This is a genomic window from Anaerosacchariphilus hominis (assembly GCF_014290175.1).
GTDB lineage: Bacteria > Bacillota > Clostridia > Lachnospirales > Lachnospiraceae > Laedolimicola > Laedolimicola hominis.
Genome location: NZ_JACOOR010000003.1, coordinates 173,015 through 403,700 on the forward strand (window position 1 = coordinate 173,015; position 230,686 = coordinate 403,700).

At 50.5% G+C, this 230,686-nt stretch carries 228 protein-coding genes, 1 tRNA gene, 2 pseudogenes and 2 riboswitches (2 of these 233 cut by a window edge); of the genes and pseudogenes, 39 read left to right on the top strand and 192 right to left on the bottom strand.

Going from position 1 to position 230,686, the window contains the following annotated elements:
* From H8S44_RS05690 to H8S44_RS05710, 5 genes are all read right to left on the bottom strand, one after another.
* Positions 1-692, bottom strand: the 5' portion of a protein-coding gene (locus H8S44_RS05690) for a TrkH family potassium uptake protein (protein ID WP_186871668.1). 640 nt of this gene lie to the left of the window's left edge; 692 of the gene's 1,332 nt are visible here — the first part of the coding sequence; it begins with the start codon at positions 690-692; its stop codon lies beyond the left edge, outside the window.
* A 207-nt stretch (positions 693-899) separates the two neighbouring features.
* Positions 900-1,508, bottom strand: a complete 609-nt coding sequence (gene kdpC, locus H8S44_RS05695; RefSeq protein WP_186871669.1) for a potassium-transporting ATPase subunit KdpC — start codon at positions 1,506-1,508, stop codon at positions 900-902.
* 14 nt (positions 1,509-1,522) lie between these two features.
* A complete protein-coding gene (kdpB, locus tag H8S44_RS05700) occupies positions 1,523-3,592 on the bottom strand; it encodes a potassium-transporting ATPase subunit KdpB (RefSeq protein WP_186871670.1) in 2,070 nt (689 codons plus the stop codon).
* Between the two features lie 15 nt (positions 3,593-3,607).
* The gene (gene kdpA, locus H8S44_RS05705; RefSeq protein ID WP_186871671.1) at positions 3,608-5,422 is read right to left on the bottom strand and encodes a potassium-transporting ATPase subunit KdpA; all 1,815 of its coding nucleotides are present in this window, start codon (positions 5,420-5,422) and stop codon (positions 3,608-3,610) included.
* 187 nt (positions 5,423-5,609) lie between these two features.
* Positions 5,610-5,801 carry a hypothetical protein gene (locus tag H8S44_RS05710; protein ID WP_186871672.1) on the bottom strand — a complete coding sequence of 64 codons (192 nt, stop codon included), beginning with the start codon at positions 5,799-5,801 and terminating at the stop codon, positions 5,610-5,612.
* Positions 5,802-6,018: 217 nt separating this feature from the next.
* Between H8S44_RS05710 and H8S44_RS05715 the strand changes: the two are divergent.
* Positions 6,019-7,232 (top strand): annotated as a pseudogene (locus H8S44_RS05715) (ATP-binding protein).
* A 101-nt stretch (positions 7,233-7,333) separates the two neighbouring features.
* Positions 7,334-7,570, top strand: a complete 237-nt coding sequence (locus H8S44_RS05720; RefSeq protein WP_186871674.1) for a DUF6061 family protein — start codon at positions 7,334-7,336, stop codon at positions 7,568-7,570.
* A 159-nt stretch (positions 7,571-7,729) separates the two neighbouring features.
* Here the strand turns inward: H8S44_RS05720 and H8S44_RS05725 are convergent, their stop codons facing one another.
* From H8S44_RS05725 to H8S44_RS05995, 55 genes are all read right to left on the bottom strand, one after another.
* Positions 7,730-10,159 carry an ABC transporter permease gene (locus H8S44_RS05725; protein WP_186871675.1) on the bottom strand — a complete coding sequence of 810 codons (2,430 nt, stop codon included), beginning with the start codon at positions 10,157-10,159 and terminating at the stop codon, positions 7,730-7,732.
* On the bottom strand, positions 10,156-10,830 hold the full coding sequence (locus H8S44_RS05730; protein WP_006426335.1) for an ABC transporter ATP-binding protein: 675 nt from the start codon (positions 10,828-10,830) through the stop codon (positions 10,156-10,158). Before H8S44_RS05730 ends, H8S44_RS05725 begins: the two co-directional genes overlap by 4 nt.
* Positions 10,831-10,943: 113 nt before the next feature.
* Positions 10,944-12,209, bottom strand: coding sequence for a sensor histidine kinase (locus H8S44_RS05735; RefSeq protein WP_186871676.1), 1,266 nt, complete (start codon positions 12,207-12,209; stop codon positions 10,944-10,946).
* Positions 12,185-12,874, bottom strand: a complete 690-nt coding sequence (locus H8S44_RS05740; RefSeq protein WP_008120506.1) for a response regulator transcription factor — start codon at positions 12,872-12,874, stop codon at positions 12,185-12,187. The genes H8S44_RS05735 and H8S44_RS05740 overlap by 25 nt, the downstream gene beginning before the upstream one ends.
* A gap of 24 nt (positions 12,875-12,898) precedes the next feature.
* On the bottom strand, positions 12,899-13,075 hold the full coding sequence (locus H8S44_RS05745; protein ID WP_021939191.1) for a DUF6019 family protein: 177 nt from the start codon (positions 13,073-13,075) through the stop codon (positions 12,899-12,901).
* Positions 13,076-13,197: 122 nt separating this feature from the next.
* On the bottom strand, positions 13,198-13,881 hold the full coding sequence (locus H8S44_RS05750) for a phage antirepressor KilAC domain-containing protein (protein ID WP_243167487.1): 684 nt from the start codon (positions 13,879-13,881) through the stop codon (positions 13,198-13,200).
* 577 nt (positions 13,882-14,458) lie between these two features.
* On the bottom strand, positions 14,459-15,364 hold the full coding sequence (locus tag H8S44_RS05755) for an Abi family protein (protein ID WP_117822102.1): 906 nt from the start codon (positions 15,362-15,364) through the stop codon (positions 14,459-14,461).
* Positions 15,365-15,761: 397 nt separating this feature from the next.
* Positions 15,762-16,640: an ICP22 family protein gene (locus tag H8S44_RS05760; protein ID WP_243167489.1), complete on the bottom strand. Its 879-nt coding sequence runs from the start codon at positions 16,638-16,640 to the stop codon at positions 15,762-15,764.
* 17 nt (positions 16,641-16,657) lie between these two features.
* Positions 16,658-17,473 (bottom strand): endolysin-like domain-containing protein, encoded by an 816-nt coding sequence (locus tag H8S44_RS05765; protein ID WP_186871678.1) that lies wholly within the window; start codon positions 17,471-17,473, stop codon positions 16,658-16,660.
* Positions 17,470-17,805: a hypothetical protein gene (locus H8S44_RS05770; protein WP_055062292.1), complete on the bottom strand. Its 336-nt coding sequence runs from the start codon at positions 17,803-17,805 to the stop codon at positions 17,470-17,472. Before H8S44_RS05770 ends, H8S44_RS05765 begins: the two co-directional genes overlap by 4 nt.
* Positions 17,798-18,163 (bottom strand): hypothetical protein, encoded by a 366-nt coding sequence (locus H8S44_RS05775; RefSeq protein WP_069424292.1) that lies wholly within the window; start codon positions 18,161-18,163, stop codon positions 17,798-17,800. Before H8S44_RS05775 ends, H8S44_RS05770 begins: the two co-directional genes overlap by 8 nt.
* On the bottom strand, positions 18,160-18,528 hold the full coding sequence (locus H8S44_RS05780; RefSeq protein WP_003506207.1) for a hypothetical protein: 369 nt from the start codon (positions 18,526-18,528) through the stop codon (positions 18,160-18,162). The genes H8S44_RS05775 and H8S44_RS05780 overlap by 4 nt, the downstream gene beginning before the upstream one ends.
* A gap of 48 nt (positions 18,529-18,576) precedes the next feature.
* A complete protein-coding gene (locus tag H8S44_RS05785; RefSeq protein WP_186871679.1) occupies positions 18,577-18,891 on the bottom strand; it encodes a hypothetical protein in 315 nt (104 codons plus the stop codon).
* Positions 18,881-19,060, bottom strand: a complete 180-nt coding sequence (locus H8S44_RS05790; protein WP_227056834.1) for a hypothetical protein — start codon at positions 19,058-19,060, stop codon at positions 18,881-18,883. Before H8S44_RS05790 ends, H8S44_RS05785 begins: the two co-directional genes overlap by 11 nt.
* Positions 19,061-19,116: 56 nt before the next feature.
* Positions 19,117-19,269 carry an XkdX family protein gene (locus H8S44_RS05795; RefSeq protein WP_081337312.1) on the bottom strand — a complete coding sequence of 51 codons (153 nt, stop codon included), beginning with the start codon at positions 19,267-19,269 and terminating at the stop codon, positions 19,117-19,119.
* 1 nt (position 19,270) lies between these two features.
* Complete coding sequence (locus H8S44_RS05800) at positions 19,271-19,420, bottom strand: hypothetical protein (protein ID WP_004605279.1); 150 nt, start codon at positions 19,418-19,420, stop codon at positions 19,271-19,273.
* A gap of 1 nt (position 19,421) precedes the next feature.
* A complete protein-coding gene (locus H8S44_RS05805; protein ID WP_118492883.1) occupies positions 19,422-20,720 on the bottom strand; it encodes an RNA-directed DNA polymerase in 1,299 nt (432 codons plus the stop codon).
* Positions 20,721-21,177: 457 nt separating this feature from the next.
* Positions 21,178-22,416 carry a hypothetical protein gene (locus tag H8S44_RS05810; RefSeq protein WP_186871680.1) on the bottom strand — a complete coding sequence of 413 codons (1,239 nt, stop codon included), beginning with the start codon at positions 22,414-22,416 and terminating at the stop codon, positions 21,178-21,180.
* A complete protein-coding gene (locus H8S44_RS05815; RefSeq protein ID WP_003506196.1) occupies positions 22,416-22,802 on the bottom strand; it encodes a hypothetical protein in 387 nt (128 codons plus the stop codon). Before H8S44_RS05815 ends, H8S44_RS05810 begins: the two co-directional genes overlap by 1 nt.
* A gap of 17 nt (positions 22,803-22,819) precedes the next feature.
* On the bottom strand, positions 22,820-23,671 hold the full coding sequence (locus H8S44_RS05820) for a BppU family phage baseplate upper protein (protein WP_055062297.1): 852 nt from the start codon (positions 23,669-23,671) through the stop codon (positions 22,820-22,822).
* Positions 23,672-23,675: 4 nt separating this feature from the next.
* Positions 23,676-24,686: a phage tail protein gene (locus tag H8S44_RS05825; protein ID WP_207724089.1), complete on the bottom strand. Its 1,011-nt coding sequence runs from the start codon at positions 24,684-24,686 to the stop codon at positions 23,676-23,678.
* Positions 24,687-24,697: 11 nt separating this feature from the next.
* On the bottom strand, positions 24,698-25,405 hold the full coding sequence (locus H8S44_RS05830) for a phage distal tail protein (protein ID WP_055062298.1): 708 nt from the start codon (positions 25,403-25,405) through the stop codon (positions 24,698-24,700).
* A 4-nt stretch (positions 25,406-25,409) separates the two neighbouring features.
* Positions 25,410-28,763: a phage tail tape measure protein gene (locus H8S44_RS05835; protein WP_242880283.1), complete on the bottom strand. Its 3,354-nt coding sequence runs from the start codon at positions 28,761-28,763 to the stop codon at positions 25,410-25,412.
* A gap of 20 nt (positions 28,764-28,783) precedes the next feature.
* On the bottom strand, positions 28,784-29,308 hold the full coding sequence (locus tag H8S44_RS05840) for a hypothetical protein (RefSeq protein WP_055062299.1): 525 nt from the start codon (positions 29,306-29,308) through the stop codon (positions 28,784-28,786).
* Positions 29,305-29,640 (bottom strand): phage tail assembly chaperone G, encoded by a 336-nt coding sequence (gene gpG / locus H8S44_RS05845; protein ID WP_055062300.1) that lies wholly within the window; start codon positions 29,638-29,640, stop codon positions 29,305-29,307. Before gpG ends, H8S44_RS05840 begins: the two co-directional genes overlap by 4 nt.
* Before the next feature lie 32 nt (positions 29,641-29,672).
* Positions 29,673-30,308, bottom strand: a complete 636-nt coding sequence (locus H8S44_RS05850) for a major tail protein (RefSeq protein WP_069424296.1) — start codon at positions 30,306-30,308, stop codon at positions 29,673-29,675.
* Positions 30,305-30,673, bottom strand: a complete 369-nt coding sequence (locus tag H8S44_RS05855) for a hypothetical protein (RefSeq protein WP_004605269.1) — start codon at positions 30,671-30,673, stop codon at positions 30,305-30,307. Before H8S44_RS05855 ends, H8S44_RS05850 begins: the two co-directional genes overlap by 4 nt.
* 5 nt (positions 30,674-30,678) lie before the next feature.
* Positions 30,679-31,134: an HK97-gp10 family putative phage morphogenesis protein gene (locus tag H8S44_RS05860; RefSeq protein ID WP_118382550.1), complete on the bottom strand. Its 456-nt coding sequence runs from the start codon at positions 31,132-31,134 to the stop codon at positions 30,679-30,681.
* A gap of 29 nt (positions 31,135-31,163) precedes the next feature.
* On the bottom strand, positions 31,164-31,481 hold the full coding sequence (locus tag H8S44_RS05865) for a phage head closure protein (protein ID WP_003506176.1): 318 nt from the start codon (positions 31,479-31,481) through the stop codon (positions 31,164-31,166).
* The gene (locus H8S44_RS05870) at positions 31,478-31,789 is read right to left on the bottom strand and encodes a head-tail connector protein (RefSeq protein WP_003506174.1); all 312 of its coding nucleotides are present in this window, start codon (positions 31,787-31,789) and stop codon (positions 31,478-31,480) included. The genes H8S44_RS05865 and H8S44_RS05870 overlap by 4 nt, the downstream gene beginning before the upstream one ends.
* A gap of 53 nt (positions 31,790-31,842) precedes the next feature.
* Positions 31,843-33,210 (bottom strand): phage major capsid protein, encoded by a 1,368-nt coding sequence (locus H8S44_RS05875; RefSeq protein ID WP_100932005.1) that lies wholly within the window; start codon positions 33,208-33,210, stop codon positions 31,843-31,845.
* A gap of 19 nt (positions 33,211-33,229) precedes the next feature.
* Complete coding sequence (locus tag H8S44_RS05880) at positions 33,230-34,057, bottom strand: head maturation protease, ClpP-related (RefSeq protein ID WP_003506170.1); 828 nt, start codon at positions 34,055-34,057, stop codon at positions 33,230-33,232.
* Positions 34,058-34,059: 2 nt separating this feature from the next.
* Positions 34,060-35,490 (bottom strand): phage portal protein, encoded by a 1,431-nt coding sequence (locus tag H8S44_RS05885; RefSeq protein ID WP_055062305.1) that lies wholly within the window; start codon positions 35,488-35,490, stop codon positions 34,060-34,062.
* Positions 35,487-37,280: a terminase large subunit gene (locus H8S44_RS05890; RefSeq protein ID WP_186871681.1), complete on the bottom strand. Its 1,794-nt coding sequence runs from the start codon at positions 37,278-37,280 to the stop codon at positions 35,487-35,489. Before H8S44_RS05890 ends, H8S44_RS05885 begins: the two co-directional genes overlap by 4 nt.
* Positions 37,281-37,823, bottom strand: coding sequence for a phage terminase small subunit P27 family (locus H8S44_RS05895; RefSeq protein WP_003506163.1), 543 nt, complete (start codon positions 37,821-37,823; stop codon positions 37,281-37,283).
* Positions 37,824-37,887: 64 nt separating this feature from the next.
* On the bottom strand, positions 37,888-38,496 hold the full coding sequence (locus H8S44_RS05900; protein ID WP_003506161.1) for a hypothetical protein: 609 nt from the start codon (positions 38,494-38,496) through the stop codon (positions 37,888-37,890).
* Positions 38,497-38,671: 175 nt separating this feature from the next.
* Positions 38,672-39,109, bottom strand: a complete 438-nt coding sequence (locus H8S44_RS05905) for a hypothetical protein (protein ID WP_003506159.1) — start codon at positions 39,107-39,109, stop codon at positions 38,672-38,674.
* A 132-nt stretch (positions 39,110-39,241) separates the two neighbouring features.
* A complete protein-coding gene (locus H8S44_RS16365) occupies positions 39,242-39,430 on the bottom strand; it encodes a hypothetical protein (RefSeq protein WP_243167490.1) in 189 nt (62 codons plus the stop codon).
* A gap of 20 nt (positions 39,431-39,450) precedes the next feature.
* Positions 39,451-39,882 (bottom strand): single-stranded DNA-binding protein, encoded by a 432-nt coding sequence (locus tag H8S44_RS05915; protein WP_003506157.1) that lies wholly within the window; start codon positions 39,880-39,882, stop codon positions 39,451-39,453.
* Positions 39,879-40,466 carry a hypothetical protein gene (locus H8S44_RS05920; protein WP_003506156.1) on the bottom strand — a complete coding sequence of 196 codons (588 nt, stop codon included), beginning with the start codon at positions 40,464-40,466 and terminating at the stop codon, positions 39,879-39,881. The genes H8S44_RS05915 and H8S44_RS05920 overlap by 4 nt, the downstream gene beginning before the upstream one ends.
* On the bottom strand, positions 40,463-41,038 hold the full coding sequence (locus H8S44_RS05925) for a type II toxin-antitoxin system PemK/MazF family toxin (protein WP_330593417.1): 576 nt from the start codon (positions 41,036-41,038) through the stop codon (positions 40,463-40,465). The genes H8S44_RS05920 and H8S44_RS05925 overlap by 4 nt, the downstream gene beginning before the upstream one ends.
* 32 nt (positions 41,039-41,070) lie before the next feature.
* Positions 41,071-42,435 (bottom strand): ParB/RepB/Spo0J family partition protein, encoded by a 1,365-nt coding sequence (locus H8S44_RS05930; protein WP_186871682.1) that lies wholly within the window; start codon positions 42,433-42,435, stop codon positions 41,071-41,073.
* Positions 42,377-42,700: a hypothetical protein gene (locus H8S44_RS05935; RefSeq protein ID WP_118382545.1), complete on the bottom strand. Its 324-nt coding sequence runs from the start codon at positions 42,698-42,700 to the stop codon at positions 42,377-42,379. Before H8S44_RS05935 ends, H8S44_RS05930 begins: the two co-directional genes overlap by 59 nt.
* Positions 42,701-42,716: 16 nt before the next feature.
* The gene (locus H8S44_RS05940; RefSeq protein ID WP_243167492.1) at positions 42,717-43,103 is read right to left on the bottom strand and encodes a hypothetical protein; all 387 of its coding nucleotides are present in this window, start codon (positions 43,101-43,103) and stop codon (positions 42,717-42,719) included.
* On the bottom strand, positions 43,100-43,294 hold the full coding sequence (locus H8S44_RS05945) for a hypothetical protein (RefSeq protein WP_186871683.1): 195 nt from the start codon (positions 43,292-43,294) through the stop codon (positions 43,100-43,102). The genes H8S44_RS05940 and H8S44_RS05945 overlap by 4 nt, the downstream gene beginning before the upstream one ends.
* Positions 43,295-43,307: 13 nt before the next feature.
* Positions 43,308-43,649 carry a hypothetical protein gene (locus H8S44_RS05950; protein ID WP_186871684.1) on the bottom strand — a complete coding sequence of 114 codons (342 nt, stop codon included), beginning with the start codon at positions 43,647-43,649 and terminating at the stop codon, positions 43,308-43,310.
* Positions 43,650-43,651: 2 nt separating this feature from the next.
* A complete protein-coding gene (locus tag H8S44_RS05955) occupies positions 43,652-44,431 on the bottom strand; it encodes a ParA family protein (RefSeq protein WP_186871685.1) in 780 nt (259 codons plus the stop codon).
* Between the two features lie 171 nt (positions 44,432-44,602).
* Positions 44,603-44,887, bottom strand: coding sequence for a hypothetical protein (locus H8S44_RS05960; protein WP_118492907.1), 285 nt, complete (start codon positions 44,885-44,887; stop codon positions 44,603-44,605).
* 14 nt (positions 44,888-44,901) lie between these two features.
* Positions 44,902-45,378, bottom strand: coding sequence for a VRR-NUC domain-containing protein (locus H8S44_RS05965; protein WP_186871686.1), 477 nt, complete (start codon positions 45,376-45,378; stop codon positions 44,902-44,904).
* 110 nt (positions 45,379-45,488) lie between these two features.
* The gene (locus H8S44_RS05970) at positions 45,489-46,280 is read right to left on the bottom strand and encodes a lytic transglycosylase domain-containing protein (protein ID WP_186871687.1); all 792 of its coding nucleotides are present in this window, start codon (positions 46,278-46,280) and stop codon (positions 45,489-45,491) included.
* Complete coding sequence (locus H8S44_RS05975; RefSeq protein WP_186871688.1) at positions 46,277-47,197, bottom strand: rolling circle replication-associated protein; 921 nt, start codon at positions 47,195-47,197, stop codon at positions 46,277-46,279. Before H8S44_RS05975 ends, H8S44_RS05970 begins: the two co-directional genes overlap by 4 nt.
* A gap of 307 nt (positions 47,198-47,504) precedes the next feature.
* Positions 47,505-47,666: a hypothetical protein gene (locus tag H8S44_RS05980; RefSeq protein WP_003506130.1), complete on the bottom strand. Its 162-nt coding sequence runs from the start codon at positions 47,664-47,666 to the stop codon at positions 47,505-47,507.
* Between the two features lie 5 nt (positions 47,667-47,671).
* On the bottom strand, positions 47,672-47,893 hold the full coding sequence (locus tag H8S44_RS05985) for a hypothetical protein (protein WP_003506129.1): 222 nt from the start codon (positions 47,891-47,893) through the stop codon (positions 47,672-47,674).
* Between the two features lie 85 nt (positions 47,894-47,978).
* Positions 47,979-48,296 (bottom strand): hypothetical protein, encoded by a 318-nt coding sequence (locus H8S44_RS05990; RefSeq protein WP_004605244.1) that lies wholly within the window; start codon positions 48,294-48,296, stop codon positions 47,979-47,981.
* A 250-nt stretch (positions 48,297-48,546) separates the two neighbouring features.
* Positions 48,547-48,810: a DUF6874 family protein gene (locus H8S44_RS05995; protein WP_069424308.1), complete on the bottom strand. Its 264-nt coding sequence runs from the start codon at positions 48,808-48,810 to the stop codon at positions 48,547-48,549.
* 423 nt (positions 48,811-49,233) lie between these two features.
* On the opposite strand from H8S44_RS05995, the gene H8S44_RS06000 reads away from it, so the two are divergent.
* Positions 49,234-49,605 (top strand): helix-turn-helix domain-containing protein, encoded by a 372-nt coding sequence (locus H8S44_RS06000; protein ID WP_118382541.1) that lies wholly within the window; start codon positions 49,234-49,236, stop codon positions 49,603-49,605.
* A complete protein-coding gene (locus H8S44_RS06005) occupies positions 49,602-49,790 on the top strand; it encodes a hypothetical protein (RefSeq protein ID WP_141711045.1) in 189 nt (62 codons plus the stop codon). The genes H8S44_RS06000 and H8S44_RS06005 overlap by 4 nt, the downstream gene beginning before the upstream one ends.
* Positions 49,791-50,047: 257 nt before the next feature.
* On the opposite strand, the gene H8S44_RS06010 is transcribed toward H8S44_RS06005, so the two are convergent.
* Positions 50,048-50,245, bottom strand: coding sequence for a helix-turn-helix domain-containing protein (locus H8S44_RS06010; RefSeq protein ID WP_003506120.1), 198 nt, complete (start codon positions 50,243-50,245; stop codon positions 50,048-50,050).
* 70 nt (positions 50,246-50,315) lie between these two features.
* On the opposite strand from H8S44_RS06010, the gene H8S44_RS06015 reads away from it, so the two are divergent.
* From H8S44_RS06015 to H8S44_RS06025, 3 genes are all read left to right on the top strand, one after another.
* Positions 50,316-50,885 (top strand): hypothetical protein, encoded by a 570-nt coding sequence (locus H8S44_RS06015; RefSeq protein WP_186871689.1) that lies wholly within the window; start codon positions 50,316-50,318, stop codon positions 50,883-50,885.
* Between the two features lie 166 nt (positions 50,886-51,051).
* On the top strand, positions 51,052-52,143 hold the full coding sequence (locus tag H8S44_RS06020) for a tyrosine-type recombinase/integrase (protein ID WP_186871690.1): 1,092 nt from the start codon (positions 51,052-51,054) through the stop codon (positions 52,141-52,143).
* Between the two features lie 14 nt (positions 52,144-52,157).
* Positions 52,158-52,496, top strand: a complete 339-nt coding sequence (locus H8S44_RS06025) for a hypothetical protein (RefSeq protein WP_226970647.1) — start codon at positions 52,158-52,160, stop codon at positions 52,494-52,496.
* 216 nt (positions 52,497-52,712) lie between these two features.
* On the opposite strand, the gene rpsI is transcribed toward H8S44_RS06025, so the two are convergent.
* The 28 genes and pseudogenes from rpsI to H8S44_RS06160 form a co-directional block, all read right to left on the bottom strand.
* Positions 52,713-53,105 (bottom strand): 30S ribosomal protein S9, encoded by a 393-nt coding sequence (gene rpsI / locus H8S44_RS06030; protein WP_158365014.1) that lies wholly within the window; start codon positions 53,103-53,105, stop codon positions 52,713-52,715.
* A 30-nt stretch (positions 53,106-53,135) separates the two neighbouring features.
* Complete coding sequence (rplM, locus tag H8S44_RS06035; RefSeq protein WP_158365013.1) at positions 53,136-53,564, bottom strand: 50S ribosomal protein L13; 429 nt, start codon at positions 53,562-53,564, stop codon at positions 53,136-53,138.
* A gap of 151 nt (positions 53,565-53,715) precedes the next feature.
* Positions 53,716-54,474: a tRNA pseudouridine(38-40) synthase TruA gene (gene truA / locus H8S44_RS06040; RefSeq protein ID WP_186871691.1), complete on the bottom strand. Its 759-nt coding sequence runs from the start codon at positions 54,472-54,474 to the stop codon at positions 53,716-53,718.
* The gene (locus H8S44_RS06045; RefSeq protein WP_186871692.1) at positions 54,471-55,274 is read right to left on the bottom strand and encodes an energy-coupling factor transporter transmembrane component T family protein; all 804 of its coding nucleotides are present in this window, start codon (positions 55,272-55,274) and stop codon (positions 54,471-54,473) included. Before H8S44_RS06045 ends, truA begins: the two co-directional genes overlap by 4 nt.
* Positions 55,267-56,133 carry an energy-coupling factor transporter ATPase gene (locus tag H8S44_RS06050; RefSeq protein WP_186871693.1) on the bottom strand — a complete coding sequence of 289 codons (867 nt, stop codon included), beginning with the start codon at positions 56,131-56,133 and terminating at the stop codon, positions 55,267-55,269. Before H8S44_RS06050 ends, H8S44_RS06045 begins: the two co-directional genes overlap by 8 nt.
* Positions 56,118-56,981, bottom strand: a complete 864-nt coding sequence (locus tag H8S44_RS06055) for an energy-coupling factor transporter ATPase (protein ID WP_186871694.1) — start codon at positions 56,979-56,981, stop codon at positions 56,118-56,120. Before H8S44_RS06055 ends, H8S44_RS06050 begins: the two co-directional genes overlap by 16 nt.
* Positions 56,982-57,280: 299 nt before the next feature.
* Positions 57,281-58,372: a DnaJ C-terminal domain-containing protein gene (locus tag H8S44_RS06060; protein ID WP_186871695.1), complete on the bottom strand. Its 1,092-nt coding sequence runs from the start codon at positions 58,370-58,372 to the stop codon at positions 57,281-57,283.
* 102 nt (positions 58,373-58,474) lie between these two features.
* Positions 58,475-58,918, bottom strand: a complete 444-nt coding sequence (locus H8S44_RS06065) for an Hsp20/alpha crystallin family protein (protein ID WP_186871696.1) — start codon at positions 58,916-58,918, stop codon at positions 58,475-58,477.
* 251 nt (positions 58,919-59,169) lie between these two features.
* Complete coding sequence (locus H8S44_RS06070) at positions 59,170-59,688, bottom strand: Gx transporter family protein (protein ID WP_207724090.1); 519 nt, start codon at positions 59,686-59,688, stop codon at positions 59,170-59,172.
* Positions 59,689-59,701: 13 nt separating this feature from the next.
* Positions 59,702-60,100, bottom strand: coding sequence for a NusG domain II-containing protein (locus H8S44_RS06075; protein ID WP_186871697.1), 399 nt, complete (start codon positions 60,098-60,100; stop codon positions 59,702-59,704).
* Between the two features lie 47 nt (positions 60,101-60,147).
* Positions 60,148-61,218: an FAD:protein FMN transferase gene (locus H8S44_RS06080; RefSeq protein ID WP_186871698.1), complete on the bottom strand. Its 1,071-nt coding sequence runs from the start codon at positions 61,216-61,218 to the stop codon at positions 60,148-60,150.
* A 25-nt stretch (positions 61,219-61,243) separates the two neighbouring features.
* Positions 61,244-62,032, bottom strand: a complete 789-nt coding sequence (locus H8S44_RS06085) for an RnfABCDGE type electron transport complex subunit B (protein WP_186871699.1) — start codon at positions 62,030-62,032, stop codon at positions 61,244-61,246.
* Positions 62,033-62,042: 10 nt separating this feature from the next.
* Positions 62,043-62,624, bottom strand: coding sequence for an electron transport complex subunit RsxA (gene rsxA, locus H8S44_RS06090; protein ID WP_186871700.1), 582 nt, complete (start codon positions 62,622-62,624; stop codon positions 62,043-62,045).
* Entirely contained in the window at positions 62,625-63,302 is a 678-nt protein-coding gene (gene rsxE / locus H8S44_RS06095) for an electron transport complex subunit RsxE (protein ID WP_186871701.1), read from the bottom strand.
* 3 nt (positions 63,303-63,305) lie between these two features.
* A complete protein-coding gene (locus H8S44_RS16825) occupies positions 63,306-63,890 on the bottom strand; it encodes an RnfABCDGE type electron transport complex subunit G (RefSeq protein ID WP_334297563.1) in 585 nt (194 codons plus the stop codon).
* A 33-nt stretch (positions 63,891-63,923) separates the two neighbouring features.
* A pseudogene (locus tag H8S44_RS16830) lies at positions 63,924-64,856 on the bottom strand (RnfABCDGE type electron transport complex subunit D); the annotation flags it as partial.
* The gene (gene rsxC, locus H8S44_RS06105; RefSeq protein ID WP_186871703.1) at positions 64,853-66,217 is read right to left on the bottom strand and encodes an electron transport complex subunit RsxC; all 1,365 of its coding nucleotides are present in this window, start codon (positions 66,215-66,217) and stop codon (positions 64,853-64,855) included. The pseudogene H8S44_RS16830 and the gene rsxC, both read right to left, overlap by 4 nt.
* A 311-nt stretch (positions 66,218-66,528) precedes the next feature.
* Positions 66,529-68,397 (bottom strand): ABC transporter ATP-binding protein, encoded by a 1,869-nt coding sequence (locus H8S44_RS06110; protein ID WP_186871704.1) that lies wholly within the window; start codon positions 68,395-68,397, stop codon positions 66,529-66,531.
* Positions 68,397-70,124, bottom strand: coding sequence for an ABC transporter ATP-binding protein (locus H8S44_RS06115; RefSeq protein ID WP_186871705.1), 1,728 nt, complete (start codon positions 70,122-70,124; stop codon positions 68,397-68,399). The genes H8S44_RS06110 and H8S44_RS06115 overlap by 1 nt, the downstream gene beginning before the upstream one ends.
* A gap of 162 nt (positions 70,125-70,286) precedes the next feature.
* Complete coding sequence (locus H8S44_RS06120; RefSeq protein ID WP_186871706.1) at positions 70,287-71,030, bottom strand: DeoR/GlpR family DNA-binding transcription regulator; 744 nt, start codon at positions 71,028-71,030, stop codon at positions 70,287-70,289.
* Positions 71,031-71,042: 12 nt separating this feature from the next.
* Positions 71,043-72,005 (bottom strand): 6-phosphogluconolactonase, encoded by a 963-nt coding sequence (locus H8S44_RS06125; protein ID WP_186871707.1) that lies wholly within the window; start codon positions 72,003-72,005, stop codon positions 71,043-71,045.
* Between the two features lie 32 nt (positions 72,006-72,037).
* Entirely contained in the window at positions 72,038-73,378 is a 1,341-nt protein-coding gene (locus H8S44_RS06130) for a neutral/alkaline non-lysosomal ceramidase N-terminal domain-containing protein (RefSeq protein WP_186871708.1), read from the bottom strand.
* 23 nt (positions 73,379-73,401) lie between these two features.
* The gene (locus tag H8S44_RS06135) at positions 73,402-74,124 is read right to left on the bottom strand and encodes a DeoR/GlpR family DNA-binding transcription regulator (RefSeq protein WP_330593396.1); all 723 of its coding nucleotides are present in this window, start codon (positions 74,122-74,124) and stop codon (positions 73,402-73,404) included.
* 41 nt (positions 74,125-74,165) lie between these two features.
* Positions 74,166-75,338, bottom strand: coding sequence for an N-acetylglucosamine-6-phosphate deacetylase (locus tag H8S44_RS06140; RefSeq protein WP_186871710.1), 1,173 nt, complete (start codon positions 75,336-75,338; stop codon positions 74,166-74,168).
* Between the two features lie 12 nt (positions 75,339-75,350).
* Positions 75,351-76,796 carry a xylulokinase gene (locus H8S44_RS06145; protein WP_186871711.1) on the bottom strand — a complete coding sequence of 482 codons (1,446 nt, stop codon included), beginning with the start codon at positions 76,794-76,796 and terminating at the stop codon, positions 75,351-75,353.
* A 74-nt stretch (positions 76,797-76,870) separates the two neighbouring features.
* Entirely contained in the window at positions 76,871-77,923 is a 1,053-nt protein-coding gene (locus H8S44_RS06150) for a sugar ABC transporter substrate-binding protein (protein WP_186871712.1), read from the bottom strand.
* Between the two features lie 67 nt (positions 77,924-77,990).
* Positions 77,991-79,484 carry a sugar ABC transporter ATP-binding protein gene (locus H8S44_RS06155; RefSeq protein WP_186871713.1) on the bottom strand — a complete coding sequence of 498 codons (1,494 nt, stop codon included), beginning with the start codon at positions 79,482-79,484 and terminating at the stop codon, positions 77,991-77,993.
* 12 nt (positions 79,485-79,496) lie between these two features.
* Complete coding sequence (locus H8S44_RS06160) at positions 79,497-80,495, bottom strand: ABC transporter permease (protein ID WP_186871714.1); 999 nt, start codon at positions 80,493-80,495, stop codon at positions 79,497-79,499.
* A gap of 387 nt (positions 80,496-80,882) precedes the next feature.
* Here H8S44_RS06160 and H8S44_RS06165 point away from each other — a divergent pair, with 387 nt between their 5' ends.
* A complete protein-coding gene (locus tag H8S44_RS06165) occupies positions 80,883-82,208 on the top strand; it encodes a hypothetical protein (protein WP_186871715.1) in 1,326 nt (441 codons plus the stop codon).
* Between the two features lie 46 nt (positions 82,209-82,254).
* Positions 82,255-83,193 carry a hypothetical protein gene (locus H8S44_RS06170; RefSeq protein ID WP_186871716.1) on the top strand — a complete coding sequence of 313 codons (939 nt, stop codon included), beginning with the start codon at positions 82,255-82,257 and terminating at the stop codon, positions 83,191-83,193.
* An 82-nt stretch (positions 83,194-83,275) separates the two neighbouring features.
* Here H8S44_RS06170 and H8S44_RS06175 read toward each other — a convergent pair whose 3' ends face one another.
* The 3 genes from H8S44_RS06175 to H8S44_RS06185 are packed head-to-tail and all read right to left on the bottom strand — an operon-like array spanning position 83,276 to position 87,620.
* Positions 83,276-84,763, bottom strand: coding sequence for a xylulokinase (locus H8S44_RS06175; RefSeq protein ID WP_186871717.1), 1,488 nt, complete (start codon positions 84,761-84,763; stop codon positions 83,276-83,278).
* Between the two features lie 12 nt (positions 84,764-84,775).
* The gene (locus H8S44_RS06180; protein ID WP_186871718.1) at positions 84,776-86,245 is read right to left on the bottom strand and encodes a hypothetical protein; all 1,470 of its coding nucleotides are present in this window, start codon (positions 86,243-86,245) and stop codon (positions 84,776-84,778) included.
* A gap of 22 nt (positions 86,246-86,267) precedes the next feature.
* On the bottom strand, positions 86,268-87,620 hold the full coding sequence (locus tag H8S44_RS06185; RefSeq protein ID WP_186871719.1) for a hypothetical protein: 1,353 nt from the start codon (positions 87,618-87,620) through the stop codon (positions 86,268-86,270).
* Positions 87,621-87,995: 375 nt separating this feature from the next.
* Here H8S44_RS06185 and H8S44_RS06190 point away from each other — a divergent pair, with 375 nt between their 5' ends.
* From H8S44_RS06190 to H8S44_RS06200, 3 genes are all read left to right on the top strand, one after another.
* Positions 87,996-89,264: an ROK family transcriptional regulator gene (locus H8S44_RS06190; RefSeq protein WP_186871720.1), complete on the top strand. Its 1,269-nt coding sequence runs from the start codon at positions 87,996-87,998 to the stop codon at positions 89,262-89,264.
* Between the two features lie 104 nt (positions 89,265-89,368).
* Positions 89,369-89,647 carry a type II toxin-antitoxin system Phd/YefM family antitoxin gene (locus tag H8S44_RS06195; protein ID WP_186871721.1) on the top strand — a complete coding sequence of 93 codons (279 nt, stop codon included), beginning with the start codon at positions 89,369-89,371 and terminating at the stop codon, positions 89,645-89,647.
* 3 nt (positions 89,648-89,650) lie between these two features.
* On the top strand, positions 89,651-89,968 hold the full coding sequence (locus tag H8S44_RS06200) for a type II toxin-antitoxin system RelE/ParE family toxin (protein WP_186871722.1): 318 nt from the start codon (positions 89,651-89,653) through the stop codon (positions 89,966-89,968).
* A 71-nt stretch (positions 89,969-90,039) separates the two neighbouring features.
* Here H8S44_RS06200 and H8S44_RS06205 read toward each other — a convergent pair whose 3' ends face one another.
* The gene (locus tag H8S44_RS06205; protein WP_186871723.1) at positions 90,040-90,807 is read right to left on the bottom strand and encodes a DeoR/GlpR family DNA-binding transcription regulator; all 768 of its coding nucleotides are present in this window, start codon (positions 90,805-90,807) and stop codon (positions 90,040-90,042) included.
* A gap of 121 nt (positions 90,808-90,928) precedes the next feature.
* Positions 90,929-91,531, bottom strand: coding sequence for a KpsF/GutQ family sugar-phosphate isomerase (locus H8S44_RS06210; RefSeq protein WP_186871724.1), 603 nt, complete (start codon positions 91,529-91,531; stop codon positions 90,929-90,931).
* 195 nt (positions 91,532-91,726) lie between these two features.
* Between H8S44_RS06210 and H8S44_RS06215 the strand changes: the two genes are divergently transcribed.
* Together H8S44_RS06215 and H8S44_RS06220 are read left to right on the top strand one after the other, a co-directional pair.
* The gene (locus H8S44_RS06215; protein ID WP_186871725.1) at positions 91,727-92,431 is read left to right on the top strand and encodes a triose-phosphate isomerase; all 705 of its coding nucleotides are present in this window, start codon (positions 91,727-91,729) and stop codon (positions 92,429-92,431) included.
* A 44-nt stretch (positions 92,432-92,475) separates the two neighbouring features.
* Positions 92,476-93,135 (top strand): YjbQ family protein, encoded by a 660-nt coding sequence (locus H8S44_RS06220; protein WP_186871726.1) that lies wholly within the window; start codon positions 92,476-92,478, stop codon positions 93,133-93,135.
* 102 nt (positions 93,136-93,237) lie between these two features.
* Here H8S44_RS06220 and H8S44_RS06225 read toward each other — a convergent pair whose 3' ends face one another.
* Positions 93,238-94,359, bottom strand: coding sequence for a M20 metallopeptidase family protein (locus tag H8S44_RS06225; RefSeq protein WP_186871727.1), 1,122 nt, complete (start codon positions 94,357-94,359; stop codon positions 93,238-93,240).
* Positions 94,360-94,641: 282 nt separating this feature from the next.
* Here H8S44_RS06225 and H8S44_RS06230 point away from each other — a divergent pair, with 282 nt between their 5' ends.
* The 3 genes from H8S44_RS06230 (at position 94,642) to H8S44_RS06240 (ending at position 98,976) form a co-directional block, all read left to right on the top strand.
* Positions 94,642-96,456: a Na/Pi cotransporter family protein gene (locus H8S44_RS06230; RefSeq protein ID WP_186871728.1), complete on the top strand. Its 1,815-nt coding sequence runs from the start codon at positions 94,642-94,644 to the stop codon at positions 96,454-96,456.
* A 244-nt stretch (positions 96,457-96,700) separates the two neighbouring features.
* Positions 96,701-97,672 (top strand): calcium/sodium antiporter, encoded by a 972-nt coding sequence (locus H8S44_RS06235; RefSeq protein WP_186871729.1) that lies wholly within the window; start codon positions 96,701-96,703, stop codon positions 97,670-97,672.
* Positions 97,673-97,707: 35 nt separating this feature from the next.
* On the top strand, positions 97,708-98,976 hold the full coding sequence (locus H8S44_RS06240) for a sensor histidine kinase (RefSeq protein ID WP_186871730.1): 1,269 nt from the start codon (positions 97,708-97,710) through the stop codon (positions 98,974-98,976).
* 9 nt (positions 98,977-98,985) lie between these two features.
* Here the strand turns inward: H8S44_RS06240 and H8S44_RS06245 are convergent, their stop codons facing one another.
* The 3 genes from H8S44_RS06245 to H8S44_RS06255 are packed head-to-tail and all read right to left on the bottom strand — an operon-like array spanning position 98,986 to position 100,691.
* On the bottom strand, positions 98,986-99,534 hold the full coding sequence (locus H8S44_RS06245; RefSeq protein ID WP_186871873.1) for a hypothetical protein: 549 nt from the start codon (positions 99,532-99,534) through the stop codon (positions 98,986-98,988).
* A 40-nt stretch (positions 99,535-99,574) separates the two neighbouring features.
* Positions 99,575-100,252 (bottom strand): hypothetical protein, encoded by a 678-nt coding sequence (locus H8S44_RS06250; RefSeq protein ID WP_186871731.1) that lies wholly within the window; start codon positions 100,250-100,252, stop codon positions 99,575-99,577.
* A 1-nt stretch (position 100,253) separates the two neighbouring features.
* Positions 100,254-100,691, bottom strand: a complete 438-nt coding sequence (locus tag H8S44_RS06255; RefSeq protein WP_186871732.1) for a MarR family winged helix-turn-helix transcriptional regulator — start codon at positions 100,689-100,691, stop codon at positions 100,254-100,256.
* 284 nt (positions 100,692-100,975) lie between these two features.
* Between H8S44_RS06255 and H8S44_RS06260 the strand changes: the two genes are divergently transcribed.
* Positions 100,976-101,326, top strand: coding sequence for a hypothetical protein (locus tag H8S44_RS06260; RefSeq protein ID WP_186871733.1), 351 nt, complete (start codon positions 100,976-100,978; stop codon positions 101,324-101,326).
* Positions 101,327-101,513: 187 nt separating this feature from the next.
* Positions 101,514-102,902 carry an MATE family efflux transporter gene (locus H8S44_RS06265; RefSeq protein ID WP_186871734.1) on the top strand — a complete coding sequence of 463 codons (1,389 nt, stop codon included), beginning with the start codon at positions 101,514-101,516 and terminating at the stop codon, positions 102,900-102,902.
* A gap of 352 nt (positions 102,903-103,254) precedes the next feature.
* Here H8S44_RS06265 and ppdK read toward each other — a convergent pair whose 3' ends face one another.
* The 11 genes from ppdK to H8S44_RS06320 form a co-directional block, all read right to left on the bottom strand.
* Positions 103,255-105,882 carry a pyruvate, phosphate dikinase gene (gene ppdK, locus H8S44_RS06270; RefSeq protein ID WP_186871735.1) on the bottom strand — a complete coding sequence of 876 codons (2,628 nt, stop codon included), beginning with the start codon at positions 105,880-105,882 and terminating at the stop codon, positions 103,255-103,257.
* A gap of 360 nt (positions 105,883-106,242) precedes the next feature.
* Positions 106,243-108,864, bottom strand: a complete 2,622-nt coding sequence (adhE, locus tag H8S44_RS06275) for a bifunctional acetaldehyde-CoA/alcohol dehydrogenase (protein WP_186871736.1) — start codon at positions 108,862-108,864, stop codon at positions 106,243-106,245.
* Between the two features lie 351 nt (positions 108,865-109,215).
* Complete coding sequence (locus tag H8S44_RS06280) at positions 109,216-110,604, bottom strand: glycine--tRNA ligase (protein WP_186871737.1); 1,389 nt, start codon at positions 110,602-110,604, stop codon at positions 109,216-109,218.
* Between the two features lie 22 nt (positions 110,605-110,626).
* Positions 110,627-111,214 carry a hypothetical protein gene (locus tag H8S44_RS06285; protein ID WP_186871738.1) on the bottom strand — a complete coding sequence of 196 codons (588 nt, stop codon included), beginning with the start codon at positions 111,212-111,214 and terminating at the stop codon, positions 110,627-110,629.
* A gap of 96 nt (positions 111,215-111,310) precedes the next feature.
* A complete protein-coding gene (recO, locus tag H8S44_RS06290; protein ID WP_186871739.1) occupies positions 111,311-111,985 on the bottom strand; it encodes a DNA repair protein RecO in 675 nt (224 codons plus the stop codon).
* A gap of 247 nt (positions 111,986-112,232) precedes the next feature.
* Positions 112,233-113,144, bottom strand: a complete 912-nt coding sequence (gene era / locus H8S44_RS06295; protein WP_186871740.1) for a GTPase Era — start codon at positions 113,142-113,144, stop codon at positions 112,233-112,235.
* Between the two features lie 20 nt (positions 113,145-113,164).
* Positions 113,165-116,089: an insulinase family protein gene (locus H8S44_RS06300; RefSeq protein ID WP_186871741.1), complete on the bottom strand. Its 2,925-nt coding sequence runs from the start codon at positions 116,087-116,089 to the stop codon at positions 113,165-113,167.
* A 208-nt stretch (positions 116,090-116,297) separates the two neighbouring features.
* Entirely contained in the window at positions 116,298-116,555 is a 258-nt protein-coding gene (locus tag H8S44_RS06305) for an HPr family phosphocarrier protein (RefSeq protein ID WP_186871742.1), read from the bottom strand.
* Between the two features lie 89 nt (positions 116,556-116,644).
* Entirely contained in the window at positions 116,645-118,252 is a 1,608-nt protein-coding gene (gene ptsP / locus H8S44_RS06310; protein WP_186871743.1) for a phosphoenolpyruvate--protein phosphotransferase, read from the bottom strand.
* Between the two features lie 206 nt (positions 118,253-118,458).
* Positions 118,459-119,061, bottom strand: coding sequence for a biotin transporter BioY (locus tag H8S44_RS06315; protein WP_186871744.1), 603 nt, complete (start codon positions 119,059-119,061; stop codon positions 118,459-118,461).
* A gap of 105 nt (positions 119,062-119,166) precedes the next feature.
* Positions 119,167-119,346: a hypothetical protein gene (locus tag H8S44_RS06320; RefSeq protein WP_186871745.1), complete on the bottom strand. Its 180-nt coding sequence runs from the start codon at positions 119,344-119,346 to the stop codon at positions 119,167-119,169.
* Positions 119,347-119,503: 157 nt separating this feature from the next.
* Here H8S44_RS06320 and H8S44_RS06325 point away from each other — a divergent pair, with 157 nt between their 5' ends.
* A complete protein-coding gene (locus tag H8S44_RS06325) occupies positions 119,504-119,824 on the top strand; it encodes a helix-turn-helix domain-containing protein (protein ID WP_186871746.1) in 321 nt (106 codons plus the stop codon).
* Between the two features lie 100 nt (positions 119,825-119,924).
* A complete protein-coding gene (locus tag H8S44_RS06330; RefSeq protein ID WP_186871747.1) occupies positions 119,925-120,770 on the top strand; it encodes a beta-1,6-N-acetylglucosaminyltransferase in 846 nt (281 codons plus the stop codon).
* Positions 120,771-120,874: 104 nt separating this feature from the next.
* Here the strand turns inward: H8S44_RS06330 and H8S44_RS06335 are convergent, their stop codons facing one another.
* Positions 120,875-121,876 (bottom strand): DUF362 domain-containing protein, encoded by a 1,002-nt coding sequence (locus H8S44_RS06335; RefSeq protein ID WP_186871748.1) that lies wholly within the window; start codon positions 121,874-121,876, stop codon positions 120,875-120,877.
* Between the two features lie 105 nt (positions 121,877-121,981).
* Between H8S44_RS06335 and H8S44_RS16585 the strand changes: the two genes are divergently transcribed.
* The 4 genes from H8S44_RS16585 (at position 121,982) to H8S44_RS06355 (ending at position 124,137) form a co-directional block, all read left to right on the top strand.
* Complete coding sequence (locus H8S44_RS16585) at positions 121,982-122,116, top strand: hypothetical protein (protein ID WP_279288084.1); 135 nt, start codon at positions 121,982-121,984, stop codon at positions 122,114-122,116.
* 108 nt (positions 122,117-122,224) lie between these two features.
* Entirely contained in the window at positions 122,225-122,593 is a 369-nt protein-coding gene (locus H8S44_RS06345) for a GntR family transcriptional regulator (RefSeq protein ID WP_186871749.1), read from the top strand.
* Positions 122,594-123,292: an ABC transporter ATP-binding protein gene (locus H8S44_RS06350; RefSeq protein WP_186871750.1), complete on the top strand. Its 699-nt coding sequence runs from the start codon at positions 122,594-122,596 to the stop codon at positions 123,290-123,292.
* On the top strand, positions 123,286-124,137 hold the full coding sequence (locus H8S44_RS06355; RefSeq protein WP_186871751.1) for a hypothetical protein: 852 nt from the start codon (positions 123,286-123,288) through the stop codon (positions 124,135-124,137). Before H8S44_RS06350 ends, H8S44_RS06355 begins: the two co-directional genes overlap by 7 nt.
* A 6-nt stretch (positions 124,138-124,143) precedes the next feature.
* Here H8S44_RS06355 and H8S44_RS06360 read toward each other — a convergent pair whose 3' ends face one another.
* The 4 genes from H8S44_RS06360 to H8S44_RS06375 form a co-directional block, all read right to left on the bottom strand.
* Positions 124,144-124,737, bottom strand: a complete 594-nt coding sequence (locus H8S44_RS06360; RefSeq protein ID WP_186871752.1) for a type 1 periplasmic-binding domain-containing protein — start codon at positions 124,735-124,737, stop codon at positions 124,144-124,146.
* Between the two features lie 34 nt (positions 124,738-124,771).
* Complete coding sequence (locus tag H8S44_RS06365) at positions 124,772-126,259, bottom strand: TRM11 family SAM-dependent methyltransferase (protein ID WP_186871753.1); 1,488 nt, start codon at positions 126,257-126,259, stop codon at positions 124,772-124,774.
* Positions 126,260-126,334: 75 nt separating this feature from the next.
* Complete coding sequence (locus H8S44_RS06370; RefSeq protein ID WP_186871754.1) at positions 126,335-128,251, bottom strand: CotH kinase family protein; 1,917 nt, start codon at positions 128,249-128,251, stop codon at positions 126,335-126,337.
* Positions 128,244-129,116: a GNAT family N-acetyltransferase gene (locus H8S44_RS06375; RefSeq protein WP_186871755.1), complete on the bottom strand. Its 873-nt coding sequence runs from the start codon at positions 129,114-129,116 to the stop codon at positions 128,244-128,246. The genes H8S44_RS06370 and H8S44_RS06375 overlap by 8 nt, the downstream gene beginning before the upstream one ends.
* 89 nt (positions 129,117-129,205) lie before the next feature.
* Between H8S44_RS06375 and H8S44_RS06380 the strand changes: the two genes are divergently transcribed.
* Positions 129,206-129,727: a peptidylprolyl isomerase gene (locus H8S44_RS06380; protein ID WP_186871756.1), complete on the top strand. Its 522-nt coding sequence runs from the start codon at positions 129,206-129,208 to the stop codon at positions 129,725-129,727.
* A gap of 51 nt (positions 129,728-129,778) precedes the next feature.
* Here the strand turns inward: H8S44_RS06380 and H8S44_RS06385 are convergent, their stop codons facing one another.
* The 3 genes from H8S44_RS06385 to H8S44_RS06395 form a co-directional block, all read right to left on the bottom strand.
* Positions 129,779-131,107 (bottom strand): replication-associated recombination protein A, encoded by a 1,329-nt coding sequence (locus H8S44_RS06385; RefSeq protein WP_186871757.1) that lies wholly within the window; start codon positions 131,105-131,107, stop codon positions 129,779-129,781.
* A 15-nt stretch (positions 131,108-131,122) separates the two neighbouring features.
* Positions 131,123-131,839 (bottom strand): polysaccharide deacetylase family protein, encoded by a 717-nt coding sequence (locus H8S44_RS06390; protein ID WP_330593404.1) that lies wholly within the window; start codon positions 131,837-131,839, stop codon positions 131,123-131,125.
* Between the two features lie 111 nt (positions 131,840-131,950).
* Positions 131,951-132,415 carry a hypothetical protein gene (locus H8S44_RS06395; protein WP_186871758.1) on the bottom strand — a complete coding sequence of 155 codons (465 nt, stop codon included), beginning with the start codon at positions 132,413-132,415 and terminating at the stop codon, positions 131,951-131,953.
* A 108-nt stretch (positions 132,416-132,523) separates the two neighbouring features.
* Between H8S44_RS06395 and H8S44_RS06400 the strand changes: the two genes are divergently transcribed.
* A complete protein-coding gene (locus tag H8S44_RS06400) occupies positions 132,524-132,697 on the top strand; it encodes a DUF4250 domain-containing protein (RefSeq protein WP_186871759.1) in 174 nt (57 codons plus the stop codon).
* A 221-nt stretch (positions 132,698-132,918) separates the two neighbouring features.
* Here H8S44_RS06400 and nagB read toward each other — a convergent pair whose 3' ends face one another.
* The 5 genes from nagB to H8S44_RS06425 all read right to left on the bottom strand — a co-directional run bounded on the left by nagB (position 132,919) and on the right by H8S44_RS06425 (position 139,194).
* On the bottom strand, positions 132,919-133,650 hold the full coding sequence (gene nagB / locus H8S44_RS06405; protein WP_186871760.1) for a glucosamine-6-phosphate deaminase: 732 nt from the start codon (positions 133,648-133,650) through the stop codon (positions 132,919-132,921).
* Positions 133,651-133,864: 214 nt separating this feature from the next.
* Positions 133,865-137,017: an LPXTG cell wall anchor domain-containing protein gene (locus tag H8S44_RS06410; RefSeq protein ID WP_186871761.1), complete on the bottom strand. Its 3,153-nt coding sequence runs from the start codon at positions 137,015-137,017 to the stop codon at positions 133,865-133,867.
* 274 nt (positions 137,018-137,291) lie between these two features.
* A complete protein-coding gene (rpoZ, locus tag H8S44_RS06415) occupies positions 137,292-137,666 on the bottom strand; it encodes a DNA-directed RNA polymerase subunit omega (protein ID WP_186871762.1) in 375 nt (124 codons plus the stop codon).
* 9 nt (positions 137,667-137,675) lie between these two features.
* A complete protein-coding gene (gene gmk / locus H8S44_RS06420) occupies positions 137,676-138,305 on the bottom strand; it encodes a guanylate kinase (RefSeq protein ID WP_186871763.1) in 630 nt (209 codons plus the stop codon).
* 10 nt (positions 138,306-138,315) lie between these two features.
* Entirely contained in the window at positions 138,316-139,194 is an 879-nt protein-coding gene (locus tag H8S44_RS06425) for a YicC/YloC family endoribonuclease (RefSeq protein ID WP_186871764.1), read from the bottom strand.
* Positions 139,195-139,490: 296 nt separating this feature from the next.
* On the opposite strand from H8S44_RS06425, the gene H8S44_RS06430 reads away from it, so the two are divergent.
* On the top strand, positions 139,491-141,224 hold the full coding sequence (locus tag H8S44_RS06430; protein ID WP_186871765.1) for an Rqc2 family fibronectin-binding protein: 1,734 nt from the start codon (positions 139,491-139,493) through the stop codon (positions 141,222-141,224).
* A gap of 146 nt (positions 141,225-141,370) precedes the next feature.
* Here H8S44_RS06430 and H8S44_RS06435 read toward each other — a convergent pair whose 3' ends face one another.
* The 4 genes from H8S44_RS06435 to H8S44_RS06445 are packed head-to-tail and all read right to left on the bottom strand — an operon-like array spanning position 141,371 to position 142,803.
* A complete protein-coding gene (locus H8S44_RS06435) occupies positions 141,371-141,985 on the bottom strand; it encodes a zinc dependent phospholipase C family protein (RefSeq protein ID WP_186871766.1) in 615 nt (204 codons plus the stop codon).
* Positions 141,982-142,107 (bottom strand): hypothetical protein, encoded by a 126-nt coding sequence (locus H8S44_RS16590; protein ID WP_279288085.1) that lies wholly within the window; start codon positions 142,105-142,107, stop codon positions 141,982-141,984. The genes H8S44_RS06435 and H8S44_RS16590 overlap by 4 nt, the downstream gene beginning before the upstream one ends.
* Positions 142,104-142,523, bottom strand: a complete 420-nt coding sequence (locus tag H8S44_RS06440; RefSeq protein ID WP_186871767.1) for a CotH family protein — start codon at positions 142,521-142,523, stop codon at positions 142,104-142,106. Before H8S44_RS06440 ends, H8S44_RS16590 begins: the two co-directional genes overlap by 4 nt.
* Complete coding sequence (locus H8S44_RS06445; RefSeq protein ID WP_186871768.1) at positions 142,459-142,803, bottom strand: FN3 associated domain-containing protein; 345 nt, start codon at positions 142,801-142,803, stop codon at positions 142,459-142,461. Before H8S44_RS06445 ends, H8S44_RS06440 begins: the two co-directional genes overlap by 65 nt.
* Before the next feature lie 224 nt (positions 142,804-143,027).
* Here H8S44_RS06445 and H8S44_RS06450 point away from each other — a divergent pair, with 224 nt between their 5' ends.
* Positions 143,028-143,612 carry a TetR family transcriptional regulator gene (locus tag H8S44_RS06450; RefSeq protein WP_186871769.1) on the top strand — a complete coding sequence of 195 codons (585 nt, stop codon included), beginning with the start codon at positions 143,028-143,030 and terminating at the stop codon, positions 143,610-143,612.
* Positions 143,613-143,641: 29 nt separating this feature from the next.
* On the opposite strand, the gene H8S44_RS06455 is transcribed toward H8S44_RS06450, so the two are convergent.
* The 7 genes from H8S44_RS06455 to H8S44_RS06485 all read right to left on the bottom strand — a co-directional run bounded on the left by H8S44_RS06455 (position 143,642) and on the right by H8S44_RS06485 (position 153,266).
* Positions 143,642-145,387 (bottom strand): CotH kinase family protein, encoded by a 1,746-nt coding sequence (locus H8S44_RS06455; protein WP_186871770.1) that lies wholly within the window; start codon positions 145,385-145,387, stop codon positions 143,642-143,644.
* Positions 145,388-145,393: 6 nt separating this feature from the next.
* Positions 145,394-146,311, bottom strand: a complete 918-nt coding sequence (metA, locus tag H8S44_RS06460; protein WP_186871771.1) for a homoserine O-acetyltransferase MetA — start codon at positions 146,309-146,311, stop codon at positions 145,394-145,396.
* A gap of 176 nt (positions 146,312-146,487) precedes the next feature.
* Positions 146,488-149,196: a formate dehydrogenase subunit alpha gene (gene fdhF, locus H8S44_RS06465; RefSeq protein WP_186871772.1), complete on the bottom strand. Its 2,709-nt coding sequence runs from the start codon at positions 149,194-149,196 to the stop codon at positions 146,488-146,490.
* A gap of 43 nt (positions 149,197-149,239) precedes the next feature.
* Positions 149,240-151,117: an NADH-quinone oxidoreductase subunit NuoF gene (locus tag H8S44_RS06470; RefSeq protein ID WP_186871773.1), complete on the bottom strand. Its 1,878-nt coding sequence runs from the start codon at positions 151,115-151,117 to the stop codon at positions 149,240-149,242.
* On the bottom strand, positions 151,104-151,595 hold the full coding sequence (locus tag H8S44_RS06475) for a complex I 24 kDa subunit family protein (protein ID WP_186871774.1): 492 nt from the start codon (positions 151,593-151,595) through the stop codon (positions 151,104-151,106). The genes H8S44_RS06470 and H8S44_RS06475 overlap by 14 nt, the downstream gene beginning before the upstream one ends.
* A gap of 167 nt (positions 151,596-151,762) precedes the next feature.
* Positions 151,763-152,356: a molybdenum cofactor guanylyltransferase gene (gene mobA, locus H8S44_RS06480; protein WP_186871775.1), complete on the bottom strand. Its 594-nt coding sequence runs from the start codon at positions 152,354-152,356 to the stop codon at positions 151,763-151,765.
* Positions 152,343-153,266, bottom strand: coding sequence for an MOSC domain-containing protein (locus H8S44_RS06485; protein WP_186871776.1), 924 nt, complete (start codon positions 153,264-153,266; stop codon positions 152,343-152,345). The genes mobA and H8S44_RS06485 overlap by 14 nt, the downstream gene beginning before the upstream one ends.
* A gap of 237 nt (positions 153,267-153,503) precedes the next feature.
* On the opposite strand from H8S44_RS06485, the gene fdhD reads away from it, so the two are divergent.
* From fdhD to moaA, 5 genes are all read left to right on the top strand, one after another.
* Entirely contained in the window at positions 153,504-154,382 is an 879-nt protein-coding gene (fdhD, locus tag H8S44_RS06490; RefSeq protein ID WP_207724091.1) for a formate dehydrogenase accessory sulfurtransferase FdhD, read from the top strand.
* Positions 154,383-154,426: 44 nt separating this feature from the next.
* Positions 154,427-156,184, top strand: coding sequence for a [Fe-Fe] hydrogenase large subunit C-terminal domain-containing protein (locus H8S44_RS06495; protein ID WP_186871777.1), 1,758 nt, complete (start codon positions 154,427-154,429; stop codon positions 156,182-156,184).
* Positions 156,177-157,379, top strand: a complete 1,203-nt coding sequence (locus H8S44_RS06500; protein ID WP_207724092.1) for a SpoIIE family protein phosphatase — start codon at positions 156,177-156,179, stop codon at positions 157,377-157,379. The genes H8S44_RS06495 and H8S44_RS06500 overlap by 8 nt, the downstream gene beginning before the upstream one ends.
* A gap of 95 nt (positions 157,380-157,474) precedes the next feature.
* A complete protein-coding gene (gene moaC / locus H8S44_RS06505; RefSeq protein WP_186871778.1) occupies positions 157,475-157,957 on the top strand; it encodes a cyclic pyranopterin monophosphate synthase MoaC in 483 nt (160 codons plus the stop codon).
* Positions 157,958-157,960: 3 nt separating this feature from the next.
* Complete coding sequence (gene moaA, locus H8S44_RS06510; RefSeq protein WP_186871779.1) at positions 157,961-158,932, top strand: GTP 3',8-cyclase MoaA; 972 nt, start codon at positions 157,961-157,963, stop codon at positions 158,930-158,932.
* Positions 158,933-158,974: 42 nt separating this feature from the next.
* Here the strand turns inward: moaA and H8S44_RS06515 are convergent, their stop codons facing one another.
* The 39 genes from H8S44_RS06515 to H8S44_RS06705 form a co-directional block, all read right to left on the bottom strand.
* On the bottom strand, positions 158,975-160,114 hold the full coding sequence (locus H8S44_RS06515) for a sulfate/molybdate ABC transporter ATP-binding protein (RefSeq protein ID WP_186871780.1): 1,140 nt from the start codon (positions 160,112-160,114) through the stop codon (positions 158,975-158,977).
* 5 nt (positions 160,115-160,119) lie between these two features.
* A complete protein-coding gene (gene modB, locus H8S44_RS06520) occupies positions 160,120-160,812 on the bottom strand; it encodes a molybdate ABC transporter permease subunit (protein ID WP_186871781.1) in 693 nt (230 codons plus the stop codon).
* A gap of 59 nt (positions 160,813-160,871) precedes the next feature.
* Positions 160,872-161,690: a molybdate ABC transporter substrate-binding protein gene (gene modA, locus H8S44_RS06525; RefSeq protein WP_186871782.1), complete on the bottom strand. Its 819-nt coding sequence runs from the start codon at positions 161,688-161,690 to the stop codon at positions 160,872-160,874.
* A 143-nt stretch (positions 161,691-161,833) separates the two neighbouring features.
* The gene (locus H8S44_RS06530) at positions 161,834-162,766 is read right to left on the bottom strand and encodes a LysR family transcriptional regulator (RefSeq protein WP_186871783.1); all 933 of its coding nucleotides are present in this window, start codon (positions 162,764-162,766) and stop codon (positions 161,834-161,836) included.
* Positions 162,767-162,814: 48 nt separating this feature from the next.
* Positions 162,815-163,333 carry a molybdopterin-guanine dinucleotide biosynthesis protein B gene (gene mobB, locus H8S44_RS06535; RefSeq protein ID WP_186871784.1) on the bottom strand — a complete coding sequence of 173 codons (519 nt, stop codon included), beginning with the start codon at positions 163,331-163,333 and terminating at the stop codon, positions 162,815-162,817.
* Complete coding sequence (locus tag H8S44_RS06540) at positions 163,330-164,535, bottom strand: molybdopterin molybdotransferase MoeA (RefSeq protein WP_186871785.1); 1,206 nt, start codon at positions 164,533-164,535, stop codon at positions 163,330-163,332. The genes mobB and H8S44_RS06540 overlap by 4 nt, the downstream gene beginning before the upstream one ends.
* Before the next feature lie 13 nt (positions 164,536-164,548).
* A complete protein-coding gene (locus H8S44_RS06545; protein ID WP_186871786.1) occupies positions 164,549-165,574 on the bottom strand; it encodes a molybdopterin-binding protein in 1,026 nt (341 codons plus the stop codon).
* Positions 165,575-165,816: 242 nt separating this feature from the next.
* Entirely contained in the window at positions 165,817-166,692 is an 876-nt protein-coding gene (locus H8S44_RS06550) for a phosphoribosylaminoimidazolesuccinocarboxamide synthase (protein WP_186871787.1), read from the bottom strand.
* 119 nt (positions 166,693-166,811) lie between these two features.
* Positions 166,812-167,339, bottom strand: a complete 528-nt coding sequence (locus H8S44_RS06555) for a cob(I)yrinic acid a,c-diamide adenosyltransferase (RefSeq protein WP_186871788.1) — start codon at positions 167,337-167,339, stop codon at positions 166,812-166,814.
* Positions 167,340-167,388: 49 nt separating this feature from the next.
* Positions 167,389-168,357 carry an adenosylcobinamide-phosphate synthase CbiB gene (gene cbiB, locus H8S44_RS06560; RefSeq protein WP_186871789.1) on the bottom strand — a complete coding sequence of 323 codons (969 nt, stop codon included), beginning with the start codon at positions 168,355-168,357 and terminating at the stop codon, positions 167,389-167,391.
* The gene (locus H8S44_RS06565) at positions 168,299-168,934 is read right to left on the bottom strand and encodes a histidine phosphatase family protein (RefSeq protein ID WP_186871790.1); all 636 of its coding nucleotides are present in this window, start codon (positions 168,932-168,934) and stop codon (positions 168,299-168,301) included. The genes cbiB and H8S44_RS06565 overlap by 59 nt, the downstream gene beginning before the upstream one ends.
* Entirely contained in the window at positions 168,931-169,314 is a 384-nt protein-coding gene (locus H8S44_RS06570; protein ID WP_186871791.1) for a bifunctional adenosylcobinamide kinase/adenosylcobinamide-phosphate guanylyltransferase, read from the bottom strand. Before H8S44_RS06570 ends, H8S44_RS06565 begins: the two co-directional genes overlap by 4 nt.
* A 14-nt stretch (positions 169,315-169,328) precedes the next feature.
* Positions 169,329-170,090 (bottom strand): adenosylcobinamide-GDP ribazoletransferase, encoded by a 762-nt coding sequence (cobS, locus tag H8S44_RS06575; RefSeq protein WP_186871792.1) that lies wholly within the window; start codon positions 170,088-170,090, stop codon positions 169,329-169,331.
* A 24-nt stretch (positions 170,091-170,114) separates the two neighbouring features.
* Positions 170,115-170,639 carry a bifunctional adenosylcobinamide kinase/adenosylcobinamide-phosphate guanylyltransferase gene (locus tag H8S44_RS06580; protein WP_186871793.1) on the bottom strand — a complete coding sequence of 175 codons (525 nt, stop codon included), beginning with the start codon at positions 170,637-170,639 and terminating at the stop codon, positions 170,115-170,117.
* 36 nt (positions 170,640-170,675) lie between these two features.
* Complete coding sequence (locus H8S44_RS06585) at positions 170,676-172,070, bottom strand: cobyrinate a,c-diamide synthase (RefSeq protein ID WP_186871794.1); 1,395 nt, start codon at positions 172,068-172,070, stop codon at positions 170,676-170,678.
* Positions 172,071-174,125 carry a precorrin-6A reductase gene (gene cobK / locus H8S44_RS06590; protein ID WP_186871795.1) on the bottom strand — a complete coding sequence of 685 codons (2,055 nt, stop codon included), beginning with the start codon at positions 174,123-174,125 and terminating at the stop codon, positions 172,071-172,073. It abuts the gene before it with no gap.
* A gap of 24 nt (positions 174,126-174,149) precedes the next feature.
* Entirely contained in the window at positions 174,150-175,196 is a 1,047-nt protein-coding gene (locus tag H8S44_RS06595; protein WP_186871796.1) for a cobalt-precorrin 5A hydrolase, read from the bottom strand.
* The gene (gene cbiD, locus H8S44_RS06600; RefSeq protein ID WP_186871797.1) at positions 175,193-176,335 is read right to left on the bottom strand and encodes a cobalt-precorrin-5B (C(1))-methyltransferase CbiD; all 1,143 of its coding nucleotides are present in this window, start codon (positions 176,333-176,335) and stop codon (positions 175,193-175,195) included. Before cbiD ends, H8S44_RS06595 begins: the two co-directional genes overlap by 4 nt.
* 16 nt (positions 176,336-176,351) lie before the next feature.
* Positions 176,352-177,452 carry a lysozyme inhibitor LprI family protein gene (locus tag H8S44_RS06605; protein ID WP_186871798.1) on the bottom strand — a complete coding sequence of 367 codons (1,101 nt, stop codon included), beginning with the start codon at positions 177,450-177,452 and terminating at the stop codon, positions 176,352-176,354.
* Between the two features lie 24 nt (positions 177,453-177,476).
* Entirely contained in the window at positions 177,477-178,571 is a 1,095-nt protein-coding gene (gene cobT, locus H8S44_RS06610; protein ID WP_243167493.1) for a nicotinate-nucleotide--dimethylbenzimidazole phosphoribosyltransferase, read from the bottom strand.
* A gap of 2 nt (positions 178,572-178,573) precedes the next feature.
* Entirely contained in the window at positions 178,574-179,206 is a 633-nt protein-coding gene (locus H8S44_RS06615; protein ID WP_186871799.1) for a precorrin-8X methylmutase, read from the bottom strand.
* Positions 179,200-180,714 carry a cobyric acid synthase gene (locus H8S44_RS06620; RefSeq protein WP_186871800.1) on the bottom strand — a complete coding sequence of 505 codons (1,515 nt, stop codon included), beginning with the start codon at positions 180,712-180,714 and terminating at the stop codon, positions 179,200-179,202. The genes H8S44_RS06615 and H8S44_RS06620 overlap by 7 nt, the downstream gene beginning before the upstream one ends.
* Positions 180,715-180,761: 47 nt before the next feature.
* Positions 180,762-181,838 (bottom strand): threonine-phosphate decarboxylase CobD, encoded by a 1,077-nt coding sequence (gene cobD / locus H8S44_RS06625; protein ID WP_207724093.1) that lies wholly within the window; start codon positions 181,836-181,838, stop codon positions 180,762-180,764.
* Positions 181,835-184,249 (bottom strand): hydroxymethylbilane synthase, encoded by a 2,415-nt coding sequence (hemC, locus tag H8S44_RS06630; protein WP_186871801.1) that lies wholly within the window; start codon positions 184,247-184,249, stop codon positions 181,835-181,837. Before hemC ends, cobD begins: the two co-directional genes overlap by 4 nt.
* Before the next feature lie 67 nt (positions 184,250-184,316).
* Positions 184,317-185,051 (bottom strand): precorrin-3B C(17)-methyltransferase, encoded by a 735-nt coding sequence (cobJ, locus tag H8S44_RS06635; protein WP_207724094.1) that lies wholly within the window; start codon positions 185,049-185,051, stop codon positions 184,317-184,319.
* Positions 185,052-185,128: 77 nt separating this feature from the next.
* A complete protein-coding gene (gene hemA, locus H8S44_RS06640; protein WP_186871802.1) occupies positions 185,129-186,331 on the bottom strand; it encodes a glutamyl-tRNA reductase in 1,203 nt (400 codons plus the stop codon).
* Entirely contained in the window at positions 186,331-187,086 is a 756-nt protein-coding gene (cobM, locus tag H8S44_RS06645) for a precorrin-4 C(11)-methyltransferase (protein WP_186871803.1), read from the bottom strand. Before cobM ends, hemA begins: the two co-directional genes overlap by 1 nt.
* 4 nt (positions 187,087-187,090) lie before the next feature.
* A complete protein-coding gene (cobI, locus tag H8S44_RS06650; protein WP_186871804.1) occupies positions 187,091-187,792 on the bottom strand; it encodes a precorrin-2 C(20)-methyltransferase in 702 nt (233 codons plus the stop codon).
* A complete protein-coding gene (locus tag H8S44_RS06655; protein ID WP_186871805.1) occupies positions 187,793-188,593 on the bottom strand; it encodes a tRNA threonylcarbamoyladenosine dehydratase in 801 nt (266 codons plus the stop codon).
* 128 nt (positions 188,594-188,721) lie between these two features.
* Positions 188,722-188,849, bottom strand: a riboswitch (cobalamin riboswitch).
* Between the two features lie 73 nt (positions 188,850-188,922).
* On the bottom strand, positions 188,923-189,807 hold the full coding sequence (locus H8S44_RS06660) for a 4Fe-4S dicluster domain-containing protein (protein WP_186871806.1): 885 nt from the start codon (positions 189,805-189,807) through the stop codon (positions 188,923-188,925).
* A 102-nt stretch (positions 189,808-189,909) separates the two neighbouring features.
* Positions 189,910-190,368 (bottom strand): DUF6465 family protein, encoded by a 459-nt coding sequence (locus tag H8S44_RS06665; RefSeq protein WP_186871807.1) that lies wholly within the window; start codon positions 190,366-190,368, stop codon positions 189,910-189,912.
* A gap of 80 nt (positions 190,369-190,448) precedes the next feature.
* Complete coding sequence (locus H8S44_RS06670; RefSeq protein WP_186871808.1) at positions 190,449-191,684, bottom strand: DUF1015 domain-containing protein; 1,236 nt, start codon at positions 191,682-191,684, stop codon at positions 190,449-190,451.
* Positions 191,684-192,847: a phosphoglycerate dehydrogenase gene (locus H8S44_RS06675; RefSeq protein ID WP_186871809.1), complete on the bottom strand. Its 1,164-nt coding sequence runs from the start codon at positions 192,845-192,847 to the stop codon at positions 191,684-191,686. The genes H8S44_RS06670 and H8S44_RS06675 overlap by 1 nt, the downstream gene beginning before the upstream one ends.
* A gap of 3 nt (positions 192,848-192,850) precedes the next feature.
* Positions 192,851-193,930, bottom strand: coding sequence for a 3-phosphoserine/phosphohydroxythreonine transaminase (gene serC / locus H8S44_RS06680; protein WP_186871810.1), 1,080 nt, complete (start codon positions 193,928-193,930; stop codon positions 192,851-192,853).
* A gap of 115 nt (positions 193,931-194,045) precedes the next feature.
* The gene (locus tag H8S44_RS06685) at positions 194,046-195,416 is read right to left on the bottom strand and encodes a L,D-transpeptidase family protein (RefSeq protein ID WP_186871811.1); all 1,371 of its coding nucleotides are present in this window, start codon (positions 195,414-195,416) and stop codon (positions 194,046-194,048) included.
* Between the two features lie 20 nt (positions 195,417-195,436).
* Positions 195,437-197,113, bottom strand: a complete 1,677-nt coding sequence (ilvB, locus tag H8S44_RS06690) for a biosynthetic-type acetolactate synthase large subunit (protein ID WP_186871812.1) — start codon at positions 197,111-197,113, stop codon at positions 195,437-195,439.
* 78 nt (positions 197,114-197,191) lie between these two features.
* Complete coding sequence (ilvD, locus tag H8S44_RS06695; RefSeq protein WP_186871813.1) at positions 197,192-198,853, bottom strand: dihydroxy-acid dehydratase; 1,662 nt, start codon at positions 198,851-198,853, stop codon at positions 197,192-197,194.
* Between the two features lie 32 nt (positions 198,854-198,885).
* Positions 198,886-199,968 (bottom strand): 3-isopropylmalate dehydrogenase, encoded by a 1,083-nt coding sequence (leuB, locus tag H8S44_RS06700; RefSeq protein WP_186871814.1) that lies wholly within the window; start codon positions 199,966-199,968, stop codon positions 198,886-198,888.
* A gap of 304 nt (positions 199,969-200,272) precedes the next feature.
* On the bottom strand, positions 200,273-202,456 hold the full coding sequence (locus H8S44_RS06705) for a PTS transporter subunit IIABC (RefSeq protein WP_186871815.1): 2,184 nt from the start codon (positions 202,454-202,456) through the stop codon (positions 200,273-200,275).
* A 304-nt stretch (positions 202,457-202,760) separates the two neighbouring features.
* On the opposite strand from H8S44_RS06705, the gene H8S44_RS06710 reads away from it, so the two are divergent.
* Positions 202,761-203,594 (top strand): PRD domain-containing protein, encoded by an 834-nt coding sequence (locus H8S44_RS06710; protein ID WP_186871816.1) that lies wholly within the window; start codon positions 202,761-202,763, stop codon positions 203,592-203,594.
* 288 nt (positions 203,595-203,882) lie between these two features.
* Entirely contained in the window at positions 203,883-204,713 is an 831-nt protein-coding gene (locus tag H8S44_RS06715) for a polysaccharide deacetylase family protein (RefSeq protein ID WP_243167494.1), read from the top strand.
* A gap of 103 nt (positions 204,714-204,816) precedes the next feature.
* Here the strand turns inward: H8S44_RS06715 and H8S44_RS06720 are convergent, their stop codons facing one another.
* The 5 genes from H8S44_RS06720 to H8S44_RS06740 form a co-directional block, all read right to left on the bottom strand.
* On the bottom strand, positions 204,817-205,194 hold the full coding sequence (locus tag H8S44_RS06720; protein WP_186871817.1) for a RidA family protein: 378 nt from the start codon (positions 205,192-205,194) through the stop codon (positions 204,817-204,819).
* Between the two features lie 131 nt (positions 205,195-205,325).
* Entirely contained in the window at positions 205,326-206,819 is a 1,494-nt protein-coding gene (locus H8S44_RS06725) for a glutamate synthase subunit beta (protein WP_186871818.1), read from the bottom strand.
* Between the two features lie 13 nt (positions 206,820-206,832).
* Entirely contained in the window at positions 206,833-211,365 is a 4,533-nt protein-coding gene (gene gltB / locus H8S44_RS06730; protein ID WP_186871819.1) for a glutamate synthase large subunit, read from the bottom strand.
* Positions 211,366-211,590: 225 nt separating this feature from the next.
* A complete protein-coding gene (locus H8S44_RS06735; protein ID WP_186871820.1) occupies positions 211,591-212,391 on the bottom strand; it encodes a CPBP family intramembrane glutamic endopeptidase in 801 nt (266 codons plus the stop codon).
* Positions 212,375-213,238 (bottom strand): sialate O-acetylesterase, encoded by an 864-nt coding sequence (locus H8S44_RS06740; RefSeq protein ID WP_186871821.1) that lies wholly within the window; start codon positions 213,236-213,238, stop codon positions 212,375-212,377. Before H8S44_RS06740 ends, H8S44_RS06735 begins: the two co-directional genes overlap by 17 nt.
* 159 nt (positions 213,239-213,397) lie before the next feature.
* Positions 213,398-213,498, top strand: a riboswitch (TPP riboswitch).
* 36 nt (positions 213,499-213,534) lie between these two features.
* On the opposite strand from H8S44_RS06740, the gene thiT reads away from it, so the two are divergent.
* On the top strand, positions 213,535-214,209 hold the full coding sequence (gene thiT / locus H8S44_RS06745) for an energy-coupled thiamine transporter ThiT (protein ID WP_186871822.1): 675 nt from the start codon (positions 213,535-213,537) through the stop codon (positions 214,207-214,209).
* A 77-nt stretch (positions 214,210-214,286) separates the two neighbouring features.
* Here the strand turns inward: thiT and H8S44_RS06750 are convergent, their stop codons facing one another.
* The 3 genes from H8S44_RS06750 to H8S44_RS06760 form a co-directional block, all read right to left on the bottom strand.
* The gene (locus H8S44_RS06750) at positions 214,287-215,216 is read right to left on the bottom strand and encodes a helix-turn-helix domain-containing protein (protein ID WP_186871823.1); all 930 of its coding nucleotides are present in this window, start codon (positions 215,214-215,216) and stop codon (positions 214,287-214,289) included.
* A gap of 135 nt (positions 215,217-215,351) precedes the next feature.
* Positions 215,352-217,118 (bottom strand): arginine--tRNA ligase, encoded by a 1,767-nt coding sequence (gene argS, locus H8S44_RS06755; RefSeq protein WP_186871824.1) that lies wholly within the window; start codon positions 217,116-217,118, stop codon positions 215,352-215,354.
* 65 nt (positions 217,119-217,183) lie between these two features.
* Positions 217,184-218,152, bottom strand: a complete 969-nt coding sequence (locus tag H8S44_RS06760) for a carbohydrate kinase family protein (RefSeq protein WP_186871825.1) — start codon at positions 218,150-218,152, stop codon at positions 217,184-217,186.
* 306 nt (positions 218,153-218,458) lie between these two features.
* Between H8S44_RS06760 and H8S44_RS06765 the strand changes: the two genes are divergently transcribed.
* On the top strand, positions 218,459-219,211 hold the full coding sequence (locus H8S44_RS06765; RefSeq protein ID WP_186871826.1) for an exodeoxyribonuclease III: 753 nt from the start codon (positions 218,459-218,461) through the stop codon (positions 219,209-219,211).
* A 116-nt stretch (positions 219,212-219,327) separates the two neighbouring features.
* Here H8S44_RS06765 and H8S44_RS06770 read toward each other — a convergent pair.
* The 3 genes from H8S44_RS06770 to sdaAB all read right to left on the bottom strand — a co-directional run bounded on the left by H8S44_RS06770 (position 219,328) and on the right by sdaAB (position 221,116).
* A tRNA-Thr gene (locus H8S44_RS06770) sits at positions 219,328-219,400 on the bottom strand.
* An 85-nt stretch (positions 219,401-219,485) separates the two neighbouring features.
* The gene (sdaAA, locus tag H8S44_RS06775; protein ID WP_186871827.1) at positions 219,486-220,361 is read right to left on the bottom strand and encodes an L-serine ammonia-lyase, iron-sulfur-dependent, subunit alpha; all 876 of its coding nucleotides are present in this window, start codon (positions 220,359-220,361) and stop codon (positions 219,486-219,488) included.
* A gap of 86 nt (positions 220,362-220,447) precedes the next feature.
* Complete coding sequence (sdaAB, locus tag H8S44_RS06780; RefSeq protein ID WP_186871828.1) at positions 220,448-221,116, bottom strand: L-serine ammonia-lyase, iron-sulfur-dependent subunit beta; 669 nt, start codon at positions 221,114-221,116, stop codon at positions 220,448-220,450.
* Between the two features lie 477 nt (positions 221,117-221,593).
* Between sdaAB and H8S44_RS06785 the strand changes: the two genes are divergently transcribed.
* Complete coding sequence (locus H8S44_RS06785; RefSeq protein ID WP_186871829.1) at positions 221,594-221,764, top strand: DUF1540 domain-containing protein; 171 nt, start codon at positions 221,594-221,596, stop codon at positions 221,762-221,764.
* A gap of 135 nt (positions 221,765-221,899) precedes the next feature.
* Here H8S44_RS06785 and H8S44_RS06790 read toward each other — a convergent pair whose 3' ends face one another.
* From H8S44_RS06790 to H8S44_RS06830, 9 genes are all read right to left on the bottom strand, one after another.
* Positions 221,900-222,811 carry a YitT family protein gene (locus tag H8S44_RS06790; protein ID WP_186871830.1) on the bottom strand — a complete coding sequence of 304 codons (912 nt, stop codon included), beginning with the start codon at positions 222,809-222,811 and terminating at the stop codon, positions 221,900-221,902.
* A 2-nt stretch (positions 222,812-222,813) separates the two neighbouring features.
* The gene (locus H8S44_RS06795; RefSeq protein WP_186871831.1) at positions 222,814-223,380 is read right to left on the bottom strand and encodes a xanthine phosphoribosyltransferase; all 567 of its coding nucleotides are present in this window, start codon (positions 223,378-223,380) and stop codon (positions 222,814-222,816) included.
* A gap of 70 nt (positions 223,381-223,450) precedes the next feature.
* Entirely contained in the window at positions 223,451-224,191 is a 741-nt protein-coding gene (locus H8S44_RS06800) for an SIR2 family NAD-dependent protein deacylase (protein WP_186871832.1), read from the bottom strand.
* 206 nt (positions 224,192-224,397) lie between these two features.
* Positions 224,398-225,585: an NAD(P)-dependent malic enzyme gene (locus H8S44_RS06805; protein WP_186871833.1), complete on the bottom strand. Its 1,188-nt coding sequence runs from the start codon at positions 225,583-225,585 to the stop codon at positions 224,398-224,400.
* A 171-nt stretch (positions 225,586-225,756) separates the two neighbouring features.
* Positions 225,757-227,220: an RsmF rRNA methyltransferase first C-terminal domain-containing protein gene (locus tag H8S44_RS06810; RefSeq protein WP_186871834.1), complete on the bottom strand. Its 1,464-nt coding sequence runs from the start codon at positions 227,218-227,220 to the stop codon at positions 225,757-225,759.
* A 108-nt stretch (positions 227,221-227,328) separates the two neighbouring features.
* Positions 227,329-228,471 carry a site-specific integrase gene (locus tag H8S44_RS06815; RefSeq protein WP_118930452.1) on the bottom strand — a complete coding sequence of 381 codons (1,143 nt, stop codon included), beginning with the start codon at positions 228,469-228,471 and terminating at the stop codon, positions 227,329-227,331.
* 84 nt (positions 228,472-228,555) lie between these two features.
* The gene (locus tag H8S44_RS06820; protein WP_118482337.1) at positions 228,556-228,726 is read right to left on the bottom strand and encodes a helix-turn-helix domain-containing protein; all 171 of its coding nucleotides are present in this window, start codon (positions 228,724-228,726) and stop codon (positions 228,556-228,558) included.
* A 3-nt stretch (positions 228,727-228,729) separates the two neighbouring features.
* On the bottom strand, positions 228,730-229,770 hold the full coding sequence (locus H8S44_RS06825) for a replication protein (protein ID WP_182364923.1): 1,041 nt from the start codon (positions 229,768-229,770) through the stop codon (positions 228,730-228,732).
* A gap of 175 nt (positions 229,771-229,945) precedes the next feature.
* Positions 229,946-230,686: the 3' portion of an FtsK/SpoIIIE domain-containing protein gene (locus tag H8S44_RS06830; RefSeq protein ID WP_186871835.1), read on the bottom strand. It continues 495 nt past the right edge of the window; the window shows 741 of its 1,236 coding nt (coding positions 496-1,236); the start codon falls outside the window, past its right edge; its stop codon occupies positions 229,946-229,948.

Consider the following 230,686-nt stretch of genomic DNA (forward strand, 5'->3'; position numbering starts at 1 on the left):
CTCTGCATCCGATATTTGCGCAAATGCAATCGATTTGTCCGAATATCATCCCAAGTCAGAAAGCCGATGCCGCCAAACACAATTAAGAACATAATAGTAAGGTTTATGACTGGATTCGCTGCATAGCTGGTCAGGGAGGAAAAGGGAGTGCGCACACCCAACAGATCAAAGCCTGCGTTGCAAAAAGCGGACACGGAATGAAACAGTGCCATCCAAAGGCCAATTTTTCCGAAGTCACGGCAAAACACCGGTGCCATCACGGCTGCACACAGCAGTTCCATCACCAGTGTCACCCTGACGATAAAGCCAGTCAGGCGAACGATTCCTCCTACCTTTGGCGCTGAAATCGCCTCCTGCATGGTACTGCGCTGCATCAAAGAAATCTTCCGCCCGGAAATCATTGCAAAGGATGCGGCTACGGTAATAACCCCCATGCCTCCAATCTGAATCAGCAGTAAAATGACAAACTGGCCGAAGGCCGACCAGTATGTTGCCGTATCATGTATAATGAGTCCGGTTACACAGACTGCTGAAGTAGAAGTAAACAATGCCTCCGAGAAAGGCGTTGCCAGTCCGCTGCGACTGGAAAACGGTAGCATTAAAAGGAAGGTGCCGAAAAGGATCACACCGGAAAACCCGAGGATGATAATTTGAAACGAAGTCAACTTCCTTTTTAACAACACTACTCCCATAACTGCAATCCTCCTTTATACCCCTTTATGTGCCCTTAATCATAAATCAAAGGGCGTAAAGAAGGTAAAAGAGAATGTGTATCTGTATTAAGGCCGTCTAAAGATGCAGGACTTATTCTTTTTTATCATGAGCTTGTGCCAGAAATTCAATCAGCTGTTTCCTTGTCAGAATCCTGCATAAGACATCACAATTTTTGCTATGTTCATTTATTCATCCAGGATACCATCCAGCATCAGATTGACCTCCAACACATTAACGGTTTCTTCGCCAAAGATGCCAAGGAATCGTCCGTCGGTGCAGTTTTGGATGATCTCACGCACTTCATCATCGGTCATATCATTCGCTTTTGCAATGCGTGCTACCTGATACTCCGCTGCCGCCGGGGAAATATGGGGATCAAGCCCACTGCCGGAACAGGTGACAAGCTCCACCGGAACAGCTGTTTCATCCATATCCGGGTCGGCAGCCCGGAGCTTTTCCACCCGCTCTGCCACGAGCTGTGCATACTCCTCGCTTGCCGGAGAGATGTTAGATGGGGCGGCATACATCAGCGCCTTTCCGTTTTCATCTGTATAGGTAGAAACATCGATATTCATAATGCGCCCCCACATATGGGACTCATCCGTATATTGCTGCCCCAGCAACTCACAGCCGTATTTTTTTCCATCTACTTCAATGATACTTCCATTGGCATTATCCGAGAAAATAAGCTGAGCAAATCCTGTGACAACACCCGTATAGATCACGCCGCACAGCAGAGTAAAGATTAAAAAGATCATACCTGCCTTTGGTAATACACTTTTTATTGTTTTCATGATATATCCCCTCCTTATACCAGGCCGGTAAACACCAGCAGAACATCAATCAGTTTCACAAAGATAAAGGGAGCCGCCAGACCGCCCAGACCATAAACCAGCAGGTTCCGTGACAGCAGCTTTCCAGCAGCAACTTCACGATATTTCACACCTTTTAGCGCCAACGGAATGAGCGCAATAATGATGAGTGCATTATAAATAATCGCAGAGAGGACAGCGCTTTGCGGGGAATGTAGCCCCATAATATTCAGAGCAGACAGTCCCGGATAAAGTCCCATAAACAGCGCCGGAATAATGGCAAAGTATTTTGCCACATCGTTGGCAATGGAGAAGGTAGTCAGGCTGCCTCGTGTCATCAAAAGCTGTTTGCCGATGCGAACAATGTCGATCAGTTTTGTGGGTGAAGAGTCCAAATCCACCATGTTACCTGCTTCTTTTGCTGCTTGTGTGCCGCTGTTCATGGCAACTGCAACATCTGCTTGTGCCAAAGCCGGAGCGTCGTTGGTGCCGTCGCCTGTCATGGCGACCAAATGACCCTTGGCCTGAAAATCACGAATCATTGCCAGCTTTCCTTCCGGCGTTGCTTCCGCAAGGAAGTCATCCACACCGGCCTCGGCAGCAATGGCCGCAGCAGTAATCGGATTGTCGCCGGTGATCATAATGGTCTTGATGCCCATTTTCCGCAGATCTGCGAATTTCTCCTTCACACCCTGCTTGATAATATCCTTCAAATAGATAACGCCGAGAATTTTGTGGTTCTTAGCCACAACCAGAGGTGTGCCGCCCTTGGACGCAATAGACTTGACAACTCGATCACAGTCCGGAGAATACATTCCGCCTGCATGGGTCACATAACTCTGCATGGCATCTGCTGCGCCTTTTCGGATTTCGTTGCCGTCAAAGTCGACGCCGCTCATACGAGTCACCGCAGTAAATGGGACAAAGTGCATATTCTTGTCCTGAAGGCTTCTACCACGAATTCCAAACTGCTCCTTTGCCAGCACAACAACGCTTCTGCCCTCGGGGGTTTCATCGGCCAGAGAAGAAAGCTGAGCGGTGTCCGCCAGTTCCTGAATATCAACACCATCTACCGGAATGAACTCCGATGCCTGTCGATTGCCCAGGGTGATTGTTCCGGTTTTGTCAAGCATCAGAATGTCTACATCACCGGCGGCTTCAATGGCACGACCACTCATGGCCAGAACATTTGCCTGGTTCAGTCGGGACATACCGGCAATACCGATGGCAGAAAGCAAAGCACCAATGGTAGTAGGAGCAAGGCATACCAGCAGCGCTACCAAAGTTGTTACAGAGGTGGGATTCTCAATTCCCGCCAGCTTTGCAGAAAAAATGGAATAAGTGTAGAGGGAGACTGTCACCAAGATAAAGATAATGGACAAGGCTACCAGAAAAATCTGCAAAGCAATTTCGTTGGGCGTCTTCTTTCGGGCAGCACCTTCTACCATCGCAATCATCTTGTCCAGAAAGCTTTCTCCGGCTTCGTTGGTCACTCTGACAACAATCCAGTCCGACAGTACAGTGGTGCCGCCGGTTACAGCGCTGCGGTCGCCGCCTGCCTCACGAATTACAGGAGCGGATTCGCCGGTGATGGCGCTTTCATCCACAGATGCCGCACCTTCTATGACTTCACCGTCTGCCGGAATCTGCTCTCCGGCTTTGACAATCACCAGTTCCCCCTTTTTCAGCAGGGCGGATGGAACCACAGTCACGCTGTCCTTCTGCGATACGGAGGGAATTTTATGTGCGTCCACATCTTTTCGGGATGCCCGGAGAGAATCTGCCTGTGCTTTACCACGGCCTTCTGCAATGGCCTCGGCAAAGTTGGCAAATAGCACGGTAAACCAAAGTATAATGGCAATCGCCAGTGTATATCCGCTTGGAGCGTCTTTTAACCCGAACAGGGATACCACCCAAAGGATACTGCTCAAGATCGCAGACACAAAAACCAAAAACATGACCGGGTTTTTTGCCTGTGTTTTCGGACTTAATTTCACAAAAGAATCTTTCATTGCCCTGCCGAGCATTTTCCGGTCGGCAAAAGCACTTTTCTGTTTTGTACGCATATCTGTAAACCTCCTTTACGCAATGCTGCCAAAGAACTCAGCAAGCGGGCCAAGGGCAAGCGCCGGGAAGAAGCTCAGCGCACCGATCAGCAATACCACAACAATCAGCAGGAAAACAAACATTCCATTTGTGGTAGACAAGGTGCCCGCAGTCGTGGCAATTTTCTTTTTCCCAGCCAGGCTGCCTGCGATTGCAAGTGTGCCGATGATGGGCAGAAACCGGGCAAAGAGCATCATCAGTCCCAGGCTTACATTCAGAAATACGGTATTCGCATTGAAACCAGCAAAGGCAGAGCCGTTATTGCCACCACAGGATGAGTAGGCATACAGCATTTCAGAGAAACCGTGGGCACCGCCGTTATGCAGGCTATCCATGACAGAGGGTACTACAGCGGCAAGGCCGCTGCCGACCAGAATTGCAATGGGTGTTGCAAGGCAAACCAGTACCGACCATTTCATCTCATAAGGCTCAATTTTCTTGCCAAGGAATTCCGGAGTGCGGCCTACCATCAGACCGGCAATAAACACCGCCAGAATGGCAAAAGCAAACATACCGTAAAGGCCGCAGCCCACGCCGCCGAAAATAACCTCGCCGAGCTGCATCAGCAGCATAGTCACCATACCGGCAAGCGGCGTGTAGCTGTCATGCATGGAATTTACAGAGCCGTTAGAAGCTGCTGTGGTGAAGGCTGCCCAGGTAGAGGACGCTGCAATGCCGAAGCGAGTCTCCTTACCCTCCATATTGCCGCCCGCCTGTTCTGCCATTGACATATTGACTGCGCCGTTTTGTGCAAGCTGGGATGTTCCAGCCTGTTCAGTAACGGCGATGCAGCCCAAGGCAACAACCAGACAGAGAAACATTGCCATAAAGATTGCAATACCCTGCCTCTTGTTCTTTACCGCAGAACCGAATGTGAAACACAGTGCTGCCGGAATCAGCAGAATGGAAATCATTTCGATCAGATTGGTAAAGGCATTGGGATTTTCCAAAGGATGTGCGGAGTTGACGCCCATATAACCGCCGCCGTTGGTGCCGGTCTGTTTGATTGCGACCTGGCTGGTCGCAGGACCCATCGGTACGAACTGCTCGGTGACGATCTGTGCATTCGAAACGATTTCGCCATCTACAGTGACGGTTTCGGTGTCTAAGTCAATTACCGCATCCTCAAGGATTTCGCCTTCTGCACTGACGGCAATCGGTTCTACAAGGGATACTGTTTCTGCACTTTTCAGGTTCTGAATCACGCCGCCGCCTATCAGCAACAGAGAAATGACCAGATTCAGCGGGAGCAGGATGTGAACCACAATGCGGGTCAAGTCCACCCAAAAGCTTCCCAGCCCGGAGGATTTCACCTTGATAAAGCCACGGATCAATGCAAATAGAACGGCGATACCTGTAGCTGCGGAAACAAAGTTCTGAACAGTCAGACCTAAAGCCTGAGTGAGATAACTCAATGTGGATTCACCGGAATATGCCTGCCAGTTTGTATTGGTAATGAAACTTGCAGAAGTGTTAAATGCCAAATCCCATTTCACACCGGAAAGATGCTGCGGGTTTCCGGGAAGAACTCCCTGCAGAAGTTGAAGCAGGAACAGAAAAACAAGCCCGATACCGGAAAAAATCATTACACTTACCGCATATTTCTTCCATGTCATCTGTTCTTCTCTGTCTACACGCATAACCTCGTAAATCAGGTTTTCGCACGGTGTCAGAACTTTGGACAAAAAAGTTTTCTCGCCACTCATGACGTTTTTTATGTATGCGCCAAGCGGAATTGCCAAAACAACCAGAATGGCAAGGTATAAAGCATACTGAATCATGGTGCTCATGCCTGATCATCTCCCTTCATTAAAATATAGACATACCACAGCAGCATTGCTGCCGCACATACACCTATGAGTGCAATTAGCATTTGCATAAGATTCATCCTCCTTTTTTGCTGTCCCCAATATCATAAAACCTTTCCTCTAAAAATGGCATTAGTCATCTTTTGTGCGTTTAAAGATGAAATAAAGATTACAACCAACCCAAAAGCCATGCCATAGGAAAGGCGATAACGATCGTACTGATACAGACACACGCCAAAACCAGTAAGGGCATTCCAACAAAGATGGAGATGAAGCCAAGTAGCGGATGATGCCAAATAAAGCGCTCCGCTTTTGCGTCAAATCTCTGTTCAAATCTTCTCGCCGCATTTGTAATGCTCATAATTGTTCACCTCATTTCTTTCTTGCAAGGCCATAATACCGCTTAAAGTATTAAGTGGGGAAAAGGGTCCTGCAATCGAAACTAAGATTGTATAAGTTTTTATAAAAAAAGAGACAGCCCCGGAGGTGAGGACTGACTCAGCCATATTATGATTCTATACAGCAAACTCTTGTTTTTGATGTAGGAATGAATGTAATTCTATAATGTAGCGCTTTCTATAATAGAACAGCTCATTGCTGAAGCAACAGAATGTGATTTCAAAGTTGCACTTGAAATAAAGAAACCCAAAAGCTGGTTAAAGTTTCTCCCGGCCGTAGCACCCCATATTATTACAAGGCAGACGGCGTGATGGAAGCATATATCCGTGTTGGAAATGAAAACGTAATTGCCCCGGATTACATTGTGAATGAACTGATCTTAAAGGGAACCAATCAGTCCTTTGATACCCTAACAACAGATGCGGTAAAAAAGGATTACAGCTTTACACTTCTGGAAGCAACCTATCTGGAACGGACCGGTCTCCGCTTTGAGCCATCCGATTATGTTTCCTTTGGTTTGACTGATAAAAATGGACTCCTGACCAATGCCGGAAAACTCATGACTGATCAGCACACAGTTTATAACTCCCGTATGTTCTGTACCCGGTGGAATGGCTTGGAAAAAGGCTCTATCTTTGATGATGCATTGGACGATAAAGAATACGAAGGGAATCTGATTTATCTACTGAACAGCGGCAGTGAATTTATTCGCAATAATTCCAAAGTCCGTTTTGTCAAAGAGGCACAGTATCGGGTAGACAAGCCGGATTATGCGGAACGAGCTGTGACAGAGGCTCTTGTCAATGCGCTTATCCATCGTGATTATATTGTACTTGGCAGCGAAATCCATATTGATATGTTTGATGATCGGGTGGAAATCACATCTCCGGGCGGTATGTTTGGCGGCGGCTCAATTCAGGAATACGATATTTACAGTATCCGTTCCATGCGACGAAACCCTGTGATTGCTGACCTGTTCCACCGCATGAAGTACATGGAACGCCGTGGAAGTGGCCTACGCAAAATCGTCAGTGAAACCGAAAAGCTGCCTGGATACACAGAGGCATATAAGCCCGAATTTTCCTCAACAGCGACAGATTTCAGAGTCATCTTGAAAAATGTAAACTACAACTTAGAGGGTGACGCCCACCAAGTTATCCACCAAGTTACCCACCAAGTTATTGAACTATCAACGGTATCCAAACAGATTTTGGCTTTTTGCACAACACCAAAATCCAAGAAAGAGCTTGCAGTATTTTGCGGCTTCAAAGATTTAAGAAACTTCACTTTGAAGCATATCAATCCGCTTTTAAAATCCGGGCAATTAGAAATGACTATTCCCGATAAACCTAAAAGTCGCAATCAAAAATATATTACAGTTCGTTCCGAATAAACAGAGAAGCAGGGCATTGGGTCTCATCTCCCATTGTCCTGCTTCTTTTCATTCCAGATTATATACTAATGATTGATTAAATGATAAGGAGATGGGATACGATGAGAACAATATTTGCAGAATACAATCCACAACGAAACAGCATTGACATTTATACAAATGTTGGCTATATGCTTCGCATTGACTGCTGGGAAGCCGAAAAGGATTTAAAAACCACACCCGGATCAGACTGTGCATTGACTTCACTTGCAGTCGATGAACCACTTGAATATGTGAGATTATATCTTGAGGGCAATTTACAGATGTGGGTAGATGCAGAAGATTCATTAGAGTTATAAAATGCAAGCAGCCTGTATGCTTCATTACACACAGGCTGCTTAATCAAATTTATTATAATTGATGAAAAATCGGTTGCATTTTGTCAAAAGTACAAAACTTTTTGAAGCCAAGTGCTTTTAATTCCTGTTATGATACTGAGGATATCCCAGCAATACTTGCTATCCCTGATACCTTATTCTTTCTACCAGCGTTTCCTTTTTCAGATTACTGCTTAAAACACAGGAAAGCACAATTTGTAGAATACCAACCAGAAGAATCATAACAAGAATCGGGATAAGAGGAACGTGATAAACGTTCATTCCAAAAATCCCATTATGCTTCGCATAGGAAAACAGTGCATAGCCAAGGGGCAGACCGGCAGCAAGTGCGACGCAGATGGTGCCAACCGTAAAAATCAAGCCCTGTATTTGTAAGCTCAGATTCAACTGCTTATTGGTCATGCCTACCGCTTGCAGCACACCGTATTCCTGCTTCTTCGTGATGATATTGATGATCATGGTGTTTGCCAGATTCATAAACCCAATGAGACCGACAATTGCCATGAACAGATAGCAGCCAAGCTTCATCATACGGCTTGCGTATTCTGCAGATTGTAACTGTGCATGATAGGTATCCATTTTTATATGCGAAGTATTAGAAATCAAAGTATTCAGACTCTGTTCCACAGATGCAACATCTTTTTTATCACAGTCCACCCACAGATAGCCATAGGCTGTTCCCCTCGGATTCATGGAACGGTATACACCTTCCGGAATGACAAGATAAGTGTCCGCGCTTACAAAGGATCCTGCAATCTTTCCCTGATAGGTATAGGTTTCACTTCCATTCTCAAAGTCAAATACAATAGATTCACCCGGAGCATATCCATCTTGTTCCATCCACGCCGACCAGCCAAAGAAAATTTCACCATTCTTTACCGCCTGATCATAGTCCATAGAGCCAATATCCCCGTCTTGGCGCATAAAATCAAAATCATTTTTACTCACAATATCAGCCGGATATCTTGTTCCGTTCAGATTTACAGAGACAATCTCTCTCGTCATGACATCTGTCACTCCTGGAATGCTTTTGATTTCTTTAATCAAAGAATCATTCAGTGGATTGTTCTGTAGGATTGTGTCCAGATTATTCTCCGAATAGGCTTCATCATAATTCTGGGAATAATCCAGCTGCAACTCAAATTGTCCATGGTTGATTGCAATCCGCGCCTCGTGCTCCGTGTCAATATTCCCAACATAATTAGAGATAATTACAAACAATACACAAGAAAGCCCCATGGTAAGAATCGTAGCAATGGTTCTTTTCGGATTGCCTGTCACATTTGCCATTGCCATGGAGAAAACGGTGACATCTTTTCTGCCTTTTCGTCTGCCCTGTTTTTGCGTTTTGGAGCCGTCAAGATACCGTGTCGCTTCGATGGGTGAAATCCGGGAAACAATTTTCATGGGTTTGCGCAGAGCCAAAACGACCGTAAGAAACGATACAAAAATGCAGATGAGCATAATTGTCAGTGAAAACAGAGGCACCTGATGGTTCTTGATTCCGGACGATACCAGATTTCCCTGCTCCACCAGCCAGTTGAAGCTGACTTTTGCAATCAGGAAACCAAACAGCAGCCCCAGCGGTATCGAAGGAACCGCCAGAAGAATGCCCTCACGAAAGATCAACTGCTTCATCTGCTTTCTGGTTGCACCCAGCGCCTTGATTTTTCCGTACTCCTGAACCTTCTGGGCGATCCCGACCTGGAAGATATTATAAATGACCACAACGGAAAACAGCACGATTCCGAGGATCAGGGTTCCACAAACCACAATCATTTCATAGCTCGGCTGCAATACCCACTGCAGGTAGAGGTCATTGATGATCACGTTTTTCTGGTCAATGCCGCAGGAATCCGCGATTTCTTTTATAACAGGCGCAACATTATTCATAGATACATTTGCAGAATCGCTCAAGGTAAAATAGATATTATATTGCCTGTCACCCTCCGCAACACGCTCATTATAAAAATCCTGCGAACCGAATACAACATAGGAAGCCTCGATGGTATATTCATCCCGGTCATATAAAATCCCGCTGACAGTAAATTCCACCGGTGCGTATTCCGACTGCATGCCGGAACGGTACTCCAATGTTACGGTGTCTCCGACCTTTACATCATGGTATCCCTCTGCATCAAAGAAAGCGCGTCCTGCGGCAATTTCCTGCGCCTTTTCCGGATAGGTACCTTCCTTCAACACATATTCCTGATTATAGGGAAGCATTTTCCTGACCGTTTCATCCGCACTGACAAAGCCGCCATTTTCATTTCCTTTCAGGATGCCCTCCGTACACATGATGCCGATATCAGATATCTCAGCTCTGCGTTCCACTTCTTTTAATTGCGTACCATCTGCGGCGATAAACAGGCCGTAGTTACTTCCGTATGAGCTTGCCGCCTGACTTTTCTGTAAATGAATTACCCCATTTCCCACAGTACTGATGATAACAAGCAGCATCGTGGTCAGACAGATTGCCATCATGATCAGTATACTTCTTGTCCTGTTCCTTTTGTCATTGCTATATGCAATCCTGCTTATTGTCTTCATCTGAAATCCACCACCTGTCCGTCCTCAATCACCAGAATACGGTCAGCGACCTGTGCAATTTCGTCATCATGGGTAATCATTACAATTGTCTGTCCATATTTTTTTGCTGTCATCTTAAGCAGAGCGATTACCTCATCACTGGTCTTAGAATCAAGATTGCCTGTCGGCTCATCTGCAAATATAATTTCCGGACGATTCACCAGTGCTCTTGCAATTGCTACTCTCTGCTGCTGTCCTCCGGATAACTGATTTGGCAGATTATAAATCCGGTTTTCAATCCCCAGAGTTGCAATAATATCATTTACATACGCTTCATCCACTTTTCTTCCATCCAGCCCCAGTGGCAGCACAATATTTTCCCAGACATTAACAGATGAAACCAGATTAAATGCCTGAAAAACAAATCCGATTTTTCTTCTGCGGAAAACAGCAAGGGCATCTTCCTTCATCCTGTATAAATCTTTCCCCGCTAAAGTAACACTGCCTTTTGTCGGGGTATCAAGCCCTCCAAGCATATGAAGTAATGTACTTTTACCGGAACCTGACTTTCCAACAATTGCGACAAATTCTCCCTGCTCAATCTGAATGTCCACCTGATTGACCGCTTTGACCTGATTCTCACCTGCGCCATAAAACTTACAAAGCTGCTTGGTTTCTAATATCACACTCATGTGTTGTCTCCTTTTCATCCTACATCCAAATTGTATCAGGGCAATCTTTCATTTCACTTTCAAAAAACGAGCAGAAGTCTTACAGAATTGTAAGATTTCTGCTCACTTAAAATTTAACCAACATATGGTAATTGAATCACAAACGTGCTTCCTTTTTTCTTTTTGCCGGAGGTTACCGTAATCGTACCTGCGTGTTTTTCGATAATTTCTCTCGATAGAAAAAGTCCGATTCCTGTACCACTCTTTTCCATGACCTCCTTGGAACTTCCTCTGTAAAATCGTTGAAAGATTTTGTGATACTCATTCTGCGGAATACCAATTCCCTGATCCTCAATTTCCATTCTTACAAGATCGTTTCTTTTTTGTAACCGGATAAATATTTTTGAACCACACGGACTGTACTTGACCGCATTATCCAGAACGTTGATCACAGCTTCACCAAGCCACCTTTTATCCTGCATAATCGTGCATGTTTCCAGCTCTTTTTCATAGTCAAAAACGAATTCAATTTCTTTCTCATCCGCTTTAGGATAAGTGCGGTTCACAGCAGATATGACAGTATCCATAAGCGAAAGTTTTTTCTTATTAATCTGAATCAGTCCAGTTTCCATCTTGGATATTTCAAGAAGCGACTGCAATAATGTCTCCAGTCCATCCAGAGCACTCCGACAACGGATACGAAACTCCTCCTGTTCTGTGGCACTTAAGTCATTCTGCATCAGCACACTAAAACATGTATCCAAAGCTGCAACCGGTGTCTTTAGCTGGTGAGAGATATCAGAAACCATTTCTTTCGTACTCTCTTTTTCTGCCCGTGCTTCTTCCTTTAGCAACTGAATATGATGTCCGATTGCTTCAAGCTGGTCATTCAATTTTTCCAGTTCTGCATGATTTTCCGTTTTCAGTAAATCATCAAATTTATTTTCACGGAATCTGATCAGAATTTCTTCCAACTGGTCTAAAATTTTCTGATGACACGCATCTGCTTTTTTCTTCCAATAAAGTAAAAAAGTCAAAAGAAGCACGCATATCACAGTGCTTACAGCACCGGTCACCATAACCTGATGCCGGAATTGCGAATAAAATGCATTCCCTTTATTCCCCCAGTATCCATATTGCTCCAATAATCGCCTTCCCTGTTCGTTAGTTTCAATATCCTTATCCTTAAGCAATTCCGAAACAGCATCCAGACCGGAAAATTCTTCCTTTGCAGCAATCTCTGTCATAAGATTCATTTTATATTTATAATCTTCATAAAACACATACGTGGTAAAGCAATTTAATATTGCAAACACTAATATGACCGGCAATACCAAAGACAAGGCTGATGTGAGTTTCCTGTGATATCTCTTTGTCACTGCCTTACCTCCTGATTCCATATATACCCAAGACCTCTGATATTCTTTATATAGACCGGTGCAGCCGGATTGTCTTCGATTTTCTCACGGAGTCTTCTGATATTGACAGCGATTGTATTTTCATCCACAAAATCCCCTTCCAGATCAAACACATTTTCCAATATTTGTGTTTTTGAAAGAATCTGTTTCGGATTCTGAAGAAAAAAAGTCAGCATTTTCAACTCCGTTTTTGTCAGACTGATTTCACGACTCTTTATCAGGACTTTCATTTCTCCTGCGATAAATACGATATCTCCCGAAATCATCTTTCCGGCTTCCGTTTTCTCCTGTCTGCGGCGGAAATGTGCTTCTATTTTCAAAAGAAGTACCGAAAGACTAAACGGCTTTGTAATATAATCATCTGCCCCTGCTTCATATCCCATGACCTGATCCATCTCCTGATCTAGTGCTGTAAGACAAATAATGTATGTATTATAATTGCATCTCATCCACCTTACAAATTCCAGTCCATTCCCATCCGGAAGATTCACATCACAAATGGTAACATCCACATTATTATCACTTGCAATTCTTTTCGCTTTTTTCACTGATTCTGCTGAAAAAACCTCATATCCGGATTTTTTCAGTGAAAATGTAATTCCACGATTTAAATTTTCATCATCTTCAACCACGAGTATACCTGGCATAGCATATGCACCTCTCTTTATTAACTATTTTTCCTCTTCGTTACATATTTGTTCTGCCTCAATATCCTCGGTAGTGACTTTCCCTGTAATATCCCTATAGGCTTCTTTTATTCCATTTTTGACCGCCCACTTAATTATAAAATATAATGCAAGTAAGACGATTAGTGCTGTGCCAAAACTAATTCCTAATTCTTCAAACATTTCATTACCTCTGTCAATTCCGATTTGTTAAACTCTCTATACAATACCATATCTCTTTGGCTAATACAATAATTGCATCGCTCCCGCTTATTCTCATCAATTCTGCAACTAATGTATCGTGATCATATGCAGATACTGTTTACGCTCTGCAAGCTGACTCTGCTGATATGGCTCTTTCCCTTACAGGTCATCCGTGTCTGCTGCACCAGCTTTCCACTCCGCGCATAGCAGTCTCGCACAATGAAATATCCCTTTTCCACCTTATCAGAATATGGCATTAACCAGCCATTTCGATCTCGGTATAAATACTTGTGTTCCATCAGCAACGATACAAACATATTCTGTGGAACTCCCAATTCCTTTCCACAATAGCGGATACAAGTGCAATCCGCAGAATTCACAAAAGCGTCAAAATAATCTGCCTTTGGCTGTGCCATTTTAAGCTGCTTACTGATTTCCTTATTCTTTCCTTTTTCTGCAAGAAGCTGTTCTGCCAGTGTATAGATAGCTTCCGGATTTTCCATCAGGCCCGGCTCATTTACAGCCGCAACTTCTCTATTCTGAACCACTCCATTAGAGCTGGTCTGCGTTAAACGCAGGGCAGCTTTTTCATCATCATCCAATCTCCGGATCGCTGTCGGTGCAATTTCCATAGCTTTACATACATCTGCTGCCACAAACCACGGCTCTCCATTCTTCACGAACACCCGCACCTGTCCAAAGACCTGGTTTTCAAATATTTGCAGTTCTGACACGCCGCTCTCTTTTCCCGGTCCGGCACCCAATTCTGTGTTGTACATGTTCATTCTAAAACCCTCCCTTACTTTTTTAGGATAAAAAATAAGAGCTCCCATTCATTTATGAATAAACGGAAACTCTATGTAATGTAAGCAAAGGTTATTTTATTTTCTCATATTTCCTCAAAACTCGTGAAATGCTCTATTTTTCCCTTCCACCGCTCTCTAATTTGAGAACCCAATAAAATTTTTTGTCAAGTATAAGATCCAAAATTGGCCTTTGGTAAACCCTTTTGTAAGCCCTTTTGGGGGCAAAAATGGTCGGTAAACCCCTGGTAAGCCTCACAAAATTGGTATAAACGCTGTCAAATTTTCTCAAATTTCGTCATCGGAATCAGCCGTTTCGGGCATTAAAAAAAGCCCGAAAACGTTGAATTTTCGGGCTTTCCAAGCATTTTGAACTTGTTGATTATCTCTTTGAGAACATCAAATATTGATTTTAAAACATTCAAACACATTTTGTCAGTTACGTGTTCGTTACCGAAAATATCTCTCATGTTATCCACACTGCTTTATGCAAAAAAAATTGGGAACGAGTAAAGACCCATTCCCTACAAAAAGTTAATTTTTTAATCGTGTATATATTTTAACACGCTTCATTTATATAGTCAACAACTTTTTTTACAAAAAAATATGCTGTTTTTATGCATTCATTTTTATCAAAATACTCTTTATTTTTTATTGCACGACCATCTATAAATTCTTGTATCTGCTTAAACCTCTTCTCTTTCACAACATCTGCATTAATAAATTCATTGTAAACATAAAGCAATGTAACAAAATCATACAAAAACTTATTACTCAATTTGTTCTTTCTCATAGACGCACCTATTCCATCTATATTTGAAACAAATTTTATAATTTTAACAGATGGCTTATTTGTTCCTTTTTGAAGTTTATTTATCAGGCAATTACTATGTGCAGTTGCATTTCTTAAATCCCTTATTGAATACAACAAGTCACTATCTTTTAAACGCCCTGGATACCTCTCCGTATAATACTCATACAACTTCACCATATCTCCAAAAGATATCAATTCTACAAATACCCATGCGGGAAAATATGGATAATACTTCTCTATCAATTCTCTGCAATATTCACTAGATTTGTGTTTCTGTATATTTTGACAACTTCTCTCATACTTTGTAACAAATCTTCTAATAATATCATAACCATCTTCTTCTGGATTATCCTCTATATCTTTTAACAATCTGGTTTTTAAAGCATGTTCGACATCAAGACACATTTGCAATATTAAATACCGTAAATGCATATCAATGGTTGACAATTCCTGCAAATAAGCAAAATCAAGATTTATGTACTTATCGTTACTTTTTTGCTTGTCATAATTGGCTCTATAAGATGCTAGTTTCATGTAGTAATTATTATTTTGAAGAAATACCTTTGCATCTTCTTCTTTAGCTATATCAAATTTTATTCCCTTTATTTTCATATGAGATATCAATTCGTCACTTGTTTTAAGTAATTTCATAAAAATTCCCCTTTGTACTTTCTATCATTATACTCCACTACAATTGATAATAAAAGACATTTTTCAACATCATATCTTCTTATATACAAATTACGGAGATGAGTTATTTTAATTATGGTGATCATTTGTTAGTTACCTGTTAGTTATGTGTTAGTTACCGATAGATTTTTGTGTGTTTTGAGGATGTTTGATAGATTTTCAGAATATAAAGAAAACCCCGAAAATACTGAATTTTCGGGGTTTGTTGCTCTTTTTTGATATTCGGTTGAATTATCGCTTGCATAATTCCGACCCTTGAAAAATAAGGCTTTTCAAGCATTTTGTCAGTTACCCGTGTGTTACTCAAACCCCTCGGAGAGTTCTCCCGTTGTTTTATTATAACACACCCGTCCGGAACTTACACCTCAATGATGCGAACATGCTCCGGCTGACCGGACAGGAAAATTCCGTCGATAGTCTCAAGCATTTTCTTTCCCTCTACTGTGTGAATTGCCTTGATATAATACGACTGTCCTCTCACTGCACGTCCGCAGATACTTTCATTGCCCCATGATGCAGAACGACGGAGATTCAGAGCACCATCACAATCAACGATCGCTCTTGTGGTCTTTTCCGGATAGATTGTGTCAGAATCGGACACCTGTTCCTCTGCTTTTCTTTCATCGTCTCCGGATGTCTCCTGCCCTGCTGCATCGTCTCCATCGCCGGAGGTCTGCTGTCCGTTCTCCTGCTCGCTATTTGCCCCATTCTGCCCGTTTTCCGGTTCTACTGGTGTATTTCCTCCAGTGCCTCCGTTTTCGTCGTCTGTGGACGCTCCTGCGTCGCCCTGCTGCCCCTCTGCATCCTTTTCATCGCCGGAGGTCTGCTGTCCGTTCTCCTGCTCGCTATTTGCCCCATTCTGCCCGTTTTCCGGTTCTACTGGTGCATTTCCTCCAGTGCCTCCGTTTTCGTCGTCTGTGGACGCTCCTGCGTCGTCGCCCTGCTGCCCCTCTGCATCCTTTTCATCGGTGAGGGTTGTTGCTGCTTTGAGTTCCTCTGCGGTCATCGTGCCGACCTTGTTCCCGTCTGCATTGTAGGTGTTCACGCTACCGTCGGGATTTGTCTCCAGTGCTCCCTCCGGAACATTGTTCGTGAGTGAGCCGATGACGTTTCCGTTTTCATCCCACACAACCAGTTCCTCGTTTTTTGCTGCTGCTTTCAACGCTCCCTCGATTGTCTTGTATTCCTTGCAGTCCTCTTTTTTGAACTCCGTTCCTTTGCCTAAATAGTATAACATGTTTTCGCCCTCCTCTGCTACTTTTTGAGATATTTGCTCGACGCAAATCCCACCACGTTTTTATATGCTACATACAACCACTTCGCTCCGGACACATCCGTGTAATATCCATAACACTGACACGTCTCTCCGCTCTGCATTGTCGTCAAGACTTTCTTGTCTTTTCCTGTTCCTGCTCCCGACCGTAGATTCAACGCTCCTGCTCCCGTTACCTTGTACGTTCCTGCAAGGCTCTTGTTGAACCCTTTTGCGGTCTCCAGTTTCACGTTGCTATTGATTGGAACTGTCTGCGATGCACCTCCTCCGGATGCCTTTGCTCCATTGGTGAGGTTCGTCGCCACATGAGCACCATCGTTCAACAGAATGTCGCCCTCAAGCAAATACGCATCTGATGTCAGATATTTTTTATCTTTCAGCACCTCGAATCCTGCTGCCTTGAGTGCTGCCCGCAGATTTCCGGTATAACATGCAGTGCTCACATTTTTCAGTTTCTCATTTTTCAGTCTATATCCTGCACCTTTTACGATTGCAGCAACACCGGACGAACAGTCAGCCTCGCACAGAACTGTGATTTGAGCAGGGTCGAAATTTGAATCCGCAAGGTTCGTCCAAAATGTTCCCCTGTGTGACTGACAATATCCGACCATATTGTTGACTGCTGCTGCCTTTGCCATCTGTGCAATGAGTTTTCTCGTTGCTGCATCCGGATGACGGAGAACGCATTTCCATGGTCTGTTATACCAGTTTATAATCTGCCACTCTGTTCCCGTCTGATCTCCGGCTTTTCCTCCGGAATATTTTCCTCTCTCGTCGTGTCCGCAATTTGAAATCATTTCTTTTCCTCCTTTTGTTTCTTATCTCCGGAATCATCTATCACTGACATAATGAATATAAAAGCCAGTATGAACGGAACTCCTATCCATATCACCGCCACCAATACCGACAAAATGAAAAATGTCAGTTTGACCATGATTCTGTCCTGTTTCGTTTCCTGTTCCTCGTAGTATTCCGGAAACAACTCTTTTTCCCGCTCCTCTTTTTCGGACTGCCTTTCAAGCATCCAAAAAATAACAAACGTCAAAACGAATGTAACTGCTGCCCCGATGATGTACACCGTCACCATCGTGCTCCAGTGCTGTGACATGAAAATCTCAATTTCACTCACTGCCCTCACCTGCCTCGTTCGCAATGAGTTTCTGCACCGCCTCATTGCTGTCAAGCATCGTTCTCATTTGCTCAAGAGCCTCGTCTACCATCATGCTGAACATGTCGAATGTGATGACCTTTGCAAGCCACTCAAACCTTGCCACAAACATGTCGTACACATACCGGAGTTTGAGTTTTCCTGTTCCTGCTCCCAGTTCCTTTTCTGCTTTTGTCACCGCATACAAGAGCCACTCTCTGACCTTGCTCAACTGCTTATCAGATGGCATTTTCACAAAAGAATAAATTGCGTACCCGATAGAGCCTCCCACTGCTGCTATTGCCACGATAACAAACCAATTTTCAACGATGAATTTCATCCCTGCACCTCCTCATTATTGTCTGCATTGATGTCATCCGGTTCGTTCTCGTGCTGTTTTCCTGTATCTTTTTTTGTAACCGTCTTTACTGACTTAATGAGTGCCATCGCACCGCCCTCCACTGACAGGAATCGAAATACATTCTCTGTCAATGTTGATGGTTCAGCACCCACTCTCACAAACACTATAATCGCCACAACTGTGTAGATAAATGCTGCAAGAATCATACAGATAACAACACGATTCATGAACTGACCGGAGACTTTGTTTTTCCGCTTTGCTGCCCGCTGTTCTATCCGGTACAATTTTCTTTTATGCCGGAAATACATGCGACGCTCTGCGTTCGTCATCCTGCTTTTGTTCACTTGTTGCCTCCTTTATGTGGTTGATTCTTGCCTGTTCCCGCCCTCCTGTTATTGGTCGGTCTTAATGTTCAAATTCATCCCGTCCAGTCTCTTGTGATACGATTTCAATGACTGCTCAACTATGAGAACCCTGTCGTGTAAATTCTGTACCTCTGCCCGTGTCTCTTTGTAGTCACGTTTGATGTCTTTGACATCGTCGGCAATGTTCTCCAGTTTTGTCATCATGAGTGTGTTCGCTGTCGCACGTTCCTCCGTCTCCTGCTCTGCATCCTTTTTGTCATTCCGCTTTTTATTGGAAATCCCGAAAAAGATTGCAAATGCGACGGAAATCCCGCTCAACAACAATGAGAGTTCAATCGTCACTCGGCTGCTCCTTTCCGAACGCTCCCACGTCGTCGGTGTCGCAGTATCGTCTCATGTGGTACTCAAGGACATCCAGTTTCCCGTCTGCCTCATTGACCATGTTCCGGAGTTCCTCTTTGACCCCCTCCTCCACTTTTGAGCGTTCAATCATTTCTTGCTGCTTTTTCACGATTCCGGACAACTCCTCCGTTATCTCGCACAACCGTGATATTATTTCAAGCGGTGTCATTTTACTTCACCACCGGAATATTTTTCTCCCGTGATGTATTCATATTCCTCCGCTGAAATACTTCCTTTTGTGACACGCTCTGCGATCTGTTCCTTGGTGAGAGTGCCTTTCTTGTACATTCTTTTCAGACTTTCGACAAGTATTTTCATATTAAATCAACCCCTCCTCAATCAACTGCTGTGTGTATTCGTCGATGACTGCATCTTTCTGAAACTGTGTCACGGATTCAACGATTCCTGTTGTGTTGGATGCAACAACCTCCTGCATGAGCGTCAATCTGTCATATTCCTCCCGTGACATCTCACGCTCCTCTCGCTGCCATCCGGTGATTTTCTTTCCGTCTGCATCCTCTTTCGTTGCTTTCTTGATATTGCGTCTCTGATATACCGTTGTCGGTGATGCTGTTGTGTCGAACTCCTCCGGCTGTTCTGCCTCCGTTCCGAACACTTCTCTCCATTCTTTCATGTTTTTCTCGCTCCTTTCTCTTTGAATGTTTGCTAACTATTTTCTTTAATTTCTTAACATTCACATAAGGCTTGACCCTTTGCAGGTACATGTCGTATGTGTCTGTATTGCTCAAGTAACCCATGTATGACAGAATTGCGGTCGCATCGTACCATGTGATTTTCTCTTTCTTTGCGACACGGTTGACTTTCCGTGTGCAACTCAACATGATGCTTTCCCGCAGAATCGTCTTGTCGTGATAGAACTGGAATCCCATGAAATCGAGTGGTCTCCCTTTTCTCTTTCCGGTCTTTTTCTCTGTGTAATCGAACCGGAACACCTGCCAGTTTCCTTTCATCTGCAAGTTGAACTTTTCTCTCAAGAATCTCTCAATCTCCTGCTGCATCCTGTGGAGTTCCTTTTTGTTCTTTCCGAACACCACCATATCATCCATATACCGGATATAATGCACCGCTTTCAACTGTTCTTTGATGAAATGGTCGAGAGGCTGCAACATGAAATTTGACAACCACTGCGATGTGTAAAACCCTAAAGGCAACCCGACCTCGCTCCCGTCAATTATCAGTTCGAGGATGTACAACATTCTCTCGTCTCTGATTTTCTTCTTGAGCCACGCTTTCAAGACATCATGGTCAACACTCTCGAAAAAGTGTCGAATATCCATCTTGAGAACATATTTGCAGTTCTTTTTGTCTCGCTGAATCCACCTCTCGATGTACTTTTTCCCATAATGAGCACCCCTGTTCGGAACGCTCCCGCACGAGAACTCATACATCCCTTTCATGAAAATGTCATAACACGCAGAGACGACAATGTGGTGAATCACCTGCTCATAATTGTATCGAGGTTTCTCAATCATTCTCACTTTTCTGCTCGTTCCCTCGTTGATGCAAACTTTCCCGTGTCTTGATGGTTTCCATGCCTTTTCCGGATGCGGTACGTCGTACCCCTCCGGTGCAGTGTTCTCAAGTTGCTCGACGACGTTCTTGACATGTCTCTGAATGTTGGTCGGCTCTAATATCACCGCAACGTCCGGACGTTCTGTTTTGCCCTTTGCTGCTTTATGAAATTTTTGCTCAACATTGCTATGTTCTAACATAGGCTTGTACAGGTTATTGACGGATTTCTTTCCCATCTTTCTTATCACCTCAAGGTCTTTCTGATATTCTTACTCGACCCTGCCTGCATCGGTATCATTTCCACTGGTTAGGTGTATTTCAACACCCTGCGGTGTAGGAAAAAGGTGTGCTTTTGGTTAAATGCTCCATAATTTGATAAGATTGGCTCGCCACGATGTTCGTGTTCACGTTCGTCGCAGGGTTGTTCACATTCCAGTACGACAAACCGCACTTCGACCCGTTGCCACGGTTGCCACCGAACAGGGCAAGGACGCACACCGATTCCCCTGTCATGTCAAGGTCATCTTTTTGTCATGTCGGAGATTCTATCACAATTTTTTCTGTTTGTGTCGGATGTGCCTCCCGTTTCCATCATCGTGGAAAATCCTTGTCATACCGGACACCTCGGAGGGTAAACCCTCCGAACCTCCCTTTTTATTGCGGGGGAGTATCTCCCCCGTTCCCCCTCGCTGCTTACGCAGCAGCAACAGGCGGTTTACAAGAAAGGCCCGCCACGATGTACGTGCCCACGTACGTCGCAGGGCTGTTCACAGCCCAGCCCGACAAACCGCACCTCGACCCGCCGCCACGGGGGCCACCGAACAGGGCAACTGCAACGATCGTATTGTTAAACCATAACCCATCACATTCGTATGTGGTCTCACTTCCGGATGCAACGGTCGGGATTCTTCCGATGTCGGATGCCATTTCCATTCTTGAACAGTAGCCTCCGGATGTTCCGGACGGTGTCAGTCCTGTGTTTGTGTACCCCGCACCTGTTGAGTTGTACGGAGGAACTGCTTTCACATGATAAACTCCGTTGATAAGCAGCAGACCTCTCAAACGTTTCCAGTAGTTCGCAAAGAAATTCTCGCAGTAAAATACTTTGACTGCCTGTGTGGTCGATGTATAACCGAAAAACTGTCCTTTTCCGTTGAGTGTTCCGGTCTGCAAGAAATTGTCGGACTGACTGTTTCCATTTCCAAACTTGCCCTGTGAGTTGGTGCTGCATGTAATCATCGTACACATTTCATACATGAGGTTGATTTCAGAAAATGACTGTTTATCCCATCTGTCACCGTTCTGCTTTGCTGCGGTCGTCTCCTGCTCGTCTGTCATGGACGCTGTCGGTGTGAGACCGGAGAGCGAACGCATCCTGCTGTTGACAACCGAACCCTCGTACATCGGGAAATATGTCACGGGCAGGACATTTCCGTCTGCGTCGGTGTGTGCGTATGCTTTGTATGTGTCATCGTACTGCTCCTCACAGAACACAACAAAATGATAATTGTTCTGTGTCCATCTCTTGACCCAAATCAGAGGAATCTCGGACATTGCATTTCCACCGTATGATGTTTTTGTGATGTCCGATGCTCCTCCGTTCAGCTTGAGAGCATGGTTTTCATGATTCAGTTCATAGTCAACCGTTCCGTCAGTTCTTACCATGACCGGACGGTTTTTCTTTACGAACCAAATATCTCCCCAGTCTCCATAATCGAACCCGCCTCCTGCGAAATTCATTCCTGCGGGTGTCATTCCAACCGCATCATAAAGATATTTGACACGGGTTGCCGGATTGCTGTCGAGGAGGTTGATTCTCATTCCGTATCTTTTCGGTTTTGCTTTTGCGTCCTCGATAATTTTCTTTGTGTTGGAAAGAATCTCCTGCGACGTGGATTCTTTCGCCATGAATATTCTGTCACCTGCTGCCATTATTCACTTGCCTCCTTTGTGATTTCCTCAAAATACAACGTACCGTTTGAGATACCCATTCGATACTTGATTTGTGTCGCATCGTCCTCCAGTTCGACAGTCGTTGCCAGTGCTTTCATTTCTGCAAGCAACTCCGTTCCCTTTTTGACCATGTCGTCATAGTACGTTTTTGCATCTTTGTCCATTCCGGTCTTGATTTCTCTGACCTCCTCGATGTCAAATGCGACAGGGAGGCTCATGAACTCGGTCGAACCGTTACCGATTCGGATGATTCTGTGACCGCTTGTCGTGGTTTCGAGACCCAGTTCTCCATCATCGAGAACCCTCTTGCTCTCCGTCCACTCTGCGGTCGTTCCCTTTTTCAGAGTGATTGTTGCTGTTGCCATTCTTTTTCACCTCTTTCTCAAATTGTGTGTGACGTTCCTGCGATATACTTGTCATAATCGGTCGTGAACGGTGTTCCTCCCTTGACAAGCAGGAGGTCGGTTGATTTTGGTGTTCCTCCATCCACATTGATGTTGATGTCCGTCTCAAGTTCTCTGATGCGTTCATAATAGTCTTTGACTGCTGCCAGTATCGCATCAAGACCGGACTGACTGATGATGATTTTGTTTGCCTCCTCGGTCGCTGTCAGACATTTCTTTGTCTGCTCGATTGCTGCCTCCATCGCCTCGACACATTTTGCAATCGCCTTTGCGGTGTCATCCTCTCTCCGGCTCTCTTTGATTTCTCTTGCCTTTTCAGCAGCCTCTCTCAACCGCTCCTGTGCCTGTCTGACCGCCTCTGCTGCATCAATGGTGTTCTGTGTGTCCTGTGCGATTTGCAGAGCCTCTCTCGCTGCTGCAATGGTGTTCTCCAGTCTTGTATATTCTCCGGAGTGAATGATTTCCGATTCATCCCGCTGTGACGGAAAAATCTCCATCTCAAACGTCGCACTCGTCAGCAATGCACCATTTTGATACAACTGCACCTCACATAATGCTGTTCCGTGAACCTGCAACATGCCTCTTGTGAGAGGAATGAGAGCCTCATTTCCGGACTTTTCTCCATCGTTGTGAACGTGTGTCTTGTCCGGTTTGGTCATGTTGATAATGACCTCCACATTGTCCGGTATCTCATACACGACACCGTCCTCCATGAGCGTCACTCCGATGTACCGTGTTCCCATATCCATCTGTTTCGCTGCAACTGCAAAATGCTGTGTGTCTCCATACAAATCCACTTTGATGTGTCTAATGATTTCCAATTTTCTCACCTCCTCATGACAATTCTTGCTCGGTTCTCTGAACCTCCTCGAATGACAGTCTTGTGTTTGCCAGTTCGACCTTGTTCTTTTCTTTCGTCAACGGGTATTCATAGAATTTCACAATCCTGTGGCTCTCACGGATTCCCGTTGACTTGGAGATCAGCAGCACCGTGTCTCCCAGTGCTATACTGAACACCTCTTTGTACTGTTCTTTTTTCTCCTCGTCCTGCACTGCCTCAACAAGATTGATGATTTCTGCTGTGTACGACCTGTATGGTTTGGAAAGTTCGTCCAGTTTCGCCTCCGCATCCTCTTTCAGTGATTCCGCATCCGTGTATCTTTCATCTTTCCACGTCATCGTTTTCACTTTCTTTGAATACTGGTGATTCTCAACATAATTTTTCCCGTCGATATTCAGCATCAATCCATCTTTCCCTATCGGAATGAGCCTTGTTGCAAAGTCGTATGAGTTTGACTGTACCTGCAACCGCTTGAGATTCAGACGTTCAATGAAATATGCTCCTCTGTCCTCTCCGTATTTCTCATATACCGAAATTCCCTTGTTCAGAGAATCGAACACCATCTCGCATCTATACGTTGTGATTGCCTGTTGAGCGACATCCCATGCAGAACAGTTCTGTTCTATCCGGATTGTTCTCTTTTTGGAAACATCGCACCGGATGACTTTCCATCCAGTTCCGTCGATTGCCTCTGTCAGACATTCATCGACCGTCTTTTCCACAGTCTCAAATCCCTGCGGATATTGTTTGCCCTCCAGTTCCTCGACGTTCAATGTTCCGGTGCATTTGTACCATTCCCCGCTCGGCTCGACCTGCTTGATAACAAATTCGTCCGTGTCGGTTCTGATATATCCCTCCTCTTTGATGTCCGCTGCATACCTGTTTGTCTTTCGGAACTCGAATGTGATTTCCTTATCTCCGGTCTTGAGAGTGCTTGTGATGCACGTTTCTTTTATTCCGGATAAAATACACACCTTTTCGTGTGAATCATTGTACAAATCCATCTGACCGCCTCCTATAACCACATAGGTTTATACTGCAATGTGACAAGTGCGTTATTGTCAGAGAAAATGAGATGATGTTCCTTTTCCTGCCCTGTTGTGAGATACGGAAATTCCATCAATGACACATCCTTGAACTTGTTCTCTCCGTCCATCGTTGCGAATCCTGTTTCTCCGTCAATGATGACGGTTGCTCCTCTCGGAATCGTGTCGATAATAATTTCACCGCAGGAAAGACCGTTGATTCTTAACTGCTCAATGTACTCCGTTGCTGTGATTGTCAGTCTGCACGGTGTCGCCCTGTTTCCCTGTGCCTCAAATATTGCCTCATACGCTCCCTGCCAGTTCAAACTCACTTCGTCGCTGAACCAGTACCCCGTGAATTTGAACTCTGCTGTGTACCGTGTTTTCGTTATTGTCTTGCTCAACGAGTTCCCCGTCATATATGCCTTAAAATGGCGACTGTACCCGTCCAGTGTAAGGACAACACCTTTCTGCAACTCTGCATTGAAATCACTGACATGTTTTTGAACCTCGTCTCTGTCTTTTCCTCTGAACAGGACTGTCACTGTCAGTCCGGACAATGGTGTGTATGTTTCGGATTCCGACGGTATCAATGCCCCGTCGAACATCTCCACCGTCACCCCCGTCTGTGGAGGCTCGAAATCAACTGTCAACTGCTTTGCATCGAATGACCGAATGTCTATGCTGTCAATTTTCATGTCCTCACCTCCGTTTTTTTGTTGCTATTGCAAGATTATCACTGACCTTTTCGGTCGTTCTGCTTGCCACTTCGTCTCCGTCAATATAGTTGTGAACCTCGATAAAAGCGTTCACATTCTGATTGATCGCTTTCAGCTTTCGGTCAAGCATTGAGTTCAATTCTGTGTAGAACTCTGCAAGTGGCAAAATTGCCTCTGCTCCTGCCTCTCCTCCGACCATGAGCCTCGTTCCATTCATTCCGAACACTGTCGGACTTGTCATGATTCCTCCTGTTTTGTACCATTCAACACCGAATGACGGTACAGATGGAGGGTTCAGACTGAACGAACCGGATATACTAAAATGTGGCATTTTCAAATGTGGCAATGACCACTCAAAATTGAAAAATCCCTTGATTCTGTCGATAGCATTTGAGACCGCTGTCTTTGCGGATTCCATCTTTTCGCTGAATTTTGCTCGTATGCTCTCCATGACTGAACCGACCGTTGAAAGAGCACCGTTCAATTTTGTCGAGAAAGATGACTTGATGCTGTCGAGTTTTCCACCTGTCAACGTGTTCGCTGTGGACATGAGTGAGTTCATCGTGTCCTTGATGCCTGTGAATGTAGCCGACACAATTCCTTTCATGCCCCCGCCTTTTTCGTTATAGGCAGATTTCATATTTTCCAGTTTTGTGGAAACATTGGTCTTTGCGGTCTCCATGAGATTTGTCGCCGTGTCCTTGATGTTTGTAAACCTCGTTGACCATCCCTGTTTTACGCTCTCGACCTTGTTTGTAAAATCGTTCTTGAGTGACAGGAGTTTGTTGCTCGCATCTGTGTTCCACTGCTGCATCGTCGTTGAAATCGTCGATTTCATGTGAGACCATCCGGTTGACACATAGGACTGTATTCCGGAAATCTTCGTCGTGAAATCGGTTCTGATTTCCGTCAGTTTATTTGATGCGTTTGTTTTCCACTCGGTCATCTTGGATGTGACCGTCGTTTTCATATTCTCCCAACCCTCGGAGACTTTCGTCTTGATTTCCGATGTCTTTTCGGAGAATTTTGTCTTGATTTCTGTCAGTTTTCCTCCCGACAGATTATCAACGAACGTGAATCCGGCTGTGTAATAGCCTTTGATTCCCTCCCATCCTGCTGCAACTACTCCTTTAATACCGCCCCCGCTTTCCTCATAGGCGGTTTTCATGTTCCCCAGTTTCTCCTTTGCGGTGTCAACTGCTGCCCCCATGAACTTTGTGACAGTATTTTTCACCGCTGAAAACGTCTTTGTCGCTGCTTGTCCGACTGCACTATTCGCAACCGAATCTTTTATCTCGTTCACCTTATTCGTGACCGCCTCTTTTGCTTTCGAGAACGCTCCCGTTATGGTTTCCTTGATTGCGTTGAATTTCTCCTTGACGTTACTCCACAACTCGGATAATTTTTCTTTGACCTTATCCCAGTTTTTATATAAAGCGATTCCTGCTGCGATCAGTCCTGCAATCAGTGTCACAATTAAAATAATCGGACACAGATTCATGACTGCATTGAGGGCGGTCTGTGCCACCGTCATTCCTCCAGTCACTCCGGTCGCTGTCGCTGTTGCTGCGGTATGTGCTGCCTCCGCTGCTGCCCCTGCTGTGTCTGCTGCTGTTCCTGCTGCGGTTGCTGCTGTCTTGGCTGTTATCTTTGCGATGATTCCTCCGACAAACGATGCAAACTGTTGACCTGTTTTCACCGTCGTCGATATTCCCTGTGCTACTTTTCCGAATCCGATTGCTAAAGGACCCACCGCAGCCACCACAAGACCGACCTTGATGATTGTCTGCTGTTGCCCCTCGTCAAGAGAGGTGAACCACTTTGTCAGTTCTTGAATCTTTGTCGTCACCTTTTCGATGACTGGTGCTGCTGCGGTCTGTGCTGTTGTCGCCAGTGTTGACAATGCCAGTTTTGCATTGTTCATCGCTATTGTTGCATTATCAATCGGGTCGAGTGTTCCGTTGTATGTGTCCTCGACCGTCGTTCCATATTCTGACATTGAGGATGACAGGCTTGTGAGGTCAATTCTGTTCTCTCGGATTGCTGTCGCCATTTCCGCAGCACCCTTTTTCCCGAACAGTTCTGTCGCAATCTGTAAAGCCTCTGTGTCCGTCTTTGCGTTCTTAATGCTGCCGATTGTCTCCTCCAGTGCGACATCCATTGACTTTCCCTCGGCTGTTGCGTTCTGCAATGCCTTTTTCAGTCCTGCCAGTGCTGTCGTAGAATCAACACCGTTCGCATCGAATTGAGCCATCAAATTGATTGCTTGTGGTAATGACAACCCCATCTCTTTGAACGCTGAATTGTTATCCAGTACATAACTTTCGAGTTTGTCAACGGAAATTCCTGTCTCCTGTGCTTTTGATGTCAGCAATCCCAACAGATTCCCCGTCTGTGATGTGTCTATGTTCCACGCTTTCATGATTTTGTCCACTTGGTCAACAGACTGTGTCACATTCGTTCCGTTTATGCTCGAAAACTGAATGAATTGCGTTGACAGGCTCTCCAGTTCCTCTCCTGTCGAATGAAATCTCGTGTTTACTTCACCGATAGCCTCTCCGACCGTTGACATGTCCTCCGGCATACTTCCGAAAACATTGTCCGCAGATGCGGTCAATCCCTCCAGTGCCTCTCCGGTTGCTCCGGTCTTTGTCACTATCGTGTCATATCCCTCGTCGAGTTCCTTGAACGCTGCGATTGATGCTGCTCCTATTGCAGCAATTCCCGCAGAAACGACGGACATTTTCTTTCCGAAACTCTCCATCTTTTGTCCTGCTTTGTCACAACCGCTTGCAAATTCATTCAGTTTATGATTTTTCAGTTCCTTGTTTACTTTTTCGAGTTCAGATTCCATCTCGACGAGTGATGCTTTTGATGCGTTCGTCTTTGTGGTCTGATTTGCAAGAGCAGTCTCCGTCTTTCCTATTGCTGTCTCGTTTGCCTTAAATTCCTGCTCCAGTTTGTCGAGTTCCTCTTTCAGTGCCTTTGACTGCTCTGAATTTGCTCCGGTCGCCTTTGTTGAATCCTCATAGGCTTTCTTTGCTGCCTCGACCTTTGTTTTCAATTCCTCCTGCTTTGTCTTTTGGTCTGAAAGTTTCTGTGTGAGTTTTGCTTGTTGCTCACTGTTTAATTGAACGATATTCTTTTGCAGAGTGATTTTTTGAGTGAGGCTCTCGGCTTTCGCCTTGAGTTGGTCTGCTGCCGAACCGAACGCTTTTGCTTGCGTCTGTGCCAGTTTGAACTCACTGGATAACACTTTCATCTGTGACGCAGCGGATTTCATTTGTGACTGATAATCAGACGAATTTGCTGAAATCTTCACGCTTGTATGTGCCATCGGTTCTCCTCCTCTCTGTGTTATGTGTTCTCGTTCACCGTTTCAAGTTCAAATTTCAGATATTTCAGCAGTTCAATGATATTTTCTTTCATGCACTGCCCGTATGATTCCCGCATGAGCCGAATCGCAATTTTTGTCACACGGTCAACGATTTCTCCGCATATCTTCCATGTGTTCTGTTCTTCCTGCTCCTCGTCCTCATACCCATTCTCACGGTCATATTCGTCGAACGCAGATGTCTCTCTTTCGATTGGCTCTGTCTCGACAATGTTCAGCAACGCATCGGAAACAATATCCTGCATGATGAAATGAATCCCCTTTGATGCTGTCAGAAATTCAATGACATCCACCTCACCCAGTTCATCGAGAGACATCCTGTTTCCGAATATCTCTTGAATAATTCTTTTGTTGAAAAACAGTGCATCCGTTATTTTGTCCGAACCGTTTTTCTCCATGAGTGCAGCATATTTCTTGTACTGCTCAACCGTTATGTTATTGATGAATACTTTTCCTGTGCTGCAAGTGATTGTTATTTCCGGAATCACTTGCCACTCTGAAAATTTTTCATCATCTTGTCCATTCTCTTGTTCATTTCCTCTGCGATTCCCATGTCAATCATGTTGAACTCGATGACGATTCCTGCTGCATCCAGTCCGCTCTCTGCGTCCTTTAACTCGTCAACCGTGAACTGATTTCCGTATGCTTTGCAGATGAACAACATCATCGCCTCAATTTCCTGTCGTGAGTATCTTTTTGACGCTCTCTCGGATGTCGCAGCGTCAATCTGTTCTGCAAGTTCGAGATATTCCATGTATGTGTCCGCAGACATTTTCTCCATTTTGAACTCTTTATGATTCACGATAATTTTTCTATTCATTGAATTATCCTCCTGTTATATCCTCTCTTGTTTTACGCTGCTGCGTCCGGTGCTTCCTGCACTTTTGAGAACCAGTCTTTGATTGCTGTTGCTGCATCCGTGTCCTCTGCTACAAGGTTGGATTCATCAACAGATACCTCATACAGATTGTCGATGCTACGCTCGTAGAAACTGCCCTTGATGCTCTTGGTTGTAGGTGACAGTTTTCCCTCTTTAGTGCTTGCCTCCTCGCTGATACCCTCTGCAAACTTTCCGACATAAAGCCACTTGAACTCATATTTTCCGTTGAGTTTTCTTTCTCTCCATCCGACAGCGACCTCCGGTGCTCTGTCGTCAGATGACTTTCTCAAGAATCCTTTCTCGTACAACTGCCCGAACAGAATCACTCTGTCCTGCGGTGCAAGAGCATTGATCTCCAGTTCGACATCTGTTCCCTCGTATGAGGTGATGACCTCCTCGGTGTTATCGTCGGAGTAGATTTTCTCACTTGTCCACTTTTCATCAATTTTCGCTTTGATTGCCCTTGCTAATTTCACCGGAGTTCCGGCTGTGTATGCTGTTGCAGTATTGCTCTGCACCAGTGCGATGTAGAAATCTTTCAGACCGCAAGTTCTACTCCTTACAATCTTCTGTGTGGTTTCATTTACCTGTGTTACTGTTTCGCTCATGATTTTTCCTCGCTTTCATAATATTTTGTGAATCGCTGTGCTTTCATATAGATTCCATCCTCCGGTTTTGAATCGTCTCCGTTTCTCCCCTCGAATGAGAACCCATTCTCTTTCATGAGAGACTTGATTTCCCTTGCCAGTTCCACCTCGTCCTCCTTTGAGAAAATGGTGACTTGCAAGGAAAGTGTCACTCCCTCCGCATCATCATCCGAAAAATTATCATCGGTTTCGCCCAAATCCCACAATGTCACATGACATTTGTTGAGGTCTTTGTCATACCACCCCTGCATCACGGTGATTCCTCTGTCCTCTATCGGCTTGAGTGCGTCTGATGCGTCTTTTATGATGTCCGGACTGCTGTCCATGCTTATCACCCCACTGTCCTGTCTAAATACGCTTGATATTCCTGTTCTGCTATCTTTTGCAGTTCTGCATCTGCCTCCCTGCCTGTTGCATATATGAACTCTTGTGGCGGTCTGTAAATCGTTCCCCAGTTAATAAAACGGACGTAGAAATGACCGCCCTCGTCCTGTGTGTTCTTTTCCCATCCGACATCTGCTGTCGCTCCCGTACCGTTCACCTTTACTTTCCCGATAGGGATTTCATCTGCTGCATGTGCGGACACTGATGATTTTGAACCGAACCCTCGCCCACTTTTTTTGATGTCCTTTGACTTTGGGATTTTTCCGGACATGATTCTCTGTACAACTGGTTCTCCTTTTTCAGCGATCGTTTTATTCACCTGTGCAATATCTTCATCCGATGCAGCACTTTCAAACGCTTTTACCAGTTCCTCCAGTCCTTTGAACTCAATGTCAATTTTCATGTCCTCACCTCCGTGTCAGAATGTGACACCTATGCAACCGCACGACATTTCACAAGCACCCATCCGTTATCTGTGAACATCGGTGATGCGTCATAGATGTCGAATCGTGTTCCGTCATACTCTGCATAGAACTCTTTCATTTTCTTTCTGACCTCTTTCATCCGCTTGCAATTCCGAACCTTGAAAACAATGGTGTTCTCAAGACCTGCTTGCAGTGCTGTGTATTTCTCATTTGTTCCCAAACTCTGAACATCGCACCAACACTCATAAAACACCTCTGTGGTCGGTTCTTTCCTGCCCTCCTTGATTTCTGTGGTCACTCTGATTATTTTCACCCGTCCGGTCATTCACTGCTCCCTCCATACTTTTCATTGAGTAGCATGGTTGAGACCGCATTTGTGAGTTGCTGTGTACCGTTCTGATACTTCTCCCTGTGGTCATACAATTCCTTGACGAAAGAATATACAAGCAATCTCTGACGGGCGGTCAAATTGTATGGGTCGAAATTCGGAATCAGTTCCATCAATTCCTCTGATGCAATCGCCTCAACCATAGTCTCGACAATGTCCTTGTCGTCGTCATAGTCGATGTGATTGTATTTCATGCAGTCCTCAACCAGTTTGTCTCTATACTCTTTCTTTTCCTCGTCCGTCATTTCATTCACCTGCTTTCAATCACAGGGCGGGTGTTCCCGCCCTGCTGCATTTCTTATCCCTGCACAACTTCCGTGATGTTGCCTTTGATGATTGCTCCATCATCAACAGGCTGCACGTCGAAACGGTCACGAACCTTGATTCCGGTCATGTCTTTCTCCCACAAACCTGCTGCCTTGTCGTTCATGTCGATTGTGATGACATTTCTGTCAAATAATGTGATAGCCTCTTTTAAGTCGCCCATATACACAGGATGCTTGTATGCGGACACCTTTGCATCGACTGTCGTTTCCTGCTCCTGTCCTTTGCAAGTTACAACATACTTTCCTTTCACGACTTTCCATGCTGTTACGTCGGACGTTGCTGATGCGTCGATTGCTGTGGTTGTTCCGTCGATTGCTAATTTGCTACCGGAGATTGTGAACGCAGGTGAGTACACTGGTTCAGATTTCACAGTCCTGTTTGACACCTTGACAATCGGATATTTACCGAACAACATCATCTGTGTCGGCTGTGTAGGATTCGGCTGCAAAATGTACTTTCCATCCTTATCCTTTAACTTGTCGAGGTAGTTGTACCCGTTCTGATTTGCGATGACCATTGCTCCGGTTGTGATAGCAGGGTCGAGACCCACGTTGAACACGTCCTTGAGGCTGTCGATTGTGGAAATCACAACCTCTTTTCCCTTTGTCATCTCGTCCGCAACCTTGAGAATCATCGCATTTCTTGTCGCCTTTGTTTTCTTGGCAATCCATTTGTTGATGTATGCCATGACATTGGCTGCGGTGTCCTCAAACAGTTCTGCGGTGATTTTTAAGATGCCACCTTTTTTCTTGATTGCATACACAATCTTTTTGAACTTCGGCTCATCCATGTCGGGGAAATCCGCCTCCTCGTCCACATTGTCGAACGGAGTGGAATCTGCATCGACCTCAATGTTTCGAGAACCGCTCTTTGTGGTCACTCCCTCCACATTGACATACTGCTCCAGATTATCCTCTGAACGTCTTAACTCGATGATGTCTGTTCTGATGTCCTCCGGAACGGTGACACCGATTCCCATTTCATCATCGTCTCCCTTTGTGGTGTCTGTGCTTAACGCATCCTTGTACACCTTGACATCTCCCTCGTCCGGTTCTCTCTTTAAGAATCCGCATTTGACGATATTGACGAACGCTTTCACGAGGTTTTTCTTGTCTGCTTTTGCCCCGATGGTCTTTGCTGTTCCCGTCGCCACCTTGTCCTCGATCTCCTCATGTTCCTCCTCGTCCAAATCGAACAGGAGGTCAAACTTTTCCTGTAACTCTTTGAGTTCCTCTTTTGCTGCCTTTGCCTTGTCGAGTTTTCCATCGTTCACAAGGCTCTTGACCTCATTCTTTTTGTCGTTGATTGCTTTCAACAGTTTCTGCATTTCCTTGTTCATGAATCATGTCCTCTCTTTCTTAAATTCCATACATGTCGAGGTCTGCAAGAATATCCTGCTTTTCTGCCTCGATTCTCTGTTTCTCTGCCTCTGCTGCTGCATTGTTCCTGTTCTCCAGTTCCGCAAGCACCGCATCGACAATGTCCTTTGTGGCTGTTCCTTTGATGCTCTCCGGAACATGGTTGTATTTTTCAAAATAATCTGATGCACACGCTGCGACTGCTGCCTTTTCATCAATCAAAACGTCGAAATACTCTGCCAGTTCTGCACCGCTGAACCACTTTTCTTTCGCCATGAAAGACTTGATTTTGTCTCTCGTCACACCCTCTTTCAAGTGTTCCTCGTAAACGTCTAGAATTGAATCCTCGCATAAATCAAGTTGTTTGATGACCTCTTTGAAATCGTCTGCGTTGCCCCATGCCATACATAAAGGCTTGTGAATCATCGCCTGTGCTCCTGTCGCAAAATGCAGTTCATCACATGCGAACATGATGACAGATGCGATTGACGCAGCCATTCCATCAACATATCCGACTTTGTGTCCGGAGTATCGTTTCAACTGGTTATAGATTGCCAGTCCTGCGAATACATCACCGCCACCGGAATTGAAATAGATGTCGATGTCCTCATACCCATCCAACTGGTTGAGGAAATCTGCGATGTCCTGCGGGCATCTGTCCTCCTCGAACCACATGGATTCCCATGTTGCTGATACAATGTCACCGTAGAAATACAAGGAACATCTGCTCTGTTCCTCGTCCTGTTCCAAATCCAAATAGCCGACATTTTCAACTTTTCCGCTGCGTTTATTCTTTTTTGTGAAATCAAAACGTCTTTTCTTTGCCATGATTATTCACCTCCCTCCTGTTCTTCCTCGTCCTCTGCCTCGTCGGTTTCGTCCGGTTGTCCTGTTGTGTCCGGCTGCTCTGTGTCCGGCTCTGTTTCTTCCTCCGGTTGCTCCGGTTTTTCGGTCTCCTCTTGCTCGATTTGACCTTTCTGATATGCTGCTCCTGCCATTGTCAGCGGAACGATGCTGCCATTTGCAAGTAAAGTGTCGCCACCCTCTCCATCGGGGAGGTCAAGTTTGCGTCGTGCCTCATTCGGTTTCATGATTGAGCCACTGACACCGTTTTTCAGGTATTCCATTTGTGTCTTTGAATCTGTCCGGAAAAGAACTTTTTCATTGTATTTGTAATAAAAACCGTCATCCTGTTCCTCGTCCGTCAGCATTTTATAGTTGATTTCTTCCTCATACTGCTTGATGACGAACAGTTCTGTATCAACGTAAAAAGACAACTGCTGCAACTCACTGTTTGCATAGGACGACTTTGAATAGTCGTTGATTTGATTCGGTTTCACACCGAACGCTGCTGCGATCTGCAATGCAGTGTATTTTTTCAATTCAAAGAACTGTGAATCTGACAATTTGATGTCGAGTGGTGTCAGTTTCATCCCTAACGGTACGGGAATGATTTTCCCTGTGTTCCTCGCTCCGCTGCCAAAATCCTCGAACGACTTCACAAGTGCCTCTTTCGCTTTATCATTCAACTCTCCCGTATATTCAAGCGTCGCTTTTGCTGTCAGTCCGCTCTCATATAGGCTGTTCATATATCTCTGTGACGCTGATGCTCCGGAAATCGTGTCACGGAGAATCTGCTGAACTGGTAAACCTGTCACACCGTCAAAACTGAATGATGTTTTGAAGTGCATGACCTCACTCGTGTCAAATACATACTGACTTCCGGATGTCGGGTCTGTGTAGACATACCACAAGCGTCCTTTTCCTGCGAATATGCCTGCATCATCCACAACAATCTGAACACAATTCGACTGCATCACCCACAGGTCAAGAATTTTGACCTCTCCTCCGTATTTCTTCCGGATGAATTTCTTTCTCATGTACACATAAGCGTTCCCGTAGTGATTGCGGTTGATTTCCACTGTGTTCCAAAATACCGTCGGTGTCATGAACGGGTTCGGTCTCTTGGTCAGCAGTCTCGACGTGTCCGTCTGTTCTGCCTCAATGATTCCTTTGTCCGTTCTCTGATAATATTTGATAGGCATTTTCGCAAGAGTTTCCGACAGCATCTTGAGACATGTGAAATATGTCACCTCTGATGTTGTCTTTCTCCTCCTGCTTAAACCCATGCTCTCAAGGAATGACGGTGAGTTGAGCGTCATCACCCCGCCTGTCAGTTCCGTTGAATCACTGACCTCCGGTGCAGTTTCACCTTTCCACCAGTTCATCAAACTGTTTGCTATTTTTCTAAATGGGTTCATTCTTTCTCACCGCCTTTCCCCATGTATTTCTCATACATTTCAAGCCATTCATTCACAACCTCATTTGTGTCCGGCTTGTACTCCTCTTTCATTGCTGCTTTCCATGCGTCGATGATTGCGTCAATCGGGTCGATTCTGTCCTCGTCGAGTGCCTTGTCGATTTTGATTTCACCGTAACTGTTCGAGATAGTCTTTGCGTTTGCAATCGACCACGTCAGCAGTTCATCGAACGGAACAACCTTGCCTTTTCCGACTTCTGTTCCCTCAATCACGACGTTTCCTGCTTTTATCTCCAGTCTGAAATCAACTGTTGCGTCATTGAGTTCCTTTGCTGTCTGTGTAATTGCCACAGAATCGAATCCCAGTGCCTCAAGGTCTGACAGGAACGCAGATGCGTTGTGTGGGTCATAACACACAAGTTGAGGTTTCAAATCATTCTGTTTGATTAAATCCTCAAGGTACTTGATGATGTACTTGTAATCCGTCTTTATTCCTCCCAGTGTCTCCGTGACTGTCACGAGACCTTTTGAAATCCATACATCATACGGAACTTTGTCCGTCTTGATATGCTCGTCCACTCTGCTCGCAGGTATGAATGAGTGAGTATGCACAAAATACTTTTTCGCACCGTCAACCATGTACGGGATGACGATTGCGATGGATGTCAAGTCGCCTCCGGACGACAGGTCAACTCCGACATAACATTTTGAGCCTCTGAAATCCTTGAGCGTTCGCAATGCTGCACATCGTTTCCAGTCTTTAATGTCCTTGATGTACAATGCGTTTGACCACTGCATCCACATGTTTAACTGCTTAACGAGGAAATCTCGCAAATCTTCCCCGCCCATATCACGGGCAGTGTTCGCAATCGGAACGAGATTCTCCAGTGCATCCTCGTCATATTCGAGAATCGGGTTTGCTTTTATCCAGTTCTCCTTTTTGTATAGGTCATCCGCTGTGTCCAACTGTGCTATATACACGAACTGACTGTCGTTCTCAAACACACCTTTCAGCAGATTGCAGCAATACTCATATAACTTGTAGCAAGGTGATTTCAAATCGAACCCCGCTGTCGTTATGACGGAGATCAGTGCGGATTTTAATTTCTTGATACCTCCCTCAAGCAGTTTGTACATCTGATTTGTCTTGTGAGCGTGGTATTCGTCAACGATTCCCAAATATGCACGGTGTCCGTCCAGTGACTTTGTATCTCCGGATAATGCCTTGATTTCCGAATGTGTACAGAGACAATCTATCGTGTGATTATGCTCATGCACCTTGAACCACTCCGACAAATCCTCGTCGGAATTGATGAATTTTACAATTTCATCAAAAACAATGTTCGCTTGGTCTTGTTTTGTCGCAGTACAAAAGATTTTTCCGTATTTGTACCCGTCAAAATTGCCATAGTAACACGCTAAAATTCCGTTGATGAACGATTTTCCGTTCTGTCTGCCTAACTGCACATAGGACGTTCTGAACCGTCTGTGACCCTTTTCTTTCGTCCTCCACCCGTTCAATGACCCCAAAATGAAACACTGGAACGGGTACGCTGTCACATTCTCCTGTTCGTCACCCTCTGCGATCGTTAATTCTTCCGCAAAATTGATGATTTCCTCGGACTTTTCAACGTCGAAATAGAATCTGTATGGTGCTGCTTTTGCTTTTTCAAGGTCGTCAAGATGCCTTTGACATGCCAGTTTGACATATTCACCTGCAACGATGACACCTGCAACGACATCAAGAGCGTATTGTGTGCAACGGTCGGTCACTGTTGCCCCTGCTGCCATTTATGAACTCGCATACTTGGCGAATTTGTTCTCCGGTTTTGTTTCCTTTGCTTTCGGAACTACCAACCGACACCGACTGCTGACCGTCATTCCGAAATCCGATGCCCCCTGCCGACATTGTTTCATGCAGCGGTCTTGTATAATCATGAGACGCTCCCTCTCACCGTTCACAACCTCCCGTGTTCCGACCTGTACACGTTCCTGTTCTCCTGTGTCCGGATTCTCTCGCATCTCATAGACCGGAACATCGACCATCAACGGAGTTTCTCTGATTTTGTCCGTTATCTCGATGTATTGGTCTTGTGCAATCAGTAATCTCGCCAGTGCATCACAATCCACGTTCGCAATGAGTTTGATTGCAAGCAGTTCTTTTGACAATTTCCGGAATTTCTTCTTTTGTTCCGGTGTCAAATATGCCGGAGGCTTGACTTTGTCGTTTGGGGCGACCACCTCTGCATTTTTTCTCGCCTCAATCTCTGCTTTTGTGAGGTGTTTTTTCCCTTTCATGACCACCAAATCGGTCGGTTGTCTCTGTCCTGCCATGCAGCATCAACCCCCTTTCCGTCCAGTGTTCACGAGTTTCGTGTCACATTCTGACACCTTTTCGTCACTCCCCTGTGTCTTGATTTTCTCGTGGGGAGTTTTCTCCAAAGAAAAGAGGGGGTGCGACTAAGAAACGGTCACATAAAACTTTTTCATATCCCCCTGCCTCTTTGAAATGGTAATCAATCAGCGACCTCAACTGTGTCTGTGTTGCTTTCATGCTTGCATTGCTCTGTTTATATAGTGCTGTGATTGTGTTGTGTGTCCGATGGCTCAAGGGTATCAAGTTCAATGGGTTCAACCTCTGCTCCCAGTCCTCCTCAAGTTCTATGATGTGGTGGATGGGGTCTGAATCTTTCAGTGTTATCAACTGGTGTTCAACATACAGAGCATATATATCCACATACTCATACACACTCATGATGACAGGTCTCAACTCCCGCCATTCCTTTGACAGATAGAACTCTGCTGCTCGTGGGTCTCTGCGTGTATTGTTATATGTCACATGCCTTGACTGCTGCCTTGCCTCGCACTGCTCGCACATGGTCAATGCCTGTGGGATAAGGCGACCGCATCCCTTACATGCTTTCAATAACACACTGCTCACTCCTCTCTGTCCATCGGTCTCCTGCTGCCTCTCATGTCTTTCAAGAGGCGGGCATACATCGCACATGATAGTGTCCTGCTGCCCGCATATAACAGGAGGGCAAACAGGCAAGAAAAAAGCGACTGCATCTCTGCAATCGCTCACTCAACTGTTCACGTTATCATATTAGCACGTTTATATTTGCTTTTGTTCACCCACTTTTTACCCCCGAAATCACCCTCATTTCACCCCGTTTTCACTCTCATTTCACTCCGATTTTGTCATTTTCGATTGCTTTTGCACCGAATAATTTGATTGAGAGACGTTCTGTCATTGATCTGCACCACTTTTTCGGTGAGTTCTTTCCGCATCCTGTCTCCCTCACAATATCCTCGTATGACTTGCCCTTGATATATACTGCCTCAAGTGCGTCGTACTTGTACCCCTCACCTGCTGCCTCTGCATCCTCTTTCAGCGATGCAAGAGCCTTTTTCATGTGCTCGAACAGAATGACCGTCTCTGCCTTGCACTCTCTGATGGACTGGAGGAACGCTTTCTCTGCCGAAATGTTATATCTTGATACATCGTCAATCTGTGATACTTCCGAAATTGCATCCTTGATATATCGCTCTATTTCCCGATAATTCTCAAGATATACCTGTGTTTTCTGAATTGCTGTCATTTCTTTTTCTGTCTCCACGTCGTTTTCCTCCTTTTGACCTTTTCAGAGGCAATCCATGATATTTCCTCCAATTATTCGACTTTTCCTGCCTCCTCAGTCTGTATATGCTCTCAAATGCGGTCAATGCCTCTTTTGCACTGATTCCCACTTTCAAAAGAGCATCTTGCAGGTTTTCTCCTCCTGCTGCCTTGATTTTCTCCGGATGCTCCGGAGATTCCGTCTTTTCAAGACCGTTGCTGCCTCTGCTGCCTGTTCGATGATTTCAGACACCTCTTTCTCTGTCTTTCCCGCTGCCCGCAGTTTTGAAATGACGTTTTTCACCTTTTCCACGAATCCCATGTCTCCATCCTCCTCCGCACCTAATTGAAAGGGAGTTCTTCGTCGATTCCGTCCGGAATATTCATAAAACCGTCACCTGCGTCCGAATACCCTCCGTTGTTCCCGTCCTGCTGCCCTGCTGCTTTCTTACTCTCTGCAAATTCCTGTTCCTCGACAATCACGTCCGTGGTATAGACCTTTTGACCGTCTCTGTTCGTATATGACCCCGTCTGAATCCGTCCAGTGACAACCACTTTCGTTCCCTGCTTGAGATATTTTTCTGCGAACTCTCCATCTCGTCCAAACGCAACGCAGGAAATGAAATCCGCTGACTGCTGCCCGTCTTTTGCTCCTCTGCGGTCAACCGCAAGTGTATATCGTGCGATTGCCATTTCCTCCTGTGAATTATTTCTCGGTGAATATCTGACATTCGGGTCTCTCGTGAGACGACCCATCAAAATGACCTTGTTCATCCGTTTTCCCTCTCTTTCTGCAAAATATACTCATTCTGTGCTTTCTGCAATTCCGTGATGCCCTTTTTGAACTGTGCATCATCTCCATTCATGCAGATTTCAAACAATTCCTCATATCTGTCAATATTCTCGGTGATGAACGCTGCCTCTGTCTTTGAGCGTCTCTGCGTGAGGAACATTCCTTTGATTGTCTCTCTCATGGTCTCGCAGTTCTGTCTCTCCTCCTCCGTTTCCGGAGGAGTTTCTTTCAGCATCTTATCGACAACCCTGTCCACCGCATCCGCAATCTGTTCTTTCCATCCGGATGACGCTTTTTCATCAATGAGTTGTGACTGGATGTCCTCGAACGATGCTCCCGCTGCTGCTCCCGTGATTCTGATGTCCTTTTTCCCTTTTGCTGCAATCAGAATCAAATCATCGTCATACGCTGCCATGTAATAGTCGAATTTTGCATTGAAATTCTCTTTCGGATTGATGATGACCTCCGGTTCACTGCTGCCCTCTGTCTGAATCATTACACCGATATATTTCTGACCCGTTCCCTTTGCCTCGATGAATAATGCTTTTAATTGCCCTTTTTTCACTTTCCTGTTCCTCCATTCAGCATCCTCTCGAATAACTGCTCATATAATGCCTTGTATGTGTCACGCTCCGTCTCAAGCCTCACAACAATCTCCGATGTCTCTCCTGCTGCCTCCTGTGGCTTTTCGGTTTTCTTTTCTTCTAACGACTGCTGCATCGCTTGAATTTTGTTGCGATAGTATTCAATTTCCTCCTGCTGTTTCTGAATCGTCTCATTGTACTGCTTTGATGTCTTTCCTCCACCGCTCAACTGTAAGGAAATCATGAGAGCGATGTCGATGTTTTTCATTTCCTGCTCTGATACCTGCCCGATGTAGTTATTCACACGGTCGGTCGATACTGACGATACCTGTTCACACAATACTGTGGATAATCGTCCGGTACTGCGGACGGTCACATGTGTCGGGAGGTCTGTTTTCGGTTGCGTCGTCATATACACAACCTCAATCACTCCGGAGTGCTTGTTGTTCTCGTCATTGCTGACTACAACTGCGGGTCTGTCCGCAAATTGTTCACTCCCGTTCGTCGCCCCCCCCTCGTGCGATATAGAATATCTCTCCTCGTCTGATGTTATCCATTGCCTTTTTCCTCCTTATTCCACCACCATCATTCAGCATCCTCTTTCATGAGTGATGTTGCCATGATGCAATATCCGTCCTCAAGACCTGCAAACTCCTCAAGGATATATGTCACAAGCACTCTCACGGTGCGTCCTGTGTTCTTTCCGTCCTTGAACTCCATCATCTCAAGGATGTCGCCTTTTTTATAGCCTCTGTCATTCTTCCGGAGTTCAAATGTCTTTTCTCCGGATGCAACCTCCTCAAAAAATGTCGCTCCCAGTTTAATGTGATGCACTTTCTGACCGTTCTCCTGTGTGTCTGACGGGAGGTTGTTCATCTTCTCCTCCTCTGCCTGTTCACGGAGTTTCTTTTTCGTCTCACGGTCGATTGCATCCTGCTCCTCGTTATATCTCTGCTCGTCTGTCTTGTATGCCTCTGCACGGTTCTTGTACTGGTCGCATGAGGTACATGTTCCGGTCTTTACGTTGCAGGTCTCGTATTCTGTGCAGGAATAGCAGATTGATGTGATTCCCTCCGGATGCGGTGTCTCATAATCGTCGCCCGCTTTCTTTTCCTCCGGAGGATTCATGCTGTTTTCGGATGACTGCTGCCCTGCTGTGTCTGAATCTGACACGGTGTCCTGCTGCCCTGCTGCATCCTGCTCCTGTTCCGGTTTCTGCGGTGATTTCATGTCCTTAATTTCCGTATAGGACAATTCTCCGTTTTCCTTGTACTTTGCAAGTGCCTCCTGCTGCATCTCCGGAGACATCCCACTCAACTCATACGCTGCGGAGAATGTGAGACGCTCGTTGTTGAGTTCCTCTCGAAACTCCGGAATCAGATTGTTGTTGACGCTCTCAATCTGTGCGATCTTGGTCTTTGACATCTTGAGCATTGAGGCGATGACATCACGGAGGCGACCGGACTGGAGGTCATATCCTTTGATTTTCTTTCCATCCGTTTTCATACGCTCAAGACACGCTTTTAGACGCTGTTCCTCCTCGATGACATCCTTGAGAGACTTTGTCCGGTATGCGTTTGCGATGATGATTTCCACCTGCTCCTCGTCCTCGTCCTGCGGTGTGGTCAGTTTGCAGGTCGCAATCTCAAAATCTTTATATCCCTGCTCGACAAGGTGCTTGAGTGCAAGCCACCGTCTCTCACCTGCGACGATTCTATATTCACCCTGCTCATTCGGCTCAAATACAACCTCAAGATTCTGTTTGAGACCATACATGAGGATGTCTCCTGCCAGTTCCTCAATATCTGCCAAATCGTAGAAATTGAGTTTGTTCCGGTACATCTTGAAAATTGAAATGTCCTTTGTCCGGAATCTCGCTCTCGGTGATTCGTCAACTCCTGCCTTGCTGTTCTTGTTCAGTGCGTCCATGACGCTGAATCCTGTTGCCATCTTCTTTCCTCCTGTTTTCTCCCGTCAATGCGGTCACGATTTCTTTGTATTCCATTTCACACTCGAAAATCTGTGCGTCGAGTGCATCCAGTCTCTTGAATAACTGGTTTTCAATGCTTTTCGGTACTTTCTCGCCATTCCGCAGCAATATACCGATAATCTGATACTTGCTTTTGCAGGTCAGTTCCGTCAAAATCTGAATCTGCTGCTTTTGATTCTCTGCTCTCCGGAATGACCCGCATATTTCTCTTTCTGTCACACGCATCTGCTCCCTTATTCCGTCAATTTCTGTTTCTTGGTCTCTGTACGCTCGACATTGATTTCACCCTTTGCATTTTGTGAAATTGATGCTTTGACCCCCCTCGGAGGTTCAGAGTGACCTTTGCAAGTCCTCCGGTGTATATCTCCTCGACTGCTGCATTGAGCAGTTTCACGATGCCCTCACCGCATCTCTTTTCCGCTGCTGCCATCTCTCCGAATAATGCAGCGACGTTCTGTATTGCTTTTTCTTTCCTCTGTTTCTCTTTCTGATACTCAACCGCCTGTTCGCAGGTGCAGGACATTGTCGCCTGTTCCTCTGCCTGTGGCTGTGTCAATTTCTCCTCGCTGTCAATCTGCACCATCTGTCCGCAGAATCGACACGGTGCTGTGTTGATGATATTGCTCATTGTCCTTTTTCCTCCTCATTCTTTGCCATTTGTTTGACTGCCTCATAAAATCCTTTTGCTCCCATTGCTTGCAATGCTGCGGGTGCATTTATGAACACATTGTCTTTTCTCTGAATCCACTCCTCAAGAAAATCCGTCGTGTACACCGGATGATTGAGCCTTTCGACAATTTCTCTTTCTTTCGTCGTCATTCCTGTCACCTCACTATTCTGTTGACGCTATCTCATACGGTTCTTTGATGTCCTCGTCTCCCAGTACGTCAGCGAATGTCTGCATCTTGAATATATCTCCATCATGTCTCTTTAGGTCTCCGATTCCTCCTCTGCATATTTCATCCGCATCTCCCAGTGTTTCGACATCCTCCTGCGTTATGTTTTTGTTGCTCCACATCGTTCCGTCCTCCGGTTCGATGATTTCCAACTCTGACAAGTCGTCCGGAGTTTGTATACTGTCTATGTGTTTGTTGTACCAGTTCAAAAATTCCATGAGATTGTGTGCTGCATACCATGAATAATCATCCATTTTGAAAATTTTTATATTTTCCATGTCTATCCCTCCAGTTCCTTGAGTAATTCATGAACCACATTGCGATAGTCCTGTGACACGATGCAGTTCTTTGAAAACTGTGGGAGGATTGCCATTTTCATGGATGCCTTTTCTGCTACAATCGACCGACGAATCGGAGTGACAAACATATCAAATCCGGAACTGGTTTTCATCCATTCCTCAAAATCCAGTGATGTCTTGTTTTTCTGTCTCATGGTCACAAGACCCTTGATTCGGAGTTCCGGATTGATTTCCCGGAGATCGTCAACCTGCTCCTGCAAATTGTGAATCGCCTCGTTTTCATATCCTCCGACCTTTACGGGTGCAATGACGAGTTCTGCTGCCAGTAGAATGTTGATGACCACCATGTCAAGCAGACGACCACAATCACAAATGCAATAGTCGTATGCCTCCGATACTTCCTCCAGTGCATCCCGCAGCCTTGTGACTTGGTTCGCCTCCTGCTTGAGCAGCAGGTTCATGTCTGTCTGCATGAGATACCCGTTTGCAGGGATGATGTCAATGTGACTGTATTGTGTCGGTCTTATCAAGTCCGTTGTGCGGTATGACCCGCCCACGCTCACATGACGCTCAAGCAGTTCACTCATTCCTGTTCCCTCCGGCTCGTATGCCTCGAATGTCTTGGATGTATCGCCCTGCGGGTCTCCGTCAAGAATGAGAACACGTTTCTCCTGCTCCTCTCCCAACATGTAAGCGATCGCATCCGATGTCGTTGTCTTTCCGATTCCACCTTTCGGTGACATTACTGCAATAATTCTCATTTTTCCTGTTCCTCCTGTTATCCTCTTGTTACTGTCCTGTTATCTCCACCCGCAGCGGTTCATGTTCATTTCTTCACCGACTTTGTAAAGGACGAACGTGAATCCTGCTGCCAGTGCTGTGGCGACGACTGCTGCCACGATGATGATTTTCCTCATGTCCTCACCTCCCCGCTATATCGTGATTGTGTGATATATGCACATCTGCAAATCTCTGAAAGAATAGTCCGGTGTTTCTTCCGGCTTTAGTGGCTGCATTAGATTCAATTCTCTCCATCTCTTGTGTCGGATTTCCGGAACTGCTCTGAACCTCTTGACCTCTGCATCTCCTATCTGTGCGACGATGTCCTTGTCAACCTCCATGTTTGCGAAATACTGATTGTATATCTCCTCACCGTCCTTGATGACCCGAACCCTGTCCGGACTTTCAAGTAACGTCATAATATCCTTGACCGTCATCCTGCTGCACCTCCTCATTTCCTCCTCGGCTTGCTCTCTTTGACCTCGCCATTCTTGAGGATGCTGTTGTTCGGGATGCTCATTTTGTTGTTGAAATCCTCCTCCGGACAATAACACAACGCAAGATTCAAATATTCCTCAATGACTTTGATTGCCTCCTCTGCCGAATAGCAAGTTGCGACGAAATGTCCGGCTGCTGACATGTCGGAGAGAAACTCTTTTTGTGTCTCCTGCTGCCTGTTATCACCGAATTTCATCTCGATGTATAACCCACAGTACAGTCCTTTCGGGTACGGGAGGCACAAATCAGATACACCCGCCTTAACACCCATCTGTTTGAGTTTGACCGCCTCCTGCTTGTTCCTGCTGCCTCCGTTCGGTACATGATGCAGCCATTTCAGTTCCGGATAGCGATTCACATTCCAGTTCGCCCATGATACGACGTTGATTTGCTCCGTGTCCTCACTTCTCATTGCATATTTCATGTTCATTCTCTTTCACCTCTTTCCTACTCCCTGTTTCCTGTTTGCACATGTCATAATATTCGCAGAACAGACACACATGTCTGCAATCCTTGACCCTCAACATGTGCAGAATCCTCTCAATCACCTGCATCCTGCTCCAGTTCCTCCTCAATTTCTTTCATCCGGTTCATGATGGTCTGATTGTAGTCATACACATAAATTCCCTTTTTCCATAGGTGCTGTTTTGCTCCCTGCTCCCCGTAGTTATACGCTGCAAGTGCATCTTGAATCGTTCCATACCTCTCAATCAGTTCTGACAGGTAATCAATACCGACAAGCACATTCTGATATGGATTCGTGAGGTCTGTGACGTTCAGACGTTCCATTCTGTCTCTGTGGCACTCCTCATATATCTGCATGTACCCGATAGAATGACCATCATCACCAACCTTGTCGAATTTATATCCGGATTCTTTCTCAATCAGAGCGACCACAAGGTCATATCTGACCCCGTACTGTTTGCAGACGCAATATGTATATACCTGCATCTTTTCCGGAAAATAGCCACCTGTTCGACTGTATTCCTCCGGTATCTCATAGAACACAAATCCGTCCTCCTCACCTCCCCAGTCTGCCGACATGGTGTCAAATACTGCATACTTGTCCGGTTCTGTGTCCTGCTCCTGCTGCCATGTTCGCACCTGCTCAAGCATTGCATTTTGTCCGGATGCCTCTCTTTTCTCGTCGATTCTCTGCATCCGTGCATTGAACTCCTGCGACTGCTGCTCATGCTCCTCAAATTCCTTGTCATCTCGCATGACAGAGCGTGTCAGACCTATGCTCACAGCGATCGCCAGTAATACCATCACCGCAATATATGTCCGTTCCCGTCTCCTCCTGCTCATTCTTCTCTTTCTTTTTGCTTTCATTGCTGCCTCCGTTTCCTCATTCTCGCCCGTATGTAGAACATTGAGTTGAAATCGTTGTAATAGATTCCCGCATCTGTAAAATCAAAATCCGGATACCATTTCAACATCTGCTCACGAACCTGCTCATGTCCTTTTCTCATGGTCTCGACGTATGTTCCGATTTTCTTATATCCTCCGGCTTTTGCTGTCGGTCTCTTGGAATGAACCACCTTGATGTCGGGGTCTCTCAATCCCTGTGAGGAGTTCCACCGTTTCTCCGATTTCACCCTGTTCTTTTCCTCGACGATATACTTTGCCATTCCTGTCAAACCGTTCTCGTCCTTTTGCAGTCTCCGAACCTCGTTCCTGCTGCTCTGTTTCCAACATCCCTCAACCACATCCATGTCCATGTCGCCATCCATGACAATGTGATGATGCCACCGGATTTCCTCTGTCGGATTGTAGGCGGTCACATAGACATATCTTGCGTTCGGGAGACCCCTTTTCTTTCTCTGATAATTCACCCGTCGGATGAATTTCTGCACGTTCTTGATTGCTGCGTCGATGTCTCCGTCCGGAGGGAGATGCTCATTGTCGTATGTAAACGTGAGCCACAAATCCCTGTCCGTGAAATTCTCATTGATAAGACGCTCCACATATTTCCTTGCGTTCTTGTCATTCAGATTCCTTTGAGCCTTGTCATTGTCCTTTTTGATACTCCGACCCTCCGGAGGTACTTCATCCATTTTCTTGAACTGCGGATATATCTCAATCTCGAACTGGTCTCCTGCTCGTATCTCCTTGAGGGCATATACAACCTTTTTCCCCTGCTTGAATAACTGCTCAACAAAAAACTCGTGCATGTCCTCAAGGCTCTTGTTGTATGCTGCCTCATAGTCATACGGGATGAACGTCATCCCTCTCTTTCTCTTTGCCATTCTGACACCGTTCCTCCTGCTGCCCTTATATATACTTTTCAACGACTTGTTACTATCCATCACAAGGTCGTCAAAAGGGTCTAAAACCCTTTGAAACTGCGGGGTTTTCCCGCTTTTTCATGCTTGCAATATGGTGTCAGATTTGCTATAATATTTTTAGTGTTTTAAGCGTCTGACACAGACTGCTAAACGGGAGACCGCTGCAACGGTCTCCTTTCTTTTTGCTCTTTTTTCTCATGCTCTGCATATTCATTTTTTAGGTGTATTCCTCGTAAATCGCCCCCTCCGTATCAAACACAAGTCATCCTCACGCTGTTGCAACCGCTGTCTTTCCCTGCTGCTCCCATTTCTGACGTTCCTCCTGTTTTCCTGCCATATATCCGGCAATATAGGACTTGTCAACGTCATCCATCTGTGTGAACCGCTCTGCGATGTTCTCAATCATTTCTTTTCTTTCATCCTTTGACATATATGTCACGCTCCTCTCTTTCCTCTGATTCTCTCAAGTTCTGCCTGTATGTCTTTTCCGGAATAATCTGCAAGCAGTTTCTCCGAAATGTGATAAGTCCATATTGATGACATCTGCACCGCTGTTCCGATAGGGAGTTTCCCTTGCTGCATCGCTATTCGGATGAATTGCGGTGATACATTCAATATGACTGCTGCCTCGGTTGGCAATATACGTCCGACTTCCATCCGTCTGACCTCCTGTTCTGACCTGCCTTGTCAATGCGTGGGCGGTCATCCCACACAGACGGGCGACTGCTGCCCGTTTCGGCTCTCAATAGTCGTCCTCAATCTGTTCGTCTGCCTCTGTGTAATATTCCCCGTCATATCCTTTTGACATGATTCTCTGATAGCATCTGTCACACACCAGTCTGAACGGGATTCCATGACAATCCTTTGTGAAATACATATCCTCACGATCAACCTCATGTTCGCACACCGGACATGTCCGAATGTCACGCTCCTCGAATCTGCATGACAACCCATTCTGTCTCCTCCGGCAATCCTCGACCGTTCCGTCTCGTCCTGTCATGAGTTGGTTTTTGCAGATGTCGCAATCATTTCCCTCGTTGAAATATTTCATTTCCTGCATCCTGTTTCCTCCTGTGGAGGCTCTCTCGGTCTGTTCATGACCTCGCCTCTGTTCCGGCTGAATTTACCGTGTTGTGTCTTTTCGCCTTAAAAAGTCACCGAAAACCTGTCATCCAACTATGAACCTTTTAGCAAGTTCACCCGCTGCCATGTTTCTCACGGTATTCCGACGCTGTCTTTCGGCTTGCCATCGTCAGAGCGTCGGTCGCCATCCGGACGCTGACGGGGCGACTGCTGCCCCGTTTCGGCTTTTAGTGTGTACCTGCGAATCTTGGGAGAAAAAATCCGAAATCCGTTGCCGGAAATTCTCCTCGTTTTATATTGTTTTGAATACCACAATAGTCATGTGCGAAATTGAAATCATCTGCTTGCAACCAGTCATCCAGTCTCATGTTGAATTTCTTGTCTGCACTCTCGATGTCCATCAGTGCTCCCATGCGATCACCTGTGTCAATTTTCATTCTTTCTGCTCTCTCGCAGATTTTCACATATTTCAAGTATCTTTCTTTTTCCATTTCCATTCCTCCTATTCTTATAAAAGGGCAACAGTGCTGTGTCCTCTCGCTCGGTTGATTCTTCCACTTAACGGTTTCTTGGAATAGGGGTAAAGTGCTGATTGGTTCAGCCTGTCCGCTTTCTTCAAATAGTGCGGTACACTGTGCTTTCTTGCCCTACCGTTCCTGTTTTCTTCAACTACTTTGACGGGTCATGTTTATTCTTCACACGCTCTATCTGCTATCCGGCAGCCTGACCACCATGTCACTTGCGTGTAGCCCTATCGCTTCACCCGTTCTTTCCTGCTTTCTGTTGCCTTTGGTTACATTATAGTGACCTGTGTCCACCTTGTCAATACTTTTTTGTTGCCTATGGTTACTTTTTTATTGATTTTTGTCAGTTACCGTGTTATGCTTTATGCAAAACAAAGGAGGTGATTCGATATGACGCAGGGTGAACGCATCAAAGATGTGCGAAATTCGCTCGGTCTTACCCTTGAAAAATTCGGTGAAAAACTTGGTGTGACCAAAACCGCAATTTCTCGTCTTGAAAAGGGTGAACGTAGTCTCACTGAACAGATGACAAAATCCATTTGTCGAGAGTTTGGTGTAGATTATATGTGGTTGACCACTGGAGAGGGAGAAATGTTCGTTGAGACCGACGATGACTTTTTTGAAAGAATCGACCGCATCATGGTGGGTGAAAATGAGACCCGCAAAAATATGATAAAAATGCTCTTGTATGCCTCGGATGATGACATCAAGGCATTTGACAGACTTGTTGATTATTACATTTCATTGAGAGAGGAGAAATGATGAAAAAAGCATCTGAATTATATTCTCTCACTCGTCGAGAGTTGATTTTGCTTGAAATGTTTAACATGCTTGATGACGAGGAACAGGTTCAGCGTTTGTGTAGTCTTTCCGGTTATTTGCTCGGACGCAAAATCTTGTCGGAGGACGATTCGATGAAATACCTGCGTGAAATAAAAAAAGACTGACAGTCTTTTTCAACTGCCAGTCTCATGGGTGTACAGATATAAAACGAATTTATATATCCTCTTGAGGACTTTTTCGCTTTGTATCTTACCGACTAACTCAATGATAGTCTCTTTGTAATGCAAGGGAACACCACCCCTTTCCGTAGTACAGAATAGCACATTTTTCCATGATTGTGGAAAAATCGGACATCATTTCCATAATTGTGGAAATATCTCCCCGAACGGACGACCATTCGTCACATCATGCTATAATAATTTTATTTGTACTCGGATTCAAACAGGTCTGTGATTCTGACCTCCAGTGCAATCGCTATCGTTTCAAGTTGAAACAATGTCGGTGACACCTTACCGTTTTCGATGTTGTTGAGCGTCGATTTTCCGATTCCGGATTTCTTCGCCAACTCCATCAATGTGAGACCTTTTGCGGTTCTCATTTCCCACAAACGAATTTGCATACTGTCCACCTCCTTTCACAATGAAAAGAGTACAGTATGCGTTATTCACTTGTAGAATGGAGGTGTTTTCATGAGTGAACTTTTGAAAAGCATGACAACGAGAGTTGTCGGTGTGTCATTTGATAATGATGACGGAACAAGCAGGCAGGACATCATTTCCGGCTTGTCTGTTGGAGAGGCTCTGTTGCTGAATTATCATGAATACGAAAACGAACCCGCCTATGCTGTGACGGATGCTCTCGGAAACTGCATCGGACATGTCTCGAAAGAATTGGCTGCGACAATCTATCAGAAATATAAAGATTGTTATTTTGCTGTTTCTGTTGATGACATCACCGGAGGTGATTCCGGTCTGAAATATGGATGTGTTATCAATATAGACATATATGATTCTGCTCCGGATTTCAGTCAGAACGAATCCCCGATCGCTGCAACGGTCGATGATTCTGTTTCTGCTCCTGTTCAAAACGCAGAATCAATCAAGACAAATCGTGTATATAGTGTAGTGTTCACCGTTATCGGTGCTTTGCTTATCCTCGTCGGTCTTGTTTTATTGTTAATTGCTCCGCTTGGCGGTGCTGTTGCGATTGCCGGAGGTGTATTGTCCATCATTGTCGGACGAAAATATAAAAAATCGTAACAAAAAAGACGACCCGTGCTGCAACACGAATCGTCCTTGTGAAACCTCCGTCTCATGCTCCTGCAAAAAGCACTGACAGAATGTTCCTGCAAACACCATTCTATCATAAAACCGTGCTTTTTGCATTGGTTTTATTTTTTATACTCTTTTTTAGGATGGTGATTGAATGAAACTACCGAACGGGTTCGGGTCGGTCTATAAATTATCCGGAAACCGACGAAATCCCTATGTAGCAAAAAAGACAAAAGGGTGGGAAATTGACCCTATAACCGGAAAATCAAAACAATTATATATAACCGTCGGATATTACCCGACACGCAAAGAGGCTCTCACTGCATTAGCAGAATACAATAAAGACCCCTTTGATTTACACCATGCAACTATTACTTTCGAGGAAGTATATGAGAATTGGTCAGAAATCCATTTTGAAAAAATCAAGGACACGAATGGTTACAAGGCTGCTTTTAACACATCGAAACCCCTGTGGAAAATGAGATTCGTTGACATCAAACTGGATCACCTGCAAAGTGTCGTCGATAACTCCGGCAAAAATACTCCCACACTTAAAACCTTGAAAATCCTGTGGGGTCTCATGTATGACTATGCTGTCATTCACGAGATTGTGTCTCAAGATAAAAGAGACATGGTCAGATACGTTGATATAAGCAAGGCGGGAAATCCGAACGCATACAACCGGAAACCTTTTTCAAAGAAAGAGATTTCTATTCTGTGGAAATGCAAGGGTTCAAACATATATGTGACCGTCATTCTTATTATGATTTATTCCGGTGTCCGCATCGGTGAACTCCTCGACCTTGAGAAAAAGGACATCCATCTTGATGAACGATGGTTCTATGTGAAAGAATCCAAAACAGAGGCAGGAATCAGAGAAGTTCCAATTGCTGAAAAGATTGTGCCATTCTTTGAATACTGGATGAACCGGAAATGTGACCATCTGATTTGTACACCCGACGACGAACCTTTTCAGTACCGGAATTATTATGATTCTTACTGGATTCCTCTGATGCTTGAGTTCGGTTTCGGGAAATTCGTCATTGATGAAACGAAAAAAGAACCTGTCTATGACGGACACCGCCCGCATGATACAAGACACACCTGCATCTCTCTCCTCACCGAAAAGGAAGTTGACGAGAGATTCATCAAGAAAATTGTCGGGCATAAAGGACAGGGTGTGACCGAAAACGTCTACACCCACATTGAACTCCCGACCAAACTTGAGGCGATCAACTTGATTTGATGGAGGGTGATGTCATGAATAGAACAGAATACAAGAATAATTTTTATAAAGAGCATTATGAACGAATAAACCTCGCAGTTCCTAAAGGAATGAAAGATATTATCCGGACGCTCGCAGCAGACAAGGGAATGTCTATCAACGCATACATTCAAGACCTTGTCAGAAAAGACCAGTGCGGAATGTTCGACACGATGCAGGTTGCAGAAAAGAACAGGGAAATGATTTCCGGAATCACTGGAAACATGCACGACGGATATGACATCATATTCAAGGACGGTCATTCCTGTCACTGCCGGACGAAAAAAGATGTCCGGTCATGTATCATTGAATACTGCAAAGAAAAGGGTGATTGAATCGCCCTTTTTTCATGCAAAAATGTGTCTTGCACAAGATTTCAAAAGTATTGCACAAGACACCTGTTTTCGTGTTAGTTACCTGTGTGTTACCTGTTAGTTACCGGAACATTTTCGTGTGTTTTGAGGGTGTCTGATAGATTTTCAGAATATAAAGAAAACCCCGAAAATACTGGATTTTCGGGGTCTGTTGCTCTTTTTCGATATTCGATTGAATTATCTCTTGCTGAACTGCGGAGCGCGACGAGCTGCTTTGAGACCGTACTTCTTACGCTCTTTCATTCTCGGGTCACGAGTCAGGTAACCAGCCTTCTTCAGAACCGGACGGTAATCCGGATCTGCCTGAAGCAGGGCTCTTGCGATACCATGACGGATAGCACCAGCCTGTCCTGTATATCCGCCTCCGCGAACATTTACCAGAACGTCGAACTTGTCTGCTGTCTCTGTAGCAACGAGCGGCTGACGAACGACTACCTTCAGGGTCTCAAGACCAAGATACTCGTCGATGCTTCTCTTATTGATGGTGATATTTCCAGTACCCGGTACCAGGTATACTCTTGCGATGGATTTCTTTCTTCTGCCAGTTCCGTAGAATTTTGACTTAGCCACTGTAAATTTCCTCCTTTAACCTTTTCTCAATTAAAATGTAAGCACTTCCGGCTTCTGAGCCTCATGATTGTGCTCCGGACCAGCGTATACGTGAAGCTTTGTATACATCTGTCTTCCCAGCGGTCCCTTCGGAAGCATGCCCTTTACAGCGAGCTCGATAACCTTCTCCGGCTTCTTGTTCATCATCTCACGCAGAGTGGTCTCTTTCATACCGCCTACGTAATCAGAGTGATGATAGTAAATCTTCTGATCCAGCTTCTTGCCGGTTACTTTGATCTTGTCTGCATTTACAACGATTACATAATCTCCGGTGTCGATGTGCGGAGTAAAGATTGCCTTGTTCTTACCTCTCAGAACTTTAGCTACTTCTGAAGCCAAACGTCCTAATGTATATCCTGTAGCGTCAACTACATACCATTTTCTTTCGATTGTTGCCGGACTAGCCATGTAACTTTTCATTGGTTTTCCTCCTGAAAATAAATTGAAACTTCTATGGAAATATGTCATTACCGGGGCTTTGGCTCAGACATTTTCGCACTACGTCACATTGAATTATTATATTATACGATCCCGGGTGTGTCAACCACTTTTTGAGAAAAATATCACTTTTTTAGGCTGGAAATTCCGGATGCTCCGGATACTCCATTTTTACCAGAGTCAGACCTCTGGCCGGGGCTGTGGGGCCCGCTGCCTGGCGGTCACAGGCTGCCAGTATGGCCGGAATCTCCGACGGGTCGGTGGCACCGAAGCCCACCTGAATCAGGGTTCCCGCGATGATGCGGACCATATTATATAAGAAGCCATTGCCCGTCACTCGGATGCGGATAATATCGCCCTCTTTCGTCACATTCAGACTGTGAATGGTCCGAATCGTGGTCTCCGCCTGGGTATGGATACTGCAGAAGCTTTTGAAATCATGTTCTCCCAGAAAAGGCGGGCAGGCCGCCTGCATCTTCGCCACGTCCAGTTCTTTCCGGAAAAAATGGCTGTTCAGCCGCTCCCCGGGCAGCTCAAACTCCCGGTTCAAAATCCGGTATTCGTAGGTCTTGATGCAGCTGGTCTTCCGGGGATGGAAACCGTCAGCCACCCGGAAGGACTGCTGCACCCGGATATCCTCGGGCAGACGGCTGTTCAGGGCATAGGCCATCTTCTCTGCAGGCATCCGGGCCTCCGTATCGAAAACCGCCACATTTCCCAGGGCATGGACCCCGGAATCGGTCCGGCTGGCTCCAATGACCGTGATCTCTTCTTTTAATAAAGAAGAAAGAGCTTTGTTCAGCTCTCCCTCTATGGTAGTTCCGTTATTCTGTACCTGCCAGCCGCAGTAATTTGTGCCGTCATAGGCCACAATCAGCATCACACGTTTCATAATACCACTCTCACCGCGATAATCGCCGCCAGAAAGATTACTACCACGCCATAGGCGTAATAATCGCGTCTGGCATATATCAGCGGCTTCATTTTCGTTCTGCCCTCGCCGCCCCGATAGCATCTCGCCTCCATGGCCATGGCCAGGTCGTTGGCACGGCGGAAGGCGGAGATAAACAACGGCACCAGCAGGGGCACCAGATTCTTTGCCTTCTGAATCAGATTTCCATTTTCAAAATCCGCGCCCCGAGCAATCTGGGCTTTCATGATCTTATCCGTCTCCTCCAGAAGAATCGGGATAAAACGCAGGGCGATGGACATCATCATAGCCACCTCATGCACCGGTACGTGCAGTTTCTTTAAGGGGCTCATAAGCTTCTCCAGACCGTCCGTCAGATCGTTGGGCGTGGTGGTCAGGGTCATGACCGAGGAACCTAAGATCAGGTAAATCAATCGGATGGCCATGAAAATGGCAGTGTGCAGGCCCTTATCTGTAATCTTCAGCTTCCAGATCTGCACCAGCACCACGTCGCCGGGCGTCAGAAACAGATTGAAAATCAATGTAATCAGCAGGATAAAGAAGATTGCCTTCAGGCCTTTTACCATAAAATGAAAGGGTACTCTGGACAGCTTAATAACTGCCACCAGGAACACCGTAGCCACCAAATAGCCCACCCAGTCGTCTGCCACAAAGAGGGCCACCAGAAAAGCAATGGTGGTCACCAGCTTCACGCGGGGGTCTAATTTATGCAAAATGGAATCTGCCGGGTAATACTGTCCCAGCGTTATATCTCTAATCATGTTTCTTTACCTTATCCCGGAATACCCTCAGTATGGTATCCCTTGCCTCTTCTATGGTCGTGGCATCCTCGTCCACACCAAATCCCTTTTCCTTCAGGGTATGCAGAATGTAAGTCACCTGAGGTGCGGCCAGGCCCACGCTCTCCAGTTCCTTGTAATGGCGGAATACCTCTCTTGGCGCTCCGTCGTGCAGCACCTCGCCCTGGTTCATGACGATGATACGCTCCACGTACTTTGCCACATCCTCCATACTATGGGAAACCAGCACGATGGTGATACCCCGTTCCTTATGAAGCCTGCTTATCTGATCCAGAATCTCGTCCCGGCCCCGGGGATCCAGACCCGCCGTGGGCTCATCCAGAATCAGAATCTCCGGCTCCATGGCAAGCACGCCTGCGATAGCCACACGGCGCTTCTGCCCGCCAGACAGTTCAAAGGGCGACTGCTTCTCGTATTCCTCCGAAAGACCTACCATCCGCATGGCCTCTCTGGCCCGGACTTCCGCCTCTTCTTTGGAAAGGCCCTGGTTCTTTGGTCCAAAGCAGATGTCGCTTAAGACGTCCATCTCGAAAAGCTGATGCTCCGGGTACTGGAACACCAGTCCCACCTTGCTGCGGAGCTTCCGCATATCGTAACCATCTGCATAAATATCCTCCCCGTTAAAATAAATATGGCCGGAGGTGGCCTTTACCAGACCGTTCAAATGCTGGACCAGAGTGGATTTTCCCGATCCGGTGTGACCGATAAGGCCGATAAACTGGCCGTCAGGGATCTCCAGATTCACATCCTTCAGCGCATGGATCTCGTAGGCTGTGGAAGGACTGTAGGTATATTGTACATGCTCTAATTTAAGTGACATAGGGCTTCCACCAGTTCCTCTCTTGTCAGGATTCCGTCGGGCAGATCAAGACCTGCCTTCTTCAGCTCCCACGCCAGCTGTGTGGCCTGGGGTACGTCCAGACGGTAGGACTTCAGAGTCTCAACCTGGGAGAAAATCTCCCGGGGCGTTCCGGTCATGACGATTTTTCCGTCGTCCATGACAATGACTTTGTCCGCGTAAATAACTTCTTCCATATAATGAGTGATCAAAATAACCGTAATATCTTCCACTTGATTCAGGGCCCGTACCGTACGGATCACCTCTTTCCGGCCGTTGGGATCCAACATGGCCGTGGGCTCGTCCAGCACGATACATTCCGGGTGCATAGCTACCACGCCCGCGATGGCCACCCGCTGCTTCTGACCTCCGGATAATTTGTTTGGGGAATGATGGCGGTATTTGAGCATATTGACTGCTTTCAGGCTCTCTTCCACCCGTTCCCAGATTTCTTTCGTGGGGACTCCCATATTCTCCGGACCAAATCCCACGTCCTCTTCCACAATAGTTCCGATAATCTGGTTGTCCGGATTCTGGAATACCATACCGGCGCTCTGGCGCACATCCCAGACGCGCTCCTCTTCCTTTGTGTCGATGCCATCCACCCAGAGAGTTCCCGCGCTTGGCACAAGCAGGGCATTGATATGTTTTGCCAATGTGGACTTTCCGGAACCGTTATGTCCCAGGATGGCCACGAAATCACCCTTTTCAATCTGGAAGTTCACGCCGTTCACAGCTTTGATCAGTTCCCGTTCACGGCCTTCCTCATCGTATTTTCTGTATTCATAAACCAAATCCTTGGCTTTGATCATCGTTTCTTTTTTATCCATATTTATAACCCGTCCTGCAAAATCCATAAATAAATCAATTTTCTTTCGGAGTTTCGCATTTTCTGAATTCTGTTTCTACTTTCTTCCATCAGTGCCCGGCTGTATATCCGGTCATGGCACTGCTTTTTATTTTATAATAAGAACAGGGCTTTTGCAAGAAAAAGTACAGATTGTCAACAGATTTTATTTTTCAAGTTTACAATACAAATAAAATACCTGCTCTTTCAGAAGTTCCGCTCAGAAAAAACAAAGCCCCCGGAACGTTTCCGCTCCGAAGGCTCTGCCCTTTGCTTTCTATCTTATGCGGCGCTTCTGCCGCCCTGCTTCATGGCATTTTCAAATTCATGTAGCTTTTGCCGCTGCTCGGCTGTCAATGTGGTGGGAACCTGAATCTGGATGGTCACATACTGGTCGCCGTGAACCTTCGGGTTCTTCATGGAGACGATGCCTTTTCCCCGGAGCCGAATCTTCTTGCCGGACTGGGTACCTGCGGGAACCTTGCAGACCACGTTGCCGTAGAGGGTGGGTAAGCTGGCTTCACCGCCGAAGACCGCCGTGGTAAATGGAATATTGGCTGTGGTGTACACGTCCATGCCCTTCCGCTCGTAGCCTGCTTTCGGTGCAATGTGTACCTTCAGCAGCAAATCGCCGTTTTCACCGCCTCCGAAGCCCGTATGGCCTTTGCCCCGGAGCCGCACGCTCTTGCCGTCGTCGATACCTGCCGGAATATGCACACTTAAGGACTGTACGCCGGTACCGTCTGCTGCCTGAATGTGAATCATCTTATCGCAGCCAAAGGCCGCCTCGTCGAAGCCCACCGTAATATCCGCATGCAAATCCTCGCCCTTGTAAGACGCCTGGCGTCCATACCCGGACTGGCCGCTGAATCCGGCGAAGCCGGAACCACCCGCGCCGCCTGTGAATCCGCTACTGTGGAAACTGCCACTTCTGCCGGAGCCTGCGCTGCCATGGAACATATTTCCGAAGATATCTCCGAACATATCGTCCATATTGCCGCCCTCAAAATGAAATTCCTGATAGCCGCTGCCCTCGCCGGTATGGAAACTGCCGTTTTGGAATCCTCCCCGGCTTCCAAAGCCGCCGAAACCGGAACCGCCTGCGCCGCCATAAAACCCGCTGCCCGCGTCCGTCCTGGCGTTACCTGCCTCGTCGAAGGCCGCAAAGCCGAACTGATCATATAGTTTCTTCTTTTCTTTATCACTGAGCACATTATAAGCCTCTGTGACCTCTTTAAACTTCTGCTCGGCCGCTTTGTCCCCCGGATTCGTGTCCGGATGGTACTTCTTTGCCAGTTTTCGGTAAGCACGCTTAATCTCTTTCTCGTCCGCCTGCTTTCCGATGCCAAGCACATCGTAATAATCCCGTTTCATATTGCACGCTCACCTCCTGCCTGCCAAAATCAATTTCTGCAAAACGGGGATGCAGCCACGCCGCATCCCCTGTTATCTTTTGCTTACCGCAAAGGCTTTTCCTTAGCCTTCGATGTCGATATAGCTCTTCTTTTCTACCTTCGGCTGCTCTTCCTTCTTCGGAACCAGAATCTTCAGCATACCGTTTTCAAACTTCGCCTTGATATCTTCCTGAGTGATATCCTCACCCACATAGAAGCTCCGGCTGGTGGTTCCGCTGTAGCGTTCCTTACGGATATACTTACCGTCCTGTTTTTCCTCCTTCTTACTCTCGGTGGAAGCAGTGATGGTCATGTAACCATCCTTCAGTTCAGCCTTCACATCCTCTTTCTTTACGCCCGGAAGCTCGATCTCCAGTTCATAGCCTGTCTTTGTCTCCTTCACATCGGTGCGCATCAGAGGCGCTGCCTCCTTGCCGTACACCTTCTTAGGACTAGTATACGGAAATGCAAAATCATTTACAAAATCATCTAATAAACTCTCTCCAAAAATGCTCGGTACTAACATAACTCATTCCTCCTATTGATATCCCTTCAGTTCTGCTGGAGGTTCCGCAAGGGCTTTTTCTTATTTTCTTTCTTCTCCCTTGCTCTGGTTCTGTTATAGCACCATTATTAGCACTCGTCAATAGTGATTGCTAATAATTTATAAATTGTTTAGAATCGTCATATTTGCATAATAATCATAACATTTTAATTCTATTTTATCTGACTTTTTCTATTATATTTCTTCTGTTTTTCCTTCCGGGCCTCTCCGGTTCAAGATTTCCCCGCCAGCCGATTCCGCACCAGCTGGGCTGTGAAGCCTGTGAATGCTCCGGCGATACAGCCTGCCGTCATCAGGAAAGGCAGGTAGAACAGTACGCCCTTTCCGGCTATGAGCACCGCTACGGTCATCTGACCCAGGTTGTGAAGCACCGCCCCCAGCACACTGGCCAGCCAGATGGTTCTGTCATCGGTAACCTTCCGAAGAAGCAGCATGCCCAGCAGGCACAGCAGGCTTCCCGCCAGGCTGTAGAGGAAGGTCATCATACTTCCTCCATACAGGGAACCCAGAAAAATCCGCACCAGTACCACCATCAACACCTCTGCCGGCCGATACCGGTATACCGCGTAGACCGTCACGATATTGGCCAGTCCCAGCTTCACGCCGGGGATGGGAATGGGATTGGGGAGCTGCAGCTCCACCACATATAAAATCAGAGCTGCCGCTGTCAGCAGCGCCAGCTCCGTAAGTTTTCCGGTTGTAATTCGTTTTTCTGACAAATTTGTTTTCATACATAAAGTCCCTTTAATTCGCCACTGCATCCAGCCCGGACGCACTTTCCCCATCCGCATACTGAATACTCAGGTGATTCGGCAGACACACGATGGGCGCAGACTCCAACCAGTCCATATGGACGCAGATCTGGTCGGGACAATCCGCCGCTTTTACGCGAATCTGATGATTCCGTATCTCTATTTCATTGGTTCTGCCCTCATAGGTCACGGTAAAGGTCCGATCCTCCGCCCTATCCAGATCCACTGTGTACAGAATCTTCCCATCCTGTAGAATCTCCACCTGTCTTTCATGGCTTCTCGTCAGATTCCAGAGCATGCCGCCGATTCCCCCCAGAAAAACCAGGGCGCACAGCACTGCCAGAATATAAGTCGATTTTCTTTTTTGTTCTGTCCGTATATCTTTCGCCATGTAAAAACGCGATCCCTCCCCCTGCTTTTCGCGTGGTTCGCAGGTCTTTAGCGCTCCAGGATCTTCACCTGCCGCTCTGTATCCTGCATTTCTATCTTATCACGCAGACCTTCCGTTGCATAGACCTTTCCGAAGGTATCCACCAGAATCAGCTCAAAGGCATTCCCGCTGTCGCTGCCATGAGCTCTCCAGTACTCTGCTGCTTTTTCTGCACCCATGATGTAAAGGGATGTGGACAGCGCATCCGCCAACATGCCATTCTCTGAAACCACAGTAACGGAAAGCAGACCGGAATCCGCAGGATATCCGGTTCTGGGATCCAGGATGTGGATATAGGTTTCTCCATTCTCCTCGAAATAACGCTCATAGCCGCCTGAGGTGATTACTGCCTGATTCTCCACCGGAAGAGCCAGAAGGATTCCACCTGCACCGCTGCCCGAGTTCCCCTCTTTCTCTGTCTCCGGATCCCGGATCCCGATCTTCCAGGCTGTGCCGTCAGGCTTTGCTCCCAGAGTCTGGATATTTCCGCCCAGAGATACCATGCCCGAAGTAACACCGTACTCCCGGTAAATCTCCATGACCCGTTCGGAGGCGTAGCCCTTGGCGATCCCGCCCAGATCAATCCGCTGGCCTTCCCCCAGTGTCACCCGGCTGCCCTCCAGCCGGATCCTGGAAGCATTCACCAGTGGAAGCACCTCCGAAAGCTCTGCCTCCGTGGGCACATGATAATCTCCAGTGGGAAAGCCCCAGAGCTGCATCAGCGGATAGATAGTTACATCAAAGGAACCATCCGTGGACCCATAGACGGTTTCTGCCGCCTTCAGAAGCATTTTCGTATCCTCAGAGACCAGAAAAGATCCCGCAGCGTTCAGCTGCGAGATCTCACTGGATTCTTTTCCTGTGGAAAGCAAAGCATCCAGTCGTTCAATTTCTTTCATGGCCGCATCCACAGCCTCCTCTGCCTTTGATCCATAGGCAGTAAAGCTCATGACTGTGTCCATGGCAAAAAGCTCTTTAGTACAGGACGTTTCCCCCTCTCCTTTCCGATACTGCAGAATACAGCCTGCTGTAATCATCAGAATCAGGACTCCCAGAATGACTGACATGATTCGCTTCATTTTTATAACCTCAGATGTGTATCATTTATACCATTTCGATAACCTTCACCGGACACTTCTCGGCACACTTGCCGCAGCCCACACACTTGGTGTAATCCACATGGGCCAGATTGCCGTCCACGGTAATTGCTTCGTGCTCACACTGCTTTGCGCAGATACCACAGCCCAGACAGCCTGCAGTGCAGGCCTTCTTTACCGCAGGTCCCCGATCATGGCTCGCGCAGCGGACCGCGATCTTCTTATCTGCCGGCACCAGTTCGATAAGTCCCTTGGGACAGGCTTTGGCGCACTTGCCACAACCCGCACATTTTGTTTCATCCACAATAGCTACGCCGTTCTCCACGCGGAGAGCGCCAAACTTACAGGCCTCTGCGCAGGAGCCGAAGCCCAGACAACCGTAATCACATTCCCAGACGGAGATTCCTGCAAGTACAGCCGCCCTGCAGTCGTGAATTCCCACATAGTTGCACCGGACAGAGGTTTTGTCACAGGTTCCCGCGCAGTGCACGTAAGCAACCTTACGCTCCGCAGCCTCTGCCTGCACACCCATGATATCGCCGATTTTTTTCACTGCTTCCGCATTGCAGACCGGACAGGCATTGACCGGAGCCTTGCCCTCCACGATGGCTGCCGCCACCGCGTCGCAGCCCGCGTAACCGCAGGCGCCGCAGTTGTTGCCCGGAAGGCTTTCTCTTACGAGGCCGACACGCTCGTCGGTCTCCACTGCGAACTTCTTGCTGACTGCCACCAGAGCTACGCCGATCAGAAGTCCGATTATGCCTACTACCAATGTCGCTATAATAACTTCCTGCATATTTTCCTCCTTATGACAGCGCCAGACCGCTGAAGCCCATGAACGCAATGGCCATCAGTGCCGCACAAATCAGCACGATGGGCGCGCCCTTTACGGCAGCGGGCAGAGCCTCCTCGTCGATACGGCTCCGGATACCTGCCAGCAAGACAATGGCAATGGTATAGCCCACTGCAGTACCGAAGCCGGCCAATACGCTCTCTACAAAATTGTACTCATTCTGTACATTAGTCAGTGCCACGCCCAGAACCGCGCAGTTGGTGGTAATCAGCGGCAGGTAGATGCCCAGCGCCTTGTAAAGGGGCGGGGAGGTTTTCTTGGTAAACATCTCCACCATCTGTACCAGAGCCGCGATAACCAGAATAAAGACAATGGTTTTCAGATAATCCAAATTCAGGGGCGTCAGTATATAGGTGTACAGAAGGTTCGCCACCGCAGATGCTACCGTGATAACGAAGATAACCGCCGCGCCCAGACTGAAGGACGTTTTAATATATCTGGATACGCCCAGGAAGGAACAGATTCCCAGGAACTGGCTTAATACCACGTTGTTGACCAGCGCCGTTGTAATGATAATCAGAATTAATGATTTCATTTATTTCTGCGCCTCCTTTCCTTCTTCCCTGGCATGCGCGCAGGTAGCGCAGCAGCCATCGCAGCCCTGTACCATAGCGTTTGCCCGGTTCTTGATCTTCAGCGCGTTCATAATGATAACCAGAGCCGCCAGAACCAGGAACGCGCCGGGCGCCTTGATGAAGATGGCGATGGGCTTATAAGCGGCCGGCATCACCTGCATGCCGAATACGGTGCCCGCACCCAGAAGCTCACGGATAAAGCCGATGACGGAAAGTGAAATGGTAAAGCCGAGGCCCATGCCCAGTCCGTCCATGGCGGACAGGAGGGGCGGGTTCTTGGAAGCGTAAGCTTCCGCACGGCCCAGGATAATACAGTTTACTACAATCAGGGGAATGTAGATTCCCAGAGCGTCATAGATGGCGGGCACATATGCCTCCATCAGAAGCTCCACCACCGTAACCAGAGAAGCTACGATGACGATATAAGCCGGCAGACGTACGTCGTCGGGAATCACCTTCCGCAGGGCGGAAATGACCAGGTTGGACATGACCAGCACCACCAGTGTGGATACACCCATTCCGAATCCGTTCGTGCAGGATGTGGTTACCGCCAGCGTGGGGCACATGCCCAGCATCAGGACCAGCGTGGGATTTTCTTTTATAACACCGTTATAGATGCGTTCTGTACAAGGTTTCATGGCTTAGTTCCCTCCCTGCTGAATATCATTTTCAAAGAAGTCTACGGCAGCGTTCACTGCATTTACCACCGCGCTGGAGGAAATGGTCGCGCCGGAGACGCCGTTGATCTCGCCCGGTGCGGAAGCTCCGCCGGACTTGAACAGGGTGAACTTATCGGCCTTCACGCCGTCAAACTGGCTCTTGAAGGCATCCTCACCTACCAGGGAGCCAAGGCCCGCGGTCTCATTCAGTACGGTGAAGGAAATACCGGTCACAGTTCCGTCTGCCGCCATACCTACCGACATGGTGATCTCGCCTTCCATACCGTCGCCGCTGGAAGCGCTGATGACATAACCGGTCACATTGCCGGAGGCGTCTTTTCCTACGATAACTTCATTGATATAAGCCTTGCCGAAGTCGGTGCCGTATACCTCGCCGTTCAGTGCATCCACCTTGGCGGTCAACGCGTCGTCATAGGTAAACTCCACTGCGTCCGGGCACACCTCCTGATAGGAAGCCGCCTTGGCAGCCAGCTGTTGCTCGGCAATCTTGCCTTCTGTCATCTTATATACACCGCTTAAAGCCACGCCGGCCACCAGGGTAATCACGCAGAGGGCGATGGCAGCGGTGGGAATCTTCTTTCCGCCTTCTTTTCTCTTCCGGTAACCGAAGGGCTTCGGAATGGAAATCTCATCAATCAGCGGAACGAACATATTACAGATGATAATCGCGTAGCTCACAGAATCCGCGGAGGTTCCGAACACACGGAACACAGCTGCCAGTATGCCCAGGGCCACGCCGTAGATCAGCTGTCCGCCGGAAGCCAGGGGACAGGTCACCGGGTCAGTGGCCATGAAGAAAGCGCCCATCACGATGCCGCCGCCTGCCAGCTGCAGAAGCAGATACTGTACATCAAAACCGTGGCCGCCGAACAGAGCGATGAACGCGGTAAAGGATACCAGCACGGATACCGGGATCTCCCAGGTAATACCGCCCACGATCAGCAGATAAATACCTCCCAGCAGAAGTCCCGCTGCGGAGCAGCCGATGACACCGTTGTTCAGGCCCAGAAAGGTCTGCATCAGGCTTACACTATTTCCAGCAGCCAGGTCAGCCAGCGGTGTGGCGCTGCTGACGCCGTCTACCGTATAGGTGGACATGACGCTTGCAAAGGAAATCAGCAGGAAGCATCGTCCGGACAGGGCCGGGTTCATGAAGTTATGACCCAGACCGCCGAAGCAGCATTTTGTGAAAAGAATCGCAAATAAGCTTCCGAGAATCGGTATGTAAAGCGGCACGCCATTGGGAAGACAGAGCGCCAGGAGAAGTCCTGTGACAATAGCGCTGCAATCTGTAATCGTGTTCTCTTTTCCGGTTGCCTTATCAAATAAAAACTCTGTCAGAACCGCCGCCGCGATGGACACCAGAATTGTCACCAGAGCGGAAAATCCGAAATGATATACGCCCATGACCGTCGCCGGAAGAAGCGCCAGAATCACGTCGCACATGACATGTCTGGTGGTGAGCTTACTCCGCACATGGGGGCTGGAGGATACATTCATCAGTTTACTCATTTCTTCGCACCTCCCTGCTGCGCCTGCGCGGCTCTCTTCTTCGCCATAATCTCCGCCTTGGTCTGCTTAAAGGTCTGCATCAGGGGCCGCTTGGCCGGACAGACATAGGTACAGGAGCCGCAGGCAATGCACTCCAGGCCGTACAGCTTCTTTTCGTAACGGACGAAGCGTCTTCTCTTGGCCGCATCCATCATCTCCTGTGGAGACAGGCCCAGAGGACAGACTCTCGTACATCTTCCGCAGCGCAGACACGCGGTCTCCTGCTGCTCTGCCTTGGCTACCGGATCCTCACCCAGCACGGTCAGCGCGTTATTATTCTTGCAGATCGGTACATTTAAGTCTGCCAGCGCCATACCCATCATGGGACCGCCGCTCAGATACTTTTCTGCCTCTTTGCCATCCCGGATGCCTCCTGCGGTCTCCAGAACCTCCGCCATATTGGTTCCAATCTTCACAATCAGATTACAGGGCTCCTTTACCACATCGCCGGATACGGTGAAACCACGCTCCATCAGCGGGATGGACTTACATACGGCCTGATAAATGGCGTAAATGGTCGCCACATTGTCCACCACGCAGCCAGCGTCCGCCGGGAGCATACCAAGCTTCAGGTCGATGCCTGCGATCACCTGGATGATGGAACGCTCGCCGCCCTGGGGGTACTTGCATTTTGCCGCGTGAACCTTCAGCTTCTCATCGCCTGCACAGGCCTTTTCCATAGCCGCGATGGCTTCCGGCTTATTCTCCTCGATCAGGAAGACACCCTCTGCCGCCGGGAACAGTTTTAACAGAATTCTCATACCTTCTGCCAGCTCCATGCTTTTTGTACGCATAAGCTGATCGTCGCAGGTGATATAAGGCTCGCACTCCGCGCCATTCGCGATGATGTAGCGGATCTCGTCTGCATTCTTTGGAGCGAGCTTCACATGAACCGGGAATCCGGCTCCGCCCATTCCTACGATACCTGCTTTCTGTATACTTCCGAGAATCTCTTCTTTGCCAAGCATCTTGTAGTCGCGCTCGACACCGATGCCCTCTGCAAGGGTGTACTGTCCGTCATTCTCGATCACTACGGACATCACCTTGGCACCGGATGCTGTTCTTCTGTTCTCAACAGCCTTTACCGTTCCGGAGCAGGAGCTGACGATATTCGCCGATACGAAGCCGTCCGCTTCGCCGATCAGCTGGCCGGCCAGCACCGTATCGCCCTTCTTCACCAGTGGCTTCGCCGGTTTTCCGATATGCTGACTCATGGGAAATACCAGCTCTCCCTGGGGAAGATATGCACGGTAAGACGCATCCTTGGCGTACCGTTTTCCGTCGTCCGGATGCACGCCGCCTTTAAATGTCTTCTTGAACATAAGCTTTTTCCTTCCTTCATGCTTTTGTAGCATTTGTCTCATATTCACTTTATCATACTTATTATTGGGATACAACTTTAGATAAAAAATAGACAATCTTCGAACAATTTCGAGAATTTTTTGACAATATTGTTAAATTTATGTCGATAGACTTGTATTTATGATCACTTTATTCTATCGCAGAATTGAACTGTATTCCAGTATTTTTTTCAATACAATCCGGATTTTCCGAACAAAAAACAGGATTTTCGTCCTCCATGCACTCCGGATTTCGGAAATCCTGTTTGTATACAATTTATCTTTCTTCCAGTTTATTCCAGTTCAAATTGGCCGGTATATAACTGATAGTACCGCCCTTTTTCCGAAAGCAGCGCCTCATGGTCGCCCCGTTCGATGATTTCGCCCTTTTCCAGCACCATGATGGCCTTGGAATTTCGCACGGTGGAAAGGCGGTGGGCGATGACAAATACGGTCCGGCCATCCATGATGGCATCCATGCCTTTCTCTATGAGCCGCTCCGTTCTGGTGTCGATGGAGCTGGTGGCCTCATCCAGAATCAGGACCGGCGGCTTCGCGATGGCCGCCCGGGCAATGGCAATGAGCTGCCGCTGTCCCTGGGACAGATTGCTGCCGTCGCTGTAGAGCATGGTATCGTAGCCGTCCGGCAGACGGCGGATAAAGGAATCCGCATTGGCGATCCTGGCCGCCTCCCGCACCTCACCGTCGGTGGCGTCCAGCTTTCCGTAGCGGATATTATCGGCAATGGTTCCGGTAAACAGGTGGGTCTCCTGTATGACCATTGCCAGGGAATGGCGCAGATCTTCCTTCCGAATCCGGCGGATGTCGATGCCGTCGTAGGTGATGGTGCCTGACTCGATCTCGTAAAACCGGTTAATCAGATTGATAATCGTAGTCTTTCCGGCTCCCGTGCTGCCCACAAAGGCGATTTTCTGGCCGGGCTTGGCGTACAGGGAGATCCCATTTAAAATGTGCTTCTCCGGCACATAGCCGAAGACCACGTTGTCGAATTTCACATCGCCCCGGAGTTTCCGCAGTTCCGTCTTGCCGCCCGGCTCCGCCGCCGGAAGCTTCCAGGCAAAGTGTCCGGTGCGCTCGTCGGTCTCTTTTATCTTTCCATTTTCCTCCAAAACATTGCAGAGAGTTATGTCGCCCTCGTCTGCCTCGGGCTCGGCCTCCATCAGGTCGAAAATCCGCTCCGCTCCGGCCAGGGCCGTCAGGATCTGGTTGATCTGGGCCGTAAACTGGTTCATGGGCAATGCGCTCTGGCGTACAAACACCAGATAGGAGGACAGGCTTCCGATATCCAGAAAGCCGTTCAGGGTGAAAATACCGCCCACACAGGCCGACACTGCGTAATTCAGATAGGAAAGACTGACCACGGTGGGCACCTGCATGCCCGTGTAGGTCAGGGCGTCCGTGGATTCCTTCCGGAAATTCTCATTGAGGCCGCAGAAAATCTTAAAGTTAACCTTCTCATGGTTAAAGATTTTCTCCACCTTCTGGCCCGCCATCATTTCCTCCGAGAAGCCATTGATCCTGCCAAGCTCCGCCTGCTGCCGCTGGTAATATTTTTGGCTCCTCTTACTGTTGGTCCGGATAAAGATGCCCATGAGAATCAGGAACACCATAACAATCAGAGACAGCCGCACGCTCAAGACCATCATCATGACAATGGTTCCCACCAGCGTCAGGAAGCTCTGGATCGCCATGGCAAAACTGTTGTTCATGGCCTCCTGCACCGTATCCACGTCGTTGGTAAAGCGGCTCATGAGTTCGCCGTGGGTGTGGGCGTCGAAATAGCTTAAGGGCAGGGTCTGCACATGAGCAAAGAGATCGCTTCGGATCTCCTGCACCACGGTCTGGGCCGATTTGATCATGAGCTGATTGTAGGCCAGGGTCGCAAGCGCCCCGCAGAGGTACATGACACCCATGGCCGCCACTGCGCCGACCAGCCCCTTCCTATCGCCGGGCATGATAAAGCGGTTGATAACCGGCTTCAGAAGATAAGTTCCCATGACGCTGGCCCCGGTGCTGACGCACACCAGAAGTCCCACCAGTAAAAACATCCATTTGTGGAGGCCCATATAATGAAGGAGATGCTTCAGGGTATTCTTCGTATTCCTGGGCCGCTTATAACCCACATAACTGTACTTCGCCATTAAAGCTCCACTCCTTCCTTCTGGGATTCGTAAATCTGCTGATAGATTTCGCTGCGGGTCAGCAGCTCCTCGTGGGTGCCGATGTCGCTGACCCGGCCATCGTCCAGAATGATAATCTGATCCGCGTGCCGGACAGAAGAAATCCGCTGTCCGATGATGATTTTCGTCATGTCAGGCAGGGCTTTTCCCATCCGCTCCCGGATCTTCGCCTCGGTGGCCGTATCCACGGCGCTGGTGGAATCGTCAAGGATCAGGATCTTCGGCTTCTTTAAGAGCGCCCGGGCGATGCAGATCCGCTGCTTCTGGCCGCCGGACACATTGACGCCGCCCTGACCCATCTCAGTCTCATACCCTTGCGGCAGCCGCTCCAGCACCTCGTCCACGCAAGCGATACGGCAGGCCTCTTCGATCTCCTCCCGGGAAGCGTTCTCCTTTCCCCAACGCAGATTATCAAGCAGACTTCCGGAAAACAAGGTGTTTTTCTGCAGCACCATGGCAATGGCATCCCGCAGATGCGCCATGGGGTACTCCTGCACCGGCACGCCGTCCACCTTCACCACGCCCTCGGTGGCGTCATAAAGTCTTGGAATTAACTGCACCAGCGTGGACTTGGCCGCGCCGGTCTGACCGATGACGCCCACCGTCTGGCCCGCTTCTATATGGAAGGAAATGTCCGAAAGCACATATTCCTTCGCCTCTTTTTTATACTTGAACCACACATGCTCGAACTCCACGCTGCCGTGCTTCACTTCGATGTCCCTGGCCTTTTCATCCGTCAGATCCACCTTTTCGTCGATGACCTCCAGAATCCGCGCGCCGGAGGCCATGGAGCGGGTCAGCATCAGAAACACATTGGAAATCATCATCAGGGAATTCAGAATCTGCAGTACATAGCTTAAGAATCCGGTGAGCTCGCCCACCTTCATACTGCCTTTCTGAATCAGATAGCCGCCAAAGAGCAGAATCGAAAGAATCGTGCCGTACATGACAAACTGCATGGCGGGCATGTTCAAAGCCGCCAGCCGGAAAGCTGTCTCCGATTCCTGCCGTAGCTTCTGATTACCCTCTTCGAACTTTTCCACCTCATATCCGCCGCGGACGCAGGCCTTGACCACACGAACCGCCGTCAGATTCTCCTGGACAATCCGGTTCACCGTATCAATGGCGGTCTGCATCCGGGAATAAAGCGGACGCACCTTCATGGTAATTACAAACAAAGCTGTAGCCAGTACCGGCAATGCCACAAAGAACACAATGGCCAGGGTATGATTAATAGAAAAAGCCACTCCGGTGGCCACCACCAGCATCATAGGTCCGCGGCAGAAGGGGCGCATACCCATGGATACCGCGTTCTGAATATTCGTCACGTCGCTGGTGAGCCGCGTCACCAGGGATGAGGAACGGAAATGATCGATGTTGGCAAAGGAGTAGCCCTGAAGCTTCTCATACTCGGCTTTTCTCAACTCTGCGCCCAGTCCCTGACCGGTAAGTGCCGCGAATCGGGCGCTTCCCACGCCCAGCACCAGCGCTATCAGCGCGCAGGCCACCATCTGTAAGCCCTTCATATAGATGTAGCTCCGGTCGCCGTTCGCCACGCCCACGTCGATGAGATCCGCCATGATGAGTGGCACCAGGAGCTCAAAGATTCCCTCCGTCATGATGCAGATCACTGCCAGGGCGGCGTATTTTTTATACTGATTCATATAGGAAAATAAGCGTATCAGCATTTTGTGTACCTCCGAATGTTGTTACCCGATGGCCTTTCCCGGCCATTACGGGACTATGGTATGCTGAAATCCGCAGTTTGTCAAGCGAGAGGCTCTGCCAGTGCAAAACAAAACGGACACAGATTCCTCTGCGTCCGCTCTGTACCTTATGTAATTGTCCACTCAACAGCGTATCACTTCTATCCCCATTTTTTCCATTTTGCATAGCTCTGCTTCGCTGGCTTCACAGCGGTTTGTGATAACTTTGTCCGCCACCTTCAGGTCGCTGACATAGTAAAAGCTTTCAAATCCTACTTTCGTATCGTCTGCCACCACAAAAACCTCGTCTGCGCGCTCTATCATTTTATGGAATAAATCTGCGGCTTCCATATGACGCGTTGTAATTCCGGTTCTGCAACTGATTCCGCTGGCGGAAAGAATCACCTTGTCCGCCTTGTACTGCTCCAGTTGGCCAATGGCCGCTCCGCCATGGGTAAATACAGCGTTGGCCGTCATTTCGCCTCCCAGCAGTATCAGCTGTATCTCCTCCTGGACACTCAACTCTCTTGCTATCGAAACAGAATTTGTGATAACCGTCAGTTCACGCAGCTTTTGAAATTTTCGTGCTGTCAGCAGAGTGGTGCTGCCTGCGTTTAAGATCACGCAGTCTCCGTCCCGGATCTCCTCAGCCGTACGGGCCGCTATCCGGTCTATGGCCTCCAATCGCTGCTGCTCCCGGCTTTCCACACCGCCTGCCGCCGCACCCCCAAAGGTACGCACAAGCTTCCCTTCATCCTCCAGATGCTGCAAATCCTTCCGTATGGTTACTACAGACACTCCAAACTTCCGGCTCAGTTCGTCTACGCTGACCAGTTGTTTTTCCTGTAGAATCTCTAAAATGATCTTCTCTCTGTCCCGAACTTTCATAGGCAGTTCCTCTTAATACTGGAACATATAATCCGGCTGGATAGTCGCTGCCAGATTTTCACTCATAATGATATGGGTCGGATTCTCACGAAGCTGCAAAATCGACGCCGGAACCTCCTGGGATGGCTTTCCGAAGATGCACATTCTGGAGGTCAGTCTCTGCCAGGTCACATGGCTTCCCGCTGTGGTAATACTGTGAACATCCAGGATCTCTTTCGCCTTCATGGCGTCACGCGGACCCATCATTGCTCCCATGGGTGGTACATTGGCAATATCGCCGGAGCATCCGAAAGAGCCGTGCAGGGAGTTCTGCGCAATGGTCAGCGGATGCAGATTCGCTACCTTGGCTCCCTGAGCGCAGTACTCTTCCATGGTCGGCTGGAACCAGTCTTCTACCGGGTCGATAAACGCCAGATGTCCCGGCCATCCCGGACCACTGTATACAATATCTGCCTCGCCGTCCTGCTCCAACATTTTGGAATAATCCGGTGTAATTTTATTGCTGTGATAGATAAAGTTCTCCTCTTTAAAGCCCAGATCCAGAATCTGAGACACCATAAAGCGGTAAAACGCATTGCCAAATCCTGCCTTATAGCTCAGAGGCGCGATATTTCCATCCTGGTCCGCCCATTCGTCCATCATGTAGAATTTGACATTTCTACAGTTTACCTTCAGCTGATGCAGCAGATAGGCCACCTTTCGGTAGGTGGGAGACGGATTCGGCATAATCATCACAACCTTCTTATCGTAACGATCGGAATCCACGATTCTCTTTACAATATCCGCTATCATCACCATCTCCACATCGTCATCCGGCAGTACTTCCAGGAAGATATTGGGATTGGACGGATGCTTTCCGTTTAACGCCATGATCTCTTCTTTTGTAATCGCTCTTACCCGTTTGATTTCTTCCGCGTCTTTAAAGGGATAAAAATCAGCCTGTTTAAATGTAAAATTGTCTTCTCCAAAAATCATCTGGTTTTCCTCCTTTTCCATGCTTTATCTTTTCAATGCTTTGTCTCTTCAATCACGTCCAGTACCGCATCTACCAGATGTCGACCAAACTTTTCTCCCAGCATGGATGTATCCGTCTCATAGCCGCCCTCCACCAGAGACTCCGGCGTATACAGATAACCCGGCAGACAGCCGTTGGTCAGCTCGTTGAATACCACCATTTCATATCCAGCCATGGCCTTGATATACAGGGCGTATTCCACAAAAATCTCACCCTGCACACCCACGATACAGGTATCTCCCAGAATAATCACCTGAATCTCCGCCGGATTTTCATCCGTCAGCAGTTCAATCCGCATTCCCTGTTTCTGCATTTTCACATAGCCCAGCTGATCCTCTGAGCCCAACATCTTCAGGTTTGCATTCTGCCACAGGTAATATTCCTCACGGTTCTCTGATTTTCCATACTTTTCATACAACTCTTCGTAGGTTTTCTTGTCCTGAGCCACCTTTTTTTCCAGTTCTTCTTCGGTGCCAAAGGTACGAAGCTCTAACTCGATGCTCTTATCCGCCGTCCGGATGGGAAGCTCGCCGGTCCATGCTGCGTGCTCCAGCACCGTATCCGCCGCTTTTCCGAGAATTCTTCCCACGCGTTCAGCCTCATCAAAACTCTCGCCCTGCCGGTAGTAACGGCTGGATTGATTGCCGGAAGCTCCCTGGGAAAATCCAATCACTGCGTCCGGATGCATTTCCCGCAGCTGCTGCTTCAGATAACCGGGATAATCCGCCGTACACACAGTACTCCACTCATGGATAAATGTCGGATGTAAAGTATAATTCACAAAGATCCCCCGGATTTTTTTCTCTTTATCCCGGACAGCCATCACGCTGACCAGGGGGTCGTGTGGTCCGCCGGGTGCCCGTCTGTTGCCACCCACTCCGGATTCTGCTCCACAATGGGCGGTTCCCGAAGTAAATTCCGCCTCAAAAGCTTCCTTCTTCGCGCTTTCCACCGCAGATACAATCTTATCATTCAGAGATTTTACATATTCCTCAGGCTGCTGTGCGCCCGCTTCCAGACTTTCGATATCCAGACGTCCCGCAGCCCACGGGCCTGAATGGGTATGGGAGCAGCTTATCATCACGTGATTCTCTGGAATTCCACATGCCTGCCGAACGCGTTCCCGCACCTCTTTCACATGCTTTTTGGAATAAAAGAGAAGATCCAGTGTAACCAGGGCTATCTCTTCCGTTCCGTTATTCAGATACATCGCCGCTGCCTGAAGCGGGTCGTGTACCCCTGTATTATGCCTGGGATAGTGGGGATATCCTCCAAGCTCTTCTCCCTTTTCCGGTGAAATATCCGTTATTGCCATGCCTGCCTTTAATGTCATTCTATCTCTCACCCTGCCTTTTTCTATTCAACCTCGTCAGTGCAGATCACCTCGACGCCTTTCTCCGCTATCGACTTCAGGATCTTAAGCTTCTCTGCGTCCTCCGTCCTGTTGGTCACCAGAATATCTACGTCCGTGATGTTTCCAACATGGCAGCAGCTCTCAATTCCTATCTTGGTAATATCCGCAACCAGAATTTTTGCTCTCGCCCTTGCCAGGATGGATTTCAGCGTATTGACGCCCTCCACGCGAAGTGTGGTAAGTCCCGCGTCCACATCCACGCCGTCCATGGTTACAATGGCTTTATCCGCCATATATCTGCTTACCTGCCGTACCGCATCGCGCCCGTGGACAAAGAAATCCCGCTCGCATATCTCGCCGCCCAGGATAATCACCTGCCACTCCGCATGCCGACATAAATCTTCTGCTGTAATCAGAGAATCCGTCACAATTTTAAGTCCGGCCCGGTCGCCTGCGTACCGCACAGTCATGTGCGTAGTCATTCCGGCCGTCATAATCAGGGAATCTCCGTCCTGAATCAGTTCAGCTGCCTTTTTCGCCACTGCCAGCTTCAGATCGCGGTTGGGTTTTTCCTTAGAATACCCCAGATCCGTCCCCTCCTCCTGGCTATTTGTCAAAACTGCCCCTCCGGAAACGCGCTTCAGTTTTCCCTCCTGCTCCAGCCGCTGCAAATCCTTGCGGATGGTCACCACGGAGGTGGCAAGCTCTCTACTCAGTTCACTCACTGAAACCGCTTTTTTTATTTCCAGATTTTGGATAATTCTGTTCAAACGTTCTTTTTGCGCTGTTCCTGCTGCCAAACTTTTCCTCCTACTAGTACCTTTTTTACATGAAACATGTCATCTACCAGCACCAGATTTGCCCGCTTTCCGACGGCAATAGTACCGATTTCGTGTTCCATTCCGATGACTCTCGCTGGATTGCCCGCCGCCATCATAAACGCCTGCGCGATGCCGCAGTTGGTATGCGTCATCAGGTTCCTACAAGCCACATCCAGCGTCAGTCTGCTTCCGTTCAGTCCTCCGTTCGCATCGAACACCAGATCCTGAATGTATTCCAGTTCCTTCGGTCCCGGCTCTTCACTTACGAAGCTGTCCGTAATCAAGATGACTTTTTCCATCCCTTTCACTTTCAAAATCAGACGAATCATATCCGGATTGACATGGATTCCCTGCGAATCGCAGATAATCTCCGCATACATATCCGAATCCAGAAAACATGCTTCGTCCGGCCCGCAGCCGCGGGTTCCGGCCCATTTTTCCACTCTTCCCGTGGCGTCCATGCAGTGGGTCTGCAGCCGCAGTCCATAAAACTTCAGACTCCGCACCTGCTCCGGTGACGCCTCGCTGTGACCGACGCTGAATACCACGCCGGGATTTATCTCTTTTGCATAGGATAGGAATGGTTCCAGGCCTTCTCTCTCCGGGGCAACCGCCCAGACCCTGGCCAGTGTACCTGCCCGATCCACGATTTCCTGAAAATCCTCTTTCCGGATCGTTCCTCTCCACTTATTTTTCTCTGCACAGGCTCCGTACTTCGGATTCATGTACGGGCCTTCCATATAGAAGCCCGCGATGGCCTGCGCGGCCCCTCCACGGTTTCGCGCTTCTTTTACCCGCTCGATGGCCTCCGCAAATTCCTTCTTTGGAAGATCATAATAAAGAGTAGCCAGTATGGACGTCTCTCCATGTCTGAGGAAATGCTCCGCCGCTTCTTCCGGCTCCGCGTAAAAGAAATGTCCGCCTCCGCCGTGTACGTGAATATCTACAAAACCGGGACCTACATAAAGTCCCTGCGCGTCCAGTACCTCCGCGTCCTTCGGAATTTCTATCTCTGAGGCCTTTCCGACCGCCGCAATCCGGTCGCCTTCCACCGCCAGAACCCCGTCCCACAGGATTCCCGTTTCCAGGACGATTTTCGCATTCTTAATAAAAAGCATTCCCGCATCCTCCTAGCGCCAGATTCTGTGCTCCAGTTCTCTATATTTTCGATATTTTTCCTCGTATGCCTGCTGCCATTCTCCCGGTTTGTAGCATCTGCTGACCAACAACGCAGGAAGTCTGCCCTTTGCAAACTCTCCCGTGCCGATTCCAGCCAGGATCGCCGCTCCGGCTCCCGCCGCTTCGGAAGTCACCGGAACCTGAATCTCCATTCCCGTCACGTCCGCGATAATTCTGCACCACAGATCGCTCCGGGCGCCTCCGCCGAACAATACCAGCCGCCGTACATGGCCGCTGGCTTCCATGGCCTCCAGAAGAATCCGTATCTGATACGCAATTCCTTCCATCACAGCCAGCGCGAAATCGCCGCGCCCCGACGCCAGGTTAACTCCGTAAAAGCACCCTTCGGCCTCCGGATAATAGTCCGGACTGCTTGGACCATTGAAATAGGGATAACACCGCACGGTACTTCCCCGCTCTCTGGCCGCCTCCGCCTCTTTTCCTATCTCGTCATAGCTCTTTCCCGGGAACATCTCATCCCTGAGCCACCGCAGGCACACAGCGGCTGTATTGATCACGCCCTCCGTCACCCAGCTTTTTTCATCGATATAAGCCGACCAGCCGACCTTTCTGCTTCTTTCTGTGTCCACATGATCCCAGTATCTGCATATAGCTCCTGATGTGCCCAGAGATATGGTCATGGTATCCATTCCCAGTCCCGCTCCCAGGGACGCACATCTCTGATCCTGCGCTCCCACAGCGACCATACAGTTTTCCGAAAGTCCCAGCTCCTTTGCAATCTCCGGAAGAAGCGGCCCCGCCGCCTCGCCGCTCCAGGCAAGCCTGGGAAGCTTTTCTTCTGCTATCTCATATTTCTCCAGAACCTCCCGGCTCCAGACATGTTTTCGAATATCATATAATAAAGTACCGGAAGCCATACTGTGATCCGTCAGGCATTTTCCCGTCAGCTTTGCCGTCAGATAATCCATCGGCATCAGAAACTTCCAGGCTTTGTGGTATACCTCTGGCAGATGCTTTTTTATCCACAAAAGCTTTGGGAGAAAATAACAGGGATCAATCGGCTTTCCGGTCAGTTCAAACATATATTCCGTTCCAAAATCTTCCGTTATCTGAACCGCTTCTTCTTTCGCACGCGCGTCTAGCCAATTAATTCCATTATGCAGAGGATTCAAATCTCCGTCAACCGGCACCAGTGTAATACCCTGGGAGCTTATGGAAATTCCTTCCACACTCGTTCTGTCTGCATCCTGAAACACTTCCTTTGCGGTCTCCAGCGTCAGTGTCCACCAAAGATTGGCGTCCTGCTCCACCCAGTTTTCCCGCGGTGTGATAAGTCCGTATTCCCGGTAAGAATCCCGAAGCTGCGTAAGTTTTTCGTCAAAAAGAATGCTGCGACAGCCGGTGGTTCCCAGATCAATCGCCAGATACAGTGCCATAGTTTTTCTCCCCTTTACGCCGATGATTTTCACAGGAGCCCATGAAACGGGCTCCTGCTGGTTTTATTCTGTGTTTACTTTCTTGCTGCTACGATGGACTTCCAGTCAAAATCTTTGATAGTCTCTGCAGTCAGCAGTGTGGAATGAGACAGGGTCTCCTTCGGAAGTTCTTCGCCTGCCAGTGCCGAAGCGATGGCATCAATAGCGTCGTGAGCCTGGGTTACCGGAGAGGAAGCCGCCATACACTTGATGTACGGATCGTTATTCTCCAGTTTCTCAAAGCCTTCCTGTCCCCATGCATTGCAGCATACCACTGCCTTGGAGCCTGCTGCCTCGATTGCAGATGCAGCGCCTGCGCCTGTATCATAGTTGATGCCGTATACCAGATCCACGTCCGGATTTGCAGTCAGGATATTCTCCATCACTGCCATTGCGTCGGTACGGCTTGCCTTGCCATCCTGCTGCGCTACGATTTCCACACCGTCAAGCTGAGAAATGGTTTCCGCAAAGCCCTGCGCACGAAGTCCGCATACAATCGGGGACGCCGGGAAATCCAAAATCGCTACCTTCGCCTTGCCGCCCAGATTATCTGTGATGTACTGCTTCGCCCACTCTGCTACCATAGCGCCGTCCTCGTAGTAATCGAAGATAACCTTGGTAGCCGGAATATCGGAATCGATTCCACCGTCGTAGCAGATAACCGGGATTCCTGCGTCAATGGCGTCCTGACACGCCGGAATCAGCGCTGTCGGGTCTGCCGCCGCAAGCAGGATCACGTCTACACCCTGAGTGATAAAGTCCTCGATCTGGGAAATCTGTGTGGTTACGTCTCCGTCCGCGTCACTGATTACCATCTCATAGCCCTTTTCCTCACCGTAAGCGCGGAAGGTGGTCTCCAGATCTACATAATACTCGTCACGTCTGTAGTACAGGTCTACGCCGACTACGATCTTATCGCCGGAATCCGCGTCTGCCGTAGCGGTATCATCCGCAGAAGCTGTAGTACTTTCCGCTGTACCCTGTCCCTCTTCCTTGGTGTCGCCTGAAGAACCGCAGGCTGCCATACCGAGTACCATAGATGCTGCTAACCCAAGTGCCATCAGTTTGTTCAGTGTTCTCTTTTTCATAGAAATCCTCCTTCTATAAAATATTATATTTTCTGTCGACACGCGACAAAAGTTCTGTTTTATCTCATCAGGATACCGCGTACTCCATAATCGCTTCCTGGCTGAAGATCTCACGCTCGATTTCACCCGAAATCGTACCCTCGCGCATGACGTAAATCCGATCACAGATACCGATCAGCTCCGGCATATCCGAAGAAATCATGATAACGGCCTTTCCTGCCTGCGCCTGCTGGCACATGAGCTTGTAAATCTCCGCCTTGGCTCCCACGTCTACGCCCCTGGTCGGCTCGTCAAAGATCAAAATCTCCGAATCTACCGCCAGCCATTTGGCCAGCACGACCTTCTGCTGGTTGCCGCCGGACAGAAGACGTACCTCCTTCTCCTCGGAAGAGGTGGCTGTGCCAAGCATTTCGATATACTTTTTCGCCAGATCCTTTTCTTTCTTTTTGTTCAGAAGGCCGCCGGTACAGATATTGTTCAAATCCACGATCGCCGTGTTGGCGCTGATGGAATGAATCAAGATCAGGCCCTGCTGCTTCCGATCCTCGGGAACCAGCGCAATCTTATGCTTTACCGCATCCATAACGGAATGGATTTCCACCTTTTTTCCGTCGATGTAAATCTCACCGCCGGTCCGTTTGTCCGCTCCGAAGATGACACGGGCTGTCTCGGTTCTTCCGGCTCCTACCAGACCTGCCAGGCCCACGATTTCCCCATGACGTACATTGAAATTCACGTCATGTAAGAGCTTCAGTGTGGAAATATTCTTTACCTCCAGGGCCACATCCCCGATTTCCGCCTCCAGCTTCGGATACTCGTTTACGATATCCCGGCCTACCATCAGAGAAATAAGCTTCGCTCTGTCCACTGATTTTACCGGAAGGGTATCAATCTGACATCCGTCACGCAGAACCGTCACCATATCCGCGATTCGGAAAATCTCCTCCATACGGTGGGAAATATATACAATAGTAACGCCCCGCTCCTTCAGCAGGTCAATGATATGGAATAGGCAATCCAGCTCTTTGTCGGTCAGGGTCGCCGACGGCTCATCCATAATCAGCAACTCCGCGTCAAAGGAAAGTGCCTTGCAAATCTCTACAATCTGTTTTTGGGCTACGGACAGTCTTGCCACTTCCATATCCACATCCAGATCAATATTCAGACTGTCCAGAAGCTTCTTCGCTTCCTGCCGCAGTTTCTTCCAGTCTACCAGGTGCGCCTTCGTCATAAAGGGTCTTCCCAAGAAAATATTTTCCGCCACAGACAGGGTCTCTGAAAGCTTCAGCTCCTGATGTACGACGCTCAAACCCAGCTTCTGCGCTTCCAGCGGAGTTTTCACATGGGCTTCCTGTCCCTTGAACCAGTATCCGCCAGAATCTGCCCGGTACACGCCTGTCAGGACTTTGATCAGAGTCGATTTTCCCGCTCCGTTTTCTCCTACCAGAGCGTGTACGCTGCCTCTTCGTACCTGAAAGGTCACGTCAGTCAGCGCCTTTACTCCCGGAAACGTTTTGGTTACATTTCTTATGTCAAGAATTACTTCCCGATTATCCTCCATGTGAACGCCTCCTTACTTTGATTCTGCCTGCCGTTTACTCTTATATACGTCAAATCCAATCGCCACAACCAGTACGATTCCCTGCACTACCTGCTGATAATAGGAACTGATATTCAACAGGGTCATTCCATTTTCCAGAATACCTACAAATACAGCTCCCAATGCTACGCCGATGGGCTTTCCTTTACCGCCCGTCAGAGATACGCCTCCCATGACAACCGCGATAACCGCTTTGAACTCCCAGCCAGTTCCGCCCTGCGGCTGACCTGAACTCAGACGGGATACCAGAATGATACCTACGATACCTGCAGCCAGACCGCCCAGCGTAAATACAGCTCTCTTAATCTGACTTGCGTTGATACCGGACAGCCATGCTGCCTCTGCGTTGCCGCCTACTGCGTATACATAACGGCCAAACTTGGTCTTGGCTGCCACAAAAGCTGTAACAGCGTAAATCAAAATCATGAATACGACCGGCCAGGGAATCAGGTCCTTGCCGCCGATGTTTAAGTAGCCTCTTCCGATCCATCCGATGGAATCCGGAAGTCCGGTAATCGGATAGGAATTGGTAACTACATAGCAGAGACCTCTCGCGATATACTGCATACCCAGCGTCGCGATAAATGCCGGGATTCCGAAGTATGTAACCAGACATCCGTTGATCACACCGGTCAGAACACCCAGAAGAATCGCCGCCACTGCCGCCAGCGCCGGATGCCAGCCGAAGGTAACAATCAGTTTTGCAAATACGCAGCCTGTAATACCTACTACCGAAGCAAGACCCAGGTCGAAATCACCGGTTGCCATGATAAAAAATGCGCCTGCTGCCAGAATTGCAATCATCGAAACCTGCCTGAGGATATTCATCCAGTTGCTGTAGCTCATAAAGTTGGGAGCTATAATTGTCCAGGCAATAATCAGCAGGATGATCGGAAGGACAATTACGTAATTGCTTAAAAATGTGGAAAGGCTTTCGATAATTCCGTTCTTTTCCTTTGCACCCGTCTGCATAAAAAGTTCCTCCTTCTCTTTTTCCATTTCTTTCGTTTTGGAAATATTTGTTTTCCCTTTCGAAATGAAAAGTTTTGTTTGTTTTCATTTTTCATTTGTTTCCGTTGTTTTCTTTTTCGAAAAAGCTTGTCTTAATACTAATCCATATTTGCCATATTTGTCAATCTATTTTTTCACTTTTTCGTAAATTCTTTATATTTTTTCTCATTTAAGCTAGACTTTTTTTCGTTTTTATGCTTTAATGTTCTTGATCACTTCTATTTATGTTTTTCTTTCAAAATCTTTCGTTTTGGAAAGTTTTTGATTTTCAGTTTTACGCTTTAATTTCATAAAATTTTCAATATTTCCAGCAATACACTTGATTCTTTTTGTAAAGGAGGATGTTTCATGCAAAAAATAAATGTCCTGTGGATCGGGCACCCGGACTATCTGAACGAAAACTCAGAGGCCATCCGGCGTCATATCGCCGCTTCCCTCTCCCCGGACTGCTTTTACACCCCGGAGTCGGCCCCAGTCATCGTGACAGACGCCCAGGCCATCGCAGCCGGCCGGGAATCCCTGAACGGTTCCTTTTCCGGCGCCGTCCTCATTCTTCTGACCTGGACTGAGTGCAGCCTTGTCACCACAGTATTAAAAGAGCTCCGTGGACTCCCCTGTATTTTATGGGGCTTTCCTCTGGAGGAAGTGAACGGCGTCACGGAAAGTACCGGTTCATACGTCTCCGCAGCCATGCTGTCCGGCCCCCTAAAGCGACTGCAGCTTCCCATCGATGTACTGATCGGAAGCTGGAAGGAAAAGGCGATCCAACAGAAGCTTCAGGCCTTCGCCCGCGCGGCCCATGCCTGTCATACGCTTTTTTACTCGCGTATCGGACTCTTCGGCTACACTTCCATGAGCATCTATCCCGGTACCTTCGATCACGTGTTGATGCGCTGGAAGCTGGGCCCTGAAGTGGAACAGATGGATTCCTATTCCCTGATCCGCCGGGCGGAAACCGTCTCTGAGGCCGACATCGATTCCGCATGGGACAAGCTGCAGAACCGCGCGGCTATCCGCCGTGATTTTAAGTCAGAGGTTCTCCGACAGACCCTGGCCCTCTACGCCGCCCTCACCTCCCTCTGTCAGGAGCATCGCTGGTCGGCAGTCAACATCAAATGCCAGTATGAATTTTCCAAGGAATACCGGGTGGTTCCCTGCGTCGCTCTGTCCCTGCTTGCGGACGAAGGCGTCACGGCTTCCTGCGAGGGCGATATTCCAAATACCGTCTCCATGCTGCTTTTGCAGGCCCTCTCCGGGGAAACTGTCACCTACGGAGACGCTCTCTCTCACAAAGAAAATGTGGTAACTTTCTCGCCCTGCGGTTTTCTGCCCCTCAGTATGGGCGCGCCCGGCGTATGCGTCCAGAAGTTCATGGAGCATCCCGGATTTTCCGGCGTACAGGTCTGCGGCGTCCTGCGGCCGGAAAAGGTTACATTTCTTCGCATTGTGGAGGATGTGGGAACCTATCACCTGATCTACGGAACCGGTCAGGGGCTTCCCACCAGCCCCCGAAGCGGCTGTATGCCGGCCCTGGACGTCCGTCTGGACGGCAGCATCGAAGATTTCTGCAGCGCCTATGCCGGTCAGCATTACGCCCTGGCCTACGGAGATTACTCCACGGAACTTGCTGCCTTTGCCCGACTGATGGATTTTTCTGCTATATGTATCCACTGACAGGTCTGTGAAGATCTTGTTCTAATTTAAAAAGGAGGTTTTACACATGTTATCTTGTACCGAATTCATTCCCTGCTACAGCGAACTGTTCACGTTTCTGGAGGCTAAACGGGGCCGTGAAGAGTTAAACCGCTTCTGGGACTACCTGTTCGCGCCCACAGGCTCCGGCATCCCGCTTATCAATTATGTAAAGGAACAGGGGATCCGTGGCTGTTATTCCTACTGGGCTGGCACGTTGAACGAGGAAGCTGCCGATTTCACCATGTATCTGAACGAGAAAGGCGGCTGGTTTATGAACGTAATGCATCACTGTCCTTCTAAAGGAAGACTGCTGGCTTTAAAAGATGAAATCGGCCTCACCCCCTACCATGACTACTGTCTGCACTGCGATTCCTATCGACAGGCTGCAGAAAAAGTAGGCCTGAAATACATCTACAATTTTAACGGGGTCGATCACGCCGCATGTTCCATGTTGATCTACGATCCCAAAGTATTTGACGGCCGTGTCATCGTAGATGAAAACACAGAAATCATGGATCGACGTGCTTCCCAGAACGAATATTTTCACAAGGATTTCCACAGTATTCTAAACATGGGCATCCATTATGTGGGCGAGCATTATGGAAAAGAGGCTCTGACCGAATTCCTAACCACCTTCACCCACCATGTATACACGCCCGTTCTGACCGCCATCAAAGAAAAAGGACCGGCCGCCATTCAGGAGAAAATTCTCGACACTTATCACCGGGAGAAGGCAGAAGACGCCGTCGAAACCAGTCTGACTGGAGATACCCTGACCGTCACCGTCCATTATTGTCCTGCGGTGCGCCACCTTCTGGACACCGGCCGGACAGTATCGCCCTGGTACCCTTACACCACGACCGTCATCATGCAGACTCTGGCCGACGCCGCCAGCTGCGCCTTTACCATGGATTCCTATGACGAGGCCACCGGAGCCGCCTCCTATCATTTTACAAAGAAATAAGCTACATACCTTCTTCCCAAAAAGCAGGAGCTGATTCCGAATCTGTCGGAATCAGCTCCTGTCTTATTCTCACTTCTGTCTTTTACTCTTCCCGGCCCATCCTTTCCACCGCAACCATCGCCTGGTAGAGCGCGCAAAACTGCCGGTATTTTTTCTCATACTTTTCTATCCTGCGGGGTTCATAGCGTGTCTCCATCTCCACGCAGCGGTCGGCCGCCTCCTGATAGGAGGTACATGTTCCAGCCTCCACCGCTCCCGCCAGTGCTGCTCCGAAGCAGGCCGCCTCTTTTTCCCGGGGAATCACCACCGGAAGTCCGGTAATATCCGCCTGCATCTGACACCAGACCGCGCTTTTACTTCCTCCGCCCGTGGCCACAATGTACCGAATCTTCGTCCCAGCCTCCTTAAGCGCCTCGCAGTTTTTCCGAAGTAGGAAGGCCACGCCCTCCATGACCGCCGCAGCCATATCGTACGCGTCATGCTCTGCGCGCAGGCCGTAAAACAGGCCACTAACCTTTCCGTCCATCTCCGGGGCGTTAGTCCCCTGAAGATAAGGCAGGAAAATCAGCTCTCCCGGAAAGGTTCTCTTTTCCAGTTCTTCATTTAATTTTGGATAACTCACTCCAGGCATACAGGTCTTCCGAAACCACTCCAGACTTACGCCGCCGCTTTCTGCCACCGGAAGCATCACATAGGAATCTGGAAAGAAGCCATAATGCATGGCAATTTCCTGCGCTCTTTCCTGCCACCGCCATCCAACCGGCGCAAATACTGACAGCCCCATCACTGTTCCCACGGACATGGTAAGTCCTCCCGCCGTCACATTTCCCGTGCCGATCATCCCAGCGAAATGATCTAGTGTTCCCCGGTTGATAGTCACTGTCTCCGGCAGGCCCGTCAGAGCAGCCGCTTCCTTCGTTAACCTTCCAGCCAGAGTACAGGGTTCCGCAAGGGACGGAAGCTGCTCCTTTGTGATCCCGATGGCATCCAGCATCTCCTCCCAGTAACATTTCTGATAAATATCAAAATAAAAGGTGAATGTGGCAATGGAGCAATCCGCCGCGCGCTGTCCTGTCAGCCAGTAGACGACATAGTCCTTCAGCAACATATAGGTCCCGACACGTTCAAATATCTCCGGCCTGTTTTTTTGAAGCCACCGGATCTTTGTGGCTGGCCAGGTAGGCAACACCGCCAGCTGGCCCGTTCTGGCTATGTATGTCTCCTTGGAGAATTTTTCTTCCAGTTCCTTACATTCCTCCCGTGAACGCTCATCCATCCAGGAAATAGCATCCATCAGTGGCTCTCCGTCTTTGTCCAGCACTACCAAAGTTTCCGCCTGTCCTGTCAGGGTCAGCCGCTCTATCTTCTCCGGTCTGACACCGGGCGTCTTAACCAGTTTCCGTAAAAGCCCGGCCAGGGTATCCCGATACTGGTTCAAATCAAATTCCACCCGGCCGCTGCTCCGCTTATAAATGAGTGGCGCAGTGGCCATAGCAATGCAGTGGAACTTTTCATCATATACAGCCGCTTTTGTATTGGTGCTTCCCAGATCCATTCCAATATATTGCATCCCGTCTCTCCCTTATTCTTCCCAGAACGCATCTAGCCTCTCCAGAGTCTTCTCCACCAGTTCGTCTCCGCCTTCCGGCCCGCACATGGTAGACGCCGGTTTGGAGCTGTAAGAGCCACCGGCCACCGCAGCCCTTGTAGGAAGGTAGCCTCCGGCCCCATTGGCCAGCTGGATGATAAATACCTGCTCCGCCTCAGCCCTGGCCTTGATCCGCTGTGCGTACTCCTGGTACAGCTCGAAGGGATTGGTGGCGATTCCCACATTGCCCAGTCTCAGGATATGGCACTTGAATTCATACACAGAGTTTTCTTCCTGCTGTCGGTACCGCAGGATGACGCCCTGGGGCTCAAAGGCCTTCACCAGATCTGACATGGTCATCGGCTTTTCTTCCGTAAAGCGTCCATGAATCTCTTTTACTTCCTTTACCGCTTTCCGATACTCCTCTTCCGACACTTGACGGATGGGCAGCCCCATCGCCAGCACCTGATGCCGGAACACCGGCCTGTATGCGATATAATTCCGAGCCGTCCGATACCCCCGAAGCACTGCCTCGGAAACCCGATCGCCGATACCCTGGCAAATCTGCGTCATATCAAAATTGCGGAACACCTCTTTCGTCTGGCCGCCCCAGTCCAGAAGCGCCTTTTTATTGGTCTTAGAATAATACGTCAGATCGATGGGAGCCAGGTCGCCCGCTGCGCCGCAAACCGGAAGAATATATACATTTTTCCCCAGTTTTTCGCGAATGGCGCTCCGGGTCGGTCCCCAGTAATCCGCCGACAGGAAGCAGTGCAGCTCATACACCTGGGACGGACAGGGAACATTGCAGACGACTCCGGTCAGATTCTGCTGCTCATCCCAAGTATACAGAAGTTCCACCGCCGTGTCCACGCCGCTCTCAAAGCGCACGAAATCCTTCCGGGAACAGTCCCCGTACATGGTAGTCTCCAGATCCTCCCCTGCGCCAAATTGCGGTCTGCGGTTAAAAGCCACCGCTGCGTAATCATGAGCGTAGCTAATACCGCCGGGCGCCCGCTTTTCCCAGGCATCCGCTATCAAATCCCGGATTTTATCTACGAAAAAATCCTGTCCCATTTCTCCACACACCATATTTTCCGGCATATCAAAGTGCGGCAGGATGTGCGGATCGTATATCTGCTCATTTTCCACCCGCATGAAATCCTCATAAAAGGACGATGAATTATGTGTATGCGTCACATTAAAGGAAATCTGCTCAAATGGAATCCCAAGATTCTCAAGCTCCGTCCGAAGCCGTCCGAAGGCATGAAGCGGAACCTCTGTCATATCCATAGAAACCAGAATCGCCTGCGTATCCCCGTTATCCAGCGCCAGTGCCGAGGCCGTCAGTGGATCGTGTATATACTGGGAACACCGCATATACATCTGACCCTCCATCAGCGTCGGAGCCGACGGCGTGATGCTTGTCTGCGCCCATCCGATTTTCAGTGTTTTTTCTCTCATTGTCCTATTTCCCCCATGTTGTTTACACCAGTTCTATTCCCATGATACCACAGAAATCGCGCAGCTCCTCCATCCAGTTTCCATAAGCCACAATCACATGCTGGCTGGAAACCTTCTGGGCGAATTCCTCCACGGTACAGGAGTCTGGGAATACTTCCAGACTCGGAAGCTGCGGGGCCGGATCGTCCCAACCGTACTCATTCCAGGGCTCCGGGGTCTTCGCTTCCGCCGTGTAAGCATGTACTCGGTACTTTCCATTCGCGTAGATGAGGCGGGCACAGGTCACATAACCTGTTTTCACCCTTGACACATTCAGAAGCGACGCGGACAGCAAACCAAAAGCCGCCGGAAGCACCCGGATCGCTCCCTCTGTGACCGGCTCCGGAATAAAGTCCGGGACGCCAATCAGCATGCTTTTTTCAAAAAACTCATAGTACTCCAGATAGGGAACGGTCTGTCCGGACAGTTCCTTTAAAATCAGCTGTGTGACCGCTCCCATCACATCATTTTCCGGAACAGTCAGAACGCCGTACCACCGCTCCAGCAGCATAAAGATCATGGCAGGTGGGAAGCCCAGCAGCTTCTTCATTCCGTCCACGTCGATCAGGGACACCGCCCGATAGCCTCTCTCCTGAACCTTTTTACCGATGGCCAACGTGTATTTTACACCTTTTTCGATGGTCTCCTCTGGACACTCTTTTTCAAACTGCCAGTGTTCTTTTACATACGCGATTCCCTTCTGGATATCCTCTTCTGCCAGCTGCTCCGCGTTCTGCAGCATCTCCAGCATCTCGAAAGGTTCCACCTCCACACCAAACTGTCCCCGCATGGAATTGCCCTCGTACTGGGTTCCATAAAGCAGCATATCCCGATACCCCATGGTTCCCACCCGGCTTGCACGAAGCGCTGCCTTCGCGTGGCAGGCGGACACATAGGCGTCTATCTTCTTTATCGGCAAGGGCTTATTGACGATACTGTAAATGTATTTAAATGTGTATCCCATGGCCTCCATGGCTGGCCGGAGTGCCGTCGTTCCGGCCTGATCCGCCGTGGTAATCAGGTGTCCGTTCTCATACCAGCCGCACAGGCCCCACAGAATCATCGGAATATGCCGGAATCCGTCTATCACCCGAATCACCGCATGGGACGGCACCCAGCCCGCTACGCAAACGATCAAGCAGTCAAATTCCTTCTTTTTCAGAATGTCGATGGCTGTGTCCGCCGTTTTGTATTCGGCATCGTCAATGACGATGCCGGCGTCGGTCAGATCGTACTGCATTGCTTTCAGCGCTTCCAGCGCAGCATCGTGCTTTATCTGTAATCTTTCAAATGGCGTATTTATTTCGCCAAAGCATACAAAGCCGACTTTTTTCATCTGTTTGTCCTCCTTTTATTTCATGCCATTTGGCAAATGCTCTAATTATTGTTTTTATCGTAACTATTAATTCTGTTTTTATTATTAACTATCTATAGTTTTTTTCTTTATCGTTATATTTAGAATAAATTGTTTCATTTTATTTGTCAATTATATTTTCGTTCTCGTTTTTATTTTTTCTGTTTTCTACAAATTATTTCTCTATTATTCGTGCATTTTACTGGTATTTTATTTGATTTCAATTTTTACTTTTCTGTTCATTGCATATTCCCCGTCTATATGCTAAACTAAGGCATGGATTTTTTCATTTTCTTCTTGAATTTTTACTTTTTTGTAAGAATCCGGATTATTTTTTCCATACAGGGAGCTGTGTCTATGCCAATTAATAATTACGCTCATAAAAAATATCTTCTTTTAAACCTCATCCATCATTTGGGCCCTATCAGCCGAACGGAGCTGAGTCTTCTGACAGATTACCGGCCTGCCAGTGTCAGCGCTATTATGAAGGATCTTCTGGAGGAAGGACTTGTGATAGAGACCGGGTACGCATCCAATGGTCCTGGACGGAAGCGAACACTTCTGGAGATGAACAAGGATTATCTGTGCGCCATTGGACTTTCCTTTTCCCCGCATCATATCTTCTATCTGGTCTCCCAGGTAGATGGAACGGTTCTTTACCAGTCCAAGACGCCGATGGATTCCTCCGCTCCAAAGGAAGCGCTGGTCAGCGCCGTTCTGGAACAGGTGACTCTCCTGTTAAAAGAATTCGACGTAAAAAAAATTGTTGGCATCGGAATCAGCGAGCCCCCCTACGATCCGGCCCTTTATCACCCAACGGATTCTCTGACTGAAAACTATACCCACTTCAATTCCTGGGTGCATCAGCTGCTTCGTCCTAAGCTTGAAGACCTGTCTGGTCTCCCAGTACAGACTTACAGCGGTGTGACGATGCCCGCTGTGGCGGAATACCGGTTCGGCGTCGCCAAAGGCATCCAGAACTTTATCTGTGTGGAACTGTCCAATGGCATCGGCGCTTCTATCTGCTGCAATGGAATTCCTGTCTCCGGGGCCGACGGCAAAGCTGCTGAGTTAGGGCATACCGTCATTGATTACAGCGATCGCCGACAGAAACTCTGCTATTGTGGAAAACCTGGCTGTATCGAAACCAGCACTGCCTTTCCGGCTCTGACTGCCCGTATCTCCAGAGCAATGGATGACGGTGTACTTTCTGCCCTGAACTCGTACCCGCATCGGGAAGACGGAATCACGATTCAGGCCATCCGCTGGGCGCTGGACATGGACGATCCCATGTGTATGTACTATGTGAAGGACGTAGCCGTCCGCCTGGGCGTAGCCATCTCCAACGCAGTCAATCTGCTCAATCCCAAAATGGTAGTACTGTACGGCTTTATGGTGGAGCTTGGCGACTTTTTCCTGCAGGAACTGGAACGTTCCATTCGGGAAAATGTATTCGCGCCGCTGAAAAATTTCGAAATCCGGGTATCTGACTCCACCGAAACCCTGTTTCCGCTGGGTGCGGTAGCTGAAATTTACTCTTCCTTTTTTCAGCAGGATAACTACCGCTGGGTTTACCAACTCAATCCTGATGACTATCATGACAGTACCGGCGAACACGACGGATAGTTCAAATGTATAAACTCTCTCGGGACACCCCAGGATTCATATTCATTGATATTCTACACAAATTATGATATAATTTGCATATATTATATATGGAGGTGTTCATCATGTACGCATTACAGGAAACCATCCGTCCGTCGGCCGACCTGCGAAATCACTATAACGATATTGCAAAACACTGTAAGGAAAATAAAGAGGCCGTCATCATAACCGTAAACGGCCGGGGCGACACCGTATCCCTTTCCTACGAAGAATATAAAAATATGAAAGCTCGCATTGAGTTATTGGAAATTCTGGCCGAAGCAGAAGATGATGCACGAAACAACCGCACCGCTCCCATTGCCGATACCTTTGACGACTTGCGCGCCATCTTACGGGAGGATTAAATCTTGAAATACCATATCATCCGCACCGACACTGCTGATGCTGGCATCCGAAAAATCATTCTTTACATTGCTCAAAATTTCGGAAATGACGTAGCTCTGCAAAAACTCGATAAGATGGAACAACAACTTCTTCGCCTTGGTGACGACCCATATATCGGAACCACCCCCAGATATCCTGCATTAAAACGTCAGGGATATAAGGTTCTGATTCTCGAAAAAGATCTGGTCTTCTACAAAATAAACGAAACAGCCAAAGAAGTTATCATTCACGCTGTCGTAGATCAACGACAAGATTACCTTAACATTATACGAGGCCTTTAAGAGCGCAAAACAGCCGCCACTACATCCAGTAGTGACGGCTGTTTTCAAAATTCTTTTCTATCTTACTTCACTTATACTACTGTGGTACGCAGTCCCTGTGCTTCCAACCGGGCAACTTTTTCTTTATCACACCCACCATCCGTCACCAGTTCCACGCCCTGGCTGATCTGTGCCAGGCAGGTAAAGCCAGCGCGGCCAATCTTGGAATGATCCGCCACAATCATGGTCTTTCCCGAGCGTTCCATCATCATCTTGTCTATCATGGCCTCGTCCGCATGGAACGTGGTGATTCCCGCTTCTACGCTGACTCCGTCCACCGACAGAATCGCCAGATCCGCCCGATAGCGTCCCAACTGTGCTTTTGCATCCTCGCCGTAGGTATAACCGTACTGGGCATTGCATTCTCCGCCCAGCAGGATCACATGAATTCCCGACACGTCCCCAAGTTCTGCGACCACCGCCATAGAATTCGTCACGATATTGATTCCCTTTCTCTGCTTTAGCGCTGTGGCCACATACCTGGTCGTGGTTCCCGAATTGATAAACAGAGTGCTTCCGTCCGGAATCTGTCGGACTGTTTCCGCCGCGATGGCAAGTTTTTCTTCCGTTCCTTTTGCCGGCGTCTCCTGTACTTCCGTCATGCGCTCTTTCACTACCGCTCCGCCCTGAACCCGATCCAGATAGCCGTCCTGTTCCAGGCTGGCCAGATCTGTCCGAACGGTCACCGGTGTAACTCCAAGCTCACGGCTAAGCTCTGTCACCCGCACCACGCCGGTTTCCCGCAGACGTTCCAGTATTTTATTTCTTCTGATATCGATCTTTAATTTGCTGTCCGCCATTCCTCTTCCCCCATAATTCTTTTTTCATCACGAGCACGTTTCCTCTTTTTGACAAAAAGAACTGTGAGATCTAATATACCCCATTCCCTGCCCTGCGTCAAGTTATGCCTGCTTTTGCACGCTACAAAGCCTTATGATTCAGACGTTCTCCCACAGCTCCGCCCGGATGGATCAGGGCAAACTGCTCCGCCTGATAACCGGTTTCCTCGATCAGCGCTGCCTGAAGGGCATGGAAAATCATACACAGGGCCGTGGTGCTGGTCGTTCCCTGGGCGTTGTACTTATCCGTCTCCCGGTTGACATGCTGCTTTAACACTGCGTCTGCAGCCAGCGCCAGCGGAGATTTCATATTTTCTGTCACTGAAATCACAGACACGCCCTTTGCCTTGCAGATATCCAGAATCGGAAGCAACTCTTTTGTCTTTCCACCTCTGGACGCAAATACCATCACGTCGCCCTTCTGCAGAAATCCGGTCGCCCCATGCACCGCTTCCGCCGGGGAAATAAAACGGGCCGGCCGCTCAATACAGCACAGCAGATGAGCCAGATGCTGACAGATGATCCCCGAATGGCCACAGCCTGTCGTACCAATCCGCTCTGCCTTTGCCAGCAGCTCCACCGCTTTCGCGAACTGTTCTTCATCGAAATATTCTTTCATTTCCGTAATACAGGCCGCCTCAATATCGTACGCGCCCTTTGCCGCCATCATGCTTTCTGTTTTCATACGCCGACCTCCCTGTCGTTTTTATAAAAAGAAAATATCATTTTCGTTTCATAAATTCAACTGTGATTTTTTACGAATTTCTCTTTGTTTTTTTGTATATATTAACGTTTATGAAAGTAAAAAGAAAATATTATTGACTTTTTTGTTTCCTGAAAATATAATGTTATTAATCAAAGGAAAGGAGCTGAACGGACTATGAATCCTAACTCTACTATTCGCGCGCCGTTTTTTGAAATCGGGCCGAAATCCTATCTCTACGGAGACGATATCCTGGAACTGGCCAAAGCTGCAGATGCTGCTTCTGAAAAATATCAGGTCGATATTATTTTCACCACGCCCCTTGTGGAAATTGCGCAGGTAAAAGCCATCACAAAACATATCCATGTATTCGCGCCTCATATGGATCCGCTTCGACCGGGACGGGGGCTTGCGGACACCCTTCCAGAATCTCTGGTTGCCGTCGGTGCGGAGGGCGTCATGCTGAATCATGCGGAAAAGCCGCTCAATATCTCTGTTTTACGGGAGACCATCCTGCGTGCTGATGAAGTAGGTCTTACCACCATCGTCTGCGCGGATTCCGTAGTGGAGGCTTCCATGATTGCCCGGCTGAATCCCAACATCATCGTTGCCGAGCCCTCCGAGCTCATTGGAACCGGCATCACCAGCGGGCCTGAATATGTCGAAGCATCCATGCGTGCCGTGAAGGACGTGAATCCGGATGTGCTTGTACTTCAGGGCGCGGGTATTTCCAATGGCAAGGACGTTTACAATACCATCTTTTCCGGCGCAGAGGCCACCGGTTCTTCTTCCGGAGTAGTCAAGGCTCCTAATCGTGCCGCCATGGTGGACGAGATGATTTCCGCAGTGCGGAGAGCCTGGGACGACCGTCACCGCAAATAATTTTCACAGAACATACTAATTTCAAAATAAAAGGAGGATTTTATATGGAATTCAAAGTAGTACAGAAAGAGCTGGAACTGAAATCAAGAGGATGGATTCCCACCTTTCACGATGTAACCAGAGAGGTGCTTCAGATTGTAAGAGAATCCGGCATTAAAAATGGAACGGTATGCATCGCATCCCATCACACCACCTGCTCCGTGATGGTACAGGAAGCTTCCCATGATATCGACGCCTTTGACCTGGAGTATCTGCAGCATGATCTGCTGGATATTATGCGGAAGCTGATTCCGGATTTCCGTGAGGAAGGCATGTACCGTCATCCCGGCCCTATTCATGCGCAGTTTGGCCGCCATGTAAATGAGCCCGGCAATTATTCCAGCTTCAATACGGACGGACATCTTCGCTCCTCCTTCTTCGGACGCAGCGAGACTCTGACCATCAAGGACGGCGAGGTAGACGGCGGTGAGTTCGCTCATGTATACTTTATCGACTGGGATCAGGTTCGTGCCCGTAGAAGACAACTGAATGTGACCGTTATGGGAACCACCGAGGATGTGGGCGATCGCAAATACAAGAATGGCGAGGTTCTGAACACCCTGCGTCAGTTTACCGAGGAAGAGCTGGCTTACATGAAGGAATTCGATTATCAGCTGGATAACCGCAAGACCTTCGCAGAGACCAAGAATGTTCCTAAGATGTAATTTCCTTTCCAATAAAAGGGCAGGCCGGAGTAAAATTTCCGGCCTGTTTTTACGTCTACTGCATCATTTTTATCAATTTCTCTGCCGTACAATCTTTTCTTTCTATAATAATTTCAGGAAATTCTCCGCCGTCCGCAGGAGCAGACCGTCCGGGTACTCGTAAGTCTCTGTGTGGAGACCCGGATGGTCTGCTCCTGCTCCGATGCCGAAGAACGCCCCCCGGCAATGCTTCAGGTAATGGCCGAAGTCCTCACTCCAGCGCATGGGCTCCTGCAGGATGCGGCCGCCGCAGGCTTTTAATACCTTTTCGGCGCTGGTCTTGTCATTTTCGGTGGCCGGGAAGACGTCCTGCTCCTCTGCTTCCAGGGTGAGACTGTCCTGCGCTGCCAGTTCTTCCGCACGGGTCAGTATTATTTGACGCAGTTTTTCCAGATCCGCGCCCCGCTCAGCCCGGAGAGTCAGCCAGACCTCCGCCTTCATAGCCGCCGCGCCGAAGGCTTTTTCTCCCATCTGTACGCCGATGACGGTGCAGAGCGCCATACCGCCGTAGCCGTGTTCTTTCTTATCTAAAAATGCGGGAATCTCTGTCAGCAGCTGTCCCACAGCCGGGGCCGGGGACACGCCCAGCTCCGGATAGGCCGCATGAGTGGGCTTTCCCGTAAACCGCAGGGTCAGTCCCTCGGACCCGCAGGCGAAGGTTCCTTCCTTTGTATATATTTCCCCAAAAGCAAACCCCGGCAGATTATGGGCGCCGTAAATTTCTTCTATATCTTCCTTATCAAAGAGTTCACAGCAGGGCGCCGCGCCTGCGCCGGTCTCCTCGGCGGGTTGAAACAGAAAGAGTACGTCTCTCCCCGGATCCCGTCCTTCCCCTTTTGCCTGCTCCAGTAAAAGGGCCACGCCGCAGAGGGCCGCTGCGTGGCCATCGTGACCACAGAGGTGGGCCGCACCGCCCTCCGGCAGCGCCAGCGCGTCATAGTCCGCCCGGAACGCGATACCCTTTTTTTCCTGTTCCGGTGCGCTGCTTCGGCAAGCCGCGTAAAAACCCGCTCCGCAGTCGTGAAGTTCAAAATGGGTGTTTTCTTCCAGAAACCGTTTTATAGCCGATCTGCTCTTCCGCTCCTGTCCCGAGATCTCCGGACAGATATGGAGCTGATGCCGCAGCTCCTTTATCTGAATCTCGATCCGGCTTTTTGTAGAATTCCATTCTTCTGTCTGCTTCATTGCTTCACTCTTCTCTCTTTTTATCCTCTGTCCATTCCGTTTTACTATGGATCCTGTTTCTTTTCTTCTAATACAGGCCTATTTTAGCAGAGCTTTTTTTCCTTTTCAAGTTTTTAGAATCTACGCCTGTTCTTCGGCAGATCGTCCTCATCTTCTCCTGTTTTTGTAAATTTTACATTGATTTTTCATAAAATTGTAGTTAAGGGATTGTAAAAACGGCGTAAACTATCATATAATAGAAGTGTTCGTGTATAGGAAAAAACACTTAGGAGAAAAAATCACATGAATGGAATAACAATTATCCTGACACTGTTAAGCGGAGTCGCTTTATTCCTTTTCGGTATGTCCATGATGGGCGACGGATTGAAAAGAGTGGCAGGAAATAAGCTGGAACTGATCCTCTATAAGCTGACCAACACCCCCCTGAAGGGCATTCTTCTGGGAACTGCCGTGACAGCCATCATCCAGTCCTCTTCCGCTACCACCGTTATGGTCGTGGGCTTCGTAAACTCCGGTATGATGAAGGTGGCACAGGCCATCGGTATCATCATGGGCGCCAATATCGGCACCAGCGTGACCGGCTGGATTCTCTGTCTGTCCTACATCGATGGATCCGGCGGTATCGCCCAGCTTCTGTCCACCGCGACCATTTCCGCAGTGGTGGCTATTATCGGTATCATTTTCAAGATGTTTTTCAAGAAAACCACTTATAAGAATGTGGGCGACATTATGCTGGGCTTCTCCATTCTGATGGTAGGCATGCAGACCATGAGCGGCGCGGTTTCCCCTTTAAAAGAGAATCCCCGGTTCGTCGATCTGCTGACCACCTTTGAGAATCCCTTTATGGGTATCCTGGTGGGTATCGCCTTTACAGCGGTGCTTCAGAGCGCTTCCGCTTCTGTGGGTATCCTGCAGGCCCTGTCCATGACCGGCAGCATCAGCTTCGCGGCGGCTCTCCCCATCACCATGGGTATCGGTGTCGGCGCTGCATGTCCGGTTCTGCTTTCTTCCATCGGAACCAATAAGAACGGTAAGCGTACCGCCCTCATTTATCTGCTGAACGATCTGTTCGGTATGATTTTCTGGTCCATCGTCTTCTACAGCGTCAATGCCTTTGTGCATTTCCCGTTTATGGACGTGACCATGCGGCCGGTGACCATTGCCCTTATGAACTCCGTGTTCCGTATGGCGACTATCCTGGTACTGGTGCCTTTTATCCGCTTCATTGAGAAGTTCGTCTTCTGGATCATCAAGGACGATCCGGAGGAGCTGGAGGAACAGGCAGACTTCGATCTGCTGGAGGAGCGTTTCCTGGCTTATCCGGCCCTTGCCATCACCCAGAGCCACACCGCCATGAACGGTATGGCAAAGAAAGCCCGCAAAAATCTTGGCCGTGCCTTTGCCCTGCTGAAGGATTTCTCTCAGGACAAGTACAATAAGGTACAGGAAAAGGAGAACCTCATCGACAAATATGAGGACAAGCTGGGAACCTATCTCATGAAGCTGACCGGTCAGCCCATGAACAACACCCAGACCCAGGAGGTTTCCAAGTTTCTTCATACCCTGAGCGATTTCGAGCGTCTGGGAGACCATGCGGTAAATATCTCCAAGGTAGCCAAGGAGCTGTCCGATAAGAAGATCAGCTTTTCCGAATCTGCCCAGTATGAGATCAGCGTCTTAAGCGCTTCTATCCGGGAGATCACAGACCTGACTGTAGACGCTTTCTGTACAGACTCCCTGGAACTGGCCAAAAAGGTAGAGCCTCTCCGCGAGCTCATCGGAATGCTCTGCAATGAGCTGAAGAACCGTCATATCACCCGTCTGCGGGAGGGCAAGTGCGAATTCCAGCAGGGCTTCGCCTTCAATGACCTGCTGACAAATCTGGAGCGTATCGCAGCCCACTGCTCCAACGTGGCCGTGGCCATGATCGAGACGGAAAGCTCCGAGTTCGACACCCATGAATACGTAAAGAGCGTCCGCCACATGCGGGACGAGGCTTATCAGGAATGCTTCAACGAATTCGCCGTGAAATACAGCATCAGTACTCCGGACTCCAAAAAGGAGAAAAAGGTTAAGGAGAAATCAGAAAAATCGTAACTGAAAATTTTTATTGACAAGCGTCTGCCTGTCTGCTATCATGAACCCAATATCATAAAAGATACCGTGAGGGAGTAATTTGCACGCAAGTGTGATTTGTCAACAGACCCGGTATTTTTACCTGGCAAATCTTAAAAAATGAGACTCATGTATATGTTTTCGCCATATTGGTGGAAGGATATACCTGAGTCTTTTGTTTTGTCCATCTTATTTCTACTCTCTTGCGTCAAAAGGAGGAAAAACTATGAATTCTTTTCTACAGAGCGTACCCTTTGCCGTGATTCTGCTGATCGTCGGCTTCCTGTTCCTGGTTAAGGGAGCCGACGCCTTTGTGGAAGGCAGCAGCAGCATTGCCAAGCATTTCCACGTACCGTCCCTGATCATCGGTATGACCATCGTGGCCATGGGAACCAGCCTGCCGGAAACGGCGGTCAGCGTCACCGCCGCCATCGCAGGCAGTAACGCCCTGGCAGTCAGCAACGCCGTAGGCTCCAACATCTTCAACCTGATGGTGGTAATCGGCGTCTGTGCCGCCCTGACGCCTGTGGCGGTACAGAAAAGCACCCTGAAAATCGATTTTCCCTTTTCCGTATTCTGCGCCTTCCTGCTTCTGGTGCTTGGCCGGAACCGAATGGTACTGACCCGGGTAAACGGACTGATTCTCATCGTGCTGTTTGTTTTCTTTCTTCTCTATATGATTCGATCCGCCCAGCATTCCAAGAACAGCGAAAGCTCGGAGCTTACAGAGGAAACAGCGGAAATGAAGGTGCTGTCCGTTCCCAAAAGTCTCCTTTTCATCGTTCTCGGTATCGCAGCCATCACTTTTGGCAGCGACTGGGTTGTGGACGGCGCCAAAACCATCGCCGCGGCCTTCGGAATCAGCGAGAACCTCATCGGACTTACCGTTGTGGCCTTCGGAACCAGCCTGCCGGAGCTTATGACCTCCATCGTGGCAGCCCGCAAAAATGAGGTCGATATGGCCCTGGGCAACGCCATCGGCTCCAACATTTTCAATATCCTGATGGTTCTCGGTATCGCCGCGGCCCTGAATCCCATTACCTTTATCCGGGAAAATATCATTGACATCATTGTTCTCATCGGCTTCAGCTTCATCGTGTGGATCATGGCCTGGACCAGACGGAGGCTCAGTAAACCGGAGGGACTGGCAATGATTCTGTTGTACGCCGGATACGTGGTTTATATCTGTATGCGGTAGGCGTTATTACTTTTCTGAAAAATGGGGGATTCTTTATGCTGATTCAGACTCTGGCACTCATTCATCATATTACTACGATGCTGTTCGGCATTTTTCTGTCGGCATTTTTTCTCGGTGCGAAGCAGGACAGGAAAAACATCCTCCTGCTGCTCTCCACGGGCGCAGTCTCCGGACTTCTGTATTATCCCGTTGTCCTGGCTCTGGGCGCGTCCTGGGCAGACCCCATTTACCCCCTGCTGGTACACCTGCCTCTTTTTCTGTTGCTGGTATTTTATTACAAATACAGGTGGCTGCCTGCGCTTGTCTCGATCCTGACCGCCTATCTCTGCTGTCAGTTCAGCAACTGGGCCGGCATCCTGGCCTTTTCCTTCTGCGGACTGGATTGGGTCTATTACCTGACCCGGATTCTCACCACCTGCGCGGTCTTTTACCTTCTGAGCCGCCATCTCTGTCAGACCACCGCCCTTCTGCTTTCCAAGTCCAACCGGGATCTGTGTATTCTTGGCGCCATGCCCCTGGTTTATTATCTCTTTGATTACGTCACCACGAAATTCTCCACTCTGCTGTATTCGGGCAGCAAGGTAGTCGTGGAATTTCTGGCTTTCTCCATGTGTCTGTCCTATGTAATCTTTCTTCTGGTATATTTCCAAGAATATGAACGGAAAAACCGGGCGGAACAATACGGTCAGCTTACTGCCATGCAGTTGTCCTCTCTGCGCTCTGAAATCGAACAGGCCCGCATCAGTGAACGCCGCCTGCGGATCCTGCGCCATGACACCCGCCACCACCTCTCCGCCATCGAAAGCCTGATCCGGCAGCAGCATCCGGAAAAAGCCCTGGACTATATCCGGGAAATCAATCAGCATTACGATGACACCGTCCTTCACAGCTTCTGCAGTAACGAGCTTCTCAACTCTGTGCTTTCCATTTACAGCGCCCGTTTTGCAGAACAGGATATCACCTTTGACGCGAAGATTGAAGCTCCGGAAAAGCTTCCCTGTTCGGAAATGACTTTCTGCGCCATTCTTTCCAACATTCTGGAAAATGCCATGCATGCCGTCCAGAAGCTGTCCGGCAAAGACCGCCGTGTTTACCTGTCTATCTTTGAACGCTCCGGGCATCTGCTGATGCTGGAAAAGAATCCCACCGATACGCCTCCCGTCTTTTCCGACGGTATTCCGGTCACTTCCCGGGAAGGGCATGGGATTGGCGTGCAGAGCGTCATTTACTATGTAGAACAGGAACACGGCCAATACCAGTTTTACCTGGATGGCCGTGATTTCACTGTTCGTATTCTTTTATAAACAGCCTTCTTATACCCGTTTATACCGGATGGGATCGTCGTATCCAAAGGTCCTTCTTCCGTTTACTTCTATGCTCTCAGATACTTCCAGACATGCCTCGGAAAAACGTTCCCAGAGCCGGAACTTCATAACCGGGGTAAACTGACTTGTACTGCCGCCTTCCCAGACTCCGTCTTTCTCCCGGTAAAGGGCTGGTGTGAACTTCTCTGATTTTTTTAAATCTCCGTAGTCCACCGGCTCCATGGAAGCATAGGTAAAGCTGTTTTTATCCGCTCCCTCCGGTATCTCATAGGAGGTAAGCAGAACGCCGTCCTGCTCCTCTGTAAACAGAAACAGATGGGCTGAGGCGTGTTTCTTCCCATTGGTTTCATAATAGCTTTCTTCCACAAGAAATTTTCCCCGGAAATCTGCGGGGAGATTCCGGATTTTATCGTTGCAGACGGTATTGACATGCTCTGCCAAAGGATATACCTTTTCCGCCTTCTGCATCTGGTTAAACTGTTCTCTGTTGTCAAAATGTCCTGTCAGTAATCTCAAAAACTGTTCTAAGTTCTGCATCATTCTTCCTCCTGTCTTCTTTCCTGTCTGCAGTTTCATTTTACAGAAGCTGCAAACCCATAATAATGATCCACATATAAGCGCAGGTCTTGGGAATCATCAAAATTCCGACCATCGGCTTCTTCTTGTTGAAAAGCGTAACCGGAAGATAGCAGCCAAAGGAGATGAGAATCGCGGCTACCATTCTGGTCATATGATATCCGCCGGCATTTCCGGAAATAGCGTACAGAATGATCACGCCGATACCGGTAATCGCGAACACGCCGTTCCGAATGACGGACAGTCTCATATTGCCCTCTTCGGTACACCAGTGATTCTGGGGCAGCATGCAGATCGCAATACGGATAATCGCGGAAATCCATATGATTGCTTCCACAGTAGCCGGCGCCTGCAGTCCCGGGAAGGTAAGCTTCCAGATATACAGCAGGATTACATAGAAGGCTGTCATCGTAATGGAAGAAATCTGCAGACCTCTTCCCAGCATATGTTCGATTTTTTCACTGCTTCCCTTTACGGCCCGGATCACTCTCGGAACCAGATGAAAAGCGTCTCCGCCGCAGAGGGTCAGAGTCAGAATACCGTACAGCGCATACAGGCTGTTTCCCTTTGCCGCTGATAAAAATACAATTCCTGCAATCAGGTCAAACAACAGGTATCCTGTGTCAAATACCGCCTCCATCAAATCCGGCATCTTCGGTTTATAACTTGCGTTACTCATCTTACTTCCAGCCCTTCTCTTTGATACATCTTTCCGCATTATTACATATTTTCTGAAATACCTGCTTACACAGGACGATTTCTTCTTTCGTAAGTCCGCGGAGCATATCGTGCGCAAATTGCTTCTGCACCTGAATTCCCTCCTGTATCAGCTCGTTGGCAGAATCTGACAACAGCAGATCCACATGCTTTTTATTGTCCGCAGCTGTCTTTCTTTCAATAAATCCTTTTTCTTCCAACACCTTCAATGCGGTGGATACGTGGGACTTCGTTGATTTTCTGATTCTGACGATATCTGCTGCTGTATGATACTGGGGATTGTGATACAAAAACAATAAAATATCATATTCCAGCTTTCTCAGATCATATTTTTCGCATACAGACGCCATCAGCATCTCATAATAACAGGTAATCGTCTTATGCCGATCCCAGAAATGCATAGGCCTCCTCCCTTTATATCGTTCTATTTAGAACGATTATAACGTGTCGCATACTACCTGTCAACCCCAAAATTCAAGTCGAACGTCCGTAAGACTTGGCGCGTGATTCTGGACAGCGAAGCTGACATATTCCTATCAGAATCACTGCGCATCCTCGCGGAGCGTTTATCTCAGTCGGAGACCTGACTCCGACTGAGATAAATTTTTCGCCTGAAATGAAACTTTTTAACGGTATAGAACGTCCAATAAATTGAAAACATAAATAACGAACAGGAGGTTTTCTTATGAAAAAGAAATTAACTATGATGATACTTTTCACTGCCATTACCGCATCCCTGATCGCAGGCTGCGGAACCAAGGGATCCGGCAACGGTAATTCCGCTTCCCAGACCACCGGAAAGGAAGACGCGGAGGACGCTTCTGAATTTACCGGAACCCTGGACGAGGTAAAGGATTTCATGTTTGTCGTAACCGACGCTTCCGGCAGCTCCTACGAATTTACCTTCGAAAATGAAAAGCCGGAGGGCTTAGACAAGGTAAAGGTTGGAGATAAGGTCACCGTAACCTATACCGGAACCATCTCCGAGGTAGATCCTTTTATGGGCGAGGTGCTTTCCGTTACTGCAGCGGAATAACCGAAGAACATTGAAAAAGAGTGCGCATCTTTGCAAGACCGTTTTAAGAACCAAACAGTCCTTAAAACGGTCTTTTGCTTTTCCATGCGTTTTCTCTACGAAAACTAAAAAAGAAGGTATAAAATCCTGCGAAAATATGTTATGCTGAACAGGTATTAAAAAGGGATTTATGTAAAGGAAGGGATTTATGTTAGAAAAGTTTCGCAGAAAATATATCGGAGACAGAAATTTTTATAAAAGCTACATCGCACTGGCATTGCCGATGATCATACAAAACGCAGTCACAAACCTGGTTAGTTTTCTTGACAATATTATGGTTGGACAGCTTGGTACAGAGCAGATGTCCGGAGTAGCCATTGTCAATCAGCTGATATTTGTATATAATCTGGCAATATTCGGGGCTGTGTCAGCAGCCAGCATTTTTGGTGCCCAGTATTTCGGAAAAGGAAATCACAAAGGACATATGTATTCTTTCCGTTTTAAGCTGTATGCAGCTTTGACGGTTACAGCACTTACCATTCTGTTGTTTGTAACAAAGGGGGAAAGCCTGATTTCTCTTTATCTCACAGACACTTCCGGAAGCGGCGCGACAGGTGCTGCATTACAGTATGGATTAGAGTATCTGATCATTATGATGGCAGGCCTGATTCCCTTTGCTGTAAATCAGTCTTATGCAACCAATATCAAGGAAACCGGTCAGACCCTGATTCCTATGATCGCAAGTTTTGTAGCTGTTGGAAGTAATGCCATCTTGGACTATCTCCTGATTTTCGGTATCGGACCATTCCCGGAACTCGGCGTACAGGGTGCAGCTCTGGCAACGGTTATTGCCCGTTACATAGAAGCCCTTATGATTATCATCTGGGCACACAGGCACAGCGAGAAAAACCGGTATCTCAAAGGAGCGTATACTGGCTTTGGTATTCCCACAGATGAATTAAAAGCAATCATCATCAAAGGATTACCACTTATGATGAATGAAGTTCTGTGGGCTGCGGGAATGACAGCTGTAATACAGTGCTACTCAATCCGCGGCCTGGAAGTAGTCGCCGGACTTAACATTGCCACGACCATCACCAATCTGTTTAACATCATTTATATTCAGCTTGGCGCCTGCATCAGCATTGTGGTTGGACAGTACCTGGGTGCCGGTAAACTGGAAAAAGCAAAGGATGCGGATAATAAAATGATTGTATTCAGTGTTTTTTGCTGTATCATTGTGGCTATATGTATGCTCTTTATCGGCAGATTTTTCCCACAGATCTACAATACCTCTGAGGAAATCCGCGCACTGGCAACCAAATTTATTGCAGTGTCCGCAATCATCATGCCTTTCTGTTCCTTTAGCCATGCCTCCTATTTTACACTGCGCTCCGGCGGAAAAACAATGGTTACCTTCCTGTTTGATTCTGTTTTCACCTGGATTATTATTGTTCCAACTGCCTTTCTACTGGCGCACTTTACAGGACTTGGTATCGTAAGTGTGTACTTCCTTGTACAGGCAACCGAATTGATCAAGGTTGTCATCGGTTATTTTATGGTACGCAGTAATGTATGGCTGGTTCAGATGGTATAAAAAAGTGATTTTGTAAACAGGGTGTAACAAATAGGCATATGCGTTTAGCATATATCTATTTTATCACATTATTATATATGCATTTAGCATATATTTAATTGTGCCTTTGATTCTTTGCTTGATTACTCAGACAACATCTTCAAACCTCCTTCGATGCGCAACATCTTGCGCTTTTTGCCCCCAAACGCAAAAAATATAGGGAGTCTGTAACAGACTCCCTATACTAGAAATAACTTAAATTCAAGCTTTTCCGGGAACCGGAAAGCGCGATGTCCGCCATAATAAAGCTTACCGCTCTTCCATATGAAATCTTTTGGAATCTCAAAAGTTCCTAAAAAACATGTTGGCCCAATTAACGTGCCTCGCTGATAGCTGCCTGTGCTGCTGCCAGTCTTGCAATCGGTACACGGAACGGGGAACAGGAAACGTAGTCCAGGCCAATCTTATGGCAGAACTCTACGGAAGACGGGTCTCCGCCGTGCTCGCCGCAGATACCTACATGCAGGTTCGGATTTACCGGCTTGCCAAGCTTGATCGCCAGCTCCATGAGCTTGCCTACGCCTGTCTGATCCAGCTTTGCGAACGGGTCGTTCTCCAGGATCTTCTTGTCGTAGTACGCGTTCAGGAACTTGCCTGCGTCATCACGGGAGAAGCCGTAGGTCATCTGAGTCAGGTCGTTGGTACCGAAGCAGAAGAAGTCCGCATCCTTTGCGATGGCGTCTGCGGTCAGGGCTGCTCTCGGGATCTCGATCATGGTACCAACCTCATACTTCAGGTCGATGCCTGCTGCCGCGATCTCAGCATCTGCAGTCTCTACTACTACCTTCTTTACAAACTTCAGTTCCTTCTCCTCACATACCAGCGGGATCATGATTTCCGGTTTTACATTCCAGTCAGCGTGTGCCTTCTTTACATTGATAGCCGCGCGGATGACAGCTCTGGTCTGCATCTTCGCGATCTCCGGATAGGTAACAGCCAGACGGCAACCTCTGTGGCCCATCATCGGGTTGAACTCATGCAGGGACGCAATGATGTTCTTGATGGCCTCTACAGACTTGCCCTGTGCCTCTGCCAGTTTCTCGATGTCAGCTTCCTCAGTCGGAACGAACTCATGAAGAGGCGGATCCAGGAAACGGATTGTAACCGGGCATCCCTCCAGAGCCTCGTACAGCTTCTCGAAGTCTCCCTGCTGATAGGGCAGGATCTTTTCCAGTGCTGCTTCTCTCTCTTCTGCGGTATCGGAGCAGATCATCTCACGGAATGCAGCGATTCTGTCTTCTTCGAAGAACATATGCTCGGTACGGCACAGACCGATACCCTCAGCGCCCAGCTCACGCGCCTTCTTAGCGTCTTCCGGCGTATCTGCGTTGGTACGAACCTTCAGAGTTCTGAACTTGTCAGCCCATGCCATAACGCGGCCGAACTCGCCTGCGATCTTTGCGTCCGCAGTCGGAATCTGTCCGTCGTAGATATTACCTGTGGTACCGTCGATGGAAATCCAGTCTCCCTCATGGTACTCCTTGCCAGCCAGTGTAAACTTCTTATTTGCCTCGTCCATAGCGATATCGCCACAGCCGGATACACAGCAGGTTCCCATTCCACGGGCAACAACTGCCGCATGGGAGGTCATACCGCCACGGACGGTCAGAATACCCTGTGCAACCTTCATTCCTGTGATATCCTCCGGAGAGGTCTCCAGACGAACCAGAACAACCTTCTCGCCTCTCTCATCCCATTTTTCAGCATCCTCTGCGGTAAATACGATGCGTCCGCATGCTGCTCCCGGAGAAGCTCCCAGACCCTTGCCGGCCGGTGTCGCTGCCTTCAGTGCTGCAACGTCGAACTGGGGATGAAGCAGGGTATCCAGGTTACGCGGGTCAATCATGGCTACAGCCTCTTCCTCTGTACGCATACCCTCGTCTACCAGGTCGCAGGCAATCTTCAGAGCTGCCTGTGCGGTTCTCTTACCGTTACGTGTCTGCAGCATGTACAGCTTGCCGTGCTCTACGGTAAACTCCATATCCTGCATATCTCTGTAATGATCCTCCAGGATCTTGCAAACCTTATTGAACTCCTCAAATGCCTCCGGGAACTTCTCGCCCATCTCGGAGATGTGCATGGGAGTACGAACGCCTGCTACTACGTCCTCGCCCTGTGCATTGGTCAGGAACTCACCGAACAGTCCCTTCTCACCGGTAGCCGGGTCACGTGTGAACGCTACGCCGGTACCGCAATCGTCGCCCATGTTACCGAATGCCATGGACTGTACGTTAACGGCTGTTCCCCAGGAATAGGGGATATCGTTGTCACGACGGTATACGTTCGCACGGGGGTTGTCCCAGGAACGGAATACAGCCTTGATTGCTCCCATCAGCTGCTCCTTCGGATCATCCGGGAAGTCTGCGCCGATCTTTTCTTTATATTCTGCCTTGAACTGATTTGCCAGTTCCTTCAGGTCTTCTGCTGTCAGCTCTACGTCCTGCTTAACGCCCTTCTTCTCCTTCATGGCGTCAATCAGCTCTTCAAAGTACTTCTTTCCTACTTCCATTACCACATCAGAGTACATCTGGATAAATCTCCGATAGCAGTCCCATGCCCAACGGGGATTGCCGGATTTCTCTGCAATCGCGTTTACTACGGTCTCATTCAGACCCAGGTTCAGAATGGTGTCCATCATACCCGGCATAGATGCCCGGGCGCCGGAACGTACGGATACCAGCAGCGGATTCTCCGCATCACCGAACTTCTTTCCTGTAATCTCTTCCATCTTTCCGATGTATTCATTGATCTGACCCATGATCTCGTCATTGATTTCCTGACCGTCCTCGTAATACTGGGTGCAGGCTTCCGTCGTGATGGTGAAGCCCTGCGGTACGGGAAGTCCCAGACCTGTCATCTCTGCCAGATTCGCTCCCTTTCCACCCAGAAGATTACGCATCTGCGCATTTCCTTCCTTGAACAAATAAACCCATTTTGCCATTGCCCTGTTTCCTCCTGTAATATAATGTTCTCTCCACGTCCACCTTACGCTCTGCGGCAGTCTCTGTAACTCGGAATCCGGCAACTCAGAATCCGGTTCCTGCCCGAAATTTTCCCGTAACGTAAAGTGAGCGCGGGATATGTGGTCAACGACCCAACCCTGCGCACATCTATAGTGTAACACACCATTTCGTTTTGTCAACCCATCTTTCGTAAATTTAAATAAAAATCAGCTTATGAAAACGTTTGTTTTTGTCTATTATTTAACCATCTTTTAAAAAGGCGGCAGCCCGGACTATCAAAAGCGTCCGGGCTGTCGTTTTTTCCTTTATTTTCTTATCTCTGACAATCTTTTCACAGCTTATCTGCCGTCGTAAGCCCGCAGGTAAAGCTCTTTGATCTCGGACATCAGCGGGTATCTGGGGTTTGCGCCGGTACACTGGTCGTTGAAAGCGTTTTCCACCATCTCGTCCAGAGTCACCAGGAAATCTTCTTCCTTGATGTCGTAATCCTTAATGTACTTTCTGATGCCTACACGCTCCTTCAGGGCTGCGATAGCCCCGATAAAGTTCTCGAATACCTCATCGTCGTCCTTGCCGGTGATCCCTACGAAACGGGCTACCTCACAGTAGCGCTCCTTTGCATGGGGATACGGATACTGAGAAAAAGTTCCCATCTTCACCGGAGCCGGATCCGCGTTGTAGCGCATCACATGCTCGATAAGCAGAGCATTTGCCACGCCGTGGGGCAGGTGGTGATATGCGCCCAGCTTATGTGCCATAGAGTGGCATACGCCCAGGAATGCGTTGGCGAAAGCCATACCTGCCATGGTGGAGGCATTTGCCATATGTTCTCTTGCCACCGGATCGTTGGGACCGTCCTCGTAGCAGCGGGGCAGATAATCGAAGATGTTCTTCGCTGCTTTCAGGGCCAGGCCGTCGGTGAAGTCTGTAGCCATGATGGAAACATAAGCCTCCAGGGCATGGGTCAGGGCGTCAATACCGGACGCGCTGGTCAGTCCTCTGGGCTGAGTCATCATGTAATCCGTATCAATAATGGCCATATTCGGAAGGAGCTCATAGTCTGCGATGGGCCATTTGGTGCCGGTATCCGCATCAGTGATGATGGCGAAGGGCGTTACCTCGGAGCCTGTACCGGAGGAGGTGGGAATCGCCACGAACATGGCTTTCTCACCCATCTTCGGGAATACATAGACACGCTTCCGTATATCCATGAAGTCCATGGCCAGATCTTCAAAACGGCGCTCCGGATGCTCATACATGAGCCACATGATCTTGCCTGCGTCCATGGCGGAACCGCCGCCCAGAGCGATGATCACATCCGGCTGGAAGGCACGGATCTGCTCCACGCCCCGTCTCGCGCACTGGAGGGTCGGATCGGGCGCTACCTCGTAGAAGCAGGAATAGGTGACGCCCATTTCATCCAGCTTATCCGTGATGGGTTTCGTGTGGCCGTTACTGTAAAGGAAGCCGTCGGTTACGATAAAGGCTTTTTTCTTATGATAATAGTTCTTCAGCTCATCCAACGCCACCGGCAGGCAGCCTTTCTTGAAGTATACTTTCTGCGGTGTACGGAACCAGAGCATGTTCTCTCTCCTTTCTGCTACGGTCTTGATATTGATCAGATGCTTCACGTTTACATTCTCGGATACGGAGTTTCCGCCGTAGGATCCGCAGCCCAGTGTCAGGGAAGGAGCCAGTTTAAAGTTGTACAGGTCGCCGATACCGCCCTGGGAGGAAGGTGTATTCACCAGGATACGGCAGGTCTTCATGCGGGCTGCGTGCTGAGCCATCTTCTCAATCTGGGATGGATGGATGTACAAAGAGGAAGTATGGCCGTAGCCGCCGTCCTCGATGAGACGCTCCGACATGTCGAGAGCTGTTTCAAAATCTTTCGCCTTATAGAGTGCCAGTACCGGGGACAGCTTCTCATGGGCGAAGGGCTCGGAGATATCCACGGAGGTGACCTCGCCAATGAGGATCTTGGTAGCTTTCGGTACTTCAAAACCTGCCAGCTGCGCAATCACATAAGCCGGCTGTCCTACGATCTTCGGATTCACAGTGCCTGCTTCTGTCAGAATAATGCCGCGCATCTTATCCAGCTCTTCTTTATTCAACATATGACAGCCACGCTTTATGAATTCCGCGCGTACCTTATCATAAATATCCTCCAGTACGGTAACGGACTGCTCGGACGCGCAGATCATACCGTTGTCAAAGGTCTTTGAATGAATCACGGAGTATACAGCCAGCTCAATGTCGCAGCTGCTGTCCATGATAACCGGGGTATTTCCCGGACCTACGCCGATGGCCGGTTTTCCGGAGGAGTACGCCGCCTTTACCATGCCGGGTCCGCCGGTAGCCAGAATCACGTCCGCACCCTTCATCAGTTCGTTGGAAAGCTCGATGGTGGGACTCTCGATGCAGTCAATGAGTCCTGCGGGCGCTCCGGCCTTCTCCGCTGCCTCTCTCACAATGCGGGCCGCCTCTGCGGTACACTTCTTTGCGCGGGGATGGGGGCTGATAAGAATGGCGTTACGGGTTTTCAGGCAAATCAGGCTTTTGAAGATGGCGGTGGATGTGGGGTTCGTGGTGGGGATGACTGCGCCTACCAGCCCCACAGGCTCTGCAATCTTCTTGATACCATAGGACTTATCTTCTTCGATGACACCGCAGGTCTTCACGCGCTTGTAGGCATTGTACATGTACTCGGCTGCGTAATGGTTCTTGATAACCTTATCTTCTACCACGCCCATACCGGTCTCCTCACAGGCCATCTTTGCCAGCGGAATACGCTGCTTGTTGGCTGCCATGGCTGCCTCAAAGAAAATCCGGTCTACCTGCTCCTGAGTAAAGGAAGCATAAATCTTCTGTGCTTCCCGCATCTTCGTCATCTTCTCCTGAAGCAGTTCCACGTCTGTCCTGGTCTCCAGTTCCTGATTCACTTCCGCTTTCTTTGCCATAGATTACCTCCTTGAATTGATTTATGTTTTGTTATTTTTTTATCATGTAATTATGAATATTTTCTATCTGTATTGGTTTATTTTTCACAATCTTTTCTTTAATTTTCTGATTTTTTATATTCGCATTCTATCATATTGCACACAAAGTTGCAAGTGTTAAATATATATCTTTCTTACTTTTTGATATATTTTTAACAATTTCAAAAAAAGAGGAGGGATGGAATGAGACATAGATGTTGGTGAAGAGGACGTTTTCATCTTTCAACGCCAGAAACAGGAAAAATGCACCCCTGGCTGACGTGTCAGCCAGGGGTGCATTTTTCCTGTTTCGTCCGTTATAAGACTATAAAATTAAAACGCAAATTTATCTGCAAAATAAGCATCCAGCTCGTCGATCTTCACACGCACCTGCTCCATGGTATCACGATCACGGATGGTCACTGCGCCGTCAGTCTCAGATTCAAAGTCATAAGTTACGCAGAACGGCGTACCGATCTCGTCCTGACGACGGTATCTCTTACCGATGTTACCTCTGTCATCGAACTCGCAGTTATACTTCTTGCTAAGCTGCGCAAAGATCTTCTCCGCGCCCTCGTTCAGCTTCTTGGACAGGGGCAGCACACCGATCTTCACCGGTGCCAGCGCCGGATGGAAATGAAGCACGGTACGCACGTCGCCGCCCTCCAGCTCCTCCTCGTCGTAAGCTGCGCACAGGAACGCCAGAACCACACGGTCCGCGCCCAGAGACGGCTCGATGACATAGGGAATATATTTCTCCTTGGACTCGTCATCAAAGTAAGACATATCCTGTCCGGATACATTCTGATGCTGGGTCAGGTCGTAATCAGTTCTGTCTGCAATACCCCACAGCTCGCCCCAGCCGAAGGGGAACAGGAACTCCAGGTCCGTGGTAGCCTTGCTGTAGAAGCACAGCTCCTCGGGAGAATGATCGCGGGCGCGCATCTCGTCATCCTTCATTCCCAAAGACTTCAGCCAGTCGATGCAGTACTGCTTCCAGTAAGCAAACCACTCCAGGTCGGTACCCGGCTTGCAGAAGAATTCCAGCTCCATCTGCTCGAACTCTCTGGTACGGAAGGTAAAGTTACCCGGTGTAATCTCGTTACGGAAGGACTTACCGATCTGTCCGATACCGAAGGGAATCTTCTTTCTGGAGGTTCTCTGTACGTTCTTAAAGTTTACAAAGATACCCTGTGCAGTCTCCGGACGGAGATATACCGTGTTCTTCGCGTCCTCGGTCACACCCTGGAAGGTCTTGAACATCAGGTTGAACTGACGGATATCTGTAAAATCATGCTTTCCGCAGGAAGGACAGCAGATATTGTGCTCGTCCACATAAGCCTTCATCTCCTCCGGAGACCAGGCATCTACAGAACCCTCTATCTCGATGTCATTGTCAGCCATATAATCCTCGATAAGCTTATCCGCGCGGAAACGCTCCTTACAGCTCTTGCAGTCCATCAGCGGGTCAGAGAAGCCGCCCAGATGTCCGGACGCTACCCAGGTCTGCGGGTTCATCAGGATGGCGCAGTCTACGCCTACGTTGTAAGGGTTCTCCTGTACGAACTTCTGCCACCAGGCGCGCTTTACGTTATTCTTCAGCTCCACGCCCAGATTACCGTAATCCCAGGTATTTGCCAGGCCACCGTAAATCTCAGAACCCGGATACACAAAGCCTCTTGCCTTTGCCAGAGATACAATCTTGTCCATTGTCTTTTCCATTTGCTTTTCTCCTCTTCACTGATTATTTGTAAATGATATATGACAGTCCGGCACTTTCCACCGCCGCCTGCTTTTTACCTGTAACAGTCACATTCCCGCCTGCGGATACCGCCAGAATTTCTCCCGGTACCAATACCTGGCAGGCATCATCTGTCTCCAGAATCAGAACCTTTGCTTCGTCCCCCGCTTCCAGAGAACCAAAGTCCGTCTTCGCCCCATTCGGATCCAGCAGTTCTCCGGACAGGTCATAGCCCTCTGCCCGGGCTTCGGATACAGTCCCAACAAACAGTTCCTCTTCATTATAGCTGCTGTAGTCATCGCTGCCTGCAAAAGTCATCTGAAGCACTGCTGTGCCATTCTTCACTTCAAACTTTTTCAGACTGATGTGATCCTTCGCAAAGGTTTTATTATAATCCGCCAGTTCGCTGTCAATCTCCTCTTTCAGTTCGTCCGCATCGTAGAAATCCTTATCAAAAGATTCCGTGATGGTACTGGTGATCGTCCCCTTCTTGTCTACAGAAATAGCATTCCCCTCCGGTACGGAGTTTCCGCACCCTGCCAGAAGAAAAATCCCGCAGGCCAGAAGACAGATACAGATTAATTTTCTCATCAATATGTCCTCCCATATTTTTCCTGAATCGTCAGTTCAGGGAATCTCATATAGTATAGCGTCTTTTGGGTGATTTTTCAACTGCTTTCCCGAATTTTAACTTCCGGACGCTCCGGGCAGGCCCACGCAGGCCTCCAGAATCTCCCGAGACCGGTAATGTCCTTCCATATACTGCTGCCGGTAACGGTTCATGACAAACCGCAGCTCTCCCAGAACCTCTTCCGACACCTGAAAGGTATAGAGCTTCTCCACCGGGGAGGCCGCGATATACTGAAGGGTATACAGGGTAGACTGGCAGATATCCAATGTCTCGAAATCCGGCGGACATTCTCCGTTTACCACCAGCACCTTCAGTTCATATATGTAGCGAATCAGCTCATCCGGAATCCGCGGACTGACCAGGGCCCGCAGGGACTGATACAGAAGCTTCAGCATCTGCAGCTCGTCATTGGCCTCCCTGGTATAATATTCCGCCACCTCGCAGAAATAGAACCCGTAACAGGCTCCTTCAAAATCCGCGCTGAGCTCATGGAAATAGTTCCCGGCCCTGGCCTGCATCAGATTAAAGGAGGTACGGCCCTCGTAGACCGTAAACTCCCCGAACACAAAGGAATTGCAAACCGCCAGAAGGGGGCTGTTCTGCCGTCTGGCCCCTCTGGCAAAAGCTGTGATCTTGCCCCGCTCCTTCGTCAGAAGCACCAGCCGCTTATCGTAATCTCCCTGGGGATAGGCTGCCAGTACCAGGCCTGTCACCGTAATCATCTGTCCCATATTCCGACCCGGCCTTCCGGCCTTCTCCCTTCTCCCCCAGGCAGCTCGCTGCCCCTTCCCGGGTAATTCCTCTGTACTTCAGATAATCCTCCACAGACCCTGTCCGCTCAAATACATCCCACGTCATCCACGCTCGCCCCTTTCAGATACGATGCACCCGCATCCTCCGTTCTTAGCGTCCCCAAAACTGCTCTCTCTATCCTGCCAAAAATATGGCAGCAACCGGCCGGCCACAAAACCTCTATCGCTACAGCTCCAGCTCCTTCTTATCATATCCGAAGTTCTTGATGAGGAAGTCACTGTCCCTCCAGTCTTTCTTCACCTTCACCCATAACTGCAGATTCACTTTCATCTCCAGCATATCCTCGATCTCATACCGGGCCGTGCTGCCGATCTTCTTCAGCATACTGCCCTGTTTTCCGATGATGATACCCTTATGGGAATCCCTCTCACAGATAATGGTGGCGTCGATATCCATGACCTTTCCTCCCGGCCGCTCCTTCATTTTGTCAATGGACACGGCGATTCCGTGGGGGATCTCCTCATTGAGGCAGCGAAGGGCTTTCTCCCGGATCAGCTCCGCCACGATCTGCCGCATGGGCTGATCCGTCACTGTATCTTCATCATAAAACTTCGGACCATAAGGCAGATACTTGAAAATCTGCTCGATCAGAGTCTCCGTATTGTCGCCGTTTAAGGCTGATACGGGCACGATCTCATGGAAATCGTGCAGCTTCCGATAGGTGTCGATGACCGCCAGAAGCTCTTCCTTTTTCACCGTATCCGTTTTATTGATGACCAGAATCACCGGCGTCTTCACCTTGGCCAGCTGCTCCGCGATATGACGCTCTCCGGCGCCCACAAAGGTGGTGGGCTCCACCAGCCAGAGCACCACGTCCACCTCCTTTAAGGTCCGCTCCGCCACATTGACCATGTACTCGCCCAGCTTGTTCTTGGCCTTATGGATGCCCGGCGTATCCAGGAATACGATCTGTCCCTCGTCACAGGTATAGACCGTCTGAATCCGGTTCCGGGTGGTCTGTGGCTTATTGGAGGTAATGGCGATCTTCTGTCCAATCAGCTTATTCATCAGGGTGGACTTTCCCACATTGGGTCTGCCAATCAGTGTGGCAAATCCGGATTTGCACTGTTTTTCCATAAAATAGTTTCCCTTTCTCTTTAGTGGAACAGGCTCTCTGTCACATCGAACAGAGTCTTCTGCTCTTCCAGCTTCTTCTCATTTCCGATGACGCAGATATGGTGTCCGTCCAGCATGGCCTGAAGATAAGGCGCCAGGGTGCGGATCTCCTCGCAGCCGCAGCCCAGCACCTGATCCCGCTCTCTCTGAACCTGCTCCCCGGTAACGCCGGTCATCCAGGCGCTTAAGGAACGCATGCCCTTGGCGTTGGGATTCAGGGGCGTATCCATGGAGCTGATGGTTCCAATGATATACTTGGTCATATCCCGCTCGGATACGGTAAAGTGTTTCGTATAGTCTACGCTCTCTTCAAAAATCTCGTTGGTCTTCTCCAGATTTGGATCCCGGTAGGATACCATGTAGCCGCTTCCGGTCCGGGTGTAGTTGTTCATGCAACCGTAGGCTCCGCCCTTGACACGCACATTGTTCCAGAGATAGTCATAACTCATGATGATCCGAAGGACCTTCAGGGCTCCCGTATAGGGCAGTCCCGCCTCCCGGAAGCTTCCGGCCCGGGCCACATACTGGATCTGGGCAGAGGTCTTCAGACCCTCGTTTTTATGCTCCGGCACCAGGGACCGCAGCACCTGGGGCGCTCCCGTATCCGGATAAAGGGCTTTCTGCAGGCCTTCCGCTTCCTTCAGAAGTCCCTCCAGGCTCTTCTTCTCTCCGGTGTAGCTGACAATCAGGTTCTCCGGCCGGAAGAGCTGACGGGTCAGCTCTGTGAGCTTCTTCGCCGCTTCCTCCCAGCCTTCCTCAAAGTGTCCGTCCAGCTCTTCCATAAAATGATAGAAGTCCACGCCGCCGGTCATATCGGAGAAAGCTGCGCTGGAGGAGAAATAAGACATGGCCCGCAGGGCAGCCATGGAGTGGCCAGAGGTCTGGAAAGCCATCTGCATCCGGGATTTGGTCTCCGCCACAATCTCCCGCAGACGCTTTTTGTCCGCGATCCTGGAGGTCATCAGCATTTCCCGTATCATGGCAAAGGCCGTCTTCTGCTCTTCATAGAGGGCCTTGCCGCGTACCTCGAAGACCGGCACATATTCTTTCGGATTCTTCACCTGGTCGTAGGTCCCCACGCTGCAGGAGATTCCGCCGGTATGAAGATTCAGCTCGTTGGAGAACTCACCGTAGCTGTAGTGCTCCGTATCCATCTGCCCCAGCACGCTCTTTAACAGACCCAGATAGGGAATCAGCTCCACCGGAACGCTGCCTGCCCGGAACACCAGATCCACGTAGCCGATGCCATTGGTAAACAGATCATGATGGAGAACCACTGCCTCCCCGGCCCGGTACTCCTCATTCTGGAAGGGCTGAGCCTTCTTCTCGATGTCCTCCCGGCGGAGCATGGGGATCTTCTCCAGATCCTCCTGGGGAGATGGCTCACTCTGATATGCCTTCAGATGCTTTGTAAAGTCCGCGATCTGCTGGCGTTCTTCAGGGCTTAAGCTCTCTTTGTAGGATGCCAGCTTCTCCTTCAGCTCTTCCTCCTGTCTGGCAGTCAGACCCTTTTCCGGCCGAATGGTAACCAGGGATCCGTGAGTATTCTGAAGCAGATAAGTGCGGATCAGTCCCTCAAAATAGCCCTCCGTCACCTGAGCCTTCAGGAAAGCAAAGGTGTCCAGCGCCTCCAGGTGAAGGAATGCGGAATCATCCCTGTAAAGCCAGCTGTCAAAGGCCTGAAGTCCGTACATGAGGCCCGCAGGATAGTTTCCGAAATCTGCCTCCCGGTAACGGAACTCAAAGTAATTGATGCCCGCCCGCAGGGCCTTTTCATCCAGCCCCTCATCCGCCAGCTTCCGTAAGGTATCTTCGATGGTCCTTACGAACTTCTCCTTCTGGGACTCGTTGGCATTCTTGGCGATAATGGAGAAAATGGGCTGCTTCACTCCATTGTCGTAGGAGCTCATGATATCGTGGCCGATGCCGGCGTCCAGCAGAGCCTGCTTCAGGGGCGCGCCAGGCGCGGACAAAAGCACATACTCCAACACCTGCATGGCCAGATACAGCTTCGCGTCCAGGGTATCGCCCACGGACTTATTATAGGACAAATAGGTATTATCCTCTTCGCTTTCCTCAGCAGAAATGGAATAATTCTTTACGATCTCCCGCATTTCTGTGAAGGGAGACTGAGTCTCCACCTCGGAATCAATGGCCTGATAATCGTAATGGCTCAGATACTTTTCATCCAGCCATTGGAGCTTCTCAGCCATATTGCAGTCTCCATATAGGAAAATATAGCTGTTGGAGGGATGATAATAACGTCTGTGAAAGTCCAGGAACTGTTCGTAGGTCAGATTCGGAATATACTCCGGATCGCCGCCGGACTCGTTGGCATAGGTGGTATCCGGATAAAGGGAATTCAGGATCTCCCGCTCCAGCACGCCCTCCGGAGAGGAAAAGGCTCCCTTCATCTCGTTGTAAACCACGCCATTCAGGGTCAGTTCGCTTTCCGGAGTCTCCATCTCATAGTGCCAGCCCTCCTGACGGAAGATCTCTTCTTTCTGATAAATATTCGGATAGAACACTGCGTCCATGTATACATGAATCAGGTTCTGAAAATCCTTGTCATTGCAGCTTGCAATGGGATATACGGTTTTATCCGGGTAGGTCATGGCATTCAGAAAGGTATTCAGGGAACCCTTTGCCAGCTCCACAAAAGGATCCTTCACTGGGAATTCCCGGGAGCCGCAGAGCACCGAATGTTCCAGAATATGGGCCACGCCAGTGTCGTCCGGCGCAGGGGTCCGAAATCCGATGTAAAACACCTTATTCACATCGTCATTGGATAAGAGGCATACCTTTGCCCCGGTCTTTTTATGCTTCAGATAATAGCCTGTGGAGTTCAGTTCCGCGATCTCACGCTTTTCCACCAGCTCATAAGCCTGTAATGCTTCTACTGTCATAGTATTCTCCCGTTTCTCTTCTATCATATTTGCCCATCGAAAAAATGAACATCTGTCATGTAGTATACCACCTTTTTACCGGATTTAAAAGCCATAAGTCATTCCGTAAAGGAATCCTGCCATAACATAAAAACGACGCCGCAGATCGGTCTGACCGAATCTGCGGCGTCGTCCGCACACTTTTTGAATCGCTCCAAAAAGCTTTTTCTTACAGGTTGTCCTCGAAGAACTTCTTGATGGTCTCGTACGCTGCGTCCTCGTCCTCGCCCTCGATGGAAACGGTAACTTCTACGCCCTTCTTAACGCCCATGGACATAACAGCCATGATTCTCTTAGCGTCTGCCTTCTTAGCGCCGCTGTCCAGAGTGATCGCGCTCTTGAACTTTGCTGCTTCCTTTACCAGAAGTCCTGCCGGTCTTGCGTGAAGTCCCAGTTCGTCCATAACTACATACTTAAATTCTTTCATGATGTATTCTCCTTTGCTCTTATAATTTATAGCTGTAAGCCGGGCTGCTCCCGGCTTACTATCTGAGTGATATAACCTGTCCGCTTGAATTATTCTGCCTCGCGAATCTTCTTACGCAGCTCCAGTGTAAATACCGGAGATACGGACAGCTCATCGATACCCATCTGGATAAAGCGGCGGGTCAGTTCCATGTCTGCTCCCAGCTCTCCACAAATGCCGCACCATGCGCCGTGTGCGTGCGCACACTCGATGGTTCTCTGAATCATACGGAGCACTGCCTCATGATGAGGATCATAGATATCGTCCAGAGACTGGTTCTGACGGTCGATGGCCAGTGTGTACTGGGTCAGGTCGTTGGTTCCGATACTGAAGAAATCTACTTCCGGAGCCAGCATATCGGCGATCATAACAGCTGCCGGTGTCTCTACCATGATACCAAGCTCCACATCACCGAAGGGGATATCCTTCTTGCGAAGCTCTTCCTTTACTTCCTCTACGATCTCTTTGATCTTCTTTACTTCCTTTACGGAAATGATCATCGGGAACATGATGGAAGCAGTACCGTAAGCGCTGGCACGGAAAATAGCGCGCAACTGGGTCTTGAATACTTCCGGTCTGTTCAGGCAGATACGGATGGCACGGAAGCCCATGGCCGGGTTCTCTTCCTTCGGAATATTAAAGTAATCCGCCTGCTTATCTGCTCCGATGTCCAGGGTACGGATGATAACTTTCTTACCGTTCATTTTGGAAATAACGTTCTTATATACCTGGAACTGCTCCTCCTCGGTGGGATAGGTGTCACGGCCCAGATACAGGAACTCGCTCCGGAACAGGCCGATACCCTCGGAGTCGTTCTCCAGAACAGCATCCACATCTTCTTCGCTTCCGATATTTGCGTACAGATGGATGTGCTTTCCACTCTTTGTCACAGTGGGCAGTCCCTTCAGACTCTGGAGCAGAAGTTTGCGCTCTTCCTTCTCTTCCATAACTGCTGCGGTCACCTCATCCGGCTCAATGTAAATATTGCCGGTGAAGCCGTCTACGATACCCTGCTTTCCGGTCAGCTCCGGATCCAGGTCGATATCTGCGGTAACGATACACGGAATATTCATCATACGCGCCAGAATCGCGGTATGAGAGTTCGCGGAACCCTTCTGGGTAACCAGTGCCAGGATCTTATCTTTTTCAAACTGTACAGTCTCGCTGGGGGCCAAATCCTCTGCCATGATGATCACCGGCTCCGGCATCGCCTCTGCGCTTACCTGAGTACCGCTTAAGATGGCAATTAATCGGTTGGAGATATCGTTCACGTCTGCAGCACGTCCGCGCATATAGTCGTCATCCATACTCATGAAGATGGCCGCGCACTGCTCGCCGGTAACAAATACAGCATACTCCGCATTCACCTTATCTTGCTCGATCATGCCTGTGATGCCTTCCACAAAGTCCAGATCCTCCAGCAACATCTGATGTGCTTCAAAGATCTCAGCCTCTGCTTCTCCCACATCCTTCATGGTCTTCTCTTTCAGCAGCTCCAGCTGCTCCTTCGCCTTTTCCTTGGCTGCCATATAACGGGCTACTTCCGCCTCGGTATCCTCGACCGTATGCTTCTCTACGACCTGCTTTGCTTTCTTATAAATGAAAAGCTTGCCAATCGCTACTCCGGAAAAGACGCTTTTTCCATGACGAGTTTCCATATAAAAATTCCTCCCTGACTTTCTATTTTGTGCATCTTGCACACTGTGGAATCATACCCATATCTATTTGTTAATATAACAGTTTGACAGGAAAAAGTCAATGGGTTTCTCTTTTACAGAACGCTTTACAGAACGGCAGAAAAAAGCGGCAGAGCTTTCCAGCCCTACCGCTTTTTTTCTGCCTTTTATTCTGCTTTTCGTCCCTTTCAGGCCTTTCTTCCCCGCAGCAGTCCCGCCTGGAGCAGACGGTTCCGAAGAGTAGTACCCAGAAGATCCGCCGCAATCATTTTTGCCAGATCTCCGGGAATAAAGGGAATCACGCCCGCTCCCAGAGCCGCGTAAAAGCCCATACCTGCCGTGTGGGCCAGCCAGGCTGTCCCGAAGAAATACAGCACCGCGGTTCCCAGAATCATGCCAAGCAGTGCCAGCGCATACTGCTTTCCTTTTGCTCCGGCGTCCCTTCCTATAAAAACACCTGCAATGGCTGCCAGAAAAATATAACCGATGAGATAGCCGCCTGTGGGACCCAGAAGCTTCTGGGCTCCTCCTGTATAGCCGGCAAAAACCGGAAGGCCAGCCAAACCCAGCAGCAGATAAATCACGCAGCTTAAGGTACCAAGCCGTGCTCCCAGCACGGTCACGGCCAGATATACAGCCAGGCTTCCCAGAGATATGGGCACGGGGCTCACGGGAATCACCAGAGATATGGGTCCCAAAATGCAGAGCACCGCCGCCATCAGCGCGGTCAGGGTCAGTTCATGGGTGGTTAGTTTTTTTGTGGATTGATTTGTCTTTTCCTGTGTACTCATTCTCACATCCTCCTCTGTTCGGAATCAGTATACAGAATCGCCTTCCGATTGTCAACTTATTTTTAAAAATGGTTGACAATCGGAGGTTTTAATATTTCTCCGCTGTCAACGCGACTCTCCATTCTTTCTATCAGGCCCAAACAATTCCTCCGGGTAGGTCCGTCCCTTCACCATTCCCTGCAGGGCCTCCCATTCCTGCTCCAGCTCCCTCCTGCAGTCCCGCCGGATCGCTTCCGAAACCGAATCCCGGTTAAACCCCCTCTTCTTTTTCTGTCTTCGATTCATTTTCGTCCCCCTGTCATGGTTTGTTTGCCTATTCTGTCGTCATTATATCACAGTTTAAACGGTTTATCTACGTTTTTCAGCGGTTTATAACTCTTTTATCTCGGCCATACTCTATATTAAAATAAAAACAACTATAAGAAATCCCGGAGCTGCTTTCATGTACGAAGAAAACTTTTGTATCAGACGCATCAGAGAACTGATGGAGAAAAATGATTTCAATCCCTACCGCCTGGCCGTAAAGTCCGGCATTTCTCTGTCCACGCTGAATTCCATGCTCCGGAAGAATACAGAACCCCGGGTGGAGACCATTGATAAAATCTGTTCTGCCTGCGATATTTCCATCGCCCAGTTTTTCGACCGTTCCTCTACGGATCTGTCCCCGGATCAGAAGCAGCTTCTGGACGGATACTGTAATCTTTCCCCGGCCGGAAAGGATCGGCTTCTTTCCTATCTCGGATATCTTTCCCAAAATGATTAAACCGGCGTATCTTTTTTTCTGTTTTTATGCTACACTGGATAAGACCGGAGACGGGTGCGCCTGTTCTGTCCGGCTGACTTGAATTTGATGGAGTATTTTTATGAACAGACACGCCTATCTGATTATGGCCCATAACCATTTTGACTTTTTAAAGGATCTCCTGCTGCGTCTGGACGATCCCCGAAACGATATTTATCTTCATGTGGACGCAGCTGCCTCAGACTTTCACCCCGGGGAGTTCACAAATCTTCTTTCCTCCTCCCGGCTGTTTCTGACGGATCGCCTGCGTGTCCACTGGGGCGGCTACAGCCAGATCGCCGCGGAACTCACTTTGCTCAGGGCCGCTTCCCGGGAGCATTATCTCTACTACCATCTGCTGTCCGGCTCTGATCTTCCCCTGAAAAGCCAGGAGCAGATTCATACCTTCTTTGATACCTGGTCCGGCAAGGAGTTTCTGGCCTTTGACAGCCTTCCTGTTCCCGTCTCTGTGACAGAACGCATCTCCCTGTGGCACTTTTTCCGGGAGAGCCGCTTTCCCTTAGCGGAGCCTCTGGATCATCTGCTGACTCTGATTCAGCGGCTTCTCCATGTGAACCGACTGAAAAAAGAAACCTTTTCTGTCCGAAAGGGGCCTAACTGGTTCAGCATCACGGACAATTTCGCCCAGTATGTGCTTCAGCAGGAGGACTGGATTCAGGCTCATTTCCGTCGTTCGGTCTGCGCGGACGAGCTTTTTTTACAGACCCTGGCTGTGAACTCCCCCTTCCGTCCCCATATCTACGACGAAGAGGGGCGCACCGGCTCCATGGCAAATCTGCGCTATGTGGACTGGGAGGGCGGCAACGGCAACAGTCCCCGGACCTTTCAGGAAACCGACCGGGACATGCTGCTGGCCCAACCCCATCTGTTTGCACGGAAGTTTGAGCGGGATATTTTTATGGAATAGGGAATTCTATCGGAATTTCCTATTCCATAAAATAATCCCCTGGTTCCGGATGGTTTGTATGCCATCCGGAATCCGGAAATTTCAATAAATTCAAGTTTTTTCGTCTACTCCGCATGGAAAGGTTTTACATCCTTCACCGCGTCCTTCACACTGATTTCCTTATCATCCGCGTCGATGTCCAGCAGACGGTAACGGTCATTTCCCATGCCCAGCTCCTTCATGTAGGTCAGCTGGCGCAGGCCGTGACGGGTCTCCATACGCTCAACCAGGGCGTGATGGTCATGCTCATTCAGGGCGTATACCAGGTCTACGGAAGCCTGATCCACTGCCAGGATATCTGTGGAAGCCACGATACCGATATTCGGGGTCACCACCGGCTCCGCAGCCACGCCCTCGCAGTCGCAGGATACGGACATGTTCCGAAGGACATTGATATATACGATCTTATCTCCGAAGTGATCGAATACGGACTTGGTGGACTCGGTCATACGCTCCATCAGTTCTTCCTCGGCGATGCTCCACTGGTTGCCGGATCCCTTCACGGTGTGAATCCACTTTTTCCCAATACGACCGTCCGCGCAGCCGATTCCGATATTTTTATTGGAGCCGCCGAAGCCGCCCATGGTATGTCCCTTGAAATGGGTCAGGGCCACAAAGGAATCGTAGTTCTTCAGATGATCTCCCACGGACATATCTGTGAACCACTTGCCTCCCTGAACAGGAAAGAGCTCAGTGCCCTCCTCGTCCATGATGTCCACCGGGCAAAAGGTCCAGCCGTTGACCTTCAGGGTCTCCCGGTGCGCCTCTGTGGTGTAGCGGTCGCCTTCATAATAGGTATTGGTCTCCACGATATTTCCATCGGGAATATCATTTTTTATCAGGGCCTCCACCCAGGGCCGGGGAATGATATTCGGGCCGTGCTTCTCTCCGGTGTGCAGCTTTACAGCCACCTTTCCGGTCAGGTTTCCCTTTACCTTTCCAAAAATCCTGTGCAGTCCATCCGCGGACAGGTCGCTGGTAAAATATACCGTGGACTCGCCGCCGGTACGCTCCTCATAGGGAATATAATGCTCTCCTCCCGTTCCGGGCCTCTTCTTTTCTGTCATGGTTACTCCTCCTTATCCTTCCCGTTTTCCTGTTGGTTACATGGGATGACTCCCCGTCTTTTTTTATTGTAAACATTAAACCTTACTTCAAGTCAAGTATTTTCTGTGAACTTTCATAAATGCTGGAGGAAACCCGCCCTGAAAAGAGCAGACGTGGGAATCGCCCTGGTAGACGATCAGGTACAGGAGCTTCCCCATCTTCTGGCCCTGTCCAAACGTATGATGATCACCATCAAATAATTCTTAAAACTTTCTGAATCCTCTATTTCCCCCTTGACATTTTTCTATATCCGCATTATTGTATTAATTAAATAATACAATTTATTACTTAGAAAGGAGCGTGATTCCATGCCATGGACCCTTGACGACTCCCGCCCCATCTACCTGCAGCTGGAAGACCTCATCAAAGCCAGAATCATCGCAGGTACCTACAAACCGGGCGAGAGACTCCCATCTGTGCGGGAACTGGCCGCCGAAGCAGCCGTCAATCCAAACACCATGCAAAAAGCCCTGACCGAACTGGAGCGCAGCGGCCTGGTCTATGTCCAGCGCACCAGCGGCCGGTTCATCACGGAGGATACGAATATTATGAAGGAACTGAAAGAACATCTGGCCAAGGAGCAGATTCAGCTCTTCCTGACCCATATGAAGCAGCTGGGCTTTCAGAAAGAAGACATCATCCGTCTTCTTACACAGGAAATAAAGGAGGAAATATAAATGAATGAACTCTTGACATGTGTTGATCTGACCAAACAGTACGGTTCCAAGACCGCCCTGGACAGCATCAACCTGATCATTCCCCGGGGACGCATCATCGGTCTTCTGGGTCCCAACGGCAGCGGCAAGACCACTCTCATTAAACTGATCAACGGCCTGCTCTCCCCCACCTTCGGCCATCTCTATATCAATGGCATGGAGCCGGGTCCGGAGACGAAAAAGGTCGTGTCCTATCTGCCTGAGCGGACGTATTTCAACAGCTGGATGAAGGTAACGGACATTCTGAACTTCTTCTGTGACTTTTACGCAGATTTCAGCCGCGTCCGCGCCGAGGATATGCTGCAGCACTTAGGCATCGACCCCAAGGCCCGCCTGTCCGCCATGTCCAAGGGCACGAAAGAGAAGGTACAGCTTATCATGGTCATGAGCCGGGACGCAGACCTCTACTGTCTGGACGAACCCATCGGCGGCGTGGATCCGGCAGCCCGGGACTATATCCTACAGACCATCATTTCCAATTATAATGAACATGCGTCGGTTCTGATCTCCACTCACCTCATTTCCGATATCGAAAATGTACTGGACGACGTAATCTTCATTCAGAACGGCCATATCCGCCTGCACGCTTCCGTGGATGCCATCCGGGAGCAGGAAGGCAAGTCCGTAGACGCATTATTCAGGGAGGTATTCAGATGTTAAGAAAACTGATCAAACATGAATTCAAGTCTGTGAACCGGCTGATGATCCCGCTGCATCTGGGGCTCATTGCCATTACGATTATCGGACGCTTTTACATACAGCTGGCTTTAAAACAGTATCCCGTACTGACCGGAGATAATGTCTGGCTGAATCTCGCCAATATGTCCCTGATGCTCTTTTATATCGTCGCTTTGATGGCTGTGGGGCTCACTTCCATGATTTATCTCTCGATTCTGCGCCCCCGGAAGAACCTGTTTACGGATGAAGGCTATCTGATGCACACCCTTCCGGTATCGGCCCACGCCCATATCTGGAGTAAACTTATCGTAGCTGCCATCTGGCTGACCATTGACACGGCTCTGATTATCCTCTCCGTGTTCACCATGTTTGTGAACCCGGATTTCATCAGAGAAATCTTTACAGCGCTTCCGGATCTCCTGTCCAGCTTCCGGGAAACTTTTGGGATTTCCATGGGGACGGCCATCGCAGTGTATATACCGCTTTTTATTCTCAGTACGCTGGCCAGTCTGCTGGTGATCGATATGTCTATTGCCATCGGTCACAGCTTTAACAGTCACAAGGTGCTGTCGTCTGTGGGCGTCTACGTGGGGGCTACCGTTCTTCGGAATCTGCTGGGAACTATTCTGCAGACTCTTGCGGGGGTGGTTACTTCCGGAGATACTGCTGGAATTTCGCTGGGAACCTTTATTTTTTATTATTCGAATCTATCTACGACGGTATTCTGGTTGGGCTGCGCCATGGCCGCTTTGATGGCGGCTATTACGATGGGAGTGGCTTATCCGCTGACCTATTATTTTATGACCCGGAAACTGAATCTTGAATAGTTTACTTTATTTGGATGCCGTGAACGTGTTTTTTATGAGTTCAGCTGCTTCCACCGCCGTCCCGACGCAGGCGTCAGCGCTTGCGTCGGTTACCGGATCCGCGAAGGCTGCCACGTAAATTCCTACCCCGCGGGCGGCGGAGAGGACGCTTTCCAGCGCTTCCGCGTGGTTCGGATGGATGGCAATGACAGAGACCCCTTCGGCTACCAGGGCGTCCGTGGCCAGCATCTGGTATTCGATTGCGTCCACATCGCAGAGAATGAAGGTGCCCGCCTCCAGGGCTCGGGCCTCCCCGGCGTCGGAGGCCGTCACGTCCGGGGTTTCTACCAGAAGCTCTGCGCCCAGTTCCTGGGCCAGGCTCTGGAAAGCCGCCTCTGTCTCCTGATTTTCCGGATCATCCCGGCTGGTCAGAATCAGGCCCATACGCAGGGGGCCAGTTTCATTCTGAACCCTTTGAACCGCATCCGGCGTTTCTTCCGTCGCCCCGGCCTGCGGCTGTCCACAGCCTGCCAGAAGAACCGCCGTCAGCAAAAAAACGCCTGCCGCCCTCACGGCTTTCCCCTGCTTCTGTTTTCCATAGCTCCGTTTCCTATCTCTCATTTTCCCGTATCTTTGCTTGCTCTCCATGCTTTTCTCAGCCTCCATAGCGGACTGCCAGAAACCAGGTATCCTCTTTCTCACTGATCCGCCATTCCTGCTCCAGCTTCATGCCCGGGATTTCCCGGATCCGGCGCTTGGCGTAGCCTCTGTCATGGACATAGGCCAGAATCATGGACCCGGGGTTCAAAAGCTCCGCTGCCTGCTCATACAGGGCCCGGTACAAACTGTCCACGTCGTGGGACGTCCGGTTCTTTCCCTCTGTGGGCATGTCTGTGATGATCTCATCGAACTTGTATTCATGTTGGAAGTCCCTGAGATCCTTATTAATAAAGTGAGCCGGTACGCCTGCGATTCCCGCGTTTTCCCGTGCCCCTCGGATGGCGGGGCCAAAGAGATCCACGCCGTAGAGGGTGTCCGCATGAACGGCGTAGTTCCGCTCCAGAAGCAGGGTTCCCGTCCCGCAGAAGGGATCCAACACTCGAGCATCTTTCTTCAGATAGGGCTTTGCCAGCTCCACCAGGACCGCCGCCAGGGCCGGCTGCATGGATGCGGCGATGCTCTGCTTCCGGTATGTGAATCTTCGATCCGGCAGGGCTCCGATCTTCAGCAAAGGCAGATAGCCTCCCGACTTTTTCTGAATCAGCCGAAGCTCCACTTCATAATCGGAGGTATCGTTCAAAAGGGCACCGTCAGTCTCCCGCATGAGGCCGTCCGCCAGCTTTTTCGTGAACCGGCTGCGCTCCTCCAGGGTCATCCTGCTGCGGCACTCGATCCGGAAGCGCCATGGCGCTCCGCCTCCGCAGTGAAGCTTCAGAAGCGCCAGAAGATTCGAAGCGCCAAGCTCCCGCGCGGCTTCATCTCCGGATACTTCGTCAATATCCAGACAGAACAGCAGCTCTCTCCAGGTGCGGATTCCCAGAAGCTCTGTCAGCTCTCCTCCCCGTACCCGCATGCCGGATCCCATCAGGCTCACCTGTCCCTTTGTAATCTGCCGGGCTGTCAGCTCCCGGTACTCCTTCCAGGTGGTCAGAATCACATCCACCGGTTCTTCCATTCCTGTAAAGCGCCGTTTTTTCGCAACCTCATATTCGGAAAGCAGACCATTTAAAGCTTCCAGTTCTTCCCGCAGATGCTTTTCATTTTCCGCCGTGCGGGTCTCGCTCAAAAGCTCCTGTCTCCGCTTCTTTAAAGTCTCCAGCCGTTCCTCGCAGTCGCAGCCCTGCAGGGCTGTCAGATAAGCGCTCTTTACAAAGCGCTGGTCTTCCTTCCCATAGGCTTCAAAGAGCGCATCCCGACACACATCCGTACCCAGACAGCCCAGTACCAGGGCCACATTTTTTCGTGTCTTTGCGTCCTCCGACTGAAGCAGGGAAAGCAGTACTCCCGGCTCCTCCTCGAACCTCTCATCCAACCACAGTCCGGCTGCTCTTCCCTCTGCCCTATCCCGCAGCAACGCCCGCATGGCGGACAGATTCTGCCGGATATTCTTTCCTTCTTTTATCTCTTCATATAAATTCTGCATCTTCCATACCTTTCTGCTTTCAGGCGAAGCTCCATCGGATTCCGCCTCTGTACTGCCGCCTTTTCCCGACTGCTCCTACTCGTCCCACACAGGGGTCACGGTGATATCCTCTGTGATGGACGTCAGCTCGTCAATACGTTCGTCCGTCCCCTCCAGCACCCAGCCGCTGGCCCAGGAGCTGTCCACCTCGTTTGGCAAGTACCCGATGGGCTCACCCTTCACCACGGAAATAGCATAAATCAGCTCTCCCTCCAGGTTCAGGAACCGCACCTCTTTTGTCTCTGCTTCACCTATCCAGACCTCGTCCAAAAAGGTTTTCCGTTCCTTCAGGAACTGCTGGATATACTCCTGCTTGTCCTCACAGCCCACCACCTCGTCATGCTCTTGATAAATAGGCAGAAAGCGCTGAATATCCAGTACCGAGGACTCCCGGATGGTGTCCGCATACTCGCTGACCTTCTTCTCCGCCATAGTTTCCAGATAGTCTGAGAACTTCTCCGCGTACTCCTTCCGGACTGCCTCCATGAACTCCGGCTGATGGCAGAGATAGTAGAACCAACGGGTGCTCCGACCGCTGTGGAGCATCATATAGCTGATATTCCGGGTGTTCCGGTTATAGCCGCCCACCCGGCCGAAGGCTTTGTCAAAATCCCAGACCGGTCCGCCGTAGATCTTGGAATCCACGGAATCACTGTCCTTATAAAAGAAAGAGCTGGTCAGTCCGCCTGCGTTATTTCGGCTGATTTCCTCCACGATATACTTGTCCGCCCAGGAATCCAGGTCGATGTATTCCGTAAAGTGCTTTCCGGTGGAAGGGCTTCGGCCATCCTCCGCCTTGATGGCGTCCTCGATATCCTGCATGATGCCTGAGATATACGCTATCTCCTGTCGGGAAGCGTGCAGGGGACTCTTGATCACATACTGCTCTCCCCCGTCGGTCACGAAACCGCTGATCTCCGCCGCGTACTTCTGGGAATAATCATGCTCTATCAGATACCCTCCTGTGATATCCTCGGGATTCACCGCCAGATCCACGCCTTTTTGCTTCTCATTCTCCGTAATATATCGATATGCCTCGTCCAGATTTCCATTCAGCCTCTTATTCTGCTTTTCCAGATCCTGAAGTTCCAGCCGGTTCTCACCCAGCTCGATCTTCTCGCAGAGCATGTACATACCATTATATCTGCCATTAAAATACACATCCACATAGACAGACTCTGTACTGCCCTCCATGCCCGCCTGAATGGCCATGTCGTAGGCCAGCTTATTGCGGATATAGGAGGGATCGTATACATTGCTCAGAAGAATCCAACTGTCTGATTTTCCCATACCGAAGAGATCTGCAGCTGAGGACATGCGGATATGATAGGACTTCTTTTCAAAGGTAAAGGTCTGATTGCCCCGGGCGGAAACGGTCTTCAGGCTGTCCACCAGAAGGGTCCTTCCATTCTGATCCAGGATCTCGATGGTTCCCTCTTCTTTCCGATCCTTGTCCTCGTCCAGATACTCCATGCTTCCGCTGTCCGTATTCACGTAGACCGTGGGAAGGTTGCCTGACTTCAGGAACGTCACCTGCATCATCAGTTTTTCCTTGCCGCCTCTGTCCAGAAGCTTCAGATCGTAGACCACATTTTCCCGAAAGGCTGTGGTTCCCGTCTGATTCCGCTTTACGGTAACAGTCTCCCCATCCCCGCTTTCAAAGACGACCCGATCTGCCAGGGTTCCCACCTTCAGAGATGTGAGATCTGCATAGGAAGGCAGAAATACATACCCCATTCCCTCATCGGCTCTTCCCTCGGAGGCCACATAGCAGGAGGTGGTTTTTCCACCGGAATAGGTAAAGGTAACCAGCTTTTCCACCTGGTATTCCCTCACTGCCCTCGCAAACTTCAGTTCCGCGCTCACCATCGGAAAACAAATCAGCGGAAATACTACCAGAAGAAGGAACAGAATCCCTCCGCACAGTTTCCGCCTTTTTTTTATATCAAGCATCTGTTTCTCCCTTATTTTTCCAAATATATCGATACAGTTTTTTTTCATGATAACGAAAAATCCGTTCTCTGTCAAACCCCAGCTTCTCCAGAAGACGCTGGGACTTCTGGTTCTCTTCCTCCACGTAAGCGGCCACCTGCTCAAACTCCAGGGTCCGGGTCCCATAGGCCAGAACAGCCCTGCAGGCCTCCTCCGCGTATCCTCTTCTCCGATAGTCCCTGTCCATGAGATACCCCAGATCCACCTCGGAAAAGTCCAGATAATCAGCGATGCCAAAACCAGCCCTTCCGATAAGTCTGCCGCTGTTCTTCTCAATGACCACCCACATGCCGAACTGGTAGAGTCCGTACATATAGTCGATATAAGCACGGACCTTCTCTTCTTCCTCCTGAGGCGTAAGTCCCCGGGTCTCTTCCGCTTCTTCTATCTGAAAGGACCCGTTTCTCCGGTACAGCTCGTTGACCTCTTCCAGATCCGAAAGGGTCATTTCCCGGATCAGAAGATGTTCTGTCTCCGCGATCTGCACCGGCAGCCCCAGAGCCCTGGTATGGACATTCCGAAGAAAGGGGGCGTCCACCTCTTGGAAGCCCTCCAGAAGGATCTTACAGCCGCTCAATCTTTCGTCCGGAAGCTGCGGATTCAGGTAGCCGATGCAGAAAAATCCGCCCTCCAGCGCGATTTTCTCCTGTCTGTCCGTCTCCACCAGGCACAGAAGCTCCCTGGGCTGTGCAGCCAGCTCCCCCGCGGCTCTCCTAAGTTCCGCCGCCGTACCGCCTACCGTTTCCCGCCAGGGCAGTCCGTCCCGGTTCAAATTTTCTTTCAGAAGTCCCCCGCCGGTCACTTCCAGAATCAGTCCCTTCAGCATAAAAACTCCTTTACGTCTTCTTCCTTTTCCGTTAAAATAGATTCCATACGATGCGCGCAGGAACGCGCGCAGGAAAAGGAGATTATACTATGGCACAGAATCCAATCGTTACCATCGAAATGGAAAACGGCGACATCATCAAAGCCGAGCTTTATCCGGAGATCGCTCCGAATACCGTAAATAACTTCATTAGCCTGGTGAAAAAGGGCTTCTACAACGGCCTGATCTTCCATCGGGTTATCAATGGTTTTATGATCCAGGGCGGCTGCCCGGACGGACTGGGCACCGGTGGCCCGGGATATTCCATCAAAGGCGAGTTCGCGCAAAACGGCGTAACCAATGATCTGGCTCACACCCCCGGCGTTCTCTCCATGGCCAGAGCCATGCACCCTGACTCCGCAGGATCCCAGTTCTTCATCATGCACAAGACCTCTCCCCATCTGGACGGCGCTTACGCGGCTTTCGGAAAGGTTACCGAAGGTCTGGACGTGGTCGATAAGATCGCAAAGACCCACACAGACTTCCGGGATCGCCCCATGAAGCCCCAGGTGATGAAGTCCGTCACCGTAGAGACTTTCGGCGTGGACTATCCGGAGCCGGAGACCCTGTAGGTCCTGTTATCCGAATTCTTAGTTGTACCAATTTCTTATCCCGGCGTGGAATCATTCTTCCCCGCCGGGATGTTTTATTTTCCGGAAATATTCCTGAATCTGCTTTTCATAGCCATTGTCCGAGGGCTCGTAGAACTTCTCCCCCAGCACCTCGTCAGGCAGATACTGCTGCTCCACATAATGATTGGGATAATCATGGGCGTACTTGTAGCCGATGCCGTGGCCCAGCTTCCCCGCCCCGTGGTAATGGGCGTCCTGCAGATGAGGCGGCACGCTGGTGCGCCTGGTCTTTACGGAATCCATGGCTTTGAAAATGGCGTTCACCGCTGAATTGCTCTTAGGCGCGCAGGCCACGTAGGAGGCTGCCTGGGCCAGAATAATCTGGGCCTCCGGGAAGCCGATGCGTTCCACCGCCTGGGCTGCGGACACAGCCACAGTCAGCGCCATGGGATCCGCGTTTCCCACGTCCTCGGAGGCGCAAATCATGATTCTCCGGGCGATGAACCGCTCATCCTCCCCCGCATAAATCATTTTCGCCAGATAATATACAGCCGCGTCCGGATCGGAACCCCGCATACTTTTGATAAAGGCTGAAATGGTGTCGTAGTGATTGTCCCCGGTCTTATCATAGCGCACGGTACGCTTCTGGATGCACTCCGCCATCACCTCCGGGGTCAGATATATCTTCCCGTCCTCAGATTTTTCCGTGGTCAGGACACCCAACTCCACAGCGTTCAGAGCCGCCCGGGCATCTCCCCCGGCGATATCCGCCAGGAAGTCCGCCGCCTCTTCGGTGATTTCCGCCTGATAGGCCCCCATGCCCCGCTCCGTATCGCTGACGGCCCGGTGGATCAGTTCCCGGATATCTTCTTTTTCCAGAGGCTTAAGTTCAAAGACCACGGACCGGGACAGAAGCGCCCCGTTTACCTCAAAATAGGGATTCTCTGTGGTGGCTCCGATAAGGATCACGGTTCCATCCTCTACAAAGGGAAGCAGATAGTCCTGCTGGCCCTTATTAAACCGATGAATCTCGTCCACGAACAGGATCGTTTTCCTGCCGTACATGCCCCGATTATCCCTGGCCCTGGCCACCACGGCCTCCATATCCTTTTTTCCGGCCACGGTAGCGTTCAGCTGCGTGAAATCTGCCTTTGTGGTATGGGCGATAACCTTGGCTATGGTGGTCTTTCCCGTGCCCGGCGGCCCATAAAAGATCAGGGAACTGAGTTTATCGGCCCGGATAGCCCGGTAAAGCAGCTTGTCCTTCCCCAGAATATGTTTCTGTCCCACGATCTCGTCCAGAGTCCGGGGACGCAGGCGGGAGGCCAGCGGGGCTTCCTGCTCCATGGTGTTCTCCCGCATATAATCAAATAAATCCATGTTCTTATCTCCTGTTTATTCCAGAATCAGTTCCTCCACCGTGACAAATTCATAGCCCTGAGCCTTCAGCTCATCCACGATGCGAAGGGCCGCCTCCACGCTGGTGGCATAGGAATCGTGCATGAGAATCACGTCGTTTTCTTCCACCTCGCCCAGAACCTTTTTCACGATCTGCTCTGTATTTTTCAGCTTCCAGTCCAGGGTATCCAATGACCAGAATACAGGTAACATGATCACATCACATTCCAGGCTCTTATTCCAGTTTCCGTAAGGCGGCCGGATATATTCCACCGGCTGACCGGTGATCTCCGCGATCAGTCTCCCTGTCTCAGTGATTTCCCGGCAGGCCTCCGCCTCAGTCAGAGAGTTGATATCCACGTGGTAATAGGTATGATTGCCGATAAGGTGGCCTTCCTCCGCCATCCGCTTCACCACGTCCTCCCGACCCTCGATATTGGCTCCCAGCAGGAAAAAAGTAGCCTTCACCCGGCGCTCCGCCAGTCCGTCCAGCAAGAGCTCTGTGTAATAGGGATGGGGGCCGTCGTCGAAGGTCAGGGCCAGCCGACGGCTCTCTTTGGTATCAGTTTGTATCGAAACCTCTGCCTCTGCGGCCTGATACGCTTCCTGCACGCTGCCCATCAGTCCCCGCTGCCCAAAGACTCCCGTCATTCCCAATATCCATAACAGCACAAGGACTCCTGTAAGCCGTCTTCTGTTCCATCTGCCGTCCACAGCCGTCTCCCTGTATGCTTTTACTGTAAATATATGCAGACAGAGCGGGCTTATGTGCCCGCCCTCTTCTGTCTGATATCTCTCATATCCGCCGTACTTCTGCTCCCGGTCCTACTTTTCTTCTTCGTCCTTCTTCTCTTCCGGCTTCTCTTCTCCGGTTTCTTCCGTCTCAGCCTCCATTTCTCCGCCCTCGAACTCCACTCGGAATTTCCGCTTCATCTGGGCAGTCAGGAAGTACACCAGCAAAGGCAGCAGCACTTCTCCGCCACCCTCTGAGCTCATACCCAGAATCCAGTAGAGCAGAGCTCCCGCGCCGATCACGTCCATGGCCATCATTTTCACAAAACCGTCTCTGCGTCCGATGGTCATCTCCCTGAACAGCCCCAGCTTCCAGGGCTCGATAATATCGGACATCACCAGATAAATCACCACAAAGAGGGCCAACAGCACCTCAAAAATAACGATGTTCAGGGACTTCGTCACCAACGCGTAAATAATATAGGCGACAATGACTGCCGTAAGCACCAGCAGAACCTTCATGGTCAGCTTCTGCACTTTTTTCTTCTCTTCTTCCATCTTATCTTCTCCTTTATCAGACTGTCTTTGTTCAGTGTACCAGAAAAAAATAAGGCTTGCAAGTTTCTGCGCCATGTCTTATGATACAAATTTACAGGAGGTGATTTTATGATACCCAAGGATCCCATGATTCTTCTGAGCTGGGTCAACACACAGCTGCGGGATCGCTATCCGTCCCTGGACGAGCTGTGTCAGTCCGAAGGGGTGGAGCGCAGTTTTCTGGAGGCTTCCCTCGGTTCCATTGATTATGTCTATGAGCCGGAAAGTAATCGGTTTGTCTGAAACAGCCTTCTTCATAAAAAAGAATGTGCCGTTGGCACATTCTCGCGCCGAGGCGCGGTTGCCTTGGCAACCATCTACCACTGCGCCGAGTGCGCATCTTTGCAAGCTCTGCTTGCTTTTATGGAATAGGGAATTCTATCGGAATTTCCTATTCCATAAAAAATGGGACTGCCCTGCGGCAATCCCATTTTTTATCTCTTGCTTTTACCTGTTTCTTTCCCTTATCTCGGGCACTTGGAAAGTGCTGCCTCGTCGCAGATTACGGTCACATCTGGATGGAACTGAATGATGGACGCCGGAACCTCCGGGGTTACCTCACCGTAGAATGCTTTTGCTACGATGTCTGCCTTATCCTCGCCTGTTACTACCATCAGAATCTTTCTTGCGGACATGATAGTTCCGATTCCCATGGTATAAGCCTGTCTCGGCACATCGTCGATGGACTCGAAGAAGCGCTTGTTTGCCTCGATGGTCATCTCAGTCAGATCTACACAGTGAGTCTCCTTATCGAAGATGCTGTTCGGCTCGTTGAATCCGATATGTCCGTCATGACCGATACCCAGCAGCTGGATGTCGATACCGCCCAGCTCCTTGATCAGCGCTTCATAGCGCTTGCTCTCCTTGACCGGATCCGGCTCGGTTCCGTCCGGTACGTTGGTACGGCTCGGATCGATATTGATTCTGCTGAACAGATGCTTATTCATGAAATAATAGTAGCTCTGGTCGTTAGAATGATCCAGTCCTCTGTATTCATCAAGATTCACGGTAGCTGCCTTGGAGAAGTCTACCTCTCCATTCTTGCACCACTCAGCCAGGCAGTCATAGATACCGATGGGCGTGGAGCCAGTCGCCAGACCCAGTACGCTGTCCGGCTTTCCGATAACCTGTGCAGCCAGGATGTGTGCAGCCATTCTGCTCATCTCTTCGTAATTCTTTACTTTGATAATATTCATGTTGATTCCCTCCTGATTGAAATATCGTTTGAAATATCCTTCAGACACCACAACCGCGGCCCTTTCTCCCGGAAGTGCCGCTTTTCTTATTCGTTAGCCCTATCTTAGCAAGGACCGACCGGAGTGTCAACGGCATTACTGATTTGTACAACTTATTTGTGTTTTTGTGTACTCTGGAAGAAATCATCACAATCCCAAGAAAAAATCTGTCTGTTTATTCTGCTTTTTCGCGTTTCTTTTTTCTGTATGCCATGCAGCATCCCAGTCCCAGAACTGCCACTGCCAGCATGCCTGCGGGCAGCCAGATATTTGACTCATCGCCTGTCTTTGCTGCTTTGACTGTGGTTGCAGTCTTGGAAGAACCGGAGGAATGATGCTTCTTTGTGCTTCCGGAATTGCTGCTTCCTGTGGTGGTGTCTGTGTTGCTCTTAATCTCTTCGTATACCGGCTTTGCGATGATGGTTCCTGTTACCTCTGCCAGCCGTGTGAGAAGAGCATCTGTCAGTTTACCGCTATGGGTTCCCAGAACGGTTCCGCCCGGAGTAACCAGGCTCCATCCCTTGAATGTGTAGCCGGACTTTGCCGGTCCTGCCGGCAGCCCCTTGATACCCACATCACCCGGACCATAGGAAACTGTTGTACCTGCCGCTGTGCCATCTTCATATTTTACTGTGGCGGAACGTGTGTCTGTTCCAATCACAAAGCTGCTGAAGCCATACTTGTTTACGAAGGTCAGCGTATCTTCTGCCTCTCCGGTGGCAGCTGTGGTCAATGTGGCTTCATGGTTGTACACGGATCCGTCTTCCTTGGTATGCTTTACAAAAATAGCGTCAGTTTCGCTGAAAATCCCCTTCGGGATCTTCACGCTGATCTTCAGTTCTTTTCCGATCACATTGGTATCCGGCATCAGCTGTTTTTCAGCCACTGTCGCTGTCATCTTACCATGGGTACTGTCCACCGCTGTTGCTTTGATATTATAGTACATTTTAATATCCAGCTCGATCCGCTTTTCGGTATCTGTCTTTGTAATACCGGTTACGGTTGTTTCCAGATACGGTTCTACGCTTGTGGTGATTTCCGCATCGTTCGCAAGAGTTATATGATTCTGCTCTTCCAACGCTGCTTTCGATGTATGTACCGTACTATCTTTGCTTGCCAGATTGTCCCGAATGGGAGCCGCTGCCGCAGTCAGAGCCGCATCCCCTGCAAGCTCTACCTGGTTCGCAATGGTCTCTGCCGTGGTCTTATCTGTTACCTTATCTGATACAGTTCCCACATTCGTACCCGGAACCGTAACTACCACCGCTTTCTCCGGTGCCCCAATGGTATATGAGTAGATCCGTCCGTTTACTGCATAAGAACCCTTACTGCATACCTTTCCGGATACAATGTATTTCTGCTCTGCTTCATGGCTGTAATAACCGCCGGAAAGCTGGCTGTCCACTTTTCCTGTATAAGAATCCTTCCAGAAATTTGCATGATGTTGGTTTTCATCATTCGGATCTACCTCTGCTTTTCCGAGTACCTGATATGCCTTTCTTCCTGTCGCATTCGTTGACAGACCAGCATCGCCGGAAATCTTTACAGTCATACTCTGCTCTACCGCGCCCAGATCGTAGATAGCTACCGCGCTGCCCTGACCGTTTGCGCAATTCAGAGTTCCGCCTGTGATCTCCAGATCCAGAGCATTGCTTCCTGTATCTGAGGTATAAGTTCCGCCGAATACATAAAGGGCATCCGGCAGCCAGGCATTACCGCTGTAGTGATAGTACTCCGTCGGCGAATCGATATTTGCAGTAATCGCATTGATGGTTCCACCGGAAATACGAACCTTACCCATACGGAGAGAAATGCCACCGTTCAGGGTTCCTCCTGTCACATTCAAAGAAACCGGTCCCGGCATATAGATGGCCGGTCCATATTTAGCAGTTAATGTACCGCCATTCACTGTAAAATTCATATCTCCAGTCGTGTTATTACCGCTCAAAACTGCATAATAAGATGTGATATTACCACCATTTATGACTACTGTACCGCCTTCTTTTGCATAAAAGCCATAATCGCCAGTAACTTCAATTATACTGCTCTCTACTGTAATCTTGGCTGCCGCACCATTGGCCTCAATAGCACATTTACTCTGGAGTTTTCCGCTACCAACTGTATCTTTGATCGTCAGTTCACCCTTTACAATCAAAGTGTCCTTATCTGTACTTTCCAAGGTTTTTACTGTATGACCAGCTAAATCAAGCGTTACCTTCTTAGATGCGTCTACAGTCAGAATCTCTGTTAAATCCTCATCCTCCAGCATCTTAATAGTATCGCCGGACTTTGCTGCTTCCATAGCTTTCAGCAGGGACGAATAGATGGTTCCATTGATCTCCGCTACTTTGAGCTCAACGACCTCATAACTGTCGCCATTCTGTACTGCCTTATAGCCCTCTGCCAGGAAGGAATTGCCTTTCCCCTCTGCGTTGTTATTTCCGGGATTGAATTTTTCAAAGGTTCCACCGGAAACAGTAATCGTTGCAGTACCATTTGCGTGATTTGCGTCATAGCAATTCAAAACAAACTCGTATGACAGAGAGGCATCCGGGTATAACTGCTGAATCGAATAATTTCCGCCTTTTACTGTCAGCGCTCCGCTCTGCACATATACAGCATGGATATTACCAATATAAGTGCCGCTCTCGATCGTACATTTCGCTGTGACGTCCTGCAGATCGACACCGTAACAATCATTCTCTTTGGTTGCCAGTGTACCTTCGCCGGTAATGGTCAGATCGCCGTTTTCCCTTACGGAAACCAGAGACCAGTCATTTGGTCTGCCATCCCAGATATCCTTTGAATTATATAATTTTTTTCCATTCAGATCCAATGTCAGCTTCTTACCTTCGACAACAACTGTTTGGGTCAGATCCACATCCGCTGTTACCTTGACAGTCTGTCCGCCAGCAGCTGCATCCACAGCATCCTGCAGTGACGGATAGCTCTGGCCATCCACTTCCGCTACCGCAGAGCCATCATTCTGCATCGCCACCGTAGCCTCTGCGGAACCTGTCAGCTCCCGGCTCTGTGCTTCTGCTTTCTCCTCGGGCTTTATCTCCCCGGTGGGTTCTTCGGAAGCTTCCTGCTTCTCGTCGGAAACGGTGCCACCGGACTCTGCCGTTTCTTCTGTGACATCTTCTTTTTCTTCTTTCGTTTCTTCCGTTGTGCTTTCTTTACCTGTAGTTTCTGCTATCTCCGACTGTACAGGCTTCTCCGTCTGTATGGTCTCCTCTGCCGTCTCTTCCGCGTATACCGTTTTCACTGTCGGAACTGTTAGGCAGCATGCAAGCAGAACTGCAAGCAGCTTTCTGACATGTTTCATGACGTACCCCTCTTTCTACTCTCTCTGGTATTTGGTGCCGGAGCTTTTTACAGCCTATATTTTATCCTTTCCGCCACCGTTGTCAATATCCCGCAGGGGCTTTCTATAAAATTTTATATTAGAAGCGACATACTATCTCTCCGCCGCAGTGCGATAATGTTTTGATGTAATAGGGAATTCCATCGGAATTTCCTATTACATCAAAAATACCACAGTTCGACATCGGTAATCTGTCTCCCTGTGGTATTCTGTATGTTTCTGTAAATAAGCGGAATTACTCCTCGCCGTCAGCTGCGGCTTCCTCTTCAGCTTTTGCTTCTTCGGTCTCTGCTTCCTCAGCTCTCAGCTCTGCCATCTCTTCATTATAGTGATCCGCGTGAAGAACTGCTCTCTCCGCATCCTGCTCGTCGGAAGTTTCCTCGCTCTCCGGCATGATCTTGATCAGGCCTTTCTCCAGCTCCTGGATAGCGATGGACAGAGGCTTCTTACCTTTGCCGTCTACCAGCGGCTCCTCGCCTGCGATGATCTGGCGGGCACGTCTGGAGGTGGCCAGCACGATAGAATAACGGCTGTTTACGACCGGAGTTTCGCCCTCCTCTACCTCGCTGTTTACGACTTTCATTAAATCTGTGTATGAGGGATGTAACATAATCTCACCTTATCCTTTCTGAAATGTTTTCAATTCGCTTCTGATTTCCGTGATCAGCTCCAGGCTCCGGAATACCCGGCTGTGCTCACCCTGGATGATCTCATGGACCTGACGGACGCAGGCGTCCAGGTCGTCGTTGATAATAAAATAATCGTACTGCTCGATGCCATTGGCTTCCTCTGTGGCCCGGGCCAGGCGGTTCTCGATGACCTCCATGGTCTCCGTGCCCCGTCCCACCAGACGGTTCTTCAGAGTGGCTGCATCCGGCGGCGATACGAACAGCAGCAAGGTATCCGGGAAACGCTTCTTGATCTGCAGGGCTCCCTGTATCTCGATCTCCAGAATCACATCTTTTCCCAGAGACAGCTGCTCCTCCACATAGGCTCTCGGAGTGCCGTAGTAATTGCCCACATAGCAGGCGTGTTCAATCAGCGCGTCCTCCGCTATCATTTTTTCAAATTCTTCCCTGGTCCGGAAGAAATACTCCCTTCCGTCTACCTCTCCCTCCCGGGGATTCCGGGTAGTGGCCGAGATAGAAAGGGCGTAATTGTCATATCGGCTGAGCAGTTCCTTCATCAGGGTTCCTTTTCCCGCGCCTGAGAAACCGGATACCACCAGCAAGATTCCTTTTCTGTTCATGCTGTTCCCCTTACTCGATATTCTGAATCTGCTCCCGCACCTTCTCGATGCCGGTCTTCAGTTCAATAGCGTGATTGGATATCTCCAGATCGTTGGCCTTGGAAAGGATCGTATTTGCTTCACGGTTCATCTCCTGAGCAATGAAATCCAGCTTCCGCCCCACGCTGTCCTTTTCCTCCAGAGTGGCTCTGGTATGCTCGATGTGGCTGCGGAGACGCACAATCTCTTCATCCACACAGATTTTATCCGCGAAAATGGTTACTTCCGAAGCAATGCGGCTTTCCTCGATCTGGGTGTCTGCCAGAAGCTCTTTTACCTTATCCTCCAGCTTTGTCCGGTACTCGGCCACGATCTGCGGAGAACGCTCCTCCACATAATCCACATGGGCCAGCAGTTCGTCAAGCTTTCCTAAAAGATCCCGCTTCAGGTTCTCACCCTCTTTGACACGGGTCTCCACGAACTGCTCGCAGGCGCCCTTCAGAGCCTGCTCAAGCATCTTCCAGAGCTCCTCCTCGTCGTCCTGTACCTCTTCCATCACCAGCACCTCGGGATAACGGGACAGGGCTCCCACCTTCACATCCTGCTCCAGTCCGAACTCCTCTGCCATCTGATTCAGGTACTTCAGATATTCCGCCGCAATCTCTTTATTATAACGCAGCGCCACATTGTTCTCTGACAAATCCTCGTAGGTAATGAAAATATCTACCTTACCCCTCTGCATGTACGTCTTCAGGAGACTGCGAATCGCCGATTCAAAATAATTCAGCTTTTTCGGCATCTTGATGGCCACATCCAGATATCTGTGGTTCACGGATTTCATTTCCACGGTCATTTTCCGATCGCCCTCTGATACCTCGCACCGGCCGAAGCCTGTCATACTTTTTACCATGGTTGTTCTCTTTTCTTGAAAAAAATTTGTTAGGCTACTGTTTTGATGCTCACTACTCCGCAGTGCTAGCCGGGGAAGCCTTTGGCTTCCCCGGCTAAGGGCATTCGCCCTATAATCTGCCAAAAGCAAGTAGCTGATTTCATGCAGGCATGAATCATCTGCTTCCTTTCGCCATCTTGCACTGCTCATTTGGATTATATTTTAGTTGAATTCCCCTCTTATGTCAAGTATACTATTACAAAAGCCGCTATTTTTGGCGGTTTGATCTTTGTTATATGGAAAGGAGTTCTGACATCATGGCTTTTGACGGCATCGCTGTATCCTGTCTTCGAAAGGAGCTTGCGGACCGGCTGACGGGGGGACGGATTACAAAGATCGTTCAGTCCGAGTCTGACGAGCTTTTGCTTACTATAAAAAATAACGGAGCCCAGTACCGGCTTCTGCTTTCCGCGTCGGCCAGTCTGCCTCTGATTTATCTGACGGAAACTAACAAACCTGCGCCCATGACCGCACCGGGCTTCTGTATGCTCCTTCGCAAGCACCTGGGAGGCGGGCGGATCACGACGGTGACCCAGCCCTCTCTGGAGCGGATTCTTCATTTTGAAATCGAGCACCTGGACGAGATGGGCGACCTGTGCCGGAAAACCCTCATCGCGGAGCTCATGGGAAAGCACAGTAATCTCATCTTCTGTAAGGAGGACGGTACCATCCTGGACAGCATCAAGCATGTGTCTCTGGCGGTCAGCTCCGTCCGGGAGGTGCTGCCCGGAAGATCCTACTTTATTCCGCATACCCAGGACAAGCTGGATCCGCTGACCACGGAACCGGAGGCCATGGTGACGGCCATCTGCCGGAAGCCTGTGACTCTTGGAAAGGCCATTTACACCACCCTCACCGGCTTCTCTCCGGTCATGGCGGAGGAACTGTGCTACCGCTCTTCTCTGGATGCCGGCCGTCCTGCGGCGGCTCTGGGCGATACGGAGCAGACCATGCTGGCCCACCAGCTACTGCGTCTCATGGAAAGTATCCGGGAGGGCAGCTTTGCGCCCACCATCTATTACAAAGGGAAAGAACCCATAGAATTCTCCGCCCTTCCCCTCACCCTGTATGAGGATCTGGAGCAGACCCGGTCCGATTCCATGTCCGGGATTCTGGAACAGTATTACGCCACAAAGAATACATTGACCCGGATCCATCAGAAGTCTGCGGATCTGCGGCGTATCGTCCAGACGGCCCTGGAGCGCAGCCGGAAAAAGTACGATCTCCAGAGCCGCCAGTTAGCTGATACTAAAAAACGGGAAAAGTATAAGATCTGGGGCGAGCTCATTCATACTTACGGCTACGACGTACCCGAAGGGGCCCGTTCCATGGAAGCTTTGAACTATTACACTAACGAAACCATAACCATACCGCTGGATCCTACCCTGTCTGCCCAGGAGAATGCCAAAAAGTATTTCGACAAATACGGAAAGCTGAAGCGCACCTTTGAGGCGGTGACCGGACTTCTTCAGGAAACCGGCGACGAGGTAACCCATCTGGAATCCGTCCAGACGGCTCTCGATATGGCTCTGACCGAAGAGGATCTGGTGCAGATCAAGGAAGAGCTCATAGAAGCCGGCTATATCCGCCGGAAGGGCGGCGGCAAGAAGGTCCGCATCACTTCAAAGCCCTACCACTACCGTTCCAGCGACGGATTTGACATCTATGTGGGGAAGAATAACCTGCAGAACGAAGAACTGACCTTCCAATTCGCCTCCGGCAATGACTGGTGGTTCCACGCCAAAGGCGTGCCCGGCTCCCATGTCATCGTAAAGACAGAAGGAAAGGAACTTCCGGACCGCACCTTTGAGGAGGCCGGACGGCTGGCTGCCTGGTATTCAAAAAACCGGGGCGGCGACAAGGTAGAAATCGACTATGTCCAGAAAAAACATGTGAAAAAGCCCGGCGGTTCCAAGCCCGGCTTCGTGGTCTACTATACGAATTATTCTTTGGTCATCGATTCAGATATCTCCGGGCTGGACGTCCTATGAAAATAGAATCCTGCTTTGCAGGATTTTCCGCCTGCGTCGGGTCGCTTTAGCGACATCATTCCACTCCGCCGCAGGGCGCTCCTGCCCGGAGGGCTTTTCATGTAATAGGGAATTCCTACGGAATTTCCTATTACATGAAAAAACGGTTATACCCCCGCAGGGCATAACCGTTTTCCCATTTCTTTTCGCATTTCCACTCCCAGGGCCAGGTTCACCAGATTCAGGATCGCCTGCACCACCTGATGACAGACACGTACAATGTATTCACAATCCTCTTTTACGCCATGTTTCATCTGCAGATACTCCTCATGGGCTCTGCGTATAAAGCAACAGACCGCTTCCGGCGTCTGGAACTTCTTCGCGTCGATCCGCACCCGGAAAGCTTCCCCGCTCCGTACATACTCCCGAAGTCTGAGCTTCAGCTCTTCTTCGTATACACAATGGTCCTTCAGATTTCCTTCGTAAATGCAGTTGTGCGGATAGGTAAAATAATCCGCAATATAATGAATCACTTCACCCAGACGCCGCATAAAGACCCGTCCATTTTCCACGATCAAATCAGAATCCTCCGATAACACACGAATCCGTTCCTTTACCATGTCGAAGGTACCGTCAAACTCATGCCGCTGGGTCAGAAAGGACGGCTTACAGTCGGGAAGGATACTTCCCAGATAAAAGGCCTTTCTGTGCTCGGTCATAACCGGAATCTTCATGTCGTTTACAATGTACCTTGCCAGTGAAATATGTGATTTCTTTCTCAATACTCATCCTCCAGTCGGCTTACGCCATATGTGCTCCCCTCGTTTACACCGCCTTTTCTATCATACTCCCGTTTTTCGCTGTTGTCCACCATCTCTTTGAAATTTTCCAGTTCTTCCCTCATAACCACGGGCCGCTCCCGGAAAAACTGGCGAATAAGCAGCATATGCTTTTCATGCTTCCCCCTTCTTCCCCGTAGGCGTCATCAGCGGCACACCAGCGATATGCTTTGCAGTTATTATAGGGCCAGTCCGGATTCGCCAGATACATCTCGATGGCACAATATTCCAGAAAGTTTTCCACGTCCAGCTTCTGTTTCAGTTCCCCAAACACAGCGTCATCTGTCAGATCCCCATTCTCCGTCTCCCCGTCCTCCTGTCCCTTATAGGGGACAGCGATCTCCCAGTGCCCTTTCTTTTCCCGGGTTCCATACAGACTCTCCAGATACTGTTCGTCATAGACCTCCTCCATCCACTCAAAGCCGTAATACTCCCCGTTGATCCATACGGAAACGACAGCCGTGGAGAATCTCTGGTCCACATCCTTTCCGTAAAAATCCTGCCTCCAAAAGGATGGGCTCCTCATACAACAACGCGTCCCGATCCGGCTCACTTCCGTCCAGGGTATAATATATCTCCGACCGCATAAAGGTGGAAAGCTCCAGAGTAATATTCTCACCGGAAAAACTGTCTTCCACAGAATAATGAAGCTCCTGGCTCTCGTAGGGCATGCAGTAACCTACGATCCGGATACTGATAAGGACAGCCAGCCCCAGGAAGCCCGCTGTCACCCCATCGACGGTTTTTCGTTTTTTTCTCATGCTTTTTCCTCTTTTCCTTTTCTGCCAACGCCTGCCCACGCCGGACCAATGTATAGCATTTTAAAAGATCCCAGAAGAAAATAAAATCATCAAATCCCCATTTTTGTGTAACCTCCCGGAAAAGTCCATAGAATTTCTCCCTTTTCTTGCTTTTTTCCTCCTGTTTTACTATAATGTAAGAATAATGTCAGCATCCCTGGAATGCTGAAGCAGGAGGATGGTTCATGACCCACGAAGAACAAAGTCTGCAGACAAAAAAGGCCCTGGCAGCCTCCCTCAAGAAGCTCCTGGCCCACAAATCCTTTTCCCGGATCACGGTAACGGAGATCATTGAGGACTGCGGGCTGAACCGCAAGACCTTTTATTATCATTTTGAAGACATCTACGGCCTGCTGCGTTGGATGCTGGAGCAGGATCTGCTGTCGGTGATTTTAAGCTTTGATCTGACTACGGATTATGAACAGGCACTGACCTATGCCATCGACTATATCGAACAGAACAAGCAGCTTCTCTACTGCATTTTTCACAACTTCGGCCATGACGAAATGAAGCATCTCTTCTACCGGGACTTTGCCCAACTGGTGGATTCCATCATCTGCGCTTCCGAGCAGAAGCTGGGGCTTTACCTGGACGAGGATTTCCACAGGTTTCTGGAATGTTACTATACCGGCGCCTTATCCGGTATTCTGATGGCTGTTTTTGAAAAACTATATGTGACAGACCGGCAGCAGCTCATCGACAATGTATCGCTGATCTTTCACGCCTCTCTTCCCACATTAATCGAGCAGAAGGGGACTCCCCGTGAGTAAGCCCTTCTGCTCGTTTTTCTTTCTATTTTTTATTCCTGTAGTTCTTCTGCCCGCTGTTCTTCCCAGATGTGTATATATTCCGGCAGTCGTTCCAACTCCTCCCTCATGGTCTGGGGACGGAGTCTTAAGAATTCCCTGATTTTCTCCAGTTCCTCCTCATAACGTTCTTTCCGCTTCGCTGCGCCCGCCTCAGGTGTCAGCTCCTCTTCTTCCTCTTCTGCCTCTGCCTTCTGAAAATAGAACTCGATCTCCGGATTCATCTCTTCCACCATTCCATCCAGCACTTCGGAAGCATGCTCATAGGAAAAAGCTCCGTTCATCATCTCTTCCATGATCTCCGTGAAACGCTCCTGCATGTCCTGACGCCGCAGCAATGCCGGAAGCAGATAGCTTTTCCGGTTCCAGTTGCTCTCCACGGCTCCCAGCACCTCGCCCAGCGTGGGATTGTCCGCTTCTGAGGAACCCGTTCTGGCCAGACAGATGTCCATATCGTAGAGCACATAGCGCCATCTTCCGTCGGTATAAGTTCCGGCGTAGCTTTCATTGGCAGAATACCAGCGATAGACCCGGCAGTTATTGTCAGGCCAGTCCGGATTGGACAGATAGATTTCCAGAGCGCAGTACTGCAGGAAGTTATCAATGTCCAGCCGTCCGGACAGCTCACGGAACAGGCCGTCGTCGGTCAGATCCAGATTCTGGTATGCGTATGTCAAATTGATATCCTGCACCGCCCGGATATCCAATTCTTCTTCTGAAGCCGTATCGGCAGCCCCCCGATGAGGCGTCACGATCTCCCAGCTGCCCTGGCTCTCGTTAGTGCCGTAACGCTCATGGAGATAGTTGCTGTCGTATAGCTCCTCCAGCCACTCGAAGCCATAATAACTGCCGTTTAGAAAGACAGCAGCTCCCCGAAAGCTCTGGGTATCCGGAAAACCCGCGTCCTTTGCCAGTCGCTGACAGAGCTCATTGCGAAGACAGGCGAATTCCTGATCATTGCCATGGTTGCGAAGCAGAACCCTCTTATAGCTCTCAATGACACTGCCGGTCTGTTCGCTGGTCAGATCCGGAAAAAGGGCTGCCTTCAGCCGACGCTCCCCGTATTCCTTCCGGGCAATGAGTCGCAGGGACTTCATATCCGCACCCCGGGAAGTACCCCCGTGAACTCTGATCCCCATATTCTGGGATACTATCCGGTTTCCATCCGGCGTCCACATCTCCACGCTGGCCGACCGCTCAGAAGCGTCTCCCCGGAGATTGAAGTTGGCCGGAGTCCGGTCTGTGGCTTCTGCGTCCGGGTTCTCCGCCAGATAGTCGTCCCACAGGCGGCCTGCCACCAGAATGCCATTGTCATAATCATAAAGATTTCCCGGATCTGTGGTAATTTCCACCACCAGAGTGCTGAACCGGTCAGAGATATCTGTTCCGGTCAGATAGGTTCTGGTGCATACCTCCGAGGTACTTCCGTCTCCATAGTAAGCCACCGCCCGCACCGGGATTCCCCGCACTTCCTCCCCGGCCTCCAGAAGGATGGGCGACCTGTACCTGGTGGAGCCGTTCGAGGGCGTACTTCCGTCCAGGGTATAATAAATGTCCGCCTCCACCGGCGCAGACAAGGTCAGCTCCTGACTTTCACTTAGGAAGTTCTCCTCCACAGAAAAGGCGATCTCCGCCTCTGTATAGGGTTCGGTTTTCTGATTTACCACCATGCAGACCAGCACCAGGGCCAGGCTGAACAGCGTAACCACCAGACAAATCCGCTTCTTTCTTTTTATCATATTCCCTTATTCTTCATCGTCCCACTCATACGGGGTATTCTGGTATACGTAGTAATTGATCCAGTTGGTATACAGGGTGTTGGCATGGGCTCTCCACATCAGGATCGGACGGTTGTTGCTGTCATCGCCCGGGAAATAGTTTTTGGGCATCTGGATATCCAGGCCCTTGTTCTTGTCCCGCATATACTCCTTCTCCAGAGTCAGGCGGTCATACTCCGGGTGCCCGAACACAAAGATCTTGCGGCCTTCCTCTGCCATGGCGATAAAGACGCCGGCCTCATCGGATTCTGCCAGAACGGTCAGCTCTTTGCAGGCGCGGATTTCTTCCGCGTCCACCGTCGTATGTCTGGAATGGGGCGCGTAAAACTCGTCATCGAAGCCGCGCACCAGGGGTTCTTTGCGGTTCTCTACTTTGTGGCGGTAAAGACCGAACAGCTTCTGGGGCAACAGACGCTTCTTCAGGCCATAGAAATGGTACATGGCTGCCTGGGCTCCCCAGCAGATAAAGAAGGTGGAGGTAACATGGGCGTCGGCCCAGTCCATAATCTCGACCAGCTCATCCCAGTAGTCTACCTCTTCAAATTCCATCTGCTCCACCGGCGCTCCGGTGATGATCAGGCCGTCGAAGCGGCGCTTCTTTATCTCGCAGAAAGGCTCGTAAAACTTATTGATATGGCTCTGTGCCGTATTTTTGGACTCATGGCTGCTGACGGTAATAAAGGTAATATCCAGCTGCAGCGGCGTATTGGACAGGGAACGTAAGATTTGAAGCTCTGTATCCTCCTTTAAGGGCATCAAGTTCAGGATGCCTATCTTCAACGGACGGATATTCTGATTCAATGCCCGGGTCTCATCCATGACGAAAATATTTTCCTGTTCCAGGATAGCTCTTACGGGCAAATCGCTCTGTACTTTTATGGGCATAACTTTTTCTCTCCTCTGGCCGGAGCAAAGGCTCCGCGTATTTCAACACTGTTTATTACTATAGCATAAATATGGCGCATTTGAAAGCAGGAATTCGAGTTTTCCGGCCCTCAGGCCCAAAACGGGCCAGGCAGCTTCCGCTGCCCGGCCCGTCTCTGGTACATTTCTATAAAACCTTATGCTTTCTCAATCTTAATCGCGCAAACCTTGTACTCCGGAATTCTTGCGTATTTATCCAGAGCTGCGTTGGTCAGCCAGTTTGCGTTGCCATCCGGGAAGTGGAAGGGCATCCAGCTCTCGCCCGGGGAGGTCTTGGTACCCACGCGGGCTGTGGACTCGATGCTGCCTCGTCTGGAGGATACGCGAACCCGGTCTCCGTTCTTGATTCCCAGCTTCTCTGCGTCCACAATGTTCATCTCGATAAAGGAGTGTCCCTCAATCTCCATGAGCTCCGGAGTCTTACCGGTCATGGCGCGGGTGGTGTAATGGTACAGGATACGTCCGGTCATCAGGATGATCGGGTACTCCTCGTCCGGAAGCTCTGCGGAAGGTACATACTCAGCCGGATAGAACCAGCCAAGGCCTCTGCTGAATTTGCCCACATGCATGATCGGGGTGCCCGGGTGATCCTTGGTCGGGCAGGGCCACTGTAAGCCTTTGCCTCCCACCTCTTCACTGTCCAGGCGAGCATGGCTGATGCCGCCGAAGCTGGGTGTCACGGAAGCGATTTCGTCCATGATTTCTGCGGAGGTCAGGTGGGGCTGCGGATAACCCATACGGTTCATCAGGTCGATGATGATATCTGTATCCAGACGCATCTCGCCCGGTACGGTGATGGCCTTACGAACTCTCTGCACACGGCGCTCCGTATTGGTGAAGGTTCCTTCCTTCTCCAGGTAGCTGACGCCCGGCAGAATGACATCTGCGTACTGAGCGGTCTCTGTCATAAAGAGTTCCTGTAATACGAAGAAGTCCAGGCTCTTCAGAGCCTTGATAATATGGGAGGTATCCGGGTCGGTAACCACAGGATCCTCGCCGTAAATATACAGGCCGCGGATCTCCTTGGTGATCGCCTTGGGGAATACGTCGGTTGCGTGGGTTCCCACATTATGGTTCAGCGGAACGCCCCAGGCTTTTTCAAACTTCTCCACTACGCCGGGCGCGGTAACCTTCTGGTAACCCGGGAAATCTGTGGGGGAAGCACCCATATCGCAGGCTCCCTGTACGTTGTTCTGTCCACGGAGCGGGTTCACGCCGCAGCCCGGACGGCCCAGCTTGCCCACCAGCATGGCCATATTGGACATGGACATAACGCCCTCGGTACCAGTGGAATGCTCGGTGACACCCAGACAGTAGATGATGGGAGCGCGGTCAGCCTTTGCGTACATGATCGCTGCTTTTCTCAAATCATCCGGATCGATGTGGCAGATTTCGGCTACCTTCTCCGGTGTATAATCCTTTACGATTTCTTTGATCTTATCATAACCCTCGGTACGCTCTGCAATGAACTTGTCATCCTGCAGACCTTCCTCGATAATGACATGCATGATACCGTTCGCAAAAGCTACGTTGGTACCCGGCTTTAATTTCAGATGGATATCTGCTTTCTTTGCCAGTCCGATATCACGCGGGTCTACGACGATGAGCTTGCAGCCTCTCTTCACCGCCTGGCGGATCTGCATGCCGACTACCGGATGAGCCTCCTCGGGGTTGGAGCCGACCAGCATGATGACGTCCGCATTCTTGGTGATATCCTCGATGGGATTGGTCATGGCGCCGGATCCAAGGGTCATATACAGACCCGCTACGGATGCGGAGTGGCAGACACGGGCACAGTTATCGGTATTATTGGTGCCAAAGCAGGTACGAACCATCTTCTGCACCATGTAGATATCCTCGTTGGGGGATCTGGAGCAGGCAAAACCGGCCAGGGAATCCGGACCGTACTGCTTCTTGATCTCCATGAATTTGGAAGCCACCAGATCCAGTGCCTCATCCCAGGTAGCCCGCTCAAATTCTCCGGTCTCATGGTTTTTGATCAACGGGTACTTGATACGCTCCGGAGACTGGGCAAAGTCAAAGCTTCCGCTGCGTCCCTTGACGCAGAGCAGTCCCTTATTGGAGGGGCCGTTATAGGCCTCTGTATCTACTACCTTGCCATCCTTCACCAGTACATAATACTGGCAGCCGGTCGCGCAATGGGGACAGGTGGTCAGTACTTTTTTGTCGATCTGGTAGGGACGGTATTTCTTTCTGCGCTTCATGGTCAGGGCGCCGGTGGGACATGCCTGTACGCAGTTACCGCAAGACTCGCAGATACCCTCATTCCAGGTATTCTTATAATGAGCGCCAATCACAGACTGGAACCCGCGGTTCATGGTATCAATGGCTCCACGGCCCACGATCTCTTTACAGGTATTTACACATCTGTGGCATAAGATACACAGGCTTGGATCGTAGGTGAAGAACTTGTTTGTGTCATCAATGGGCGCGTTATTCATCTCGCCCGGGAAGCTGGTCTTCTCTACGCCGTACTCGAAGCAGTAATCCTGCAGCTTGCAGTCGCCGTTGGCTTCACAGGAGAAGCAGTGTACCCGGTGATCGGACAGCAGCAGATCCAGGGTCTCTTTTCTGTATTTTACCACCTTTTCTGACATGGTCTGTACTTCATCGCCCTCGGAGCAGCGTAAGGTACAGGCCGTATCAAACTTTGTTCTGCCATTGTTGGTTACTTCCACGACACAAAGGCGGCAGGAACCATCGGGCAGTACATTTTCCAGATAACAAAGGGTCGGAATCTTTACGCCTATCTGCTTGGCGGCCTGCAGAATCGTGGTACCCTTCTCCACCTCTACAGGGATTCCATCTATCGTCAAATGAATCATATCCATCCTCCTCTTATTACTGTTCACTAGGTTCACAGTAATTCTATTTCAAAACGACCGCATCAAAGGCGCAGTTTTCCAGACAGGTTCCGCACTTGATACATTTGGAATTATCAATGACATGAGGCGCTTTCCGCTCGCCGGTAATGGCGTTCACCGGACAGTTGCGGGCACACTTGGTACAGCCCTTGCACTTGTCAGGATCGATCTCGTATACGCGCATGGACTTACATACGTGAGCCGCGCACTTCTTGTCTACGATGTGCTCGACGTATTCGTCCCGGAAGTTCTGAATGGTACTGAGCACCGGAAGGGGCGCGCTCTTTCCCAGGCCGCACAGGGAGCGGTCTTTTACAAAATGGCCCAGCTCTTCCAGCTTCTCCAGATCTTCCATCTCGCCCTTACCATCTACGATCTTCTCCAGCAGCTCCAGCATACGCTTGGTTCCGATACGACAGGGACCGCATTTTCCGCAGGACTCTCTCTGGGTGAAGCCCATGAAGAAGCGGGCGACCTCTACCATACAGGTATTCTCATCCATAACAACCAGTCCGCCGGAGCCCACAATAGCGCCATATTTCTTCACAGAGTCGAAATCCAGGGGCACATCCAGATGCTTCTCGGTCAGACAGCCGCCGGAGGGTCCGCCGATCTGCACTGCCTTGAAAGCCGCGCCGGACTTCAGACCGCCGCCGATATCGAAAATAATTTCGCGTAGGGTAGTTCCCATGGGAACTTCGATCAGGCCTGTGTTCTCGATACTTCCAGTCAGGGAGAAGGTCTTGGTTCCCGGTGACCCTTCCGTACCGATGCTGCGATACCACTCATGGCCCTTCAGAATGATCTCCGGAACATTGGCATAGGTCTCTACGTTATTCAGAACCGTGGGTTTCGCCCACAGTCCTTGTTCTACCGTACGGGGCGGTTTTACACGGGGCATACCGCGGCTTCCTTCGATGGAAGCTGTCAGGGCAGAACCCTCGCCGCATACGAAAGCTCCCGCTCCCTTATTGATGTGCATATGGAAATTAAAGCCGGTGCCAAGGATATTCTCGCCTAAGAGGCCATTCTCCTCCAGTACGGCAATGGCGTGCTTCAGTCTCGCTACGGAATTCGGATACTCGGCACGCACGTAGATATAACCGTTCTCCGCGCGTACGGCGTAAGCTGCCAGCATCATGCCTTCGATCAGGCGGTAGGGATCGCCTTCCATAACGGATCCGTCCATGAACGCTCCGGGGTCGCCCTCGTCGCCGTTACATACCACATAGTGAACCGGGTCGGCCTGACGGGCCACCTGAATCCACTTCTTGCCTGCCGGGAAGCCGCCGCCTCCACGGCCACGCAGTCCGGACTGATCCACTTCCTCGATGACCTGATCCGGCGTCATCTCAAACATGGCTTTCTGAAGGGCCGCAAAGCCACCGCTGGCTATGTATTCTCTTAAGGATTCCGCATCGAACTTACCACAGTTCTTCAGTACGATACGGGTCTGCTTCGCGATGAACGGAATATCGTCCGGCCCTTTGCAGACCTTTCCGCCCTTCTGATACAGCAGACGTTCCACCACTTCATTGCCCAGAACGCTCTTTTCAAAAATCTCGGCACAGTCATCCAGCTGTACCTTCACGTACTGAACCACGTCCTGACCTTTCTGGATCCGGACCAGAGGTCCCAGCTCGCAGACGCCCTGACAGCCGGTCTTCTTTACGCCCAGATGCTCCTTTTCGTCGTGGGGGGCGAACTCCAGGGTCACGCCCGGCGCGTCCTTGGTAATCTCCAGAAATTTCTCATAGATCTTATTAGAACCGGTGGCGATACAGCCTGTACCGGAACAGACAAGAATCCGGCAGTCATAGGAATTAAGTTCTTTCACTGCTTCCTCGTGAAGCTGCTGTAACTGTTCTTTATTCTGGATCAATTCCGGCACCTCCTCTTAACTGGTCAATCACTGCTGCCGCCTTTTCCGGCGTCATACAGGGATAGACATCTTCATTTACCATCATGGTGGGCGCAAGTCCGCAGGCGCCCAGGCAGGATACGGTCTCCACCGTAAACATCATGTCGTCTGTGGTCTTCTTGGTCTTGCTTAAGCCCAGCTTTGCGTACAGGGCTTCCAGCACCGGCATAGATTTACGCACATGACAGGCTGTTCCATCACATACCTTGATGACATACTTTCCTTTTGCGTCGAAAGAAAAATTTTCATAGAACGTAGCCACGCTGAAAGCCTTGGCCTCCGTCACCCCGATCCTGTCTGCCACGTAGCTCAGCAGCTCTCCGGGCAGATAACGGTAAGCTCCCTGAATCTCCTGCATAATCGGAATCAGTGAAGCCGGCTTTCTGCCGTACTGATCCATGATCTCATCCGCTTTTGTGTAATAGGACTGATCAAGCATACTATATTTACCCTCCTTACTTTATTCTTACCCAAATATAAAACTTGAACAACTCTGTTAGTTCCAGTATACAGCTATATTTGTGTAAAATCAACAAATTTCTTCGTTAGTTTTTTATCGTTTTTGTGCATTCGTCCTGTTTTATAAAACACATCGGTTAAAAATGACTAACTTCCTGTATTTTCAATGTGTTTTTTGTAATCCTCCGGACAGTTGATATTGGCGAAGTATGCCTCCGGAGCACTGCTCTCGTACAGGTCATAACCGAGCCGGTTCAGAAATGCGAAGACCGACCCCTTCCGCTCCCGGATCTCTGTCAGCATCTCGTCGGCCAGATCCCGGTCATAGATCCCGGCCATCGGCTCCTCTTTTCCCTGATGCGCCAGAATCATCGCCCGCTTCGTCTTCTCCCGGCCTTTTTCGAGCAGTCTTTTTAATTCCTCTGCCGGGAGCAGCGGCATATCCACCCCCAGCACCAACACCCGTTCTTCCCGCGCACGTCGGAAACAGCTTTCCAGGCCGCCCAAGGGCCCTTTTCCCGGAAACCGGTCCGGCGTCACCGGAACACTGCAGGCTTCCCCGTGATAGCCGGACACCTGAATATCCGTGATACCAAGCTTTCTGCCCTTTTCGATCTGCCATTCCAGGAACGTGCTTTTTTCTATCTTCAGATCACACTTGTCTCTTCCCATGCGGCTACTCTTTCCCCCGGCCAGCACTACCATGGAAACGCCTTCCCCCGGGCACTTATTTTCCGGCACAGTTGGTGGCCTCTCCTGTCAGAATCTCCAGGCCGTGCTCCAGAGAAGGCAGAATATAACCTAAGGACTCTTTCACAGCCTTCGGACTGCCCGGCAGATTAATAATCAGAGTACTCTTCCGGATACAGGCCGCCGCCCGGCTCAGCATGGCCCTGGGGGTAATGGTCATGCTGTAAGCCCGCATGGCTTCGGGAATGCCCGGCACCATCCGCTCCGCAATATCCATGGTTGCCTCCGGCATACAGTCTCTCGGGGAAAAGCCCGTACCGCCGGTGGTCAGCAGAAGCTCTGCCACATGCTCATCTGCAATGCGCGCCATTTCTTTTGCCAGCATCTCCCGGTCATCCGGCAGGAGAACTGTATGGACCACTTCGTATCCGTTTTCTTCCAGCATTGTTTTGATGGCGGGACCGCTTAAATCCTCCCGTTCTCCTGCGTAGCCGGAATCACTGGAGGTCAGTACCGCCGCCCTCATGGGCCGTTTCACCACATGGATTCCGTCCCCTTCGGAAATGACGCCTCCCTTCAGTACCTTTGAAAAAATGCCCTCCCGCGGCATAATGCAGTCTCCCATAATCTTATAAATCTCGCAGCCGCTGTGGCACTGCTTTCCGATCTGGGTCACCTCCAGAAGCACGTCGCCGCACTGAAGACGGGTGCCGACGGGCAGGTGCTTCAGGTCGATACCCTGAACGATCAGATTCTCCCCGAAAGCGCCCTCGTCCACCGGCGCTCCCTTGGCTTTAAATTCTTCGATCTTTTCATAGGACAACAGGCTCACCTGACGGTGCCATTTGCCTGCGTGGGCGTCATTTTCGATGCCCCAGTCCTCTATGAGCTTTGCGGAATGCACGTTTTTCTTCTGCGTTCCCTTCTTTTCACTGACGTTTACTGCGATGATCTTTCCCATCCGAACTTTCCTCCATTTGCTGCGGCATTCCTTCGTCGTTACCCCGGCCGTCCGCAGTTTCTCTGTCTCTATGGTACCCGATCTCTGTCCGTAGATCAACACTTGTTACAAATTAGACGAATTATTTTTCATATTTTATAGTATTTTTTCACAATCCCGTGTTTGACAGGGCTTGTATACACATGTATAATATAGGTAATCAATGCCGTTGGCTATTCGAGGAGGAGACTCTGTTCCATGTATATCAATGAACAATATCACGATCTTCCACTTCTTTCCCAGGAGACTTATACCTATATTGGCCGTGAAGGCGAACACCATACAGATTCCGAACCTGTACTGGAGGAGCATGTCATCGACGTCTATATCAACGATCGGCTGACCATGAAGCTCATCTGCATTCCTCAGTTTCTGACGGAGCTGGTACTTGGGCGGCTGCTGACGGAAGGCATCATTGAAACTGTGAAAGATGTGGAGCAGATCTATATCTGTGAACACGGGCTGCGGGCACGGGTGATGCTGCGTGGAAATAAGAGTGAAAATGAGACGCTGCAAGCCACCGTGGCCGACAGCCATCCGCAGGCAGGACGTGTTGCTTTGGATGGCGGCGCTTCTCAGGAGTCCTTTACCGAAACCACTCCATCCTGCTGCACCGGCAATCACATTTTAAACGACTATTTTCTGACACAGAAGGAAGTGAAGCCGGTGACCCCCATTCCCTGGAAGGCTTCCCAGATCTTTGATCTGGCCGACCGTTTCCATGCGGGCATGTCTCTCCACAGACAGACTTTCGCCACCCACAGCTGCTTTCTGGCGAAGGATGGGGCGCTTCTGTTCCAGTGCGAGGACATCGGCCGCCACAATGCCCTGGACAAAGCCATCGGTTACGCCCTGCGCCATGAAATACCGCTCACGGAATGTATGGTCTACTCCAGCGGCCGGATTCCCACGGACATGGCCATGAAAGCCATCCGGGCCGAGATCCCGATTCTCTCCAGCAAGGCTTCGCCTACGGCGGAGGCCATCGAACTGGCAAAGGAGTACGGATTAACTCTGGTCTGCGCGGCAAGGCGGGATCGCATGAAGCTGTTCGCGGGCCCGGAACCCGAGGGCTGAATTTTCTTTTTACGCTATATTACACCGGAAAGGCAGGTTTTCACATGTCGACCGTATATGCTGATACCTCATTTTTAAGATTCAAAAAAGTACACTGTAAAAACTGTTATAAATGTGTCCGGAACTGTCCGGTCAAGGCCATCCGGGTCATCAACCACCAGGCTCAGATTCTGGAGGATCAGTGCATTCTCTGTGAAAAATGTACTCTAGTCTGTCCCCAGAATGCCAAAGAGGAACTGAACATGATTCCGAAGATACACGACTTTATCCGGGGCGGCGGCCAGGTCATCGCGTCCCTTCACCCGGCCTACGTGGCGGAATTCGGAACCGACAGTCTCCCGGCTTTGACAGAAGCTCTGAAGAAGCTGGGTCTCTCCGACGCCTTTGACGCGGCAGCCGGAGCGTATCTGGTCAAGACAGCTTACGAAAATCTGGTGGAGGAACGGGCCCAGGACACGCCCACCATTTCTTCCAACTGCCCGGTCATCGTCCAGCTGATTCAGAAGCGTTATCCGGACCTGGTGCCCTATCTGGCCCCGGTTCTTTCCGTGATGCAGGCCCATGCCCGCTACCTGAAAATCCGGTATCCCGACGCGCGGATTCTCTCTGTCTCCCCCTGTATCTCCGGTCTGGCCCAGATGCGGGAGGCGGACAACTATGTGGATTATGTCATCACCTTCAGCGAGCTGCAGGAATGGCTGGCTGCTGTTCAGGTACAGGTGGCCGCCCCGGCAAACGCGTCTCCGGACGCGGAGCGGGATATCCGGCTTTCCCGCATTATGGCCATGTCCGGCGGTTTCACCATGGCTATGCATCCTTCGCCTCACCAGCGCTATCTTCCCGCCTGCGGCATCGACAGCTGCAAGCAGATTCTGAATGAATTTATGACGGATCCAAAGAGCTATTCCAACTGCTTTCTGGAGCTGAACGCCTGTCCCAACGGCTGCATCGGCGGTCCTTCCTTCCGCCGGACCAGGACCGGGCTGCTCCACGGACTGATTCGTCTGCAGAACGCGTCCCTGTACAAGGGCATTTCCAATTATAAACGGGACGACTTTTCGGCACAGGCCCTAACCGATATCAGCCGCCACTATGACACCTTCATACTGCGGCAGCAGGAAACGGAAGTATCCGAAGAAGATATCAAAAAGGTACTGGCCCAGATGGGAAAATTCGCGCCTGAGGACGAGCTGAACTGCGGGGCCTGCGGCTATAATACCTGCAGGGAAAAGGCAAAGGCCGTGCTGGCCGGTAAGGCCGAGATCTCCATGTGCGTTCCCTTCATGCGGGAGCGTCAAGAGAGCTATTCCAACAAAATCATCAATGTGATGCCCGGTATCCTGGTGACGGTGGATTATCAACTAAAAGTCATTCATATGAATCAGGCCGCAAAGGATCTGTTTGATCCGCTTCATAAGCGCGCACTGATCGGGGAGACCGTGTCCGATCTGATGGATGATTACACCATGGTCAATATGATTTCCTTCGACAAAAATATGTCCCATGACCAGATTTATCTGGAGGACCGGGATCTCTATCTGGAACGCACGTTAGCTAACGACCGGAAGAATCAGCTGATTCTCTGTGTCATGAAGGATATCACAAAGGAAATCGAGGAAAAGCAGCGTATCCGGAAGGCCCAGCATAACGCAGCCGCCATGGCTGACAAGCTGGCCTCCGAACAGTTAAAACTGGTGCATCAGATCGCAAGCCTCCTGGGCGAGACAGCCGCAGACACCAAAGTGGCCGTGGAACAGCTGAAGCGCACCATTCTCAGGGAGGATGAAGACCGCGATGAATAAAGACGGAAATTACCGGCTGAATGTGTCTTTCGACGGACTGGTGACGGATTTCGGCTGGATCAGCCTGAATAAAAAACGGGAAACCATCTGCGGCGATTTTTTTGATATTATGGAAAATGATTCCGACCATGTACTGGTGCTGTCCGACGGACTGGGAAGCGGCGTCAAGGCCAACATCCTCTCCACTCTGACTGCCCGGATGCTCAGTCATATGATTATCAAAAAGCTGCCCATCTATGACGCGGTGGCCGCAGTGGCTGATACACTGCCTGTGTGCAGTGTCCGGCATCTGGCCTATTCCACCTTTACCGTTCTGGATATCAGGGGACGGCAGGCTCTGCTCTATCAGTTTGACAATCCGGACGCCATTCTGATTCGAAATGGTAAGGTAACGGCCTATCCCTATTCCACCTTTACCCTGAAGGAAAAAGTCATCCATGAGAGTACCTTTGACCTCCGGGAGGACGACATGCTGATCCTCATGTCAGACGGCGTCACCAATGCAGGCATGGGCAAGACCACCGACGGCGGCTGGGGCCGCAACGAAGTCTTGCGCTTCTGTCAAAAGAAGTACCGCCCGGGCATGAGCGCCCAGGAAATGGCCGTAGATATCGCCTACGCGGGCCTGGCCCTGAATATGGACGAGACCGATGATGACCTGACAGTACTGGCTCTGCGCTTCTGCAAAAAGCAGACCGTCAATCTGATGATCGGCCCGCCCCACACCTCTGAGGACGATACCTCTTACATGGATAACTTCTGGAAAAAAGAGGGAAAGCATGTAATCTGCGGCGGTACCACTGCGAAGATCGCAGCCCGGTATCTGAAGCAGACTCTGACCACCATTGAAGGCTCCGCCGTGGATGACATTCCATCCCTGATGCGGCTGCCCGGCGCAGATCTGGTCACCGAAGGTCTGCTGACCCTGGAGCGGCTGGTGGAGTACTGCGAGGATTTCCGGGAGGATCGGTTGAGCTTCCATGAGATGCTGCAGCGGAGGGATGGGGCGGCACAGCTTGGGGCTCTTCTTTTCACCTGGGCTACCGACATCAACATTTTCTTCGGAAACGCCTATAACGAGGCCTATACAGGATCGGAGATTACAGCGGAGACCAAGACAAAAACGGTAGAAGAACTGATGGAACATCTGCGTACAGCGGGCAAGAATGTAAATATTTCGTTCTGGGCCGTATGAAGGGATCTCCGAATGCCCTGGGAACACGGGCAAATAATAAGAAAGAAAGGAAAAGCAAATCTGACCTTAGATGATTGGGTTTGTTATGATAGATCATGAGTGAATTTACACATTTCAACCGGCAGGGAGAAGCAATCATGGTGGATGTAAGCGCCAAGGCCGAGACTGCCAGAGAGGCTGTGGCCGAAGGCCGCATCTCCATGAACCGAGAATGTTTTGAAAAAGTAAAGGAAGGGGAAATGGGCAAAGGCGACGTATTAGGCGTAGCCCGGGTGGCCGGAATCATGGGTGCCAAGAAGACCTCCGAGCTGATTCCCCTCTGCCATCTTCTGAATCTGACAAAGGTGGAAATCAGCTTCTCGCTGGAGGAAGAGACCTCTTCTGTCCGGGCGTCCTGTACCGTCCGTACCACCGGAAAAACCGGCGTGGAAATGGAGGCTCTGACCGGCGTTCAGGTGGCTCTCCTGACCGTCTATGATATGTGCAAGGCTGTAGATAAAAGCATGGAAATGACAGATATCCATCTCTGCCGAAAAAGCGGCGGAAAAAGCGGCGATTTTGTGAGAAAGGCGGAGTAACCTATGAAAGACCAATACGGACGGAACATTGACTATATACGTGTCTCCATCACCGACCGGTGTAATCTGCGCTGCCGCTACTGTATGCCGGACGGCATCGAATGGCTTCCCATGGACGAGATTCTGACACTGGAAGAAATTACAGAAGCCTGTCGTCAGGCTGCCACTCTGGGGATTCGTAAAATCAAGGTCACCGGCGGAGAACCTCTGGTCCGTAAGGGCTGTACCGAGCTCATCGGTATGCTGAACGCCATTCCCGGCATCGAACAGGTAACTCTGACCACCAACGGCATCCTGCTTTCTGATTTCGCGGATGAGCTTCGCCGTCAGGGCCTGCACGCTGTGAATATCAGTCTGGATACCCTGGATCCCCTGAAATTTGCCCGGATTACCGGTTTTGATCAGCTTCCAAAGGTCCTGGAGGGTATCCGCGCCATGGAAAGCCGCGGTATTCCTGTGAAAATCAACGCCGTGCTGCAGCGGGGTGTCAACGATATGGAATGTATCGCCCTGGCCGAATTAGCCAAGGTTTCCCCCATTGACGTCCGCTTCATAGAACTGATGCCCATCGGACACGGCAAAGGGATGGAGCCCGTCTCCAATCCTGAGGTTCTGGAGCGTCTGCGCGCCCATTATGGCACGGAACATATTTCTCCGGATCCCCGTACTCACGGCAACGGTCCGGCCCGCTATTATCAGATCGACGGCTTTACCGGCAGCCTTGGCTTTATCAGCGCCATTCATGGGAAGTTTTGCCAAAGCTGCAACCGGATCCGGCTGACCGCCACAGGAGAGGTGAAGCCCTGTCTCTGCTACAGCGACTCTATTTCCATAAAAAATGCCCTTCGGACCGGAAGTCCCGGGGACGTGAAAAAACTTTTACAGCAGGCCATCCAGCAGAAGCCCGCGGCCCATTGCTTTGAAAGGATTCAGACCGTAACAGAAATGAAAGAAATGTCGAAGATCGGCGGGTAAAGCCCGTCCGCTCTTCGACATTTTTCTATCTCCTCAACTACTCTATCTCAGCACCATCACATCCGTCGGATCCATATACACCCAGATATCCTTCTGCGGATTTTCTCTGCCCGCGCATTCCTTTTGCCAAAACTCCCGCCAGAATTCCTTGGTGGTTTCCACTCGCAGGATGCCAAAATGGTTTTTCCGACTCTCCTCGGATTCCACCGCATTTACCGGTTTCATCATGATAACGGTAGAAAATACATCATCGATGACCTTCTCTATCTGACATCGGAAGGTATTCTCCGGCTTCGCCGCTGCCTCTTCTCCGGTCACCGGATAGATATAATGACTGCGGACGCCCACATAGTTCACTTCCGCCGTTGACTCCTTGGCAAAGGCAAGCGTCTCACCCCAGTCCTGCACATAGACGCGGCCCGGCTTGTCCGCTGCGGCCGCCTCCTTCACCTCCGCCCGGGCGAAGTTCTTGCAGCCCGAAAGCAGGGCTGCCGCTCTGGACTCCGGTGCTTCAAAAAGCTGTTTTACCGGAATCACCGGGCTGGAGGAACCGTGCTCCATGACGCAGACCCTGTCACAGATCCGATAGACCTCGTCCCGGCTGTGGGATACAAACAGGGTCGGTCCGTCGAAATCTTTCAGAGTCTCCAGGAGCTCCTGTTCCAGATTCCACCTCAGATAACCGTCCAATGCTGAAAAAGGCTCGTCCAGCATCAGCATCTTCGGACTGGACAGGAAGATACGCGCCAGGGCCACACGCTGCTGCTGGCCTCCTGACAGCTCTGCCGGCTTATGCTTTTCAAGGCCCACCAGCTCAAACTTCTCCAACATTTCCCGAATCTTCGCCTCGGCTGCCCTTTTGTCCTGTTTCTCTGCCATCAGACCCGCCATCAGATTCTGCCGCACCGTCATATTCGGAAACAATGCATAATTCTGAAACAGCAAGCCCACATGACGTTCCTGGGGCCGCAGATTGATTTTCTTTCTTGCGTCAAAGAGCACCTTACCGTCCAGCTCAATATGGCCTTCATCCGGTTTCACAATCCCCGCAATACACCGAAGTGTCATACTTTTTCCGCAACCGGAAGCACCCAGAATACCCGTCACACCTTCAGCCGCCTCAAACTGAGTCTCCAGGGTGAAATTCCCCAGCTTTTTTCTGATATCCACATACAATGACATCTGCTCTACCTCCCGGCCTTTCGTTTTGTGCCTGTGCTGGATGCCCGCCCGCTCTTCTCCAGCAGATTTACCGCCAGCAGAACCACTGCGGAAATGACCACATTGACCAGAACCCATTTGAAGGCAAGGGCGTCATTGTTTGTCCTCCACATCTGATAGACTGTGGTGGAAATGGTTGCGGTCTTGCCGGGGGTATAGCCCGCCACCATGCTGGTGGCTCCGTACTCGCCGAGAGCCCTGGCAAAGGCCAGTACCGTGCCCGCCAGAATTCCCTGTCTGCAGGCCGGCATGCGGATACGCCAGAAAATAAAGGTATTGGACAGTCCCAGGGTCTGACCGGAATAAGCCAGGGTCTCGTCAAAGCTCTCAAAAGCGCCCCGGGCCGTCCGATACATGAGCGGGAAGGCCACCACCGCCGCCGCAAAGATGCCCGAATACCAGGTCATGATAAGTTTGGTGCCAAAGGTCTCCAGAAACCAGGCTCCGAAGGGGCGTCTCGGTCCCATCAGAAGCAGGATGAAGTAGCCAACCACCGTCGGCGGCAATACCAGCGGCAGGGTCAGCACCACGTCCAGCACGCCCTTCACCACCGGATGAAGCTTTGCGATATAATAGGCTGCAAAAATGCCTGTAAAGAATACGATCACACTGGCAATCAGCGCGATACGCAGGGAATTATACAAGGGAAACCAATCCATAAAAGCCTCCTGAAACACAGAAGGCCGGACCATTTTCGTCCGGCCTGTCTTATTACTTTTTATTCTGCTGCCGTGAAGCCTACTGCCTCGAATACCTTCATGCAGTCGTCTGTCTGCAGATAGGCAAGGAATTCCTTTGCTGCTTCCTGAGTCTGAGAGATGTTCAGAACTGCCGCCGGATAGATAACCTGCTTGCACAGGTCGCTTCCTGCCTGATCCACAACGGTCAGTTCTGCGGAGAATGCATCGGTAGCATAGATGATACCTGCGTCTGCAGCCGCCTCAGATACCTGTGTGGTAACCTCTTTTACGTTGGAACCGTAGGTAATCTTTCCATCTGCTTCCAGCTTATCCAGAATACCAAGATTCGTCAGGATCTCTGTGGAATACTGTCCTACCGGAACGTCCTCGTTACCCAGGGCCAGCAGGGAAAGCTTGTCTGTGCCAAGATCCTCAAATGACTGGATATCCTTCGGATTTCCATCCGGAACTGCCAGAACGACCTTGTTCTCCAGCAGGTTCACCCGGGTTCCCTCCAGCACGAAGTCCAGGCCCTCCGTATTCACTTCCGTATCTGCGTCCTTATCGATCTGATTCATCTGCTTCTGTGCTGCGGAAATGAAGATATCACAGTCAGCGCCTTCCTGAATCTGTGTCTTCAGAGTTCCTGAAGAATCGAAGTTGAATACCAGCGTTACATTCGGAGCTGCCTCTTTATACATCTCCTGAATCTCAGTCAGAGTCTCTGTCATGGATGCTGCCGCAAATACATTCAGGGTCACCGGCTCTGCGTCTGTCTCAGCCTGTTTGCTTCCGCAACCCAGCATAGAAACTGCCAAAGCACTTACCACCAGACCTGCGATAAGCTTCTTCTTCATAATAAAATCCCTCTTTCCTTTTCATTTCGTGCAGTTCTCCTATGCGTTATTTTTTCAAGAGAATAACGATAGGTATATTATACAGGAAACGGAAAGCGGGCGCAAGGGAATCGAACCAATTTATGAATTATTTTTCACTAACCTCACTGAAACTCCCCAAAATAAACCTCAAAGAATCCCCTCGTAATCCGCTTCATATCCTCTAACATGGCGTGATATCGCTCCATAAAGAGACGGCCTTCGGGGGTGATGGTGGAGCTTCCGCCGTTTTTGCCGCCGTTGCAGCGGTTCAGAAAGCGGAAACCCAGCTCCTTTTCCACTTTGTTGATCATTTTCCAGCCTTTAGAGTAGGACATGTTCATTTTGGCGGCGGCGGCCTGGATGGAGCCAGTTTCATCGATGTACTGGAGCAGGTGGTAAACGCCGGGACCGAAGAAGTCTTCTTCTTTGGAAATGACCAGCTTAGTCTTGAAATGGAGGGTGGTGGCGTCCCACTGGGCCTTCAGGTAGCGGGTGATGCGCTCGACGCCTCCTTCTTCCTGCAGGGAGTAGGTGACGCCGGGATCTTCCGTAGACAGGATCTGACTCCCGGTTTCAACATCAAAATTGATTTTCTCTGTAAGATTCATTTCCGATTCAGATAAAATTACACTCTTTGGCCATCCCTCCTGCCCTTTGTAAGTCGGAATGGCAGACTTCTCCATAGCCAGCAATTCCTTGATGGTGCTGTCGGCACAGGCCGGGTATTCCACCGGCAGCACAAGAACACGCTCCATCAACGGCGCGCATCCGGTCAGACCGATTGCAAGACTTTCCTCGAAGCTGTGCTCCCGGTACTCCCCGTCTTCTATGAAAATGACATTATTGTGGCTCAGGTGCAGCTTCAATGTTTCGCTGTGGCAGCCGGTAAGCACTACAATCGGAGAGATTCCGGCTTTGCGAAGCTTGGCAAGCTCCCCCTTGATGACGGTGGTACCGTCCAGCGGGTACATGGGGAGGAACACGGGGATGCCCTCGTTGTCCCGCTGCTCCTCTCCGTAATCGCCGGAAGCTATGATCAATGCTCCTGTTTTCATACGATCTCCTTTACTTTTTCCGATAAATAGGATAGTTTTTATAGCACATTACCGTAAATCCTTTAAAATAAATTTTGCAATCTGCTCTGTATCTTCTAACCCGAATACAGGCACTTCTTCCGACACTCCCGTTATCTCTCCCTGATCCAGATCGGTCACGACGGCACGTAAGTTATGCTCTTTACAGACACAGTCCGATGAATTTCCTCTGCGAATAATTTCCAGCTTCGGATAATCACTGTCCTTGAAGCCCTCCAGCAGAATCAGATCTGCCTCCGGGAACCAGGCAGCCGCCATCTGCTCCGGCGTCAGTTTTTTCTTCGAAACCTCGTCCTGCCACTGTTTTACGACCATGTATTTGTGATCAGAAAAGACAACCGTGCCGTAAGCCCCAGCCTGGAAATGGGCAAAAGTATCCGTACCCGGCACATCTGTCTGAAAATCGTGACCGTCATGCTTGATGGTCGCCACTTTCAGCCCCCGGTCGGTCAGGACCGGCAGGAGCTTGGTAATCAAGGTGGTTTTTCCGGAATTCTTCACTCCGCTTATCGCAAAGAAAATACTCATAGTAAAATCGCCTCCGCCGGATCCCCGGGCTTCAGCGCGCCGGATCCTGCGGGCACATCCAGCAGGCAGTTGCAGCCCACCATGGAAGCCAGCACGCCGTTGGAATTCAGTCCCTCCGGCAGATGGAAGACGCCGTTTTCCCAGTAAGCCCGCACAAAGCGCCGACCCGGACTGGGTTTTCCAAAGGCATCCGCCAGGGTGCCCTTTACGCGTACCAGTTCCAATGAGGATTTCCGCATCATTTTTGCCAGCATGGGGCGCAGCAGCAATTCCGTAATAACCAGGGCGCTGAAGGGATTGCCGGAGAGACTCATAACCGGAATGCCTGCATAATCGGAAAACAGGGTCGGCATGCCGGGCTTCACCTGAATGCCCCAGAACACACGCTCTGCGCCAATGAGCGCCAGCGATTCGTGCATAATATCCTTTTTTCCCACAGACACAGCGCCTGTGGTAACGAGCAGATCCGCTTCCTTCGCGGCCTTCTTCAGTGCTTCTGCCATCTGCTCCGGCTCATCCGGCACAGACCGGACCTCGGTCAGTTCCGCGCCCAGTTCCAGCAGGCGGGCCGCCAGAAGCTTCTGGTTGATATCGTAGATTTTGCCGGGGGCAAGAGGCTCTCCGGGCTGAGCTACTTCATTTCCGGTGGTCAGGACAGCGATCCGGGGACGACGGTATACGGATACTTTGGAAACGCCCATGCCGGCCAGCACTCCTGCTTCCACAAATCCCAGTTCCCGCCCGGCCTTCAGAAGTACCTGCCCGGCCTTGAAATCCTCGCCCTTGAAGCAATAGTTGCTCCACTGCCGCTCGGCCTTGTAGATCTGCACGATCTCCTCGCCGTAATCCGTATCCTCCTGACGGACACAGCAGTCGCAGCCGGGCGGAATGGCCGCACCGGTCATGATACGGACAGCCTGACCACTCAGTACCTCTTCCTCAGAATAATCACCCGCGTCGATTTCCCGCAGGACTGTAAGACAGACTGGCTGTTCCTTTGAGGCGTCGGTTAAATCCGCAGCCCTGCAGGCATAGCCGTCGATGGGCGAGCGGTGAAAGGGCGGATTATCAAAGACGGTTTTCACGTCCTCCGCCAATACCCGGCCTGAAATATTCGCGATTTGAATCTGTTCCTTCTCCTGTATCACCGGCGTATGCTGTAAAACCAGACAAAGCGCCTCCTCTGTTGTAATTCCTCCCATAGGTCACGCCCCCTTATACGCCTTTTCCAAAGCCGCAGTTGGGGTAATGACAAGTCTTGCATCCCAGACAGAAGCCGCCATTTCCCATGTGGGCCAGATCTTTTTTCGTCACCTCCACGCCTGCCGCGATGCGGGGCAGCACCAGATCAAAGACCGTGGCTTTGGCATACATGACGCAGCCCGGCAGTCCCATGATGGGCGTACCGTCTTCCAGATAGGCAAGCAGGAACATGGCTCCCGGCAGTACCGGCGCGCCGTAGGATACGATACGGGCCCCGGTATTTTTGATGGCACCAGGGGTCCGGTCGTCCGGATCTACACTCATACCGCCGGAGCAGAGAATCAGGTCGGCTCCTTCTTCTTTTAATTGCAGAACTGCATTGGTGATTTTTTCCATATTATCGTCACAGAGAATGTGACCGCTGACTTCGATACCGTAAGAAGCCAGTTTGTCAATGATAACCGGAGTAAATGTATCCTTGATCCGTCCGTAGTATACCTCATTTCCGGTGGTGACAATGCCCGCTTTCATGGGCTTATAGGGCGTCAGGGACACCAGCGGCCCGGGGCCTGCAGTCTCCTTTACCAGCTCCATCTTTTCTTTTGCGATGACCAGCGGAATCACGCGAGTGCCAAGCAGCCGGTCGCCCTTTTTCACCGGCGTGTTATTATGCCGGGTGGCGATCATAATCTCGTCTATTTCGTTGATGGCGTCCAGGCGCGGCACGTCCACCCGGAACAGGCCGTCGCAGTCTGCCACCAGTTCGATTTTACCCTCTTTCACATCGGTGGGATGCATGTTTTCGTTCTTACAGACGCCGCAGAGAATCTCCGCGGCCTCATTTTCGTGCAGGGTGTTCTCGTCTTTCTCCCAGACGTAAAGATGATCCTTGCCCAGAGAAAGTAACACCGGAATGTCCTCCTCGGTGACGATGTGTCCCTTGCGGAATGCGGTGTCCTTGACCACGTCCTTGACGATGCGTGTGATGTCGTGGCAGAGCACATGGCCCACCGCGTCCGTTGTGTTGATACATTTCATACCCTATTCCTCCCAAACCCAAATCTGTCTCGCTTTCCGCTGTTACCCGAGCGGAAATGATTCTGTATACAGTGTATCACAGCGGGGCAGAACTTTCACCTGTTTTTCAAAACATAACGGTGTTTTTTATAAAAATACGTGAAAAGCAGTCGACTTCTATGTTTATTTTGACCGTATAAAATAAAAACACGGACAGGATCCCAAAATGGAACCTATCCGTGTCGCAAACTTCTTATATTCTTTTATACTTCCAGCTTCTTACCGGTCAGCATCTCATAGGCCTGCAGGTATTTCTCGATGGTCTTGTCCACGATCTCCTGGGGCAGGGTCCAGTTGTTGTCCGGGTTGGCCTTCAGCCAGTCGCGTGCGAACTGCTTGTCGAAGGAGGGCTGGCCGTGCCCCGGCTCGTAGCCGTCTGCGGGCCAGAAACGGGAGCTGTCCGGGGTCAGCATCTCGTCGCCAATCACCAGGTTGCCGTTCTCATCCAGACCGAACTCGAACTTGGTGTCCGCGATGATGATGCCCTTACTCAGGGCGTACTCCGCGCATTTCTTGTAGAGGGCAATGGTGTTGTCGCGAAGAGCCTTTGCGTACTCCTCTCCCTTGCCCGGGAAGTATTTTTCAAGATGAGCAATGCTCTGCTCATAGGAAATATTCTCGTCATGGTCGCCGATCTCCGCCTTGGTGGACGGTGTATAAATCGGCTCCGGCAGCTTGTCAGATTCCTTCAGCCCCTCCGGCAGCTTAATGCCGCAGACCGTTCCGTTCTCCTTGTAGCTGGCCCAGCCGCTGCCTGTGATATAACCGCGGACGATGCACTCGATGGGAAGCATCTGAAGCTTTCTGCACATCATAGATTTGCCCTGGAACTTCTCCTGCTGGAAGTATTCCGGCATATCCTTGGTATCAACGGAAATCATGTGGTTCGGCAGAATATCCTCTGTCATATCGAACCAGAATTTGGACATCTGGGTCAGCACCGCGCCCTTCTTTGTCACTTCATTATGAAGAATCACATCGAAGCAGCTGATACGGTCTGTGGCTACCATAATCAGGCTGTCGCCGTTGTCATAAATCTCGCGTACCTTACCTTCTTTGATCGGTTTCAATTCCTGCATGTCTTTGCACCTCATCATTCAGTTTTAGATATAGCCGCGGATTGCTCCGCTGTTTTACAACTCACGCATTTCACATTATCACTAAATGCAGGGGGCTGTCAAGACTTTACTATTCATCTTTACAGCTCAATCCCCTTCCGGGCATGAATGCCCTGGTCAAAGGGATGCTTGATTTTACGAACCTCGGAGACATAATCCGCCAGCTCCAGAAGCTCCTGAGCCGGATCCCGGCCGGTCAGTGCCACTTCCAGGCTTTCCGGCCGGTTTTTCAGGAACTCCAGTGCCTTCTCCCGATTCAGCATGCCGTGATTATAACAGGACATGAACTCGTCCATCACCAGTAAAAAAGCGTTCTCTTTAACCGCCAGCTCTGTGGCTTTGTCGAACAGCTCCTGATAGGCGTTCGCCGCCTCTTTTTTCTGCTCATCGGTCATATTCCAGAAGAAACCGAACTGCTTCTCACAGGTCAGCACCGTAACCCCGGGCAGCTCCCGCAGTACCTTCAGCTCCGAGGATTTTCCATCCTTCATAAACTGTGTGAAAATGACCTTCCTGCCGCTGCCCGCCGCCCGAACCGCAAGCCCTGTGACTGCGGTGGATTTTCCCTTGCCGTCGCCGCAGTAAATATGGATACATGATTTTTTCATAGGACAGCACCTCCTGAATTTCTGTGTATATCGTCGTTGTTTTTTTCTCTTACACCAGCACCCCGGCTGCTCCCGCGACCGCCGCCACAAGCACCAGCGCCAGCATCACGCCCGCATACATAAGCCGGTTCATACGCCGGATATCCTCATACTCCACCGGACGGATGGGATCTCCTATGGTGGGCTTTTTGTAGAGCCTGCCGAAATACCAGGCGTCCCCGGCCAGCTGTACCTCAAGGGCTCCTGCTGCCGCAGACTCCGTCTGGGCGGAATTGGGACTGGCATGATTGCGGCGATCCCGACGCCAGATTTTCCAGGCGTTCGCCATATTGAGTCCTGCCAGGGGGCTTGCCAGCACCAGCAGAAGACCGCTTACGCGGGCAGGAATATAGTTCAGCACATCGTCCAGCTTCGCAGAGAAGCGGCCGAAATACAGGTATTTATCGTTCTTGTAACCAACCATGGAATCCAGGGTATTCACGGCCTTGTAAAAGAAGCCCAGAGTCGGACCGCCCAGAGCCAGGAAAAGGAGCGGAGCTACCACGCCGTCGGAGGAATTCTCCGCCACGGTTTCCACGGCCGCTTTTGCCACTCCTTCTGCGCTTAAGCTTTGCGTATCCCGTCCCACGATCATAGACACCGCATGGCGGGCTTTCTCCAAATCGCCCTCTTTCAGTGCGTCATAAACCTTCATACTTTCCGTTTTCAGAGATTTTGTTGCCAGAATCTGAAAGCTCCAGAGGGTCAGTAAGGCAAAATACAGCAGGAAACTGATTTTCCGGGCCAGATATAAAAGTCCGAAGGACACTGCCGTAGACACGCCCACCACAAAAATGCAGAAGAACACGCCTGCGGTCAGCTCTCCCTTTTCTGTCTTCGGAAATACTTTGCGAAAAGGCTTTTCCCCATGGGAAATCAGGTTTCCGATGATGCAGATGGGATGATAAAGAATCCGCGGATCACCGAAGATCAGATCCAGCAGAAAGCCCAGTATCAGGGCGTATATGTGATATTTCATGTAAAATGATGCCTCCTTTTTCTGTCTCATCCCAAAGCATACGGAAGCCTTCTCCGTTCTGAACCTGCCAGTGATAAAACTCCTCTTTCTCCGCCGCGTAAGCAGACAGAATACTCATAATCGTGCCGCCGTGAACCACAAGGGCCGCGCGGCGAAAGGACTCGTCCCGTAAGCCGTTCAGCAACTCCGCAAACCCTTCCCGACAGCGCTTTTCAAAGCCCTCCCGGCTTTCGCCACCCGGAAAGGGCAGGGTGCCGTTGCTGTCAATCCAGGCCTGGTAGGCCACGTTCCCGGACAGTTCCCTGTAATTCTTATTTTCGAATTCACCGAAATCACATTCCCGAAGCTCCGGAACCAGACGGACGCCTTTGCCCGGAAACAAAATTGCTGCCGTCTCCTGACAGCGCTTCAGGGGACTTCCGTACAGGATGTCCGGCATGGGGTAGAGCTCCGCTTCGAAAATAGCCTGCAGGGCTTTTCTTCCCTCCGCGCACAGGGATTCGTCGGTGGTTCCGATATAGCGCCCCAGAGTATTGCCATAGGTCTTTCCATGGCGGATCAGATACAGCTCCTTCATCCTTTGATCCCCGTCCCAATACCGCAGACCACCCGATGAACCTGGGCTGCGTATTTCGCCAGATCGCAGGCTGCCCGTCCGGAGGCCTCCCTCCACTGGCGGTCAAAGGGATCTGCCGGAATGACGCCGCTTCCCAGCTCGTTCGTAATCACAAGGATCTCCGGATTTTCTGTATACAATTTTTCCGCCAGGGTGGACGCGTCGCCGCCTTTCTTCAGCACCCGGCGTACATATTCCTGAAAATCAGCCACTGCCTTTGCCTGAAAAAGTTCAGCTTCCGCGCAGTCAGTTCCCTTTACAAAATCATCGTCTGTCAGGTGAAAATGCTCCATCGCATAGGCTTTTTTCCCCTGAAAGGCTCCGCCTGTAATCAGTATCATACCCCATGTTCCTCCTAAAATTTTCCCGCTACCCATACGCAGATGGCCATGACCAGCTCGCAGGTCTGCACAAAGCAACCCGCCAGATCGCCGGTAATGCCGCCAAACTGTTTCATAGACATACAATAATACCAGAAAAACGTGCACCAGGCCCCCACCACAGCTGCCGTACCGAGCTTCACATCCAGAAAGCACATGAAGCCTGCGGACAGGAACAGGAGAATATAGAGACAGGTCATGACCGTCCTCTCCTGCACCGCGTCGGAAAAGGTCGCTACGGTTCCGGTCTTACGGGCACAGGGGAAGGACGCCACCGAAAGTCCGCTCATGGACCGGGACAGCACATAACCGCCGGAGAGCACCAGCACCTGCCGTCCGGAAAGCTCGCTCCAGAAGCCGAAGCAGGCCAGAAAATAACAGCAGGCCACGATGACCGCAAAGGCTCCCGCATTGGAATCCTTCAGAATCTCCAGCTTTCGCTCCTTTGTCTGGTAGGAAGAGAGAGCGTCCGCCGTATCCAAAAGGCCGTCCAGATGGATACCGCCGGTCACCAGCACCGGAATCAGTACATAAATAACGCTCCGGAGCGTATCGCCCACACCGACTTTTTCACTTAACACGCTCCATCCTGCCATCAGCGCGCCGATGACGATGCCCACGAAGGGAAAAAAGCACATCATATAGCGCATGTTTTCCTTCTCCCAGTCCGCCCGAGGCATGGGAATCTTAGAATACATGGCAAACGCGATTTTAAAACTGTTCCATATCCGTTTCATAAATTCTGAATTGTTACCTTTCCTTTACTTTTTGAGCCGCAGGGGAATGCCGCAGACCACCTCCGTCGCCTCATCGGCCTCTGCCGCAATGCGTCGGTTAATGGTTCCTAATCGCTCCTGATACAGCTTTGTTACTTCATCATATGTAATTCCGTCAGAAAAGACATCGTTGGTGACGATAACCAGATGGGCGCAGCGGTCCTTAAGTGCCGCCACACCTGCCAGTACTGCTTCCACTGTATTGTTTCCCGCGCCCTCCGGCTCAAACATCTCATTGGCCGTCAGGTTCGACATACATTCCAGGAGCACCACGCCCTTTTCCGGCAACGTCTGTCCTTTTAAGTTTACATAACATTCTATTGTTTCAAAGCCTTTTCCAAACCGGAGCTTCCGATGCCGCTCCACCCGGCGCTTTCCCTCCTCGCCAAAGGGGCGCATGGTGGCGATATAATATAAGGGGAGCCCGTCCCGCCTGGCCAGGGAAGTGGCTACGCTCTCCGCATACTCGGATTTGCCGCTTCCGCTTCCTCCTGTAATTACTGCAAGCATGTGTATTTCCTCACCTTTTGCACTCTTGTATTATTTTTATACGCCCTCAGCCGCAAGTGCTCTGTGCTGTATGGAACAGTTACTACATTTCCGTAAAAATCGAATGGCCATATCCGGATTGGAATAAAAGAACAGATGGGGAAATCCCGCGTACAGGCTCTCTGTCCCGTGGACACAGTCCCAGTTCCGCTTCCGAAGGGGCTTTTTCGCGTGAATGGAATCCCCGCAATCCTCGCTCTCCCAGTAATGGAATTCATGACCACGGGCCTTTTCGCCCTCTGCCAGAATCAGCTGATCCTGTTTTGCTTCCATTTCGATATACCCGAACCGGGACAGTTTATCCGTCCGGTAGGCTTTAGCCCCGATGACGTCTGCCATGGGATATTCTACGCCGTCCGAGCCCTCCAGCGTCCGGTGCAGATATAAAAAGCCGCCGCACTCGGCGATACAGGGAAGGCCTGCCTTTACTGCGTCGTGAATGGCGCTCCGCATGGCTTTGTTTTCACTAAGTGCCTTTGCGTGAAGCTCCGGATAACCGCCGCTCAAAATCAGGCCCTGGATCCCCTCTGGCAGCGCCGCGTCCCTGATAGGAGAAAAAGGCACCAGTTCTGCCCCCATATCCCGAAGCAGCTGAAAATTATCCCGGTAGGTGAAGCAGAAGGCATCATCCTCAGCCACGCCAATGCGGACCTTTTTCGTGCCGGAAAGCTTCGGAATCTCCGGCGTCCCGTAAGTAAAATCCGGTGCTTCCCAGGCCATGGCAAGAAAGGCGTCCAGGTCAATGCTCTCCTCCAGCACCTCCGCCAGCCGGTTCAGCTTCTCCTTCAGGCTTTCGATTTCGCCCGGGAGCACCAGACCCAGATGGCGGCTTTCCAGCACCAGGTCTTCCACCTTCGGCACATAACCCAGCACCTTCACCGGCAGCCAGCGCTCGATCTGCGCTTTCATGTCGGGATACAGGGCCTTTGGCATCTGATTTAAAATGACTCCCCGAATCTGGCTGGGGTTCTGATACTCCAGAAAGCCTTTGATCAGCGGTACCACAGAAATGCTCATACCGCGGCAATTGACCACAAGCACCACCGGAATATTCAGGGCCGACGCCACATCATAAGAGCTGGCCTCTTCGGAAATGCCGCCGAGACCGTCGTAATATCCCATGACGCCCTCCACCACGGAAATTTCCGCCTCTGCCGCCCTTCGGCCAAACAGATACCGGGTGGCGGACCTGTCTGTGAAAAAGGTGTCCAGATTTCCCGATTTCACGCCGATGACACGGCTGTGAAACATAGGATCAATGTAATCCGGACCGCATTTAAAGGAAGCCGTACGAAAGCCCCGGTTCACAAGAGCCTGCAGAATTCCGCAGGTAATCAGGGTTTTCCCGCTCCCGCTGGCAGGAGCTGCCAGCATAATCCTGGGTACTCTCATTTATGCCTCCCCCTTTCCGGTTCCGGCAAAAATATACACTGGATTCTGCCCCATCATCATCTCGTAGGGGCCCACCTTTTTGGCCTTGGCCGCCTGAATCTGGGTAATGTCTATCTCGGTAAAGCCAAGCTCTTTGAAACAGCTGTTGGCCTCCGCCACGGTCTCCAGGGTAATGGCATTGACCACCACACGGACCCGGGGATTTTTCTGAAGCAGCAGCTTTAGAATCTCTTTCATATTGCCGGAAGAACCGCCGATAAAGGCATGGGTCGGGGCGGGCAGGTCTGTCAGGGCCTCCGGGGCCGTTCCCACATGGACCTCCACATTGGGAGTGCCGAATTTCTTTGCGTTTTCTTCGATAAGGGCTGCTGCCGCAGGCTTTTTCTCGATGGCGCAGACCTGTCCGTCTGCCGCGGCCAGGGCCATTTCAATGGTGACAGAGCCGGTTCCCGCGCCGATGTCCCAGACGATGGAATCCCGGTTCAGATTCAGCTTGGCCACAGAGAGGCTGCGTACCTCGCTTTTTGTCATGGGCGCGTCGCCACGTTTGAACTCCTCGTCCGGGATGCAGCTCGGAAGACCGCTCCGGTAAGCCGGATTTTCAATGATGGCTACGCAGAGGCCGTCAAAGCTCTTTTCTTTCAGCTCTGCCGGAGTTCCTTCCGTGATACGCTCTTCCGGGTAGTGGAGGCGCTCACCGATGGAAAGCTTCACCTTCTCAAGTCCATAAGTTTCCAGTTTTTCACATAAGGACGCCACTGTATCCTTTCCGCCAAGCAGGGTAAACGTCCGAAAATGCATCCGTACCGCCGCAATGAGATTTTCTTTCCGGCCATGGATGCTCATAAGCTTCACATCCTCCCAGGCGATTTTCAGGCGGCTGCAGAAATAGGTTACCGAAGAGATTCCCGTAATCAGTCCGGTGCGGATGCCTGCGCCCTCAAAGGCGGTAATCAGGCGCTTTGCGCCGCTGTAAAAGCCCACGTCGCCGGACAGAGCCACGGCGATGGTGCGATATTCCGGGTGCTCCTGCACAAAGCCGAGCATTTTGCCGGAATCATAGGCGTCGAATAAGGGTTTCCCGGTGGCCCGAAAAGAATCCAGCATACGGCCGGAACCCAGAATGCAGTCAGCCTTTTCAAAAGCAGCGCGGGCCTCGCCGGTCAGATGATCCGGGGTGCCCATGCCGATGCCGACTAAATATGCGACTCGGTCGTTTTCCCCGTGATGAGCATCTTTTGAGGCTGTTTCTATCCTTTTCCCGTCGCGGGAATCAGGCGAATTGGATGGAATATGAAACCGCTCCGCCAGCAGCTTCACTCCATCTTCCACAGACACCCCTGCCTGCTCCTGCGGTCTGCCGATCAGCACGACCTTCACGCCTGCCTCTTTTGCCGCCGTCATTTTCTCTTCAAAGCCGCCTGCCCGGCCTGCCTCTTTCGTCACCATCCAGGACGCTCCGGTGCTGTGAAGCATGGCCAGATTCATTTCTTTGGAGAAGGGACCCTGCATACAGATCAGATGGGAGCCGGTGAAGCCTGCTTCGGTACACTGGGTCACCACCTCCGGGGTAGCCAGAACACGGGCATAAACGCGGTTCTGATAGTCGGGCAGATCCGTAAATTTCGGAAGCTCTTTGCTGCCGGTGGTGACAAAGATGGGGCCTTCTGTCATTTTCAGGAAATCAATTGCCGCCTGGACGTTCTCTACCATAACAATCTGTTCATCCATATTTTTGCACAACAGGGACGGGCGAATCAACCGCAGATACTCACACCCGGCTTTCTCGCAGGCTGTCTTGATATTGGCCGACACGGCCACCGCGTAAGGATGGGTCACATCCAACACCAGCGGTTTTCCCTCCTCTGTGAAAAGCTGCTCCATCTCTTCCGGCAACAGTCGTCCCTGATGGACGCTCAGATGAAGCTGCTTTTCCACCAGCAGCCCGCCGTATTCCGTGGCCACGCTGCACAGAGTCTCCACGCCTGCGGCGGCCAGCCACTCACTTACCTGTCTTCCTTCTGTCGTTCCTGCAAATACAATTACCTGTTTCATGTACCTGTTCCTCTTGCCTATGCTTCATCCAAAATTTACCGTATATTCCCCCAGAGCTATCGCCACGGTGACGCCATCCCGGGCCACTTTTCGCTGAAAAAGCTTCTTTCTGCCTGCCGCGCGCAGGGCGCTTCGCTCGCATACATTTCCCACGCCGGTGATCTGCCTGACAAAGGAAGATTCCGAAAATCCTCCGTCACACTCTACCTCTGACAGTTCCTCCGCCGAATAAACCAGAAACGGCAGATCCCACTGCCTGCAGAACTCCACAAGGCCGGGCTCCTCCTTTTTCAGGTCTATGGAAGCCACCTTCGCGATGGCATGTCCGGAAAGCTGATTCTGCCGGAGCACCTGCTCCACCAGCTCCTGAATCTTCTCCTTCGGCGTTCCTTTCTTACATCCGATTCCCAGGACCGCAATCCGCGGAACCAGATGCAGGGTCCGCGGAAACGGATCGTAGGTCTCATCCACGGAAATGCTGATGCCAAGCCCGTCCTTTTTCTGGATGGACAGCTCCGGCGGTATGGGCCCCGCCACCTCGAAATCACTGTAGAGACCGATGGTCCGCTGCTCCAGAATATCCGCCGCCACCTCCTTGGCCAGAGGCAGACTGTCCAGATACATATTTTCCCGGCGGGCGAAATCATCCACAGAGAAACGGCCTCCCGCATCGGTGGCCGTGGTGATGACCGGCACGGCTCCCACCAGGGCGGCAATCTCCCGGGCCAGTCCATTGGCGCCGCCCAGGTGTCCGGATAACAGGGAAATGACAAAATGCCCCTGCTCATCCATGACCAGCACCGCCGGATCTGAGGCCTTGCTGACTATAAAGGGCGCGATGGTCCGCACGGCGATTCCGGCAGCTCCGATAAAAAGCAGGCCGTCACATTCCCGGAACATCTCACCGGCCCATTCCTTCAGGGAGCTATCCAGTATCGGAAGTCCCCAGCCAGCCGCGTCCTTACCTTTGCAGCAGCATACACAGGCGTTCCCTTTTTGTTCATACACGTCGCGGATCCGTTTTGCAAACATACTGCCTGATCTGGTAAATGCGATAATTGCAAGCTTCATGCTGTCATCTCCTCTTTCACACACGAAATCAGCCGCCGCACATCCGATGATTCCCCCAGCACTCCCTGCTCCAGGGAAAAGGTCAGGATTCCACGCTCCAGGCTCTTTCCGCTGCGGTGATCCACGTAGAATTCCATGCGTTCCATCAGCCGCCTCATGACCGGCTCCAGAAGTCCTTTCTCTTTCAGAATATCCAGCGCCTCATCCGTGGTGATACAATTCATCAGCCGGATCGCTGTCTCCTGATCCGCGCCCAGCACAGCCGCATGGGCCGTCAGGATATCCATCCGGGCGTCCGCGTTGCGGGAATGGGTGTTCATGATACCACCGGCCAGCTTCACCAGCTTCCCGATATGTCCCACCAGCAGAATTCCCTTTGCGCCGAATTCCACCGCCGCGTCGATGGCTTCTCCCAGAAAATTACTGTATTTAACGGAACGCTTCAGCACCTCCGGCTCATAATCCTCCAGGAAATCCAGGCCGTAATTACCCGGAACCAGCACCAGGTATTTCCGTCCTCCTGCCAGCTGCATTTTGATATCCACACGAATGGTCTGAATCAGTGCCTCCTCGCTCATAGGTTCCACGATACCGCTGGTTCCCAGAACCGAGATGCCGCCCACAATACCAAGCCTCGGGTTGAAGGTTTTCCGGGCCAGCTCCGCGCCGCCCGGAATGGAAATGATCACCGACAGACCACCGGTATATCCGGCCGCCCTGCACACTTCTTCTACCCCTTCGCGAATCATCTGACGGGGCACTTTATTGATGGCCGCGTCTCCCACAGCCTGTTCGAGACCTGCCCGGGTCACCCGGCCCACGCCCTCGCCGCCGTCCAGGGTGACGCCCGGCTGCGCTGTCCGGCTGACTGTGGCGTAGATGCGCAGACCGTCCGTCACATCCGGGTCGTCGCCTGCGTCCTTTCGGATGGCGCAGGAGGCGCTGGCATCTGAAAATTTCGGTTCCAGCACCTCCAGATGGAGAGCGATCCCCTTGGGCGTCATCAGCTCCACCTCCGGCAAAATCCTTCCATGAAGCAGCATCCAGGCCGCTGCCTTGGAAGCCGCCGCCGCGCAGGAGCCGGTGGTGTAACCCATCCGCATTTTTTTGTTATTTTTATAGACGTATTGATCCAGCATTGGTTTTTCCTTATTTTTACTGTGCAGTCACCGGTTCCCGGCCTGCTGCCTCCAGCAGGATATTCAGAAGAACATAGGTCCGATCCTTCGTAAGCTCTGCCGCTTTATCATTGACCAGGCAGGCCCATATGCTGCCACCCTCTGACCCCTCTCCGGCCTTCTGAGCGGCTTCTTCTTTCTCTTTGATCCATTCCCGCTGCTCCGTAAGAAGCTGTTCCATGTCATCTTCCTTCAGGACGCCCTTCATCTTCAGCTGATACCAGACCAGATTCAGGGCTGCGTCCCAGTTATCATAGCGCTCCTTGCTCTTTACATTCATATCCCCCTGGGTAAGGGAAGGATCCTCCTGAAGGGAACGGACAATCTCCTGATCTGCCTTTGCCGCGTTTCCCACATATTCCACCGCTGTATCGATGAAATCATAGCCGGAAAATCCCTCTGCGCCCTCCACATTGTAAAGGCCGTAGCAGGGAAGACCGTTCTCTTCGGCCTCAAGACGATCATAATTGCTGCACGCCCACTGTAAAAACTCCTCCGGCAGCTGGTCAATCGGTGCACCGGGCAGATAAATCTCTATTTCATCCGCACCGTCCAGACCGTAAGCCTCTGTATAGGAATAGAGCATCTGATCGAGAATCTCTTCCTTTCCGATTTCGTAGGTGTAATTGATTTTATCCAGCTTCATGGACCAGGTATAATCATTGACCTTCTTTAAATCCGTAAAGGTTCCGGTGAAAGTGTTGCCGTACTGGGTTCCGTTGGGGTAACCGTCTCCGCTGCTTCCCATATCCATGTCCCAGTATTCCCCGGAAAAGCTGCCGTCCGCGTGAATGTTCAACTGCGTGGACCAGGCTCCCGCGCCGCTGGAAAATGTGAAATCTACATACTGAAGATCCGCGAAGCTGAGCTCTGCAGAAGCATTGCTGTCAGAATCTGTGGACGCGGCTTCGTCCACGCTGTCGGACACATTTGCCGTATCGTTTGTCTCTGTTTTCGTCTCCGCTTCTGTCCGCTCCGTTCCATTCTCTGCGCCGCTCTTCTTTCCGCAGCCGCCCAGAGACAGCGCCATGGCCGCCGTCAGCAGTCCTGCCAGAAGTTTGATCCTTTTCTTTTTCATACTTGCACCTCCTTGTGGATTTTTTTATTTCTGGTGCGTATACTCTTCCACATTCCCTTCCGCAAAACTGGGAAGTCCGTTGTACAGCGCCAGTGCGTATTGATACAGGCTGTAAGCCGTCACGGCCCCGGTGCCTTCGCCCAGGTGCATACCCGCCTGAATGGGCGCTGTCATTTCCAGCGCGTCCAGCATCATCCGTCCCGCAGGCTCCGCGGAGCAATGAGTCGGTACCATATACGCTTTACTTTCCGGCACAAGCTTCACCGCGCAGTAAGCAGACACGGAGGAAATAAAACCGTCGATCAGCACCGGCACGCCCATCATCGCGCCGCCCATATAACAGCCTATCATACCCGCGATATCCAGACTGCCTACTTTTGAAAGCACATCCAGAATATCGTTCTTATCCGGCTGATTTACTTCGATGGCCCGGCGGATCACTTCAATCTTATGCTCCAGACCTTTGCTGGAAAGCCCTGCGCCGCGCCCGGTCACTTCAGCCACGTCTTTATCCAGCAGAACTGCCGCCATGGCGGAGCTTGGAGTTGTATTTCCAATCCCCATTTCGCCTGTGATAATCATACGGTGCCCCGCTTCATACAGCTCTTTTACCACCTGAATTCCCGTTTCGATGGCTTTCACGGCTTCTTCCCGGCTCATGGCCGGTTCCTTTGCCATATTGGCCGTGCCATAGCGGACTACCCGGTTCCGGATGCGGGGATGCTGACCGTCCACGAACATACCGATATTCACCGGAATCACCTCGATCCCCATCTGCTTCGACATGATGCAGACGGAGGATTTGCGGTCGCCCATATTTTCCAGCACCTGGGCCGTAACCTCGCTGCCGGTCTGGCTGACGCCCTCGGCTACCACGCCGTTGTCCGCGCCCATGATGACCACCACCGGCTTCAAATCTGCGATTTCCCCTATCCGGGAGGTTCCGTAGATCCCTGCCAGCTGCGCCACCATTTCCTCCAGTCTTCCCATACCCCGCAAGGGCTTACAGAGGGAATCCCAGTGCTTCCAGGCTGCCTCTACGGAAGCTCTGTCCAATGGCTTCATTTCTTTTCTGTACTGTTCCAGTTCCATATACTTTTTATTTCCATTTTCTGTCATTTTTATCTTCCACCCTGATATAGCATGGCGTTGCAGATCGTTGCCGCGATATTGCTGCCGCCTTTTCGTCCGCGCGGCACGATATAGGGAATGCCCGCAGTCATAATCAGTTCCTTGGCTTCCACCACATTCACAAATCCCACCGGCGCGCCGATGATGAGCTCCGGTTTGATCTTACCTTCCTGAATCAGCTCATAAAGGCGGATCAGAGCCGTAGGCGCATTTCCCACAGCGATAATCAATGGTTTGCCAAGCTCTGCCGCCTTTTCCATGCAGATGGACGCACGGGTGCAGCCCCGCTCTTTGGCTTCCGCAGCCACATCCGGATCGCTCATGAAGCAGTAGACTTCGCCGCCACATTCCTTCATGCGCTTTTTATTGATACCGGAGGCCGCCATCTGGGTATCGGTAACGATGGATGCGCCTTTATTCAAAGCGTCCACGCCGATCTTCGCCGCGTTTTCGGAAAAGCACAGATTGTCCGCGTAGTCAAAGTCCGCGGAGGTATGGATACAGCGCTTCACGATGGAAAACTCCGGCTCCGGCCAGGTACGGCCATGAAGCTCCTCCGTGATAATCGCCATGCTGCGCTTTTCGATATCCATAGGCTTTACAATTTCGATTTCATTTAACATCCGATTCCTTCCTCCAATATCTCGTAAATCTTCTTCATGTCCAGAGAGCTGCGGACCAGATCCGCCAGCTTGTCGTATTCCTGCTTCTTATGGGCCTGAGCGTCAAAATGCCAGTTTTTCGGATCGAGGCCCTTCTTCACCATCAGACGGCTCACCAGCATGGCCGCCAGGTCGCCGTAGTCGAAGATCCCGTGTAGGTACGTGCCGTACACCGTTCCCTCCGGATTCGCCAGACCGTCCACACGACCGTCCTCCAGGTAAATGGTTTCCCGGCAGCCGCCCAGAGCCTCTGTGCGGCCCATATGAATCTCATAGCCCTGCACTTCTTTTCCGGCGAACTCCAGAAGCTCCGCCTCATTTTTGATGCGGCCCCGGGTCTGAGTCCGGGTCTTCACCTTGGAAAATACCGTTTTTGTATGAAGCATTCCCATGCCCCTCATGGTTCCGCCATGCTCCACATTGTCCGGATCCTCCAGTGCGTCACCCAGCATCTGATAACCGCCGCAGATGCCTACCACCGGAATCCCGTCCCCGGAACAGCGAAGCACCGCCGTCTCCATACCAGACTCCCGAAGCCAGGCCAGATCGTCCATGGTGTTCTTGGTTCCCGGCAGGAAAATCAAATCGGGACGGCCAAGCTCATTCACCTCCCGCACATAGCGCAGGGAAACGCCGTCCATGCCCTCAAAGACGTTGAAGTCCGTGAAATTGGAAATATGCGGAAGCTTTACCACTGCCAGATCGATGCCGCCCTTTTTCTCCTTATGATTCAGGCGCTCGGACAGACTGTCCTCATCATCGATATCCAGCGGCTTCAAGGGCACCACACCCACCACCGGGATACCGGTGCGCTCCTCGATCATGGAGAGGCCGGGCCGCAGGATTTCCACATCGCCCCGGAATTTATTGATAATCAGGCCTTTGATCCTCTGCTGCTCGTCCTCGTCCAACAGCTTTACCGTACCGTAGAGGGATGCAAAGACGCCGCCCCGGTCGATGTCGCCTGCCAGCAAAACAGGGGCCTTGGCGATTTTCGCCATGCCCATATTGACGATGTCGTTGTCCTTCAGATTGATTTCTGCCGGGCTGCCCGCGCCCTCGATCACAATAATATCGTACTCCTCGGACAGCTTATCGAAAGCCTTTTGAATCTCCGGAATCAGCTGGCGCTTGTTGGCGTAATAATCCATGGCCTTCATATTGCCCAGAACCTCGCCGTTTACGATAACCTGGCTGCCCACGTTACTGGTGGGCTTCAGGAGAATCGGATTCATCTCTACGGTAGGCTCGATATCTGCGGCCTCCGCCTGCATGGCCTGGGCCCGGCCGATCTCCAGGCCGTCCTTTGTGATATAGGAATTCAGGGCCATATTCTGGGATTTGAAGGGAGCCACTTTATAGCCGTCCTGCTTAAATACCCGACAGAGTCCGGCCACCAGGAAGCTTTTCCCCGCATTGGACATGGTTCCCTGTACCATGATTACTTTTGCTTTTTTCTTTTCGCTCATTTTGTCACCAAACTTCTTCCTATCTGTTTCTATACGCTGCTGCCGGGCTATAAAACCTTTTTCAAGGTTGCCAGCAGCTTTTGATTCTCATCATGTCCGCGCACTGCCGTCCGGTAATAATCCGGCCCGAGGCCGCGATAGTTGGCGCAGCGGCGGAGCAGAATGCCTTCCCCCTGCATCCGGTCTGCCAGAGTCGCATCCCCTGCCGCCTGAAAGCAAAGGTAGTTGGCGTGGCCGTCGCACACACACAGCCCCAGTTCTTCCAGCTTTTCCTTTAAAAATGCCCGCTCCCGATCCACCAGATCGATCGTCTGTTCCCGGAAGCCTTCCGCCCTCAGAGCCGCGATTCCGGCGGCCTGGGCCGGCTCCGACACAGACCAGGGCTGCCCTGCCAGGCGCATCCGGTTCAGCAGATCCGTGTCCGCCGAGAGCACATACCCCAGCCGCAGACCGGGAATGGCATACATCTTTGTAAAAGATTTTAAAATGATCAGATTTGGATATTCCGAGAGCCAGCCGGCCGCCGAATAATCCTCCTCCTTTTTTACAAAATCCAGGAAACATTCGTCCAGGCAGACCCGCACATCCAGAGCCCTGGCTTTGTCCAGCAGTTTTTTTATGAGGCTGCGGGGTGTCAGAATACCTGTGGGGTTATTCGGATTGCATAGAAATACGATGTCATGCTCCTGAGATAATTTATCCACATAAGCCTCCGTAATTTCTAAGGTTTTCCCCAATGGAAAGAACTCTATCCACGTCCCGGTCTGACACATGGCTTCCTCGTATTCCGCAAAGGCAGGGGCCGTCACCAGGGCCCGCCCGGGCCGAAGGGCGTATACCAGTCGATATATCAGATCCGCGCCGCCATTTCCGCAGAGGATATAGTCCTCCGGCTGATTCAGCTTTTCGGAAATCGCTGCCCGCAGTCTCCGGCAAAAGGGATCCGGGTAGTTCAGGGAGCTGTCCAGGCTTTCGATGACAGCCTCCCGGACGCCGGGCGGCATGCCTAAGGGGTTGATATTAGCGGAAAAATCCAGAATCTCAGCTACGTTCCGTCCGCTCTTCTCTGCCGCTCCGCGGATATCGCCGCCATGTAAATAGACGAATTTCTTTATCTGAGTCAATTTACTTTCCCTTTCAAGTGATCTTTTCTCAGTACATCCCGGATACCCTCCGCCGTGTAAACCACCGCGCTGGCATACACCGGAATGCCTGCCTGCACCGCCGCTTTCTCCGTCACCGGCCCGATGCAGATGACCCGCGCCGTCATATTCTCCGGCTTGTCCACCATCGCCGCAAAGGCTTTCACCGCCGAAGCGCTGGCAAAGGTGATATAATCCATTTCCGGCAGAATACGGTTCAGCTCTTCGGCCTTGCGCTCGTCCCGGGCAGTGTGATAGAGGGCTGCGTCCGTATAAGGAACGCCTGCCGCATCCAATGCCTCTGTAAGCTCTGAAGAAGCCTCCTCCGCGCGTAAAAGCAGCACTCTATCCGCCGCTGTTAATCCCGGAATCCACTCTACCGCCAGAGCCTTACTGGAATACCGGCCGGGCACAAAGTCCGCGTAAATACCTGCCGCCTCCAGAGCTGCCTTCGTACCGGCACCGATGACCGCAAATTTCAGGCCATAGAGGCTCCGGATATCCATCCGCCGCTCTTTCAGTTCATCCAGGAAGAACTGCACGCCGTTGCTGCTGGTCAGCACCACCCAGGTGTAATTCTTTATCTCTGTAAATGCCTGCTCCGTCGCCGGAGTGCTCAGCTTCTTCGTGTAAATCAGACTGAATGGAATCGCCTCCGCACCGTCTGCCGCAAGAACCTCCCGCTGCTTTTCACACATGGGCTTCGTACCGGTCAGCAGTACCCGCTTTCCAAAGAGAGGCTTGTCGCCCAGCCAGGAAAGCTGTCTCTGCAAAGTCACCACATCGCCCACCACCGTAATGGCCGGGGTCTGAATACCTGCCTGCTTCGCTGTCTCCGCAATGGATTCCAACACGCCTGTTACTACCTGCTGTCTGGCCGTCGTTCCCGCCTGCACCACAGCCGCCGGTGTCTTCGGATCCTTTCCGTGGGTAATCAGTTCTTCCGCGATATGGGGCAGATTTTTAAGTCCCATCAAAAATACCAGCGTACCTTCCTCTTTCGCCAGGGTCGCGTAATCCAGCACCAGACCGGTCTTGTCCGCACTCTCATGGCCCGTAATCACATGGAAGGAGGACGCAAAATCCCGGTGGGTCACCGGAATGCCCGCGTAAGCCGGAGCCGCGTAGGAAGAAGATACGCCCGGAATGATCTCAAACTCCACACCAGCCTTTAAAAGCTCCTGGGCTTCCTCGCCGCCACGGCCAAAGATAAAGGGATCGCCGCCCTTGACCCGAGCCACATTTTTGCCCTTCAGGGCCTTTTCCACCAGAAGGGCGTTGGTCTCCCACTGGCGTAAATGGTGCTTGTCCGCACGCTTGCCCGCATAGATGAGCTCTGCGTCCTCTCTGGCCTCATTTAAAATGGCGCCGCTTGCCAGATTGTCATAGACCAGCACATCCGCGTGTCGGATACACCAGAGGGCTTTCTGTGTCAGCAGTCCCATGTCGCCGGGGCCGGCGCCTAAGAGCCAGACCTTGCCCCGCTTCACTTCGCCTGCCAGATTTTCGCCCAGCGTGCGCGCTTTTTCCAGTTTTTCTGCCTGTGTGCCTGCCTCAGTCAGATCCACGACAGCCTCGGCTCTCCGAAGCGCGGCCGTTCCCTCCGGCGCGTACAGTACCTTCATTTTCAGGGATCGCGCTACCGGAACGCACAGTCCCGCCGCCGGGGCATTACAGCTTCCCCCGATGGCCGCCAGAAAGCTCCGTTCCGCCTCAAGCTCCAGCGCCGCCTCTTTACAGTGAATGGCCTCCAAAACCTTTGTAAAACGCCCCTCTTTTGCCTCCACAGCCAGAATTCCCTGACCGGCCGCCGGAAGAAAACTATCTGTATCCAGATATTCCAGATGGATCCCTTCTTCTTTGTCCAGGCCCAGCCGTTCCAGACCTGCTGCCGCCAGAAGAATCGCGTCATACTGACCTTCTTTCAGCTTCCGAAGCCGGGTCTGCACATTGCCCCGCAGCATCCGGATCCGTACCGTGGGGTTCAGATCTTTCATCTGTAATTCCCGCCGGAGAGAACTGGTTCCTACGACACTGCCCGGTGCCAGATCCCGTGCTTTCACGCCCGTGGTAGTCACCAATACATCGTGGACATCGGCACGCTCCAAGACTGCGCCGATATAGAGTCTTTCCGGAAACTCCATAGGCATGTCCTTGGCGCTGTGAACAGCCAGGTCTACTTCTTCTTTTAATAAGGCTTCCTCCAGCTCCTGAGTAAATACGCCCTTGCCGCCAAAGGAGGTCAGCGATTTATCCAGAATCTCATCGCCCTTGGTGGACATCTCCACGATTTCAATTTCTGCCTCCGGGAAGGCCGCTTCGATGCGCTGCCGCACCAGGTCGGTCTGCACCAGAGCCAGTTTGCTTTTTCTTGTACCGATTCGAATCTTCATGTTTTACTCCTGTGTTTCCATGAACGCTGACCTTGATTTCACTTCGTTCCATCTCGGTCGCGGGGCATTACTTTAACGCATATCCTCTGGGGGTGATCATTCTTCCATTCCTTACATAAGTCTGGGAATTTCCGATGATGACTACGCTGAACATATCGATCTCCGCGTTTTTAAGCTCAACTAACGTAGTAATCTGCTTACTCTCCTCTTTGCGTCCCGCGTGGCGCACAATACCCACCGGGGTCTCCGGCTTCCGGTACTTCATCAGAATCTCCGCTGCCTGCTCCACATAGCCGGTACGCTTTTTACTCTTGGGATTATACAGGCAGACGATCATGTCTCCCTGGCCCGCGCAGTCCACCCGCTTCATAATCAGATCCAGCGGGGTCATCAGATCGCTTAAGCTGATCACCGCGAAATCATGCATCAGCGGCGCGCCCAGCACAGAAGCCGCCGCGCTGGCTGCGGTCACACCCGGTACGGTCTCGATCTCGATATCCGCGTTCATTTCCTCTGCCACCTGATAAATGATGCCTGCCATACCGTAGATGCCGCTGTCACCGGAGCTGACCATGGCCACGGTCTGATCCTTCATAGCTTCCTCCACTGCCATCCGGCAGCGCTTCACTTCCTGCATCATGGGCGTCGCCAGATAATTCTTATCCGGGAAGAACTCCTTTAACATCTCCACATAGGTGGTATAACCGGTGATAATATCCGCATTGTTGATGACGTCGATACATTTGGCGGTCATATGCTCATAACCGCCGGGGCCGAAGCCCACCACGTATAATTTTCCCATTCTATTCTCCATTTCCATTCCGGGATTTCCCGGATTCCAACCGCATTTTACTTCTCAAATTTTATGTTCCGGCCGCTTTACTTCTCCGGCTCCCGCAGATTCTCCACAAAGGCCTCCAGTTCCTCCGGGCTCGCATTCTCCCGAATCCGGTAAAACAGCTTGTCGATGGCTTTGCCGAAGCCCTTTTTCTCCGCTTCCTCTTCCATCCAGTGCTTGACCTCCTGCATCCGGGGTACCGCCTGCTGGAAAATCATCCAGCGCATGAAATCCTCTTCAAACTCCTCCAGAATCTCGCCTGCCTGACAGACTGCCTCTTTCTTGGCCCGGTTGTTAGCCTCTGCCAACTCCTCAAAGTCATCCATATTGTAAAAGAATGTGTGGGGGAACTCGGCGATGGTCTCCTCGATATCCACCGGAACCGCCAGATCCACGAAAACCCGTGTCTTATCCGTCGTCATGCGCTCCTTCACCTTCGTACCGGTCAGCGTATAATGGGGGCTGGCCGTGGCGCTGATGACCACATCCATGGCGTCGATGTAATCGTAGCGCTCCTTATAATCAATCAATGTATTGGTTTCGCTCTTGATATGGGCATCGTGAGTCATCGTTACATTGCGGATGGTGCTGTAGATATTTAAGCCCTTCAGGCTGTACAGATTCTTCAGCACGATTCCGCCGATCTGTCCGGTACCGCCGATGACCATGACATTTTTGCCCTCCAGGCTTCCGCCAAAGGCTTCTTCCGCCGCCTTGACCGCCAGGGTCGCCGTGGACACGGAGATCTTTGATAAATCCGTATCCGTCTTAATTTTCTTGGAACAGGTCACGGCATAGCGGAACAGGGTGTTCAGGTATTTGCCGCTGTTGCCCGCCTCCTGTGCCAGCGCATACGCATGCTTTACCTGGCCGAGAATCTGATCCTCGCCCACCACCATGGAATCCAGGCCCGCCGTCACGGAAAACAGGTGATTGACCGCCTTTCTGTCCTGATAGAAACGCAGGTAATCGGATACATCCTCTTTCACGGCTGCCGCGCCGGATTCCCGGAGAATCAGCTCCTGCAGACTGGTAAATACGTTTTTCTTCTTATCCTGTTTTTTATCAAAATAAGTATAAATCTCTGTCCGGTTGCAGGTAGCGATAATCACGCTCTCTGCTGCACCGCCCTCGTCTATGAGGATTTTTCCAAGCTCTGCCTGCTTCTCTTTGGTAAAGGCGAAAAGTTCCCGAACCTCCAGCGGTGCCGTCTTATGGCTGATACTGATAAGCCGGATACTCATTACGCGTCGACTCCCTTCCGGAACTCATGGGTAAAGGTCTTGTCATAAAGCTTGGACAACTCATAGTCGTCGCCCAGGAAATCTCCTACCACAGTCAGCGCAGTCTTGGTGATACCCGCTTCCTTTACTTTCTCCGCAATATCCAGCAGGGTTCCCCGCACAATCTTCTGCTCCGGCCAGCTTGCCTTGTAGACTACCGCCACCGATGTATCCGGACGATACTCCTTCCGAAGGGTTGCGGACAGCTCGTCCATCATACCGATGCTCAGGAAAATGATCATGGTAGCGTGATGCCTGGCCAGATCCTGAAGCTTTTCTCCCTCCGGCATGGGGGTTCTGCCCTCCATACGGGTCAGAATCACCGTCTGGCTCACACCCGGCAATGTGTATTCCTTCTTCAGAGCTGCCGCAGTCGCAAGGAAAGAGCTGACACCCGGAATGACCTCATATTCGATGCCCATGCGATCGAGAGCATCCATCTGTTCCCGGTGCGCGCCGAAGATAGCCGGGTCGCCGGTATGTACACGGACCACCTTCAGGCCCTTGTCCTCTCCATCCTTCATGACAGCCAGAACCTCTTCCAGGGTCATGGTGGCGCTGTTATAGATCTGCGCGCCCTCCTTGGCGTCCGCCAGCACCTGGGGGTTTACCAGGGAGCCTGCGTATATGATAATATCCGCGCTGTCGATCAGTTTCTTTCCCTTAATTGTCAGAAGTTCCGGATCGCCCGGACCTGCTCCGATAAATGATACCATGTTTCTACCTCTTCTCTCTTTTGATGATAACGGTTGTAAAGTAACTGTATGTTCTCTCCGGATCCAAAGGTCCGATATATTCGTCTTTCATGCCCACGCAGCTGATAACCGTAGCGCAGCTTTCCGTACGGTCATACTTTTTCATCAGCTCCAGGATGCGGCCGATGCTGCCGCCTGCCTTCATGATGACCACATTGTCATAGTGGGCGATAGCCTCCTCCACCTGCTGCTCTGCACGAACGGAAGGCACGATCACCAGGGACTCATTTCCCTCCATCAGCGGCAACTGAGCCACTGCCGCTCCGCTGCAGAAGGACGGGATGCCCGGGATAATCTCCGTCTCAAAGCCATGCTCGGCCACATACTGGTTCACGTACATATAAGTGCTGTATACTGAGACGTCGCCCAGGGTAATCATGGCAATGTTCTTTCCCCGGGAAAGCTCTGCAGTGAGCTGCCTGCAGGCCGCTTCTCTGCATTTTTTCCGCTCTTCTTTGTCCTTCGCCATCCGGAAAACGACTTCCAGAAGATGCTTCTGCTCCAGCTCCACCACCGGACGGATGATTTCCAGCGCCGTACTCTCTTCTCCTGCTTCCTTTACCGGGACGGCGATGATATCCGCCTCATCGAGAATCCGTTTTGCTTTCAGGGTCAGCAGCTCCGGATCCCCCGGACCTACGCCGATGCCATATAATTTTCCCTTCATTTATTTACTCTCCTCCTGCTCCTGGGCTGCCCGGGCGCGGTTCATGGCGTCCTCGGTCAGATCCTTTACGATTTCACTTGCAATCAGAAGTCCCGCTACGGACGGTACGAATGCGGTCGAACCCGGAATGTCCCGGCGTTCGGTGCATTTATGCTTGGCTCCCGGCGGGCAGATACAGTTGGTTCTGCAGCTGATGGACATGTCCTCGATGGGACGCACCGCCTTCTCCTTGGAGTAGACCACCTTCAGCTTCCTGACGCCGCGCTTTTTCAGCTCCCGCCGCATCACTCTCGCCAGCGGGCACACACTGGTTTTATAAATATCCGCCACCTCGAACAGGAAGGGATTCAGCTTATTGCCCGCTCCCATGCTGCTGATCAGGGGCACGCCTGCCTTCTCGCATTCCTCCACCAGGGAAATCTTCGCGGTGACTGTGTCGATGGCGTCCACCACATAGGTGTACCGGCTGAAATCAAATTCATCCTTATTTTCCGGCAGAAAAAAACACAGATGTGTGGTTACTTCTGCCTTCGGATTAATCTCCAGAATACGCTCCTTCATGACCTCGGCCTTATACTTGCCCACGGTCTTCCGGGTGGCGATAATCTGGCGGTTCAGGTTCGTCAGACACACCTTATCGTCGTCGATGAGGTCAAAGGCTCCCACGCCGCTGCGGGCCAGGGCCTCCACCACATAGCCGCCCACGCCGCCGATGCCGAAGACTGCCACTCTGGAATGTTCCAGAATCTCCATGGCTTCTTTTCCCAGCAATAATTCTGTTCTTGAAAACTGATTCAACATAATTTTTCTCCTCATAATGCAAAAGAAAAAGAGATCTGTATTTTAAGACAGATCTCTCCTTATGATCAGCAGCGGATTTTGTCCCTTCCGCCGCCAACTATATACGGAACCGCTTTCCACGGAAGCCTGCCCATTTCCCGCAAAGATCAGGTAGCCTGGCTTGCAGACACGCTGCTTACAGTGACCGGATCGCTCAGGTCTTCCACCTGATTCCCCTGTTTTATGCATTATACATATTCTCTGCGTTATACCTTAGTCAGTGTAGCATACAGACGGGCTTTCGTCAACAAAATATACCCTATGGGGTTTCCTTTTTATAAATAAACCGCTTATCCCAACAGTGCCTTTTCCACGTTCTCAAATCCCAGACGCTCGATGGTCTCAGCGAAACGCTCACCGGGCAGGCCGTTATCCCGGAAAAACAGAATCGTGCGTTCAATGACGTCCATGGCCTCTTCCTTGGAGGTGAAGACCTTACTCAGCGCCCGGCCATGGGATATTTTCTTTCCCCAGCGGCCTCCGATATAGATCTTGAAGCCATAGGTACTCTCCTTCATGGCATCAAAATGACATTTGCCACGGCAGCGGCCGCAATGGATACAGACCTCCGGATCGATATGGAGCTTCTTGTCCACGACCCTGGCCGCGCCCATGGGACAGACTGCTTCGATGGCGCATTTCTTACAGCCCTTGCAGGCTGCCTCGTCGAAATTCGGAACGCTCTGACCGATGATACCAAGGTCGTTCAGGTTCGGCTTCACGCAGTTATTCGGGCAGCCGCCCACCGCGATCTTGAACTTATGGGGCAGCTTCACATCATGATAGCCCTTATAGAAGCGTTCATGAATCTCCTCGGAAATGGCGAAGGAATCCAGAAGGCCATATTGACAGGTGGTTCCTTTGCAGGATACGATGGGACGCACCTTGGGACCGGTTCCCCCGGTCTCCAGACCTTCCTTTGCAATATAAGCCTGAAAGGCCTCGATTTTCTCATAGGGAATGCCCTGTACCTCCACGGTCTGGCGGGTGGTAAAGGTCAGATTTCCATTTCCAAACTGCTCCGCTGCCTCTGCCAGGCACCGCTGCTGGGCCGCGGTCACCTTGCCGTTCACCGTAAGTACCCGGGCGGAAAAATCATCTGTGCCCTTGTTGTTCAGAAAGCCAAGTCCTTTCAAACGCTTTTCCTCGTCTGCGCTGATGGTTAATGCTGCCATAATTCTTCTCCTTTGTTCTGATTTCAGCAAACGGGCACAGGTCTGCTGACGCAATGCCTGTGCCCGTTCTGTCTCTTTGTTTTTACAAACAAATCCTTCTGCCTACAGCTCGATCTTTCCGGTCTCTTTCCCGTTGATCACATAGTACGCTGCGCCGTCCTCCGGCTTTACATACAGATCCAGAGTCTTGATAGAGGAAGCACGGTGTCCCATAGCCACCCACTTCTCGGTTACCAGCTCTGTCAGTGCGGAAGTCAGAACTTCCTTTCCTGCAAACTGCACGTATACATTGTGTACGGCAGCCGGTTTCTCAGCTTTTGCAGTCTTTCTCGCAGTGGTCTTCTTTGCTGTTTCTTTCTTTACAGTTTCTTTCTTCTCAGCTTCGGCTTTTACCGGAGCTGCTTTTTCCTCTTTTTTAAGCGCTTCTGCCTTCGGCTCCTCTTTCTTTGCGGCCGGAACTGCTGTCGTCGTGATCTTTGCTGTCTCTACTGTCTTCGCCGGAGCGTTTATCTTCACGTTTTCTGCCTTTTTCGCTGTCTGTGTTACTTTTTTAGCAGTCATAATAATCCTCCTCTGACACTACTATCAAAATCTTAACAGCGCTAATTATAGAGCTTTTTTCCAGATATTGCAAGTGCTTTTTATCGCAGTGGGTGAATAAACAGGCCGCTGCGAAGCTTCGGCTCAAACCAGGTGGACTTGGGAGGCATCAGGCGTCCCGCGTCTGCCACGGCAAAAAGTTCCCCGATAGAGGTGGGATACATGACAAAAGCCACCTTCATATCCGTATGTACCCGGCGCTCCAGTTCAGGTAATCCCCGGATTCCGCCGACAAAATCAATGCGTTTATCGGTCTTCGGATCCTGAATTCCCAATACCGGTTCCAGAATCTGCTTCTGCAGAATGGATACATCCAGTCCCTCCACCGGATCACTGTTTTCATACTCCGGTTTCAGAGTCAACAGGTACCATCGTTCTTCCAGAAACAGTGTCACCTGTCCTTTTTTCTTCGGATGCTCCGCGCCTGTCAGTGCTTCCACCTTAAAGACCTGCTGAACCCGGTCTAAAAATTCTTCCGGTGTAAGCCCGTTCAGATCCCGGACCACACGGTTATAATCCATAATCATCAGCTCGTCGTCTGGGAAAATCACTGATAAGAAGTAGTTGAACTCCTCCTCGCCGGTATAACCCGGATGCTCCTCCCGGCGCTTCACACCTACGCGCACAGCCGATGCCGCCCGGTGATGTCCATCCGCGATGTAGAGGGCATTCATCTGATGAAAGGCCTCATAGACAGCTCTGATTTTCTCTGTGTCCGCAATCTTCCAACCCCGGTGACGGATGCCGTCTTCCGAGGTAAAATCAAACAGCACCTGCTCCTCTTTTACTTCCGCTACCAGCTTTTTCAAAACTTCCTGATTCCGGTATGCCAGAAAAATCGGACCGGTCTGGGCATCGCAGGTATCCACATGGCGTACTCTGTCCTCTTCCTTTTCCCGGCGGGTGTTCTCATGCTTTTTGATCACACCGTTCAGGTAATCGTCGATGGAAGCGCAGGCCACGATACCGGTCTGGCTGCGGCCGTTCATGGTCAGTTCATAGAGATAATAGCAGGGCGCACTATCCTGCACGAAATCGCCATCCTCCACCATGCCCCAGAGCAGCTCCTTCGCCTTCTGGTATACTTCCGGCGCATAGATATCGGTATCCTCCGGAAGCTGGGTCTCCGCCCGATCGATACGCAGGAACGATAAAGGACGGCCTTCTACAGCTCTTCTTGCCTCTTCCCGATTGTATACGTCATAGGGAAGCGCCGCGATGTCGGCTTCTTTTCCGGCTGCAGGCCGGATTCCCCGGAAGGCTCTGATCTCAGCCATCAGCAGATCACCCGCACTTTCAGTACACCTTCCACTGCTTCCAGCTTCTGAATCAGTTCCGGACTTGCCGCGCTCTCCAGATCAAACATGGAATAAGCGTAATCCCCGCGGCTCTTATTGGTCATGTTACCGATATTATAGTTCGCCTCGCCCAGAATGGTGGTGAACTGGCTCAGCATATTCTTCACATTTCGATGGCAGATGGCTACACGGGCCGGATAACTGGGAATACCCATATCGCAATCCGGATAGTTGACGGAATGCTGAATATTGCCGTGCTCCAGATAACAGCGTACCTCTTTCACTGCCATACGCGCGCAGTTCTCCTCTGCTTCCTCGGTGGAAGCACCCAGATGAGGCGTTACGATAACGCCTTTGGCTCCTGCCGTGACAGGATTCGGGAAGTCTGTCATGTACCGTGCCACCTTGCCCTTCTTCAGCGCGTCTACCATGGCCTTCTCGTCTACCAGAAGGTCACGGGCATAGTTCAGGACAACCACGCCGTCTTTCATTTTCTCGATGGCTTCTGCGTTAATCATGCCCTTCGTACTGTCCAGGAGGGGCACATGGATGGTGATGTAATCGCACTCTTTATAAATATCATCCACATTGGTGATATGACGGATATTACGGGACAGATTCCAAGCTGCCTCCACGGAAATATACGGATCATAGCCCAGTACTTCCATGCCAAGATGTGTGGCTGCGTTTGCCACCTGTACGCCGATGGCGCCCAGACCGATGATACCCAGCTTCTTGCCCTGAATCTCATGACCGGCAAACTGCTTTTTCTGCTTCTCCGCAAGCTTGCTAATATCCTCGTTCATGCGCTCAGACTGTACCCAGTTTACGCCTCCGATGATATCTCTGGCCGCCAACAGCATACCTGCCAGTACCAGCTCTTTAACGCCATTGGCATTGGCGCCCGGGGTATTAAACACCACGATGCCCTGCTCGGCACATTTGGTCAGAGGAATGTTATTCACACCGGCTCCCGCCCGGGCGATGGCCTTCAGGTTCTCCAGAAACTCCACCTCATGAAGCGCTGCACTTCTGACCAGCAGCGCGTCAGCCTCCTCCATATTTTCTGTCTGCTTATAATCCTTTGTAAAATGATTCAGACCAAACTGGGCGATCTGATTCATACATTTATACTGATACATGGCTTAATTCTCCTCCTCGAACTTCTTCATGAATTCCACCAGGGCCTTTACGCCCTCCAGCGGCATGGCGTTGTAGATGCTTGCACGCATACCGCCTACGGTTCTGTGACCCTTCAGGTTCACAAAGCCTACCTCAGTGGCCTCTTTGATAAATTTGGCATCCAGATCCTTGTCTCCGGTAACAAAGGGTACATTCATGATAGAGCGATCCTCTTTGCGTACGGTGCCCTTAAAGAGCTTGCTGGAATCCAGGAAGTCATAGAGAACCTTTGCCTTCTCCTCGTTGCGGGCCTTCATCACTTCCAGGCCGCCCTGCTTCTTCAGCCATTTGAAGACCTTGCCGCACATGTAGATGCAGTAGCAGTTCGGGGTATTGTAAAGGGAATTGGCGTCCGCATGGATCTTATATTTCATATAGGTCGGTGTGTACGGAAGTACGTCTTCGGTGATCAGATCCTCACGGATAATCACAATGGCCATGCCTGCGGGACCCACGTTTTTCTGAACGCCGCCATAGATCAGGCCGTACTTGCTTACGTCCACCGGCTCGGATAAGAAGCAGGAGGAGATATCAGATACCAGAATCTTACCCTTGGTATTCGGCAGGGTATGATACTTGGTTCCGTAAATGGTGTTGTTCTCGCAGATATATACATAATCCGCGTCCGGGCTGATGGGCAGATCGGAACAGTCCGGGATATAGGAGAAGGTCTCGTCCTCGGAGGACGCAATAGCATTTGCCTTTCCGTAGATCTGCGCCTCTTTGAATGCCTTCTTTGCCCACTGTCCGGTGATGATATAATCAGCCACCTTATTTTTCATCAGGTTCATGGGAATCGCCGCAAACTGAAGGTGCGCGCCGCCCTGCATGAACAGTACCTTGTAATTGTCCGGAATCTGCATCAGATCGCGCAGATCCTGCTCCGCCTCATTGATAATGTTCTCAAATGCCTTGGAGCGGTGTGACATTTCCATCACGGACATTCCTGTTCCCTGGTAGTCCAGCATCTCATCTGCTGCCTCGCGCAAAACCTCTTCCGGCATAACGGCCGGTCCTGCTGAAAAATTGTACACACGACTCATTTTTTCATTCCTCCCATTTCTGGTTTCTAAGTGTATCTGTATTATTTCTTTATTCTAGTACTCTGTTAAAGTTCTGTCAATCCCTTTCCTGTCGGATTCTTCCATAGAAAAGTCTTTAATAATAAAGTACCACCGGGGTTCCGGATTCCATGTTTTCATACACCACTTTCATGGCTGCCGGCGGCGTATTCACACAACCGTGAGAACCGTTCAGCAGATAAATGTCTCCTCCGAACTCGCCTCTCCAGTTAGCGTCATGGATTCCGTAGTTTCCGTAGAAGGGCATCCAGTAGCTTACCGGCGTCCGGTAATTTGCCCCTTTCAATACCGCATTCCGGGTCTTATACTGAATGGCGGATACCATGGACGGGGTTCCGTAGTTCTTACTGATATTTCCGGTTACCACATCTGTGTCGATCACCAGGGCTCCATTTTTATAACACCACATATGCTGGGCTCCCATATCCACTTCGATATAAGTACTTCCGATATCCCCGTTGGATCCGTCCCAGGCATTGGCCCTGTGACTGTAGGCCGGTTCCTTTGTAACAGTCTCGCCCTTCTCAATAGAAGCGTACAGCTCCGCGCTCTCGGTCTCCCGGTCGATCTGCCAGCCGTAGTTGCCGCCTTTTACAGTAATGATACCTCGTAAGGTACTCTGGAAGGTGTGGGACTGCTTAAAGGTATCCCGCTTTTTTGCAAGCTCTGCCACCCAGGAAGCTACTGCCTCCTTGGACAGCTCCGCCTCATAGCCATCTCCGTCCAGCGTAATAAAACCGCTGATAACAGACTGATCCACGGTTTCGCTCTCTTTTCCGAACGTATAGGTCACTTTCGTTCCCAGCCACCGGTCAAGCTTCTCCGTCAGAGCTTTAAACTCCGGAGCTTCCGTGGTAACAGCCGGTTCCGCGTAACACCCCGCTTCATCCAGATCGAGCTCCGGAATCAGACTCTCGGACGCAATCTGAATCTGGCCCTTCAGAGATTCCCGATCCAGTTCTGCTCCCTGCTTTTCTTTATGTACCTGATACCCGGTCTCCGTAAGCTCCACCCGGGCATTTTCCGGGGCCGGCCCCTGTTTCATACAGGCATCCGCCGCTGCATCAAAGACCGTATCATCATAGTGAATCTCCGGGCTGATCTGATACAGATCGGTCTGCCAGAACATTCTGGGCCACAGGAAGCCGTTCTGCTTCCGCTTCAGCACCCGGACCTCATCACTTTCTGAAAAGCTCATGCCCAGATCCTCCGGGGTCAGGGTGACAGTTTCACCGCCCCGGCCCGTTACGGTCAGGGTATAGGCCCTGGCCTGGGAAAGCAGCAGCTCGTTGGCCTGCTTTACCGTATACAGATCCGCGTTTGCTCCGTTTATGGTGGTGCCCGGGAAGAAGTGCTCCATGAAATACACGGATACACCCACATAGCCCACGGCCAAAATGATCAGAATCCACAGATACCAGCGGATTCTCTTTATGGCAGATATCATCGTTCTTTACTCCATTTAATTTATTTTTTCAAATCGTCTGCGTCGAAGGTTTCTTCCAGGGGTGCTCCCGGGGACATCATGGGGAATACTTTGTCATCGCTGTCGATGACACACTCCAGTACTACCGGGCGACCTAAGGAAATAGCCTTTTCGATGGCCGGAGCCACCTCGTCCTTCTTTGTGACCCGGATACCCACTGCACCCATGGCCTCCGCCAGCTTTACGAAGTCCACCTGATCGTTCAGCACCGTAGCGGAATAACGCTCGCCGTAGTACAGCGTCTGCCACTGGCGTACCATACCTAGTACATGATTATTCAATACCAGCTCAATAATCGGTACGTTATAGCGGGCCGCGGTGGCAATCTCGTTCATATTCATGCGGAAGCAGCCGTCGCCTGCCACATTGACCACAGTTTTATCCGGTCGTCCGATCTTGGCTCCGATGCTGGCGCCCAGACCGTAACCCATGGTTCCCAGACCTCCGGAGGTCAGGAAGGTTCTGGGCTCCTTGTATTTATAATACTGGGCTGCCCACATCTGATTCTGGCCTACCTCAGTGGTAATGACGGCGTCGCCCTTGGTTACCCGATACAATTCCTCTACCACATAGGGGCCGGTCAGACGATCGTCGTCGAACTTCAGCGGATACTGATTCTTCAGGGCTTCTACCTCTTCCACCCAGGCGTCATGCTTCAGCTCCGGAAGCTTCTCATTCAGGATATCCAAAACAGACTTCACATCGCCAATAACGCTGCCATTTACCAGGACATTTTTATTAATCTCAGCCGGATCGATATCGATCTGGAGAATCTTTGCTTTCTTTGCGAAGCGGTTGGTGTCGCCTGTGACACGGTCGCTGAAACGGGCCCCCAGGGTAATCAACAGATCACAGTGGGCCACGCCGAAGTTGGACGCCTTGGTGCCATGCATGCCCAGCATGCCGGTGTACAGCGGATCGGTACCGTTGAACGCGCCTTTTCCCATCAGAGAATCACAGACCGGAGCGTGAACCTTATGGGCAAAGGCATTCACTGCCTCGGACGCGCCGGAGATCACGGAACCGCCGCCCACAAAGATAAACGGACGCTCCGCTTTCTGAATCATTTCCAGCGCTTTCTCAATATCCTCTTCCTTGATCGTGTCGGTTACACGTTTGGGCTCTTCCGGTTTTCTGTATTCATATTCTGCCTTATCCGCAGTGGCATTCTTGGTGATATCCACCAGTACCGGGCCGGGCCGGCCGCTTCTGGCGATAGCAAAAGCCTTGCGTAGAGCCGGCGCCAGCGCTTCCGCATCCTTGATAATAAAGTTATGCTTGGTAATCGGCATGGTAATACCGGAGATATCCACCTCCTGGAAGGAATCTCTTCCCAGAAGTCCCTTTCCTACGTTACAGGTGATGGCTACCATGGGTACGGAATCCATATACGCGGTGGCAATACCGGTAACCAGGTTGGTGGCTCCCGGTCCGGAGGTGGCCAGACATACGCCTACCTTACCGGTGGCTCTGGCATAGCCATCTGCCGCATGGGACGCGCCCTGCTCGTGAGAGGTCAGAATATGACGAATCTCGTCGCTGTGCTTATATAATTCATCGTATACATTCAGAATGGCTCCGCCCGGGTAACCGAAGACGGTATCTACGCCCTGCTCTTTGAAACATTCTATTAAGATCTGTGAACCTGTCAATTCCATATGTGCTCTCCCCTTTATTTATATTAAGTCGTACGTTTAGCCCGCGCCATTTGGGCCGCGCGGCACTTAAAACTAAAACTATTTCTCCAGGATTGCTCCTCTGTTTCCGGAAGTTACCATTTTTGCGTAACGTGCCAGATATCCTGTGGTCACCTTCGGCTCACGCGGCTGCCATTTTGCCTTTCTGGCTGCCATTTCTTCGTCTGAAATCAGGACTTCCAGCTTGTTATTCGGAATATCAATCAGAATCTTATCGCCCTCTTCTACCAGGGCAATCGGTCCGCCTACCGCTGCTTCCGGAGATACATGTCCGATGGATGCGCCTCTGGACGCGCCGCTGAAACGGCCGTCGGTAATCAGAGCTACGGTGGAGCCAAGCCCCATGCCCGCGATGGCGGAGGTCGGGTTCAGCATCTCCCGCATACCCGGACCGCCCTTGGGTCCTTCGTAGCGGATAACGACCACATCGCCTGCCACAATCTTACCGCCCTTAATGGCTGCAATGGCATCCTCTTCACAGTCAAATACCCGGGCCGGTCCTTCATGAACCATCATTTCCGGTACCACTGCGGAGCGCTTTACGACGCCGGTATCCGGTGCCAGGTTGCCCTTCAGCACGGCGATGCCGCCGATCTCGCTGTAAGGATTGTCGATGGGTCGGATAACCTCCGGATTACGGTTGACACAAGTCCTGATATTCTCGCCGACAGTCTTTCCGGTTACGGTAATCAGATCTGTATTCAGAAGATTTTTCTTATTTAACTCGTTCATAACCGCATAGACACCGCCTGCCTCATTCAGGTCTTCCATGTAAGTGGGGCCTGCCGGTGCCAGGTGGCACAGGTTCGGAGTCTTGGCGCTCATTTCATTGGCAATCTCCATGTTCAGATCCACATCTGCCTCATGGGCGATAGCCGGAAGATGCAGCATACTGTTGGTGGAGCAGCCCAGAGCCATATCCACGGTCAGGGCGTTCAGGAACGCTTCCTTTGTCATAATGTCACGGGGACGGATATTTTTTCTCCACAGTTCCATGACCTGCATGCCTGCATGCTTTGCAAGCTTGATACGCTCGGAATAAACAGCCGGAATGGTTCCATTTCCCGGAAGTCCCATACCCAGAGCCTCAGTCAGGCAGTTCATGCTGTTGGCCGTATACATGCCGGAACAGGAACCGCAGGTAGGACAAACCTTTGTCTCAAATTCCTTTACATCCTCCTCAGTCATGGTACCTGCCGCATAGGATCCTACTGCTTCAAACATACTGGAAAGGCTGCGTTTCTGGCCGTGTACATGGCCTGCCAGCATGGGGCCGCCGCTGACGAAGATGGTCGGTACATTGATACGGGCTGCCGCCATCAGAAGTCCCGGAACGTTCTTGTCACAGTTCGGTACCATAACCAGGGCGTCAAACTGATGGGCCATGGCCATACACTCAGTGGAATCCGCAATCAGATCACGGGTTACCAGGGAATACTTCATGCCCACATGGCCCATGGCGATACCGTCGCAGACTGCGATAGCCGGAAATACAATCGGGGTGCCGCCGCCCATGGCGACTCCCAGTTTCACTGCCTCTACGATTTTATCCAGGTTCATATGCCCCGGTACGATTTCATTATAGGAACTTACGATACCGACTAACGGCTTCTTCATCTCTTCTTCCGTCAGTCCCAATGCGTTAAACAGACTGCGGTGAGGGGCCTGCTGCATACCTACTTTTACTGCGTCACTTCTCATTTTTTCCGTTCTCCTTCTATATAAATATTGTATTATACTCTTTCTGCGATCAGGTCGCCCATTTCGGTGGTGCCTACCCTCCTGCAACCCTCGGACATAATATCGCCGGTGCGGTAACCCTCGGCCAGTACCTGGGAAACTGCCTGCTCGATGGCATTCGCCTCTTTGTCCAGGTCGAAACTGTAACGCAGCATCATGGCTGCGGACAGGATCGTGGCAATCGGATTTGCGATATTCTGTCCCGCGATATCCGGAGCGGAACCGCCGCTGGGCTCGTAGAGACCGAATTTGCTGTCGTTCAGACTGGCGCTGGCCAGCATTCCGATGGAACCGGTTACCATGCTGGCTTCATCGGAAAGGATATCGCCGAACATATTCTCAGTCAGAATCACGTCGAACTGGGCCGGGTCTTTAACCAGCTGCATGGCACAGTTATCCACCAGCATATGGGTCAGCTCGATCTCCGGATACTCTTTCGCTACTTCTTCTACGACCTTTCTCCAGAGTCTGGAGGAATCCAGTACGTTGGCCTTGTCTACGCTGCAGACTTTCTTTCTTCTCTTGCCTGCGATGTCAAAAGCGCGCTTCGCGATACGGCGGATTTCGTTCTCATTATAAGTCAGGGTGTCGATGGCGGTCATGACGCCGTCTACTTCTTTTGTTTCTCTGGCTCCAAAGTAGAGACCTCCGGTCAGCTCGCGCATAATCATCATATCAAAGCCCTTGTCGCTGATGTCCTTTCTCAGCGGGCAGGCGTCCTGAAGCTCTTTATAGAGAATGGCCGGGCGCAGGTTCGCGAAGAGGCCCAGGGATTTGCGAAGCTTCAGAAGTCCGGCCTCCGGTCTGCGGTCTGCCGGGAGCTTATACCAGGGTGAGGTGGCTGCGTTGCCTCCGATGGAACCCATCAGAACTGCGTCGCTGCTCTTTGCGATTTCGATGGTTTCATCGGTGAGCGGTACGCCGTGGATGTCGATGGAAGCTCCGCCCATCAGTAAATCTGTGTAATGAATCTCATGTCCGTATTTTTCTGCAATGCGGTCCAGAACCTTTCTGGCCTCCCGCACGACCTCCGGCCCGATGCCGTCGCCGGAAATGACTGCTAAGTTCAAGTTCATTTTTTCATCTCCCCTTTGATGCACTACTTTAATGTGAAAAATTCCATATTAGTAATACTATAGAACAATTTTCGTGTTTTTTCAACTGGGAGATGGATCTTTTTGACCGCGGACGGCAACTTTTTGTCGTCCGCAGGCGGTCACATGGAAAAAGAGGTATCTCCCTGCCAGAACAAAAATATCCCCTGGCGGGAACGTTAGATCATTTTCCGTAGGGATGAGTAGGAAAATGTGCGTGTTCCCGTCAGGGGATATTTTTGTTCTGGCAGTTCACTGCCTAAATTTCATTTCAATAATAAAAAAGTTACGCCAGGGTTTCCACCGCAAACAGGGGATCTCCCGCCTTGATCTCGCCGTCGCCGATCTGGCGGATGCGCTGGTTCTCAGCAAGCTCGGTGCAGAGTACCGGGGAGCAGAGGGAGGGTGCATGGCTCTTCAGGAAGTCGATGTCGATCTGCATAAGGCGATCTCCCTTCTTCACTTTCTGGCCGTTCTCCACGAACACCCGGAAGCCCTCGCCGTTCAGATTCACAGTATCGATACCGATGTGGAGAAGCAGAGCCACTCCGCTGTCGGTCTGGAAGCCGATGGCATGCTTGGTATCAAATACAAAGACTACCTCGCCGTCTTCCGGTGCGCAGATGGTGGCATCCTCGGGAGTTACGGCTGCGCCGTCGCCCATCATTTTCCCTGCAAAACCCTCGTCGGGCACGTTCTCCAGAGCGGTAGCCAGTCCGGTGATAGGGCTGGAAATGATGGTGGTGGAGACTACTTTTTTCTCTGCGGAGTCTGCATTTTCTGCTGTTTCTGTGACGGAAGCTGCACTGGCCGTCTCAGCCACGTTCTCCTCCTCAAAGGTATCCGGAACGGTCTCCAGATAAGTCTCCAGCTTTGCCTTGATAACGGTTACCTGGGGTCCGTAGATGATCTGGACGCCCTGGCCCTTGATGATGATGCCTCTGGATCCGGTGGACTTAATCAGCGCCTCATTTACTTTAGAGGAATCTGCCACAGTCAGGCGCAGTCTGGTGGCGCAGCAGTCCACGCCGGTGATATTGGCTTTACCGCCCAGACCTCTGGTAATGGTCTCGCTGACCAGGTCTGCGGAAGCGCTTCCGGATGCGGTGGCGTTTGCCGCGTTTTTCGCGTTTACATCTGCTTTTGTATACAGTTTGGTCTCCTCATCATCGTCCTCGCGGCCCGGTGTCTTGAAGTCAAACTTCTTAATCATAAATGTAAAAATTACATAATACAGAATGAAGTAAATGATACCCACCGGAATGATGCGAAGCCAGCTGGTCTTCTCATTTCCCTGCAGGATACCAAACAGGAACAGATCCAGAAAACCGCCGGAGAAGGTCAGACCTACTGCGATATTCAGCATATGAGCAATCATGTACGCGGATCCCGCAAGGATCACCTGTACGACAAACAGTGCCGGTGCTACGAACAGGAAGGAGAACTCCAGGGGCTCTGTGATTCCGGTAAACATACAAGCCAGTGCCGCGGATAAGAGAAGACCGCCTGCCTGCTTCTTCTTTTCCGGCTTTGCGCAGCGATACATGGCCAGCGCAGCGCCCGGCAGACCGAAGATCATGAAAATGAACTCTCCTGAGAAGTAACGGGTCGCGTCTGCGCTGAAATGTGCCACATGGGCGGAATCAGCCAGCTGGGCGAAGAAAATATTCTGACCGCCCTGTACCAGCTGTCCTGCCACTTCCATGGTGCCGCCCACTGCGGTCTGCCAGAAGGGCATGTAGAATACGTGATGCAGGCCGAAGGGAATCAGCGCGCGCTTGATGATACCGAAAATCAGGGTTCCGATGTAACCGCTGCCGGTTACCAGTCCGCCCAGAGCGTAGATTCCGTTCTGTACTACCGGCCATACAAAATACATCAGGATTCCGACGAACATGTACACCACGGTAGAAATGATCGGGACAAAACGGGAGCCGCCGAAGAAGGATAATGCGTTGGGAAGCTCAATCATATGGAAGCGGTTGTGCAGGGCAGCTACGCCAAGACCTACGATGATACCGCCAAATACACCCATCTGCAGAGACTGGATGCCGCACACGGAGGTGATGGTTCCTTCCAGCACATCTGCGGAAATGGTTCCATCAGCCAGAATCTCGCCGTTGATCTGCAGCATGGCATTGATGGCAGTGTTCATAACGAAGAAGGCGATCAGCGCGGAAAGGGCGGATACTTCTTTCTCCTTGTGGGCCATACCGATGGCTACGCCCACGGCGAAGATCAGCGGCAGGTTATTGAACACGGCGCTGCCCACCTGATTCATGATAATTAACAGGGAATTTAAAATGGTACCCTTGCCCAGGATGGCAGTCAGGCCATAGGTGGCAATGGTGGTTTCATTGGTAAAGGAACTACCGATACCCAGCAGCAGACCCGCTACCGGGAGAATGGCGATGGGAAGCATGAAGGAGCGTCCCACCCGCTGCAATACGCCAAAAATCTTGTCTTTCATTTTTCTCTCTCCTTGAAATGCAATCTTATTTTTGACGTCTATGAAGGTATTTATGCGCGGCAAAATTCCGATTCTCCGGATAACCGGATTTTTGGCACAAAAAAAGACAGTAACCCTACATAAACATACAAAAATATTTGTGATATCTATGCCAAGTTAATGCCTGCCGAACAGTTACACACTTAATGCAAGGTGAGTATACAACATAATTTATGGGAAAGTCAAGTATTTTTTATCTCCTCTTTACTTTTTTCTCCCTATTTGATACCATAATTTTAATATCGCTTATGGGGGAGATTCCATTATGTATCGGGTGAGCAGAGTTCTGAATAATAACGGCGTAATTGCCATTGATATGGACGACAATCAGGAATATGTCCTGCTGGGAAAGGGACTGGGCTTCGGCAAGAAAGTCTCTGAACGGTTTGAAAAGCCGGAAGGGACTTCCGTCTACCGGCTGGCTGAGGATACGGATCGGGGCTCTGCCAGGGCCCTGGCCCAGACGGTAGATCCCCAGTTTATCGAGATGGCGGATGCAGTCATGCAGGAAGCGGAAAGCCGCTTCGGAAATGTGGATCGCCGGGTCATGCTGCCCCTGGCCGATCATCTGTCCTTCGCGGCCTCCCGGGTTCGGAACGGCGAACAGATCAGCAATCCCCTGACCGATGATATCCGCTCTCTGTTCTACAGCGAATTCAAGGCTGCTTCCATCATCAAAGACCTGTTCCGGGAACGTCTTGGGCTCGCCATCGACGATCACGAGGTGGGCTACGTGGCCCTCCACATCCACTCCGCCATCGAGGATGAAAAAATTTCCATGGCTATGCAGACCGCCCGGGCCGTCCGGGAGTGTGTTGACATGCTGGAGCAGGAAACAGGAGAGCACATTGACGTACTCTCCCTTGCCTACAATCGTCTCATGAATCATATCAAATACATGGTCGCCCGTGGCGTCACCGGCGAAGATCTGAAGGTGAATATGAACGACTATATGTCTGTTAAATTTCCCAAATCCTACGCCCTGGCCACCGCCGTCTGCGACCGTCTGGCCATTTCCACCGGTCTCGCCTTTGATGAAATGGAGATCGGCTATCTGGCCATGCACATCGAACGGGTTTACAGCACCTGCTCTCCTTGATATCGTCTGCAGCTGTCACCTGCGCGCTAACAGTCTCTCTGTCCTCTGCCTCCGAAGTCTGTGTGGTATCGATGGTCTTCGAGCATCCGGTAAGCCCCGCCGTTCCCAGCACGACTGCACAACCCATAGCTACTAATTTCGCATATTTCATAGTCTATTCCTCCTGAGCTGAACACCCCTCCGGCTTTCCCGTTCCGGTACGAATCCTTTTGACAGGCCTGCTGTCCTTTTCATAATTTTCTGACGTTTCGCATATGCTGTACTATTTCAAACGCAAGGAGTCTGCCCATGAAACCTGCTGCTTCCATGTCCCTTCATCTGTTTTTCCGCATTCTCGGCATCGCCCTGCTGCTGACCCTGGCCTATTTTGGCGGACAGAGCGTGGCGCGGGTCTCTGATGGCGGCGCACTTCTTCCCATCTCCGGAACAGCGTCCGCAAGCTGGGGCCTGGGCTTCGGCGAACCCGGAACCCAGCCCACCGGCACTGCATCCACAGCTGCTCTTCGGGAGTACGATGCCTATTATCTGGAGGAAACTGACGAAAAAAAGCTTTATCTGACCTTTGACTGCGGCTTTGAAAACGGCAATACGCCTGTGATTCTGGATGCTCTCAAAAAGCACAGCGCCCCGGCCACCTTTTTCGTGGTGGGCAATTATCTGGAAACCAGCCCGGATCTGGTGAAGCGGATGCTGGCCGAAGGGCACACTGTCGGCAATCACACTTATCATCATCCGGATATGTCGAAAATCAGTTCCATGGAAGATTTTTCCAGAGAATTAAATTCCCTGGAAGCCCTTTATCAGAAAGTCACAGGTGAACCTATTTCAAAGTATTACCGGCCGCCCCAGGGCATTTACAGTGAAAAGAATCTGCAGATGGCCAAAGATTTGGGCTACCGCACCTTCTTCTGGAGCCTGGCCTACGTGGACTGGAAGCAGGATGACCAGCCCACCCATGAGCAGGCCTTCGACAAGCTCCTGACCCGCGTCCACCCGGGCGCTGTGGTTCTGCTCCACAACACTTCCAAAACCAATGGGGAGATTCTCGACGAGCTGCTGACGAAATGGGAAGAGATGGGGTATACCTTTCATCCTTTGAGCGAGCTATGCGGGGCGTAATAAAAAAACGGGAATGAATCTGCGTCGATTCATTCCCGAAAAAAGCAGGGTATCGAAATCTCACTTCCGATACTCTGCTTTCCTGTTCCCTTATGGAATGATTTTATCTTCCCGCGATAACCTCTACCTCGCACAGCACTCCCTTGGGCAGATCCTTCACTGCCACGCAGGATCTGGCCGGTGCCTCTTCCTTGAAGTAGCGGCTGTAGACCTCGTTGAACTTGGCGAAATCCGCGATATCTGCCAGAAAGCAGGTGGTCTTAATGACGTTGCTGTAGTCCAGACCCGCCTCTTTTAAGATAGCTCCCACGTTCTTCAGGGACTGGTCTGCCTGACCCTCGATGTTGTCAGACTCTACCTGGCCGGTAGCCGGATTCACCGGGATCTGGCCGGACGCGTATACCATACCGTTGTATTCAATGGCTTGAGAATAGGGGCCGATGGCTGCGGGTGCATTAGTTGTAGCGATAACTTTTTTCATTGTACTACCTCCGTTTGTTCTTTTGGACAAAACTGCCCTATCCCCTTTACTATATAGCGCCATTTTTCCATTGTCAATTCACTATTTTGATTAGAAGTAACACGTTTTTTGCAGCTGATTTTTGCAAGTATTTACTGCACCTGCAGACTCGTATATCCCATCAGATCCAGGTCCACCGCGCAGGCGGCTTCGCGGCCCTCGCGGATGGCCCAGACGACCAGGGACTGACCCCGGTGCATATCTCCTGCAGTGAATACCCGGTCCACGTTGGTCTTGTACTGACCCGGAGCGGTATTTACATTGGTTCTGGCATTGACCTCCACGCCAAATGCCTTGGTCACATAGTCCTGACTGCCCAGGAAACCTGCGGCGATCAGGACCACGTCCACGTCCAGGGTGAACTCGCTGCCCTCGATGGGCACCATCATCATACGTCCGGTCTTCTCGTCCTTTCTGCTCTCCAGTTTGCAGCAGACGGCCTTCTTCAGGTTGCCCGCCTTGTCACCGATGAACTCCTTGACTGTGGTGGTATAGATACGCGGGTCGGAGCCGAACATGGCAATGGCTTCCTCCTGGCCGTAATCGGTCTTGCAGACCTTCGGCCATTCGGGCCAGGGATTATTCTCGGTTCGGGTATCAGGAGCCTTGGGCATCATTTCCAGCTGAATGACGGATTTTGCGCCAAGTCTTATGGAAGTTCCCACACAGTCGTTTCCGGTGTCGCCTCCGCCGATGACCATGACATTCTTTCCTTTCGTGGAAATAAATTTCTTATCCGCGAAATTGGAATCCAGAAGACTCTTCGTAGTGGCCCGCAGGAAGTCTACCGCGAAATAGATTCCCTTCAGTTCTCTTCCCGGCACTTTGATATCGCGGGGATTGGACGCTCCGCAGGCCAGAATCACCCGGTCATAATCTTTCAGAATCTCTGTCGCCTTCTTATCCTTGCCCACATCCGTATTGACTACGAATTCTACGCCCTCGGCCTTCATCATATCGATCTTCCGGTCGATGATATGCTTCTCCAGCTTCATATTCGGAATGCCGTAGCGTAAGAGACCGCCTACCCGGTCGAAACGCTCAAATACAGTTACGGAGTGTCCTCTGTGATTCAACTGATCCGCCGCAGCAAGGCCCGACGGACCGCTTCCGATAATGGCGATCTTCTTGCCGGTACGGTTTCTGGGCGGCGTCGGTACGGCGTAGCCCTCTTTGTACGCATTCTCGATAATGGCTAATTCGTTACTTTTGGTGGATACCGGATCGCCGTTCAGATTGCAGGTACAGGCCTTCTCACAGAGGGCCGGACACACCCGTCCCGTGAACTCCGGGAAGCTGCTGGTGCGCTTCAGACGCTTGTAGGCCTGCTCCCAGTTGCCCATGTAAAGTAAATCGTTCCACTCGGGAATCAGGTTGTGCAGCGGACAGCCGGAGGCCATGCCCCCGATCATCATGCCTGCCTGGCAGAAGGGGACGCCGCATGCCATGCAGCGCGCTCCCTGCTTCTCCTGCTCCTCTTTGGAAAGAGGGGTATGGAATTCATTAAAATGCTTAATACGTTCCTTCGGAGACTGGGCTTTCGGATTCACCCGGTCATACTCCATAAATCCTGTCGGTTTTCCCATGATTCTCCCCTCCTTATTTCTTCTGATTTGCGTAAAATGCTTCAATCTGTGCCTGCTCGCTGCTTAAGCCCTTCTCCTCCATCTGGACAATAGTCATAAGCATTCTCTGGTAATCCCGCGGAATAATCTTCTTGAACTTGGGCAGATACTCTCCAAAGTTCGCCAGGATTTCCTTGCCCTTCTCGGAGTTGGTATAAGCCACATGATCCTCGATCATGCCCTTCAGCTCCAGTACATCGTATTTATCTGTTACTTCCTGAATCAGAACCATGTCCTTATTCAGCTTTGTATACAGGTCTCTGTCCTCATCCAGCACATAGGCCACGCCGCCGCTCATACCTGCGGCAAAGTTCTTGCCGGTTTTGCCGATGACGGCCACCCGGCCTCCGGTCATGTACTCGCAGCCGTGGTCGCCCACGCCCTCGACGACTGCGCTCGCGCCAGAATTACGGACGCAGAAACGCTCGCCGGCCACGCCGTTGATGTAAGCCTTGCCGCTTGTGGCACCGTAGAGGGCCACATTTCCAATGATGATATTCTCATCCTGCTTGTAATGCACGCCTCTGGGCGGATAGACCACCAGCTTGCCGCCGGACAGGCCCTTGCCGAAGTAGTCGTTGCTGTCGCCCTCCAGCTCCAGGGTCAGGCCCCTGGGGATAAACGCGCCGAAGCTCTGTCCGCCCGCGCCCTTACATTTCACGGTAAAGGTATCCTCTTCCAGTCCTTCCGGATACCGCTTGGTAATCTCGGAACCGAACATGGTGCCGAAAGCACGGTCTGTATTCTTCACATCCACCTCGATGCTACGCTTGGAACCATTTTCCAGGGCGGGAAGAAGCTGTTTGAACAGCACCTTCTGATCCAGGGTCTTCTCCAGCTCGAAATTATAGACCTGCTTCGGATCAAAGGTCACCTTCTGGCCCTTGCCCGCGAACGGATTATTCAGGATATTGCTCAGGTCAATCTCCGCCTGGCGGCCGGTCAGTCCCTCACGTACCTTCAGAAGGTCGGAGCGTCCCACCAGCTCATCCACGGTACGCACGCCCAGGCGCGCCATGTACTCGCGAAGATCCTGCGCGATAAAGCGCATGAAGTTGATGACGTATTCGGGCTTGCCGCGGAACCGTTTTCTCAGCTCCGGATTCTGGGTAGCCACGCCCACCGGGCAGGTATCCAGATTGCAGACACGCATCATGACGCAGCCCATGGTTACCAGCGGAGCCGTCGCAAAGCCGAACTCCTCGGCTCCCAGCATGGCCGCGATGGCCACGTCCTCGCCGGTCATCAGTTTGCCGTCGGTCTCGATACGGACGCGTCCTCTCAGGCCATTCATAATCAGGGTCTGGTGAGTCTCCGCCAGTCCCAGCTCCCAGGGAAGTCCCGCGTTGTGGATGGAACTTCTGGGCGCCGCTCCGGTACCTCCGTCGTATCCGGAAATCAGGATAACCTGGGCTCCGGCCTTGGCTACACCGGCTGCGACTGTTCCCACGCCGGCTTCGGAAACCAGCTTCACGGAAATCCGCGCGTCCCGGTTGGAATTCTTCAAATCATAAATCAGCTGCGCCAAATCCTCGATGGAATAGATATCGTGATGAGGCGGCGGAGAAATCAGGCTCACGCCCGGCGTGGAGTGACGGGTCTTCGCGATCCACGGGTACACCTTTCCGCCCGGCAGATGGCCGCCCTCGCCGGGCTTCGCGCCCTGGGCCATCTTGATCTGCAGCTCTTTGGCGCTGACCAGATACCGGGAGGTTACGCCGAAACGTCCCGAAGCCACCTGCTTGATGGCGGAACAGCGGTTCAGGCCGTCCGGTCCGATTTCCAGACGCTCCAGGCTCTCACCGCCTTCACCGGAGTTGGACTTGCCATGCAGGGTATTCATGGCGATGGCCAGACATTCATGGGCCTCCTGGGAAATGGATCCGTAGGACATGGCTCCGGTCTTAAACCGGGTTACGATAGAATCCACACTCTCTACCTCCTCGATGGGCACGCCCTTCTTCGGATAGTTGAAGTCCATCAGTCTGCGGAGATAACCGCGGTTATTTTCCCCGTTTATGAGCTCCGTGTACTCCTTAAACATCTTGTAGTCGCCCCGCTTCGTGGACTCCTGCAGCAGATGGATGGTCTGGGGATTGTACAGATGCTTTTCGCCGCCGCTTCTGCTCTTATGGCGTCCCACGCTCTCCAGCGTCAGGTCTACGTTCAGTCCCAGGGGATCGAAGGCTGCGGAATGAAGCTCGTCCGCCTGTTTCTCGATGTCTGCCAGAGTGATGCCGCCCACACGGCTGACAGTATTGGTAAAGTACTCGTCCACCACATCCTTGTCGATACCGATGGCCTCGAAGATCTTGGAGCCCTGATAAGACTGAATGGTGGAAATGCCCATCTTGGAAGCGATTTTTACAATGCCATGAAGTACCGCGCTGTTATAATCGTCTACGGCTGCGTAATAATCTTTATTCAGCAGCCTGCATGATACCAGTTCCCGTATGGTCTCCTGTGCCAGATAGGGGTTGATAGCACAGGCGCCGTAGCCTAAAAGCGCTGCGAAATGATGTACCTCTCTGGGCTCGCCGCTCTCCAGAATCAACGCCACGCCGGTACGCTTCTTGGTGGTAACCAGATGCTGGTTCAGGCCGGATACCGCAAGCAATGACGGAATGGCCACATGGTTCTCATCCACGCCCCGGTCGGAGATAATCAGGATGTTCGCTCCGTCCCGGTAAGCCCGGTCGGCCTCCACATACAGGCGCTCCATAGCCTTCTTCAGGCTGGTGTTCTTATAATAGGTAATCGGAAGCACTTCCACCTTGAAGCCCGGAACTTTCATACTCTTGATCTTCAGGATATCTGTGTTCGTCAGAATCGGATGGTTGATGCGAAGCAGACGACAGTTCTCCGGCGTCTCCTCCAGCACATTTCCTTCCTTGCCCACATACACGGTGGTAGAAGTGACGATTTCCTCACGGATGGCGTCGATGGGCGGATTCGTTACCTGGGCGAACCGCTGCTTGAAATAGTTGAAAAGCGGCGGATGCTCCTCGGACAATGCCGCCAGCGGGGTGTCGATACCCATGGCTCCGATGCCCTCGGCTCCGTTCTGGGCCATCTGCAGGATGGAGGTGCGGTATTCCTCGTAGTTGTATCCAAAAGACTTCTGCAGTTTTCTGCGCTCGTCTGCGGAAAACTCCGGTACTCTTTCATTGGGGATCTTCAGGTCCTTTAACTGTACCAGATTGCTGTCCAGCCACTCGCCGTAGGGCTGTGCGGAAGCGTATTTCTCTTTCAGATGCTCGTCGTCGATCACCTCGCCTTTGACTGTATCCACCAGAAGCATTTTGCCCGGATGCAGTCTCTCTTTGACTACGATCTTGGTCGGATCGATATCCAGGACTCCCACCTCGGAGGAAAGAATCAGATCATCGTCGGTGGTGATATAGTAACGGGAAGGACGGAGACCGTTGCGGTCCAGAACTGCTCCCATCACATCGCCGTCGCTGAACAGGATGGAGGCCGGTCCGTCCCAGGGCTCCATCATGGTGGCGTAATACTGATAGAAATCACGTTTCTTCTGAGACATGGCCTTATTGTTATCCCAGGGCTCCGGAATGGTAATCATAACTGCCAGCGGAAGATCCATGCCGCTCATGACCAGGAACTCCAGGGTGTTATCCAGCATGGCGGAGTCGGAACCGGAGGCATTGACCACCGGAAGGACCTTGTTCAGGTCTTTCTTCAGATGGCTGGACTCCATGGTCTCCTCCCGGGCCAACATCTTATCCGCATTGCCCTGGATGGTATTGATCTCGCCGTTGTGTACGATGAAACGGTTGGGATGGGCCCGCTCCCAGCTGGGGTTCGTATTGGTACTGAAACGTGAATGTACGATGGCGATGGCCGACTCGTAATCCGTATCCTGCAGATCCTGGAAGAAGGAACGCAGCTGATGTACCAGGAACATTCCCTTGTACACAATGGTTCTGCTGGAAAGGGATACCACGTAGGTGTCGTCATTGGACTGCTCGAAGGTCCGGCGGGCCACATAGAGCTTCCGGTCGAAGTCCAGTCCCTTTTCCACGTCCGCCGGACGCTTTACAAAGCCCTGCATGATGCACGGCATCTTCTCCAGGGCCTTGCTTCCAAGGACAGACGGCACGGTGGGAACCTCTCTCCATCCCAGGAACTCCATACCCTCTTTTTCTACGATAATCTCGAACATCTTCCGGGCCTGATTGCGCTTCAGCTCATCCTGGGGGAAGAAAAACATACCGATACCGTAATCTCTTTCTTCACCTAAAAAGACGCCGAGAGGTTTGACAGCTTTGGAGAAGAACTTATGTGATATCTGTAATAAGATTCCTACTCCGTCTCCTGTCTTACCTTCGGCGTCTTTGCCGGCCCTGTGTTCCAGGTTCTCTACAATTTTCAATGCGTTCGCCACGGTCTCGTGACTTTTCAATCCTTTGATGTTGACCACTGCACCGATACCGCAGTTATCGTGCTCAAATCGCGGGTCATACAATCCCTTGCTCTGTTGGCTCATACTTATCCCTCCAGATCCTTGAACTCGCTATTTCATTTGCTCATTGATTTTATTTCTCAGTGCAGCGTCCTGCCCTGACTTTATTGGTACTATACAACGATTTTTTTCGGATGTAAAGAGGAACTTTTTTCTATATTGTCAGATTATTTGTAAATTTATTAATTTTATTTGAATTGTGTCTTTGTTTTTTCTTTTTTCTTTCAAATCAGGTCTCGCAGAAACAATTCAGAATTGAAATTTCTTCCAGCACCAGAACCCGGCCAGCAGACAGAAAGCTGTCATCACCAGGTAAAAGGGCGTCTGCTCCATAAGCGCCGTCAGCCACTCCGGTTCCGCCACCGCCAGGAACACTGTAGAAGCGTTCACTGCGCTGTGGGCCAGGATAGCCGGAAGTAAAGAGCCTTCCGCTTCATAAATCCAGTTCAGAAACAGGCCCACCAGAAACGCGAATACCCCCTGAACCACATTGCCGTGAAGGATACCGAAAAGCAGGGACGCACAGATCAGCGCTGCCCTGGAGCTTGGAAGTCCCCGTTTCAGGCTGCCGTAAATGATTCCGCGAAACAGCAGCTCCTCCAGAATGGGAGCCGCCAGCACGCTGGCCGCCACCACCGCCAGCACGCTGCCGCCATAAAGCCTTTCCACCGCCGGGGCATAGCCCGGGAACAGCCGTGGGAGCGGCGTCAGGCCCAGCAGGGCATTGAAGCCCCGGCCTAGAAAGAGACCGCCGAGAATCGCCCAGAGCAGCCGCTCCGGCTTCACACTTTTTCCCGTTTTCCAGAGGCTTTCCCTGCCGTCTGCCTCCAGGCCGTCTTTTTGGCGGCTCCGGCAATACAGGTAATAAAACACCGGAATCTCCATCGTATTTACCAGGGCCAGCATCCAGACCTGCGCTCCCTGCCGGGAAAGCATCCCGGAGAAGCAGACGCCAAACACCGACTGTAAGGCCACTGTCAGCACCTCATTCAGCAGCAGCGGGCCTCCCACTTCCCATAATATCTTTCCGAAGCTACTTTTCCGTTCCATGATCCTTCACATACTCTCCCGCATTCTTTCCGGCATCCGCGCCGATGAGGTTCAGGGCCTCCTGCTTATAATGAATGCCCAGCACATCCCGCAGATCCGGATCGATCAGCTCAGCCGGAAGGGTGGAGACCAGGACCAGATCTTCATTTTCCTCGCAGACTGTCAGCTGCGCGTCCATGATCTCCTGATGCTTCGCCGGGTCGGTCAGATCCGGTCCAAGCTGAATCAGAAAGCATTTTTCCACGCCCTGTTCCTTCATGTAGGAAACAAGCTCCGCAAGCTGCGCCTTGTATTCGTCGGCCGTGGTCTCCAGATTCGCGTCGGCTTCTCCCTGGAACCAGACCATGTAGGTGCGGTATACATGGATTTTTTCTTTTTTCATGCAGTCCTTTGCCGCCTTCAGACGCTCGGCCGCCTCTTCCTTCAGGCCCTTGGTCAGCCAGCCGTTCAGGGATGAGCTGCCCCGGGACGCGGACACAGCCACCACCGGTACCTTCGTCTGCCCGTAATAGGCATTTACAAAAGAAGTCACCAGGCTGCCTTTGCGCTCCAGAAGCTCGGTGTCGTCCAGTGCGCCCCGGTTTTCCTTCTCTCCGAAGGGCTCGCTGAGCACATGCAGAGTGTCCGGATCGGTCACAGCGCGATACTCGTAACCGGATCCTTCGGTGAGCTCCGGAGCAGCACTGGCGTCACCGCCTGCGCCGCTCATATTGCTCTGACCCATAAAAATAATCAGGTCCATGCTCCGCCAGGTCTTCTGCTGATAGAGATTCACGCCCACCATCAGGAGACAGCAGAGGGCGCTTAAGATAAAGATGATTTTTTTGTTGTTTGGTACTCGGTTCATAGGATTCTCCGTTTCTTATACTTTTCCTTATCCGGCTTTCTGCCGGGCGGACTTTTTCTATGCAATTATTTCTTTTACAAGTATAAGCTCCCGGCCTGTCTCTGTCAAATCCGCACTTGACTTTCCTCCCTGTCTGCCCTATATTTAAATTAATCACATAGCGACAGCTAGGGGAGCCAAAGGCTGAGAATACACATCTGTGTTGACCCTCATTACTTGAACCGGTTAGTACCGGCGTAAGGAAGCATCTTTTGTATCCCCTCCTGTGAAATCTCATTTACCAAGGAGGATTTTTTATGTCACTTTTTGCTACGAAACTGGTGGACGACTACGGTGGAACCACCTATAACCTGACGGGCCTGGGCTACGGCGCTCTGGTGGCCCTGATGCTGCTTCTTCTGATTCTGGCCTGCTACATCACCGGCGGCAAGACGAAATTCAAAACGAAGCACCTGGTTTTTTCTGCCGTTGCCATGGCTTTGGCCATGATCACGTCCTTCCTGAAGCTTTTTGAGGCTCCCATGGGCGGATCCGTTACCTTGTTTTCCATGCTGTTCATCTGCTGTATCGGTTACTGGTACGGCCTGCGCACCGGCATCATGACCGGCGTGGCCTACGGCCTGTTACAGCTCATCTCCGATCCTTATATCATCAGCCTGCCCCAGATGATTACGGACTATGTCCTGGCCTTCGGCGCACTGGGTCTGTCCGGTATCTTCTGTAACAAGAAAAACGGCCTTGTGAAAGGCTACATTGTGGGCGTCCTGGGCCGCTATCTCTTCGCGTTCCTGTCCGGCCTGATTTTCTTCGGCATGTACGCGGAAGGATCCGGCATGAGCGCCCCGGTTTATTCTCTGGCCTACAACGGCTCTTATCTGGGCTGCGAGACGGCTATTACGTTGATTGTGCTGGCGATTCCGGCGGTGAACCGGGCTTTTGCGAAGGTGAAGGAAATGGCAGTAGCGGATTAAGCGTTTATCTTCTTATTTTGTCTCATCGACAAATGCCGCGGGTTCTTTTGTGGAACCTGCGGCATTTTATTTGCGCTCTACTGCGTCTGTCTCTTCTTTTTGATGGTAAACCGAAGCTCCGCCTGCTTCGTGCCGATGATCATTTCCCATTGAATGCCGTCACATACAGTACGGTTGGAAATGATGTCGTCTTTTTCGTAGCTTTCGGTGTCGTATTCTACCATGAGCATGCCCTTCTGGCGCTCGCCGCCGATGATCATGCGGTGGCCGGTGAAGACGATGATAGGGTGCCACATCATGGGAAGGGCATTCCGGGTGTATTCGCCGTACTGGGTGACCAGTTCGACGGCTTCGCCGGGCTGTAACTCTGCTTCGATGGCTTTCAGAATCTTCAGACACTTATTTTCATCCGGCTCCGGCTGCTGGCGGCTTTCCAGAAAGCATAACATTTCTTCTGCTGTATGCATACTGGGATAATGGTTTTCCATCAGGCTTTCCAGCTGGTCGGTGGTGAACTCGTATTCATCTTTATTCATACGCTGGCATTGCAGGATACGGATAAAACCGCACAGCATCAGCATCAGAACTCCATCGATGATGCCGCCATCTATTCCTCTGTATGCCCGGAGCAGCTCCATAACCACATATCCGACAGTGGCCACACCTACGCAAAACAGACTGAATTTCAGGCTGGAATCGATCTGTTTCTTCCAGGCTGCCCGCTCCTGATTCAGATACCGCACCACGGTATGCAATCCCTCATAGGTGACGACTCCGGCATTTCCACTTTTTCTTTCCCGTCTGCTTCCCTCCAGTAACTCCTGCACTGTCACACCCAGCACATCTGCCAGTTCGAGCAAGAGCGAAATATCCGGCATTCCGTGACCATTTTCCCAGCGGGAAACACTGCGGGAATTGACGCCAAGCCTTTCTCCAAGCTCTTCCTGGGTCATGCCCTTTTCCTTTCTCAGTTCCGCAATGAATTTTCCGGTCTTGATCTGTTCCATGGTGAAATCCTCCTGCTGCGTTTTTCTGATTTTATCTTAGCATAAATGCGTGTATATGGACATGACATAAAATGAGAGTGGCGGAAAATCCTGCATTTTTAGGACTTTCCGCCATTTATTTTCATAATATTTATTTTACATTCTCTCCGGCGCTTCGAAGCCCAGCACATCAATACAGGTCTCCAGTACCCGCTTGGTCAGCTGCAGCACAGCTACCAGATCCGCGCGCTTCTCCTCGTTCTCCTCGCCGAGAATCTTCGTCTCGTGGTAGAACTTGTTGAAGGCATTGGCCAGCTCATAGATATAAGCGCAGACCTTGTGGGGCGCCAGCTCGTCGAAGGCATTCTCTAGCGCGCCGTTGAAACGGGCCAGAGTCAGCTCCAGCGTCTTCTGACTGTCATTTTCCGCTACCGGAATCCGTCCCTTGGCCAGGTCGCCGCCCTGAGCCTGATACTTGTTCAGGATGGACTTGATCCGCACGATGGTGTACAGGATATAGGGACCCGTATTTCCCTCGAAGGAGGTGAAACGGTCGATATCGAACACGTAATCCTTGGAGGCCTGATTGGACAGGTCGCCATACTTGATGGCGGACAGGCCGATCTTCCTGGCGGTCTCCCGTGCCTCTTCCTCGGAGATCTCGGGATTCTCCGCGATTTTCTGATACATCTTTTCGTTGATATCGGAAATCAGGTACTCCAGACGCATAACGCCGCCTTCACGGGTCTTGAAGGGCTTGCCGTCCTTGCCGTTCATGGTACCGAAGCCTAAGAACTCCAGATCCGTCTCCGGCTTCACCAGGCCGGTCTTCTTGGCGCAGCGGAACACCTGGATAAAGTGCATTTCCTGACGCTTGTCCACCACGTAAATGACCTCGTCCGGGTCAAAGAGCTTCCTGCGCTCCACCAGGGTTGCCAGGTCAGTGGTGGTATACAGGGACGCTCCATCGGATTTCAGAATCATGCAGGGCGGAACCTCTTTGGTATCGGTATCTTCTTTTACATCCACCACCAGAGCCCCCTCGCTCTCGTAAGCGAAGCCCTCTTTCTTCAGCTTTTCCACCATATCCGGGATGTAAGGCTGTGCGTCGGACTCGCCCTTCCACAGATCGAATTCCACGTTCAGGTTCGCGTAGTTGCGCTTCAGGTCGGTCACGGACACATTTAAAATGTGCTGCAGAATGGCCTGGTAGCCTCTGTGACCGTGCTGCACCAGATAGGTGGCGTGCATGGCCTGCTCCTTGTACGCCTCGTCCTCCTTGGAGCGGGCGCTGGCTGCCGGATAGATCTCTTCCAGCTCGGAAATGGTAAAGGGCGCTTCCGTCGGGTACTCGCTGGTATAGCTCTCGTCAAAGTATACCAGATCCGGCTTACGCTCCTTCAGTTCTGTGATAATCAGTCCCATCTGCAGACCCCAGTCCCCCAGATGGATATCGCCGGTCACCTTGTGACCCACGAAACGGCCCAGACGCTTTACACTTTCGCCGATGATGGCAGAGCGGAGATGTCCCACATGCAGCGGCTTCGCCACGTTGGGTCCGCCGTAGTCGATGACGATGGTCTTCGGGTTTGCGGTCTTCTCGCAGCCCAGACGCTCGTCGTCAGCCATACCCTGCAGGTACTCCTGCACATACGCAGGTGCCAGCTTCAGGTTCAGAAAGCCCGGATTTACCGCATTGACCTCGGAAAACAGCTCCTGCTCCTTTAAGCTCTCCGCCACCTTGTTGGCGATCTGAATGGGCGCGCAGTGATACTTCTTCGCGCCTGCCATGGCTCCGTTGCACTGATACTCGCACAGATCCGGGCGGTTGGAAATGGTGACCTTTCCGTACTCGGCCTCATAGCCGCAGTTTACAAAGGCTTCGGATACCGCAGCGGTAATCCGGTCCAGTAATTTCTCCATAAAACATAATCTCCTCTTACTTTATTTGTCACAACGGCACATAAATGCCGCCGCGTTTTGCATCTTTAGCTGCGCTCTTTGATCAGCGCCTCCACCTCTTCCCGGGTGGGCATCACGCGCAGGGCTCCCTTCCGGGTAGTTACCAGGGACGCAGCCGCATTGGCAAAGGTCAGCATCTCTTTCAGGCTCTCCTCTGTGACATCGGCCAGGCCGTGATCCAGCACGTAATTGATCATGCAGGCGCAGAAAGTATCTCCGGCTCCGGTAGTCTCGATGGTATGCTCCTGGATGAAGCCCTCCCGGCTGACTACCAGTTCCTTATAATACGCCCGGCTTCCTCCCTTACCCATGGTAATGCAGATGAGCGGGATGTCATAGCGTTCCCTCACGGCCGCCACGCCCCGGTCAAAATCGGTCTCGCCGGTGATAAACTCCAGCTCCTCCTCGGACATCTTGACAGCCTGGCACTGGGAAAGACCAAACCAGATCTGCTCCTTTGCTTCCTCCAGATCATCCCAGAGGGGCGGACGCAGGTTCGGATCAAATGTAACAGTCACGCCATGCTTCTTCGCGTACTCCAATGCCTGAATGGTGGCATCGCGCACCGGCTGGTCTGTGAGAGACAGCGTACCGAAATGAAAAATACGACTTTCCGCCACCTGCTCCTCCTGTACCTCGTCGGCCCGGAGCATCATATCCGCGCCCGGCTTCCGGTAGAAGGAGAAGTCCCGGTCTCCGTCCGGGAAGGTATGTACCAGGGCCAGGGTGGTATGTACATCCTTGTCCAGCATCAGATTCTCCGTGCCGATGCCCAGCTCCCGCAGGGTATCACGAAGGGTACGTCCAAACTGATCCTCTCCCACTTTTCCGATAAAATTTGTCTTCTTTCCCAGGCGGTTCAGCATGGCCAGCGCATTGCAGGGCGCTCCGCCCGGATTGGCCTCAAAGAGCGGATTTCCCTGTGCGCTCTCTCCATTGGATGTAAAATCGATCAGCAGTTCTCCCAGGGCTGTTACATCGTATTTTTTTCCCATCACGTTTTCCTTTCTTCAGAATATTTCCCAATAAGTTATTTCCGATTTTGAATTCTGCTTTTCTTTACTTTCCTTCGCAAAATCACTATAATAGGGGTAACTGTTCAGTACCTGACCAGTTACCTCTGCAAAATCCATGAAAATCGGCTTCTCCGATGGGATTTTGCACTCCTGAATCACTTTTTTACGCCTTCAGCAGCAAGTGCTTCAGGCTAGTACTGAACTATTATCAATATACTCATTATATGTAAAATAGAAGAAAAGATCAAATCTTTTCTCATATCAAATCCGACAAGGAGGATTCCTATGAAACTGATTTCCTGGAATGTAAACGGCCTGCGGGCCTGTGTGGGAAAAAACTTTATGGAAGATTTTCAGAAGCTGGACGCAGATGTTTTCTGTCTGCAGGAAACAAAGCTTCAGGAGGGCCAGATCGACCTGACTATGCCCGGATATCACCAGTACTGGAACTATGCCGAGAAGAAAGGCTACAGCGGTACGGCCGTGTTCACCAAAGAAGAACCTCTGAGCGTCGCTTACGGCATCGGCATGGAAGAACACGATCACGAAGGCCGGGTTATCACTCTGGAATTCCCGGACTTTTATCTGGTGACCGTCTACACCCCCAACTCCCAGGACGGTCTGAAACGGCTGGACTACCGGATGCAGTGGGAGGATGACTTTCTCGCCTACATCAAAGGTCTGGACGGGAAAAAGCCTGTCATCTACTGCGGCGACCTGAACGTGGCCCATCAGGAAATCGACCTGAAGAACCCGAAAACCAACAGAAAAAACGCCGGCTTCACCGACGAAGAACGCGCCAAAATGACCACTGTGCTTTCTTCCGGCTTTGTGGACACATTCCGCTACTTCTATCCGGATGCCGAGGGCATCTATTCCTGGTGGTCCTACCGTTTCCGCGCCCGGGAGAAGAACGCGGGATGGCGCATCGACTACTTCATCGTCTCGGAGCGTCTGAAGGAACGGCTGGCCGGAGCTTCCATCCATACGGAGATCTTCGGGTCGGATCACTGCCCGGTGGAGCTGGATCTGAAATAATTGCCTGTCAAAAAGGCCACCCAGGATTTTCTGGATGGCCTTTCATTTTTTTGCCCCATTTTTCTTTGTTGTTCTTTAGAAACAGCTTATTTTCGGGCTTTTCACGATTTTGTAAAAGCTGGAAAAGGGACTTGAACCCTCGACCCCTTCATTACGAGTGAAGTGCTCTACCGACTGAGCTATTCCAGCCTGCTATGTCAGCAACTGATATTATACTGGAAAATGAAATATTTGTAAAGGGGTAATTTGCATTTCCGGGGACTTCCGCGGAATCTCAGCACTTTCCGCAGGCCTCGCAGGCCGACGGCGCGGTGGCGCAGCCGCCCAGGGCTGTTTCGCGCAGTTCTGCCGGGATGCGTCTTCCCACGTTGTACATGACCGCGATCATTTCGTCCAGGGGAATCAGCTGGGGGACGCCTGCCAACGCCATTTCGGCAGAGGCCAGGGCAACGGCAGCTCCGGCGGCATTGCGGTTCTGGCAGGGATATTCCACCAGGCCGCCCACGGGGTCGCAAACCAGACCCAGCAGATTCATGAGAACTGTGGAAGCTGCGTCCAGACAGGCCTTCGGGCTTCCGCCCAGAAGCTCCACCGCTGCGGATGCCGCCATGGCAGAGGCCACCCCTACCTCGGCCTGACAACCGCCCACGGCGCCTGCTACGGTGGCGTTCCGCATGGCAAGATAACCCACGGCGCCCGCATTGTAGAGGGTCTGCACCATCTCCTGTTCCGTAAAGTCAAACTGTTCTTCCATGGCCAGCATAACCCCCGGTACGATACCTGAAGAGCCCGCTGTGGGCGCTGCCACAATCAGTCCCATGGAGGCGTTGGTCTCCAGCACGGCCATGGCATAGGTCACAGCCCGGCCCAGCACAGACCCGCAGAGGCTTCGGGCCTGTCCCTCTCCCTGCTGCCATCCATAAAGCCTGGCAGCCTCGCCGCCCAGCAGGCCGCCCATGGATTTTCCGGGCTTTTCTATGGACCCTCTGGCGGATTCTCCCATGATTTTATAAGCCTTTTTCATCCGGGCGTCACAGGCTTCTCCGGTGGTTTCTCCCTCCTCTATCTCCCTCTGGCGCATCACATCGGAAATACGCATTTTATGCTTCTCACACAGTTCCAGCAGTTCTCTCGCATTCTTAAAATCCATTTTCACAAATCCTCACTTGATTACCGTCCGCAGTTTCCCGGCTGTGTCTGCCGCCCACGGCGTGAAAGTCTCCGGCTATCTCATTTCTAGGGCTGCACAATCATCACTTCATGTACATTCTCATTTTCCCGCAGCTCCCCGGCCACCGCCTCCGGCAGCCGTCCGTCGGACTCCACGATGGTGTAGGCGATATCGCCCTTGCCCTCCCGGAACAGCCGCATAAAAGCGATATTCACTCCGTGACGGCTCAATACGCTGGTGATGTGAGCCACCACGCCGGGTCGATCCTGATGAATCACGATGGCCGCGCTGTACTCGCCGGTAAAGTCCACCTCCACCTGATTAATGCGGCAGATCCGGGCCTTGCCGCCGCCCAGAGACTCACCCCGGACCCGCATCTCCTGTCCCGCTTTATTCATCATGTGGATGTCCACAGTGTTCGGATGCACTTCATTCTCCTTCAGATCCGGCGTAAAGGAAAAGGCGATGCCCTGCTCCCGGGCGATGGCAAAAGACTCCCGGATCCGCACATCGTCCGTATCAAAGCCCATGATACCGCCCAGCAACGCCCGGTCCGTACCATGTCCCCGATAGGTCCGGGCAAAGGAACCATATAGAATAAAGTCCACCTGAACCAGGGGACCTGCTATCATTTTCTGAGCCAGATAGGCGATTCTGGCCGCTCCCGCCGTGTGGGAGCTGGACGGGCCGATCATATTCGGACCCAGCACGTCAAATACGCTGATGAACGACATCTGCATTCTCCTTCCCCTTTGCATGCCATCCGGCAAGATATAATGTCGATAGACATTATATCATACCCCGCATCCGGAAACAATTTTCCAATTTATATATTTTTTAGAAAATCCCAATGGTTTGTTAAGAACGCGGACACAGATTAGACACAACCATTTTGTATGATAGATACATCAGATGAAGCAAAGCAAAAAACATTGCAGACGCAAATCAGATTATAAAATGAGGCTGCCGGCGCTGTTTTCGGTGCCGACCGGTCTCGCCTAAATATAATGGGACTCTTCCCTTTACATATATCTGCGACAATGAACTTTATCATTGTTACTCTCCTTCTTCAATAGTATAGAGCCATCAGAAAGCTCCCGCCGAATCATTTCCGGCAGGAGCTTTTTGACGTATATTTTTCCCGTTTCCGTACACACTAGCTCTGTAGCATAAAAAGCCGCGGCCGGACCGCGGGGAAATGGAGGACTTATATGATGACAAACAAAAACGAAGCCATCGCCTGCACCGTCAACAACTGCACTCATCACGCCCAGAATGAGAACTACTGCACCCTGAACAAGATCCAGGTAGGCACCCATGAGCTCAATCCCACGAAGGTGGAATGTACCGACTGCGAATCCTTCGTAAACAAGGCCCGGTAGTCTCCGAACGCGCAAAAAGCCTGCATCCCATATTCGGACGCAGGCTTTTTCCTTATAGAAAATATTCCGGAATATTCCGTTCTTTTGTATTATTACTATACGCAGCACCCCGGAAAGGGTTCCCCTGGCCGGAGACTACAGATGCTTCGCGAATCTGCCCTCGATGCCCACATTGTCCTTGCTGACCACGAAAGCCTTCGGATCGATGTACTTCATTTCCTGCTTCAGCATGGACAGCTCATGCTTGGACATGACTGTAAAAAGGATATGCGACCGGTCATCCGTATAACCTGCTGTGGCGTCCCAGTGGGTCACGCCACGGGCCAGCTCGTCCATGATATAGTGCTTGATTTTCTCCGGATCCTCCTTGGTAATGATAATTACTGCCGTCCGGATATTCTGGGTGTGAGTCTTGTCCACCATCAGCGTATTGACCGCCGCATAAATGACGCAGTAAATTACCACCTTAATATCAAACAGCATGGCACAGGTTCCGTAAATCAGAAGATTGATGATCAGATTCAGCTTTCCCACGCTGAAATCATTATATTTTTTCGTAAAATACATTCCAAGGATATCTGTGCCGCCGCTGCAGCCGCCGCTCTGGAGGGAAACGCCGATACCGGCTCCCACGACGATGCCGCCGATCAGGGTCGCCGTAATGGTATCCTCCACAATGGGACTGGCCGGAATGGGAATCAAGGTCAGGAACAGGGACTGGCTCACCACGCAGATGACCGTCTTCCAGAAGAAATGACGTCCCACCGACATATAAGCCAGCAGAAAAAGCGGCAAATTCAAAATCAAACTGATAATACCCGCAATGTCTGTTCCGCCGAAATTCAAGTGCGCGTACCGCACCAGGAGGGTACGGATAATCTGGCTGATGCCCATGACGCCGCCGCTGTAAAGTCCTGCAGGTACGATAAAACTATTGACGCCGATGGCATAAATCAGCATGCCGGCGACGGTCAGCAGAATCTGAGAAATATCGCTCTTTTCAAAGGCACGGATCACTGCATCCGTGCCTGTACTTTTTAATCTCATATTTAGAATACCACTTTTCCATTCTCAAAGGCCTTGATGCTGGCCTGAGCATATACGTGAATACCCTGACTCTCCAGCTTCTCGTGACCCGGCTGGAATGCTTTCTCGATGAGAACGCCCAGACCCGCCACTGTGGCGTGCGCCTTCCGAATCAGACGGATGGCTCCGGTAGCTGCCTCGCCATTTGCCAGAAAATCATCGATAATTAGAATATGATCGGAATCCGAAATATAATTCTTCGCCAGAGTCAGCTGATAGGAGGTGTTCTTGGTGTAGGAGACTACCTCCGTCTGCCAGACTTCCGTCCGCAGAGTCTTCGGATTCTGCTTTTTCAGAATAACAAGGGGTACGCCCAGCTCTTTTGCCGTAAATACGGAAGGCGCAATGCCCGACGATTCGATCGTAAAGACTTTTGTCACTCCCGCGTCCTTAAAATGCTCTGCCATATCGCGGCCGATCTCCTCCATGAGAGAGATATCTACCTGATGATTGATGAAACCATCCACCTTCAGAATATCCTCTCCCAGTACATTGCCTTCCTGCAAAATCTTGTCTTCCAGTAACTTCATGGTCCTGTTATCCTTTCTTATCCGTCATAATTCTGACTTTTTCTGATTCTAATTTTTAGGTCTGCTCCGCTCAGACTCTGTCGGGCCAGACGATCTTCGGAAGGGCCGTCTTCACCTCTTCATGAAGCACGATATCCGCACGCTCGTCCGTATAATGCTCCACTCCATTGATGAGAATCAGCCGTTCTCCCTTGAAATACTTTACATACCGCTCACAGAGGCCGGAATGGATGGCTGTTCCCAGAAGCAGCAGTACCTGCGCTTGGGAAATCTCGTCCACCGCCCGTGTCATCATCTGATTGTCCACCTGCTCGCCGAAGAGCAGTACCTTGGGTCGGATCACCGCCATACATTTCTCACAGAGGGGTACCCGTTTTGAATCCCGGATATATTCCATGGGATACCTCTGTCCGCACCGGGGGCACTCATTCTCATAAATGGTTCCATGAAGATTCAAAACCTTCTGACATCCGGCCCGACCCGGCAGATTATGTACGTTATTAGCGATACTGCACTGCAGCTTTCCCCGCTTTTCCAGCTCCGCCAGGGCATAAAAACCGTCGCTGGGCTCCAGAGGGGGCTGCAGCATCTTTTCCCGATAGTATTTAAAAAAGATCTCTGTGCGATTTACATAAAAAACGGAGCTGAAGATCTCCTCCGGAGAATATCCAAATTCCTTCTCCACCTCATAGGCAATCTCCGGCGCGCGCAGACTGGGCATCCCGGATTCTTTCATCATATCCGTGCCGCACATGGCCACCGTGTAGCTGCTTCTGTCCAGAATATCCCGGATCATTTCATAATCATTCATAGAATAGCCTCCCATGTACTTTATTCTGACTCAAACAATCCGACAGTTCCCCTTTTCAGGCTGCGCTTCTTGGTCCGGGCTCTGCCTGTTTTTATTGTGCCACTTCCGGCCATGTTTGTCAATGTCCACAAGTTTACAAAACCCTCCGTTTCCGACTGCTTTTTCAAGTCGGAAACGGAGGGTAAAAGCACTCTTTACTTTTCAGGTCAGATCCGCGCTACGCCGGACTTTCTTGCGGCCTCTGCCACAGCCTCTGCCACGGCCTTGCCCACCCGCGGGTCGAAAGCTGCGGGAATAATGTAATCCTCGGACAGTTCGTCGTCGGAAATCAGATGTGCCAGCGCATGGGCTGCCGCCAGCTTCATCTCATCATTGATATCCCGGGCACGTACATCGAAGGCTCCGCGGAAAATACCCGGGAATGCCAGTACGTTATTGATCTGATTCGGGAAGTCGCTGCGACCGGTGGCGATGACTCTCGCTCCGCCTGCCTTGGCGTCGTCCGGGAAAATCTCCGGTGTCGGATTCGCGCATGCGAAGATGATAGCATCCTTGGCCATGGTCTTTACCATCTCTGTGGTCAGAGCGCCCGGTGCGCTGACGCCGATAAATACATCCGCTCCCTTTACGATGTCTTCCAGCTTGCCCTGGATCTTGTCCGGGTTCGTGATTTTGGACATTTCTTCCTTGATGGGGTTCATATGCTCGGTACGTCCCTCATAGATGGCTCCGGTACGGTCGCAGAGGGTCACGTTCTTAATGCCTGCGGTCAGCAGAAGCTTGGTGATGGAGATAGCCGCCGCGCCTGCGCCGTTCACAGCCACCTTGACTTCTTCCTTCTTCTTTCCCACCAGACGCAGGGCATTGGTCAGGCCTGCCAGTGTAATGACAGCCGTTCCATGCTGATCATCATGGAAAATGGGAATATCGCACTTCTCTTTCAGCTTCTTCTCAATCTCGAAACAGCGGGGAGCGGAGATATCCTCCAGATTCACGCCGCCGCAGCTGCCGGAAATCATATATACGGTATTCACAATCTCGTCTACATCCTTGCTCTTGATGCACAGCGGGAATGCGTCCACATTGCCAAACTCCTTGAACAGGACACATTTTCCTTCCATAACCGGCATACCTGCCTCCGGACCGATATCGCCCAGACCCAGGACTGCGGTTCCGTCTGTCACTACCAGACAGGTGTTCCAGCGGTTCGTGTATACATAGGACTTCTCCACATCCTTCTGAATCTCCAGACAGGGCTGTGCTACGCCCGGTGTATAAGCCAGGGAAAGATCCTCTTTGGTCTTCACCTGCACTCTTGATTTAATCTCAATCTTGCCTCTGTATTTTTCATGAAGCAGAAGGCTCTGCTCGCCAACGGTTAACTGTTCTCCCATTGTAATGGTTCTCCTCTCATATCAGTTCGCAGTTCCGCGCCGCTCCTTTCCAGGGCTTTTCGCAAACTGCTGTCAGTTTCCAACCTTTCTAATCATAATACATTTCCCGGGTAAGGTAAAGCCTTTCTTTTCTCATTTTCACTCATTTGCGCTGTCTTTTTCTTTCCGGTTTCAGGACTCCAGATTCTTTCGGAGACCCTTGGGATAATGATTCTTCAGACTTCCACCCGCCAGCTTTCCCCAGCCTGCCGGAAATCCATCCACACAGACCATCGTCCAGCCTTTTCCTTCTGTCCCGTCTGCCTCCAGGCTTTCGCCGGACAGCCAGGCACGGATCTCCCTGGAATCGGCCCCGTAAGAGACCCTGCGCTTCGCGTCCTCCGGTTTTAATGCCAGGGCCAGGGCGTGGGCCGGTTCAAAACGGTTCTTTTTCACAGTTCCCAGATGGAGACCAGGCCGCAGAACCTTCAAGCCGCTCAAATCCAGCAGGCAGGGCAGCAGATACAGCTGCTCGCCAAAGAGCATGGGGATGCCCTCCGGGCAATGGGTCAACGCATCAGCCGCAAACTCTTCATAAAGCTTCCAGGCTGCCGCGTCAGCCGTCGCCCCTCCTGCTTTTCCGGCGCTTTTCCGTCCGCCGGATCTGTCCGTCCTCTCCCGGCTTTTCCGGTCGTCCCGGCTTCCTGCTTTTTCCAGCACCGCCGCATAATGGCCTTCTCCGTCCAGCTTATGGGGCCAGAGCCGGAAAGTAGCCTTCACTGACGCCAGAATCTCTTCCAACCGCTCCGCACTGACGCTCTCCTTCTCTTCCTCCGTCAGCTTCACCCACTCCTCTCTGCCCGGGGCGAAGCCCTCGTAAGCCTCCACCTGCTTCACAGAAAAATCCGGATGCTTCAGAAGAAAACGCACCACGCTCTCCTCGTCCTCCTCAGGCGCAAAGGTACAGGTAGAATAGACTAATATTCCGCCGGGCCGCAGCATCTTTGCCGCTTCTTCCAAAATATCCTGCTGCCGGGCCGCGCAGAGTCCCACATTGTCCTGGCTCCACTGGATGACCGCCTGTTCCTCCTTTCGGAACATACCCTCTCCGGAGCAGGGCGCGTCCACCACGATCCGGTCAAAGAAGGACGGAAAATGGGGTGTCAGCCGCTGGGGGGGCTCGTTGGTCACCAGGGCGTTCGGAACGCCCATCCGCTCCATATTGGAGGCGAGAATCTTCGCCCGGGCCGGATGAATCTCATTGGATACCAAAAGCCCCTTTCCCTCCATGGCTGCTGCCAGCTGCGTGCTTTTTCCACCGGGAGCCGCGCAGAGATCCAGCACACGGTCGCCCGGCTGTACTCCTGCCAGCTCCGCCACGGACATGGCGCTGGGCTCCTGGATATAGTAGACACCGGACTCATGCCAGGGGTGCTTGCCGGGCCGGTCCTCCGTCCCATAATAGAATCCGTTTTTTGCCCAGGGTACCGGCTGCAGTGCAAAGGGGCTGATACGCAGAAATTCCTCCGCGGAGATCTTCGCCGGATTCACCCGGAGAGCCTGATGCCGCTCTTTTTCATAGCCTGCCAGGAAATCCTCATATTCCGTCCCCAGAAGATGTTTCATTTTTTCTTCAAATAATTCCGGTAGCTGCATGCTTATTTTTCCTCACATACCTGGAAGATGATAAACTTCAAGTAAACACTTAAAATTCCTTGATTTTCCAAGGCTTTTTCCTTGTTAAATACGTTTACTACACCACATTTACACCATTTCTGTAATAATAGACATTTCATCTTTCAACGTAGAATCTAATACGTGACAATACAAATCCATTGTCATTTGCAGGGAATTGTGTCCTAACAATTTCTGTAATGTTTTAGGGCGCATACCTTTTGCGATACAATTCGTTGCAAAAGTGTGTCTAAGACAATGTGGTGTAAATACTTCAAATGTTTGTACGGGATTTTCTGTGTTTATGCGATTGACCAGATAGCGTATAGCAGTTCTTATATTGCTTTCATGCAGAGGATGATTGGTTTTGCTTGTAAACACCAGATTTTCAAATCCCGATTGAGCTTTAAATCTGCTGTTTACCTTGTCCCGCCATGCCTTTTGCTCTTGCAGTATTTCCATGACCTGTTTAGACATGGGAATGTTCCGCTTGCCCGCCTTACTTTTCGGTGGATGAAACTCATAGATTGCAGTTCCATTGTTGGGAAGATAACAGAGCGTTTTTTCTACATGGATGAAACCAGTCTCAAAATCAACACATTCCCATGTAAGACCAAGAATTTCTCCCATTCGCATACCAGTATTTAACGCAAGAACAAAAAAGGGATAAAGCTGACTGTTTTTCGTTGATTGATAAAGTATCTGAATTTCATCCGGTGTTAATACACGTTTTTCAGGCTGTTCCGTACCGTCTATTTTGGTATTGACCGATACAGCAACATTTTTATTTATCAAATCTGATTCAAAAGCCCTGTTAAGCATATCAACAAGGAGCGCTTTACAATCTCGTCTGGATTTATCACTTTTTAAATTATTGAAAGCGTTTTGAATAATGACCAGATTCAGATTTGTCAGTTTACGCCATCCCAGTTCCTCACGAAGCCGATTATACTGGACGGAGTAGGTGCGTCTGGTTGTATCTCTACAATGCTTTTTACAGGTGGTCATCCATACGTTATACCATTCGTCCAAGGTCATATTACTGGTAACTACATTTATCTGCTTCTCGTCCTCATATTGTGCGTCCCGCAGCTTTTTTGTTATATCGTTGTATGTTTTTGCATAAATCGTCTGTCTTTTGCCAAAACGATTGATAAAGCGTGCCTGATAAAGCCCGTCTTTACGTTGGGAAATGCCTTTCCCCAATTCTTTTCCTTTTAATGATTTACCCATTCTGTACTCCTTTTCTATGGTAAATCAAAAGGGTATTGCTAAGATGTACGCATAGTATATCACAGCAATACCCCTGTTTTCAATCTATACAGCCATTTTGTCAAGCCATTTATCCAGCTTGTTTTTATCAGCATACCATCGGTTTCCAATCTGTACACCGAATCCGTTTTTACCTCTGACAAGTTCCCTTGCTTTCGTTTCTCCAATTCCCAGATAGGAGCATAATTCTTTCAGGTTCAATAGCTTCTTCTCCATAGGCTATTCCTTGAACGGTATAGAACACTGTTCAGCCTTTGTCAGTGAGTGGAAGTTGTTATTTCTTTCGAGATATTCCTTTACCGAAGAGTAGGTTATAACGTGTTCTGCATCCTGATAGAAAATAACCTGATGTATCCGTCGCAGGAACGCTTCCCATGTTGCCGGGCTTTCTGCCTGTACATTTACATATTGTTGTTCCAGAAGAATATTAGAAATAATATAGACTTCCAGATAGCAGGCTGTTTTGTTATTATACCGGGCAGACAGTTCACAGGGATAGCCGTCCAGATAATTGAGCATATCCTGTATTTTCAGACTGCTTCGGAACTCTTCAAAGATAATAACACTGTGATTTTTATAGCTGTCAAATGGATGTATGTAATCTGTCACACGAAATACATTACTATATCCGTATTTCTCCATGACAGACCGTGTTTTACCAGTTTCGGTTTTCCCGAAGATATAAGTAACAGTAAGTTCCCGCCATGTATTTTTATATTCATCCTCAATTAAAAGCTGCCTTGCCCGGTCTATTTTGTCCAGATAACGCATAGCCTGTGGAAATGCTTTTAATATTTCTGCTGTACTCAGTCCGCTTTCTATCATATCATAGATAAATTGTAGTTCGCCCTTTTCGCTCATAGTTTCTTTGGCGGGCATAATGCCATATTCTTCAAAAGTTCCGACGATAGAAGTTTCTGTTTTAGAGGTGCTTTTCCATTTCCCGGCTTTCAGAATATAATCTTTGTTTTCTGCTGATGAACCATAGGCTGATTCTATGTGTCCCTGTGGAAAACGCTTTTTTACCGTAGAGAAGCGGATAGGCGAAGCGCTGTACAAATAGATGTGTGTATGTGGTGTCTGCTCTTTCAGCCCGATTTCATCCGCCATACACCAGTAAGATACAGAGCCGAGTCTGCCAATTTCTTCTTTAATTTGCGGATGGGTCATAGGTGGAATCATACTAAGCGGATTATTAAGCGTTATATTATATTTTCGTGCCTGTCGGTCTTTTGATTCCTGTATTTTCTTTTCTTCCATAAGATTCTCCTACCTGCTACAAAATGATGTAACAGCCTAAAACACTTGATTTTATTGGATAATCAGAGGGTTGCTACAACCCCTTGTAATACTAAAGGGGTTGTACCGCCCCAGTTCCCCGCCGGTGGCGGTCACTGGGGCAGAAACTTTTTATTCCCCGTTGCTTTTAGCCTGCTTAATCAAGTGCATGATTTTTAATATAAGGTGCTACAAATTCCCGTGGTCTGCTGTCAAGCCCTGTTCTCATAATCAAACCAGAGCCGATTTCTCCATAGCGAAGATTTTTTACATCTGCATATTCCGTTCCGAAAATCATACTATATTCACCGGCTGACATCTGACCGAGAGCAACCTTTAAGCCGATATTCCCACGGATACCGCTGTTTCCGAAATATTCTGCTAATCCAGATTGCGAAATCAATCCGGCATAAATATTTTTGCTTCGTCCGCTGACAATAATAGCATTGATTTTACCTAAAGTTTCTTTATACAGCTTATCTGGAAAGACCAGTTTCATCAGGATAATTTCATCACAAATAACACAGACAGGATTAAAATTAAAATCTGTATTTCCATCAATTCCCTGTTGTTCCATATTGGAAATATCGACTGTCCTGCTTTGTAATTCTTCTGTTATGAGTGAAATTTCTTCTGATATCTGTTTTGGCTCATACGCATAAGTAATTGCAATATTTCCATGACAAAATTGCTCCATTTCAACGTCTCTTTTTACATCCAGATAAAGGACACGGACACCGCATTTTAACAGACTGGAAATAATAAAGCGTGTAAAAGTTGTTTTGCCTGAACCAGTAGAGCCAACAATCAGAAAGTGCGGGATTTTCCTGTAATTCCATATAAGGGATGGGGAGAGGTAAACTGTAGTTTCTCCGGAATCCCCCGGAATATCTGCTTT

Bases quoted from the DNA above. Each gene is read 5' to 3' on its own strand.
- kdpC (WP_186871669.1), bottom strand. From the start codon at position 1,508: ATGAAAACAATAAAAAGTGTATTACCAAAGGCAGGTATGATCTTTTTA.
- kdpB (WP_186871670.1), bottom strand. From the start codon at position 3,592: ATGCGTACAAAACAGAAAAGTGCTTTTGCCGACCGGAAAATGCTCGGC.
- kdpA (WP_186871671.1), bottom strand. From the start codon at position 5,422: ATGAGCACCATGATTCAGTATGCTTTATACCTTGCCATTCTGGTTGTT.
- H8S44_RS05710 (WP_186871672.1), bottom strand. From the start codon at position 5,801: ATGAGCATTACAAATGCGGCGAGAAGATTTGAACAGAGATTTGACGCA.
- H8S44_RS05720 (WP_186871674.1), top strand. From the start codon at position 7,334: ATGAGAACAATATTTGCAGAATACAATCCACAACGAAACAGCATTGAC.
- H8S44_RS05725 (WP_186871675.1), bottom strand. From the start codon at position 10,159: ATGAAGACAATAAGCAGGATTGCATATAGCAATGACAAAAGGAACAGG.
- H8S44_RS05730 (WP_006426335.1), bottom strand. From the start codon at position 10,830: ATGAGTGTGATATTAGAAACCAAGCAGCTTTGTAAGTTTTATGGCGCA.
- H8S44_RS05735 (WP_186871676.1), bottom strand. From the start codon at position 12,209: ATGGAATCAGGAGGTAAGGCAGTGACAAAGAGATATCACAGGAAACTC.
- H8S44_RS05740 (WP_008120506.1), bottom strand. From the start codon at position 12,874: ATGCCAGGTATACTCGTGGTTGAAGATGATGAAAATTTAAATCGTGGA.
- H8S44_RS05745 (WP_021939191.1), bottom strand. From the start codon at position 13,075: ATGTTTGAAGAATTAGGAATTAGTTTTGGCACAGCACTAATCGTCTTA.
- H8S44_RS05750 (WP_243167487.1), bottom strand. From the start codon at position 13,881: ATGAACATGTACAACACAGAATTGGGTGCCGGACCGGGAAAAGAGAGC.
- H8S44_RS05755 (WP_117822102.1), bottom strand. From the start codon at position 15,364: ATGAAATTACTTAAAACAAGTGACGAATTGATATCTCATATGAAAATA.
- H8S44_RS05760 (WP_243167489.1), bottom strand. From the start codon at position 16,640: ATGTTATACTATTTAGGCAAAGGAACGGAGTTCAAAAAAGAGGACTGC.
- H8S44_RS05765 (WP_186871678.1), bottom strand. From the start codon at position 17,473: ATGATTTCAAATTGCGGACACGACGAGAGAGGAAAATATTCCGGAGGA.
- H8S44_RS05775 (WP_069424292.1), bottom strand. From the start codon at position 18,163: ATGAAATTCATCGTTGAAAATTGGTTTGTTATCGTGGCAATAGCAGCA.
- H8S44_RS05795 (WP_081337312.1), bottom strand. From the start codon at position 19,269: ATGAAAATACTTGTCGAAAGTCTGAAAAGAATGTACAAGAAAGGCACT.
- H8S44_RS05800 (WP_004605279.1), bottom strand. From the start codon at position 19,420: ATGTCACGGGAGGAATATGACAGATTGACGCTCATGCAGGAGGTTGTT.
- H8S44_RS05805 (WP_118492883.1), bottom strand. From the start codon at position 20,720: ATGGGAAAGAAATCCGTCAATAACCTGTACAAGCCTATGTTAGAACAT.
- H8S44_RS05810 (WP_186871680.1), bottom strand. From the start codon at position 22,416: ATGGCAGCAGGTGACAGAATATTCATGGCGAAAGAATCCACGTCGCAG.
- H8S44_RS05815 (WP_003506196.1), bottom strand. From the start codon at position 22,802: ATGGCAACAGCAACAATCACTCTGAAAAAGGGAACGACCGCAGAGTGG.
- H8S44_RS05825 (WP_207724089.1), bottom strand. From the start codon at position 24,686: ATGGATTTGTACAATGATTCACACGAAAAGGTGTGTATTTTATCCGGA.
- H8S44_RS05830 (WP_055062298.1), bottom strand. From the start codon at position 25,405: ATGAAAATTGACAGCATAGACATTCGGTCATTCGATGCAAAGCAGTTG.
- H8S44_RS05835 (WP_242880283.1), bottom strand. From the start codon at position 28,763: ATGGCACATACAAGCGTGAAGATTTCAGCAAATTCGTCTGATTATCAG.
- gpG (WP_055062300.1), bottom strand. From the start codon at position 29,640: ATGAATAGAAAAATTATCGTGAATCATAAAGAGTTCAAAATGGAGAAA.
- H8S44_RS05850 (WP_069424296.1), bottom strand. From the start codon at position 30,308: ATGAGCGAAACAGTAACACAGGTAAATGAAACCACACAGAAGATTGTA.
- H8S44_RS05855 (WP_004605269.1), bottom strand. From the start codon at position 30,673: ATGGACAGCAGTCCGGACATCATAAAAGACGCATCAGACGCACTCAAG.
- H8S44_RS05860 (WP_118382550.1), bottom strand. From the start codon at position 31,134: ATGAAAATTGACATTGAGTTCAAAGGACTGGAGGAACTGGTAAAAGCG.
- H8S44_RS05865 (WP_003506176.1), bottom strand. From the start codon at position 31,481: ATGACCGGACGGGTGAAAATAATCAGAGTGACCACAGAAATCAAGGAG.
- H8S44_RS05870 (WP_003506174.1), bottom strand. From the start codon at position 31,789: ATGACGGACGAGGAAAAGAAAGAGTATAGAGACAAACTGGTTGAGGAC.
- H8S44_RS05875 (WP_100932005.1), bottom strand. From the start codon at position 33,210: ATGAACAAGGAAATGCAGAAACTGTTGAAAGCAATCAACGACAAAAAG.
- H8S44_RS05880 (WP_003506170.1), bottom strand. From the start codon at position 34,057: ATGGCAAAGAAAAGACGTTTTGATTTCACAAAAAAGAATAAACGCAGC.
- H8S44_RS05885 (WP_055062305.1), bottom strand. From the start codon at position 35,490: ATGAACCCATTTAGAAAAATAGCAAACAGTTTGATGAACTGGTGGAAA.
- H8S44_RS05890 (WP_186871681.1), bottom strand. From the start codon at position 37,280: ATGGCAGCAGGGGCAACAGTGACCGACCGTTGCACACAATACGCTCTT.
- H8S44_RS05895 (WP_003506163.1), bottom strand. From the start codon at position 37,823: ATGGCAGGACAGAGACAACCGACCGATTTGGTGGTCATGAAAGGGAAA.
- H8S44_RS05900 (WP_003506161.1), bottom strand. From the start codon at position 38,496: ATGTGCGATGTATGCCCGCCTCTTGAAAGACATGAGAGGCAGCAGGAG.
- H8S44_RS16365 (WP_243167490.1), bottom strand. From the start codon at position 39,430: ATGGGATTCGTGGAAAAGGTGAAAAACGTCATTTCAAAACTGCGGGCA.
- H8S44_RS05915 (WP_003506157.1), bottom strand. From the start codon at position 39,882: ATGAACAAGGTCATTTTGATGGGTCGTCTCACGAGAGACCCGAATGTC.
- H8S44_RS05930 (WP_186871682.1), bottom strand. From the start codon at position 42,435: ATGGCAACAGGATTCAGCGTCATGGACGCACTGAACAAGAACAGCAAG.
- H8S44_RS05935 (WP_118382545.1), bottom strand. From the start codon at position 42,700: ATGCGTGTGACAGAAAGAGAAATATGCGGGTCATTCCGGAGAGCAGAG.
- H8S44_RS05940 (WP_243167492.1), bottom strand. From the start codon at position 43,103: ATGAGCAATATCATCAACACAGCACCGTGTCGATTCTGCGGACAGATG.
- H8S44_RS05945 (WP_186871683.1), bottom strand. From the start codon at position 43,294: ATGACGACGAAAGAAAGAGAAATTGTCGAAAGGCTCAATCATCCGGTG.
- H8S44_RS05950 (WP_186871684.1), bottom strand. From the start codon at position 43,649: ATGGAAAATATAAAAATTTTCAAAATGGATGATTATTCATGGTATGCA.
- H8S44_RS05955 (WP_186871685.1), bottom strand. From the start codon at position 44,431: ATGAGAATTATTGCAGTAATGTCACCGAAAGGTGGAATCGGAAAGACA.
- H8S44_RS05960 (WP_118492907.1), bottom strand. From the start codon at position 44,887: ATGACGGTCAAGGATATTATGACGTTACTTGAAAGTCCGGACAGGGTT.
- H8S44_RS05965 (WP_186871686.1), bottom strand. From the start codon at position 45,378: ATGAACATGAAATATGCAATGAGAAGTGAGGACACGGAGCAAATCAAC.
- H8S44_RS05970 (WP_186871687.1), bottom strand. From the start codon at position 46,280: ATGAAAGCAAAAAGAAAGAGAAGAATGAGCAGGAGGAGACGGGAACGG.
- H8S44_RS05975 (WP_186871688.1), bottom strand. From the start codon at position 47,197: ATGGCAAAGAGAAAGAGAGGGATGACGTTCATCCCGTATGACTATGAG.
- H8S44_RS05980 (WP_003506130.1), bottom strand. From the start codon at position 47,666: ATGTCAAAGGATGAAAGAAAAGAAATGATTGAGAACATCGCAGAGCGG.
- H8S44_RS05985 (WP_003506129.1), bottom strand. From the start codon at position 47,893: ATGGAAGTCGGACGTATATTGCCAACCGAGGCAGCAGTCATATTGAAT.
- H8S44_RS05990 (WP_004605244.1), bottom strand. From the start codon at position 48,296: ATGCAGGAAATGAAATATTTCAACGAGGGAAATGATTGCGACATCTGC.
- H8S44_RS05995 (WP_069424308.1), bottom strand. From the start codon at position 48,810: ATGGAAAAAGAAAGATACTTGAAATATGTGAAAATCTGCGAGAGAGCA.
- H8S44_RS06000 (WP_118382541.1), top strand. From the start codon at position 49,234: ATGACGCAGGGTGAACGCATCAAAGATGTGCGAAATTCGCTCGGTCTT.
- H8S44_RS06005 (WP_141711045.1), top strand. From the start codon at position 49,602: ATGATGAAAAAAGCATCTGAATTATATTCTCTCACTCGTCGAGAGTTG.
- H8S44_RS06010 (WP_003506120.1), bottom strand. From the start codon at position 50,245: ATGCAAATTCGTTTGTGGGAAATGAGAACCGCAAAAGGTCTCACATTG.
- H8S44_RS06015 (WP_186871689.1), top strand. From the start codon at position 50,316: ATGAGTGAACTTTTGAAAAGCATGACAACGAGAGTTGTCGGTGTGTCA.
- H8S44_RS06020 (WP_186871690.1), top strand. From the start codon at position 51,052: ATGAAACTACCGAACGGGTTCGGGTCGGTCTATAAATTATCCGGAAAC.
- H8S44_RS06025 (WP_226970647.1), top strand. From the start codon at position 52,158: ATGAATAGAACAGAATACAAGAATAATTTTTATAAAGAGCATTATGAA.
- rplM (WP_158365013.1), bottom strand. From the start codon at position 53,564: ATGAAAAGTTACATGGCTAGTCCGGCAACAATCGAAAGAAAATGGTAT.
- truA (WP_186871691.1), bottom strand. From the start codon at position 54,474: ATGAAACGTGTGATGCTGATTGTGGCCTATGACGGCACAAATTACTGC.
- H8S44_RS06045 (WP_186871692.1), bottom strand. From the start codon at position 55,274: ATGATTAGAGATATAACGCTGGGACAGTATTACCCGGCAGATTCCATT.
- H8S44_RS06050 (WP_186871693.1), bottom strand. From the start codon at position 56,133: ATGTCACTTAAATTAGAGCATGTACAATATACCTACAGTCCTTCCACA.
- H8S44_RS06055 (WP_186871694.1), bottom strand. From the start codon at position 56,981: ATGGATAAAAAAGAAACGATGATCAAAGCCAAGGATTTGGTTTATGAA.
- H8S44_RS06060 (WP_186871695.1), bottom strand. From the start codon at position 58,372: ATGAAACGGGATTATTACGATGTGCTTGGCATCGGAAAGCAGGCGGAC.
- H8S44_RS06065 (WP_186871696.1), bottom strand. From the start codon at position 58,918: ATGTTAGTACCGAGCATTTTTGGAGAGAGTTTATTAGATGATTTTGTA.
- H8S44_RS06070 (WP_207724090.1), bottom strand. From the start codon at position 59,688: ATGAAAACAAATTTGTCAGAAAAACGAATTACAACCGGAAAACTTACG.
- H8S44_RS06075 (WP_186871697.1), bottom strand. From the start codon at position 60,100: ATGGCGAAAGATATACGGACAGAACAAAAAAGAAAATCGACTTATATT.
- H8S44_RS06080 (WP_186871698.1), bottom strand. From the start codon at position 61,218: ATGAAGCGAATCATGTCAGTCATTCTGGGAGTCCTGATTCTGATGATT.
- H8S44_RS06085 (WP_186871699.1), bottom strand. From the start codon at position 62,032: ATGCAGGAAGTTATTATAGCGACATTGGTAGTAGGCATAATCGGACTT.
- rsxA (WP_186871700.1), bottom strand. From the start codon at position 62,624: ATGAAATCATTAATTCTGATTATCATTACAACGGCGCTGGTCAACAAC.
- rsxE (WP_186871701.1), bottom strand. From the start codon at position 63,302: ATGAAACCTTGTACAGAACGCATCTATAACGGTGTTATAAAAGAAAAT.
- rsxC (WP_186871703.1), bottom strand. From the start codon at position 66,217: ATGTTCAAGAAGACATTTAAAGGCGGCGTGCATCCGGACGACGGAAAA.
- H8S44_RS06110 (WP_186871704.1), bottom strand. From the start codon at position 68,397: ATGGCGAAGTACAGTTATGTGGGTTATAAGCGGCCCAGGAATACGAAG.
- H8S44_RS06115 (WP_186871705.1), bottom strand. From the start codon at position 70,124: ATGCTGATACGCTTATTTTCCTATATGAATCAGTATAAAAAATACGCC.
- H8S44_RS06120 (WP_186871706.1), bottom strand. From the start codon at position 71,030: ATGAAAGTTCGGGACAGAGAGAAGATCATTTTAGAGATTCTACAGGAA.
- H8S44_RS06125 (WP_186871707.1), bottom strand. From the start codon at position 72,005: ATGATTTTTGGAGAAGACAATTTTACATTTAAACAGGCTGATTTTTAT.
- H8S44_RS06130 (WP_186871708.1), bottom strand. From the start codon at position 73,378: ATGACATTAAAGGCAGGCATGGCAATAACGGATATTTCACCGGAAAAG.
- H8S44_RS06140 (WP_186871710.1), bottom strand. From the start codon at position 75,338: ATGCTTTTTATTAAGAATGCGAAAATCGTCCTGGAAACGGGAATCCTG.
- H8S44_RS06145 (WP_186871711.1), bottom strand. From the start codon at position 76,796: ATGGCACTGTATCTGGCGATTGATCTGGGAACCACCGGCTGTCGCAGC.
- H8S44_RS06150 (WP_186871712.1), bottom strand. From the start codon at position 77,923: ATGAAAAAGAGAACACTGAACAAACTGATGGCACTTGGGTTAGCAGCA.
- H8S44_RS06155 (WP_186871713.1), bottom strand. From the start codon at position 79,484: ATGGAGGATAATCGGGAAGTAATTCTTGACATAAGAAATGTAACCAAA.
- H8S44_RS06160 (WP_186871714.1), bottom strand. From the start codon at position 80,495: ATGCAGACGGGTGCAAAGGAAAAGAACGGAATTATCGAAAGCCTTTCC.
- H8S44_RS06165 (WP_186871715.1), top strand. From the start codon at position 80,883: ATGCAAAAAATAAATGTCCTGTGGATCGGGCACCCGGACTATCTGAAC.
- H8S44_RS06170 (WP_186871716.1), top strand. From the start codon at position 82,255: ATGTTATCTTGTACCGAATTCATTCCCTGCTACAGCGAACTGTTCACG.
- H8S44_RS06175 (WP_186871717.1), bottom strand. From the start codon at position 84,763: ATGCAATATATTGGAATGGATCTGGGAAGCACCAATACAAAAGCGGCT.
- H8S44_RS06180 (WP_186871718.1), bottom strand. From the start codon at position 86,245: ATGAGAGAAAAAACACTGAAAATCGGATGGGCGCAGACAAGCATCACG.
- H8S44_RS06185 (WP_186871719.1), bottom strand. From the start codon at position 87,620: ATGAAAAAAGTCGGCTTTGTATGCTTTGGCGAAATAAATACGCCATTT.
- H8S44_RS06190 (WP_186871720.1), top strand. From the start codon at position 87,996: ATGCCAATTAATAATTACGCTCATAAAAAATATCTTCTTTTAAACCTC.
- H8S44_RS06195 (WP_186871721.1), top strand. From the start codon at position 89,369: ATGTACGCATTACAGGAAACCATCCGTCCGTCGGCCGACCTGCGAAAT.
- H8S44_RS06205 (WP_186871723.1), bottom strand. From the start codon at position 90,807: ATGGCGGACAGCAAATTAAAGATCGATATCAGAAGAAATAAAATACTG.
- H8S44_RS06210 (WP_186871724.1), bottom strand. From the start codon at position 91,531: ATGAAAACAGAAAGCATGATGGCGGCAAAGGGCGCGTACGATATTGAG.
- H8S44_RS06215 (WP_186871725.1), top strand. From the start codon at position 91,727: ATGAATCCTAACTCTACTATTCGCGCGCCGTTTTTTGAAATCGGGCCG.
- H8S44_RS06220 (WP_186871726.1), top strand. From the start codon at position 92,476: ATGGAATTCAAAGTAGTACAGAAAGAGCTGGAACTGAAATCAAGAGGA.
- H8S44_RS06225 (WP_186871727.1), bottom strand. From the start codon at position 94,359: ATGAAGCAGACAGAAGAATGGAATTCTACAAAAAGCCGGATCGAGATT.
- H8S44_RS06230 (WP_186871728.1), top strand. From the start codon at position 94,642: ATGAATGGAATAACAATTATCCTGACACTGTTAAGCGGAGTCGCTTTA.
- H8S44_RS06235 (WP_186871729.1), top strand. From the start codon at position 96,701: ATGAATTCTTTTCTACAGAGCGTACCCTTTGCCGTGATTCTGCTGATC.
- H8S44_RS06240 (WP_186871730.1), top strand. From the start codon at position 97,708: ATGCTGATTCAGACTCTGGCACTCATTCATCATATTACTACGATGCTG.
- H8S44_RS06245 (WP_186871873.1), bottom strand. From the start codon at position 99,534: ATGCAGAACTTAGAACAGTTTTTGAGATTACTGACAGGACATTTTGAC.
- H8S44_RS06250 (WP_186871731.1), bottom strand. From the start codon at position 100,252: ATGAGTAACGCAAGTTATAAACCGAAGATGCCGGATTTGATGGAGGCG.
- H8S44_RS06255 (WP_186871732.1), bottom strand. From the start codon at position 100,691: ATGCATTTCTGGGATCGGCATAAGACGATTACCTGTTATTATGAGATG.
- H8S44_RS06260 (WP_186871733.1), top strand. From the start codon at position 100,976: ATGAAAAAGAAATTAACTATGATGATACTTTTCACTGCCATTACCGCA.
- H8S44_RS06265 (WP_186871734.1), top strand. From the start codon at position 101,514: ATGTTAGAAAAGTTTCGCAGAAAATATATCGGAGACAGAAATTTTTAT.
- ppdK (WP_186871735.1), bottom strand. From the start codon at position 105,882: ATGGCAAAATGGGTTTATTTGTTCAAGGAAGGAAATGCGCAGATGCGT.
- adhE (WP_186871736.1), bottom strand. From the start codon at position 108,864: ATGGCAAAGAAAGCGGAAGTGAATCAGGAACTGGAGACCAGGACAGAC.
- H8S44_RS06280 (WP_186871737.1), bottom strand. From the start codon at position 110,604: ATGGAAAAGACAATGGACAAGATTGTATCTCTGGCAAAGGCAAGAGGC.
- H8S44_RS06285 (WP_186871738.1), bottom strand. From the start codon at position 111,214: ATGAGAAAATTAATCTGTATCTGTCTTCTGGCCTGCGGGATTTTTCTT.
- recO (WP_186871739.1), bottom strand. From the start codon at position 111,985: ATGGGACAGATGATTACGGTGACAGGCCTGGTACTGGCAGCCTATCCC.
- era (WP_186871740.1), bottom strand. From the start codon at position 113,144: ATGGAAAAACAGTGCAAATCCGGATTTGCCACACTGATTGGCAGACCC.
- H8S44_RS06300 (WP_186871741.1), bottom strand. From the start codon at position 116,089: ATGACAGTAGAAGCATTACAGGCTTATGAGCTGGTGGAAAAGCGTGAG.
- H8S44_RS06305 (WP_186871742.1), bottom strand. From the start codon at position 116,555: ATGAAAGAATTTAAGTATGTAGTTATGGACGAACTGGGACTTCACGCA.
- ptsP (WP_186871743.1), bottom strand. From the start codon at position 118,252: ATGGAAACTCGTCATGGAAAAAGCGTCTTTTCCGGAGTAGCGATTGGC.
- H8S44_RS06315 (WP_186871744.1), bottom strand. From the start codon at position 119,061: ATGAGTACACAGGAAAAGACAAATCAATCCACAAAAAAACTAACCACC.
- H8S44_RS06320 (WP_186871745.1), bottom strand. From the start codon at position 119,346: ATGAATCGAAGACAGAAAAAGAAGAGGGGGTTTAACCGGGATTCGGTT.
- H8S44_RS06325 (WP_186871746.1), top strand. From the start codon at position 119,504: ATGTACGAAGAAAACTTTTGTATCAGACGCATCAGAGAACTGATGGAG.
- H8S44_RS06330 (WP_186871747.1), top strand. From the start codon at position 119,925: ATGAACAGACACGCCTATCTGATTATGGCCCATAACCATTTTGACTTT.
- H8S44_RS06335 (WP_186871748.1), bottom strand. From the start codon at position 121,876: ATGACAGAAAAGAAGAGGCCCGGAACGGGAGGAGAGCATTATATTCCC.
- H8S44_RS06345 (WP_186871749.1), top strand. From the start codon at position 122,225: ATGCCATGGACCCTTGACGACTCCCGCCCCATCTACCTGCAGCTGGAA.
- H8S44_RS06350 (WP_186871750.1), top strand. From the start codon at position 122,594: ATGAATGAACTCTTGACATGTGTTGATCTGACCAAACAGTACGGTTCC.
- H8S44_RS06355 (WP_186871751.1), top strand. From the start codon at position 123,286: ATGTTAAGAAAACTGATCAAACATGAATTCAAGTCTGTGAACCGGCTG.
- H8S44_RS06360 (WP_186871752.1), bottom strand. From the start codon at position 124,737: ATGAGAGATAGGAAACGGAGCTATGGAAAACAGAAGCAGGGGAAAGCC.
- H8S44_RS06365 (WP_186871753.1), bottom strand. From the start codon at position 126,259: ATGCAGAATTTATATGAAGAGATAAAAGAAGGAAAGAATATCCGGCAG.
- H8S44_RS06370 (WP_186871754.1), bottom strand. From the start codon at position 128,251: ATGCTTGATATAAAAAAAAGGCGGAAACTGTGCGGAGGGATTCTGTTC.
- H8S44_RS06375 (WP_186871755.1), bottom strand. From the start codon at position 129,116: ATGCTGAAGGGACTGATTCTGGAAGTGACCGGCGGGGGACTTCTGAAA.
- H8S44_RS06380 (WP_186871756.1), top strand. From the start codon at position 129,206: ATGGCACAGAATCCAATCGTTACCATCGAAATGGAAAACGGCGACATC.
- H8S44_RS06385 (WP_186871757.1), bottom strand. From the start codon at position 131,107: ATGGATTTATTTGATTATATGCGGGAGAACACCATGGAGCAGGAAGCC.
- H8S44_RS06395 (WP_186871758.1), bottom strand. From the start codon at position 132,415: ATGGAAGAAGAGAAGAAAAAAGTGCAGAAGCTGACCATGAAGGTTCTG.
- H8S44_RS06400 (WP_186871759.1), top strand. From the start codon at position 132,524: ATGATACCCAAGGATCCCATGATTCTTCTGAGCTGGGTCAACACACAG.
- nagB (WP_186871760.1), bottom strand. From the start codon at position 133,650: ATGAATATTATCAAAGTAAAGAATTACGAAGAGATGAGCAGAATGGCT.
- H8S44_RS06410 (WP_186871761.1), bottom strand. From the start codon at position 137,017: ATGAAACATGTCAGAAAGCTGCTTGCAGTTCTGCTTGCATGCTGCCTA.
- rpoZ (WP_186871762.1), bottom strand. From the start codon at position 137,666: ATGTTACATCCCTCATACACAGATTTAATGAAAGTCGTAAACAGCGAG.
- gmk (WP_186871763.1), bottom strand. From the start codon at position 138,305: ATGAACAGAAAAGGAATCTTGCTGGTGGTATCCGGTTTCTCAGGCGCG.
- H8S44_RS06425 (WP_186871764.1), bottom strand. From the start codon at position 139,194: ATGGTAAAAAGTATGACAGGCTTCGGCCGGTGCGAGGTATCAGAGGGC.
- H8S44_RS06430 (WP_186871765.1), top strand. From the start codon at position 139,491: ATGGCTTTTGACGGCATCGCTGTATCCTGTCTTCGAAAGGAGCTTGCG.
- H8S44_RS16590 (WP_279288085.1), bottom strand. From the start codon at position 142,107: ATGAGGGAAGAACTGGAAAATTTCAAAGAGATGGTGGACAACAGCGAA.
- H8S44_RS06445 (WP_186871768.1), bottom strand. From the start codon at position 142,803: ATGAGAAAAAAACGAAAAACCGTCGATGGGGTGACAGCGGGCTTCCTG.
- H8S44_RS06450 (WP_186871769.1), top strand. From the start codon at position 143,028: ATGACCCACGAAGAACAAAGTCTGCAGACAAAAAAGGCCCTGGCAGCC.
- H8S44_RS06455 (WP_186871770.1), bottom strand. From the start codon at position 145,387: ATGATAAAAAGAAAGAAGCGGATTTGTCTGGTGGTTACGCTGTTCAGC.
- metA (WP_186871771.1), bottom strand. From the start codon at position 146,311: ATGCCCATAAAAGTACAGAGCGATTTGCCCGTAAGAGCTATCCTGGAA.
- fdhF (WP_186871772.1), bottom strand. From the start codon at position 149,196: ATGATTCATTTGACGATAGATGGAATCCCTGTAGAGGTGGAGAAGGGT.
- H8S44_RS06475 (WP_186871774.1), bottom strand. From the start codon at position 151,595: ATGCTTGATCAGTCCTATTACACAAAAGCGGATGAGATCATGGATCAG.
- H8S44_RS06485 (WP_186871776.1), bottom strand. From the start codon at position 153,266: ATGGGAAAGATCATCGCAGTAAACGTCAGTGAAAAGAAGGGAACGCAG.
- fdhD (WP_207724091.1), top strand. From the start codon at position 153,504: ATGTATATCAATGAACAATATCACGATCTTCCACTTCTTTCCCAGGAG.
- H8S44_RS06495 (WP_186871777.1), top strand. From the start codon at position 154,427: ATGTCGACCGTATATGCTGATACCTCATTTTTAAGATTCAAAAAAGTA.
- H8S44_RS06500 (WP_207724092.1), top strand. From the start codon at position 156,177: ATGAATAAAGACGGAAATTACCGGCTGAATGTGTCTTTCGACGGACTG.
- moaC (WP_186871778.1), top strand. From the start codon at position 157,475: ATGAGTGAATTTACACATTTCAACCGGCAGGGAGAAGCAATCATGGTG.
- moaA (WP_186871779.1), top strand. From the start codon at position 157,961: ATGAAAGACCAATACGGACGGAACATTGACTATATACGTGTCTCCATC.
- H8S44_RS06515 (WP_186871780.1), bottom strand. From the start codon at position 160,114: ATGTCATTGTATGTGGATATCAGAAAAAAGCTGGGGAATTTCACCCTG.
- modB (WP_186871781.1), bottom strand. From the start codon at position 160,812: ATGGATTGGTTTCCCTTGTATAATTCCCTGCGTATCGCGCTGATTGCC.
- modA (WP_186871782.1), bottom strand. From the start codon at position 161,690: ATGAAGAAGAAGCTTATCGCAGGTCTGGTGGTAAGTGCTTTGGCAGTT.
- H8S44_RS06530 (WP_186871783.1), bottom strand. From the start codon at position 162,766: ATGAAAACAGGAGCATTGATCATAGCTTCCGGCGATTACGGAGAGGAG.
- mobB (WP_186871784.1), bottom strand. From the start codon at position 163,333: ATGAGTATTTTCTTTGCGATAAGCGGAGTGAAGAATTCCGGAAAAACC.
- H8S44_RS06540 (WP_186871785.1), bottom strand. From the start codon at position 164,535: ATGGGAGGAATTACAACAGAGGAGGCGCTTTGTCTGGTTTTACAGCAT.
- H8S44_RS06545 (WP_186871786.1), bottom strand. From the start codon at position 165,574: ATGAAATGTATCAACACAACGGACGCGGTGGGCCATGTGCTCTGCCAC.
- H8S44_RS06550 (WP_186871787.1), bottom strand. From the start codon at position 166,692: ATGCAGGAATTGAAACCGATCAAAGAAGGTAAGGTACGCGAGATTTAT.
- H8S44_RS06555 (WP_186871788.1), bottom strand. From the start codon at position 167,339: ATGAAAAAATCATGTATCCATATTTACTGCGGCGACGGCAAGGGAAAA.
- cbiB (WP_186871789.1), bottom strand. From the start codon at position 168,357: ATGAAATATCACATATACGCCCTGATACTGGGCTTTCTGCTGGATCTG.
- H8S44_RS06565 (WP_186871790.1), bottom strand. From the start codon at position 168,934: ATGAAGGAGCTGTATCTGATCCGCCATGGAAAGACCTATGGCAATACT.
- H8S44_RS06570 (WP_186871791.1), bottom strand. From the start codon at position 169,314: ATGATACTGATTACAGGCGGAGCCTTTCAGGGGAAAAAAGCCTATGCG.
- cobS (WP_186871792.1), bottom strand. From the start codon at position 170,090: ATGAAACGGATATGGAACAGTTTTAAAATCGCGTTTGCCATGTATTCT.
- H8S44_RS06580 (WP_186871793.1), bottom strand. From the start codon at position 170,639: ATGCTTGCAGTAATTACAGGAGGAAGCGGAAGCGGCAAATCCGAGTAT.
- H8S44_RS06585 (WP_186871794.1), bottom strand. From the start codon at position 172,070: ATGAGAGTACCCAGGATTATGCTGGCAGCTCCTGCCAGCGGGAGCGGG.
- cobK (WP_186871795.1), bottom strand. From the start codon at position 174,125: ATGAAACAGGTAATTGTATTTGCAGGAACGACAGAAGGAAGACAGGTA.
- H8S44_RS06595 (WP_186871796.1), bottom strand. From the start codon at position 175,196: ATGAAGCTTGCAATTATCGCATTTACCAGATCAGGCAGTATGTTTGCA.
- cbiD (WP_186871797.1), bottom strand. From the start codon at position 176,335: ATGCTGGATCAATACGTCTATAAAAATAACAAAAAAATGCGGATGGGT.
- H8S44_RS06605 (WP_186871798.1), bottom strand. From the start codon at position 177,452: ATGAAAAAGAAAAGGATCAAACTTCTGGCAGGACTGCTGACGGCGGCC.
- cobT (WP_243167493.1), bottom strand. From the start codon at position 178,571: ATGACAGAAAATGGAAATAAAAAGTATATGGAACTGGAACAGTACAGA.
- H8S44_RS06615 (WP_186871799.1), bottom strand. From the start codon at position 179,206: ATGTTAAATGAAATCGAAATTGTAAAGCCTATGGATATCGAAAAGCGC.
- H8S44_RS06620 (WP_186871800.1), bottom strand. From the start codon at position 180,714: ATGAGCGAAAAGAAAAAAGCAAAAGTAATCATGGTACAGGGAACCATG.
- hemC (WP_186871801.1), bottom strand. From the start codon at position 184,249: ATGAAGATTCGAATCGGTACAAGAAAAAGCAAACTGGCTCTGGTGCAG.
- cobJ (WP_207724094.1), bottom strand. From the start codon at position 185,051: ATGGGAAAATTATACGTGGTGGGCTTCGGCCCCGGCGGTTATGAGCAT.
- hemA (WP_186871802.1), bottom strand. From the start codon at position 186,331: ATGAGTATCCGGCTTATCAGTATCAGCCATAAGACGGCACCGCTGGAG.
- cobM (WP_186871803.1), bottom strand. From the start codon at position 187,086: ATGGTATCATTTATCGGAGCAGGTCCGGGCGATCCGGAACTTCTGACA.
- cobI (WP_186871804.1), bottom strand. From the start codon at position 187,792: ATGAAGGGAAAATTATATGGCATCGGCGTAGGTCCGGGGGATCCGGAG.
- H8S44_RS06655 (WP_186871805.1), bottom strand. From the start codon at position 188,593: ATGTTGAATCAGTTTTCAAGAACAGAATTATTGCTGGGAAAAGAAGCC.
- H8S44_RS06660 (WP_186871806.1), bottom strand. From the start codon at position 189,807: ATGGCAGCATTAACCATCAGCGCAGACGAGGAAAAGCGTTTGAAAGGA.
- H8S44_RS06665 (WP_186871807.1), bottom strand. From the start codon at position 190,368: ATGACTGCTAAAAAAGTAACACAGACAGCGAAAAAGGCAGAAAACGTG.
- H8S44_RS06670 (WP_186871808.1), bottom strand. From the start codon at position 191,684: ATGGCTGAGATCAGAGCCTTCCGGGGAATCCGGCCTGCAGCCGGAAAA.
- H8S44_RS06675 (WP_186871809.1), bottom strand. From the start codon at position 192,847: ATGTATCAGTATAAATGTATGAATCAGATCGCCCAGTTTGGTCTGAAT.
- serC (WP_186871810.1), bottom strand. From the start codon at position 193,930: ATGAGTCGTGTGTACAATTTTTCAGCAGGACCGGCCGTTATGCCGGAA.
- H8S44_RS06685 (WP_186871811.1), bottom strand. From the start codon at position 195,416: ATGATATCTGCCATAAAGAGAATCCGCTGGTATCTGTGGATTCTGATC.
- ilvB (WP_186871812.1), bottom strand. From the start codon at position 197,113: ATGGAATTGACAGGTTCACAGATCTTAATAGAATGTTTCAAAGAGCAG.
- ilvD (WP_186871813.1), bottom strand. From the start codon at position 198,853: ATGAGAAGTGACGCAGTAAAAGTAGGTATGCAGCAGGCCCCTCACCGC.
- leuB (WP_186871814.1), bottom strand. From the start codon at position 199,968: ATGAACTTGAACTTAGCAGTCATTTCCGGCGACGGCATCGGGCCGGAG.
- H8S44_RS06705 (WP_186871815.1), bottom strand. From the start codon at position 202,456: ATGAAAGACAAGATTTTTGGCGTATTGCAGCGGGTGGGACGCTCCTTC.
- H8S44_RS06710 (WP_186871816.1), top strand. From the start codon at position 202,761: ATGTATCGGGTGAGCAGAGTTCTGAATAATAACGGCGTAATTGCCATT.
- H8S44_RS06715 (WP_243167494.1), top strand. From the start codon at position 203,883: ATGAAACCTGCTGCTTCCATGTCCCTTCATCTGTTTTTCCGCATTCTC.
- H8S44_RS06720 (WP_186871817.1), bottom strand. From the start codon at position 205,194: ATGAAAAAAGTTATCGCTACAACTAATGCACCCGCAGCCATCGGCCCC.
- H8S44_RS06725 (WP_186871818.1), bottom strand. From the start codon at position 206,819: ATGGGAAAACCGACAGGATTTATGGAGTATGACCGGGTGAATCCGAAA.
- gltB (WP_186871819.1), bottom strand. From the start codon at position 211,365: ATGAGCCAACAGAGCAAGGGATTGTATGACCCGCGATTTGAGCACGAT.
- H8S44_RS06735 (WP_186871820.1), bottom strand. From the start codon at position 212,391: ATGGAACGGAAAAGTAGCTTCGGAAAGATATTATGGGAAGTGGGAGGC.
- H8S44_RS06740 (WP_186871821.1), bottom strand. From the start codon at position 213,238: ATGAACCGAGTACCAAACAACAAAAAAATCATCTTTATCTTAAGCGCC.
- thiT (WP_186871822.1), top strand. From the start codon at position 213,535: ATGTCACTTTTTGCTACGAAACTGGTGGACGACTACGGTGGAACCACC.
- H8S44_RS06750 (WP_186871823.1), bottom strand. From the start codon at position 215,216: ATGGAACAGATCAAGACCGGAAAATTCATTGCGGAACTGAGAAAGGAA.
- argS (WP_186871824.1), bottom strand. From the start codon at position 217,118: ATGGAGAAATTACTGGACCGGATTACCGCTGCGGTATCCGAAGCCTTT.
- H8S44_RS06760 (WP_186871825.1), bottom strand. From the start codon at position 218,152: ATGGGAAAAAAATACGATGTAACAGCCCTGGGAGAACTGCTGATCGAT.
- H8S44_RS06765 (WP_186871826.1), top strand. From the start codon at position 218,459: ATGAAACTGATTTCCTGGAATGTAAACGGCCTGCGGGCCTGTGTGGGA.
- sdaAA (WP_186871827.1), bottom strand. From the start codon at position 220,361: ATGGATTTTAAGAATGCGAGAGAACTGCTGGAACTGTGTGAGAAGCAT.
- sdaAB (WP_186871828.1), bottom strand. From the start codon at position 221,116: ATGTCGTTCATCAGCGTATTTGACGTGCTGGGTCCGAATATGATCGGC.
- H8S44_RS06785 (WP_186871829.1), top strand. From the start codon at position 221,594: ATGATGACAAACAAAAACGAAGCCATCGCCTGCACCGTCAACAACTGC.
- H8S44_RS06790 (WP_186871830.1), bottom strand. From the start codon at position 222,811: ATGAGATTAAAAAGTACAGGCACGGATGCAGTGATCCGTGCCTTTGAA.
- H8S44_RS06795 (WP_186871831.1), bottom strand. From the start codon at position 223,380: ATGAAGTTACTGGAAGACAAGATTTTGCAGGAAGGCAATGTACTGGGA.
- H8S44_RS06800 (WP_186871832.1), bottom strand. From the start codon at position 224,191: ATGAATGATTATGAAATGATCCGGGATATTCTGGACAGAAGCAGCTAC.
- H8S44_RS06805 (WP_186871833.1), bottom strand. From the start codon at position 225,585: ATGGGAGAACAGTTAACCGTTGGCGAGCAGAGCCTTCTGCTTCATGAA.
- H8S44_RS06810 (WP_186871834.1), bottom strand. From the start codon at position 227,220: ATGCAGCTACCGGAATTATTTGAAGAAAAAATGAAACATCTTCTGGGG.
- H8S44_RS06815 (WP_118930452.1), bottom strand. From the start codon at position 228,471: ATGGGTAAATCATTAAAAGGAAAAGAATTGGGGAAAGGCATTTCCCAA.
- H8S44_RS06820 (WP_118482337.1), bottom strand. From the start codon at position 228,726: ATGGAGAAGAAGCTATTGAACCTGAAAGAATTATGCTCCTATCTGGGA.
- H8S44_RS06825 (WP_182364923.1), bottom strand. From the start codon at position 229,770: ATGGAAGAAAAGAAAATACAGGAATCAAAAGACCGACAGGCACGAAAA.